The organism is Streptomyces niveiscabiei (genome assembly GCF_033794345.1).
Classification (GTDB): Bacteria; Actinomycetota; Actinomycetes; order Streptomycetales; family Streptomycetaceae; genus Streptomyces; species Streptomyces niveiscabiei.
In genome coordinates this window covers 1-174,213 of sequence record NZ_JARAYJ010000016.1, presented here as the reverse complement: position 1 = coordinate 174,213, position 174,213 = coordinate 1, and the positions used below count along the sequence as shown (strand labels likewise).

Genomic DNA, 174,213 nt, shown 5'->3' with positions numbered 1-174,213 from the left:
AAGCCGAAGCCGAAGCCGAAGCCGAAGCCGAAGCCGAAGCCGAAGCCGAAGCCGAAGCCGAAGCCGAAGCCGAAGCCGAAGCCGAAGCCGAAGCCGAAGGCCGGGAGCGGGTCCCGGAACACGCGTCCTGGGAGTGCCTCGGAGCACGCCCGCCGGACAGGGACCCCGGAAAGAGCCCCTCTCTGCACGCTAAGCCCCCACCCCCGCCCCGGCCATCCGAGCGGCTCAGATACCGGGCCGGTACCTGATCGGATGGTCCGCCGGGACCTCCACCAGCACGATCGGCGTCCCGTCGGGATCCGCGATCCACATCTCGATCAGCCCCCACGGCTCCTTCACCGGCTCCCGCACGATCGCGACCCCCTTCGCGGCCAGCTCGTCACGCGCCGCCGACGCGTCCGGGACCTGGAGCCACAGCCGCGTCTCGGGGTCCCGGGGCGCGTCCGTGCGCCCCGCGATCTCCAGGAACCCGCCGCCGAGGAAGTACACCGTCCCCCGCTCCGGCCCGGTGCCGAACTCGCGGTAGACGCCGAGGCCGAGCTGTTCGCCGTAGAAGCGGCGGGCGCGCTCGGGGTCGGCGGGGTGGAGGAGGATCCGGCTGCTCAGTACATGCACCATGCATCCGGAGCCTACGGGAGAGTTAGGCTCTGCGAGGCTCCAGGATCGGGAGAACCCGCAGGTCCTGGCCGAGAGCCGAGACCTGATGTCCGAGATCCGGGACCCAGGACTGGACCCCGCGGCTCTCTCGCCCTCCGCAGCCCCCTTCGTGCCCCAGAACGGAACCCCCATGCACACCCCCGACACGCACACCCCCGACACCGACCTCACCTACCGCGACGCGACCGACGCCGACGTCGAAGCCCTCGTCACCCTCATCGAGTCCGCGTACCGGGGCGACACGAGCCGCACCGGCTGGACCACCGAGGCGGACCTCCTCGACGGTCAGCGCACGGACCCCGAAGGCGTACGGGAGGTCATCGCGAAACCGGACGGCCGGCTCCTGATCGTCGAGCGCGCCGGCACGGTCGTAGCCTGCTGCCAGCTCGAACACCGGGGCACGCACGCCTACTTCGGCATGTTCGCGGTGAGCCCGGCGCTCCAGGGCGGGGGTCTCGGCAAGCGGATCATCGCGGAGGCGGAGCGGCAGGCGCGCGAGAGCTGGGACGTGACCGAGATGCACATGACGGTGATCTCGGTACGGGAGGAGCTGATCGCCTGGTACGAGCGGCGCGGCTACCGGCGTACCGGCCGCACGACTCCCTTCCCGTACGGCGACGAACGCTTCGGCATCCCGCGCCGCACCGGCCTGGAGTTCGAGCTGCTGGTCAAGTCCCTGTAGGGGGTGGCTCCTTCGGGCTGATCGAGACCCTGAACGATTCGATCAGCCGTCCGGCCGCTCAACTTCCCTTGATCTCCGGGTAGTCCGTCGTCACTCCGTCCAACTCGAAGGCCCGCGCGAGCCGTAGCTGGTCCTGCGTGTTCACGACCCACGCGAGGACCCGCAGATCGTGCTTGCGGGCGTGCTCGACCGTCTCCAGCGTGAGGCGGCGGATGTTGAGGCACAGTGTGCGCGCTCCCACGTCCACCGCGCGGTCGGCGATGTCGGCGCCGTAGCGCCCGCCGATCAGCGCGGTCCGCACGCCCGGCACGAGCCGGGTGATCTCGGCGAGCGCCCGGTCGTGGAAGGACGACACCTCGACCCGCTCCACGAGCTCCCGCTTGAGCATGACCTCGGCGAGGGCCTGGGCCGCCTGCGTGTCCTTGATCTCCGCCTGGATCGGCGCGGTGACCACGTCGAGGACCTCCTCGAAGGTCGGGACGCGCTCCCCGCGCCCCGCGTCCAGCGCCCGCAGCTCCTGGAGGGAGTACGCGGAGATCGGCCCGCTGCCGTCGGTCGTCCGGTCCACGTCGGCATCGTGCATCACCACCAGCGCGCCGTCCGAGCTGAGGTGCAGGTCGAGCTCGATCCCGTCGAGGCCGGACTCCTGCGCCGCCACGAACGACCGCAGCGTGTTCTCGGGTTCGACCCCCATCACCCCGCGATGCCCCATCGTCACAAACTCCAAGGCCCGTCTCGCTCTCCGTCGACGCCAGTTCGCTTGGCAGCCTAGGCCCTGGGACGCCTTCCCCGCCGCCGTGCCCCGGAGTGCGACGGCGCGCGGGAGGGATCAGCGCGCCCGCGCGAACCGCCCGTGCTTGGCATGTACGGCAGGAAAAAATGCGGTGACCATGAAGGTGCGCAGGATAATTTCCCGAGGTTCTTCTTGCTCACGGAAACCCCCTATGCATACGGTGTCCATACGCGAGGTTCTCCCGTGGAGGATGGGACATGACGGAAATTCTTGAGCGGGCGACGGCGGGGGAGGGGCTTCCTCCCGAGGTCAGGGTGGTCGAACAGGCCGCGTGGCCGGTTCTGAAGGCCGCCGTGGAGCGCATCCGCCCCTGGCAGGCGGCGAACGGCTCGATCGACTTCGACGCCGACGGCGCCCCGACGCACGCGCAGGCGGAGGCCGCCGTGCGCGAGGTGATCGAGGCGGTCGGCGAGCTGTCCCCGCTGCTGCCGCACGACGCGGCCTACCACCGCGCGCTGGTCGCCGACCTCACCGCCTGGTCCGAGGGCGGCTTCCCGGTCCCCGACTTCCTGGACTCGCTGCTCGCCTTCCAGCCCGCCGCCGACCGGCGCGACGGCCTCCAGCACCTCGTCGTGTTCCCGATGTACACGCAGAACGGCAACCCGGACCGCAACCTCGAAGCGCTCGTCCTGCGCATGGTGTGGCCCGACTGGCTGGCCGAGCTGGAGCGCACCCGGTACGACAACCCGCTGTTCTGCGGCATCACCTTCGAGGACTTCACCCCCGGCTACGACACCAACTCGGCCGTCCTGTTCCCGGAGACCATCGCCGTCCGCGAGGCGCCGGAACGTTTCTCCTGGGGCGGGATCTTCTGCGACCGCGAGGCCGCCCGCTTCCGCCGGGTCACCGAGTCCGCCGTATCCATCCTCGGCATCGACCTCCCCGAGGACGTCGCCGCGATGGTCCACGACCAGAAGCGGTGCGAGGAGGCGTTCGTCCTGTGGGACATGGTCCATGACCGCACCCACAGCCACGGCGACCTGCCCTTCGACCCGTTCATGATCAAGCAGCGCCAGCCGTTCTGGATGTACGGCCTCGAAGAGCTCCGCTGCGACCTCACCGCCTTCAAGGAGGCCGTGAAGCTCCAGGCGGACGGCGTCCCGCAGGCGCGTGACGTGCAGTACGCGGTCCTCTTCGACCGCATGTTCCGCTTCCCCGTGACGGGCGACCGCGTCCGCAACTACGACGGCCTCGGCGGCCAGCTCCTCTTCGCCTACCTGCACCAGGGTGACGTCGTCCGCTGGACCGACAACAAGCTGCACATCGACTGGGAGCGCGCCCCCAAGGTCACCAACGACCTGTGCGCCGAGATCGAGAAGCTCTACAAGGACGGCATCGACCGCCCCAAGCTCGTCCACTGGTTCGCCGGGTACGACCTGGTCGCCCGGTATCTCTCCCCGCACCCGGCCTCCAAGTGGGCCAAGGGTCCTGACGCCCTCGACCTCTCCCAGCCGCCCCGCAAGCTGGTGGACGACGTGCTGCCGGACGAGTTTCCGCTGAGCATGTTCTACGAGGCCCTGGCGAAGAAGCTGAAGAATGTGATCGCCTCGGCGAAGGGGATCACGGCCGACAGCGTGGAGCGCGCTGCGGCGTGAGGACGGCCCCGTACCGTCGGACGGGTCCGTATCGACGATACGGACCCGTCCGACGTCGGGCAGACAGCAAGAGCGACAAGAGCGAGGCGAGGAACATGACCAACGGCGCGCTGAGCGGTGCGGTGATCGCGGTCGCCGGAGCGGGCGGACCGGCAGGCCGGGCGACGCTGATCCGGCTGGCCGAGGCGGGGGCGACCGTCGTCGGCGCCGACAACGACCCCGAGCGGCTCGCGGCGGCCGTCGACGCGGCCCGGTACGCGGCGGGCGGCGCCACCGTCACCGGCGAACCCGTCGACCTGCTGGACCTGGACTCCACGCGCGCGTGGGCCGACCGCACGGAGAAGGAGTTCGGCCGCCTCGACGGCCTCGTCCACCTCGTCGGCGGCTGGCGCGGCAGCGAGACCTTCACCAAGACCAGCCTCGACGACTGGGACTTCCTGGAGCTGCTGCTCATCCGCACCGTCCAGCACACCTCCCTCGCCTTCCACGAGGCCCTCCAGCGCAGCGACCGAGGCCGGTACGTCCTGATCAGCGCGGCCGGCGCGAGCGCGCCCACGGCCGGCAACGCCGCGTACGCCGCCGGCAAGGCCGCCGCCGAGGCGTGGACCCTCGCTCTCGCCGACTACTTCCGCAAGGCCGGCGGCGCGGGCGGCCCCACCTCCGCCGCCGCGATCCTCGTCGTCAAGGCCCTCGTGCACGACGCGATGCGCGCCGAGCGGCCCAACGCCAAGTTCGCGGGCTTCACCGACGTCAAGGAACTCGCCGAGGCCATCACCGGCGTCTGGGACAAGACCGCCGCCGAAGTGAACGGACAGCGCCTGTGGCTCACCGAGCAGCCGTGAACCCCCCGAAGACCGACGCCCGCCGCCACCACGACCCCGACGTCCGGGGCTTCGCCAGCGACAACTACGCGGGCGCGCACCCCGAGGTGATGGCCGCCCTCGCCCTCGCCAACGGCGGCCACCAGGTCGCCTACGGCGAGGACGACTACACCGGGCACCTCCAGAGCATCGTCCGCAGCCACTTCGGGCCCACCGCCGAGGCGTTCCCCGTCTTCAACGGCACCGGCGCCAACGTCGTCGCCCTCCAGGCGGTCACCGACCGCTGGGGCGCAGTGATCTGCGCGGAGAGCGCCCACATCAACGTCGACGAGGGCGGCGCGCCCGAGCGCATGGGCGGGCTCAAGCTGCTCACCGTCCCCACGCCCGACGGCAAGCTCACGCCCGAGCTGATCGACCGGCAGGCGTACGGCTGGGACGACGAGCACCGCGCGATGCCGCAGGTCGTCTCGATCACCCAGTCCACCGAACTCGGCACCCTCTACACGCCGGACGAGATCCGCGCGATCTGCGACCACGCGCACGCGCGCGGGATGCGCGTCCACCTCGACGGGTCCCGGATAGCCAACGCGGCGGCCTCGCTCGACGTACCCATGCGGACGTTCACCAACGCCGTCGGCGTCGACATCCTGTCGCTGGGCGGCACGAAGAACGGCGCGCTGTTCGGTGAGGCGGTCGTCGTGATCAACCAGGACGCCGTGCGGCAGATGAAGCACCTGCGCAAGCTGTCCATGCAGCTCGCCTCCAAGATGCGGTTCGTGTCCGTGCAGCTGGAGGCGCTGCTCGCCAAGGACCTCTGGCTGCGCAACGCCCGGCACGCCAACGAGATGGCCCAGCGGCTCGCCGAGGGCGTCCGCGCGGTGCACGGCGTCGAGATCCTCTACCCCGTCCAGGCCAACGGCGTCTTCGCCCGCCTGCCGCACGACGTGAGCGTCCGCCTCCAGGAGCGGTTCCGGTTCTACTTCTGGGACGAGGCGGCCGGGGTCGTGCGGTGGATGTGCTCCTTCGACACGCGCGAGGACGACGTGGACGCGTTCCTGTCGGCGCTGAAGGAGGAGATGGCGAGGTAGGTGTGCATAGTTATACGTCCAGCCGTAAATGAATTGACGGCCGGCTGGTCGTATTCCTATGCTCGGCGGGCATGGAGCTGATCCAGAACACCCCCGACCTCTCCGCGTACCTGGCGGCTGACGAGGTCATCGACCACCACCATCCCGTCGTACGGCAGACTGCCGCCCGGCTCGCCGCGGACGTACCCGACTCGTATGCCTATGCAGAGGCCGCGTTCGTGTACGTCCGTGACGAGATCCCCCACTCCCAGGACGCCCAGGACCCCCGCGTCACCTGGCGCGCCTCCGACGTCCTGGAACAGCGCACCGGCATCTGCTACGCCAAGGCCCACGCCCTCGCCGCCCTCCTGCGCGCCGAGGACATCCCCACGGCCCTCTGCTACCAGCTCCTGCGCGCCGACGACGGCCCCGGACACGTCGTCCACGGCCTCGTCGCCGTCCGCTTCAACGGGGCCTGGCACCGACAGGACCCGCGCGGCAACAAGGCCGGGGTGAACGCGCAGTTCTCGTTGACGGGGGAACGGCTGGCATGGGTCCCCGACGAGAGGCAGGGCGAGGCGGATCACCCCACCCTCTACGCACAGCCCCATCCCGCCGTCCTGCGCGCACTCCGGGAAGCCCCCGACCGGTCACACCTCTGGAAGACACTCCCGACCGCCCTCTGACACCCCGCCACACGCGCCGGAGACGGCTGCGACTGGTCTCAGCGGGCCTCGGCTGCGCGGACCTCTTCGGGGGTGGGTGCCGTGCCGCCGAGGTGGGCCGGCATCCACCATGTGTCGCTCGCGTTCTTCGGGCGGACCGGGTAGGCGCGCTGGGCGGCCTCCAGGAGCTCCTGGACGCGCTCGCGGAGCTGGCGGGTGATGGCGCCCGCGTACTTGTCCTTGGAGGCTTCCAGGGCCTCGCCGACGCGGATCGTGATCGGGATGTGGCTGCGCTTGAAGTTGCGGGGGTGGCCCTTCGTCCAGAGGCGCTGGGTGCCCCAGACGGCCATCGGGATCAGCGGGACGCCCGCCTCCTGGGCCAGGCGCGCGGCGCCGGACTTGAAGCTCTTGAGGGTGAACGACTGCGAGATCGTCGCCTCGGGGAACACGCCGACGACCTCACCGGAGCGCAGCGACGCGAGCGCGTGCTGGTAGGCGGCCTCGCCCTGCTTGCGGTCGACGGGGATGTGCTTCATGTTGCGCATCAGGGGGCCGGAGACGCGGTGGCGGAAGACGGACTCCTTGGCCATGAAGCGCACCAGCCGCTTCTGGGGGAGCGCCGCGAGGCCGTCGAAGATGAAGTCCAGGTAGCTGATGTGGTTGCTCACCAGCACCGCACCGCCCGTGCGCGGGATGTTCTCCGAGCCCCGACAGTCGATCTTGAGGTCCCAGACCTTGAACAGGGTCTGCGCGAGACCGACGGCGGGACGGTACACAAGCTCTGCCATGGGTGAGGCGGACCCTTCCTTCTCTCAGCCTGGGAAGGGAAACTCCCGGCGGACAAGTTACGCAGCCGTAGGTTTACGGCATGTCGCAGATCGTGCCCCAAGAACGTGCGGCGGGCCAGTCCTGGTTCCTGACCGCGTCGGAGATCCTCGTCACGTCCACACCTTGATCCACCTCGGGCTTTGATCCTTTCTTTACCGGCGGTACCCGAAGGCCGCACCGGAAACGGTTCGGGGAACCGGGAATGTTTGCGGTCTCGTGAACGCTTCAGCCGCTGATGACCGGACTCAGGGGGTGTCTCGCGTGCGCGCACGGGACGACGGCAGACGGCTGGACGCGGCGGCGCTCGGCGCCGAACTCGGCGAGCGGGCCACCCTCGTCCAGTTCTCCAGCGCCTTCTGCGCCCCCTGCCGGGCGACCAGGCGGACGCTCGGGGACGTGGCCGGCATGGTCCCCGGCGTCGCCCACATCGAGATCGACGCCGAGCGGCACCTCGACCTCGTACGGGAACTCGGCATCCTCAAGACGCCGACCGTGCTGGTCCTGGACGCCGGCGGGAACGTCGTACGGCGCGCCGGCGGTCAGCCGCGCAAGGCGGACGTCATCGCCGCGCTGGGGGAGGCGGTGTGACGGAGCGGCAGCTTCCAGATCCCGGAACGCCCTTGACTGGACATGCCACCTATCGTCAGCCTGACGTCATGCCTGAGGAACTCCTTCTCTACGGACGGGTCCACGTCGACCTGGCCCGGAGCACCGCGAGCGCACGCTGTCCGGGCCGCTGAGCACCCCGGACCCCGCTCGTCACTTCACCCCGAAGGACAACCCGATGACGGCCTCGCCCGACCTCGCCGCCGCTCAGCCCGCCTCCCCCGACCTCCTGCGCTCCGTCTTCCGCCGGCACGCCGCCGGTGTGGCCGTGATCACCGCCTCCGGCGAGCACGGCCCCGTCGGATTCACCGCCACCTCCCTCACCTCCGTCTCCGCCGAACCTGCGCTGCTCTCCTTCGGCATCGGTACCGGCGCCTCCAGCTGGCCCGCGATATCCCGCGCACGGCACGTCGGCGTGCACCTGCTCGGCGAGCACCAGGCCGACCTGGCCGCCACCTTCGCGCGCAGCGGTGCCGACCGCTTCGGCGCGCCCACCGCCTGGCACGAGGGCCCCGAAGGCGTGCCCGTCCTGGACGACGTCCTCGCCTGGCTGGTGTGCCGCGTGCACACGCGCGTGCCCGCGGGCGATCACCGGATCGTGCTGGCGGAGGTCGTTCTCGGCGACCCCACGCGCGCGGGACGGCCGCTGCTCTACCACCAGGGGCGGTTCAACGCGCTGCGTGACTGAGACCGTTCCCCGCCCATCTGCGGGGCCGTCGGGTTCCGGTTACGCTGCGTTGCGAAGGTCACAGTTCAAAGCGCTTGCTTAGCGGGCATGAACTGGTTGTACTGGTGAGTAATATTCCTGGCGGAGGCGGGCCGCCCCCGATCCGGGAACGGCCTCTTCAGGCGCCTATGCTGCCTGTAAGTAGGCAGCCGAGAACTGACGATGCAGTAGGAGAGCCGGCGTGAGCTTGAGGATCGTTGTCACTGTGAAGTACGTGCCCGACGCCACTGGCGACCGGCACTTCGCCGATGACCTGACCGTCGACCGGGACGACGTGGACGGTCTGCTCTCCGAGCTCGACGAGTACGCGGTCGAACAGGCCCTCCAGATCTCCGAGAACTCCGACGACGACGTCGAGGTCACCGTCCTCACCGTCGGCCCCGAGGACGCCAAGGACGCCCTGCGCAAGGCCCTCTCCATGGGCGCCGACAAGGCGATCCACGTCGAGGACGACGACCTGCACGGCACCGACGCCCTCGGCACCTCCCTGGTCCTCGCGAAGGCCATCCAGAAGGCCGGTTTCGACCTCGTCGTCTCGGGCATGGCCTCCACCGACGGCGGCGGCGGTGTCGTCCCCGCGCTGCTCGCCGAGCGCCTCGGCGTCCCGCAGGTCACGCTGCTGTCCCAGGTCGAGGTCGAGGACGGCGTCGTCAAGGGCCGCCGCGACGGCGACGCCGCGTCCGAGCAGCTCGAAGCGTCCCTGCCGGCCGTCGTGTCCGTCACCGACCAGTCGGGCGAGGCGCGTTACCCGTCATTCAAGGGCATCATGGCCGCCAAGAAGAAGCCGGTCGAGTCCTGGGACCTGTCCGACCTCGACATCGAGGCCGAGGAGGTCGGCCTGGACGGCGCCTGGACCAAGGTCGACGACGCGACCGCGCGCCCGGCCCGCACGGCCGGCACGATCGTCAAGGACGAGGGCGAGGGCGGCAAGCAGCTCGCTGAGTTCCTCGCGGGTCAGAAGTTCATCTAGGCCCCGCGCGTGGGGCAGCGGTTTCGGCCGGGCCCCTTGCTGACCGCCCCTCAACTTCGTTTCGCAGGAGAGCATTCCCATGGCTGAAGTCCTCGTCTACGTCGACCACGTGGACGGCGCCGTCCGCAAGCCCACCCTCGAGCTGCTGACGCTCGCCCGCCGCATCGGCGAGCCCGTCGCCGTCGCGCTGGGCGCCGGCGCGGCCGGCACGGCCGCCGTCCTCGCCGAGCACGGCGCGACGCGCGTCCTGACCCACGAGGCGTCCGAGTACGCCGACTACCTCGTCGTCCCCAAGGTCGACGCCCTCCAGGCCGCCTACGCCGCCGTCTCCCCGGCCGCCGTCCTGGTCTCCTCCTCCGCCGAGGGCAAGGAGATCGCCGCCCGCCTCGCGCTGCGCATCGAGGCCGGTCTGATCACCGACGCGACCGACCTGGAGGCCGGCGCGGAGGGCCCGGTGGCCACGCAGGCCGTGTTCGCCGCGTCGTTCACCACCAAGTCCCGTGTCGTCAAGGGCACTCCGGTCATCACCGTCAAGCCCAACTCCGCCGCCGTCGAGGCCGCCCCGGCCGCGGGCGCGGTCGAGGACCTCGCGGTGTCGTTCTCCGCCGCCGCGACCGGCACGAAGATCACCGGCCGCACCGCGCGCGAGTCGACCGGGCGTCCGGAGCTGACCGAGGCCGCGATCGTCGTCTCCGGCGGCCGTGGCGTCAACGGCGCCGAGAACTTCGCGATTATCGAGGCCCTCGCGGACTCCCTCGGCGCGGCCGTCGGCGCCTCCCGCGCCGCCGTCGACGCCGGCTGGTACCCGCACACCAACCAGGTCGGCCAGACCGGCAAGTCCGTCTCGCCGCAGCTCTACATCGCCAACGGCATCTCCGGCGCGATCCAGCACCGCGCGGGCATGCAGACGTCCAAGACGATCGTCGCGGTCAACAAGGACCCCGAAGCGCCGATCTTCGACCTCGTCGACTACGGCGTCGTCGGCGACCTCTTCGACGTCGTGCCGCAGCTCACGGAGGAGATCAACACCCGCAAGGGCTGATCTCCGGGTGGTACGGGGCCCTGTGACCGGTGATGCCGGTCGCGGGGCCTCTCGCGTTCAGGTGAGGTCCACGCTCGCGCACACCGGCAGGTGGTCGCTCGGGTACTGGTGCCCGCGCGTACGCCACGGGTGGCCATCACCCAGTCGATGCGCCGGCCGTCCGCCACCAGGCCGCGGTAGTCGTGGAACGTCCCGAACTGCGGCCCGCGCGTGAGGGCGCTGTCCCAGGTGTCGACCAGGCCCGCGCGCAGGAGTGTGTCGTACACCTCGTTGTCGTGCGCTGTGACGTTGAAGTCCCCGAGGAGCAGGGCGGGGTGGGAGAGTGCGCCCATGCGGGCGGCGATGAGGGACGCCGCACGCGCGCGTGCGTACTGGCTGCGGTGGTCCAGGTGCGTGTTCAGGACGGAGAACTCCCGGCCGGGGTCCAGCCGGTCCCGGAACCGCACCCAGGTGCACATCCGGACGAACGCCGCGCCCCAGGTGTTCGACGCGAGGTCCTCCGGCGTGTCCGACAGGGCGTACGTGCCGTGCGCGAGGGGCGTGAGCCGGGCCGTGTCGTAGTAGACCGCGAGCGACTCGTCCGTCGTACGGCCCTCGAGCCCCGTACCGATCCACGCGTACCGGGGCCCGAGGTCGGCGGCGATGTCCAGGATCTGGCCGTGCACGCCCTCCTGGGTGCCGACGACGGACGGGGCGGCCCGCAGGAGCAGTTCGCGGGTCACGGGGCGGCGCGCGGCCCAGCTGTTGGGCTCCCGGGTGCTGGCGAAGCGGAGGTTGAAGGTCATGGCCCGTAACGGGGGGACGGGCTGTACGGGGCGTGCCGACTGGTTCGAGGGCCCGGTCTCGTCGAGGTGGGCCTGCGAGGCCCGTACGGTGCCCAGCAGCGGGACGGCCAGAGTCGCCGCCAGCGCGGTCCTCAGCCCCGCGCGCCGCGTCACTCCGCCGGTGCCCGTCATGTGCGCCCCCTCCCCTTGGGGATCAGGATGAGGGTGCGAACCGCTGTGCGAAAGAGGGTCCGGGTGAAGAAAAGGATCAGCGGGAGTGAACCGTCGCGAGGGTCCGCGACGATGAAGGGGTACGAGGCGGGCCGAGGGGACCGCTGAGTGGACGGGGTGTTGACCGGCGGCAAGATCCGTTGTTGGCTTCCGTCGCTGGAGTATTGATTCCGTAGAGCGGAAAACTGGAGGGTGTGGGATGGGGTCAGGGCAGCAGGAGCCGGTCGTGACGAGCCTGGCGAGCGCCGTCGGCGAGGAGATCGCCGCCCGGCTCGCCCCGGTCGACGCGGAGCTGGCCCGCCGCTACCCCGGCGACCCCGGCACCCGCCAGCCCGTCCACACCGTCTACGTCCCCGGGGACGTCTTCGCCGCCGACACCGTCCGCGCCTGGGGCGACCGCGCGCTCACCGCCCTCGACGAACACGCCCCGGACGCCGCCTCCTTCGCCGCCGTCCTCGGCCTCGCCGACGACCTCGCCGAGCCCGTGTACGCGCGCGTGCGCGCCAAGCTGGAGCGCGAACCGGTGGAAGACCTGCGCATCGACTTCGAGGACGGGTACGGCCCTCGCCCCGACGCGGAGGAGGACCGGCACGCGGCCCGGGCCGCCCGGCTGGTGGCGCGCGCCTACCGGGACGGCACCGCCGCCCCGTACACGGGCATCCGCATGAAGTGCATGGAGGCCGCCGTCCGCGACCGGGGCATCCGCACGCTCGACATCTTCCTCAGCGGCCTCATGGAGGCGGGCGGGCTGCCGGGCGGCCTCCTCCTGACCCTCCCCAAGGTGACCTACCCCGAGCAGGTCACCGCCATGGTCCGGCTCCTGGAGGCGTTCGAGAAGGCCCGCGGCCTCGACAGCGGGCGCATCGGCTTCGAGATCCAGATCGAGACCAGCCAGGCCGTCCTCGCCGCCGACGGCACCGCGACCGTCGCGCGCATGATCGACGCCGCCGAGGGGCGGGCGACCGGGCTGCACTACGGCACGTTCGACTACAGCGCCTCCCTCGGCGTCTCCGCCGCGCACCAGGCCAGCGACCATCCCGCCGCCGACCACGCGAAGGCCGTCATGCAGGTCGCCGCCGCGGGCACGGGCGTGCGGGTCTGCGACGGCTCGACGAACGTCCTGCCCGTCGGGTCCACCGAGAAGGTCCACGACGCCTGGCGGCTGCACTACGGATTGACGCGGAGAGCTCTCGCCCGGGCCTACTACCAGGGGTGGGACATGCATCCCGGGCACCTTCCGACGCGGTACGCCGCCGTGTTCGCGTTCTACCGGGAGGGGTTCGCGCGGGCCGCCGCCCGGCTCTCGCGGTACGCCAGCCGGACCGCCGGGGACGTGATGGACGAACCGGCCACGGCGAAGGCGCTCAGCGGGTATCTGCTGCGGGGCCTGGACTGCGGGGCGCTGGACGTGGACGAGGTGGCGCGGGGGAGCGGTCTGACGCGGGAGGAGCTGGAGGAGTTCGCGGGGCGGCGGAAGGGGGCGTGAGGGCTTGTGCCGGGTGGGGCCGGTCGGCCCGAAGGGGCCGACCGGGGTCGCGCTGTGGGTGGCGGTGAGGGTTACTGCTCGTTGGTGTACGGGCGCGTGATGATCTCCATCGCGTGTCCGGACGGGTCCAGGAAGTAGACGCCACGGCCGCCGTAGTAGTGGTTGATCCGGCCCGGGCGCCGCAGGTGCGGATCGTCGAAGTACTCGATCTTCGCCTCCTCGATCCGGGCGAACGCGGCGTCGAACTCCTCGTCGGAGACGAGGAAGGCGTAGTGCTGGGTGGTGATCGACTCCTCCGGCACGGTGAGGAAGTCCAGCGACACGCCGTTCGCGGTGTTCACGGGCAGGAAGGGGCCGAGCTGCGGGGAGACCTCGAGTCCGAGGACATGGGCGAGGAAGTGCGCGGACTCGTGCTGGTCCCGGGCGGCCACGATGGTGTGGTTCAGTTCGACAGACATCTGTGGAGTGCCTCCGTAAGGCAATCTCACAGGCACCTCCATGCCGCACCGGGACGGTGACCGGCACGCGATGCCTTGCCTCCGACGATAACTCAGCTCCCCGGCCGACCTGACCTGCGGGGAAGCGTTTCGGCCCGGGCGTGGAGATGCTCCAGGCCCGACGCCGTGACCAGTTTCTCCTCCCTCAGCAGCCGGGTGCCCCGCTCGCACAACTCCGCGTCCGCGCGCGCCCGTTCGCTGAACTCCTCCGGGGTCGGGCCGAAGAGGCGTCTCAACTCCGGGGAACCTTCGAGGAGTCCGGCGATCAGCGTGCGCTGGTCTCCGTGGCGGCGCGGGGTTCCCGTGCCGTCGTGCAGGACGCCGTGGCGGTTCACGTAGACGTAAGTCCCGGGCAGGACCTGGCCGTTCTCCAGCTCCACCCTGAACTCCGGCGCGGGCAGCCGGACTCGGGCGTAGTTCCCCTGGAGCGAGTGCGCTCCCTCGCTGGCGTCGACGACTTTCAGCTGTTCGTCGTCCAGCCAGATGACGAACAACTCCCGTGTGACGTCCGGTGCGTCGAGCGGTGACGCGGAGACGTAGCCCATCCGGCTCACGTGCGCCGAGACACCGACGTCGAGGCCGGTGACGTGTGCCTTCGTCATCGGGATCGGGGACGTGATCCCGAACTCGTCCATCTTGTGCCGCAGTTGGCCGGGGCAGGCGTTGGAGCCGACGGCCAGGACGGGGGTGCGGTCGGGGTGGGCCAGGCGGTCCAGGGGGAGGAGGCGGTCGCCCTGGAGGAGGGCGGAGGCGGCGGGCCAGGGGCCGGGGTAGGTGAGGGGGTGGTCGCGGGGGGCTCGCGCGAGGCCCAGGGAGGTGAGGGTGGGGGCGGAAGAGGGCATGTGAGGTGTCCTATACCCCCGGAGCCTCCCGCGCACCGACGCGGTGCTCCTCACCCTGCCGTGTCGCGGCCCGTCGCGTGCGAGGGTTCCCGACCGTGGTGCGGCGGGCGGCGACGCCGTGGGGGCGCGGCCCGTCGCGTGCGAGGGTTCCCGTATGGCCGACGACGTGAGCTTCCGACCCGACCTCTACCGGGGCACCGCCGACTACTACGACCGCTTCCGCCTCGCCTACCCCGACACGATGCTCGCCGACCTCGTCCACCGCACGTCCCCCTCCGGACACGGACGCCTCCTGGACCTGGCCTGCGGCACCGGCCAGCTCGCCTTTCCGCTGCGTGCCTGGTTCACGGAGGTGTGGGCGGTGGACGCCGAGGCCGGCATGGGGGACGTGGTGCGCGCGAAGGCGGGGGTCGGCGGGGAGGTGGCTGACGCCAAGGCCGTCGGCAACAGGGCGGCGGTTGGCGGGGACGTGGACCGGGCACGGGACGTCGCTGCCAGGGTGGCGGTCGGCGGGGACGTGGTCGGTGCCGGGGCAGGGGCCGACGTCAGGGCCGGCGCCGCCGGGGCGGCAGGCACGGGCGACGCGGCTCACGTCCGGGCCGTCACCGCCAAGGCCGAGGATCTGGAGATGGACGCGGGGAGCGTCGAACTCGTCGTCATCGGCAACGCCTTTCACCGGCTGCCCCGTGACCTGGTCGCCCGGCGTGCCCTGAGCTGGCTCGAACCCGGCGGTCACCTGGCCCTCTGCTGGTCGACGAGCCCGTGGGCGGGGCCGTCGGACTGGCAGCGGGCGTTCGGTGCCGTGCTGCGCCGGTGGCAGGAGGCGTTGGGGGCGACGAGCCGGGTGCCGTCGAGCGCCGAGCGGCGTCGGCGGACGGACCCCGACGGGGAGGTGCTCCGCCGCGCGGGGTTCGAGCCCGCCGTACGGCACGAGTTCGCGGTCGAACACTGGTGGACCCTCGACGAACTCGCCGGGCACGTCCGCTCGACGTCCTTCCTGCCGCCGTCCGTCCTCGCGGACCGCGCCGCGGAGTTCGACGGCGACCTCATGGCCGTACTCGGCCCCTACGCGGTCGACGACCACCTGACGGAGACGGTGAGCTTCGCGTACGACCTTGCGCGCAAGCCGGGGGCGGCTTCCGGCTGACGGCCCGGGGTACGTACCCCACTCGCCCTCGGCGCGGCGAGGTGGATCGGGCGTCCCCTCCCCGGAGGTCCGGGAACGGCTGCCCACCGCACCTTCGCCCGGCCCCGCCTCGTCGGCCGTCTGAGGCGCCCTGTCGGCCCGGAGGGGCCGTTTCGACTCACAGGCGCCCGCGCCCCCGGGGAGAGTCGTTCACCGCCCTGCCCAGGGGCCTTGCCGGTGCGGTGACGGCCGTTCGGGCCAGGTAGCCGACCGGCCCCGGGGCAGCCGTTCAGTCCTGCGGGGGCAGTTCCCCCGACCCCCGGGTGATCAGGCGGGTCGGCAGGACGATGCGTTCGGGGGCGATGCGGGTGCCTTCGAGTTGCTGGAAGAGGCGTTCCGCGGCGGTGCGGCCGATGATCGCGGCGTCCTGGGAGACGACCGTGACGCCGGGCTGGAGGAGGTCGGCGAGTTCGAGGTCGTCGAAGCCGATGAGGGCGACGCGGCGGGCGTGTTCGGCGAGGACGCGGATGACGGTGACGGTGACCCGGTTGTTGCCGGCGAAGATCGCGGTGACCGGAGAGGGCCCCGACAGCATCAGCTCGGCGGCCCGGCGTACCCGGTCGGGGCTGGTGACGCCGAGGGACATCCAGGCGTCCTGGACGGCTATCCCGGCGTCCTCCAGGGCGGCCCGGTAGCCGCGCAGGCGCTCCGCGGCCGTGTGGATGCGCGGCATGTCGCCGATGAACCCGATCCTGCGGTGCCCGTGCGCGAGGAGGTGGGCGACGCCTTCGCGGGCCCCGCCGAAGTTGTCGGACAGGACGCAGTCGGCGTCGATCCGGCCGGCCGGCCGGTCGACGAACACCGTCGCGACGCCCGCCTTGATCTCCGGCTCCAGATACCGGTGGTCGTCGCCCGCCGGGATCACCACGAGCCCGTCGACCCGCCGCGCGCACAGCGCCAGCGCCAGCTCCTGCTCGCGCTCGGGGTCCTCGGCGCTTGAGCCGTTGATCAGCAGGGCGCCGTGCGACCGGGCCACCTCCTCGACGGCGCGGCTGAGCGGGCCGTAGAACGGGTCGGCGAGGTCTTCGAGGACCAGCCCGATGCTCGCCGTACGGCCCTTGCGCAGTACGCGCGCGCTGTCGTTGCGGCGGAAGCCGAGCGCCTCGATGGCCTCCTGGACGCGCCGCTCGGTCTCGGGGGTGACGCCGGGTTCGCCGTTGACGACGCGGGAGACCGTCTTGAGGCCGACGCCCGCGCGCGCGGCGACGTCCTTCATCGTGGGACGGTTGCCGTAGCGGGCGGTGGTCAGGGAGGCGGCGCGTCGGGGCGTCTCTGGCACGATGCGGGGTCCTGTTCCTGTCGGCCTCGTGGATACGGCGATGTCCGGGTTTGCGGGGGTCGCGCGATCCCTGGGGTTGTATGAGGATGTGGCGTCGAGCATAGAGCCTGGACAACGTTGTCAGATGCAGAGAGACTGTCCGACGCCTTCTCCGGTCCGCGTCCCCCACCGCTGGACCGGCCTGCTCTTTTCGACGGTCGACTGGGGAGAACCGAGACTTTGATGCACACCGACCTCGTGGCCGCGCTCGACATCGGCGGCACCAAGATCGCCGGAGCACTGGTGGACGGCGACGGCGCGATCGTGGCCCGCGCGCAGCGGCCGACCCCCGCGCGTGAGGACGGCGAGACCGTCATGGGCGCCGTCGAGGCGGTGCTCGGGGAGCTGACCGCGTCGCCGCTGTGGGACCGCGTCCACAGCGTCGGTATCGGCAGCGCGGGTCCCGTGGACGCCTCCGCGGGCACGGTCAGCCCGGTCAACGTGCCCGGCTGGCGCGGCTTCCCGCTCGTCGCGCGCGTGCGCGCGGTCACCGGTGAGCTGCCCGTCGAGCTGATCGGCGACGGGGTCGCCATCACCGCCGCCGAGCACTGGCAGGGCGCCGCGCGCGGGCACGACAACGCGCTCTGCATGGTCGTCTCCACGGGCGTCGGCGGGGGCCTCGTCCTGGGCGGCCGGCTCCACCCGGGGCCCACCGGGAACGCCGGGCACATCGGGCACATCTCCGTCGACCTCGACGGCGACTCGTGCCCCTGCGGTGGCCGCGGCTGCGTCGAGCGCATCGCCAGCGGGCCCAACATCGCCCGCCGCGCCCTCGACAACGGCTGGCGTCCCGGGGCCGACGGCGACGCCACGGCCGCCGCTGTCGCCGCAGCCGCCCGCGCGGGCGACCCGGCCGCCGTCGCGTCCTTCGACCGCGCCGCCCAGGCCCTCGCGGCGGGTATAGCGGCGACCGCGACGCTGGTCGAGATCGACATCGTGGTGATCGGCGGGGGCGTGGGGAAGGCCGGTGACGTCCTCTTCGGGCCCCTGCGCCGCCATCTCGCCGACTACGCCACGCTGTCCTTCGTCCAGGGGCTGACGATCGTGCCGGCCCAGATGGGGACGGACGCGGGGCTCGTGGGGGCGGCTGCGGCGGCACTCGTACGGAGGGAGGGGGCCGCGGCGGGGGTGTAGGCGGGTGTGTACGGGGGGCGGTTGCGGGCGGTTCGGTCGGCGAGGTGCTGTGCGCGCGGGGGTGGGGCCGGTGTTCGGATGCAGCTGCCACGCGCGCGCGGATGCGTGGAAGCAGGCCGTGCTCGACGCCGGGGCGGCCATCGTGCAGGCCCGCGCGCGGGGACGCGGAGCCCTGAAGTAGGTCATCGGGGAGAGGCGCATCGTGCAGTGCCCACGCGCGGGGATGCCGAGCAGGTCGGGGTCGGCGAGCAGGCGCGGGAGGTGCAGCCTTCGCGCGCGGGGACGTGGCGGCATGCCGGTCGTGCATGGCTCGCGGTGGTGGCAGCCTTCGCGTGCGCAGGGACGCGGCTCGCCCCGCAGAGCGAGCCGCTCCTCGATGGCCGGCAGTCCCCCCGCGCCCGGGGACGCGGACGGCCGTGCTCGGCTCCAGCGCCGGGTACAGCGGCAGTCCCCGCGCGCGGGGACGCGTGTTTCGGCTGTGGTTCTGTGTCCGCGCGGGGAGGCGTGGTTCGCGTACGGCGTGGTGCTGCACGTGTGCGGGGTGATGCCCCGCGCGCGCGTGCCTGGGTGCGGGGCTTGCCCTGCCCCTGCGTTCTGTCCTCAACCCCGTGCGTGACCTCCCGGCAGGGCTCCGCGTTGGAGTGGGCATGAAGAAGCGCAGCATGCTTGCCATCGCCTCCCTGGCGACCGGGTTCGTGGTCGCCGCGATCACGCCGTCGCACGGGGCGGACCACGACAAACTCGGTCTCGACGTGGGGGACACGCTCAGTCAGCTCGACCACACGGTGGCCGACGACAGTCTGGCCGTCGACGACAACGCGCTCGGGCAGGGCGGTTGACGAGAGCCGTACGCGAGCGCGAGGCGCCGGTCCCCGAGGGGGCCGGCGCTTCGGTGCTTCTCCCTGGTCCTCAACGGGAACTGGTTTCCGTGGCAGGGTGGAGCGGGCAAGCCTCAGGGGGCCAACGGAAGAGGGGGGAATCGTGACCGTCGTCTGGATCAACGGCGCGTTCGGTGCGGGAAAGACGACCACCGCACGGGAACTGAACGATCTGATCCCGAACAGCACGCTCTTCGACCCGGAGTTCGTCGGCGGGGCGCTTCCCCATCTGCTTCCGGCCAAGCACCTGGCCGAGGTGGGCGACTACCAGGACCTGCCGATCTGGCGCAGGCTCGTCATCGACACGGCCGCGGCCGTGCTCGCCGAGGTCGGCGGCACACTGGTCGTGCCCATGACGCTGCTGCGCCAGGAGTACCGCGACGAGATCTTCGGCGGCCTGGCCGCCCGCCGCATACCGGTGCGCCATGTCCTCCTCGCCCCGGCTGAAACGATCCTGCGTGAGCGGATAGCCGGCCGCCCGGTCCCGCCGGACCTCCCGGACGGCGAGATGCGGGTACGGCAGTGGGCGTACGACCACATCGAGCCGTACCGCGCGGCGCTCGCCGCCTGGCTGACGGCCGACGCCCACCTCATCGACACCGGCGCCCTCACGCCGTACGAGACGGCCCTGAGGATCGCGGAAGCCGTCGGGACGGGCGCCGTCCCGGTGTGCGACATCGTCCAGACGCCCGAGCCGACGGCGGAGACGCTCGCCTCGGGAGTGCTGCTCTTCGACGAGGACGACCGTGTCCTGCTCGTCGACCCGACCTACAAGGCCGGCTGGGAGTTCCCCGGCGGCGTCGTCGAACCCGGCGAGGCACCCGCGCGCGCGGGGATGCGCGAGGTCGAGGAGGAGACCGGGATACGCCTGGCGGACGTGCCCCCGCTGCTGGTCGTCGACTGGGAGCCGCCGCAGCGCCCCCGGTACGGCGGTCTGCGGTTCCTCTTCGACGGCGGTCGCCTCGCCCCCGGCACCGTGGCGAACCTGTCGCTGCCCGGCCCCGAACTGCGCGCCTGGCGCTTCGTCACCGAGCACGAGGCCGCCGACCTCCTGCCACCCGCCCGCTACGAACGCCTGTGCTGGGCTCTGCGGGCCCGGGAGCGCGGCGCGGCGATCTACCTCGAGTCGGGCGTTCCCGTGCCCGCAGACGGCCACTGAGCGGCTTCGTCCGCCGGGAACGCGGTGGTCGCGTCCTGGCCCAGCCGTGACTCGAACGCGTCCATCACCGCGCCGACGGCGGCGTGCCGCCGGACCAGTTCGGCCGCGCCGTCCGGCATGCCGTCGGGGCGGGCCCCGTTCGCGTACGCGCGCAGGCGGGCCAGCCGGTCGGCGCGGCCGTGGAACTCGGTGACCAGCCAACGGGCCAGGTACCCGCGCGTGTAGGCGTCGTCGTAGGACAAGTGGGCGGCGTGGAAGGCGCGTTCCGCCGGGGTGAGGGTGAACTCGGGGGAGAGCGCGAGGCCGTGGTCGGTGAGGTAGAGGCGCCGCCCGTCGGTGAGGATGTTGCGGAAGTGGGTGTCGAAGTGGACGAGGCCCGTGGTCCGCAGGAAGCCGGTCAGGGCCGTCAGCCGACGGTCCACCAGGGCGCACGCCGCGTCCGCGTCGGGGCCGTGCACGTGGGCGCGCAGCCAGTCGTGCAGGGTGGACGGGACGTGCTCCAGGAACAGCGTCAGGCTCGCCGGCGCCGTACGCAGGGCCTCGATGCGCGCGCGGACGGCCGGTCCCCAGTAGGCCACCGCCTTCTCGGTGTCGGGGATGTCGGCCGGGGCGGTGGTGGGCAGGACGCGCGCGTGGTGCAGCAGCGGGAAGCCCGGGAAGTGGCCCGAGAGGGCCCACCGGGTGGTCGTCTCGTACACCGCCAGCTCCCGCCAGGCGCCGAACCCGGGGCTGGGGACGGCGCCGATGCCGTAGTGGCAGGCGGGCGGGAGGCCGAACACGTCCGCCGTGGTGCGGTGCCGGTCGGTGTCCGTGAGCGGCATCCGCTTCACGAACACCGGACGTCCGGCGATCCGTACGCGCGCGGTGGTGCCGCCCACGCCCGTGCCGTCCGGCTCGGCCGCGTCGAGGAGCGCGGTCAGCTCCGCGTCGTCGAGACGGGCGAGGGCGGCGGACACCGCGCTGTGCGCGGCCAGCCGGGCTCGGCCGGGCAACTGGCTCAGCTCGCCGCGTAGTTCCGCAGGAACAGGGCCTCCGCCACCGACAGCCGCTCCAGCTCCTGCGGTGACACGCTCTCGTTCACCGCGTGGATCTGCGCCTCCGGTTCGCTGAGGCCGATGAGGAGGATCTCCGCGCGCGGGTACAGCGCGGCGAGGGTGTTGCACAGCGGGATCGAGCCGCCCTGGCCGGCGTACTGCATCTCCTCGCCGGGGTAGGCGACCGCCATGGCCTCGGCCATCGCCGCGTACGCCGGGCTGGTCGTGTCGGCGCTGAACGGCTGGCCCTGGCCGACCTGTTCGATCTCCACGCGCGCGTGCCACGGCGTGTGCGCCTCCAGGTGCGCGCGCAGCAGCTTCGTCGCCTCGGCGGCGTCCGTGCCCGGCGGGACGCGCAGGCTCACCAGCGCGCGGGCGTGTGCCTGCACGGACGGGGTGGCGCCGACGACCGGCGGGGAGTCGATGCCGAGGACGGTGACGGCGGGACGCGCCCAGATGCGGTCGGCGACCGTCCCCGTGCCGATCAGGCCGACGCCGTCGAGGACCTTGGCGTCCTGCCGGAACTGCTTCTCGTCGTACTGGAGGCCCTCCCAGCGGGCGTCGGACGTCAGCCCGTCGACGGTCGTCGAACCGTCGTCCGCGCGCAGGGAGTCGAGGACCCGGATCAGGGCGGCGAGCGCGTCGGGGGCGGCGCCGCCGAACTGGCCGGAGTGCAGGTTGCCGCCGAGGGTGCTGACGCTCACCCGGAGCATCGTCATCCCGCGCAGGGTGGTCGTGACGGTGGGCAGGCCGACGCGGAAGTTGCCGGCGTCGCCGATGACGATCGTGTCGGCGGCCAGCAGCTCGGGGTGGGCCTCGGCGTACCGCTCCAGGCCGCCCGTGCCCTGCTCCTCGGAGCCCTCGACGATGATCTTGACGTGCACCGGGACGCCGCCGTTCGCCCTCAGGGCGCGCAGCGCGAGCAGGTGCATGATCAGGCCGCCCTTGCAGTCGGCCGCCCCGCGCGCGTACCAGCGCCCGTCGCGCTCGGTCAGCTCGAAGGGCGGGCTCGCCCAGGCGGCCTCGTCCAGCGGCGGCTGCACGTCGTAGTGGGCGTACAGCAGGACCGTGCGCGCGCCCTCGGGGCCCGGCAGGCAGCCGTACACGGACTGGGTGCCGTCCGGGGTGTCCAGCACGGCGACGTCCTGGAAGCCCTCCGCGGCGAGCGTGTCGGTGATCCAGCGCGCGGCGGCCTCGCTCTCGCTGCGCGGGAACTGGTCGAAGTCGGCCACCGACCGGAAGGCCACCAGTTCGGCCAGCTCCGCCTTCGCCCTGGGCATCAGGGAAGCGACGGTCTCGGCGACCGATTTCGACGACATGGGCACGCTCCTCGTGGGTGCGACGTTGTACGGGGTGAGCACGCGTCCGTACGGGTCCGTACGGCGGGGATCTCGCAGCCGAGGGTACGCGCTCGGGCCTGCGGGGCCTCACCGGAGGACCTCGGCGATCTCCGCCGTAGGATGCGGGTGGACAGGTGCGACAGGCGGCCGGATCGGGAGCAGCAGACCATCGTGAGCAGCGAGAACTCTTCGGCGGACGACGTGCGCGAGAACGAGGACGCGCGTCAGGTGTGGGACGTCGTCGTGGTGGGTGCGGGCCCCGCGGGCGCCTCGGCCGCCTACGCGGCGGCGGTCACGGGGCGGCGTGTGCTCCTGTTGGAGAAGGCCGAGCTGCCCCGCTACAAGACGTGCGGCGGCGGCATCATCGGGCCTTCGCGCGACTGCCTGCCGCCCGGTTTCGAACTGCCCTTCAAGGACCGGGTGCACGCGGTCACGTTCTCCAACAACGGCCGCTTCACGCGGACGCGAAAGTCCCGGCAGATGCTGTTCGGGCTGATCAACCGCCCCGAGTTCGACCAGCAGCTCGTGGAGCACGCCCAGAAGGCGGGCGCCGAGCTGCGCACGGGCGTGACGGTGACGCGGGTCGAGCAGCACGGCTCGGCCGTCCCGGACCGGCGCAGTGTCGCCGTCGTCCTCCAGGGCGGTGAGACGTTGCTGGCGCGCGCGGTGGTCGGCGCCGACGGCAGCGCCAGCCGCATAGGGGCGCACGTGGGCGTGAAGCTCGACCAGGTGGACCTCGGTCTGGAGGCGGAGATCCCGGTGCCCGAGACGGTCGCCGAGGACTGGAAGGGCCGCGTCCTGATCGACTGGGGCCCGATGCCCGGCAGTTACGGCTGGGTGTTCCCCAAGGGCGATACCCTGACGGTCGGGGTGATCTCCGCGCGCGGGGAGGGTGCGGCGACCAAGCGGTACCTGGAGGACTTCATCGGGCGGCTCGGGCTCGCCGGGTTCGAACCGAGCGTCTCCTCCGGACATCTGACGCGCTGCCGCGCGGACGACTCGCCCCTCTCGCGCGGGCGCGTGCTGGTCTGCGGTGACGCGGCCGGTCTGCTGGAGCCGTGGACTCGCGAGGGCATCTCCTTCGCGTTGCGCTCCGGACGGCTCGCGGGGGAGTGGGCGGTGCGCATCTCGGAGGCGCACGACGCGGTGGACACGCGCCGTCAGGCCCTGAACTACGCGTTCGCGATCAAGGCGGGCCTCGGGGTCGAGATGAGCGTCGGCAAGCGCATGCTGGCCGCCTTCGAGCGCCGTCCCGGGCTCTTCCACGCCGCACTCACCGGCTTCCGTCCGGCCTGGCGGGCGTTCACCGAGATCACCCGCGGCAAGACGACCCTGGGCGAGCTGGTCCGTACGCACCCGATCGCGCAGCGCGTGCTGACCGGGGTCGAGCCGCGGCCGAAGGCGCCGGCCGAGACCGAGGCGGAGGCCGAGGTCAGCTCCTGACGGTGATCCGGAAGACGGGGTGGTCGCCCGCCGCGGCGGCGATCTCCTCGTCCGACGACTTCGCCGACACCCCGTGGAAGAACTGGTCGGTCTCCCAGCCCCACTTCTTCAGGTAGGTGCGCAGGATGTCGGTCTTCTCGGCGTCGGGCACCTCGACGGCCGTGAACTCCCGCACCTTGCGGCCGACCCGCAGCTCGCCGCCGCCCGCCGCGCGCATGTTGCGCACCCACTGGGAGTGGCCCCGCGCGGAGACCAGGTACTGCGCGCCCGCGTGGGTGAGCGGGTTGACCGGGAGGCGCAGCATCCGCCCGCTCGTGCGGCCCTTCACGGACAGTTCGGCGGAGCCCGCGAGGCTGAGGCCGTGCCGGGCGAGCCAGCCGACGGCGTTGTTGAAGCGGGCGGCGAGAGGGCCGGCCTTGAGGTAGTACGGCTGCGACATGGTGACTCCCGAGTTTCAGAGAGCAGTGCTCTCGTTTCGTGTCTCCGAGTCTGCACGGAGGGTGCTCCCCTTGTAAGAGCGGCGCTCTCTCTTTTGTTCGCCGTTCTCCAATGTGTGCACCGCTCCGTTTTGGTGGAAGACTTGCCCGCATGAGCCGTAACGTCTCTCCAGGGGCCCGAGCCCGCGCCCGGATCGAAGTGACCGCCGCCATCAAGGAGGAGGCCCGCAGGCAGCTCGCCGACGCGGGCGCCGCCCAGCTCTCCCTGCGGGCCGTCGCCCGCGAGCTCGGCATGGTCTCCTCGGCCCTCTACCGCTACTTCCCGAGCCGCGACGACCTCCTCACGGCCCTCATCATCGACGCGTACGACAGCCTCGGAGAGGCCGCCGAGAAAGCCCACGCCGAGATCGCCCAGGACGACGCCGTACGGCGCTGGGCCGCCGTCTGCGAGGCCGTACGCGCCTGGGCGCTCGCGCGGCCCCACGAGTACGCGCTCATCTACGGCTCACCCGTCCCCGGCTACCAGGCGCCCGACTCCACCGTCCCCGCCGCCGCGCGCGTGGGCTTCCTCCTCGTCGCCATCGCCCGCGACGCCCACCGGGCCGGCGCCCTCGCCGAACCGCCCCTCTCGCCCGCCCTGCGCCCCGAGGCCGAACGCATCGCCGCCGACCTCGCCCCCGACCTCCCGCCCGGCGTCGCCGCCGCCCTCGTCGCCGCCTGGGCCCAGCTCTACGGCCTCGTCGGCTTCGAGCTCTTCGGCCAGTTCCACCGCGTCGTCGAGGACCGCGCCCCCTTCTTCCACGAGGCGGCGACCCGCCTCGCGCACGGAGTGGGGTTCCTCGGGAAGAAGCCGGCCTAGGTTCTCTCCCGCTCGGACAGCGCGGCGAAATCCCGCACGAAACGCGGGAGGAGGCGGGCGAAGGCGTCCTGGTCCTCGGCGGGCCAGTGGGCGATGGCCCGGGCGATGGCGCGGTGCCGGACGTCGTGGACGCGGGCCAGGGCCGCGCGGCCGGCGTCGGTGAGGACCAGCAGGGAACGGCGGCCGTCGCTCTGGTCGGCCTCGCGGCGCAGCAGGCCCGCTTCCAGGGCCTGGCCGGCCAGACGGCTGGAGCGCGGCTGGTCGACGCCGAGCGCCGCCGCCGCGTCCGTGACCGTGAGGGACGCGCCTCGGTCGGCGGCCGACTCGACCGCGTCGAGCAGTTCCAGCACCGCGTCCGGCAGCCGCTCGTCGTCCGCTCTCTCGCCGCGCGGCGCGGCCGATCGGGCCAGGTTGCGGCGCTGCTGGGAGCGGCGGAGCGCGACGAGGGCGCGCTCGATGGCCGTCATGTCCGAAATGGGGTTGTCAGGCACGGGGCCTCCGGTGCATAGTGGTAAGCAACTGCATGTCACTGTACATGGATCGGAAGTGCGGGGGTTCCCATGACCGCGGACCGGCCTGTCGGCTACTGGCTCAAACACCTCGACCGCCTCCTGGAGCGCCAGTTCGAGGAAGCGCTCGCGGACGTCTCGCTCACCCGCAGAGACTGGCAGGTCCTCGACGCGCTCGCAGCAGGCGCCACCACCCGCGCCGGGCTCCACGAAGCACTGGCACCGTTCTGGACCGCGGGCAACGGCCCGGGGCCCGACGAAGTGCTCGCGGTCCTGACCGCCCGCGGACTGACCGGGCAGGGCACGGACCTCGGCCTGACCGACGAAGGCCGCGCGATCCACACGCGGGCGCTGGAACGGGTCGAGCGCACCCGCAGCACGGTCCTCACCGGCCTGACACCCGAGGAGTACGCGGGCACGGTCCGGGTCCTGTCCGTCATGGCCGCCAACGCGGAGGCGGACCTTGCCGCCCGCTGACACCCGGTCCCGTACTCCCGGGGAAGTACGGGTGACCGCTCCGCCCGGCGGACGTGCAGCGCCCCGCGACCCGTCTAGCGTGGCCGGTATGCAGGAACGGCGGACAGCGCGACGGTGGCCGGACGAGCCGCTGTGGGCGCGTATGGCGGACAACGACCGGCGCCTGCCCTGGCGGTCCACCGCGGCCGTCACCGCGTTCGTCCTGATCGGCTCGGCCTACGCCGCCCACGGCCAGGAAGGCAGCCGCCAGCCCCTCGACGTCTACGCGCGCCTGCTGCTCGTCGCCGCCTCCGGACTCCTCCTGTGGCGCCACCGCCTCCCGGTGACCGTCGTGTGGGGTACGGCGGGGGCGGCGGCCCTGTACCTCGGCGCGGGATACCCGTACGGGCCGGTGTTCGTGACCGTCGCCCTCGCCTGCTTCTCCGCCGTCGTCGCCGGCCACCGCAAGGCCGCGTGGGCCGCCGTCGGGATGCTGTGGGCCGTCCACCTGCTGGTCACCCAGTGGCTCTACCGCCGGCTGCCCCCCTCCGGCGACGGATCCGCGCCCCTGGCACAGGAGTTCGCCGTCGCCGCCTGGGCCGCCGTGATCGTGGCCGTCTCCGAACTGGCCTCCGCACGGCGCGAACAGTGGACGCGGGAGCAGGCCGAACGCGCCCAGGCCGCCCGCCGCCGCGCCGACGAGGAACGCCTCCGCATCGCCCGCGAACTGCACGACGTCCTCGCGCACAGCCTCTCCGTCATCAACGTCCAGGCGGGCGTCGGCCTCGCCCTCCTCGACACCGACCCCGGGCAGGCGCGCGCCGCCCTCACCACCATCAAATCCGCCAGCAAGGAAGCCCTCGGCGAGGTCCGCCAGGTCCTCGACACCCTGCGCACCCCCGGAGACGCCCCGCGCACCCCGGCGCCCGGCCTCGACCGGCTCCCGGAACTCGTCGAACAGGCCGCCCACGCGGGCCTGACCGTCCAGGTCGACGGCGCCCCGCCCCGCCTCTCCCCGGGCACCGACCTCGCCGCCTTCCGCATCGTCCAGGAAGCCCTCACCAACGTCGTCCGCCACTCCGGCTCCCGCCACGCGCGCGTACGCCTCGACAGGGCGGGCCGCGCCCTGCGGCTCGTCGTCGACGACGACGGCCCGGCGACCGGAGCGGACGCCGGCGGCAGCGGCAATGGACTCGCCGGGATGCGGGAGCGGGCGGCGGCCCTCGGCGGGACGATCGAGGCGGGGGCGCGGGAGGACGGGGGGTTCCGGGTGGTGGCGATGCTGCCCGTGCGGGGCACGCCGGACGGGGAGGGGCGTACGGAGCCCTCCGGGGCGCTTCCCGGGAAGGCGACATCGACGCCGTCCGGGGCGCTTCCCGCGGCGCCACCGGCCTCGGATGCCTCGAAGGAGGGCGACCAGTGATCCGTGTACTCCTCGCCGACGACCAGTCCCTCGTCCGCGCCGGGTTCCGCGCCCTGCTCGACGCGCAGGCCGACATCGAGGTGGTCGCTGAGGCGGCGGACGGGGAGGAAGCCGTACGGGCCGTGCGGGAGGCTTCGCCGGACGTCGTGCTGATGGACATCCGGATGCCCGTGCTGGACGGGCTCGCCGCGACCCGCCGGATCACCGGGGAGCCGGCGCTCCAGGGCGTGAAGGTGGTCGTCCTCACGACCTTCGAACTCGACGAGTACGTCTTCGAGGCGATCCGCTCCGGTGCCTCCGGGTTCCTCGTGAAGGACACCGAGCCGGACGAACTCCTGCGCGCCGTACGGGCGGTGGTCGCCGGGGACGCGCTGCTGTCGCCCGGCGTCACCCGGAGGCTGATCGCCGAGTTCGCCGCCCGCTCGAAGGAGCCGTCGAGCGCCGACGCCCTCGCGCCGCTCACCGAACGGGAGCGGGAGGTGATGGCGCTGGTCGGGATCGGGCTGTCCAACGAGGAGATCGCGCGCAGGCTGGTGGTCAGCCCGCTCACCGCCAAGACGCATGTCAGCCGGACGATGGTGAAGCTGGGGGCGCGGGATCGGGCGCAACTGGTCGTGCTGGCCTACGAGTCGGGGTTGGTGCGGCCCGGGTGGTTGGGGTGAGGGTGTGGGGCCGGGGTGGCCTGGTCCGAGGGGTCGGCCTGGCTCGTGCGGCCGGTCCGGTCCGCGGTGAACTTCAGCAGCACACTGATCACCCGGGCGAGGAACACCACCGGCGCGAGCGCGATGCCCGCCTTGAGGAGCAGGCTCTCCGCCGGGCCCGGCAGGTCGAAGAGCAACGCCGGACCGGCCACCGCTCCGAACACGACCGCCGCCGCGAACCCCGCGCTGAACAGCGCGTACCCGATCTCCACCGTGATCGCGTCCCGATCGGCCTGCGTACGGCGTCCCCCATGCCCCGTCATGCCGACGAGTCTCGCACAGAGAGTGGCGGTCCGTCAGATCGCGGACCGCTCCGTCCACAGCGCGGCCAGCGTCCCGTCCCCGTGGACCTCGGGGAGCGGGCGCCGGTTCCACAGGGCGAGGTACAACGCGCTGGCGGGTCCGGCGAGTTCGCAGTCGGCGTCCGCGGTGTCCGCGCGCACCGTCACCGGTGGGCCGGGGGACAGGCGTACGGTCCACACCGCGTCGTCCGCGTCCGTCGCGCGGACGCGCAGCAGGCGGGGTTCCTCCGTGCGGACGCGGCTGCGCTCGCGCGCGTGGAAGCCGCGCAGGAGTTCGTCGATGCCGTCCACGGCGAAGTCGGTGGCGACCGGGGCGGGTTCGGCGCCGGTCGCGGACTCGGCGTCGTACCGGTGCACCGTCGTCTCGTGGGCCTGGCGGCGGGCCCAGAAGGCGAGCGGGGAGGGGGCGGGCAGGAAGGCGAAGCAGGCGATGCCGGGCGGGGCGGTGGTGAGCGTGTCGACGAGCAGGCGGTGCCCTTCGCGGAACCAGTCCAGCAGGCCGGGGTCGTCGAGACGCGGCGCCGGTGCCAGGGGCTGCCGCTCGGCGATCCCCTCGGCGACGTACGCACGCGCCCAGCGGTGCACGGCCCCGGTGTGCTCCACCAACTCCCGCACCCGCCACTCCGGGCAGGTCGGGACGGCACGGTCGACCCCGGCGGCCTCGGCGGCAGCGGCCAGGGCACGGCCCTCACGGTCGAGGACGCCGATGAACTCACTCGTCTCCATGGGGAAGAGTGTGGCGCGTCGGAGGGGTGGACGGCACGCGGGATGGAGGGCGGGGGGCCTGCGCGGGTGGTCCTGCGGGGTGTCGGGCAGGCGGGCGTCCGGTGTGGTGCGGAGGGGTGGTGATCGTGCGGCGCGGGGGAGTGCGTGGTGTTCCGGGTCCGCGCGGGCGGGCGCCCGGTGTTTTGGCCCGGCAGCCGTGCGGTGCTGGGCTCACACCGCCGTGCGGCGCTCCGCGCGCCCCGCGCCCGCTCCGATCAGGGCGGCCAGCCCCGCCAGGACGGCGACGCTCGTGAGGGCGGTCGGCAGGGAGAGCCAGTCGGCCATGAAGCCGATCGCGGGTGGGCCCAGCAGCATGCCGCCGTAGCCGAAGGTGGAGGCGACGGCTACGCCGTGCGGACCGGCCAGCGCGCCCGCGCGTTCGACGGCGACCGGGAAGAGGTTCGCGAGGCCGAGGCCCGCGACGGCGAAGCCGATCAGCGCCGCCCAGAACGCGGGGGCCAGCGAGCCCAGCAGCATCCCGGCCGCCGCGAGGGCGCCGCCCACGACGACCGTGCGGCTGCGTCCGAGCCGCTCCAGGAGCGTCGTACCGGAGAGGCGGCCGATCGTCATGGCCAGCGCGAAGCAGGAGTATCCGACGGCCGCGGCCCCTGCGGAGGCGTCCAGGTCCTCGCGCAGGTGCAGCGCGCCCCAGTCGGCGAGGGCGCCCTCGCCGTAGGCCGTGCAGCAGGCGATCAGGCCGAAGACGATCACGAGGCGCCGGGTGCGGGGGCTGCCGGTGGGGGTGGGGTGGGAGTGTCGGGAGGTGGACTTGTCGTCGTCCCGGTGCGGGCGGGTCGGTGGTACGGCCGTGCCGTGATCCCCCGAGTGCGCGCGTGCCGGGGGCAGGCGCAGGAGGGTGCGGCCCACGACGGCGGTGACCGCGAGGCCGGCGGCGCCCAGGAGGAGCAGGTGCCAGGCGGGGGAGAGGCTGCCCGCGACCAGCGCGCCGAGGCCAGCGCCGAGCATGCCGCCGAGGCTGAACGCGGCATGGAAACTGGGCATGATCGGCCGGCGCAGGACGCTGACGAGGTCCACGGCGGCACTGTTGAAGGCGACGTTGATGCCGCCGTACGCCGCGCCGAACAGCAGCAGGACCGCGCCCAGGGCCGGGACGGAGTGGGCGTGCGGGGGCAGGGTGATCGACAGGGAGAGCAGGACCGCGCAGACCACGGTGATCAGGTGGCTGCCGTGGCGCTGGCAGAGGCGGCCCGTGAAGAGCATCGTGACGACGGCCCCGGCGGACACGCACAGCAGGGCCAGACCGAGGGAGGAGGCCGAGGCGCCGGTCTGCGCCTTGATGTCGGGGATGCGGACGACCCACCCGGCGAACATGAAGCCGTCCACGGCGAAGAACGCGGTCAGGACGACCCTCAGCAGGGCGAGGTCGCTGCTCGGCGCGACGCTGCGCGAGCGGAGTTTGTTTATCAGCGGCACAAAATCAGGCTAGGGAGCTGGAGGAGGCGGGGCAAGGGGGTTGCCGGTCACTCTGTAGCGGGGGTGTTGGGGCGTCGGCGACCTCGGGAAGGGCACGCGCCCTGGTGCCGGCATGGCCGACTCCCGCCCCACCTCGGCCCAAAGCCTGCCATGCCGCCCCCACTTGGTGTTTTAAAGTGGCTCTCGCTTTTGTGAACCGGTGAATTCGGCACGTGGGAGGACACGCGCACCATGGCGACGGAAACGTTTGAGTTCCAGGTAGAGGCCCGTCAGCTTCTCCAGTTGATGATCCACTCGGTCTACTCGAACAAGGACGTGTTTCTCAGGGAGCTCGTCTCGAACGCCTCCGACGCGCTCGACAAGCTGCGCCTCGAGAAGCTGAGGGACGACAGCCTCGACGCGGACACCTCCGACCTGCACATCAGGATCGAGCTGGACAAGGACGCGCGGACGCTCACCGTCCGCGACAACGGCATCGGCATGTCGTACGACGAGGTCGGCAAGCTGATCGGCACCATCGCGAACTCCGGAACCGCCGCGTTCCTCAAGGAGTTGAAGGAGGGAGAGGACGAAGTCGAGGGCCTGATCGGCCAGTTCGGCATCGGCTTCTACTCCGGTTTCATGGTCGCCGACGAGATGACGCTGCTGACCCGCAGGGCCGGCGAGAGCGCGGGGACGCGCTGGTCGTCGCGCGGCGAGGGGACGTACACGCTGGAGCGCGTGGACGACGCCCCGCAGGGCACGGCCGTCACGCTGCACCTCAAAGAGGCCGACCCCGACAACCAGTTGCACGACTACACAGCCGACTGGACGGTCAGGCAGATCGTCAAGAAGTACTCGGACTTCATCACCTGGCCGATCCGCCTCGACGCCGAGGACGAGCCGCTCAACTCGATGAAGGCCCTGTGGGCGCGCTCGCGCGACGAGGTCACCGACGACGAGTACCACGAGCTGTACAAGCACGTCAGCCACGACTGGCGCGACCCGCTGGAGACGATCCGCCTCCAGGCCGAGGGCACGTTCGAGTACCAGGCGCTGCTGTTCCTGCCCGAGCACGCCCCGCACGACCTGTTCACCCGCGACTACCGGCGCGGCCTCCAGCTGTACGTCAAGCGCGTCCTGATCATGGACGACTGCGAGGCGCTGCTCCCGCCGTACCTGCGGTTCGTCAAGGGTGTCGTGGACGCGGCGGACCTCTCGCTGAACGTGTCCCGCGAGATCCTCCAGCAGGACCGCCACATCCTGATGATCCAGCGCCGGCTGGCGAAGAAGATCCTCTCCTCGGTCAAGGAGATGCGGGCGAACGCGGCCGACAAGTACGCCACGTTCTGGCGGGAGTTCGGGGCGGTCCTCAAGGAGGGGCTGCTCAGCGACACCGACAACAAGGACGCCCTGCTGGGGGTCTGCTCCTTCGAGAGCACCAACGCCTCTGCGGAATCGGGTGAGTTGACGACGCTTCAGGAGTACGTGGAGCGGATGAAGGAGGGTCAGGAGGACATCTACTACCTGACCGGCGAGTCCCGCGAGAGCATCGAGAACTCCCCGCAGATGGAGGCGTTCTCGGCCCGCGGCATCGAAGTCCTGCTGCTCACCGACGCGGTTGACGAGGTGTGGGTCGACGTCGTCCCCGAGTTCGAGGGCAAGCGGCTGCGGTCCGTCGCCAAGGGCGAGATCGACCTCGACGCGAAGGACGGCGAACAGGGCGGTGAGGAACGGGAGAAGCAGGCCGAGGAGTACGCCGGGCTGCTCGACTGGATGAAGGAGCGGCTCGCCGAGGAGGTCAAGGACGTACGGCTCTCCTCGCGCCTGACCGTCTCCCCGGCCTGCGTCGTCTCCGACACGGGCGACATCACGCCCGCGCTCCAGAACATGTACCGCGCGATGGGCCAGGAGATCCCCGCCGCCAAGCGCATCCTCGAACTCAACGCTGGGCACGCGCTCGTGCAGGGCCTGAACCGGGCCTACCAGGAGGAGGCGCGGCGCGAAGGGCTCGTCGAGACCGCCGAGTTGCTGTACGGGCTCGCGGTGCTCGCCGAGGGCGGGCGGCCGAAGGAGCCCGGCAAGTTCGTGCGGGTGGTGGCGGAACGGCTGGAGAAGTCGCTCTGACCTCCTGACGTCCCGGGCGACCCGCTGACGTACCCGGCCGGGCGCGCACTCCGAAACACGGAGTGCGCGCCCGGTTTATTTCCCCACATGATCCCCCCACTCTCTGGTTGCTTAAGTCAATCAACCGGGCGTACATTCGTCGGCGGCGTACCGGCCCGACATCCCCCCACGGAGGCCCGACCTATGTCCCACGCTCAACCCCGGTCCGTGGAGCCGGGGGTGGTGTCCGCGCCCCGGGTGAACCTGGTCGTCGCGGTGCTCGCCTTCGGCGGGATTGTCGTCTCGCTGATGCAGACGCTGGTCATCCCGATCGTCCCCGAACTGCCGAAACTGCTGAACGCCTCGGCGTCGGACGCCACTTGGGCGGTCACCGCGACCCTCCTCGCCGCGGCCGTCGCCACGCCGGTGATGGGCCGCCTCGGCGACATGTACGGCAAGCGGCGGATGCTGCTGGTCAGCCTGGTGACGCTGGTCGCCGGGTCGGTCGTCGCCGCGCTCAGCGACACGCTCGCCCCCATGATCGTCGGCCGCGCCCTCCAGGGCCTCGCCTCCGGGGTGATCCCGCTCGGCATCAGCATCATGCGCGACGAACTCCCCGCCGAACGGCTCGGCTCCGCGACCGCCCTCATGAGCGCCTCCCTCGGCGTCGGCGGCGCCCTCGGCCTGCCCGCCGCCGCGCTCATCGCCGACCACTTCGACTGGCACATGCTGTTCTGGACGTCCGCCGCGCTCGGCGCCGTCGCGCTGGTACTGGTACCGGCGTTCGTCCCCGAGTCCCGCGTGCGCACGGGCGGACGCTTCGACTTCCCCGGCGCCGCCGGGATGGCCGCGGGGCTGATCTGCCTGCTGCTCGGCATCTCCAAGGGCGCCGACTGGGGCTGGACCAGCGCGACGACGCTCGGACTGTTCGCCGCCGCCCTCGTGGTCCTCGCCGGCTGGGGCTTCTTCGAACTGCGCGTTCCCGCACCGCTGGTGGACCTGCGCACCACGGCCCGCCGCCAGGTCCTCGTGACCAACCTCGCGTCCATGGCCTTCGGGTTCTCCATGTTCGCGATGTCCCTCGTCCTGCCGCAGCTCCTCCAGCTCCCCGAGGCCACCGGGTACGGTCTCGGCAGGTCGCTCCTCGACGCGGGCCTCGTCATGGCGCCGACCGGGCTCGTGATGATGGCCGTCGCCCCGGTGTCCGCGCTGATATCCAAGAAGTGGGGCGCCAAGGTCACGCTGATGGCCGGGGCGGTGATCGTCGCCGCCGGCTACGGCCTCGGCGTCGTCCTGATGTCCGAGGTCTGGCAGCTCGTCCTGGTGTCCTGCGTCGTCGGTGCCGGTATCGGCTTCGCCTACGGCGCGATGCCCGCGCTGATCATGGGCGCGGTGGACCCGGCCGAGACCGCCGCCGCGAACAGCCTCAACACCCTGATGCGGTCCATCGGCACGTCGACCGCCAGCGCCGTCGCCGGGGTGATCCTCGCGCAGATGACGACCGGATTCCACGGGGTGGCGCTGCCGTCGGAGAACGGGTTCAAGGTGGTCATGGGGGTCGGGTCGGGTGCGGCGGTGCTGGCGTTCGTGGTGGCGGCGTTCATCCCGCGGCGGCGGGCGGCGGGTACCGGTATCGAGGCGGGTACTGGTACCGAGCCGACGACGGGCGCGGCGACGCCGGATGCACGTGCAGCCGCACCGGAGCCGTACGGAGCGGACGCACCGGCATCCGCAGGCGCTGGCCCGCACACCGGAACCCCTGACGCCCAGGTCATCGGCGCCGCCGTGGCCGTCCCCCTCTCCCGCGCCGTGGCCGAACTCGTCGCCACCGTCCCGAACCTCGGCGACGGCCTCCCGGGCGGCACCGGACGTCCCGTGCGCGGCCAGGTGCGCGGCGCCGGGAACGTCCCCGTCCCCGGCGCCGCCGTCACCCTGATCTCCCTGGACGGACGGCAGTTGGGCCGCGCGGTCGCCGACGCCGACGGCACGTACGAGGTCCGGGCGCCCGGCGAGGGCACCTACGTCCTGCTCGCCGCCGCCGACGGGCTCCAGCCGCAGGCGACCACCGTCGTCGCGGGCGCCGACCCGGTGGCCTACGACGTCCTCCTGAGCGGCGGCAGTGGCCTCGCCGGCGTCGTACGCGGCGCGGACGGCGGCGCGCCGGTCGCGGGGGCCGTGGTGATCGTGACCGACGTGCGCGGCGACGTCCTCGCGACCACGCGCACCGACGGGCTCGGGGAGTTCGCGCTCACCGAACTGGTCCCCGGCGCGGTCACGGTCGCCGTCAGCTCGCCCAAGCACCGGCCCCGCGCGCTGCCCGTCGAGATCGCCGGCACCGGCGTCACCCGGATCGAGGTCGAGCTCCAGTCCGGCGCGCACGTGCGGGGGACCGTGCACGGCGGCGGGTCCCCGCTCGGCGACGCGCGGGTGACCCTGGTGGACGCCGCCGGGAACGTCGTCGCCACGACCACGACCGCCGCCGACGGCGCGTACGCCTTCTCCGACCTCGACAGCGGCCAGTACACCGTCATCGCGACCGGCTACCCGCCCCGCGCGACCGGCGTCAGCCTGGCCGGTGACCTCGACGGGCACGACATCGAACTCGCGCACACCGACCAGTAGTCCACCGGCGCCGCGCGCGAAGTCCCCCGCGCGCGGCCCCAGTTCGGTGACGCAACCTTTCGCCGGGCCGGGTCGTCTTAAGCCGCGTCACTGTCACACCATCCGCACAGGGGGAACCAATGCGACGCACAGCAGCGGCAGTAGCGGCACTCGCGCTCGCCGTGACGGCGCTCGGCACCGCGGCGACCACCGCGACCGCGGCCACGGGACAGAGCGTCACGGCCTGTCCCACCGGCTGGGGGAGCCTCGACAAGGACGCCGCCGCGGTGAACTACGCACCGCTCAGGAACGCCCGGACCGGCCAGCACGACTGCTACGACCGCATCGTCTTCGACATACCGGGCGGTGGCACCGGCGTCGGCTACCGCGTCGGCTACGTCGACGCCCTCTACCAGGACGGCTCCGGCGACCTCATCCCGGTCTCCGGCGGCGCGATCCTCTCGATCCGCCTCGTGGCGCCGACCTACGACTACGAGACGGGCCAGTCCACCTACCCCGGACGCGCCCGCCAGCCGCTCCCCGGGGTCGACGTCAGCGGCTACACCACGTTCCGCGACACCCGCTTCGCCAGCAGCTTCGAGGGCGAGACCCTGATGGGCGTCGGCGTACGCGCCCGACTCCCGTTCCGCGTCCAGCAGTTGGCGGACAAGATCGTCGTGGACGTGGCGCACTCCTGGTGAAACCTCCGCCGGGGGTCGGCCGTCTCACACCGGCCCCCGGCCCCGCCCCGCGGGTGAGCTGGTTGACTGTGCACGAGCACGTGCACGGCGAAGGAGGACCATGCCTGACCTGCGGATCGACGGAATCCGGCTCCAGTACGACGACGAGGGCACCGGCGACCCCGTCGTCCTGGTGATGGGACGAGGCGCCGGGGGCCGCGTCTGGCACCTCCACCAGGTCCCCGCCCTCAAGGCGGCCGGCCACCGCGTCGTCACCTTCACCAACCGGGGCATCCCGCCGAGCGACCCGAGCCCGCGGGGGTTCACCATCGACGACATGGTCGCCGACACGGCCGGCCTCATCGAGCACCTCGGCCTCGGCCCGTGCCGCGTCGTCGGCACCTCCCTGGGCGCGTACGTCGTCCAGGAACTCATGCTCGCCCGGCCCGAGTTGGTCAGCCAGGGCGTCCTGATGGCCACCCACGGCCGCACCGACGCCTACCGCCGGGCCGCCATCGCCGCCGAACACGCCCTGTACGACGAGGGGTTGACGCTCCCCGCCGCCTACACGGCCTGGAACCGCGCCCTGCGCAACCTCTCCCCGGCCACCCTCGACGACGAACAGCGCCTCCAGGACTGGCTGGACCTCTTCGAGTTCGCCCGCGAGGACACCGGCCCCGGCAGCCGCGTCCAGCTCGGACTCACCGCCCCCGAAGGGCGGTTGGACGCCTACCGGCGGATCGGTACGCCCACCCTGGTGATCGGGTTCGCCGACGACGCCGCGCTTCCGGCCCGGCTCAGCCGCGAGGTCGCCGACGCGATCCCCGGGGCCGTGTACCGGGAGGTCAAGGACTGCGGCCACTACGGCTACCTCGAACGCCCCGACGCCGTCAACCGGTTGATCCTCGACTTCTTCCGGGGCGCCGGCCGGTGACACAGGCTCCGACGCGTTCTTGAAGCCCCGCGCCGGGCCGCCGTACCGTGCGGGGACGATCGTCGTCGGGGAGAGGCGGGGCCATGACCCACGTCGAGGACGAACTGCTGAGCCAGCCCGAGTGCTGGACCCGCGCCGTGTCCCAAGCAGCCGACCACGAAACCGAGTTGCCCGCACCCGGCGAACGCGTCGCGATCGTCGGCTGCGGCACCTCGTACTACATGGCCCAGGCCGCCGCGGCCCTGCGGGGCGGCGAGACGGACGCCTGGGCCGCCTCGGAGTTCCCCTACGACCGCCCCTACGACCGCGTCGTCGCCCTCACCCGCTCCGGCACGACCACGGAAGTCCTGGACCTCCTGCGCCGGGTGCGCGGACGGGCCCGCACGACCGCCGTCACCGCCGACCCGGACACGCCCGTCGCGACGGCCGCCGACGCCGTCGTCCCCCTCGCCTACGCCGACGAACGCTCCGTCGTCCAGACCCGGTTCGCCACCACCGCCCTCACCCTCCTGCGCGCCCACCTCGGCCGCCACCCGGACACGGCGATACCCGACGCCCGTACGGCGGTTGCCGAGCCGCTGCCCCAACGGCTCGTCACGTGCGGGCAGTTCACGTTCCTCGGGCGCGGCTGGACGGTCGGGCTCGCGCACGAGGCCGCGCTGAAGATGCGGGAGGCGTCGCTGGCGTGGACCGAGGCGTACCCGGCGATGGAGTACCGGCACGGGCCCATCAGCGTCAGCACGAAGGGAACGGCGACCTGGATGTTCGGTGAGGCGCCCGACGGGCTCGCCCGGCAGGTGCGCGACACCGGCGCGTTGTGGATCCAGGGGGAGCTGGACCCGCTGGCCGAACTCGTCCGGGCCCAGCGGCTCGCGGTGGCCGTCGCCGCGGCCCGGGGACTCGACCCCGACCGGCCCCGCCACCTCACGCGCTCGGTGATCCTCACGCCCTGAACGTCCGGAGGCGCACGATGACCCTCACCACCACCGCCGACCTCGTCACCCGCGCCGCTCGACTCCGGTCCGCCGTCGCCGCGTTCAACATCATCACCCTGGAGCACATCGAGGCCGTCGTCGAGGGCGCCGAGTCCCTCGGGACGCCGGTCGTCCTCCAGGTCAGCGAGAACGCGGCCCGCTTCCGCCGGGGCGACGTCCACCCCCTCGCCCGCGCCGCCCTCGCCGTCGCCCGGCAGGCCGCCGTACCCGTCGCGCTGCACCTCGATCACGTCCGCGACGACCGGCTGCTCCGGCAGGCCGCCGACGCCGGGTTCAGCTCCGTGATGTACGACGCCTCGCACCTGCCGTACGGAGAGAACCTCGCCGCGACGCGGGACGCCGTCGACTGGGCGCACTCCCAAGGGCTGTGGATCGAGGCCGAGTTGGGGGAGATCGGCGGGAAGCGGGGGGCGCACGCGCCGGGTGTCCGTACCGATCCCGGCCAGGCGCGGGCGTTCGTCGCGGACTGCGGGGTGGACGCGCTGGCCGTCGCCGTCGGCAGCACGCACGCCATGACGAGCCGCACCGCCGCCCTCGACCACGACCTGCTGAAACGGCTCGCGGACGCCGTCGACGTCCCCCTCGTCCTGCACGGCTCCTCCGGCGTCCCCGACCCCGAACTCACCGCCGCCGTCGCGGGCGGCATCGCCAAGGTGAACGTCGGCACGGCCCTCAACCTCGCCCTGACCGAGGCGATTCGCGTGCATCTGCGCGAGCATCCGGACGCGGCGGACTCCCGTGCCTACCTCGGAGAGGGCCGGGAGGCGATGGCGCGGGAGGCGGCGCGGATCATGCGGGTGGTCGGGCGGGCCTGACCGTCCGGCTCACCCCCGCTTGACCGCCCTCAGCACCACGAACTTCGGGTTGCCCGCCACGACGTCGCTGTTCCCGAACAGCTTCCGCAGCTTCACGTGGTACCCGAGGTGCCGGTTGCCCACCACCCACAGCTCGCCGCCCGGCCGCAGCACCCGGCGCGCACCCGTGAACATGCGCCACGACGTCGCGTCCGTCGTCGCCTGGTGGGAGTGGAACGGCGGGTTGTTGAGGACGATGTCCACACTGGCGTCCGGCACGCCCGAAAGGCCGTCGCCGACCCTGAACTCGGCATGCCCGGGTACCCCGTTGGCCTTGTACGTCGCCTCCGCCGAGGCGACCGCCTGGAACGACTCGTCCGTGAAGAGGACCTCGGCCTCGGGGTTGGCGAGCGCCACCGCCGTACCGACGACCCCGTTGCCGCAGCCGAGGTCCACGACCCGGCGCACGCCCGTCGTACCGGGCAGATGCGCGAGGAAGAAGCGCGTGCCGATGTCGAGGCGGTCGGCGCAGAAGACGCCCGCGTGCCCGACGACCGGATGCCCGGAGAGGACCCCGACGTCGTCCGGGAGGGTGTAGCCGTACGGCCAGGGGTTCGCCGGGCGCTCCAGCGCCGGGTCCGGGGCGCAGAAGATGAGGCGGGCCTTCTGGCGGGCCAGGGACGTACGGGTGGGGCCCAGGATGCGCTCGAACAGGCGGAGCGTGGAGGTGTGGATCTCCTTGACCATGCCGGTGCCGACGACGACCGTGCCCGCGTGCAGCGACGGCGCGAGCCGCAGGAGCTGGTCCTCCAGGAGCGCGAGGCTCTTCGGGACGCGCACGAGCAGTACGTCGATCCGGGCGGGCGGCGGGTCCTGCGAGGTCAGCAGCCGTACGGCGCCGGTCGCGACCCCGGCCCGCGCGAGGTTGGCGCGGGTCGCCTCCTGGCCCAGCCACGAGTCGGTGATCTGCGTCGGTCCGGCCTGCGCGAGCGCCGTGACCAGCGCGCCCCAGCGGTCGCCGAGCACGACGACCGTGCCGGTCAGCGGCACCGCCTGCTCGTGCAGATGCGTGAGCAGGTACGCGTCGGCGGCGTCCCAGGCACGCAGCCTCTCGCGCGGGTCCTCGGGGAAGCGGCTCAGCTCCAGCTCGCCCCACGGCGTCGTCATACGGTCGTTCATCGTCAGCCAGGCTAGCCGAACCGCAGCTCAGACCGGGTGCGGCAGGATGGTCCGATGGACGACGAGCTGTTTCCCCGGGAGCGTACGCGGGTCGCGCCGGGCGCCGTGCACGTGCCCGACTGGCTGGCCGCCCCCGCGCAGCGCGACCTGCTCGAAGCGTGCCGCGAGTGGGCCCGCCCGCCCGCCGGCCTGCGCACGGTCCGCACCCCGGGCGGCGGCACCATGACCGCCCGCCAGGTCTGCCTGGGCTGGCACTGGTACCCGTACGCGTACGCCCGCACGGCCGTCGACGGCGACGGGAGCGCGGTGAAACCGTTCCCCGAGTGGCTCGGGGAGCTGGGGCGGCGGGCGGTCGCGGCGGCGTACGACGTACCGCCGGAGCCCGGACCGGCGTACGACATCGCCCTCATCAACTTCTACGACGGCGACGCCCGCATGGGCATGCACCAGGACGCCGACGAGCGCTCGGACGCGCCGGTGGTGTCGCTGAGCCTGGGGGACCGGTGCGTGTTCCGGTTCGGGAACACCGCGTCGCGGGGGAAGCCGTACACGGACGTCGAGCTGCGCAGCGGGGACCTGTTCGTGTTCGGCGGGGCGTCGCGCAAGGCGTTCCACGGGGTGCCGAAGGTGTACCCCGGGACGGCGCCGGCCGGGCTCGGGCTCGCGGGGCGGCTGAACGTGACGCTGCGCGTCAGCGGTTTCGCGCACGGCCACGGCACCGAGCGGATCATGGGAGACTCGCCCTCATGAGCGGCAAGGCGGACCCCCGGCCGGCGGGGGAAGGGACCACCTCAAGGGCGCGGCTGGACCGGGGGCGCGGTGCGCTCGGGCCCGCGCTGGAGCTCGTGCACACCGGGCGGGCGCCGACGCGCGCGGTCCTCACGGCCGAACTCGGTGTGACGCGTGCCACCGCGGGCGCGGTCGCCGCCGAGCTGGAGGCGCTCGGCCTGATCCGGGTCGACGCGCACCCGACGGCCGCCGCGGGCTCCCAGGGCCGGCCCTCGCACCGGCTCGAACTCGCCGAGGACGGGCCGGTGGTGCTGGCCGCGCAGATCCATACCGACGGTTTCCGGGCCGCGTTGGTCGCGCTGGGCGGCCGGATCGTGGCGACGACCCCGAGTTGCGAGGCGGTCGACGCGGACCCGGCGAAGATCCTCAGCGCGGTCGTCGAGGCCGGTGCCGAGCTGCTGCGGACCAGCGGGCGGCGCTGCGTGGGCGCCGGGCTCGCCGTCCCGTCGGCCGTCGCCGAACCCGAGGGGCTCGCCCTCAACCCCCTGCACCTGGCCTGGCCGGTGGGGGCGCCGGTGCGGGAGATCTTCGCCGAGCGGATCGCCGCGGCCGGCGTCGAGGGGCCCGCGTTCGCCGCGAACGACGTGAACCTCGCGGCGCTCGCCGAGCACCGGCACGGCGCCGGGCGGGGCGCCCGCGACCTGCTGTGCGTGGCCACCGGGCACCGGGGCGTCGGCGGGGCGCTCGTCCTCGACGGCCGTCTGCACACGGGGAGTTCGGGGCTCGCGCTGGAGGTCGGGCACCTCACCGTGAACCCCGAGGGGCGGCCCTGCCACTGCGGCAGCCGCGGCTGCCTCGACGTCGAGGCCGACCCGCTGGCCCTGTTGACCACCGCCGGGCGCGAACCCGGGCCCGAGGGCTCGCTGTTGCACCAGGCGAACCGGCTGGTGCGCGAGGAGTACGGCGATCCCGTGGTCCGCGCGGCGGCCGAATCCCTCATCGACCGGCTGGGGTTGGGGCTCGCCGGGCTGGTGAACATCCTCAACCCCGACCGGATCATCCTCGGCGGCCTGCACCGCACGCTCTTCGACGCCGACCCGGAGCGGCTGCGGGCCGTCGTCGCGGACCGGAGCCTGTGGGGGAGGAGCGGTGGAGTGCCGATCCTCGCGTGTTCGCTGGACCACAACAGCCTTGTGGGGGCTGCCGAGTTGGCGTGGCAGCCGGTGCTGGACGATCCGCTGGGGGCGGTGAGCGCGTAGGCGCGGCGGCGCATCGGGTACGTCGGTCCGGGGCGCCGCCTCGGCCCCGGGGTGGGGCGGCTCAGAGTGTCGTCCCGCCGTCGACCAGCAGGTCCGTGCCGACCAGCGGGGCCGCGTCGTCCGACGCCAAGTACAGGACGGCGTGGGCGACTTCGTCCGTCGTGACGGCCCGGCCCAGCGGGGACTGCTCCTTCATCCGCGCCGCGCGGCCCTCCTCCGTCTCACCCGGCAGCAGGGACATCGTGGTCCGGGTGACGCCCGGGCTCACGGAGTTGATGCGGACGCCGTCCCCGATGTGCTCCAGGGCGGCGCCCCGGGTGAGGGAGGCGACGGCGGCCTTGCTCGCGGAGTAGGCGGTCACGCCGGGCTTCTGCGCGTGCGCCCCGAGGTTCGAGGCGACGTTGACGATCGCGCCGCCGCGCGGCTGGGCGCGCATCTGCCGTATCTCGGCGCGCAGGGCGAGGAAGAGGCCGGTCAGGTTGGTGTCCAGGACCGCGTGCCAGTCCGCCGGGTCGGTGTCGGCGATCGGCTGTCCGGCGCGGATGATCCCGGCGTTGTTCACGGCGACGTCGAGGGAGCCGAAGCGCTCCACGGCGGTGCTGACCAGCGCGTTGAGGCTGTCGGGGTCGGTCACGTCGGCCGTCCGGGCGACGGCGGTGCCGCCCCCGCCCGCCTGCGCGACGAGCGCGACCGTCTCGTCCAGCGCGGACCGGGTGCGTCCGGCGGCGACGACGTTCGCACCCTCGGCGGCGAAGGCGAGCGCGAGGGTGCGGCCGATACCGGAACCGGCGCCGGTGATCAGGACTGTGCGGCCGGAGAAGCGGTGCTGGGACATGGCGAACCTTTCGAGAACGTTCGGTCTTGAATGAGGGTGGCAGAGGGTGCCTGTGGGTGAGAGCGGTCGCCGGCGCCGGTCGGGCGGAGTCTCAGTCGAGCAGCGTCAACACCTGCTCCACCGCGTCCCGCACCCGCGCCGTCGGATCGGCCGACGCCTTGCCGACGATCCGCAGCCCCTGGAGGAACACCAGCAGCATCCGGGCGAGCGCGTGCGGATCGCGCTCCGGCGTCAACTCGCCCTGGGCCTGGGCCCGTACGAGGGCCGAGTGCAGCAGCGTCTCCAGGTGCTCCCAGCCCGCCTCGACGCGGAGCGCGGCGGCGGGGTCGTGCGGTGCGAGCTCCACGGCCGTGTTCGCGACGAAACAGCCGCGGGCGCGGCCGGGTTCGGCGGTGGACTCGGCGGCGAAGCGCCGGACGACCGCGCGGACGGCGGGCAGGGCGGGGCCCGGTGCGGACAACTCCCGTACCAGCGCCGGGTTCTTGAGGTCGCCGTAGCGGTCCAGCGCCTTGAGGTACAGGTCGTGCTTGCTGCCGAAGGTCGCGTAGATGCTGGCGCGGGCGATGCCCAGGTGTTCGACGAGGTCCGCCATCGAGGTGGCCTCGTAGCCGCGCCGCCAGAACAGGTCCAGGGCGGACCGGAGGGCGGCGTCCGGGTCGAATTCCTTGGTCCTCGCCATGCGGGGAGACTAGGTCATTCGAGAACGAGTGGTCAATTAAGGGCTGGTGAGGCTCCACAGGGCCGCTATCACCGGCCGCCTCAGGTCCGCGCGGCGTACGCAGAGTCCGACCGTGAGGGGGGCCGGCCGCGGTGCCACGGGGACGACGGCCAGGCGGTCGCGCACCGCGCTGTGCTCCAGGACCAGCCGGGGGACGACGCCGGTTCCGCAGCCGAGGGCGACGAGCGTCAACAGGGCTTCGTGGCCGTCGGGTTCGCAGGCGATCTCGGGGGTCACGCCCTGGGCCCGGAACCAGCGGTCTGCGGCTTCGCGGACCAGGCCGCGTCGGGGGAGGACGAAGGGGGCGGTGAGGAGGTTCCCGGGGTGGGGAGATCGGGCGGGGGGTGGGTGTTCGCCGCCGGTGAGGATGCCCTCGGCGCGCGTCGACTTAGGGTGTTCGCCGCCGATGCGCTGCCCTTCTGTGTGCTGCTCCCGTGCCGTGCGCTTCCCCTCGGCATCCGCCGCCCCCGCATCCCCGGCATACCCCTCCGCGCCCCGCGTCGTCACGAACACCAGCCCCGTCCGCGCCACCGTCCTGCTCGCCAACCCCTCCGGGAGCCGCTCCGGAATCCCCGCGACGGCGACGTCCGCGTCCCCCTCGTCCAGCCGGGCCAGAGCCGCTGCCGCGTCCCCGGTGCGCAGGTCCAGCCGTACCTGCGGGTGGGCCGCGCGGAACGGGGCCAACAGGTCGGGCAGCAGCGCCTGGCAGGCCGTCACCGTCGCGAACACCGAGAGGCTGCCGGTGAGTTGGGCCGGGTCGGGACGCTCCTCGCGGTACGCGCGCCACAACTCCAGCGCCTGGACGGCGTATTCGCGGAACCGGTGACCTTCGGCGGTGAGCGCGACGCCGCGCGGACCCCGGTCGAAGAGCCGGTGACCGAGGTCCGTCTCCAGCCGCTGCACGGTCCGGGTGAGTGTCGCCGGACTGACATGGCAGTCCAGGCTGGTCCGGCCGAAGTTCAGCGACTGCGTCAAGTGGAGGAAGAGGCGCAGCTCCCGGTGCTCGTCCCGCATACCCTGACCTGGACCTTTCACTTCACGCAACGCTGCGATGCGAGAGTTGCGCTTGCCGCAACATCCGGCCGGAGCCTACAACTCGGACATGACCTCCTCCCGCACCCCGGACACGGCCTTCACCTCCCGTGTCTTCCCCCTCGACACGCTCGACGTCCCCGGCGGCACGGAGACCGTCCTCCCCGGCGGACGCCACCTCTTCCCCCTCCTGCCCCGGGCGTTCGCGGGCGTCGAGCGGATCGGCGTCCTCGGCTGGGGCCCGCAGGGCCGGGCCCAGGCCCTCAACCTCCGCGACTCCCTTGCCGGTTCACCGATCCGGGTCACCGTCGGACTGCGCCCCGGCTCCCGCTCGGCCGCCGACGCCCGCGCCCTCGGCTTCACCGAGGAGGACGGCACCCTCGGCGACTGGCTCGCGGTCGCGGCCGAGAGCGACCTCGTCCTCCTCCTCGTCTCGGACGCGGCCCTCGCGGCCCAACACACGGAGATCTTCGGCGTGTTGAAGCCCGGCGCCGTCATCGGGCTCTCGCACGGCTTCCTCCTCGGCCATCTCCGCGAGACCGGCGGGGAGTTCCCGCCCGGACACGGTGTCATCGCCGTCTGCCCCAAGGGCATGGGCGACTCCGTCCGCCGCCTCTACGAACAGGGCGCGGAGGTCAACGGCGCCGGGATCAACAGCAGTTTCGCCGTGCACGCCGACCCCGACGGCCGCGCCACCGACCTCGCGCTCGGCTGGTCGGTCGCCCTCGGGGCGCCGTACACCTTCCGGACCACCCTGGAGAGCGAGTACCTCTCGGACATCGTCGGCGAACGCGCCATCCTGCTCGGCGCCGTGCACGGCATGGTCGAGAGCCTGTACGGACGGTTCCGGCTGGCCGGGGACGACGAGGTCACGGCGTACACGAGGTCCTGCGAGGCGGTGACCGGACCGATCGCCCGGACCGTCTCGCGCGCCGGACTGCGCGCCGTGCGCGAGGAGTTGGACGCCGAGGGACGGGACGTCTTCGACCACGCGTACACCGCGTCGTACGGGCCCGCGCGGGAGATCGTCGCCGAGATCTACGACGAGGTCGCCGACGGGACCGAGCTGCGCAGCGTGATCCTCGCCGAACGGCGGCTCGCGGCGCGGGAGATGAGCCGGATCGGCGGGTCGTCGATGTGGGCGGTGGCGCCCCGAGTGCACGCCCGGCGCGGTCAACTCGGCGAGATCGGCCGGTCGTTCGGTGTCGAGCCGTTCACCGCCGGGGTGTTCGTCGCGACGATGGTCGCCCAGATCGACGAGTTCGCTGAGCGCGGGCACCCCTGGTCGGAGATCGTCAACGAGTCGGTGATCGAAGCCGTCGACTCGCTGCTGCCGTACATGCATGCCCGCGACGTGGCCCACATGGTCGACAACTGCTCGCGAACCGCCCGGCTCGGGGCCCGGCGCTGGGGGCCGCGGTTCCAGGCGGCGTACGAACAGGTCGCGTTCCCGGCGGCCGAACTGCCCGCCGACGACGGCCTGTTGACGGCGTTCGACCAGCACCCGGCACATCGGGCACTGGCCGCGGCGGCCCGGTTGCGGCCGTCCGTGGACATCTCCGTGGCGTGACGAGAGCCGGCGCGGTGCGGGCCGGTGGGAGCGGGGCTCGGGCTGACGCGGCCGTGACGCCCGCGACTTCCGCGCCGGCCGCGCCAGTTCGCCCGACGCCCGCGTGAGCAGCGAGGATGGGCGGGACCACCCCGCTGGACCGGGAACACCCCCGCCGTATCAGAAAGCTGACGTCATGACCGAGAAACTCACCGTGACCGTCCTCGGCACCGGCATCATGGGCGCCGCGATGGCCCGCAACCTCGCCCGCGCCGGGCACACCGTCCGGGCCTGGAACCGCACCCGGGCCAAGGCCGAACCGCTGACCGCCGACGGGGTCACCGTCGTCGGCTCCGCCGCCGAGGCGGTGCGCGGCGCGGACGCGGTCGTCACCATGCTGTACGACGGCGGCGCGGTCCGGGACGTCATGCGCGACGCGCTGCCGGGCCTCGGGGAGGGGACGCTGTGGGTGCAGTCGACCACCGCCGCGCTCGACTCCGTCGCGGAGCTCGCGGAGTTCGCCCGCGGCCACGGCCTGGTGTTCTTCGACGCGCCCGTCCTCGGCACCCGGCAGCCGGCCGAGGCGGGGCAGCTCACGGTGCTGGCGGCCGGCGCCGAGTCCCAACGCGCCGCCGTGGCCCCGGTGTTCGACGCGGTCGGCGCCCGCACCGTCTGGACCGGTGAGGAACCGGGCGGCGCGACCCGCCTCAAACTGGTCGCGAACAGCTGGGTGTTGGCCGCCACCGCGGCCACCGGCGAGGTCCTCGCCCTCGCCCAGTCCCTCGACGTCGACCCCCAGGACTTCTTCGCCCTCATCGCCGGCGGCCCCCTCGACATGGGCTACCTGCACGCCAAGGCGGCCCTCATCCTCGAAGACCGGCTCTCCCCGGCCCAGTTCGGCGTGACGACAGCCGAGAAGGACGCCCGCCTGATCGTCGAGGCGGGCCGGGCCCACGGCGTCCGCCTCGACGTCGCCGAGGCCGCCGCCGAACGCCTGGCCCGGGCCGCCGCGGCGGGACACGGCGAGGAGGACATGGCGGCGGCGTACTTCGCGAGCTTCGGGCCGGACCCGGCGACCGGCGCGGCACAGCGCGACTGACCCGGCCCCGGGGGAGTACCGCACACCTCCGCGCGTACTCCCCCGGAGGTACGCGAGATGCCGCCACCCGTGCGACGCCCCCACCCCCCTCCCGGCGAGAGCCTCGGCAGTGTCAGATGAAGCGCTGCCGAAGGAGATGACCGGCGATGGACACCCTCGCGAGCGGATACGGCGGCCCCGGCCCCTGGATCCTGCTGTTCCCCCTGTTCTGGGCGGCTGCCGTGGCCGCGGTCGTCACCGTCGTACGCCGTACGGGCGGCTGGCGCGGGCGTACGCGCCCCGGCGCACGCGCCCTCGGGGACGCGCCCCTCGCCGTTCTCGGGCGGCGTTTCGCCGCCGGGGAGATCGACGAGGAGGAGTACTGGCGCCGCCAGTCGGTGCTGGAGGAGCACTTCGGGCGCAAGGGCGGTGACGCGTGATGACGACGACAGCCGCCGCGCGGGTCACCGACGCTGTGAAGGTGTACGGCGCCGGCGACACCGCCGTACGCGCGCTGGACGGCGTGAGCGTGGAGTTCCCGGCCGGGCGGTTCACCGCGATCATGGGGCCGTCCGGGTCGGGGAAGTCGACGCTGATGCACTGTGCGGCGGGGCTCGACACGCTGACCTCGGGGGCCGCGTGGATCGGTGACACCGAGCTGGGCGCGCTGGACGACCGGCGGCTCACCGTGCTGCGCCGGGACCGGGTGGGGTTCGTGTTCCAGGCGTTCAACCTGCTGCCGACGCTCACCGTCGCCGAGAACATCCGGCTGCCCCTCGACCTCGCCGGGCGCCGCGGGGACGGCGAGTGGATCGACGCGCTCATCGACGTCGTCGGCCTGCGCGACCGGCTCCACCACCGCCCTTCGCAGCTCTCCGGCGGCCAGCAGCAGCGCGTCGCCGTGGCCCGCGCCTTCGCCGGCCGCCCCGACGTCGTCTTCGCCGACGAGCCCACCGGCAACCTCGACTCGCGCGCGGGCGAGGAGGTCCTCGGCCTCCTCGGCCGTACGGCCCGCGAGACCGGCCGCGCGGTCGTCATGGTCACCCACGACCCGCTCGCCGCGGCCCACGCCGACGAGATCGTCTTCCTGACGGACGGCCGCTTGGCCGACCGGATGCGGGCGCCGACGGCGGACCGGGTGCTGGACCGGGTCAAGGCGTTCGACGCACGGCAGGGCGAGGCGCGGTTGGGCGAGGTGCGGTCGGGAGAGGCGCCGGCAGGACAGGCGGCCGGCGGCGCGGCACGCCCTGCCGGTGCCGCCGACGCCCGCCCCGTAAGTCGCGGCCAGACGTGGCCCGGACCCACGCTCCCGAGGGAGGCCCGGTCATGAACGACACCACCCACGACAACGCCCCACCCACCCCGCCCCCCACCACGCCCGCATCCACCTCAACCACCTCCACCTCAACCACCTCCACCTCAACCACCCCCACCTCAACCACCCGTACCTCGACCGCCCCCACCCGCACCACCCTCCGCCTCAGCCTCACCACCCTCCGCGCCCACCCCCGCCGCTTCGCCGGCACCTTCCTCGCCGTCTTCCTCGGTGTCGCCTTCCTCGCCGGCACCCTCGTGATGGGCGACACCCTGCGCGCGGGCTTCGACACGATGTTCGGCAGCGCGACGGCCGGTACGGACGCGGTCGTGCGCGGCGCGGACGCGATCACCACGCCGGGCGACAGCCAGGGCGTACGGCGGCCGGTGCCGACCGCGCTGGTGCGCGACCTCGCCGGCGTCCCCGGCGTCGCCGCCGCCGAGCCGGACATCCAGGGCGCAGGGCAGCTCCTCGGCCGCGACGGGAACCCCATCGGCGGCAAGGGCCCGCCCACCCTCGCGGGCAACTGGATCACCGACCCGCGCCTGAACCCGTACCGCCTGGCCGAGGGCCGCGCCCCCGCGCATCCCGGAGAGGCGGTCGTGAACCGGGCCACCGCGAAGAAGGGCGGCCTGCGTCTCGGCGACACGACGACCCTGCGCACCCCCGACCCCGTACGGGTCAGGATCGTGGGCCTGGCGACGTTCGGCGGCGCCGACGGCATGGCCCAGGTCACCTACACGGGCCTGACCCGGGCGGACGCGGAGCGGTACCTCACCGCACGCCCCGGCTTCGCGACGAGCATCCTGGTGCGGGCGGCGGACGGGGTGAGCCAGCAGGAGCTGGTCGAGCGGCTGACTCCCGTGCTCCCCAAGGGAGTCGAGGCCATCACCGGCCAGGAGTCGGCCCGCGAGGACACGGACATGATCGCCCGTCAGTTCCTCGACGTCTTCACCGCGTTGCTGCTGGTCTTCTCCGGAATCGCCCTGCTGGTCGCGACGTTCTCCATCCACAACACGTTCGCGATCGTCGTCGCCCAACGCACCCGGGAGAACGCCCTGTTGCGGGCGGTAGGGGCATCCCGGCGGCAGGTCACGGCAACCACCCTCACCGAGGCGGCGGTTGTGGCGCTCACCGCCTCGGCGGCCGGCCTCGCGGGCGGCCTCGGTATCGCCGCCGCGCTCAAGGCCCTGTTCCCGGCGATCGGATTCCCCTTCCCCGACGGCGAGTTGGTCATCGGCGCGCTCTCGCTCACCCTGCCGCTGCTGGTCGGCACGGTGGTGTGCCTGCTCTCCGCGCTGCTCCCCGCCGTACGGGCCGGACGGACGGCACCGCTCGCGGCGCTGCGGGACGTGGCGGTCGACGCGTCGGGCACGTCACGCGGGCGGGCCGTCGCCGGGGGCGCGCTGCTGGCGGTCTCGGCCTGCGTCCTGGTCTCACCGTCCTTGTGGACGGCGGGAGTCGGCGCCGTACTCGTCCTCGTGGCCTTCGTCGTGCTGGGCCCGGTCGCGTCGTCGGCCGTGATCCGGGTGCTCGGCGGACCGCTGGCGAGACTGCGGGGCGTCACCGGCGCCCTGGCCCTGCGCAACGCGCTGCGCAGCCCCCGGCGGACGGCCGCCACGGCGAGCGCGCTGATGATCGGCGTGGCCGTCGTGTCCCTGTTCACCGTGTTCGGGGCCTCGCTCAAGGAGACGATGGACCGGACCGTCGCGCGGTCCTTCGCGGGCGATCTCGCCGTGAGCGCACCGGCGTTCGGCGCGGGCGGCAGTGGACTGAGCCCGAGGCTGGCCCCGGCGCTCGACAGGCTGCCGGAGGTCGACACGGCCGTGGGTCTCGGCAAGGGAGTGGCCGAAGTGAACGGCGACGGCAGGGAACTGACGGTCACCGACCCCGCCGCCCTCGCCCGTACCTTCGAACTCGGCGCGATCCAGGGCGACATGGCCTCGCTCGGCGCCGACGGCCTGGCCGTCACCCGCGCGGAGGCCCGCAAGCGGCACCTGACGCTCGGCTCCACGGCCCGCCTCACCTTCACCGACGGACAACGCCTCACCTTCACCGTCCGTGCCCTGTACGGCCGTTCGGAACTCGCCGGCGACTACGTCATCACCCGCCAGGCATGGGCCCCGCACCGCACGCAGGACCACGACACCCTGGTCGCGGTGTCCCTCAAGAAGGGCGTCGGCGAACACGCCGGCAAGGCGGCCGTCGAGCAAGTCGCCGCGCGGTACGGCGATCCGGAGGTGCAGACCCGGGAGGGGTACGCCCGGTCCTCGGCGGGCGGCATCGACATGATGCTCACCCTCGTCTACGCGCTGCTCGCGCTCGCCGTCCTCATCGCGCTGCTCGGCATCGCCAACACCCTGACCCTCGCGATCCACGAACGCACCCGGGAACTGGGGCTGTTGAGGGCGGTCGGCCAGACCCGCGCGCAACTGCGGGCGATGGTCCGCTGGGAGTCCGTCCTGGTCGCGGCGTTCGGCACGACGGGCGGGCTGGCGCTGGGCGGCTTCCTCGGCTGGGTGCTCGTCAGGGCTTCCGACGGGGCGAGCGACAGCGAATTCGCCTTCGCCGTACCGGTGTCGAGGCTCGCGGTCGTCGCGCTGGTGGGGCTCACGGCGGGCGTGCTCGCCGCGCTGAGGCCGGCCCGCAGGGCGGCACGACTCGGTGTGCTGGGAGCCGTGGCCGTGGAGTGAGAAGGTCGCCGGGAAGCCGGTGTCAGACCCGGGCCGCCGCCCGGTGCGGCGCGGCCACGGGGTGCGGGGCGGCGAGGTCGGCGGGCGGCATCACCTTCGGCGGAGGGCTCACCGGGTCCGCCGCCGACAGGGTGAACCACACGACCTTCCCGTCCTCCCCCTCCGACCGCGCCCCCCAGCTCTCGCTGACCGCCGCCACCATCGCGAGGCCCCGGCCGCAGGTGGCCAGCGCGTCGATGTCGCCGAGACCGTCGAGATCGTCTGGTTCCGTCACCACCGGCAGCCGGGGGTCGTGGTCGCGCACCGAGACGGTCAGCTGCCCGAGCAGCAGCTCCATCTCCACCACGCAGGTCTTGTCCGGCCGCGCATGACGGTGGACGTTGGCCAGCAGCTCCGTCACACCGAGCGCGGCCCGGTCTATGAGGGGGTCCAGCTGCCAGTACCGCAAATGCGCGGTAACGATTCTGCGGACCTGGCCGATCCGCGCCGGCAGAGCTTGCAGCTCCACCGTGCAGTGCCTGTTCGGGTTGCTGATCACGCTGCGACTCCCCGACGTGAGGTCCGGAAGAACACGGAGTTCGGATCGTTTCGGCAGCGCGTCCCGCACAGCGGCCGGCTGCGTTCGTGGCCGGCGGGCTGGTTCGCAGCGTTATCGCCGGTAAACCCAGAGTGACGTGAGTTCAGGGTGGCTCAGGGGGAGCGGGGGCGCAACTTCGAGGGAAGACGGACCTCCGCGCGGCCGGAGCCCCGGTCCGCCCCGTACCCGCCCGGCCGTGGCGGTGACCGGAGTCTGCTGTCGATGCGGACGCCCGTCGCCGTGGACTCCGGCTCCGTCATGCCGCTCCGCCCCCTTGCCGCCCGTGAGTGATGTCCGCCCCCGGTGCCGTGCAGTCTGCCGCCCGGGGACGTACGGCACCAGTGCTCCGGGCGGGCCGGCGGCGCTCGCCCGGAGCACTCGCGCGAATGCGCCCCCCGAGGGTTCCTTTGGGCCGCTCAAAGGTGTGTTTATGCAGGTGGGAAGCGTGTGACAGGTGTCTATGATCGAGGCGACGGCCGCCTGAGCGAGCGTGTGAGGAGCCCCGCCGTGACCACCCCCCAGCAGACCTCGACCCTGGACGAGGACCGCAGCGACGACGCGTACCGCGCCTGGCTGAAGGACGCCGTGCGCAAGGTGCAGGCGGACGCGAACCGCTCCGCCGACACGCACCTGCTCAAGTTCCCGCTCCCCGAGGACTGGGGCATCGACCTGTACCTGAAGGACGAGTCGACCCACCCCACCGGCAGCCTCAAGCACCGCCTCGCCCGCTCGCTCTTCCTGTACGGCCTGTGCAACGGCTGGGTCCGCCCGGGGCGCCCGGTCATCGAGGCGTCCAGCGGCTCCACGGCCGTGTCGGAGGCGTACTTCGCGAAGCTGATCGGAGTCCCGTTCATCGCCGTCATGCCGCGCACGACCAGCGCGGAGAAGTGCCGGCTGATCGAGTTCCACGGCGGCCGGTGCCACTACGTCGACGACCCCCGCACGATGTACGAGGAGTCCGCCCGGCTCGCCGCCGAGACCGGCGGGCACTACATGGACCAGTTCACGTACGCCGAGCGCGCCACCGACTGGCGCGGCAACAACAACATCGCCGAATCCGTCTTCAGGCAGCTGGAGCTGGAGCGGTTCCCCGAGCCCGCGTGGATCGTCGCGACGGCCGGTACGGGCGGCACCTCGGCGACGATCGCCCGGTACGTGCACTACATGCAGTACGACACCCGGATCTGCGTCGCCGACCCCGACAACTCCTGTTTCTACGAGGGCTGGACGACCGGCGACCCCGACGTCACCTGCGACTGCGGCTCCCGTATCGAGGGCATCGGACGGCCCCGCATGGAACCGAGCTTCGTGCCCGGCGCGATCGACCGCATGATGAAGGTCCCGGACGCCGCGAGCGTCGCCGCCGTACGCGCCCTGGAGTCGGCCATCGGGCGCAAGGCGGGCGGCTCGACGGGGACCGGGCTGTGGAGCGCGCTGAAGATCGTCGCGGAGATGGTCGCCGAGGGGCGGCAGGGGAGCGTCGTGACGCTGCTGTGCGACCCCGGGGACCGGTACCTCGACAAGTACTACTCCGACGCGTGGCTCGCCGAGCAGGGGCTGGACATCGCGCCGTACAGCGAGGCGATCGAGGCGCTGCTGGCCACGGGGAAGTGGCAGGGCTGAGAGCGGTCCGTCAGACCGGCAGCGAGTACCGCACCTTGTCCTTCCCGCGGGCTCCCAGCCGGTCGTAGAACCTCATCGCGCCGGCGTTCCACACGGGTGTCTGCCACTGCACCTCCGCGAGCCCCAGTGTCCGCGCCTCGGCGATCACGGCGTCCATCAGCCGCGGTCCGAGCCCGAGTCCGCGGTGGCCGTCGCGCAGGAACAGGCAGTCCATGTGGAGGTACTCGGTCCCCTCCCAGGTCGAGATCTCCGGTGCGCACGAGGCGTACCCGACGATCTCGCCGTCGTCCGTCCCGGCGACGAAACAGCGCAGCCGCGCGGGGGTCTCGCCGAACAGCAGACCCTCCAGCCGCCGCGCCAGATCGGCGGGCGGGGGCGCGGCCTTCTCGTACGCCGCGTGCTCGGCGGCGAGTTGTGCGACGGTGGGCAGGTCGGCGGGGCGCGCGTGCCGTACGAGAGTCATACGATCATGATGCACGCCCGCCCGGACCGGTGCCCTCCAGCCTCTTGTCCAGCTCCCGCACCGCCCCCCGGAACGCCCACCCCATCCCCGGCCCGGCCGCCTTGAGGGCGAAGCGCAGCGGAAGCACCCCGTCCGCCGCGAACGTCCACCGCACCCGTGTCCCCGCGCCCACCGGAATCAGCCGCCACTCCTCCACGAGCGCCTTCAGCCCCGGCGCGTTGACGGTGTCCAGGCGGTAGGCGTACACCTCGGGCGCCTTCGCCGCGAGGATCGTCTCGCGGAACCTCCCGCCGCCCACGAGGTGGATCTCCCGCTCCCCGCCGTCCCCGAGGGGCCGCGCGCGTCTGACCTGGCGGAACCACTCGGCCCAGCCGGGGACGTCCTCGGCGAGCGCGTGGAAGACGGCCTCGGGAGCCGCGGACATCTCCTGCGCGAACACGAGGCGGACGGGCGCGGCCCGGACGAACTCAAGGCCCACCGGGGCCAGATGACGTTCCATGCGAAGTCCCCCTCCTGCTCGCGCACCCCGACGACCGGGAAAATCACCTTAGTTGACGGACCGTCAGAAGTCGTCGCCCGTACGTCACATGTCCACGGCCTGCACGGCCTCTCCCGCCACCACGACCCGCAGATGCTCCGCCATCTCCGTACGGGCCGCCGCCGGCAGCCCCGCGTCCGTCACCAGCGAGTCCACCTGGTCCAGCGTCGCGAACGAACTCAGGCCCACGACACCCCACTTGGTGTGGTCGGCGACCACCACGACCCGCCGCGCGGAGTGCACGAGGCGCCGATTGGTCTCCGCCTCCGCGAGGTTGGGCGTCGACAGGCCCGCCTCGGCCGATATGCCGTGCACGCCGAGGAACAGCACGTCGAAGTGGAGCGCGGCGATCGCCTGGTCGGCGACGGGGCCCACGAGGGAGTCCGAGGGGGTGCGGACCCCGCCGGTGAGGACGACGGTCGCGGCGCCCTGACGCGGCCCGGACGTGCGCTGCGCGGCGTGGAAGACGTCCGCGACCCGCACCGAGTTGGTGACGACGGTCAGGTCCGGGACGTCCACCAGCCGGTGCGCGAGCGCGAACGTCGTCGTACCGCCGGAGAGGGCGATCGCGCTGCCGGGGGCGACGAGCCCGGCGGCCGTCCGCGCGATGTCCTCCTTCGCCGTGAGTTCGAGGCCCGACTTCGCCTCGAAGCCCGGCTCGTGGGTGCTGGCCTCGACGACCGGCACGGCGCCGCCGTGCACCTTCTCGACGACGCCCTGCTTCGCGAGCGCGTCGAGGTCGCGGCGGATCGTCATGTCGGACACGCCGAGCCTGCGCGTGAGTTCGTTGACCCGGACACCGCCCCGGCGGCGCACCTCGTCGAGGATCAGGGCGCGGCGCTGCTCCGCGAGGAGGTTCTGATTCTCGCTCACGTACGCTCCGGTCCTTCCCGCGTCGAACCCCGCCCGGTCGGGTCGGGACGGTCCATCCTCGCACGTCGCAGGCGCTGTCGCGGCCCCGTTCGGCAGAGTCCGGGGACCACAAGCGCTTGCTCCCGAACGCCGTCTCGTCACGGTTGTCTCACGGAACGGGGAGATTCCGTGACAACAGGTGTGCACAAGGGCCGTAGCGGCCATCCTGGCTGGGCACGGAAAGATGCCGACGGCGCGTCACGGGGGAAGTGCGAGCAGTGGAACGAACCATCGTGGGCGGGGTACCGAGCCCCGCCGGACCACCCGGAGAGGGACAGACCGGGAAGCCGGCCGTCGCCCTCGAACTCCTCGTCCACGGGGTGGGCGGGGCCACACCGGAGAAGATGCTCGACGACCCGCGCACGGTGCGGGTCACGGGGGACGAGACGGCGGCCGTCTACCGCCGCGCCGACGACGCCGACGCGGAGACCCGCGCGGGCGCGTGGGGGGAACACGATGACCACGACGACGCGGAGTCCCGCGCGGGCGCGCGCCTGGACCGGCCGATCCCGGAGGCGTACGTCTGGTCCAACCTCACCTCCGGCAACGGCACCCGCGCGCTGTGGCTGTTGCTGCTGCCGTTCATGGTCGTCAACCTCGCCCACTGGATGCGCCCGGCGGCCCGCGCGGGCACGCGTACGGTCCGCGCCTACGGCCTCCTCGTCCGCCTCGCCGCCCTCTCCCTGACGGTCCTTCTGGTCGCCGCCGCCTGCGAGGTCGCCCTCGACCTCACCGCCTGGCAGTGCGCGGGCACGCGCGCGTGCGCGGAGCGCCACACCTGGCTCGGCTTCCTCGCACCCGGCGGCTGGTGGGGCCAGCCCGGCCGCCGCCTCGCGCTCGCGGCCCTCGTCCCGACCGCGCTCGTCGCCCTGCTGTGGTACCTCTCGCACCGCACCTGGCGCGCGTACGAGTCGCAGGAGCCGGTGCCCCGCACGGACGGCGCCGACGCCGTGACGACCCTCAGCCGCCCCGGCTTCTGGTACGGCCGCCGCCTGGTCTCCCGGCTGCGCGCCGCGCACACCGCGGCGGGCCTCCTGACGGTCGCCGCGACCGTCGGCACGGCCGCCGCCCGCCGGGACCACGACAGCGGCTCACCGGCCCTCCTGGACGCCCTGGGGCACGTCCTGGAGGCCGTCCTGCTCGTCGGCGCGGTCTGCGTCGTGTGGGTGGTCTGCGGCCGGGGCCGCACCGAGGAGCGCCTCGACCACAAACTCGACCGCCACCTCGTACGCCGCCTGCCGCTCGGCTCCCTCGCCGTGCTGGCCCTCGCCCTCGTGTACGCGGCCTGGTCGCGGCCCGGCTGGACCTCGTCGGGGCGCCTGCCCGGCGACCTCACGTTCGGCGGCATCGCGGTCGCCCAGGGCGCGGTCGCCGTCGCCCTCGCGGTCGTCGCCCGCAAGCTGTACGACGCCGACCCCGAGCACCGCTCGGCCCTGCGCGGCCTCGGCGGCCCCGCCGTCGTCATGCTGGCGTGCGCGCTCGGCGGCGTGATGTCCGGCGGCGTCGCCCAGCGCGTCGCCGACTGGCTGGACGGCACCGGCGGCGTCCTGCCCGGCCCGCCCGTCCTGCTGACCTGGCAGGCCTCCGTCATCCCGGCCGTCCTCCTCGTCGTGCTCGCCCACTGCTCGCTCCTCGGACAGCGCGCCATGAGCAGGGCGAAGGCACAGGAGCCGGCCGTCGAGAAGCAGTACGGCGTCGAGGACGGCGACCCCGCGCGCACGCGCACGATCTCCCGCGCGCGGGCGATGGCCGCGCTCACCGACCGGGCACCCCTCCTCGTCGGCGTCACCTCCGGGGCGACGCTCCTGCTGGGCACGGTCGCCGTCGTGGGCGCGCTGGCCAGCGGGAAGACCCCGGTGGGGGCCGCCGCCGGGACGTACTCGTTCGTCGAGGGCGCCGCGCGCACGGGGCAGGCGCTCGGCTCGTGGCTCATCGGGTTCGCGTTCCTGACGTTCGTCACCTGGGGGCGGCGCGCGTACAAGGACCCGAACGCCCGGCGCACGATCGGCATCCTCTGGGACGTCGGTACGTTCTGGCCGCGCGCCGCGCACCCCTTCGCGCCCCCCTGCTACGCCGAGCGCGCCGTCCCCGACCTCACCTGGCGCATGACGACCTGGACCCGCGCCACCGGCGGCCGGCTCGTCATCTCCGGCCACTCCCAGGGCAGCGTCCTCGCCGCAGCCGCCGCCTGGCAGCTGGAGCCCGCCGACCGCAAACGCGTCGCCCTCCTGACCTACGGCTCGCCCATCGAGCGCCTCTACGGCCGCTGGTTCCCCGCCCACTTCGGCCCCGACTCCCTCAAGGCCCTGCACGAGGACGTCGACTGCTGGCGCAACCTGTACCGCCTCACCGACCCGATAGGCGGCCCGGTGCGCCTCCCGGACGTCGACTGCAAGCCGTTCGAGGACCCGCTGGAGTACGGCCGGACGACGCTGCATCCGCTGCCGGCGCCGTTGCTCGGCCACTCCGACTACCAGGCCGATCCGGGGTTCGCGCGGGAGCGGAAGCATCTGCTGGCGCGGCTCGGGTTCGGGGGACGGGTGGGGCGGCCGACGGCGGAGGGCTGAGGCGGGGCGTTCGGGGCGTTCCGGGGTGTTCTGGGGGGCGGGGCGCCTGGAGTCTGGGGCGCTTGGGGCGCTTGGGGCGCTTGGGGCCTAGGGTGCCTGGCGTGACGGTGCTCTCGGTCGGCCGGCGCCCTGGTCGGCCGGCGCGCGGGTCAGGCCGGTGCTCTGGCCGGCCACCGGCTGGGCCTGCCACTGGCCCGGTCGGCAAGCGCCGGAGCCCGCTGCCGCCCCGGCCGGCCCTCGCCCCGGTCAGTCGCAGACCACGTCCCGCGCGGGCCGTTCGCCCGTCACCAGGTACCGGGTCACGAGCCGGTCCGCGCACGGGTGCGTGCCCAGGTAGACGCCGTGCCCGCCGCCCTCGACGGTGACCATCCGGGCCCGGTCGCCGAGCGCCGTGCGCAGCTTCAGCGCGCCCGCGTACGGGGTGGCCGGGTCGCGGCGGAACTGCACCATCAGCACGTTGGACGGGCCGTCGCCGGTGATCCGGACCGGCTTCCGCGCGGGCGCGTCCTTCCAGAACGAGCACGGCGTGATGTTCGCCGGCATCCCGGCGGTCAGCGGATACCGGGCACGGTTCCCGGCGACGGAACGCTCGTACGCGGGCACGGAGTTCGGCCAGCGGACGTCGTTGCAGACGACCGCCATCGTGACCGCCGCGTCCTCGTCGGGCAGCGGGCCCGCGATGTCCGGGGTGAGCTCCGGGGTGGCCGCCGGGTCCATCACCTGCCGTATCAGCCGGGCGAGTTGAGGGAACGAGGCGTCGTTGTAGAGGACCGTCTGCATCGCCTGCCGCAGCCGGTTCCCGGTCAGCGGCACACCCGCGGTGGTCGTCCCGCGCGGCTGCCGGTCCAGCCCGGCGGCGAGCGACAGGAACAACTCCCGTACCTGCTCGGGTCGTTCGGCCAGCCGCAGGTTTCCCCGCGCGGGGTCGGCGGCCCACGCCGCGAAGTCCGGGAACCGGTCCTCGGCGCCGACCGCCATGTTCGCCAGCCACCCCCGGGCGACCTTGCGGGGGTCGGGGTCGTCGTTGCTGTCCAGCACCCAACGGTCCGTGCGCGTCGGGTACTTCTGCGCGTAGACGGCCCCCACGTACGTCCCGTACGACACCCCGTACGCCGACAGCTTCTCCTCGCCGAGCGCCACCCGGAGCCGGTCGATGTCACGGGCCTCGTTCAGGGTGCTGAGGCTGCGCAGCAGGGGCCCGCCGTTGTCGGCGCAGGCCCGAGCCGTACGCCGGGCCCGCTCGACGTTCTCGGAGATACCGCCGTCCGCTGCGGGCCAGGACCTCAGGGTCACCAACTCCCGGTCCTCGCCGGGAAGTTCGCAGCGTGCCCGCGAACTCGCGCCCACCCCGCGGGGATCGAAACTGACGAGGTCGTAGGTGCCGCCCAACTCCCGCCGCAGCGCCTCCCCTTGCTGCGAGAGCCGCTTGATGCCGGAGCCGCCCGGGCCGCCGGGGATGACCAGCAGGGTGCCGCGCCGGGCCTCGGCGTCCATGCCTGCCAACCGGGAGACGGCGAGGGTGACATGGGGACCGCCGGGGTCGTCGTACGAGAGGGGGACGGAGAGTTCGGCGCACTCCTGGCCGGGGATGCCGCAGGGGCGCCAGTCGAGGCCGGAGGGCTGTGAAGCCGTCGCCGGAGTGGCCGTCAGGGTCAATGCCGCGAGAGACAGGGCGAGTACACGGGGAATCGTCATGCCGACCATGCTGTCCGGGCGCCGGACGCGTCACCATCCGGCGGGCAGCATGATCGGGGTGGGGCTTGCCCCCGTACGAACGCCCTCGGTCCTTACGGCAGTTCGGGCAGGTCCACCGCGTACAGCAGGGTCAGTTCGTCCGTGCTCGGCTCCAGGACCTGGGCGATGCGGCTCGCGTGCCGTTCCACCATCGCCTCGAACGTCTGGCGCGCGGTGCGGCCGTTGCCGAACGCGGGGCCCTTCGGGATCGCCTCGAAGTACTTCAGGAGGGCCTCGGGGGCGCCACCCGCGAGCCGGTACTCGTGCTCGTCGGTCTGCTGCTCGACGATCCTCAGCAGTTCCTCGGGGCCGTAGTCGCCGAAGGTGATGGTCCGTGAGAAACGGGACGCCACACCGGGGTTGACGGCCAGGAAGCGCTCCATCTCGGCGGTGTACCCGGCGACGATCACCACGACCGCGTCGCGGTGGTCCTCCATCAGCTTCACCAGCGTGTCGATGGCCTCCTTGCCGAAGTCCCGTCCCGCGTCCTCCGGCGAGAGCGCGTACGCCTCGTCGATGAACAGGACGCCGCCACGGGCCCGTTCGAACGCCTCCTGCGTGCGGATCGCCGTCGACCCGATGTGCTCGCCGACCAGGTCGACCCGGGACACCTCGACCAGGTGCCCCTTCTCCAGGACGTCCAGCGCGGCGAGGATCTCCCCGTACAGGCGCGCCACCGTCGTCTTGCCGGTACCGGGGGAGCCCGTGAACACCAAGTGCCGTTTGACGGACGCCGCCTTGAGGCCCGCGCGCTGCCGGCGCCGGCCGACCTCGATCATGTCGATCAGCGCCCGCACCTCGCGCTTGACGCTGTCCAGGCCCACCAGCGCGTCGAGTTCGGCCAGGACGTCCTTGGGCGCCTTGATCTCCATCGTCCGCTCGGACACCGACGGCTCCGCCGCCACGACCGGCCGCTGCTCCGGGACGGCGCTCAGCAGCCCGGTGGTCTGGACGGCCGTCTCGCGAGCGGTGAACGACTCCGGTGCCGTCGCCGCAGGGGTGCGTACCCCGCCGCTCTCGTCGCTCGTGCAGTCCTCGACCAACGGCCCCGAACCGGGCGCCGAGTCGGGAGCCTCGGCGAACTCGTAGCCACCGCGCGCGCACCGCTCCGTACGGCACTTGCGCAGGGTCGTGCGGCTGCCGTCTATCACGTGGAAGCCGTAGCCGCCGCTGCCCGTGACCTTGCAGCCGACGAAGGAGCCCCGGCCGCCCGCCGACACGTAGAACCCGGCCTCGGCGGGGGAGTCGACGGTGCACCGCTCGACCGTCGGGTCGGCGCCCTTCGTGACGATCACGCCGGTCTGGACCGAGTCCACCGTGCAGTTGTTCAGCGTGCCGCCGCTGCCGTGGTCACGGAACCAGGCGCCCGTCGCGGCCTCGCGGATACGGCAGTCGTCGAGCTGCGCGGTCGCGCCGTCGCTCACCGAGACGGCCGTGTTGCGGACCTGCGTGAGGTCGCTGTCGACGACGTCCGCGCGCGAGCCCCGGTCCAGGACGAACAGGGCGTCCGGCACGTCGTGGACGCGGCAGGAGTCCAGGACGGCCGTCGCGCCGTCGCTGACCCACACCGCCGGGTAGTCGCCGGTGCTGTCGAAGATCTCGCACTGGTTGGCGTCCACCCGAGTGCCCGGGTCCCACACCGACAGGCCGTTGCGGCCGAACCGCCGCACCGAGGTGCGGGTCAGCGTCAGGACGCTGCGCGAGCGCAGGTCCACCGCGTTCTCCGGGATGTCGTGGATACGGCAGTCCGCGAGCGTCAGCACCGCGTCCGTGTCGAGGGTGACGCCGTCCGCGGTGGTGCGGTGCACATCGCAGTCCGTGAAGTGCGCGGTGGCGCGCGCGGTGACCTGGACGCCGCTGCCGCGCACCTCGTAGATCTCGCACCCCACCGCTTCCAGCGCCGAGTTGTCGCCCGTCACGCTGACGCCCGTGCCCGAGGCGTGGTGCACGCGGGAGCGCTCCAGGCGCGGGTGCGCACCCCCTCGTACGGCGACCCCCGCCTGCCCGGCGGCCAGCACCTCGCACTCCTCGAAGACCCCGCCGCCCCCGTCGAGGACGGCGATGCCGATGCCCGCCGGGTTGTCGACCGTGCACCTGCGCACCGTCGGCCGCGCGCCGCCGCGCACCTCGATGCCGGCCGCCGAGCGCGTCACGACCCGCACGTCCAGCAGCTCCGGGGTGCCCTCCTCGACCAGCAGCGCGGGCGACGTCGCGTCCTGGCCCTCGACGTGCAGGTCCTGGACGACGGCGGAGGCGCGCACCGTCAGCGGCACGCCGTCCACGGGGGCGATCCGCACCGAGCCGGGGGCGCCCTCGGGGCCGCGCAGGGTGACCGAACGCTCGACGACGAGGTTCTCCCGGTACGTGCCGGGGGCGACGGTGAGGACGTCCCCGTCGGCCGCGGCCTCCAGGGCGGCGGCGAGCGAAGCGTACTCACCCGTGCGGCGCCGCCACCGCGATGTACCGGTGTGCGTCACCTGGACCGTGCCCTGTGCCATGACGATGCTGTGCCCCCACCTCGTGATACGCGGGTCGATGCCGAAGAAGGTCGGCTGGTCCACCGTAGCGTGCGCGCGGGTGGTGAGTTGACCACCGGCGAGGTGCGCGGTGCGCCCGCCTCAACTGCCGGTGCCGGTACGCCCCCAGTCCGGGCCCGCGCGGTCCCACGCCTGGTCCCAGCGGGCGTAACGGCGGCGGACCATCGTCCACACGACCGCCCGGCGCGCGCTCTCGACCAGGCCCGCGGCGCACAGGGCGGCGCCCAGACCGGCCAGCACGGCGTGGGTCTTGGCCGTCGCCACGTCCAGGGGGCGGCTCATCGGGCGGCCCTTGTCGTCGGTCCACAGGGAGAAGCGGTCGCCCGCGTGCGGGGTGTCCAGCGCGGCCGTCACCGGGCCGTGGTGCGAACTGCCGTCCGGCGCGGTCCAGTCGGCCTCCACGCGGCTGCGCGCCTCCCGGCCGGAGACGGCCTCCGGGTCCGTCACGAACGCGGAGCCCTTCAGTTCCTTCACGACCGTCGCCGTCGTCTCGAACCGGGTGCTCGCCTGGTCACGCACCGACCTCATGAGGGCGTCCTGCACGAAGGAGCCGACGACCATGCCGGCCACCGGCGCGACGACCAGCACCAGCAGCAGGGCGCCCGCCGCCACCCACGCCTCGACCAGGTCCGTCGTACGGCGCACCGGGTTGTGCCGCCAGCGCCACAGTCCACGGATCGCTCGCACCGCCTCGCACCCCCTTCCCGATCCGTCATAACCCCCGCGCCCGCCGTTCATCCTCGATCCCGGTCGAAGAGAGAGCCAGATCACCTGCGCGCGGGCTCTCTCCGGGACGGCTCGGCCCATGAACGTCCGGGTCTCATGAACTTCTCACGTAGCGTCAACGCCCGAGGTCCGGCCGCTGGTTCCCGGGGCGAAGGAGGAAATTCCGGCGGGTTCAGTCCAGGATCCGGACCGGGTCCCCGACCCGGATCACCCCGCGTGTGAGGGGCACCAGGTTCTGGCCGAAGACCAGCTTGCCGCCGATGCGGCGGTGCCGGCCGAGGGTGTGCAGGGGCTCCTTGCCGCGCTCGGCGGTGGCCTGGTCGGTGGTGGTCACCACGCACCGGCCGCACTTCTTCGCGGCCCGGAAGGCGACCTCGCCGATCGTCAGGTGCGACCAGCCGTCCTCCGCCCACGGCTCGGTGCCGCCGACCACCACGTTCGGGCGGAAACGGTTCATCGGGAGCGGGCCCTCGGCGGCGTGCTCGCCCTGCGCGATCAGCGAGTTGAGGGCGTCCAGGGAGGCCGTCGCCGTGACGAGCAGGGGGTAGCCGTCCGCGAAGCCGACCGTCTCGCCGGGGCGCGCGTACTCCGGGTCGACCGGACGGCGGGTCGCCGGGTCGTCCAGGTGCACCAGGCGCACCTCGTCGCCGAGGAACGCGCTGCACCACGCGTGCGCGCGCGAGTCGGCCAGGACGCCCTCCACCTTGTCGCGGAAGATCTCCACGACGACCGTCTCCGCCGGCTCGGGCACCGCGACCTCCAGCGGCGCGAGACCGGGCGCGGACAGCAGAACGCCGCCACCGGGCAACGGCTCGGCGGCGGCGAGCGCCAGACGCGGTCGCTGGCGCTGGGTGACGACCTTCCCCCCGTCGTCGACCAGCGCCCACCGCCGGTCCCCGGCCGGCCCCCAGGGCTCCACGACGGCCTCCCGGGGGCTCACCCCCCGGAACGCCTTCACCGGATGGACGTGGATCGACAGCAGTTCCGCAGAGGCCATGGGGCAATCCTGCCAGGCGGCGGGGACGGCCCCGGGGGATCTAGTAACCGCGGTACTGCTGTTGCTGGTTGTACGGGTCCTGGTAGGGAGCCGGGTTCGGGCGCGGTGCCGCCGGGCGCATCGCCTCGTACCCCGAACCGCCCGCCATCGGGTTCGCGCCCATGGGAGCGCCCATCGGGCCCCCGCCCATCGGGCCTGGCTGGGGCTGCATCGGCGCCTGCGCGGCCGGGTACCCGCGCTGCATGGCGCCCTGCGGCGGGACGTACGCCGCCGGGGCCTGCTGGAGCGGAGCGGGCTGCTGGGCCTGCGGATAGCCGTAGGGCGCCTGTGAGGGGCCCGCCGGGAGGGCGGGCAGCGCCGACGGCAGCGCGGGCAGGTTGCCGCTCGGCATGCTCGGCACGTCGTAGGCGGCCGGGACCCGGATCGGGGCGATCTGCGGGGTCCCCCGCTCGGCCACGAGGGAGTCGTAGATCGGGGTGTCCGGGAAGGAGGCGGACGAGTAGTAGCCGCCACCATAGGTGGAGCGGGGGGAGGTCATGGCACCTAAGGTAAGCCCACGAAGAGCCGGTTGGGGAGACGGGTATGCGGGTTGTTTTCCGTGCCGGGAGTGGCCCTGTATCCCCAATACGAGCGAACGTGGGAAAAAGGGGCGACAATGCGGGTTGGAATTGTGTAAAGAGCAAGTTCCGGCGGGGTTTCCGGGGGCCGAACGGACGTGTTCCCCTCCCCTCGGCGGGAGTTGAGCCGGAGCCGAAAGGGGCCGCATGCCCATGCCGTCGTTGTCCAAGGGAGCGAACGTACCGGTGCCCACGACGGCGCTGACGATCGAATGCGGACGCCGCTCGGGCCCCGGCGTCCCCGACGTCGACGCCTCCGCACTCCTGCTCGTCGGCGGAAAAGTGCGCTCCGACGACGACTTCGTGTTCTACAACCAGCCCGCGCACGCGTCCGGGACCGTCCGCCACGAGGGCAAGCGCACCTCCGGCGACCTCGTCACCGACACCCTCGTCGTCGACCTCGCGCGCGTGGAGCCCGACGTCGAGACCGTTCTGCTCGCCGCCTCCGCCGACGGCGGCCCCTTCGGGAGCGTCCCCGGGCTGTACGTCGAGGTCCGCGACGCCGCGCGCGGGACGGTCGTCGCCCGCTTCGACCCCGCCGGCGCGAGCGTGGAGACCGCGTTCGTCCTCGGCGAGCTGTACCGCCGCCAGGGCGCCTGGAAGTTCCGCGCCGTCGGACAGGGCTACGACAGCGGCCTGGAGGGCCTCGCGACGGACTACGGCATCACCGTCGACGAACCCCAGCGCCCCGCACCTCCCGTACGGCTCACGAAAGTCACCCTCACCAAATCCGCCCCGTCCGTCTCGCTCACCAAGCAGGGCGGCACGTCGGGCGCCCTGCGCGTCAACCTCAACTGGCAGTCCCGCTCCGGCTCCACGCACACCGGCCTCGACCTCGACCTGTGCGCCCTGTACGAGCTCGCCGACGGCCGCAAGGGAGTCGTCCAGGCCCTCGGCAACGCCTTCGGCGCGCTGGAGAGGCCGCCCTACATCCACCTCGACGGCGACGACCGCACCGGCGCCGTCGCGGCCGGCGAGAACCTCACCGTCAACCTCGACCACGCCGCCGACCTGCGGCGCGTCCTGGTGTTCGTGACCATCTACGCGGGCGCGCGCTCGTTCGCCGACCTGCACGCGACGGTCACCCTGAGGCCGCAGCACGGCGCGCCGGTCGACTTCTCCCTCGACGAGTGCACGGTCGCGTCGACCGTGTGCGCGCTCGCGCTGATCACCAACACCGGGGGCGATCTCGTCGTCCGCAGGGAGGCGCGGTATCTCGTCCCGGAACGCGGGGTGAGTCCGCAGCGGACCGTCGACCGCGCTTATGGGTGGGGCATGAACTGGACGCCGGGCCGGAAGTGAAGCCGGAGGGGAAGTGAAGGAGTGGCGGCGAATAGGCGGAGAAAGCCTTTTCCTTGAGTAATCAACTTTCGTCCGGGACGGCTTCCGCCACCGCTTCCGGGCGCGTATAAGTCCGCCCCTTCCACGCCGCTCCCCGTCCCCGGTAGTGCTGCACCGCCGAGTCCACCGTCATCAGCAGGTACAGGAACGCCGTGAACGGCAGCAGGAACGCCTGCCACAGGGGCTCACGGTAGTAGCGGACCATCGGGACGTACGTCGCCGTCATCACCGCCCACGCGAGCCCGCCCAGGGCCGCCACGGGCCCGCTCCCCGCCGCGAGGCCCACGACGAGCGCCAGCGGCGGCACCAGGTACACCAGCGCCAGCCCCAGGACCGTTCCGGCGAGCAGCAGGAGGTTGTGCCGCAACTGCGCGTACGCGCTGCGCGAGACCATCCGCCACAGGTCGTGCAGACGCGGGTACGGCCGCACGCTGTCGACGTGCTCCGCGAGCCCCAGCCAGATCCGCCCGCCGCTCCGCTTGACGGCCCGCGCGACCGCCACGTCGTCGATCACCGCGTGCCGCACCGCGTCCGGGATCCGCGCCCGCCCCGCGGCATCCGTCCGCAGCAGGACACAGCCGCCCGCCGCCGCTGCCGTACGCCCGCCCGCGCGCGCGATCCACCGGAACGGATAGAGCTGCGCGAAGAAGTACACGAAAGCGGGGACGACGAGCCGCTCCCAGAAGCTCTCCACGCGCAGGCGCGCCATCTGCGACACCAGGTCGTAGCCGCCCGCGCGCGCCGACGCCACCAGGCCGCGCAGGCTGCCCCGCGCGTGCGCGATGTCGGCGTCCGTCAGCAGCAGGAACTCGGGCTCCCGCGCGCGGGCCAGCGCGACACCGTGCCGTACGGCCCACAGCTTGCCCGTCCAGCCGGCCGGCGGCTCGCCCGGCGACGACACCGTCAGCGGCAGACCGCCGTACCGCTCCGCCAGGGCGCGCGCGAGGGTGCCGGTGCCGTCGGTGCTGCCGTCGTCGACCAGGAAGACCTCCGCCCGGCCCGGATAGTCCTGCGCCAGCAGGGACGGCAGGCTCAGCGGGAGGACGGCGGCCTCGTCGCGCGCGGGGACGACGACACACACGTCCGGCCAGTCGGCGGGTTCCTCGGGGGCGGGCGGCAGACGCACGTCCGTGCGCCAGAAGAAGCCCTGGCACAGCAGCAGCCACAGCCAGGCGACGAGGGACAGGGCGGCGATCCACACGAAGGCGCTCACCAGCGCAGTGTGCCCCACGGCCGGGGCCCGGGCCGGGCCATCGTCTATCGTGGCCGGGTGAAGATCGCGCTCATGGACTCCGGAATCGGCCTGCTGGCGGCCACCGCTGCGGTACGGCGACTGCGCCCCGACGCCGATCTCGTCCTCTCCTTCGATCCCGAGGGCATGCCCTGGGGCCCGCGCACCCCCGAGGACGTCACCACGCGCGCGCTGGCCGTCGCCGAGGCGGCAGCCGCGCACGCGCCGGACGCGCTGATCGTCGGCTGCAACACCGCCACCGTGAACTCCCTGCCCGCCCTGCGCGCGCGCCTGGAGCCCGGCATCCCCGTCGTCGGCACCGTCCCCGCGATCAAGCCCGCCGCCGCCCTCGGCGGCCCCGTCGCCATCTGGGCCACCCCCGCCACCACCGGCAGCGCCTACCAGCGCGGCCTCATCCGCGACTTCGCGGGCGGCGTCAGCGTCGCCGAGGTGCCCTGCTGGGGCCTGGCCGAGGCCGTCGAGCACGCCGACGAAGCCGCCATCGACGCCGCGATCACCGCCGCCGCCGCGCTCACGCCCGACGAGGTGACGACCGTCGTCCTGGGCTGCACCCACTACGAACTCCTCGCCGAACGCATCCGTACGGCCCTCCAGCGGCCCGGCCGCCCCCCGCTCGTCCTGCACGCCTCCGCCGACGCCGTCGCCGCCCAGGCGCTGCGCCGCATCGGCGTCCCGCCCGCGCCCGGCGCCCCCGCGACCGGCGGGCTGACCGTCCTCCTCAACGGGCGCGAGGGCGTGCTGCCGGACGCCGCGTTCGCGTACGCGGAAGGCCGCTCGCTGCCGGTCCCGTCGGTCGCCTCGTAGCGCGTGACCCGCTCGGACCAGTCACTCCGCGAGACGGGCTCCCCGCCGGGAGAAACCTGAGTAACCTCGTAGGCATGAGGGACCATCCCCGCGACGAGCACCACGAGCAGACCCCGCACCCGGACGTGTGGACCGGACGGGCCACCAACCGGTTCCAGTGGCTGCCCGCGCTCGCGGGCGCCGCCTGCATGGCACTCGGCATCGAACTCGCGGTGGACTCCGCGTGGACCTCCGGGGTCGCGCCGCTCGCGATGTCCGTCGTCGGCTGCATCGCCGCCGGGCTCCTCGTCCTCTTCGGCACCCTCGCCTTCCTGCACGTCGCCCTCAAGGTCGACCGCGACAGCCTCGAAGTGCGCTGCGGGCACATGGGGCTGCCGCGCCGCCGCATCCCCCTCGCGCAGGTCGCCGACGCCGACTTCGACCCCCACGTCACGCCGCGCCACTGGGGCGGGTGGGGCTACCGGTGGCGGCCCGAGAAGGGGACCGCCGTCGTCGTACGCCGGGGCGAGGGCGTCGTGCTGCGGCTCTGGGACGGGCACACGTTCACGATCACCGTGGACGACGCGGAGGCGGCCGTACGGGTCATCAGGGACCGGCTGCGGTCGGCGACGCCGGGGGCGGCGCACTGAGGCGGTGAGCCGCGGCCCGCTCGTGAACAGGGGCCCCCGCGCGCACGAAGCCTCACTCCGCCACGTCCTCCTCGTACGCCCGCACCATCCCGTCCGGCTCCCGCGCCTCCTGCGGCAGGGGGCTCGCCGTCGCGATGCCCGCCAGGAGGCCCGCGCCCGCCGTGACGGTCGTGAAGCTCAGGACGTTGCCCACCAGGGCGAGGGCCGCGAGGGCGGTCAGGCAGGCGCCCGCCGTGAGGGCGACCGGGGTGGGGCGGGGCGAGCGCCACAGGGCGTGCAGGAGCCAGGCGAATGCGGCGGCCAGCAGCAGGACGCCCACGACGCCCTGTTCGGCGGCCAGTTGGAGGGGCGCCGAGTGCGGGCGGCCGTCGGACAGCGGCGACTGCGCGGCCGTGGCGCTCAGCTCGGCGAAGCTCCCCGGACCCGCGCCGAGCCCCGGGCGCGTCTCGGCGAGGTGGAGGGCCTCGCGCCACAGGGCGATCCGGCGGGGCGTGAGCTGGCCGTCGAGCACCTCGGCGAGCCCTCCGCGCGGGGCGCCCGCCGCGACCGCCCAGGTCAGCGCCGTCAGCGACGCCGTCGCCAGGGCCAGCCCCGCGACCCCCACGCCCCGGCCCGCGCGCCCGGCCGCCAGGGAGGCCAGCAGGACCCCGCAGCACGTCACCACCGCCGCGACCGACCCCAGCGCGGCCCCCGTGACCGCCGCGAGCGCCGCCAGAAGCCGCAGAGCGAGCCGTAGCGGCGCCGCAGGGCTCGCCCAGGCCGCGCAGCAGGCCAGGCCCGCCACGAGCGTCAGGACGGCCGCCTCGGCCCCCGCACGCCCCAGCGGAGCCGCGCTCTCCGGGCCCGGCGACAGCTCGGGCGCCGCGACCGTCAGCACGAGACCCGCGAGCGCGACGGCGCAGGGCGCGGCCACCGGCAGCAGCGCGCCCGACATCCGGCCCGCCGCGTACCCGGCGGCGACGGCCAGCACCGCCAGCAGCACGCCCTCGGCCCGCCCGCCGTTCGCGCCCGCCGACACCAGCGCCCACCCGGCACACGCCGCGAGCACCGCCATGCCGACCGCGTCGGAAACGTTTCGTCTCTCACCGTCCGCACCGTCACCGGTCACGGACGTCCCCGTCGGTCCCACCCAGCCCCCCGAGCGTCTCCGCCCCGGACGCGCGCCCCCCACCGGCCGTTCGTCGGAGCTGGCCACACCGTAACGGCTGACCGGCATTTTGTGGATGACCTGTGCGGACGCGGGAACGACGACGGCGGCGACCTGTGAGAATCCTGTGCCGTGAGGTCCGCCGGCCGAACTGTCGGCCAAAAGGTCACCCGCCGTACACTCCCCGGGTGACCGTCACCGCACCCCCCGCAGGGCCCTCAGGACAGCTGGAACCCGAGGCCGCGCCTCCCGCGCGCGGGCGCCGCTTCCTGCGGTTCGTCCCGGCAGCCGTCGCCGTGCTCTCCGGAGTGCTGCTCTACCTCAGCTTCCCGCCGCGCCCCCTGTGGTGGCTCGCGCTCCCCGCGTTCGCCGCGTTCGGCTGGGTCCTGCGCGGGCGGAGCTGGAAGTCCGCCCTCGGGCTCGGCTACCTCTTCGGCCTCGGCTTCCTCGTCCCCCTGCTGAAGTGGACCGGCGTCGAGGTCGGACCGCTGCCGTGGCTCGCGCTCGCGGCCATCGAGGCCCTCTTCGTCGCCCTGGTCGGCGTCGGCGTCGCCGCCGTGTCCCGGCTGCCCGGGTCGCCGGTGTGGGCGGCGGCCCTGTGGACCGCCGGGGAGGCCGCACGCGCGCGGGCGCCGTTCAGCGGGTTCCCGTGGGGGAAGATCGCCTTCGGCCAGGCCGACGGGGTGTTCCTGCCGCTCGCGGCCGTCGGCGGTACGCCGGTGCTCGGCTTCGCGGTCGTCCTGTGCGGGGTCGCCCTCGGTGACCTGGCGCGGATCGGGTGGGAGCGGCGGCGCACGGGCGAGGTGCGGTGGCTCACCGCCAACCTGGCCCTGGCCGGCGCGCTCGTGCCCGTCGTGGGCGCCGTCGCCGCCCGCCCCCTGGTCAGCGACAAGGCCGAGGACGGCACCGTCACGGTCGCCGCGGTCCAGGGCAACGTGCCCCGCCTCGGGCTGGAGTTCAACGCCCAGCGCCGCGCCGTACTGGACTACCACGCGCGCGAGACGGAGCGGCTGGCCGCCGAGGTGAAGGCCGGGAAGGTCCCCAAGCCGGACTTCGTGCTGTGGCCGGAGAACTCCTCCGACGTCAACCCCTTCACCGACGCCGACGCCGCAGCCGTCATCAGCCAGGCGGTGCGGGCCATGGGCGTACCCGTCTCCGTCGGCAGCGTCGTCCAGCGCGACGGGAAGTGGTTCAACGAGCAGATCCTGTGGGACCCCGAGAAGGGGCCCACGCAGACCTACGACAAGCGGCAGATCCAGCCGTTCGGCGAGTACATGCCGCTTCAGGGCCTGGTCAAGGCGATCAACCCCGAGTGGACCGCGATGGCTTCGAGCTTCACCCGGGGCACCGAGCCCGGCGTGTTCACCATCGGCGGCACCAAGGTCGGCATCGCCACCTGCTACGAGGCCGCGTTCGACTGGGACGTCCGCGACACCGTCACGCACGGCGCGCAGCTCATCTCCGTGCCCAGCAACAACGCCACCTTCGACCGCAGCGAGATGACCTACCAGCAGCTCGCGATGTCCCGCGTGCGCGCGGTGGAGCACAGCCGTACGGTTGTCGTTCCGGTCACCAGCGGCGTCAGCGCGATCATCATGCCGGACGGGCGGATCACCCAGAAGACCGGCATGTTCGTCGCCGACTCCCTCGTGCAGAAGGTGCCGCTGCGGTCCTCCGAGACGCTCGCCACCAGGATGGGGATCCTGCCCGAGATGCTGCTCGTCCTCGTCGCCGCCGGCGGACTCGGGTGGGCGATCGGCTCGGGGCTGCGCGCCCGGCGCGCGGGGAACGCGTAGGAGTACGCGGGCGCTTGCCGACGGGGAGCGCGCGCTGGGGCGCTCTGTGGTGGTGCGCGCCCGGCGCGCTCGGGATGTGTGCCGGGGGTGTGCGCTCCGCGCGCAGGTGACCTGCGGCCGTACATCCGGCGTACGGCTTCCGGCACCGGCCGGTCCACCAAGATCGGCCGGGTTAGGGTCGGGGGTATGGCAACTCCTGAGTTCATCCGCGCGATCCGGGCCTCCGCCGGACACCAGCTCCTGTGGCTTCCCGGGGTCACCGCCATCGTCTTCGACGACGACGGCCGGGTGCTCCTCGGACGCCGCTCGGACACCGGCGAGTGGTCGGTCATCGGCGGCATCCCCGACCCCGGCGAGCAGCCCGCCGTGTGCGCGGTGCGGGAGGTGTACGAGGAGACGGCGGTGCGCTGCGTCGCCGAACGCGTCGTCCTCGTCCAGGCGTTGGAGGAGCACACCTACCCCAACGGCGACAACGTCCAGTTCATGGACATCACGATCCGCTGCCGCGCGACCGGCGGCGAGGCCCGGGTGAACGACGACGAGTCGCTGGAGGTCGGCTGGTTCGGCGTCGACGAACTGCCGCCCAGCCTGCCCGACTTCGCGGTCACCCGTATCAAGCAGGCCCAGGCGGACGACGGCCCCACCTGGTTCGAGAACCCCGCTCAGACGCTGTAGCCGCCGGCCACGCCGAGCGCGCGCAGCGGGATGTCGCGCCGGGCCGCCGCGAGCGCCGCCTCGTCGAGGTCACCCGTGCTGATCGGACGGCCCGCGATGCCGTCGCCGAGTATGCCGGGGGCCACGCAGTTCCCCCGGACCACGTGGCTGTCGCGCTCGGCCGGTATCTGCACGACGGCCAGTTCGAACCTGGTGTTCCGGAAGGAGGCGACCGGGTTCCCGAACACCCGGCGTTCCTTGACGAAGTCGGCGGTGGTGTCGAGCGCGGCCCGCGCCTGCGCGACCTAGCCGACGGCGATCGTCGTCCGCTCCTGCGGCAGGTTGTGGCCCAAGTAGCCGAAGGCGGCGCTCTCTTCGCCGAGCCGGTTCGCGGCCGGCGCCCGGACGTCGTCGAAGGACAGCTCGACCGTGTCCTGTGTCTTGATGCCGAGTTTCTCCAGGACCCGGCCGCGCGTGCGAGGAGGCCACCGGTGCTGAACGTCTTCGCCCCGTTCAGGGCGTAGGTGTTGCCGTCGCGTCGAGCGGTCGTGCGGGTGCCCGCGAGCGCGTAGGCCAGGAAGCAGGGGAGTGCGACGTCGAGTTGGGCACGGGCCGTACCCAGGGTGACGAGCGCGCGGGCCGCCTCCTGGAGGACCACGTGGTAGCGGTGGTCCGGCCGCCGCCGCCCCCGTACTCCTCCGGGATCGCCGTCCCCGACAGGCCCAGCCTGCCCGGCTGTTCGAAGAACGACCGGGGGAGTTGCCCCGCCTTCTCCCCCCTCGCCGCCCGCCCTGGCCGAGTGAGCGGGACGTGGCTCATCGCCTCGACGCCGCCCGCCACGGCTGGAACAGGTCGTCCAGCGTGCGGAAGTAGTACAGGACCAGCGCCGGAGCCACCCGGCGCGCCCGGCGCTTCGACGACCTCGACCGTACGCGGCTGGAAGTCGCTGCCGCTCGTCGTCGAGGGGGCGTGACGGCGAAGGAGTGGTGGGCCGTCGCCGTCGAGTCCTGTCCGGTCGAGTCGGTCTCCATCGCGGGCGTGGAGACCGGCAAGTCCTTGTTCCCGCCGGGGAGTTGAGCTAGGGGCGGCGGGCCCGGCGTACGTGGTTCGCCGCCCCTCGGCCGGTCAGGTCCTGATGTGGAAGTACCAGCGGACCCCGAACTGGTCGAAGACTCCGTGGGCCTGGTCCTCCTGCGCGGTCTCGGTCATCTCGAAGTGGACCGTGCCCTCGCCGTGGGTCAGCGCGGTCGACAGCCGCTCGGCCTCCTCGGCGGAGTCGACGACGAGGAGGATCGAGTAACCCCCGTACTGGATCGGCTCCAGCATCACGTCGCCGCAGGTCAGGCGGCCCTCGCCGATCTTCAGCGTGGCCAGGAGCACTTTGTGCCCCAACTCGTCGGGCACGTCGTGGAATGCGGGCAGGTCGCTGTAGCGGTGCAGGACCTCGACCTCAGCGCCGAGGGCGGACTTGTAGAACTCGACGGCCTCCTCGCATCGCCCGAAGAAGTCCACGTGGGGCAGTACCTGCATGGTCACTTTCCTCTCCGCTGACGGGGTCGGGGCAGGGGAGGAGCGCCGACGGGTGTCCCCCCGGATGCACGTGCGCCGACACGGTCCAGGCTAGCCGCGGAGCAGACGCCACGGGGAAAAATGTCCGAAAAGCAGACCTCTCCTCCCTAACGTCACGAAAGCCACACGACAGCTCGTCCACCTCGCGGCCACCGCCCGGCGCGACGCGAAGCCCCACGCGTTCGGCCGAACGTGTACAGCTGTCCGAACCCTCCTTGTTCGAATTGCAGAGGCGTGTTCCACGCCACTACGTTGTCGAACATGCTGACGATCGGATTGAACGGAAACTTCTCCCCCGAGAACTCCGATATCGTGCCCGGTCTGCGCGAGTACATGTACCACGACGCCGCTGCCGCCCTCGTCGAGGACGGAGTGCTGATCGCGGCGGTCGAGGAGGAACGGCTCAACCGGATCAAACACACAACCAAATTCCCCGTCAACGCCGTTCGGGCCTGCCTGGAGATCGCCGGGGCGACCCCGGCCGATATCGACGGGGTCGGCTACTACTTCCCCGAGCAGTACCTCGACCTGATGCTCAACGGCCTCTACGCCGACCACCCCGCCGTCCCCCGCCGCTATGCGCGCCGGCTCATCAAGGACCGCCTCAAGGAGGCCCTGAACTGGGACCTTCCCGACGAGAAGCTGTTCCACGCCTCCCACCACCGCGCCCACGCGATGTCGGGCCTCGTCCGCTCCGGGATGTCGGAGGCCCTCGTCGTCGTCCTCGACGGCATGGGCGAGGATTCCTCGGGGACCGTATTCGGCGCCACCGGCGGCGAGTTGGAGATCCTCACCAAGTTCGCGATGCACAAATCGCTGGGACTCCTCTACCTGAACGCCACGAGACACCTCGGATTCAGGTTCGGCGACGAGTACAAGGTGATGGGACTCGCCCCGTACGGAGACCCCGCCGTATACCGGCCGGTGTTCGACTCGATGTACACGCTCGGACCGGACGGCGATTACGAATTCTCGCCGCACGCCCTCGCCTTCGAATACGTCAGCAACACGTTCTTCTCCTGCGGAATGCCGCCCCGGCGCTCGACCGAACCGCTGGAACAGCACCACAAGGATTTCGCCGCCGGGCTCCAGGAAATGCTGGAGCGGATCGTCCTGCACGTGCTGACGCACTGGCGCCGCACCACCCGGCACACCAAGCTCGTCCTCAGCGGCGGCGTCGCCCACAATTGCAGCCTCAACGGCGCCGTCCTGCGCTCGGGCCTGTTCACCGAGATGTTCGTGCACCCCGCCTCCCACGACGCGGGCACCGCCGAGGGCGCGGCGCTGCTCGCGCAGGAGACGCTGTCCGGGACGGTACGCCTCAAGGAGCGGATGCGCAGCGCGAGCCTCGGGCCGGGGCTCGGCGGCGCGGACGCCGTCGAGGAGACCGTCCGGGCGTGGAGCGGGCTCGTGGAGTACGAGCGGCCCGCCGACGTCGTCGAGACGACCGCCCGTCTGCTCGCCGAGGGCGCCGTCGTCGGATGGGCGTACGGGCGCTCGGAGTTCGGGCCCCGCGCGCTCGGCCACCGCAGCATCCTCGCCGACCCGCGCCCCGCCGGGAACCGCACCCGCATCAACGCCATGATCAAGAAACGGGAGAGCTTCCGCCCGTTCGCCCCGATGACCGTCCCCGAGGCCGCCGACACGTACTTCGACCTCACCGACACCACCGCGCACCACGACTTCATGTCGTACGTCGTGAGCGTGCGCCCCGAACACCGCGAGCACCTCGGCGCGGTCACCCACGTCGACGGCACGGCCCGCGTCCAGCTCGTCGACCCCGAGGCCAACCCGCGCGTCCACCGCCTGATCACCCGCTTCGGCGCGCTCACGGGCACGCCGGTGCTGCTCAACACGTCGATGAACAACAACGCCGAACCGATCGTGCAGAGCGTCGAGGACGTGCTGACGTGCCTGCTGACGACCGAACTCGACCACGCCGTCGTCGACGACCTCCTGGTCCGCAGACGCCCGGACTTCCTGGACGGCCTCGACGGCCTCGCCCTGACGTTCCGCCCCGTGACCCGGCTGGTCAGGACGGTCGCGCAGGGCGGCGTCACGCACGAGATCCTCCTCGACTACGCCACCGGCCCCCGGGCCGCCGTGTCTCCCGAACTGTTCGCGGTGCTGGAGCGGGCGGACGGCACCACGCCGGTCGGGCCGCTCACCCACGAGACGCGCCGCGAACTGCACGCCCTGTGGCAGCAACGCTTCTTCACCCTCACACCGGCTTCCTGAGAGGAACCCGCATGCGCAACGCCGAGTACCTGGAGCTGGTGAGGACCCCCGAGGACCGGGAGCACCACTACGCCCGTGTCGTCGACAGCTACTACGAACAGGTCACCGACGTCTGCCGGGACGTCTGGTCCGACTCCTTCCACCTCGCCTGGTTCACCGAGGGCCAGCAACTCCACGACGCCCAGCACACCATGCAGCGCTGGCTCGCCGACCAGGGACGTTTCGGCGCGGGCGACCGCATCCTCGACGTCGGCTGCGGCATCGGCGGCCCCGCCGCGACCGTCGCCGCGCACACCGGCGCCGAGGTGACCGGCGTCAACATCTGCGGCCACCAGGTACGCGTGGCCCGCTCGCTGCACGCCGGCACCGAGCGGCTCACGTTCGTCGAGGCCGACGCGATGAACCTGCCGTTCGCCGCAGGCGAGTTCGACGGCGTCCTCTCCATCGAGGCACTCTGCTACGCGCCGGACAAACGCCAGGTGTACGCCGGGATCGCGAAGGTCCTGCGGCCCGGCGGGGCCTTCGTCGGCGCGGACTGGTTCTGCGCCGACGGTCTCACCGAGGCCGAGCACGCCCGCTGGGTGGAGCCGATGTGCCAGGGCTTCGCGATCCCGCACGTCATCCCGTTCGGCGAGCTGAAGGGGTACCTGGAGGAGGCCGGCTTCGAGGTCGAGTCCGTGTCCCGGTACGACGATCACGGCGACATCGGGCCCAACTGGACGTCCGCGGCGCCGGGTTCGGACCCGGCGGGGGACGAGCGGCCGGACCTGACGGCGGACGGGTTCGAGAACCTGCTGGCACGGTCGCTGCCGGCCCTGCGGGACGGGTGCGTGGCGGGAAAGGTGATCATGGGGTGCTGGGTGGCGCGGAAACGTGCCGACGAGGGCGCCGCATGACCACCCCCGTACGAGTCGCCCCCGCCCCCGGCGCGCTCCCCGTCCTCGGGCACGCGCTCCCCCTCGGCAGACACCCCCTCGACTTCCTCGCGTCCCTGCCCGCGCACGGCGACCTCGTCCGGATCAAGCTAGGCCCGGTCCCCTTCCACGTGCTGTGCGACCCCGACCTGGTGCATCAAGTACTGGTCGACGACCGGACGTACGACAAGGGCGGCGCGATCTTCGACCTCGTACGGACCGTCGCCGGGAACGGTCTCGCGACCTGCCCGCACCGGGACCACCGGCGCCAACGCCGGTTGCTCCAGCCCGCGTTCCACCGCGAACGCCTCCCCGGCTACGCGAAGGTGATGTCCTCGGAGATCACCGCGATGCTCCAGGGCTGGACCGAGGGCCGTGAACTCGACGTCCTCGCCACGATGAACGAACTCACCGCGAACCTCGCCACCCGCACCCTGTTCGCCGCCGAGCTCGACGACGAGACGTTCCAGGAACTGCGGCAGTGCATGCACGACATGCTGACCGGCATGATGCGCCGGATGCTGCTGCCGTGGCCGGTCCTGAACCGGCTGCCGACACCCGGCAACCGCCGCTTCGTCAGGGCCCGTTCACGCCTGCGGCAGTACGTCGCGCAGCTCACCGACGACTACCGGCGCGCCGGCGTCGACCACGGCGACCTGCTGTCGATCCTGCTCGCGGTCCGCGACGACGACGGGAACGCCCTCACCGAGGACGAACTCCACGACCAGGTCTTCACGTTCTACCTCGGCGGCAGCGAGACCACCGCACCCCTGCTGTCCTGGGCGCTGTGCCTCCTTGGCCAACACCCGGACGTCCGGGAGGAGTTGCACGCCGAGGTCGACGCCGTCCTCGCCGGACGGGTCGCCGGGCACGACGACATCCCCCGCCTCGACGTGACGCGCAGGGTCGTCATGGAGACGCTGCGCCTGTACCCGCCGGGCTGGCTCTTCACCCGAGTCACCACCAAGGCGGCCGAGTTGGCGGGCCACCGGCTCCCGGCCGGCTCGATCGTCATCTACAGCCCGCACATCGTGCACCACCGCGCCGACCTCTTTCCCGAGCCCGAGCGCTTCGACCCCGACCGCTGGCGCGAGGGCGAAGGACGGCCGCCGCGCGGGGTGTTCACGCCCTTCGGCAGCGGCGCCCGCAAGTGCATCGGCGAGGTCTTCGCCCTCACCGAGGCGACCCTCGCCCTCGCGTCGATCACGGCCCGCTGGCAACTCGACCCGCTCCCGGGGGCACACACCCGGATGGCCCCCCGGCTCTCCTCCACACCGCGCTCGCTGCCGATGTCCCTGCGGGAGCGGCCGGGGCGGAGGGAAGAGCGGGGGCGCGCCGAACTGCCGGAGAACCGCGAGGAATGCGCGGACCCGAGGTGATCCGTACGGTGCACCCGGCCCTCACCCCCCTGCGCTCACCACTCCACCGGCATCCGCCGTACCCCCCTCAACGACATCCGCGACTTCCACTCCACGTCCCCCGCGAGCCGCAGCCCCGGCAACCCCGACAGCAGGGCCCGCAACGCCTCCTGGATCTCCAGCCGGGCCAGCGCCGAGCCGGGGCAGTAGTGGACGCCGTACCCGAACGCCACATGCCGGTTCCCCGTCCGGCCGAGGTCGAGGACACCGGGCTCGGCGAACCGCCGCGCGTCCCGGTTCGCCGCCCCGACGGAGACGACCACCGGCTCGCCCGCGCGGACCAGCGTGCCGCCGACCTGGACGTCCTCGGTGGCCCAGCGGGCGGCGAGCGCGCCGGTGCGCAGCGGGACGTACCGGAGCAACTCCTCGACGGCGGACGGGATCAGCGCCGGGTCCTCACGCAACCGCCGCAGCTGATCGGGGTGTTGGAAGAGCGTGTAGAGGAAATTCGGCACCGACGTGGCCGTCGTCTCGTGGCCCGCGATCAGCAGCCCCACGCACTGCTCGAACAACTCGGCCTCGGACAACCGGTCTTCGTGGTCCCGCGCCTCGATCAGCGCCGACATCAGATCGTCCCCGGGCCGCTCCCGGCGTTCGGCGACGAGGCCGGACACGTAGGCGTGGAAGTCCTGACGGCTGGCCTCGGCCTCCCGCGCGCCGACCGCGCTCGACACCGTGTTCTCGCTCCACGTACGGAACAGATGCTGGTCGGCCTCGGGCACGCCGAGCATCCGGCAGATCACGATGACCGGCAGCGGCAGCGCGAGGGACTCCACGAGGTCGGCGGGCGGACCGGCGGCGACCATGCCGGCGAGCAGACGCTCCGTCAACTCCCGTACCTCAGGCCGCATCCGCTCGATGCGCTGCACGGTGAACGCCTTCGACAGCAGCCGCCGCAGCCGGCTGTGGTCCGGCGGGTCCATCGCCATCATCCCCTGGTTGACCTGGAGTTCGGCCTCCCGGGGTTCGTCGTTGACGGCGCAGGCGGCGCGGCTGAAGCGGGAGTCGCCGAGGACGCCGCGGACGTCCGCGTACCGGGTGGCGAGCCACGCCGGAGTGCCGTACGGCAGCCGGACGCGCCGCAGCCCGTCGTCCGCGAGCGCCTCCTCGTACCGGCAGGACAGTTCCAGGCTGTGCCCTTCGTTGAAGGGGTAGTCGAGCGGCTCGGGCATCGGGACCTCTTTCGCGTGGGTGACGGGACGTTCCCCGCTCGCGCGCCGCCCGCCCTCCGCGACGTACCCGTACGGCGTCAGCATTTCCCTCGAACGGTGCCTCTCCCGGCGGGAAGCGTTTCGTGCGAGGACCCGCGGAGACAGAGTTCAAGCACCCGAGGAGGACCAGATGACGACAGACCCCACGACGACCCCCGCACCCGTGGCCGAGGACGTCGGCCGGATGTACGACCGCATGACGCTGCTCGCCGCCGACCTCATCGGAGGTGACGGCTTCAACGCCCACCTCGGCTACTGGGACACCCCCGACAGCGCGCTCACCTACGACGAGGCCACGGACCGGCTCACCGACGTCATGACCGACCGCCTGCGCATCGGCCCCGGCTCCCGGCTCCTGGACGTCGGCTGCGGGGTGGGCGCCCCGGCGGTACGGATCGCGCACCGGACCGGCGCGGAGGTCATCGGCATCTCGGTCAGCGGCGAACAGGTCGTCCGCGCCCAGCAGTTGGCCACCCGCTCCCCGGGGCAGGTCGCCTTCGAGCAGGCGGACGCCATGGAACTGCCGTACGGCGACGGGTCGTTCGACGCGGCCTTCGCCCTCGAATCCATGCCGCACATGCCCGACCGCTTGCACGTCCTACGGGAGTTGAGGCGCGTCCTGCGCCCCGGCGGACGGGTCGTCCTCACCGACTTCTTCCGCCGTCCCGCACCCTCCGACGGCGCCCGCGCCCTGCACGAGACGATGGGCTCGACCAGCGCGCGGCTCGACGACTATCCGGCCCTTCTGCGGGCGGCGGGACTGGAGTTCGTGGAGATGCTGGACATCACCGACGAGACCGTCCCCCGGTCGTTCACCGAACTCGCCGAACGCGCACGGGCGTTGGACATCCCGCCCGACGACACCGAAGCCCGCTGCTACTTCGACCCGCAGGCCGTGATCGACCCTGCCCTGCTCGGCTACCTCCTGGTCGTCGCCCGGCGCCCCCTCGCATGACCGCCGAGACCCGGCTCCCCTTCGAACAAGGGGACCCGCTGCGCATGGCGACCGGACTGCGCGAACTCCAGGAGCGCGGAACGGTCCACCGGGTCCGTACGGCGATGGGCGACCCGGCCTGGCTGGTCACCGGCCACGAACACGTCCGGAACCTGCTCGACGACGACCGGCTCGGCCGCACCCACCCCACCCCCGAGACCGCCGCGCGCACGGACGAGACCGTCTTCAACGGCCTGCTCGGCGACTTCGCCACCGAGGCCGCCGACCACGCCCGCATCCGCTCCCTGCTGCGCCCGCACTTCGCCCCCCGGATCATGCGGGACCTCACACCCCGCGTCGAGACCCTCACCACGCGGCTCCTGGACGACCTCGCCGAGCACGGCCCCCCGGCCGACCTGCACACCGCACTCGCCGTCCCGCTGCCGATCCTCGTCATCTGCGAACTCCTCGGCGTCCCCTACGAGGACCGCGACCGCTTCCGCGCCTGGACCGACGCCGCCGCCACCCTCGGCGACCCGGCGAGCTGCGAGCGGGGCATGCTCGAACTCTTCGGCTACGGCCGCGAGTTGGTCGCCCGCAAGCGCGCCGAACCCGGCGACGACGTGATCTCCCGGCTGGTCGCGGCCGAAGACGTCCCGGACGACGAGATCGCCGCGCTGTCGATGGCCCTGCTGTTCGCCGGGCACGAGACGACCGTCGTCCACATCGGCCTGGGCGTCCTGCTGTTGCTGACGAACCCCGAGCAGTGGCGGGCCCTGGTGGACGATCCCGCGCTGATCCCCGGCGCGGTCGAGGAACTGCTGCGCGCCTCGGCGAAGGGGACCGGCGGCGGCATTCCCCGGTACGCGCGCGAGGACCTGGACATCGACGGGACGACCGTCCGCGCCGGTGACCTCGTCCTGCTCGCCAACAGCGCCGCCAACCACGACCCGTGCGTCTTTCCCGACCCGCACCGGCTCGACATCACACGCCGGGCGGCGGGACACGTCACGTTCGGGCACGGCGGCCGGTACTGCCCGGGGGCGCCGCTGGCACGGATCGAACTCGGGGTGGTGCTGCGGGAGTTGGTGACCCGCTTCCCGACGCTGGAACTCGCCGTGGACCCGCGGGAACTGAGGATGCGTCAGCGTGCGCTCACCGGCGGGCTGGCCGAGCTGCCGGTGCGGTGGTGAGCGGCGTGGGGCTCCTGCTCGGCCGCCGGCATCTCAAGCTGTTCAGACACGGCGCGGGGGCGACCCCGGCATCGTTCGCGCGCAGGGCGGGTGCGACCCCGGCGTCGTCCGGGCACGGCGTCGGCGCCACCCCAGCCACCCCCGCCGCTCCCGGCGCGGAAGCCCCCCTTCCCCACCCCACCGGCTGGTTCTGCCTCGCCCTCAGCCACGAGATCCGCCCCGGCACCCTCCTGACCCGCCGCCTCGCGGACACGGACGTCGTCCTGGCCCGAGGCGCGAGCGGCGTCCTGCGCGCCCTGCACCCCCACTGCCCCCATCTCGGCGCACACCTGGGCGTCCTGGGCGAGGTCTCCGGCGACGAGATCACCTGCGGCTTCCACCGGTTCACGTTCAGCCTCGACGGCCCCTGCCTGCGCACCGCGTACGGACGCCCCGCACCCCGCGCCCCGCTCGGTACGCTGCACGTGCGCGAGAGCGGCGGCCTCGTCCTGGTGTGGCACGGCCAGGAACCCCCCTCCTGGGAACCCCCGGCGATCCCGACCGCCGGCTGGCAGCGCCCGCGCGCGGCGACGTACGAGGTCGCGAGCCACCCGCAGCAGATGACCGAGAACGTCATCGACTTCGGTCACCTGGAGCAGCTCCACGGCGCGACCCTCGCGAGAAAGCCCGACGCGGTGTTCGACGGGCCCAGCTGCACGGGCGGATTCCAGGTCGTCAGCACACTCCCGCGCATCGGACGGGTCGAGACGGAGTACACCTTCGCCGTCCACGGCCTCGGCCTGACCGTCATCGAATGCGCCCTGCCTGTCGGCGCCGCCCGCACCCGGTTCTTCGCCCTGCCCACCCCCATCGGCCCCTGGCGGACCCGGTTCCGGTTCGCGGCGACGGCGACGACCGGCTCGGACGGCCCGCTGGGCACCCTGGGCGCGCGCCTCCTGCGGGAGGTCTTCTACGCCGTCCACGCCGCCGGCAGCCTCCCGGACCTGCCGGTGTGGCAGTACCAGGCGTACCAGCCCCGACCACGCCTGGCGGCCGGGGACGGGCCGATCGGCAAATACCGCAAGTGGGCCGAGCAGTTCTACCCGGCCGAACAGTCCCGTCCGGCCGAGCAGCCTCGTCCCGAAGAGCCTTAGGAGCCGGCCCCATGCCGTTCACGACATGCATCAGCGTCCGGGACACCGCCGCCAGCATCGCCTTCTACGAATCCCTCGGCTTCCAGACCGACTCCACCATCGCCCGCCCCGGCGACGACGTCCATCTCCTCCTGCACCGAGGCGAGTTCTGCGGACTGCTGTACAGCAACGCCGACCTCAAGGAGTGGCTCCCCCCGCTCGCCGACACCCCCATCGGCCTCGCCGGAATGCTCTACCTGACCGTCGACGACTTCGACGCCTTCCACGACCGCGTCGCCCGCAAGGCCGAGATCCTCAAAGGGCCGTTGACGGACGACGTGGGCCAACGCGTCTTCTACTTCCGGGACATCGACGGGTACGTCATCGGCATCCACGACAACGCGGCTTTCCGGGCGAGCGAGTTGGCCGAGACCCTCACAGCAGGCAGGCCATCAGGCTCCGCGTCTCCACATTGACGTAGTACCCCATCCGCATCAGCCGGTTGAGCAACCCCAGTGTCATCCACCGGTAGTTGGGCGGCGCCTCGACCGTCAGATCGTCGGGGACCCGGACGACGAGGTGCCGTGTGTCGGCGTTCTGGAAGCGCCCTCCGTCCTCGGACTGGATGCTGTCGAGGACCGTCCACGACGGATCGCGGTCCAACAGGTCGGCCAGCGGCGGCAGATCCTCCAGCCCCCGGTACGTGCCCGGCGTCAGCTGGACCGTCGGGGCCAGCTCCAGCCGGTCCGTGGCACCCGGCTGGGCCATCGCCTGGACGAGGAACTGGAGGGTGCCGTCGCGGAGTTGGCAGACGAACGCGGCGACGTTGCCGGGGTTGGGCCGCAGCATCGGCTGCGTCCACGAGGTCACCTCGCGGCTGGTCGCCCCGACGGACAGGCCGACGATCTGGAAGTACCGCCCCTCCTCGTGCCGGACGCTGTGCCCGTCGCAGATCCAGCCCGGCAGGTCCCGCAGGCCGACGCGCCGCACGTCCAGGTCGAACCGCGCCTTCTGGTCGATGAGCCAGGTCATCGCCGCCGCGACGTCGGCGTCCGAGGTCTGCCGCTGATGGGACCGGACGACGTCCGTGTCCGGCGTCCCGGCGTAGGTGATCGCGGAGAGCACGGTGCGCGCGTTCATGTTCACCCGGTCGCCCAGCGCGAGCATCCGCCGCAGCTGCCCGAGCGTCAGCCACGTGAACTCCTCGCCGACCGGGACCTCTTCGTGCTCCGGGATCTCCACGATCATGTTGCGGTTCCGCTTGTACAGGTACCAGGAGGAGTGCTCGGACAGGAGCTGGTCGAAGACGACGGCACGCGAACCGGGGCGCAGGAAGTAGTCCAGGTACGGCGTGGCCTTCCCGCCGTGCACGCGCTCGTAGTTGCTGGGCGTCGCCTGCACGGTCGCGGAGTACTGGACCAGCGCCGTGTTGCCGGGCTCCATCTTGGCCTGCATCAGGAAGTGGTGGACGCCGTCGATGCGCTTGACCAGGATGCCGAGGATCCCGATGTCGGGCTGCACGATGATCGGCTGGCACCACTGGGGCGTCGTCCCGAAGGTCGTGCGCACCGACAGCCCCTCGACGGTGAAGAACCGGCCCGAGACATGGCCCAGTCGATGGCCGAGGCGCCAGTCCGTGAGGGAGTCCAGCGGGACCTGCTCCACCCGGAACGCGGACGCGGCGGCGCGCTCGCGCAGGAAGGCTTCCGGGTCCGGCGTCAGCGGGCTCTCGGCCGTCCGCGCCGAGGACCGGAAGCCGTGGGCGCCGCTGATCAGAACCGACATGTCAACTCCCGTGCCATGAGGGCGAATCCGGCGGCCGGGGACAAGGGCCGGAAGTCCACGAGGGAGCGCAGCAGCGACGCGTCCACGATCAGATCGCCGGCGTCGGTCCCCGCGCTCGGCCCCGCCTCGACCGGGATGTGCCGCTCCGTCGCGGCGGACACCAGGCCGACCACCTCGGCGACCGAACACCCCACGCCGGAGCCGATGTTGACGGTCCCCGGCAACTCCCCGCGCAGGGCGAGCAGTTCGAGGACGGCCTGGACGAGGTCGTCCAGGTGCAGGAAGTCCCGGCGCTGTTCACCGGTCCCGTGCAGCGTGAACGCCTTCCCGGTCAGCGCGCAGCGGAACGCCGCCGACACCACGCCCTGACCCCGCGCCTCAGGCAGCAGACGCCCGTACACGTTGGAACAGCGCAGCGCGGTCGTCGGCAGGCCGTGCACCCGGCGGTAGAAGTCCAGGTACTCCTCCGCCGCCAGGCGCGACATGCCGTACGGGGAGACGGGCAGGGCGGGGTGGGACTCGGTGCGCGGGCCGGGGCCGGGCGCGTAGACGCCGCCCGCCGAGGAGAGGAACACGACGCGGGTGGCGGGGCTCAGGGTGCGGACCGTCTCGCAGACGTTGACGACCAGCGACAGGGTCTCCACGACGTCGGCCTCCGGCTCGTCCGCCGACGGGACCGGGAAACGGCCCCCGGCGGCGATCACCACCGCGTCGGCGCCCCGGGCGAGGACGGCCGGCAACTCCTTCGCCCCCTCGCCCCGCACGAACCGCAGCGGATCCCGCCCGCGCAGCGCGTACGGATCGGAACGCCCGATCACGGTCGCGTCCCACCCCCGGTCCACGGCCCCGAAGGCGAGCGCGCTTCCCAGGAATCCGGCGCCTACGACGGCGACCCGCGTGAGTGAAGTCATGGTCATCCGGTCCTCTCCTGTGACACAGGCTCTGACCCATCCGTTGTCCGTTCGGCGCGGCGGGACCCCGCGGGAGCGCACGGGTTAACCCGGGTGCCGTAGCCGGGAACCCGATGTGAACTCGATCGGCCGATACGGATGTACGACCGGCCCCGGCCCGGGAAAGGCTGGCCACACCCCCTCACGCGTCCCCTGGAGCCCCGCATGCGCGTAGTCCTGGCGGTCCTGCCCGTGAAAGCGCACCTCAACGCGGTGATCCCGCTCGCCTGGGCCCTGCGCGCCGCCGGGCACGAGGTCGTGGTCACCGGCGACTGGGGCCCGGAGCGCGAGGCGGCCCGGCACATCGAGGGGGCGGGCCTCACCGCCGTACCGCTCGGCGGCGAGGGCGACATCTCGCCCGTACGGCCCGGCGCCCACAACGAGTCCGGCTTCCTGGCCCTGGACCCCGACTCCGACGACCCCCGCGAGTGGGGCCGCTTCCACGAGGCGCTGCGGTTCCTGTGCACCGAGGTGTACGCGCCGGACGTCCCCCTCGGCGAACGGCACGGCCTGCTGCGGAAACTCGTCGCGTTCACCGGCGCCTGGCGGCCCGACCTCGTCCTGTGGGACATGCTCATGTTCCCCGCGCCGGTCGCCGCCCGGCTCTGCGGCGCCGCCCACGGCAGGCTGGTCTGGGGCACGGACACCGTCGCCCTGCTGCGCGACCGGCTCCTCGCGGCCGGCCCGGGGCCGGACCCCGGCGCCGACTGGCTCGGACGGCTGCTCGCGCCGTACGGACTGGAGTTCACCGCCGCGACCCTCCTCGGGGACTGGTCCGTGGACCTCAGCCGCCCCCACCCGTACCCCGCGCACGGCACGACCGTCCCCGTCCGCCGCATCCCCTACGGCGGACCCGCCGAGCTCACCCCCTGGCTCCACGAACCCCCGGCCCGCCCCCGGGTCGTCCTCACCCTCGGCACGACCCGGCAGGAGATCCGCCTGCCCGAGACGGCCTTCCCGCTCGGCGACGTCCTGCGCGCCTGTTCAGATCTCGACATCGACCTCCTCGTCACCCTGACGCCCGACCAGCTCTCCGGTCTCGCCCCGTACCCCGCCAACGTCCGGCCCGTCGGATACGTTCCCTTCGACCACCTTCTCCCGTCCTGTTCCGCGATCGTCCACCAGGGCGGGCGTGGCACCTTCGCCACGGCCGCCGCCTGCCGGGTTCCGCAGATCGTCGTACCGCAGCCACTGTGGGACGAGGCGGCCACCGCCCGCCAGGTCGCCGCGTACGGCGCCGGACTCGCCCTCGACCTGGCCAGGCTCGACGGGGAGGCCCTGTGCAAGGCGCTCGTGCGCGTCCTCGAAGAACCCGGCTTCCGGGAGGGCGCCGAGCTGCTGTACGACGATCTGGCCGCCGACCCGCCGCCGACGGCCTGCGTGCCCCGCCTGGAGGAGCTGACCGCGATGCACCGCGCCTCATGACCGGCGCCCACTACCTCGTCTGCCCGGCGGGCATCCCCAACTACGGCGACGAGGTCATCGCCGCGACCTGGCTGCGCCACCTCGCCGAGACCGCCCCCGGCACGGACGTCGTCGTCGACTGCCTCTACCCCGGGACCGCCGCCGCCCACCTCGCCGGCCTCCACCCCCGCGCCCGCTTCACGAACACGCTGTGGAACCTCTGCCTGAGCCTGTGGCCCGAGACCGATCCGGCGGCCGTCTGCGCGTGGATGACGGACGCCGTACGCGCCCCCGGCCTCGGCGATCTGTACGGGGCCCGGGTGATCCACCTCGCGGGCGGCGGCTATCTCAACGCGATCTGGCCGTACTTCGCCGGGCTCCCGGCGGGCATCGTGACCGTCGCGCGGGCGAGCGGGGCACGGACGGCGGCGACCGGGCAGGGGCTGTGGCCGCCGGCTGACGAGACCGGGCTGACCCGGTCGTTCCTCGACCGCTTCGACGTCGTCGACGTACGGGACGCGGCCTCCGCCGAGTTCGCGGGGCTGTCCCCTCAAGGGGAGTACTGCGACGACGTGTTCCTCGGCCTCGGGCCTCAACTCCTGCGCACACAAGGGGAGGTGCCGGAGGTCATGGTGAGCGTCCAGTCCCTGCTGGCCGACAACTCGCCCGAGGACACGGCCCGTTACGTCGCCGAGGTGCTGCGGGCGTGGGGTGCCACGGACGTCGGGCTGCTGGAGTGCTCGCCGCGGCAGGACCGGGACGTGCTGGACGCCGTCGAGAAGGAGGTGCCCGGCGTGCGCCGGTACGGACTGGACGACGTCCTCACGAACGGGCTGCCCGCACGGGCCGGTCAGCGCTGGCTCGGGACGCGGTTCCATCCGCATCTGGTGGCGGCTGCCGCAGGGGCGTACGGGGTGGGGCTGGTCGTGGGGGACGGGTACTACGGGACCAAGCATCAATCCCTGCTCGACGCCGGGTCCGGGTGGGGTCTTGTGCGCGCGCCCGAGGTCCCCCCGCCGCCCAACTCCGGTGGTTTCAGCGGAGATCGGCTGGCGGAACTGCGTGCCGCCAAGCTGGCCGTCGCCGAGCGCGTGTACGGACGGGGCTGACGATGGACCTCCTGCTCATCGGCCTCTCCGCGTTCGCCCGGCGCAGGGTGCTGCCCGCCGCCGCGAGCCTGCCGGGCATCACGGCCGTCGACATCGCCAGCCGCCACGCGACACCGGACGACGCGGCCGGGCTGCCCAAGTCGCGCTCGCTGTACGGGGATTGGCGCAAGGCCCTCGCCGAGTGCCCGCCGGGGCTGGCGTACGTGTCGCTCGTCAACGCCGAGCACGCCGAGGCCGTACGGGAGGCGCTGGAGCGGGGCTGGCACGTCGTCGTCGACAAACCCGCGCTCCACGACCCTGACGGGGTACCGGAGTTGGTGGAGCTGGCCCGGCGGTCGTCGCTCGTGCTGGCCGAGGCGACCTGTTACGCGTTCCACCCTGTGTTCTCCGTCGTCCGGGAGCTCGCGGCGGACGCGACCAAGGCGGTGGCCGTCTTCACGCCGCCCGTGCCGGCGGGGGACTTCCGGCACGACGCCGTGCGCGGCGGCGGGGCGCTGCTCGACACCGGGCCCTATCTCGCCTCTCTGGGGCGGGTGTTGTGGGGGTTGGAGCCGCAGGAACTGAGCGTCGTGGTGGGGGACCGGGCGGGGGACGGGGCCGTGCTGTCGTACAGCGTGCTCGGGCGGTACCCGGGCGGGCGGGCCGTCGTCGGGCACTTCGGGTTCACCAGCGTCTACCGGAACACGCTCCAACTGATCGGCTCGCGGGCGGCAGTTGATGTCGAGCGGCCGTTCTCGATGCCGCCAGGGCAGGAAACGGCGGTCTCGGCGCGGGACGGTGCGGGGGAGCGTGTGCTGCGGGTGCCGCCCGCCGACAGCATGGCGCTGTTCCTGGACGCGGTCCTGCGCGCCGCGCGCACGGAGGCCCGGGCGTTCGACGAGGCCATGCTCGCCGACGCCCGCGCACTCGGGCGGCTCGTGCGAGCCGCGGACTAGGGGCGGTAGTTGGGCGGATAGACCTGATAGCCCGGGTCGGCGCTGGCGGGCCAGTCGCAGTATCGGCCGTGCGCGTTGAAGTTCAGGCCCGACGGACAGGAGTGGAGCACGGCCACCCCCGCTCTGCACTCGACGTAGAACTGCACGCCTTGGGGGTAGGAGTAGAGGCCGTCCGGGGCGCCGTAGCAGTAGTCGCTCGGCAGCGCGGACGACGGCGAGGCGGCTCCCAGCACGAACGCGAGGGCGCCGGCGGTCGCGGCGACTGTGGCACAGAGGGCACGGATCTTCATGCCGGGACAACGACCGCCCGCACCGGGCGACACGCCCTTTACGGCTGTGCGAATCCTGTGTCTGCTCCTGTCGATCGGCAGGCAATGGAATTCCCCGCACAGGTTGAAAAGCGGCCCCCGTCGTTAAAGTGCCGTTCTCGAGACGATGAGAATTCTCTTGGAGGGGGCCGAATCGGGAAGGTCCGCGCGGGGCTTGGCGAACACTGCTGTGCATGGCTACGACAGTCCCCGCGCCGACCGCGCCCCTGCGGCGCGCCCCCTGGCGCTCCCCCTCCGACCAGCCCGCATACGCACGACCGGCGCTGCTGGGCCTCCTCGCGCTCGCCGCCGTGCTCTACACGTGGGGCATCGACCACAGCTCGTACCACGCGTTCTACGCGGACGCCGCGCGCAGCATGTCGGAGAACTGGAAAGCGTTCTTCTACGGCTCGTTCGACCCCGGGAATTCCATCACTCTCGACAAACTCCCCGGATTTCTCTGGCCGCAGGCGCTGTCCGCACGCGTCTTCGGATTCCATCCGTGGGCGCTGGTCCTCCCTCAGGTGATCGAGGGCATGGTGAGCGTGCTCGTGCTGCACCGGCTCGTGTCCCGGTGGGCCGGCGCGAACGCGGCGCTCGTCGCCTGCACGGCCTTCCTGCTGACGCCGGTGTCGGTCGGGCTGTTCCGCACGGCTGTCGAGGATCCGGCGTTCACGCTGTGCGTGCTGCTCGCGGCGGAGGCGACGCAGCGGGCCGCGCGGGACGGGCGTGCGCGGACGCTGGTCGTCGCGGGGGTGTGGGTCGGGGTCGGGTTCCAGAGCAAGATGCTGGAGGCGTGGGCGGTGCTGCCCGCGCTGGCTGTCGTGTATCTGGTGTCGGCGCCGATTCCCTTGCGGCGGAGGGTGGTTCACCTCGGGGTGGCCGGGGTCGTGATGGCCGCTGTGTCGGTGTCGTGGATGGTGGCGGTGACGTTGGTGCCGGCGAAGGACCGGCCCTATGTGGACGGGACGACCGACAACTCCGCGTTCAGCATGGTGGTCGGGTACAACTTCCTGAACCGGTTCTCCTCATTGGGGATCAGCGCGGCTTCCACGGGGAGTGTGAGCGGGACTCAGGGGGGTGGGCATCGGGCGGGTGACGCGGGGATGGGTGCCGGTTCCGGTTCTGGTGCGGCTGCGCGTGCAGGTGCTCGTGCTTTCGGCGGTGGCGCTCAAGGGAGGAGGCCGGGCGGCCAGGGGCAGGACGGCTGGGCGAAGATGTTCGGGACCTCGCTCGCCTCGCAGACCGGGTGGCTGTATCCGTTCGCGGCGGTGTGTGCCGTATGCGGGCTGGTGTGGAGCCGGGGACGGCCGCGTACCGACGGGCTGCGTGCCGGGTTCCTGCTCTGGGGGACCTGGCTGGCGACGTTCTTCCTGGTGTTCAGCGCGGGGAGCGTGGGGGGCCACACGTACTACATGGGCGTGATCGCGGTGCCGCTGGCCGCGTTGACGGGCGGCGGCACCGTCGTGATGTGGCGGGCGTACCGGGCCGGTGGGCGGCGGGCGTGGGCGTTGCCGGGGGCGGTGGCGGCGACGACGGTGTGGAGCACGTATCTCGCGGCGGAGTTCAGTTCGTTCCTGCCATGGTTGGCGCCGGTCGTGACGATGCTGGGTGCGGCGGCCGTCATCCTGCTGGCGGTGGGGCGTCCCGGTGGCGGGCCGGGGTGGTTCGGTGGGTCGTCGGGTGGGCGGTTCGGCGGGCGCCTCGCTCTCGCCGGGCTCGCCACCGCCCTCGCCGCCGTGCTGATCGCGCCGGGCGCGTGGGTGGCGCAGGTGTTCACCCCCTCGTACCGCAGTACCGGTATGGGCGCGGTCGGGCCGTCCGACACCCGGGGTGGACGCGGGGCGCCGGGGACCTTCGTGTCGGCGGGCGGCCGGACGGACCGGCTGCCGTGGGGCGACGGCATGGGCGGGCACGCGGACGGACGCACGGGCGGGCGTACGGGCGGACTGATGGGTGGACTGATGGGGGACGCCGTACGTGCCGCAGGCCCCGGCTTCGGCGGGATCAGCTCGGACGGTGGACTCACCGCCTCCCAGCGGGAGTTGCTCGCCTATACGACCGCCCGCCAGGGCTCGGCGCCGTACGTCTTCGCCACCACGGACTGGAGCGCCGCGTCCCCGTACATCCTCGCCACCGGAGCGCACGTGCTGCCGCTCGGCGGGTTCAGCGGCCGGGTGCCGTTCCCGACGGAGGCGGGGTTCCGGCGGCTCGTGGGGGCGGGTGAGGTCCGGTACGTCGTGGTGGGGGGCGCCGGTCGTGGGGTGAGCGGGGTGACGGCCGCGACGCGGATCACGCGGTGGGTCCGGTCGGCCTGCGTGCCGGTCCCGGTGTCCGACTACGGCGGTTCGGACACCGGGCAGACGCTGTACCACTGCGCGCGAGCTTAGGCCGGTTCGGGTGAGTTCGCGGCCGTCTCGTCACCGGCCGAAGAGGTGATGGTGTGGGGGAGGCCGGGCTTACCGGTGCGAGGGCTCTGCCACGCCGGCCTGCTGGGGCACGTGGGCGTCCGGGTGGGGGCCCGGGTAGACGGAGAAGCGCAGGTACGTCGTGACGTCGCCGCGGCGGCGTCCCGTCCGGAAGCTGACGAGTTCCTGCAAGCCCGTGAACGTGTCCAGCGGCTGGGGTGCCAGGGAGTCGACGAGCGCCCGGTAGGGGCCGGTGGGTACCCCCTCCTCCAGCAGGACCGCCTCGACCCGGCGGGTCGCTTCCCGTTCGTTCTCGCACAGGTCCGGCATCCGCAGGTAGGTGCTCGCCTCGTCGGCCCGGTCCGCGCCGCCCCGGAACGCCAGACAGGTCAACGGGGCCTCGCCTCCCGTGTCGTGGTGCGGACCGGCGAGTATGCGGAACACCTGGGACGCGCGGAGCGGATCGTGGGCCCGTGCGGTCGAGGCGACGGCGTCGAGGGTGTCCAGGTCCGCTTCGTGATGCCGGTAGTAGATCTTGGCCCGCGCCTCAGGTGCGTCGGACAGGTCCAGGGCGAAGAATTCGAGCTCCCTGTCACCGGGGAGCGCTCCGTGGGCCCGTGCCGTGGTCCGCCACGCGGTGCCCATGTCAAGCCGCTCCATGGCCTGCCCGATCACGGCCTCGCGCCTGCGGTGATCCCACGGGTAGAGCCCGAAGTACGCCTTGAGGGTCAGCCCTTCGCCGGGCCGCCAGGCCAACGCGTGCCACAGGGGCGCGGGTTCGTGGCCGGTGTCGCCGAGGAAGACGTCCTCGACGCTCAGGTACCGGTCGAGGCCGGCACCCGGCCGGCCCGCCAGGGCCCGGGTCACTTCCCTGGCGGTGTCCGTGGGCCGGGGGGAGCGGAATCCGGCGTCGAAGAGGATCCGCAGTTCCGGGTGGGCTCCCGACCAGTTGACCGACAGTTCGGCGGGGAAACCGTCCGCCGCGACGTACGACGGCGTGCGGCAGGCGCGTCCGACGGGGGCGTCGAACCAGTCGGCGAGTATCTCCCGCAGGAGCGATTCCGTCCGTCTCGCGCCGTCGCGGGGAAGGCGGAGCGCCTGTGCCGCGGCGGCCCACTGGTGGCAGACGAACGAGCCGAAGGAGTGGTCGCCCGCGTCGAACGTTCCGTACCGGAGGGTCCTCGTCATGGTTCATTCGCCTTTCTCTGCGGTGATCAGGTGGAGTACGTCGTCGACGTGTTCTTCGTGCGTGCGGTGCGCGAGCACGCACAGGCGGATCAGCTGCCGGCCCGCGACGGTGGTGCTGTGCACGACCGACCGGCCGTCGGCGTTGACGCGGTCGAGGAGACGCCGGGTCGCGGCGTCGGCGGCGAGCCGCGCCGCTTCGCCGGGACGCTCCGGCCGGACCGCGAAGGCGACGGCGGTCAGCTCGGGCCGCCAGGGGACGTCGAGGTGCGGGACGGCGCTCAGCGTGCGGTGGACGCGGGCCGCGAGGTCGAGCTTCTCGTCGAGGGCGTCCCGGAATGCGGACAGCCCGTACAGGTGCAGCGGGAGCCAGACCCTTACGCCCCGGTTCTCCCGGCTCAGCTCGATGCCGCGCCGGGCGTAGTCGGGGAGGGCGTCCGACGCGCCGACGTCCTGGAGGGTGTGGGCCGATCCGTCGTGCGCGTCCTGGAGGCGCCCCGGTTCCCGGACGACGAGAGCGCCGGTGCCGAACGGCAGGAACAGCGCCTTGTGGGGGTCCAGGGTCACCGAGTCCGCCCGCTCGATGCCCGCCGTGCGCTCACGGCCCCGTCCGGTGAGCCGGAAGAAGCCGCCGTAGGCCGCGTCCACGTGGAACCAGAGGTCCTCGCGGGCGGCCAGGTCCCCCGCGCCCGGCAGCGGGTCGATGGCTCCGGTGTCCGTGGTTCCCGCCGTCGCGACCAGCAGGAACGGCCGCAGTCCCGCGGCGCGGTCGGCGCGTATCCGCTCCGCCGCCGCGCGCAGGTCCATCCTCAGGTGCTCGTCGACCGGTACGACGCGGACGTTGCGCTGCGGTATCCCGGCGATGCGGGCGGCCTTCGCGACGGAGTAGTGCGCCTGCTCGCTGACGTAGAGGGTGCCCCGTCCGATGTCCTCCCCCAGCCGGTCGTGACGGGCTGTCACCAGGGCGGAGAGGTTGGCCATGGAGCCGCCGGTGGTGAGGACGCCCGAACTGCCGGGCGGAAGGCCGCAGACGTCGCGCGCCATCCAGCGCAGGACGCCTTCCTCCAGGGCGGTGAGGGCGGGGGCCGCGGCGGCCAGGGTGCCGTAGCGGTTCACGGCCCTGGTGAAGAACTCGGCGAGAGCCGACGCGTAGAGACCGCCGCCGGGCAGGGCGGCCAGCAGCCGAGGGCCGGCGGTCTCGATCGCGTTCTCGGCGGCTGTGCCGAGCCGGTCCATGAGCCCGCCCAGCGGGGTGCCGTCCTGCGGGGGTGCCGCCAGGAACGCGTCCGTCAGCTCTCTCTCGGTGTCGGGAGCGGTCCCGTCGTGCGCCGGCCGGAGATCTCGCGCCGCGAGGAACGCGGTGACCTGGCGCGTCACCGTGTCCGCCATGGCGGACATCTCGGCCCGGCCGGGTTCGAACGGAGAAGAGTTGTCGATCTTCATGATGATCAGGATGTCTCGTCCCGCGACGCGGGTGCGAGCAGATCCGGCCAGCTTTTCCATGGGTTCGCGTCACCGGTTTGACAGGTGACGATCCTGCCTGTCAGGCTCCTTGGGTGGCCGCCGCCGGGCGGCCCTGGGTGGACAGAAGGAGGCAGGCGCGTGAACGTCTACGACCGGCTCTTCATCGGAGGGTCCTGGGTGAAGCCGAGCGACCCGTCCCTCCTCGACCTCGTCTCACCGCACGACCGGTCGCCGATCGGCCGCGCGGCCCAGGCGCGGCCGGCGGACATCGACCGCGCGCTGTCCGTCGCGCGGACCTCGTTCGACGCGGGAATCTGGCGCACCACCCCGCCCGTACGGCGGATCGCGCTCCTGCGCCGGTTCAACGCGCTGCGCGAGGAGCAGGCGGAGCGGATCGCGCGGCTGATCACGCTGGAGAACGGATCACCGCTCTGGTTCACCCGCGCCGGACAGTCCGGCCTGACCCGGCAGGCGAACGCCTACCTGAGGGCGGCTCAGGAGTTCGCCTGGGAGGAGGCGGTGGCACCATCCGACCCTGCGTCACCGGTCCGAGGGGTGATTCGCCGGGTGCCGGTCGGCGTCGTCGCGGCCGTGATCCCGTGGAACTCCCCGTTCTCCTCGGCCACCTCGAAGATCATCCCGGCGTTGCTGGCCGGCAACTCCGTGGTCCTCAAGGTGTCCCCGGAGAACTCGCTGAGCATGGGCTTCCTGGCCGAGCTGCTGGAGCGTACGGGGCTGCCCGAGGGCGTCGTCAGCGTCCTGCCCGCCGACCGGGACACCAGCGAACACCTGGTGTCGCACCCCGAGGTCGACAAGATCGCCTTCACCGGCTCGACCCGGGCCGGCCGCCGCATCGCCTCGATCGCGGGGGAGCGGCTCAAGCGGGTCAGCCTGGAACTCGGCGGCAAGTCCGCCGCCGTCGTCCTGCCGGACGCCGACCTCGGCGAGACCGTCGCGGGCCTGAAGTCCGCCGCCCTGCTCAACAACGGCGAGTCGTGCATCGCGCAGACCAGGATCCTCGCGCCGCGCGGCCGGTACGAGGAGGTCGTCACCGCCGTGAAGGACCTGGTCGAGTCGCTGAAGGTGGGTGACCCGAACGACCCCGACACCTTCATCGGCCCCCTGGTGGGCCCCGACCAGCAGCAGCGGGTGCGCACCTACATCCGGCTCGGCATCGAGGAGGGCGCCCGGCTGGTCACGGGCGGCCCGCAGATCCCCGAGGGCCTGGAGCGGGGCACCTACGTCACCCCCACCGTCCTCGCCGACGTCGACAACGCGATGCGCGTCGCACGGGAGGAGATCTTCGGCCCGGTCCTGGTCGTCATCCCCTACGACGACGAGGACGACGCCGTACGCATCGCCAACGACTCCCCGTACGGCCTGTCCGGCGGCGTCTGGTCCCGCGACGAGGAGCACGCCCTGGCGGTCGCCCGCCGCCTGCGCACCGGAACCGTCACGGTCAACGGCGCTCCCCTCACCTTCGACGGCCCGTTCGGCGGCTTCAAGGACAGCGGGATCGGCCGCGAGTACGGCCCGGTGGGGCTCGGCACCTACACCGAGTACCAGACCATCACCTGTTGAACGGGTGACCGCTGCCGATAGTGCCGCGTGCGCCCGGCCCACCCCTGACCGAAAGGTACGAGACCGTGCGATCCACCACCGCTCCAGCGGCGGCGCCCGTCGCTCCAGGCCGCATCCCCCTCCTCGGGCACCTGCCGCAACTCGCCGCCGGACGGGCGGGATTCCTCCAGTCGGTCAGGGCGCGGGGCGACATCGTCACGATCTTCCTCGGCACGCGGCCGGTGTATGTCCTGAACTCGCCGGAGGCGGTCCACGACGTCCTCGTGACACAGAGCGGGAAGTTCGGCAAGGGACTGCTCTTCGACGTCGCCAGACCCTTCATCGGCAACGGCATCATCACCTCCGGACGAGACGTGCACCGACACCGGCGCCGCGTGCTCCAGCCCGCCTTCCGGCGCGACGCCGTCGCCGCGTACGTCGGCACGATGACCGACGTCACCGAGGAACAGGTCGCGGCCTGGCGCCCGGGCGAGGTGATCGCCATGGACCGGGCGATGCGCCGGATGGCGACGGCCACGCTCGTCGCGACCCTGTTCAGCGGGGAACGCCCGGACGGGGCCGAGGCCATGGCGGAACTGGGGGAGCGGGTCGCCGAGCACCTGACCACGGTGATGCGCGGAGTCTTCGTGGGCACGGTCCTGCCCGCGCCGATCGCGTCCTCGCCCGCGTTCGGCCACCGCCGGTACCTGTCCGCCGCCGCGGCTCTGCGCGACCTCGCGGACACTGCCGTCCGGCAGGCCCGGCAGGACCCCACCGACCGCGGTGACCTGCTGTCGGTCATGCTCGCGGGCGCCGGGGGAGGACTGAGCGACGAGGCGGCCCGCGACGAGTTGCTGTCCCTGCTCATGGCCGGCGCCGAGACCACGTCGACCACCCTCTCCTGGGCCCTGCACGAACTCGGCCGGCGACCGCGGAGCGCGGACCGCATCAGGGCCGAGCACGCGGCCCTGCCCGCCGGCGCCCTGCCCGGCGCGGCGACGCTTCCCTTCACCGACCGGTTCCTGCGCGAGGTACTCCGGCTGCACCAGCCCAACTGGCTGCTCATGCGGCGCGCCCTGGAACCGGCGCGGGTCTGCGGGACCGGCCTTCCGCGGGGCGCCGAGATCATCTACAGCGCGGCGGCGATGCACCGCGACCCCGCGTACTTCCCCGACCCCCTGCGGTTCGACCCGGACCGCTGGCTCGACCCCGCCCAGCGGGAGATCCCGCCGGGCGCCTACATCCCGTTCGCCCTGGGCAACAGGAAGTGCATCGGGGACTTCTTCGCGATGACCGAGATGCTGGTCGTCCTCTGCTCGGTCGTGTCGCGATGGCGACTGCACCCCGTCCGCGGGCACCGGGTCCGGCCGGTGGCCCAGGCCCAGATACGGCCGAACGCGCTGCCCATGCTCGTCTCGCCCCGGGCCGCCCGATGAACCACTGCCCGCTGCCCTTCCCCAGCCGGGTCAGCCCGGACCTGCCGGCCGCCCACGACCGGCACCTCGCCTGGCCGAAGTCCTTCGGATTCCTGTCGACGGAAGCGGAGGAGAAACACCACCTCAAGGGCCAGTTCCCGCTGATCGCGGCCATGTTCTACCCGAACGCGACCGGCGGCGAACTGGACATCGGAGTCGACCAGCAGAGCTGGTACTTCCTCTTCGACGACGCGCTCGACGAAGCGTGGGGCCACTCCCCCGACCGGGTACGTCACCTCGTCGGACTCGTCGAGGAGGGCATCACCGGCGAGGCGGGCCCGCTGCCCCTGGCCGGTGCCTTCGCCGACATGCGGCGGCGCAGCTGCCGGGCGATGCCCCAGGACTGGATACGCCGGTCCGCGGCCCACTGGTCCTCCTACCTCCGCCACCACGTCGACGAGGCCCGCAGCCGGCACTCCGGCACCCCCCTGCCGCTGAGCACGTACCTGCGCGTGAGGCGCCACACCATCGGCGTGGCACCGGTCATCGACCTCGCCGAACGCCTGTCCTCCTGCGTCCTCCCGGACCACCTGTACGCGCTGCCCCACCTGTCGGTCATGCGGGAGATGACGAAGACCTTCATCATCTGTGACAACGACATCGTCTCCCTGGACAAGGACGCCGCACTCGGCGAGCAGAACAATCTCGTGCTGTGCCTGGAACGGGAACACGGCCTGTCCCGTCCGGAAGCGACCGACAGGGCCGTTCGACGCCGGCGGGAATCCCTGCGGCTTTTCACACTCGCCCACCAGGCCCTGCTCGACACGGCCCACGACCCGGCCGAACGTGACCTGCTGGAGCGCTACTGCACGCAAGCGCTCCGGACCACCCTGCGCGGCGCCCACGACTGGCACCACACGTCGACGCGCTACCACCCGCACGACAGCTGAGGGGAACCCGACATGAAGAAGACGGAGCTGTTCACCCGTACCGACAACCCCCGCCCCACCCCGACGCGCACCGGGAGAACCCCGCGCTCACCGCTCGCCCCCTACGTACTGGACCACCTGCCCGCCGACCTGGACGCCGTAGCCCACGGCCGCGTCACCTACGGGGAACTGGCGGCGAAACAGCGCGGCGTCCTGCACGCGCTCGACGACGGCACCCCCCTGGCCACCGACGCCCCCTCGGCCGCCCTGGTCCAGCTCGACCTGCTCTTCATGCTGAACGGCTACCTGCCGGCCGGCCCGGCGGCGTTCCCCCGCCCCCTGCTGGACGCCATCGCGGCCCAGTGCGCCCGGTTCCCCGCACTGGACCCCTACCTGAGCTACGAGACGCTCATCGACGTCAACTGCGCCGAATGGGACCGCACCGGAGACATCAGGGTCTTCTCCGAAGGCGGGCTCGGGCTGCTGGAACGCGACTTCTACCTCGGCCACCACCTCGCGGAGCCACCCGCGCGGATCGCGTTCGAGCTGCTGCGCGCGCTGGTCCTGGAGCCCGGCGCCGTGGGCACGGCCGCCCTCCTCGAAGAGGCGCTTCGCTGCCTGGACGACTTCCGCTCCCACATGGTCCAGTACGGCAGGCTCCCTACCGGGGCGTTCCACGCGTTCCGCCGCTACCACATGAGCTACCCGGGCGGCCCTCGCGGGGCGAGCGGCGCGTTCATGCCGAGCGTGCAACTGCTGGAACTGGTCCTGCTGCCGCCCACCCCGCAGTACGGCGTCTACCTCGACCAGTCCCTGCCCTACTTCCCGACCTGGTCCAGAACCCTGGTCACCGAGTGGCGCGCCCTGTCCCGCAAGGGCGACAACGTCGTGGACGCGGTGCTCGACGGCCGGCTGAAGCTCGACGACCGCGCCGCCACCGCCCTCCTGCGGGTGATCGACACGTTCACGGACTTCCGCATGGTGCACCTCGGCGTCACCAGGAAGGCGCTGCCCGAGGCGTTCGCCCCCGACGCGAAGCCGACCCGCAAGGCCATCGCCGCCCTCAGCGGCGAGCGGGACGTCCTCGGCGAGGGCGACCCGGGCACCTCGGGATTCAGCGTGCAGGGCGTCCTGACGAACGCTGTGTACCGGCTTCTCGCGGCCCGCCGTAGCCTCACCGAGTTCTTCGACTGACCCCACCGAGGGAGAACACCCCATGTCCGCATTCCAGGTCGCCGTCGTGGACGCCTTCGGCACCTCGCACCGCTACGTCGACGCCTTCGCCGCGGCCGGCGGCGAGGTCGTCCACGTCCACAGCACCCCCGGCCTCCTGCCGGGAGTCGCCCCCGTCGACCCGGCACGCTTCAGCCACACCTTCCACCACGAGCCCGACCTCGACGCCCTGACCAGGAAACTGGCGGCCCTGCACCCGCGCGCGGTCCTGCCCGGCCGCGAGTCCGGGGTGGAACTCGCCGACGCCCTGTCGGAGCGCCTGGGCCTGCCGACCAACGGCACGGCGCTCAGCGCGGGACGCCGCGACAAGTACGTCCAGATCGAACTCCTCAGAGCGGCGGGCGTACCCGCGGCGCGCCAGCTCCGCACCGACGACGAGGACCGGCTGCGCACCTGGCACACCGCCCTGGGCCGGACCGCCGTGGTCAAACCCCTGCGCGGAGCCCTCGGCCACGGAGTGACGTTCTGCGACACCCCCGAGGACTCGGCCGCCGCCCTCAAGGCCCTCAGGAACACCGTCTCCGCCTTCGGCGAGCCGATCACCGAGATCGTCGCCCAGGAGTACCTGATCGGCGCCGAGTACATCGTCAACACCGTGAGCTGCGACGGCGTCCACCACGTCACCGACGTCTGGAGCACCGACCGCGTCACGGCCAACGGCGTGCGCGACCTCGTCGTCGCCCAGGTCCTGCTCCGCTCCGACGACCGGTCCGTCACCCGACTCGTCCCGTACGCCCGCCAGGTCCTGGACGCCCTCGGCGTCCGCTACGGCCCCGCCCACCTGGAGATCAAGCTCACCCCCGACGGCCCCCGGCTGGTGGAGGCCGGCGCCCGGCCGTCCGGCCTGCCCTACCACGTCGCGGACGCCATCGGCGAGGGCCAGCTGGAGTGGGCCGTCGACGCGTACGTCCGCCCGGACCGCTTCCTCGCGCGAGCCGGTACGCCGTACGACCGCAGGACCGCCGCCGCCTGGGCGGCCCTGGTCTCCCCGGCCTCCGGCCGCCTCGTCGCCTACCGCGCCCTCGACGAGGTCCGCGCGCTGGAGAGCCTGCGCGAGCTGACCGTCCTGGTCCGGCCCGGGGAGGACATCGTGGCCACCACGTGGGACCTCGCCTATCCCGCAGTCCTGAGCCTGCGCCACCCCGTCGAGGCGGTGCTGAGACGGGACCTGAACACGCTGCGGTATCTGGACGGGGCGGGGATGTACGAGATCGCTCCGCACGTCACCGCAGGGAACGCGCTTCCGTGAGGAACGTGTCCAGCACCCCGTCCGCCACCCGGACCGGGCCCTGCGGGCGGGTCTCGCCGGGGATCGTCTGGATGGCACCGGCACGGGTGGCGAGGCTGGACGCCTCGGTGAACAGGCGTTGTGCTTCGGGCTCGTCGGCGGCGAGGCGGGCCGTCAGGGCGTCCAGGGTTTTCTCGAAGGCCGGTCCCCAGAGGCGCAGCGCGTTCAGCCAGGGAGTGCAGTCGGCGACAAATCCCGGGTCTGTCACGCCGGTTGCGATGCGGTCGGGGGTGGCGGTGAGGAGTTGGGCGTACGGGCGGAGGGCGCGTAGGGCGGCGTCTTTGGCGCCGGTTGCCCAGGCGGTGCGGAACTCGCCGAGTTTCGCGGCCAGTTGGGGAGCCTGGGGTTGCCAGGGTGCCGCGCCGAACGTCGGGGCCAAGTGCTCGACGTCGAAGAACGCCAAGAGGGCTTCTACGGTGACCGGGTCACCGTTCGCGAGGTACGCGGCGGCGGCCCGCCAGGCCCGCTGGGCGTCGTAACCCGCGTCGTTCCAGGCGAAGTCGGCGCCCCCGAAGAGGGCCACCTTGCTGGCCGCCGCCTGGTTCATGGGGTTGAGGACCAGGCCCGACAGCTGGGCGTGCAGGCCCGGTTCGCGTGCGGAGTAGGGGGCGAGGAGGAGGCGGCCCTCGGCCTGGCCGTAGTCGTTGACGGGGTAGTTGTCCCACAGGAACACCTTGCGGCCCCACACCGCAGCCGCGCGCGACGCGTCCTGGACGGTGATGCGGGGCGGGACCGTGTCGGTGCCCGTCCACATCACCTCGACGCGGGGGTCCAGTTGCTCGCGGATCGTCCTCTTGTAGGGGGTGTCCGTGACGTCGCCGTACTCGGTCGGGACCATCTGGAGCGGCTGCGTTCCGGGGCGGGCGGCGAGGAACTGCCGTTGCAGGGAGTTCAGCAGAGCGACCTGCGCCCGCGCCGCCGACTGCTGCGAGGGCGCTCCGTACGCCGTCCGGTCGGCCGTGCAGTTCCAGCGCGTGTAGCTGATGTCGTCGAGCGGCACGGAGAAGCTGCGCACCCCGAGGTCGTACACGGCCTGGAGCTTGGCCTGAAGGGCGGCGCGGTCGGCGGCCGAGCTGTAGCAGATGGAGACGCCGGGGGAGAGGGCGAAGGTGAAGCGGACGTGGTGGTCGCCGGCCTGACGCACCAACTCACCTAGCTGGGCGAGGAGTTGGGGAGGGTACGGGTCGCGCCAGCGCTCCCGGTGGTAGGGGTCGTCCTTCGGCGCGTACAGGTACGTGTTCATCTTCAGCGCGCCGTAGAAGGCGAGTTGGTCGAGGCGCTCCGCGTGCGTCCACGGGCTGCCGTAGAAGCCCTCGATCGCGCCGCGCAGCGGCATCAGCGGGTGGTCGACGACGGATACGGCCGACAGGGCGGTGCCGGAGGCGAGTTGGCGCAGGGTCTGCGCGGCGTAGTACGTCCCGCTCGCGTCCGCGCCCGCGAGGACCACCGTGCCCCCGCCGGGCGCGGCGCGGGAGGCGAGTGCGTAGCCCTCGGCGGGGAGGGTGGCCGGCACCTGTCCGCCCGTTGCGCGGAGGGCGTCGGCGATCCGGGTGTCCTGGATGCCGCCGATCACCACCGTGAGGTCGCTGGGGTCAACTCCCGTGGCGGGCAAGGGGGCTTCGTCGATGTCCGTGGCGCCTGCCGCGCGCAGGACGGAGACGACGAGGTCGCGGGTGGGCCGGTCCTGCTGTCCGGCGGTGCGGAGGTGGACCCGGGGCGGGACGGTCAGGGAGGCGCCGTTGGCCGTCAACTGCTGGGGATGCGGGGTGACGTGGGGGAGAGCGGCGCCGGTCGCCGACGCCGGCGGGGGTGCGGCGAACACGCAGGACGCGACGAGCGCCGCGACGGTCAGTCTGAGGCCCATGCCGTTCCCTCCTACCAGGCCAGCGAGGTCGAGGCGGCACAGCTACGGCGCCCGGTCACGGACACCGCCTCCAGTTCGAGCGTCGTCACCGAGTCACCGCCCCGGTCCAACGGCGACACGCAGTACGCGCCGTCGTACGTCCGCCCCAGCCACCGCCGCCCCCCGGAAGTGCGCCGGAAGACGTCGTACCGAGCCACCTCGTCCGGCAGGAAATCCCAGGTCAGATAGACACTCGCGGCGTCACCGGCCCGCACCGCCCGCTCGACGGCGAACCCGGTCGGGCACCCCGGCGCCGGATCGGGCCCCGCGTCCGCGATCCGCAGTTCGCCCAGGTTCACGGCGATCCCGGCAGCCCCGCCCGCCCCGGCCAGCAGCGAGACGTGCACGGCGACGACCGTACGGCCCGCCCACGCACCGAGGTTGCCCGTCCACCGCGTCCAACTCCCCGACACCGAACCGGCGTTGATCCACACCACCTCGGCGGGAACGTCTTCGAACACCAGCCCCAGCCGCAGCGCCGCCGTCCCGGTCGAACCCCGGTGCACCAGCGAGGCGGTCGACGCCGGGGTCAGCGGCAGCCGCGTCTTGTAGAGGCGCACGACAGCCGACGCGGACGCCCCGAGAGTGCCGGACAGGCGCAGGGAGTTGCCGCCGTCGTACGCGATCGTGTGGTCGTAGTCCGCGCGGACCGCCGTGCTCGGGGCGCCCGCGCCGTCGCGGACCCACCACTGCCAGGTCGGCAACAGGTCCTGGACGCCGATGTCGAACCACGGCCGGTCGCCTGCCTGTACGCCGTCCACGAAGAACCGCTCGCCCGTGCCGGTGCAGAAGCGGGTCACGAAGGGGAGCCGGCCGATGACGGACTTCTCGACGATGTGGTGGGCGGTGCCGTCCCAGCCCGCCGGGTCGAGCGGGCTGCCGCTGCTGGGCTGCCGGGTGCGGCCGGTGCGCGAGGGGTCCTCGGCGGGCCCGCACCACAGCTGGCGCTCGCGGGCGTAGACCGGCGCCTGCCGCGCGAGGGTGCTCTTGTCGCCGTCGACCGTGTACCAGACCATCTCCGAGCCGAGGAACGCCCAACTCGTGCGCGGTTCACCGCCGTCGGGGAAGATCGCGCGCGGGTCGTAGGGCTGGGCGAAGCGGTACATGCCGATCTCGCTGCCCGCGTACACGACCTGGAACGGGTCGAGGCCCAGGGACTGGGCGTGGGCGCGGGACGCCTGGATCTTGGCCGAGTTCCACCAGTAGTTGAGGAACACGCTGCTGTTGACGCGCTGCCCGCCGGACACGATCCACGGGGAGTTCACCGAGTTGAACTCGTTCTGGTAGGAGATCCGGCCGTCGACCGTGAGGGAGTCGTACCACTGGAGGTGGAAGCCGGCCGGGGCCTTGCGGGCGAGGTAGGCGAGCATCTCCATCAGGAGCCGCGCCTGGGCCGCCGTGATGGTGGCCTCCTGGTTGACGAAGTACCCGTCGAAGCCGAAGTAGCGGGCCATCGCGATGAGTTGGTCCGCGAGGGGGAACGTGCCCTGCGGGGTCTTTTCCACGATGTCCGCGAAGTTCTCCGGGCGCGGCCAGAACCAACAGCCCAGGCTCAGCACGCCGTTGCGGTGCGCGGCGTCCGTGTAGCCGGGGTTGGGGAGGTTCAACAGGCCGTAGGGCGGGTTGGGTTCGGCGTGGCGGCCGTCCAGCGGGAGGCCGTGCCAGGAGGCGTACAGGTCGGGGTACTGCCAGAAGCGCAGCGCGTACGCCTCGGCGACCGGGCCGTACGGGTAGCCCTCGGTCTCCCAGTCCGGCTGGACGTAGTCGTTGGCGAGGACGGCGAGCCTCGGGCGGGGGTCCAGGCCCCGGCGGGACTGGGTCGGTTCGAAGGGGGCGATGCGCGTCGCGAGGGGGACGCGGGAGCGCAGGTAGCGGGCGTGGCGGTCGGTGTCCGGGTGCCACGACTTGATCTGCGGTCCTGAATAGCCGTGCATCAAAGGAGGTTCGGGGCCGAAGCCCGCCGCCGCGAGGGACTGCGCTTGCGCGGCTGTCGCGGGGAGGGCGGTGGCCAGCAGTCCGGCACCGGCAGCTTGCAGGAGGCTGCGGCGCCGCAGGGATCTCGGTAACGGGCCTGACGCGTCGACGGGCATGGGGGTCCCCTCTCCTCGGTGCGGCGAGAGCCGACACTAAAGCGCTAAAGTGTGTGCCGCAAGAGGGAGTTGACGACGTATCAGGTCGATGGGGCGCGAGCGTCCCGCGCCGGATCACCGAGGTTGCCATGACCGGCCAGGACCACCGCCCCACCCCCCGTCCGACTCTTCGCGACATCGCCCGGCGCTGCGGCATCTCCGAAGCCGCCGCCTCCTTCGCCCTCAACGGCCGCCCCGGCGTCTCCGAGGCCACCCGCAGACGCGTCCTGGAGGTCGTCGAGGAGCTGGACTGGACCCCGCACCCGGCCGCCCGCGCCCTCACCGGCGCCGGGTCCTCGACCGTCGGGTTCGTCGTCGCCCGCGACGCCCGGGACGTCGGCACCGAACTCTTCTTCCACCGCCTGATGACCGGCATGCAGACCGTGCTGAGCGGGCGGCGCTACGGACTGCTGTTCCAGGTGGTAGCCGATGTCGAGGAGGAGATCGCCACCTATCACCGATGGCGGCACGAAGGAAGAGTCGACGGCGTCGTCCTGGTCGACCTGCGGCGGGGCGACCCCCGCCCGGCGGCCGTCGCGGCCCTCGGCCTGCCCGGCGTCGTCGCGGGCGGCCCCGACCCCGGCGGCCACCTGCCCTCCGTACCCGTCGACGACGCCGCCGCGATGCGCGCCGTCATGGGCCACCTGCGGGAACGCGGCCACGACCACGTCGCCTACCTGTCGGGCACCGCCGCGATGCTGCACGTGCACCGCCGCATCGAATCCTTCCAACGCACCGGCCGCGACCTGGAGTTCACCGGCCTGAGGACCCTCTCCACCGACTTCTCCGCGCCGGCCGGCTCGGCCGCCACCGAGACCGCGCTCACCGCCACCCCCCGCCCCACCGCGCTGATCTACGACAACGAGGTGCTCGCCGTCGCCGGTCTGGACGTCCTGCGCCGCCACGCCCTGCGCATCCCGGACGACGTCGCGGTGGTCGTCTGGGAGGACACCCCGGTCTGCACGGCGCTCAGACCCGCGCTCACCGCGCTGCGCCGGGACGCGGTCGGGTTCGGCGCGGACGTGGCCCGGCGGCTGCTCGGCCTGCTCGACTCGGAGCCGTTGACCGACCCGGTGGACCTGGTGCCCACGCTGGTCGCCCGCGCCAGCACGGGCGCCAACTCGCCTGAAGATCACGGAGATTGACGGACCATCAGTCCCACCCATCCACCCTGTCCCGGCCGTTGACACCCTCAACTTAAGCGCCTTAGTGTCGGCTCTCGCCGTCCCCGGCACGACCCGCCGGGGCAGTGAACGCACGGGAACTCGCCGAACCGACCGATCGACGCGAGGGAGTTCACGATGAGACGTCTCGGCATCGCGGGGGCGATCCTGGTACTGGCGGGGTGCGGGGTGGGCGGCGGGGACGACTCCGGCGGCGGCACCGACAAACCGGTCGACGGCAAGGTCGCCGGCACGATCACCTTCCAGACCTGGAACCTCAAGGGCAACTACGCCGGTTACTTCACCGGCCTCGTCGCCGCCTTCGAGAAGGAACACCCCGGCACGAAGGTGAAGTGGATCGACCAGCCCGCCGACGGCTACTCCGAGAAACTCTCCGCCGACGCCGCCGCCGGCACCCTCCCCGACGTCATGGACCTCGGCCCCGAGGCCGGGTACACCCTGGCCGGCGCCGGGAAACTCCTCGACATCGCCAAGGCCGACCCCGCCGCGCAGGCCGACTTCCTCCCCGCCGCCTGGAACGCCATGACCTGGGCGGGCATCGACGGCGGCACCTACGGCTACCCCTTCTACCTCAACACCGGCCCCTCCTTCTTCAACACCGCCCTGCTGACCAAGGCGGGCCTCGACCCGAAGAACCTCCCGAAGACCTACGACGAACTCTTCACCCAGGCCGAGAAGATGGCCGGTTCCGCGAAAGGCGCGTACTCGATGCTCGGCCGCACCCCGGTCATCGAGACCTTCGGGACGTACGGCGTCGAGCTGATGGACGAGAACGCCACCGCGTTCACCTTCAACAGCGCCAAGGGCGTCGAACTCCTCACCCGCTACAAGGAGTTGTACGACGTCGGCGCGCTCACCGAGGACATCCTCAACGAGAAGCAGGTCGGCGAGGTCGACAAGTTCAAGGCGGGGGAGCTGGGTTGGCTGCCCGGCAGCGCCTACAACCTCGCCGACTTCAAGAAGAACGCGCCCGACATCTACCGGAGCGTCGCCATCGGGCCGATCGTCGCCGACGCCGCGCCGAACATGTACATCGAGTCCCTCGCGGTGAGTTCGAGGACCGGCAACGCCGCTACGGCCGTCGCCTTCGCCAAGTTCGCCACCAACAGGGCGAACCAACTCGCCTTCGCCCACCGGGCGGCGATCTTCCCGGCCACCCGGAACACCCTGGACGACCCGTACTTCACGAAGGACGACGGCACCGACGAAGGCCGCGTCCGCGTCGAGGCGGCGGCCCAGATCGGGCGGGCCGTCGTGTACTGGCCTCCCGCCTTCTCCCAGGCCATGGTCGACGAACTGCGCGAACAGGTCGCGCTCGCGCTGAAGGGGGACAAGTCGCCGAAGAAGGCCCTCGACGACACGGTGGCGTTCTGCAACGACAAGCTGCGCCGGGCGTGACGGCACAGGTGGTGACGGAGGCCGGTGCCGGGGGCCGAGCCGGGGCCGGGGTCGGGGGCGCGGGTCGACTCGGGGCCGGTGTCGGGGGCGCCGGTCGTACCCACCGCTGGTGGACCGCCCCCTGGCTCTTCCTCGCGCTCGGGATCACCGTCACCGCCGTCTTCGTCCTGTTCCCCTTCCTCAACACCGTCGTCCTGTCCTTCACCGACGCGACGATGGTGCGCGGCGGCCGGTTCGTCGGCCTCGACAACTACCGCCGCCTGGGCGACGATCCGCGGTTCTGGACGGCACTTCTCAACTCCGGTCTGTACGTCGTCTGCGTCGTCCCGTTCATGGTCGTGCTCCCGCTGCTGCTGGCGAGCCTCGTCAGCGGGCCCGGCCGGTTCGTCGGGGTGTTCCGCAGCGCCTTCTACACGCCGGTCGTCATGTCCGCCGTCGCCGTCGGCCTGATCTGGACGAACCTCCTCGACAGCCGGGGACTCGTCAACGAGGCGCTGTCGTGGCTGGAGCTGGTGTCGAGACCGGTGCCGTTCATCGCGGACCGGTGGCTGCTGCTGATCAGCGCGATGTTCGTGACCGTGTGGACCGGCGTCGGCTACTACATGGTCGTCTACCTCGCCGCCCTCGCGCACATCCCGACGGCCCTGTACGACGCCGCGGCCGTCGACGGCGCCGGGCCCATGCGGACGTTCCTGTCGGTGACCGTGCCCGGCGTGCGCTCCACGATGGCGCTGGTCGGCGTGTTGTCGTCGGTGGCCGCGTTCCGGGTGTTCAGCGAGGTGTACGTGCTGTCCGGGAACACGGGCGGCACCGGCGGCAAGGACATCACCATGACCATGCTCATCCAGCGGGAGGGCACGGGGCTGTCGGCCGACACCGGGTACGCGACGGCGATCAGCGTCGTCATGTTCGTGATCACGCTCGCGCTGCTGATCGTGCAGCTGCGCATGCGGCGGGACGGGGACGCGGAGTGAGGCGCGGGGTGCGGTACGCGCTGCTCGTGCTGGTCTTCGTGATCCTCGTCGGGCCGTTCCTGTGGCAACTGTCCTTGTCCTTCAAGGGCGCTGGGGACGACCTGTACGCGCGTCCGCCCAGGCTCCTGCCGAGCGACCCGACGTTCGGGAACTACCAGGAGGTCGTGGACAGGGTCCCCGTACCGGGCTACCTCCTCAACTCCACGGTCGTCGCGCTGATCTCGGTCGCCGGGAACGTCGCCGGGGCGACCTGCGCGGGGTTCGCGCTCGCGCGGCTGCGGTTCCGGGGGCGCGGGCTCGCGCTCTCCGTGTTCGTCGCCGCGCTGCTCGTGCCGGGGGAGACCGTCATCGTCGCGCAGTTCCTGCTGATGCGGTCGGTCGGGCTCAACGACACGCTGCTCGGCGTGGCCCTGCCGACAGCGGTCGCCGCCCTCAACGTCCTCCTCATGCGCAACGCGTTCCTCGCGCTGCCGGTCGCCCTGGAGGAGGCCGCCGTCATCGACGGGGCGAACGTGTGGAGACGGTTCGCGTCGATCTGCGTACCGCAGGTCAAGGGGGCCATGGCCGTCGTCGCGACCTTCGCGTTCGTCGGCTCGTGGAACGACTTCCTGTGGCCGCTGATCGTCCTGTCGGACCAGGACAAGTACACGCTGACCGTCGGGCTGAACGCACTGCGGGGCACGTTCTACGACAACCCCCGGGTGGTGGCGGCCGGCACGATCGTCGCGGTGGCGCCAGTGCTGCTGTTCTTCTTCGGGTTGCAGCGGTTCTTCTTCCGGGGGGTCGGGGAGGGCGGGGTGAAGGGGTGAGCGGGCGAACTGGGCTCTACGGGGACGGTCATGGGCGGCATCGAGGGGGCGGCATCGAGGGGTGAGGCCCCCGGCCGCCTCGGCCGCCCCGGCCGCGTCGAAGAGGAGAGATACGACACTGAGCCCCGTACGCCGCGCCGGCTCCCGCACGGTCGGCAACGCGTCCTGCGGCGTGCCGCTGAGCCGGGGATCGCCGTGCGGACACAGCACCGTGTGCTCGGACGCCGCCGCCTCCGGCCCGAACGGCCCTTCCGCCACGCGTACGTCACCTTCTTCGCCGCTCCCCAGGCGGGCGACGCGGGGCGGGCGCGGCTCCATCACGGCCGGCGTGCGTTGCCCCCACCGGCTGGATGGACGCGGGGGACGATCCCACGTTCGCCTACGCCGTCCAAGCGGCCACGGGAACAGCGTCGTTGACCGGCGAACCCCCGCTGACGCCCACTACGTCCCCGTCTAGTTCTTCCCCACGCCGACGGCTTCTGGCGGACGTTCGCGGGTGGGTGCTCATGACGGTGAAGGCGATACCCAGGTGGACCAGTTGAGTGTCCAGACCTGAACCGTGTCGTCCTGGGCCGCTGTCGTGAGGGCTGTGCCGTCCTCGGTGAAGGCGATCGTCCGGGTTTTTGCCGAGGTGGAGGTGGGTTGTGTGAGGGTTTTCGCCGGGCCTGGGCTTGTGTAGTCGAGGAGGGTGATCGTGCCGGTGTCGGAGAGGAGGGCGAGGCGTTCGCCGGTGGGGGCGAACTTGGCTGTGGCTGTGCTGGGGAAGGTGCGTTCGGGGGCGTGGCCGGAGGTCCGCCACAGTTGGACGGTGCCGGTGTCGTCCATCAGCGCGAGGAGTTCGCCGTCGCCGCTGAAGCCGAGGGGGCGGCCATCGGCGAGTGCGGCGAGGCGTTCGCCCGTGGTGACGTCCCAGAGGCTCGCCTTGTGGTCGGCCGCGAACTCGCTGCTCGTGGCGAGTGTCCTGCCGTCCGGGCTCAGGGCGATCACGTAGCCGGTGGCGAGGGTCGTGGTGACCTTGGCGGTCTGTACGTTCCAGAGCTTCACCGTTCCCGGGCTGCCCGCCGCCCCCGCCGCGAGCGTCTTGCCGTCCGGCGTGAACACCATGCTCTGGACGCCGTTGCCGAAACCCGTGAGCGTGGTGACCAGTTCGCCCGTGCTCGTGTTCCACAGGCGGATCGGGTTGCCGTAGTCCTTGCCGGCGGCCAGCCCGGCGGCCGTCGCGAGGAGATCGCCGCGCGGGCTGAACGCCATGGTCACGCTCGCCGGGGCGCCGGTGGCGATGTCGGTCGTGCTGTTCGTGGTCAGGTTCCGGAGGTGGACCGTCACCTTGGCCGTGCTGCCCGTGTCGACCGTCGCGAGCAGGTTCCCGGCCTTGCTGAACAGGGGGTACGCCTGACGGGCGAGCGTCTGCACGGTCCCGGCGTCCGTCGCGCGCAGCAGCCGTACGCCCGTGGCGCCGGTCGCCGCGATGAACTTGCCGTCCGGGCTGAACAGGGCCGAGGTACCCGCGCCGGCGACGGACGTACGGAGGATGGGGCCGGGGAGGCGTGCCGATCCGGACGCCGAGTCCTTGCCGCTGGTGCCGCCCTCGTCGTGCAGAAGCGTCAGGGTCACGGGCACGGCTACGCCCACGCCGATGGCCAGCACCATGGCGCCCACGAGGATCCTGGCCCGGGTGGAGAGGGCGGGCCGGCGGGACGGGCAGGGGAGCGCGGGGGATGCGGTGGCTCGGGGGCGGAAGGACGGGGGGTCTGGGGGCTGGGGTGGGACTGTGGCGGGGGGCGAGGTCGGGGTCGGGGCTGGGGCCGGGGCTTCGCTCGCGGCGGGTGCGGGTGCGGGTGCGGGTGCGGGTGCACTCGCTGGTGCTGGTGCTGGTGCTGGTGCTGGTGCTGGTGCTGGTGCTGGTGCGGATGTGGGTTCGGGTGCACTTGCCGGTGCCGGTGCCGGTGCACGTACATCGGCAGACCCCGAAGCCTCAGTCCCGGCCCCCGCCCCCGCCTCTCCAAGCCCACCAGCCGCCCCCGTCACGTCACCAGCCGCCCCCGCCACCCCAGCCGACGCCCCCGCAGAATCCCCCGCCTCCGCAGAAACCCCCGCCCCCGCAGAGCCCCCCGACCCCCCAGAAACCCCCGCCTGACGCGCAAGCGACGCCAACCGTACCCCCGCCGCCGCAGAGACCTGCTTGCTGTCGTCCTCCTCCAGCCGCCGCACCTCCTCCAGCACCGCCGCCTGCACCTGCGCGTTCCCGATCCGGTGCAGATGCATCAGCCCCTCCAGCGCCCCCAGCCGATCACCCACCATGGGGCTCGCGAGGGCGTTGCGGAGGTACACCGGGAGCCGCCAGTTGATGTTGTGGGCGATGACGATCCGCCCCTCGACGTCGTCCTGCTTCTTGGGCCGCTGCTGAGGCATCGCCTCGACGACCCGGTCGTGGACGTACCCGTACAACTCGTCGAGCGTGATGTCGCCGTCGCCGTCGAGATCCGCGCTTCCGTCGCGCAGCCCTTCCACGAGGTACCGCGTGAAGACGGACTGCGCGGCCTGCCCCTGCGCGCGCTGCCCGTCGAAGGAGTACTGCGTGGAGTCCGAGGCGGTCAGGACCGTACGGCCGCGCCCCTGGAACCGCTCCAGCGCGTGCACCTCGGTGTCGCCCTTGGTACGGGCGGGGAACGCGCCGCTGTAGCAGCAGTCGAGGATGAGCACCATGCGCCGGGACGCGCACCCCTCCATGGCCTGGTCGATCTGCTCGGCGGACAGCGCGGTGAACAGCAGGCTGTCGTGCCGGGTGTCGGTGGTCGCGAGGTAGAGCCGGCCGTGGTCGTCCTTGAGGCCGTGCCCGGTGAAGTACAGCAGCGTGAGGTCGTCGCGGCGCCGGTCGCGATACAGCTCGCTGATCGCCGAACCGACGCGGTGGTAGGGCTCGTTGACGAGCGTGGTGACCTCGAACCCGGCGATGTCGGGGTCCCGCAGCACTTCGGCCAGCGCCTCCGCGTCGTGCGCGGGCGAGGTCAACTGCCGCAGCGTGGCGTCCTCATGGTCGTACGTCGCGACGAGCAGCGCGAGCCTGCGCCCCATGGCTCCTCACCGCCCCTCGCCGGAGTGCCGGCGCACGAACGCCTCGACCAGCGCCCGGCGTTCGGCGTCGGTCGCGGACTCCAGCTCGATCGTGTCGCCGTCGACGGTGACCGAGATCCGGTGCCGGGCGGAGGAGCGGCCCAGCCAGTCCTGTACGGCGCCGATGAGCGAGGTGAACACCCCGCCGGACGCGCTGAGCGCCACGACGATCGCGCCAAGCGTCACCGCGTCCGAGCCCTTCGCGCCGTCGGGCGGGGCGGCGCCGGGCGCGAACCGGGCCGACTCGACGTCCAGCGCGGCGAGTTCGGTCCGCAGCCGGCGCAACAGCCGCTCGGCGGCCTCCGGATCGAGTTCGGGGTCGGGCGTGACGTCCAGCCGTACGTCCGTCACCCGCTCCGCAGCCGAAGCGCTCTCCCACATACCGCCCCCCGATCGTTCCGCCCACTTCAGTGTGGTCGCCCACCGGGCTTCTGGGGAGTCTCCGGGGAAACTTCGGGCATCGGGCTTCCCGGGGTGCTAGAGGTAGTCCTCCAGCCGGGCCACCGTGAAGCCCTGCTCCTCGATGTGCCGGAGCATGTTCACGGTCATCTGCGTGATCGTCCGCCCCTTCAGCTCCGACGGCCCCCGGAAGTGGGCGAGGATGATGTCGCCGGGGCGGAGCTTCTTGCCGGGCAGCTGGTACTGCATGTTCTTGATCTGCATGGACTCGCGCCACAGGACGATCGCCTGGAGTCCGCAGGACGCGGCGGCGCTGCGGGTGGCCTCGTTCCAGTTGCCGTAGGGCGGGCGGAAGAGGCGGGGCGCGGTGCCGTAATGGTCCGTCAGCTTCGTCTGCTGGCCGCAGATCTCCCGCTGCTGGGCGGCGGCGCCCAGCGTGGGCAGGTTGGGGTGGGACAGGGTGTGGTTCTCGACCGGGTTGCCGAGGGCCTGGAGCTTCGTGAAGTAGCCGTAGTCCGAGCGGATCGCCGCGTCCGTCAGGAACATGGTGATCGGCAGCTTCAACTCCCGCATCATCGTGATGAATTGGGGGTCCTGCTCGGTACCGTCGTCGAAGGTGAGGAAGACGATCTTCTCCTTCGTGGGTATCTCGCTGATCACCGGTATCTTCCCGCCGGACTTCAGCGCGACCGGCTTCACGGCGGGCGGCTTCGGCGCCTCGGCGAGCGGCTTCAGCCCCCACTTGCGGTACGCGGCCTCGACGGCGGCCCGGGGATTCGCGGAGGGCGCGGCGCTCGACGCGGACGGCGACTCCGACGGCCGGGACACCGCCGACGACTCGGTCGTACATCCTGTCGCCAGTCCCGCGACGAGAAGGGCGCAGACCGCCACCGCTCCCTTGATCCGCCAGTGCATCGCGCCGCTCCCAGACAACCGTGTGATCCGTGTACCGTCCCCGTTCACCTGTAGTGATGTCGAACAGGCGTCCACGGTTCCGTGATCACACGATCGCACAACCCGCCGGGCAGGGTGCGTCATGGGGGGACTTCCGTACCGACGCGGTGAGGCGGGGCCGGACTCGTCCCGGCCCCGCCTCACCCCCTACGGACGTTCACGCCTTGCGCGCGACCGCCCCGTACGCGTCCACGTACACCCGCTGCGTGTCCTCGGCCGGCCGCCACTCGGTGACCTGCACGACCCCGGGCTCCAGCAGTTCGAGGCCGTCGAAGAACCCGCCGATCTCCTCGACGCTGCGCACGTAGTACGGCACGGCCCCGCTCTTGTTGTACGCGTCGGACGCCGCGATCATGCCCTCGCTCGTCGCCGTCGAGTCGCTGATGACGAGGTGGCTCCCGGACGGCAGCCCGGCGACGAGGTCGCGGACCAGCTGGCGGGCCTGCTCGTACTCGCCGACGTGGCCGAGGGTGTTGAGGATCATCAGCGCGACCGGCTGCGAGAGGTCCAGCGTCCCGGACGCCTTCTCCAGGATCGCCGCCGGGTCGTACATGTCCGCGTCGAGGTACGCGGTCCGCCCCTCCTTCGTGCTGGTCAGCAGCGCGTTGGCGTGGGCGAGGACGATCGGGTCGTTGTCGACGTACACGATCTTCGTCTCGGGGGCGACGCGCTGGGCGACCTCGTGGGTGTTGTCGGCGGTCGGCAGACCCGTGCCGATGTCCAGGAACTGGCGGATCCCGACCTCGCCGGCGAGGTGCGTGACCGCGCGCCCGAGGAAGTGCCGGCTGGTCACCGCGACGTCGACCAGCCCGGGGAAGATCTCCTTGATGTGGTCCCCGATCTGCCGGTCGACCTCGTAGTTGTCCTTGCCTCCGACGAAGTAGTTCCAGAACCGCGCCGAGTGAGGCGTGGACGTGTCGATCCGCGAGCGGGCCTCCTGGGCCTTGCCCGCGGGGGAGTGGGTGTCCTGGGTGTCCGACACGGCAAAGCCTCCTGCGATTCATGAACAACGCTGATCAGAACGCCACCCTAGGCGAACACCCTTTGGCCGAAAGCCACTTGACCCCACGGGCCACAACTGACCGTAAGGTTTTGGCCATGGGGTGACGGGTGGCCCCAACTGGGCCATGGGCAGGGCGTGTTCGCGATCCGGGAGACACCACGACCGGCATACGGGCAGGCCGGCACCGGATGCGCGCGCGGCGCGTTCGCGACCGCACCCGACGCGGTACGGCCCGGGGCGGGCGTACGGCCGGAGGCCGCGGGGCGGATCATGACCGGGAGTCGGCCGCGCTGCCCGGCGCACACGACCCGCAGGTGCGGACCGGCTTACGGCGCACCCGGCCCACAGGCCGCGAAGGCCGCGCGCGGCAGCACCGCCGACCGGATCCAGCTGACCGGATCCCGCCGACCGGCGAAGCGGTACGCGCTCGCGCCGCGTGCCCCCGACGGGTCGGCCGGATCGCGGCACCGCCGATGACGAGCGGCCTGCACACACCGGACACACCGCCGACCGCCAGACCCCGCCGACGAGCGCGGCAGGTTCAGAAGAACCCCGACGTCAGCCCCGTCGCCCCCGCCCCGGCGCCGTTCCGCTGGTCGACACCGCGAGCACCGCCGGCGCTCCCGCGGGTCCGGGTGTCAGCCCTGTCGTCTGCGTTCCGGCGCCGTTCCGCTGGTCGACACCGCGAGCACCGCCAGCGCCCCCGCGGGCCCCGGCGTCAGCCCCGTCGCCCCCGCCCCTGCGCCGTTCCGCTCGCCGACACCGCGAGCACCGCCAGCAGTACCAGCGCCCCCGCGGGTCCCAGCACCGTCCACGGCGCCAGCTCCAGGTACGGCTGGTTCTCCGACATGAGGCGGCCCCATTCCGGGGTCGGGGGCTGTTCGCCGAGGCCGAGGAAGCCCAGGGAGGCGAGGACGAGGACGGTGGTCGGCAGGCGGAGCAGCGCGTTGCGGATCACGGCGGGCAGGACCGCCGGGATGTGGTGGCGGCGCAGCAGGTACGCGGAGCCCGCGCCCAGGGAGCGGGACGCGAGGGTGTGGCCGGCGGCCCGTTCCTGGGCCAGGAGGGCTGACGTCTGGGCCGCGTACGGTGCCCAGCCCACCAGGCAGACGGCCAGCGCGGCTCCCCAGACCGACGGCCCGGTCACCGCCGTCGTCAGGAGCCCGGCGAGGACGGCGGGCAGTGTCGACACGACCTCCGTCAGGCCCGCGCCCACCCTGCCCGCGACTCCCAGCGCCAGCCCCACCAGCACGCTCACCCCTGTCACGGCGAACGCGACTACGGCCGTCCGCAGTGCCCCGTGGCCCAGGCGCGCCAGCATGTCCCGGCCCAACGAGTCCGTGCCCAGGGGGTGTTGGAACGACGGCGACAGCAGCCGCGCCCCCGTGTCGACCTGCGCCGGATCCCGCAGCAGGCCGAAGACGACCACCCCCACCAGCACCACCGCGCACACAGCGCCGAGCCACCCCCGACCCCGCACCCCCATCACCGGCACGGCGGGCAGCGCCCCGTCCCGCAGGGCCGGTCCGAGCAGCACCCGGCAGACACCCCGGATCGCGAGCCCCGCCCCCACACCCAGCAGCACCAGCACCAGCGTCACGGTCTGCAAGGGCGGCAGATCCTGCGCCAGCGCCGTGTCGAGGGCGAGCCGCCCGAGCCCGGGGATGTTGAAGATCTTCTCGACGGCGACGGCCCCGCCCACCAACCCCACGACGGTGGGCAGGAGTTGGGGCAGCACCCCGGGCAGCGCCCGCCGCAGGGCGTTGCGCGCGACGTACCCCCGCGACAGCCCGAACGCGCGAGCCGTACGCACCCAGGGCTCCCGGAACACCCCCGGCAGCGCCTGCTGCACCAGGCCCCCGATCATCGCCCCCGACGGCACCCCCAGCGCCAGCGCGGGCAGCACCATCGACGACGGCCCCTCCCACCCGCCGGCCGGCAGCCACCCCAGCCACACCCCGCACACCGTCGCGAGCAGCGAGGCCAGCAGGAACTTCGGCAGCGCGGCGAGCACGGCGGCGAACTCCCCGCCCCCGGGCCGCCGAAGCCGCCCGCGCGACCCCAGCCACAGGGTCCGCGCACACACCAGCCCGACCACGGCGACGGTCACGGCGAGCGCGCCCAGCATCATCGTCACCGACACCGCGAACGCGTCGGAGACCTGCGGCCACACCGCCTCCCCGGACACCCAGGAGGTCCCCGCGTCCCCGCCGAGCCACCGCACGAAGTGGGTCAACGGGCCGTCGTCCAGGCCGAGTTGCTCACGGACGGCCGCCAACTGCCCCGGCGTCGGATCCTGGTCGCCGGAGCGGGCGCGAAGTACCGTCAGCGCGGGGTCGGTTCCGGAGAGCCAGGGCAGCGAGGTGACGGCGGCGAGGAGAGCGGCGCCGGCCAGGACCCGGCCGGCGACGGTACGGGAATCGGTCACTTCAGGTGCGTGCCGACGGTGATCAGCGTCCGTTCGCGCGGGTCGAGGGCGACGCCCTCGACGTCCGCCGCGATGCCCTGCACGACCTTCTCGTGCACGAGCGGCACCACGGCGTCCGTGCGCAGGATCTCCGCCTCGGCCCGCATGATCTTCTGGTGCCGCGCGGCCGGATCGCCTTCCTCGGCGGCGGACTTGATCGCCGCGTCGACCTTCGCGTCCTTCAGCCCGGCGATGTTGTACACCCCGTCACTGGTGAAGTCGCTCGCGAGGTAGGCCACCGCGTCGCCCGTGTCGAGGAGCGTCACCCGCGAGAACACGAGCGCGTCGTACTTCCCGGCGAGGAGGTCGGCCTCCATCTGCGTGTACTCGCGCACGTCCTGCTTCACCGTGAACCCGGCCTTCTCCAACTGCTGCTGGAGCACGGTCGCGGCCTCGGGCAGCTCGGCCCGGTTGGTGTACGTGGCGAGCCGCACGGTCGTCCCGGCGGGCACCTTCACCGCGGGCGCCCGCCCGGTCACCGGCACCCGGTCGGCGGCGGCCCAGGACACGGCGGGCCCGAACAGCCCCTGCGCGGCGTCCGCGTACCCGCCGAACACCGACCCGACGAGCGCGGAACCGTCGACGGCCTCGCGCGCGGCGGCCCGCAGTCCGGCGTTCGCGAACGTGCCGGAGCGCGTGTTGAGGACGAGGCTGTCGGTGCGCACCGACGGCACCTCGTGCCGGGTGTCCGCGTCGAGGAGCTTCGCCTGCGAGGTCGGGATCCACTCCGCGATGTCGACGTCCTTGCTCCGAAGGGCGTTGGCGCGGGCCGTGCCGTCCGCGATCCAGGTGACGTCGATGCCGGGCGCCTTCGCCTTGCCGCCCCAGTAGCCGTCGTACCGGTCGAGCGTGGCGCTCGTCTTGCCGGTCAGCTTGGTGATCCGGAAGGGGCCGGTGCCGGTGCCGATGGGGGTGACGGCGCCGTTCGCGCCGTACGCCTTCGCGGAGAGGATGCCGAGCGCGGGGCTCGCCAGGCGCAGGGGGAGGACCGGGTCGGGGGTCTTCGTGGTGAGGGTGACCGTGTCGGTGTCGTCGGCCTTCGCGGTGAGGGTGACGTCGCTGAGGACACGCGGCTTGGTCGCGGCCGAGTTCGCGTGGTCGAGGGCGTTCACGACCGAGGCGGCGGTCACCGGGGTGCCGTCCTGGAAGGTCGCCTTGCGCAGCTCGAACGTCCAGGTCGTGGGCGCCGTCCGCTTCCAGGAGGTGGCCAGCGCGGGTGCGGCGGCGCCGTTCTTGTCGAGCGCGGTGAGGCCCTCGGCCACCGAGAGCTTGCTCAGCACGGTCGCGTCGTTGCTGTACGGCGACAGTGCCTGCGCAGGCGGCACCGCGAGGGCGACCCGCAGCCGTCCGCCGTCGGACCCCTGCGCGGAACCGGACCCGCCCGAGGAGAAGCAGCCGGCCAGCAGCGGGGTGAGAGCGAGCGCCGCGAGCAGACCGCGGGAGGTGGTGCGCATGGGTGTCCTGTCGTACGGGGAGCGAACGGGTCCCCGATGGACGGACAGTTGCCTGTACGACAGCCAGGGACGATCACTTTATAAGGCAAGCCTAACTAACCTCACAAGTGGGGTACGGGAAACCCCTGGGGCGCGGGAGACCGTCGCCTGCGCGGGGCTGCGTCGTTGACCAGAGCGACCCGACCCCTCCGCAGGAAGGAACCGCCGTGGACGAGACCGTCACCGTCGAGACGCCGGAAGCGTGGCTGCCGAGAGAGCAGTGGGTGAAGACGCAGCCGCAGACCCTGATGGCGTCCTGCGTCCTCGTCCTGGACCCCGAGGGCCGTGTCCTCCTGCTGCGCTACGCTCCCGGCCAGCCCGCCGCCGGCCACTGGTGGCTCCCCGGCGGCATGCTCGACCACGGCGAGGACCCCTGGACGGCGGCCCGCCGCGAACTGCGCGAGGAGACCGGCCTGCCCCTTCCCGGCGGACCCCGCCTGATCGGCATCGACCACCGCGCGGACGTCGAGGGCTGCGGCCCCGTCCTGGACTGCTACTTCCACGGCGGCACGCCGGCCCCGGACGCCGCCGTCCGCCTCAGCGAGGAGCACGACCGGTACGCCTTCCACGGCCTGGAAGACCTCGACGGCCTGCTCACCCCGCCCCACCTGCGCACCCTGCGCGCGCTGTACGAGGCGGCGGCGAGCGGCACGACGCTCTGCCTGCGGGAGGGGACCCCGCTCTAGGCCGGCTCTAGAGCGCCGTCGCCGGGAACGTCGGGTACTCGACGCCCGACACGTGCTGCACGACCCGCACGACCTGGCAGGAGTACCCGAACTCGTTGTCGTACCAGAGGTAGAGGATCGCGTTGTCGCCCTCCACCTTCAGCGCGCCCGCGTCGACGATCGAGGCGTGCCGGGAGCCGATGAAGTCGCTGGAGACGGCGTCGGGCGCGGTCGTGAAGTCGATCTGGCGGCGCAGCGGGGAGGTCAGCGACACCTCGCGCAGGTAGTCGTGGACCTCCTCGCGGGTCGTCTCGCGCGAGAGCTGGAGGTTGAGGATCGCGATGGAGACGTCCGGGACGGGCACCCGGATCGAGCTGCCGGTGATCCGCGCCTTCAGCTCGGGCAGCGCCTTCGCGACGGCGGAGGCGGCGCCCGTCTCGGTGATCACCATGTTGAGCGGCGCGGAGCGGCCCCGGCGCTCGGACTTGTGGAAGTTGTCCAGCAGGTTCTGGTCGTTGGTGAAGGAGTGCACCGTCTCGACGTGCCCGCGCTCCACGCCGAACGCGTCGTCCATCGCCTTCAGCGGCGGCACGATCGCGTTCGTCGTGCAGGACGCGCAGGACAGGATCCGCTCGTCCGGCTTGATCGTGTCGTGGTTCACGCCGTGCACGATGTTCGGTACGTCGCCCTTGCCGGGCGCGGTCAGCAGCACCTTGTCGATGCCGGGCCGCAGATGCCCGCTCAGGCCCGCGCGGTCGCGCCACTTGCCGGTGTTGTCGATGAGGATCGCGTTCGCGACGCCGTACGCGGTGTAGTCGATCCCGGAGGGGTCGTCGGCGTAGATCACCTTGATCTCGTTGCCGTTGGCGGTGATCGTGCCGGCCGCCTCGTCGACGGTGATCGTGCCGTGGAACTGGCCGTGGATCGAGTCCCGGCGCAGCAGCGAGGCCCGCTTGACGAGGTCGCCCGGGCCGCCGCCGCGTACGACGATCGCGCGCAGCCTGAGGCCGTTGCCCGAGCCGGACTTCTCGATCAGCAGGCGCGCGACGAGCCGTCCGATCCGGCCGAAGCCGTACAGGACGACGTCCCGCCCCGCGCCGCGCTCGATCTTGTTCGCGCCGGTCGCCCCGGCCACCGCCTCGGCGGTGAACTCCTCGACGCTCAGGCCGCGTCCGTCGGCGCGGTAGCTCTCGGCGAGCAGCCCGAGGTCGATCTGCGAGGGGCCGAGGTCGAGCGCGGTGAGCGCCTGGAGGAAGGGCATCGTCTCGGTGACCGACAGTTCCTCGCCCGCGATCTGGCGGGCGAAGCGGTGGGTCTTCAGGATGCTGACGACCGACTTGTTCACCAGGGAGCGGCTGTGCACGAGGACGGTCACGTCCCGTTCACGGTGCAGCTTCCCGATGACCGGGATCATCGACTCCGCGGTCTCCTCGCGGTTCATCCAGTTGGTGAACGAGTCCTCGTTGAGGGTCACAACGCTCTCTTTCGAGCTAGGCGGCGCTCATGTGCACGAGCGGACGGCGCTCATATGGTAACCCGGCGTTCATATGAGCGGTCTAGTGGTCCTCGGCGTGATCCCGTACACGTTCGGGCCGGCCCCGGGGGTGTGCGGCGGGCTTCGGCGGGAGTCACTTCGCCGCCTCCTCGGCCAGGCGGCTCTTCGCGTCGGTCCAGTCGATCGCGGGCGGGCCCGTCCAGTAGGTGAAGGTGGAGGACTTCATCGTCGGCCGCAGGCGGGTCATCACCGGCTGGTGCGGTACGGCGCGCGCGTACGCGTACAGCGCCTCCTTGCTCTCCCAGGACGACAGGGTCCAGAACGTGCGCTTCAGGGGTTCGGCGATCAGGGCGGCGCCGTACGCGCCGGGCGCGCCCTTGACCTGCTTCCAGACCGAGGGGGTCGCCAGCAGGAAGCGCAGGGCGTCCGCGAAGGTGCGGACCTCGAAGCGGGAGGCCATGAGGTAGGCGTCGGTGTCCGGCGGGGCGGGGGTGGTCCAGCGGAGCGCAGGCATGACGGTGCCCTTTCGATATTGGATATCTTCACTATCTATGTTAGACAGTAGAGGTATCCAATCGCGAGCCGCAAGACCGTACGTCCGCAAGCCGGAAGACAGAGCGGGGCCCCACCGATGCGCATGTCCGAGCTGAGCCGCCGCAGCGGCGTCTCCGTCACGACGATCAAGTACTACCTGCGCGAGGGCCTGCTCCCGCCCGGCCGCCAGACCTCCGCCACCCAGGCCGAGTACGACGAACAGCACCTGCGCCGGCTGCGCCTGATCCGCGCGCTGACCGGCGTGCGCGGACTGCCCGTCAGCACCGCCCGCCACGTCCTCGACGCCGTCGCCGAGCACGGGGGCGACCCGCATCTCCTGCTCGGCCTCGTCATCGGCGCGATCAGCGTCACCGGCGAACCGGACGAGCCGCCCGCGGCCGAGGGGGCGGCCGAAGTCGACGCCCTCATCGCCGAGTTGGGCTGGGACGTGCGCGCCGGAGCCCCGGCCCGCACCGCGCTCGCCCAGACCATCGCCTCACTGCGCTCCCTCGGCGCCCCCGTCGACCACACCACCCTCCTGCCGTACGCCCGCCTCGCGGAGCGCACCGCCGAGCTGGACCTCGATCAACTCGACGGTATCGACGACCCGTTGGAGAGCGCCGAACGCGCCCTCCTGCTCACCGCCCTCCTCGAACCCGCGCTCCTCGCGCTCAGGCGCCTCGCGCAGCAGAACGAGTCGGCGCGCAGGCACGGGTATCACCGCCAGTAGGCCGCGGGGGTAACCGCCAGTAGGCCGCGGGGGCAACCGCCAGTAGGCCAACTCCCCTTGCGGCAAGGGAAGCTGACCTACTGTCGGAGAAGGGTTCACGGCGTCCGGAACGCCAGGACCACGTTGTGCCCGCCGAACCCGAACGAATTGTTCAGCGCCGCGATCCGCCCGTCGGGCAGCGCGCGCGCCTCGTCGCGGACGATGTCCGCCTCGACCTCCGGGTCCAGATTGTCGATGTTGACCGTCGGCGGGGCGAGCCGGTGGTGCAGCGCCAGCACCGCCGCGACCGTCTCCACGCCGCCCGCGCCGCCGAGCAGGTGCCCGGTCATCGACTTGGTCGCGGAGACCGCGAAGTGGTCGGTGTCGTCGCCGAACACCTTCCGCAGCGCCTTGATCTCGGCCACGTCGCCCTTCGGCGTGGACGTCGCGTGCGCGTTGACGTGCACGATCTGCGCGGGCGTGAGGTCCGTCGTGTCGAGCAGCGTGCACAGCGCCGCCGCGATGCCCCGGCCCGACGGCTCGGGCTGCGTGATGTGGTGGCTGTCCGAGGACATCGCCTGGCCCACCGCCTCCGCGTACACCCGCGCGCCGCGCCGCTCGGCGTGCTCCGCCGACTCCAGGACGACGACTCCGCAGCCCTCGGCGATCACGAACCCGTCGCGGTCCGTGTCGTAGGGGCGCGAGGCGCGCTCGGGCGCGTCGTTGCGCTTGGACATCGCCATCATGTTGCCGAACGCGGCCATGTTCAGGGCACAGATCGCGGCCTCGGTGCCGCCCGCCACCACCACGTCGGCCCGGCCGGTGCGGATCATCTCGATCGCGTAGGCGATGGACTCGGCGCCGGACGCGCAGGCGCTCGCGGCGGCGTGCACCCCGGCCCGGGCGTTGATCTCCAGGCCGACGTTGGCGGCCTGCGTGTTGCACAGCATCATCGGGATCGTGTGCGGGGAGACCTTGCGGAAGCCCTGCTCCTTGAGGATGTCGTACTGGTGGAGCATGGAGGTCACTCCGCCGACGCTGGCCGAGAGCGCGACGCCGACCCGGTCGGGGTCGGCCTCGCCGCCGTCACCGGCGGGGCCGGTGAAACCGGCGTCCGCCCACGCCTCGCGGGCCGCGATCAGCGCGAACTGCGCGGAGCGGTCCAGCCTGCGCAGTTCGGTGCGGGGCAGTACCTTCTCCGGTTCGACGGCGACCTCGGCGCCGATGCGCACGACGACGTCCTCCACCCAGGGGTGGTCCAGGAGACGGATGGCGGAGCGGCCTGCCAGCAGCCCCTGCCAGGTGTCGGCGGCGGTGCCGCCCAGCGGCGTGGTGGCTCCGAGCCCGGTGACGACCACACGGCGATCTGACGAGTTCATGACGAATCACTCCACGGCGGGGAAGGGACGTACGGGTCCGTCAGCGGCTGGCGAGGATGTACTCGATGGCGTCGCCCACCGTCCTGAGGTCGGTGGCGGCCTCGTCGGGGATGTCGACCCCGAAGCGCTCCTCGGCGGCGACGACGACCTCGACCATGGAGAGCGAGTCGACGTCGAGGTCGTCGCGGAACGACTTCTCGTCGAGGACGTCGGTGAGCGGGACTCCGGAGATCTCACTGACGATGTCGGCGAGGCCGGCGTGGATCTCGTCACGGGTGGCGATCACGTGGTGCTCCTGTTCTGGGGGACGTGCTCGGTGGGGAGGGGAGCGGGGGAGCGGCGTGCGGGCAGGTGGTGGACGGGTCGGGAGTGCGGCGTGCGGTCAGGCGCAGTTCGGGCGGGTGACCCCCCGTCCGCGTCCCCCTCGGGAGACGGTGGCGGGGGCCGGCTCGGCCTCGCGGGAGCGCAGGGCGAGGGCCCGGGTGATGCGGCGGGACGTTTCGAGGGTCAGGGCGATGTGCCGGGGGGTGATGGCGGCCGGGGAGTCCGTGACGAGCCCGAGGGCTCCGATGCCGACGCCGTTCTCGTCGAGGACGGGCGCCGAGATCCCGGCGACCTCCTCGGCCAACTGCCCGTCGCAGACGGCGTATCCGCGCCGCCGGGTCTCGTCGAGCAGGCCCCGCAGGACGTCCGGGTCGGTGACCGTGCGGTCCGTGTACGCGGGGAGTGCGGCGGCGTAGACGTCCTCCCGCACGGTGGCCGGGGCCTGGTCGAGGAGCACCAGGCCGCAGGCGGTCGCGTGCAGCGGGAAGCGGTTTCCCGTCGACCAGGTCTTGTGGCGCGCCCCGCCGCTGCCGGAGACGGACTCCAGCCACACGCCCTCGCGGCGGTCCCGGACGGAAAGCATCACCACGGAATGAGTTTTCGCGTGCAGATCGAGCATAGGCGATATCGCGGCCCCGCGTAAAGCCGCATGCCTCGGTGCGAGCGAGGCGACCTCCCATAACCGGAGGCCGATGGTGTACTTGTTCATGCCGATACGCTCCAGCGCGCCCCAGTCGAGCAGCTTGGAGACTATTCGGTAGGTGGTGGCGACGGGTATTCCGGTTCGCCTGCTTATTTCACTGGCTGAAAGACTCACGTTCGCCGAGTCGAATGCGCCCAGGACGTCGAAGGTGCGCTCGATGACCGAGCGTCCTTCGGGGGCGGGGGGTGGTCTCATCGGGCATTTCCCTTCCGCGGAAACACCTTGATAATTGCACTTTCAAGGAGCTTAGGGAAGAGCTGTGAAGGTTGTTCTTCGAGCGTTCACATTTATCCGCGATCGCGGGCATGCGAATCCAATGCGACAGGTAATTACCGCACGGCGGTGAATAGGTGCGAAAGGGGCGGGACGCGCCCGCCCCTCCCGCTCTCAGCGCCTGGGGTGCCGGGGCCGCAGCGCCGGGTCGCTCGCCGGATGCCCGACCCGGAAGAACACCAGCGGACGCTCACCCGGCTCGGCCGCGCACAGCCGCGCCAGGTCGTCGTGCGTGCCGGGGCAGTCGATGACGTGGCTCTGCGGATGGACGTACACACCCTGCCGGAACAGGTCCAGCCACAGCCGCGTCACCAGCCGGCCCGCCTCGACCTCGTCCGCGGGGCCCGCGTCCCGGCCGAGGATCACCAGGACGTCCCCGTCGCCGCTCGTCGCGCTCGACGACAGCGCCGTCAGCAGCCTGACCAGGCCCAGCGGGCGCAGCGCGCGGTAGACGGGGCGGGAGAACAGGACGCCCATCGCCGAGCGCTCCGCCTTGCTGAGGACGAGCATCACGTCGTTCAGCCCGTCCTGGGCGTACGCCGGGTGCTTCGGCGAGAGACGGGTCCAGGCGAGCAGCTCCGCGGCGATCCCCTCGTGGCCGAAGAACCAGTGGTACGCGCGGATCAGCAGCGGACGCGCGGTCGCCGTCGGCACCACGGCGATTCGGAAACCGGCCTCGCGCGCGCTGAGCTGGGCCTGTTCCAGCAGCTCCGGGGCGACTCGGTCGGCCTTCCACGGGCCGCGCCACACCCGCCTGCGCTCCACGTCGGCGGCCCGGTGGACCTCCGGCACGGCCCGCTCGGCGGGCACGATCCGGCCCACGCGGGTGGCGCCCGCGTCGTAGTCGGGCACGAAGCGCACGGCCGTGCCCTCGGTGTTCGCGCAGATCAGGAACGTCTCGATGTACGTGCCGAGGGAGAGCCTGAGGTCGCGGTGGGAGGGGTCGCTGGGGCCGAGCGCGTAGCGCGTGTCCCAGCCGACCTCGATGTGGTCGCCCCGGTGGCGCAGCTCCCAGGGCTGGGTGTTGTGGGCGTTGGCGGCGCGCGCGGCGGCTGCGGCGGCGTTGTGGAGCTGGGGGAGGGTGTCGGTCATCGCGCGGATCCCGTCGGCTCGGGCTCGGGGGTGGTGGCAGGGGCGGTGCTCCGGTCCGGCTCCTCCTCCAGCGACTCCTTGATGCCGAAGCGCCGGTGGACGGCCTTGAGGGGCGCCGGGGCCCACCAGTTGTAGGTGCCGGCGGCCCGCATGAAGGCGGGGACCAGCACCCCGCGCACCAGGAACGCGTCGACCACGATCGCGAGGCCCGTCGCCAGGCCGTACATCTTGATCAGGGAGACGCCCGAGGTCAGCATCGCGAAGAAGGACACGGCGAGGATGGCCGCGGCGGCGGTGATCACCGGCCCGCTCGCGCCCAGACCCTCGCGTACGGAACCCTCCAACTGGCCCGTGCGGTCGTAGCGTTCCTTGATGCGGGCGACGAGGAACACCTCGTAGTCCATCGACAGGCCGAAGGCGATGCAGAACATCAGCACCGGCATCGACACGGCCAGCGGCGACGCCGTGAAGTCGAGGGCGCCCGACAGGTGGCCGTCCTGGAAGATCCAGACGGCGACGCCCAGGATGCCCACCAGGCTCAGCGTGTTGAACACGAGCGCCTTGACCGGCATCAGCACGCTGCCGGTCAGCAGGAACAGGAACAGCAGGCTGAAGACGCTGATCAGGACGATCGCCAGCGGCAGCTTGCCCGCGATGGAGTGCGTGATGTCGACGAGCTGCGCGGCCTGTCCGCCGACCAGCACCTTCCCGCCCTCGGGATCGACCGCCCGCACCGCGCGCGCGAGGTCACCGCCCTTCTCCGAGTACGGCACGACGTCCGACTGCACCTGGATGCGTACGGCGTCGCCCTTCTGGTACCCGGCGGCAGCGGCGGCCGGCAGCGCGGTCACCCGGGCCCCGTCCTCGTACACCCCGGCCGCCCCGATCACCCGCGTCACGCCGGAGACCTTCGACAACGCGGCGGAGTACTGCTGGAGCTGGGCCTGCGACCCCTTCCAGTCCTCCGACACGACGTTCAGCGCGCGGTCGTCGCCCGCGCCGAAGTCGTCCCGTACCGCCTCGGTGACCACACGGCTCTCGGTCGCCGCCGGGAGCACCCGCTCGTCCGGGACCCCGAACTGGGCGTTCGTGAACGGCACCGCCATGAGCAGCAGCAGCGCGATGACCGGGGTCGCCAGCAGCGCCGGGCGCTTGAAGGCGAGGCCCGCCATCCGGCCCCAGAAGGTCTCGGCCGGCTCCCGCCGCGGGCGCGGTGCGCGGCGCTTGAACGCCAGCTTGTCGATGCGGTCGCCCAGCAGGACGAGCGTCGCGGGCAGGACGTACAGCGAACCCAGGACCGCGAACAGCACCACCGCGATGCCGGCCAGCGCGAACGAGCGCAGGAAGTACTGGTCGAAGACGAACAGCGTGGCCAGCGCCGCGCCCACCACACCGCCGCTGACCGCGACCGTGCGGCCCGCCGTCGCGCGGGTGACGCGCAGGGCCTCGGCGTTGGTGCGTCCCGCCGCGCGCTCCTCGCGGTAGCGGGTGACGATCAGAAGGCTGTAGTCGACCGAGAGGCCGAGGCCGAGCGCCGTGATCAGGTTGACGGCGAACACCGAGACCGAGGTGACCTGGGCGCCGACGTTCACCGCCGCCAGCGCGCCGACGATCGTCAGGACCGACAGCAGCATCGGCAGCAGCGCCGCGACCAGGCCCCGGAAGACGAAGACGAGCAGCAGCAGGGTGATCGGGATCGCGATCGTCTCCGCCGCGATGATGTCCTTCTCCACCTGGTTGTTCATGTCGTTGTTGATGGCGGTGATCCCGCCGAAGGAGACCGCGACCGCGCCCCGGGGGTCCGAGAGTTCCTCGTGCAGCTTCTTGGCGGTGCGGATCGACGCGTTCTCGTCGCCGTCCACGCGGACGAGGACCAGGCCCGCGTCCTTCGCGCGCAGGGACGCGTCGCCGGTCGTCCAGTAGGAGGCGACGACGCGCGCGCCGTCCGTCCCCTCGACCGTCGTGGCGATCTCACCGGCCTTCGCGCGGGCGGCGGCCGAGTCGACGCCTCCCTTCGCGTCCCTCACCAGGACGACCAGGTTGGGCTGGCTGTCCGGGAAGGAGCGCTCCAGGGCCTCGGCGGCGGCCACCGAGTCCGAGCCGGGGTCGTCGAAGCCGCCCGACTTGAGGTTGTCCAGCACGCCGGCGCTCGCGGCGGCGGTGATGAGCAGGAAAAGCATTCCGGCGAGAAGGGTGAACCACGGACCGCGGCGGTTCGTCCTGTCGTTCCCGGATGGCACCGAGGTGACCATCACGTGGGTCCTTTCTTCCTCTGCGGCTACGGCCTGGAAGGGGTGGGGGAGTGGGCACGGGCGGCTGACCTGCGAGGACGCCACACTGCGAGGCCCGGGGGGAAGACCTGGGGAGGCGCTCCCATTCTGGAGCGCTGCTCTTTTCCTGGAGCAGTGTTGCAGTGAGCACCGCCTCAAAGCAAGAGCGCTGCTCTCACTCTTGGTCGGTGCTTTGCGGGATGGCAGACTGCTCGGTATGGACGTGATCCAAGGAGCCAAGGAGCGGGCCCGCGCGGAAGTCGCCCAGGCCATCAAGGAAGAGGCCCGCGCGCACCTCGCCACGGAGGGGCCCGGCCGGCTCTCCCTGCGCGCCGTCGCGCGCGAGCTGGGGATGGTCTCGTCGGCCCTCTATCGGTACTTCCCCAGCCGCGACGACCTGCTGACGGCACTGATCGTCGACGCCTACGACGCGATCGGATCCGCCGCCGAGGCCGCGTACGCGAAGGCCGCCGGCTCCTCCCCGTGGGACGCCTGGCACGCCACCTGCGGCGCCGTCCGCGCCTGGGCCCTCGCCCATCCCCACGAGTACGCCCTCATCTACGGCTCGCCCGTCCCCGGCTACGACGCCCCCCGGGACACGGTCGCGCCCGCGTCCCGGGTCGCCCTCGTCCTGCTGGACGTCCTGGACAGGGCGCACGCCGCGGGCGTCCTGGCCGCCCCCGCGCAGGGCGACGACGCCGAGGCCGTCCTCGGCCCCGACGTCCTCCCCCTCCTCGCCGAACGCTCCCTGCCCGCCGGCGCGGTGACCGCCGCCGCAGCCGCCTGGGCCCAGCTCTTCGGGCTCATCAGCTTCGAGGTGCTGGGGCAGTTCAACCGGGTCATCGACGACCGGGAAGCGCTGTTCAGGCAGGGGGTCGCGGCGCTGGCGCGGCAGGTGGGGCTCTCGGCGGAGCGGTAGCGGCACGGCTCGGCGGGCAGGGGGTGGTCCTCGGTGAGGGCCACCCCCTGCCGGTTCCCGCGCGCGGGAAGGGATCCTTCGCGCGGGAAGTAGTTTTCACCCCTCCCGTACCCGTTCCCCGCTGTTACGCACAGGTATCTTTTCCGCTCGATGAGAAGGCGGGTTGTGCGCGCTCCAGAGTCGGATGCAAGCTCTGCGTGTCGACGTCGGGGGACCGGGGCGCGGTAATCCTGGTGTTCCGCATGGTGTCGTCCGGTGTTTCCCCGAATTTCCCGGGGGACGGGTCTTTCTGTGACCCGGCGGAATCCGGCGTCGGCTTCTAGGGCATTCACAGAATCAACGCTGGATCGAGGTACCGGTCAATGGCTGGAATGGCTGTCGTCGGCATGTCGTGCCGATTCCCTGGAGCCGCCAATATCGACGAGTTCTGGCAGATCCTGGTGAAAGCGGAACCACAGTTCGCGGCTGTTCCGGCATCTCGCTGGGACCACTCCGTGTATCACCGCCCGGGTGATTTCCGAGATCCGCACTCCGCGTACACGGACCAGGTCGCGTTCCTGGACGAGGTGGACCGCTTCGCCCCCGCGCATTACGGAATTCCGCCGCGCCGGGCGCGGGTGATGGACCCGCAGGCGAAACTGTTCGTCGACCTCTCGCGGGAGGCGCTCCAGGACACCGGCTGGGAGCAGGACGGGTTCGACCGGTCGCGGACCGGGGTCTTCTGCGGCGTCACCTCGCTCGACCACCGGGACATCAGCGTCTCCCGGATCACCGCGAACCTCCTCGCGGACGGCTCCCTGCACGACGGCGAGGGCGACCCGGAGCTGATGGGCCGCCTCCACGAGGCGACCGGCTCCTCGCTGATGCCGATGAACCCGTTCACGATCCCCGGCTGCCTCGCGAACATGGTCCCGTGCACGGTCAGCGAGGTCCTCGACCTCGGCGGCCCGTCGATGTCCCTGGACGCGGCGTGCTCCTCGGCCCTCGTCGCCCTCGACACGGCGGTCAAGAGCCTCACCACGGGCGCCTGCGACATCGCCCTCGTCGGCGGGGTCTACCTGAGCTTCAGCCCGACCCCCCTGGTCGGCTTCGCACGGGCCGGCGCCGTCTCCCGCGCGGGACACTGCCGCCCCTTCGACGAACGCGCCGACGGATTCGTCCTCGGCGAGGGCGGCGCCACCCTCGTCCTGCGCCCCGTCGAGGACGCGATCGCGGCCGGCGACCGCATCTACGCCGTCATCACCGGCGTCGGCTCCGCCAACGACGGGCGCGGCGGCGGGCCCATGACCCCGCAGGCCCAGGGCCAGCTGGCGGCTCTGCGCGCCGCCTACAAGGACGCCGGGATCGGCATCGGCGACGTCGACCTGCTGGAGGCGCACGGCACCGGCACGCCCGTCGGGGACCGCACCGAGGTCGAGGCGATCGGCATGCTGCGCGCCGAGGAGGGCGCCGACCGGCCCTGCTACCTCGGCTCCTCGAAGGCGCTGATCGGCCACAGCCTCTCCGCCGCGGGCGCCGCCGGCCTCGTCAAGGCGGCCCTCGCCGTCCACCACGGCGTCGTGCCCCCGCAGCCGGCGGAGATGCGCGTCAACGCCGACATCCCCGTCGAACAGGCCGGGCTCAGCCTCACGGTGACCCCGAAGGAGTGGCCGCACGACGGCGTCCGCCGGGCCGGCGTCAGCTCCTTCGGGTTCGGCGGCACCAACGTGCACGCCGTCCTGGAGAGCGCCCCGCAGACCGCCCAGCCGCAGGACGAACGCCCCGACGAGCCCTGGCTGTTCCTGCTCTCCGCCGGTGACACGAAGGTCCTCGCCGAGTACGCCGACGTCCTGCACGACTCCCTCGTCCGCGACCCGTCCGCCACCCCCGAGGAGGTCGCCCGCACCCTCGCGACGCGTGAACTCCTCACCGCCCGCCTGTCGTTCGTCGCCGCGACCCGCGAGGAACTCCTCGACAAGCTCCGCCAGTCCGCGAGCCGCCTCGCGGAGGGCGCCCTCGGTGAACTCGCCCCCGGCGTCCACGCCTCGGCGAAGCCGCTGCCGCCCGAGGAGCGCCGGATCGCGTTCGCCTTCCCCGGCCAGGGCTCCCAGCGCCCCGGCATGCTCGCCGACCTCGCCCGCCGCTTCCCGTCCGTCGCCGCCCGGGCCGCCGAACTCGCGGCGGCCACCGCCGAGGACGCCCCGGCCGTCGCCGAGCGCCTCCCGGGCCTGCTGTGGGAGGCCCGGGACGACGAAGGCGCCGACGCCGAGGCGCAGGCCGCCCTCACCGTCACCGACATGTGCCAGCCCGGCCTCGGCATCACCGGCGTCACCACCATGGAACTCCTCGCCGCCTGCGGCGTCGAACCCGACCTCGCGGTGGGCCACAGCGTCGGCGAGTTCCCCGCCGCCGTCGCCGCCGGCGCCTTCGCCCCCGAGGACGCCGTCCGGTTCATGGCCGTACGCGGCGCCGCCCTCGCCGCCGCCGTCCCCTCCGGCAGCGGCGCCATGCTCGCCGTCCAGGCATCCACCGCCGACGCCGAACGCATCGCCGAAGCCGTCGAGGGCGTCTGGCCCGCCTGCTACAACCACGACGGCCAGGTCGTCTTCAGCGGCAGCGCCGAGGCCGCCGACGCCCTGCGCGAACACTGCGCCGCGAACGGCACCGCCGCCGTCCGGCTGCGCGTCTCCCACGCCTTCCACTCGCCCCTGGTCGCCGCCGCCGACGAGGTCATGGCCGACACCATCGCCGCCCTCCCGCTCACCGGACCCGCCCGCCCCTTCGTCTCCGGCGTCAGCGGCGCCCGCGCCGAACACCCCGACGGCATCAAGGAGCTGTGGGCCCGCCACAACACCGCCCCGGTCCGCTTCACCGACGCCGTCCGCACCGTCGCCGACTCCGGCGCCGCCTTCCTCGTCCAGATCTACGGCGGCGACACGCTGCTGCGGATGGCCCGCCGCACACAGGCGGGCGCCGGGCTCGGCCTCGTACCGCTCACGGTGTCCCGCGCCGACGACGGGCGCGCGCTGCTCACCGGGCTCGGCCGGCTCGCCGTCGCGGGCGTGCCGGTCAACACGGCGCCGCTGTTCGCCGGGGCCGGTACGCGGCTGCTGTCCCTGCCGCCGTCGCCGCTCGCGACCGGCGTCTACACGGTCCGTACGGGGGCCGGGCGGCCCCGGCGCGAGGCGGCCGAGCGGGTCGTCGTGGCCGCCGACACCGCTCCGGTCGCTCACGCCGCAGGGGCCGTCGAGGCCGCCGGGTCCGGCGAGTTCGTCGAGGCGCCGCTGCGCGCTGTCATTCCTTCCCCCGTCCCCGCCACGTCCCACCAGAACGGAGAGCCTCGGATGAGCGGACTCATCGAGTTCCTGCACGCCCAGGTGTCGCTGCTCCAGTCCTTCGACCCGGCCGCCGCACGCAACCTGCCCCTTCCGGCGGTGCCGGTGGTTCCCGCGACCGTCCAGGAGGCCGCGCCCGCCGCTGTCCTCGCTCCGGCGCCCGCTCCGGCCGACGCGCCGGCCGCCGCCACGGTGTCCGAGGACGTCTCCGGCATCGTCATCGACGCGATCACCAAGGTCAGCGCCTACCCGCAGGACTTCCTGCGCCCCGAGCACGTCTTCGCCACCGACCTCGGCTTCGACTCGATCATGCTCGCCGAGCTCGCCACGCGGCTGCGCAGGCAGTGGCCGAACCTGGAGGTCAAGGCCGCCGAGATGATGGAGATCGCGTCCGTCGGCGACCTGGTGCGGACGGTGGAGAGCCGGCTCGGTACGCGGTCCGCCGCACCGTCCGGCACGCCGTCCGCCACGCCGTCCGTGCAGCGGACGATCATCCCGAGCCCCAAGGCGGCGCCCGCTCCCGTCGCCCCCGCTCCCGTCGCCGCCCCGGACCGGAGCGAGGCCGCCGACGTACGGCTCTTCCCCGAGGTCCGCGCCTCCCTGGAGCGCAAGGCGGGCCTGGAGGCGGCGGCGACCGTCAACCCGTACTTCCTGCGCCACGAGGGCACCATCCGCGACACCAGCCGGGTCGGTGGCCAGGAGCTGATCTCCTTCTCCAGCTACAACTACCTCGGCCTGTCCGGGCACCCCGAGGTCGCCGACGCGATCCAGGAGGCCGTCGCCCGCTACGGCTCCTCCGTCTCCGCCGCGCGCATCCTGTCCGGCAACCGGCCGCTGCACGACGAACTCGACCAGGGGCTCGCCGAACTCGTCGGCGCGCAGGACGCGGTGAGCCTCGTCAGCGGGCACGCGACCAACGTCACCGTCATCGGGCACCTCATGGGCCCCGAGGACCTGATCCTGCACGACGCGCTCGCGCACGACAGCATCATCCAGGGGTGCCGGCAGTCCGGCGCCGCGCGCCAGCCGTTCCCGCACAACGACCTCGTCGCCCTCGACCGGATCCTCGGCCACGTCCGCGGCAACTACCGGCGCGTGCTGATCGTCGTCGAAGGCGTCTACAGCATGGACGGCGACACCGCCGACCTGCCCGCCCTCGTCGCCGTCAAGCAGAAGCACGACGCGCTCCTCATGGTCGACGAGGCGCACAGCATCGGCGTCATGGGCAAGACCGGCGGCGGCATGGCCCAGTTCTCCGGGGTCCACCCCGACGACGTCGACGTGTGGATGGGCACGCTCTCCAAGTCCCTGGCGAGCTGCGGTGGTTACGTCGCCGGGCGGCACGAGCTCATCGAGCACTTCCGGTACACGCTCCCCGGCTTCGTGTTCAGCGCGGGGCTGCCGCCGGCGTCCACCGCCGCCGCGCTCGCCGCCCTGCGCCTGATCCGCAGGGAGCCCGAGCGCGTCACCCGCCTCCACGACAACGCGGCGCTCTTCCTCAAGCTCGCGGGGGAGGCGGGCGTGGACGTCGGCACCAGCTCCGGAACGCCGATCGTCCCGGCCATCACCGGCGACTCGACCAAGGCCCTTCTGCTGGCCGACCGCCTCTTCGCCCGTGGCGTCAGCGCCAACCCGATCCTCCACCCGGCCGTCGAGGAACGCCTCGCGCGCCTGCGCTTCTTCATCACCTCCGAGCACACGGAGGCGCAGATCACGGAGTCGGTACGGATCCTCGCCGAGGAACTGTCGGCGCTGTCCTGAGCCCGGGGGAGCGCTCGGGGAGGGGTGCCGCCCGCAGGCCGGTCCGGCCGCGGACCGCCACCCGGCACCGCTCCACCGCTCCCCGCCGTCCCCTTCCGCACCCCCCAGACCGGCACCGGGGCGCACCCACGGGATCCCCCGCCCCTGGCCCCCGCCCCGGTGTCCCCTCCCCCGTCCGCGTCTCGTCCTCAGGAAGCAGCCATGACCGAACCGATCCGTGTGGGTGTCATCGGAGCCTCCCCCGAGCGGGGCTGGGCCACGGCGTCCCACCTGCCGGCCCTCGCCGCGCTGCCGGACTTCGAGATCACCGCCGTGGCCACGACCCGTACGGGCAGCGCCCGCCGGGCGGCCGAACGCTGCGGCGCCGCCCACGCGTTCACCGACCCGGCGCGCCTGAGCGGGCATCCGGACGTCGACCTCGTGGTCGTCGCCGTGAAGACCCCGGACCACGCCGACCTCGTCCTGCCGGCGCTGGACGCGGGCAAGCACGTCTACTGCGAGTGGCCGCTCGCCCGGACCACGAAGGAGGCCGAGGTGATGGCGGAGGCGGCGGCGCGGGCCGGCGTCCACCACGCCGTCGGCCTCCAGGCCCGCCACGCGCCCGCCGTACGGCACGCCCGCACCCTGCTCACCGGGGGCGCGATCGGCAGGGTCACCGGCGTGCACGTGTACGCGGCGCGCGCCAAGGGCGTCGGCGGCACGATCACCTCCGACGCGGTCTACACCCTGGACCGCCGCAACGGCGCGGGCACCCTGGAGGTGGCCGGCGGCCACACCCTGGACCTCCTGGAGTTCCTGGCCGGACCGGTCACGCGGCTGTCCGCCGACCTGTGCGTGCGCCGGCCCCGGCTGACGGTCTCCGGCACCGCCGAGAGCGTCGGCGTCACCAGCCCCGACCACGTCATGGTGCAGGGCCTGCTCAGCACCGGCGTGCCGGTCAGCGTCCACGTCCACGACGGCAAGAGCGGCGACGCCCGCACCCGCCTGGAGTTCTCCGGCACCCGCGGCAGCCTCGCCGTCGTCTCCGAGGGCCCCGCGGCCGGGCACGGCATCCAGGTCTCCGACATCCACCTGTACGAGGCGACCGCGACGGACACCGCCTGGCGCCACCTCGACACGCCCCCGGCGCACCGCGCCTCCGCCGACGTCCCCGCCACCGCCGTCCGCAACGTCGCCGAGCTGTACGCGGCCCTCGCCGCCGACATCCGCACCGGCACCCGCACGGTCCCCGACTTCGAGGCGGGCCTGCGCCTGCACGGCCTCCTCGACACGGTCCGCACGGCGGCCGAGACGGTCTCGGGACAGGTCAGGGGGTTGTAGATGACCGCCTCCGACACCGCCGGAACCTTCCTCACCGCCCTCCTCGACGGCCGCCCCGACTGGCCGAGCTGGACCACTCCACCCCGCCCCGACCGCGCCGGACAGCTCCGCGCCGACGCCGCCGTCACCCGTCTCCTCGCCTTCCTCGACACCGACGCCGGCCTCGAAGCCGTCGAGCGGGACGGCGAGCTGCCCGAGGGGTTCCTCAAGGCGCTGCACGACGTGGGCGCGTTCACGCTGGGCGCCGATGAGGACCTCGGCGGCCTCGGGCTCGGCGCGTACGACGTGTTCCGCGTCGTCGAGGCGGCGGCCACCCGCTCGGCCGCCGTCGGCTTCCTCCTGGGCGTGCACAACGGCATCGGTGTCGGCGCCTCCCTCCTGCCGGTCCTCCCCGAGGGGCCCCTGCGCGACCTGATCCGCCGGCACATCGCCGACGGCATGGTCTCCGGCTGGGCCGACACCGACCCGGAGGGCCAGGGCAACCAGTGGCCGACGGTCACGGCGACCCCCGCGTTCGACGGCGACGGCTACGTCCTGGACGGCGAGAAGCTGTTCATCAGCAACGGCCCCGTCGCGACCCTCCTCGGTGTCACCGTGACGGTCCGGGGCGACGCGCACGCCCCGCGCGTGGGCCTCGCGGTCGTCGACACCGCCGACCCGGGCTTTTGCGTCGAGGACGAGCTGGAGCACCTCGGCGTCCGGGGCCTGCCGAACGGCCGGCTGACCCTGACCGGCGTCCGCGTCCCGGACGCGCACCTCGTGACCGTCCCGGAGGGCGACCCCCGCCGCACCCCGGTGTTCGCGTCGGCGGTGATGACCGCGCGTCTGCTCATCCAGGCGGCCCCCGCGCTGGCGATCGCCCGCAACTGCCTGCGCTGGTCGGTGGAGTTCACCGCGCGCCGCCGGATCGACGGGGTGGGCCTGGGGGAGTACGACCTGACCCGCCGCGCCCTCGCGGAGAACGCCGCCGACGTCCGGCTCATGGAGAGCGCGATCCGCTGGGCGCTCGCCGGACCCGCCCCGCAGGACCGCTGGTTCGAACGCCACACGGCCCGAAACATCTGCACGGACGCCTGCGCGCGGGTGGCCGACCGCACCCTGTCCCTGCTCGGCGGCGAGGGCACGGAGACCGCCCGCTCCAAGCGGGCCAGGGGCGCCCTCCCGATCCCGCTGGAGCGCGCCTACCGCGACGCCCGCGTCCTGCGCACCGCGGGCGGCGTCGACTTCCTGGCCGACGTGCAGACGGCGAACGCGCTGCTGGCGCGCCGGACGCACGGCACGGCGCGACCGGCTCCCCACCGGGCCCCGGCGCCGGGCGGACTCTCCCCGCGCAACCGCCACCACTTCGCCACCCTCACCGACCGCCTCGCCCGCTTCCCGGCCGGCGCCGAAGCGGTAGCCGAAGCCGTCGCCGCCTCCGGCGCCTCCGGCGCTTCCGACCCGCGTGCCCCCCAGTACCCCCTGCTGCTCCTGGGCCGCATCGCCCGCGAACTCTTCGGCACCGCCGCCGTCCTGGCCGCCGCCGCGCACGACGGGGAGCAGGCCCTCACGGACGTGCACTGCACCGCCGCCGAGGCCCGCCTGCGCGACCTGACCGCCCGCCTCGACGACCCGGAGGGCCCCGACCACGCGGGGATCGCCGCCGCCCTGCTGGCCGGCGCCGGACCGACGCCCGCGCCCTGACGCCCGGCCGCGCCCCCCACCCGTCATCCCACCCCCAGAGGAGCCCGCCATGCCCACCTCACCCCCCGCCGAGGCACCCCCGCTCCTCCCCGCCCCACCGCCCCCGGAGCCCGAACTGCGCCCCGCGCACGAGATGTTCCTGGCGGTGATGGCCGCCCCGCACCTGAAGCGCGCCGCTCCCGCCCCGGGGCGGTGCCGGTGATCGTCGGAGCCGTCGAGGACCGCCTGGGCCCCGCCGAGGGCCGCTACTTCGGCAGCGGCTTCCTGCGCGTGCGCCAGCGGCTGACCGCCATCGCCCTGACCGGCGGCCCGGAGTCCACGCGGGCGGCGGCGACCGCGTCGGTGACCTACCCGGCCGACTGGTCCGCGAAGGGCATCGGCGGCCTCGTCCCGCACCTCAGCGGCATCGACGCCCTGATCCTGGCGGCCCGCACCGCCGAACTCCTCCTCACCCACGCCTACGGCCTCGACGCGGGCGCCCGCTCCCGGATGTGGCTGCGCCGGGTCGTGATCCGGACCGGAGGCCGCCCCCAGGCGGACCTCGCCCGGCTCCCCGTGCACGGCACGGCCCGCCCCGCCGAGTCGGTCGCCGTCGCCGACGGCCTGCGCACCTCCGCCGTGGGCGTCACCATCGGCTCGATGGACGTGCGCTGCGAGGTCCAGCACGAGGACCAGGGCGGCTACCGCCCCTGTGAGGGCGCGCTGTACGAGGACGCCGACACGGCGCTGGGCGCGCCGGACGGCCAGTACTACGCCGAGCTGTTCCGGCGGCGCGCCCAGCGCGTCACGCACCTCACCGTCGACCCGGAGGCGGCCCGCGCGGACGCCGAGATCGCCCTGACGCCCGCGGCGGGCGAGGGCGCCGGCACCGGACTTGAGGCCGCGTACGCGCCGAGCGCCTCGATGGTCGACGCGATCGCCGTCGTGGGCCAGCTCGCCCAGATCCTGATGTACGACCTCGACGGCCTCACCCGCGGGGGCAGCGACACGCTCTGGCTGCGCCGCGCGGAACTCGCCGCCGACCTGCCGCTGCGCGCCGTGGACCGCGCCTTCCCCGCGCACGCGCGGGTCGCCGACTCCCGGCTCGTCGACATCGACGACCACCCATGGCGGGTCTGCGACCTGTCCTACGGCTTCCACGGCATCACCGGCACCTTCTCGGTGGCCCACCGACTCCCCGACCGAGGAACGCGATGACCGCTCCCGCACGGCCGCGCAGGATCGCCGTCTCCGGCACCTACTGCACCGGCAAGACCACCACCACGATCGCGCTGGCCCACCTCACCGGCGTCCCCCGCACGCACGCGCGCACGATGCGCGAGATCCTCGCCGACGCGCTGCCCGGCAAGCGGCTGGAGGAGTGCACGGCGCCGGAGCTGATCCAACTCGGCATCCAGCGCTACACCGAACGCGCCGTCCACGAGTCCCGCCTCACCGGCGGCTTCCTCTCCGACGGGTCCTCGCTGCACGAGTGGGTCTACGGCAAGGTCCGCGTCCGCGCCGGCATCCACCCCACCGACGGCTACGACGCGACCGACACGCCGCCCGGCTTCTACGAGGAGGTCATCGACTCCCTGGGCGCCGTGTTCCGCAGGCACGCGCGCACCGCGTACGACGTCTTCGTGCACCTGCCCGTCGAGTTCGGCCTCGTGGAGGACGGCCACCGGCCCGTCTCCGAGCGGTTCCGCCGCATGTCCGACGAGCTGCTGCGCACGACCCTGGACGACCTCGCGATCCCCTACCACGTCGTCGGCGGGCCCATCGACGAGCGCCTCGCGACCATCGTCGACATCTTCGGGCTGCCGACCCGCATGAGCCTCGCGCACGCCGTCGACCTCGCCCACGCGGAGACCGCCCGCACCGCCGCTCTCGCCTGACCCCACCCGCCCCACCTCCCTCACCAGGAGCACCCTTATGCCCGAAACGACTGACACCTCCGCGTTGTTCCGGCCTTTCTCCATCGGCTCCCTGAATCTGCCGAACCGGATCGTCATGTCGCCGATGACCCGCGACTTCTCGCCCGGCGGGGTGCCCGGCCCCGACGTCGCCGCCTACTACGCGCGCCGGGCCCGGGGCGGGGTCGGCCTGATCGTCACCGAGGGCACGGTCGTCGGGCACCCGGCCGCCGCACCGACCCCGACCGTGCCCCGCTTCCACGGCGAGGACGCCCTCGCGGGCTGGGCCCGGGTCGTCGAGGAGGTCCACGCCGCGGGCGGCCGGATCGTCCCCCAGCTGTGGCACGCGGGCCTGGAACGCAGGGGCGACGACGTCCCCGACCCGCACATCCCCGCCGTCGGCCCCGACACGCTCACCGAGCCGGAGATCGCCGGGATCGTCGCCGCCTTCGGCCGGGCCGCCGCCGACGCCCGCCGCCTCGGCTTCGACGGCGTCGCCCTGCACGGCGGCCACGGCTACCTGATCGACCAGTTCCTGCGCCCCCGGACCAACCACCGCACCGACGCATACGGCGGCGACCTGAAGCGCCGCACCCGGTTCGCCGCCGAGGTCGTCGCCGCCTGCCGCGCCGCCGTCGGCCCCGACTTCCCCGTGATCCTGCGGATCTCGCACTGGACGGTGAACGACTTCGACGCCCGACTCACCTCAGGGCCCGAGGAGTTGGCGGAACTGCTCGACCCGCTGGTGCGCGCCGGGGTGGACGTCCTCGACTGCTCGGCCCGCCGCTTCTGGCTGCCGGGATTCCCCGCCACCGGCTCCGAACTGAGCCTCGCCGGCTGGGTCCGCAAGCTCACCGGCCTGCCCACCGTCGCCGTCGGCTCGGTGGGCCTGACCGGCAGCGAGTTCCTCACCAGCCTCATCGAGGGCAAGGGCGCCGACAACGCCTCCCTCAGCGGCCTCCTGGAGCGCCTGGAACGCGACGAGTTCGACCTCGTCGCCCTCGGCCGGCTGCTCCTGACCGACCCCGGCTGGCCCGCCAAGATCCAAGGTGGCCGCCACGACGAACTGCGCCCGTTCACCGCCCAGAGCCTCCTGAGCCTCGACTGACACCCCCTCACCCGACCGGAGACCCGCCATGCGCGTCCTGTTCACGCTGTTCCCCGCGACCGCCCACCTGCACACGATGGTCCCCCTCGCCTGGGCGCTGCACGGCGCCGGCCACGAGGTCGTCGTCGCCTGCGAGGCGGGTGCCCTCGATCCGGAGATCATCAGCAACATCACCGCGGCGGGCCTCACCGCCGTACCCCTCGGCGCCGCCACCGCCGGGCCGCCCCCGGAGGCCATGCAGCAGGGCCTGATGGCCTTCGCCGACGCCTGGCGCTTCGACCCGTCCCACCCCGGTGAGACGGCCGACTGGCACGCCGCGCGCGCCCTGCTCGGCGGGATGTTCTCGTTCGCCTACCCGGAGCCCGGCGAGGACGGCTCGTTCCTGGACGAGCTGATCGCCTTCACCCGCTCCTGGCAGCCCGACCTCATCCTCTGGGACAAGCTGATGATCCCGGCGGCGATCGCCGCGCGCGTGACGGACACCCCGCACGCCCGCATCGTCTGGGGCCTCGACAGCATCGCCGCTCTGCACGAACTCACCGAGGCAGAGACCCCCGGCCGCCACGACTGGCTGAAGTGGCTCGACCCGCTGCTCGCCCGGCACGGCCTCGCCTTCAGCGACGACACCCTCCTCGGCCAGTGGAGCCTCGACCTCGTCCCGCCCGCCATGCGGCCCCCGCTGAAGCTCCCCGCGATCCCCGTGCGCCGCCTGCCCTTCAACGGCTCCTCCGAGCTCCCCGACTGGCTGTACGGCCGGCCCGAGCGCCCGCGCGTGGTGCTCACCCTCGGCGTCAGCCGCCGGATGATCGGCGGCGGCACCGTCTTCCCCGCGCCGGAGTTCCTGGAGCGCGTCGCCGAACTCGACGTGGAGGTCGTCGCGACCCTCGGCAGGGGCCAGATCGCCCCCGACGTGACGCTCCCCGCCAACGTCCGCACGGTCGAGTACGTGCCCCTCAACCAGGTCCTGCCGACGACGTCCGCGATCGTCCACCAGGGCGGCACCGGCACGTTCACCGCCGCCGTCGCCCACCAGGTGCCCCAGCTCGTCGTCCCGGTCGTCGCCTGGGACGAGCCGCAGAACGCGCGGCACGTCGAGAAGACCGGCGCGGGCCTCGTCGCCGACACCGACGCCCTCGACCCCGACACCCTGAGCAAGCAGGTCGCCCGCCTCCTCGAAGAGCCGTCCTTCAAGGACGGCGCGCGCCGCCTGTACGAGCAGACGCTCGCCGCACCGGCCCCCACCGACGTCGTCCCCGTCCTGGAGCGGCTCGTCGCCCGGCACCGGGAGGAGGCCCGCGCGTGAGGATCCTCGTCACCGGAGCCGCCGGGTTCGCCGGCTCCCACTTCGTCCGCTCCCTCCTGGCCGGCGCCTACCGCGGCTGGGAGGGGGCCCGGGTCACCGCCCTCGACAAACGGCCCGTACCGCAGCGCCACGCGCGCGTGGAGGCGGTCCGCGGCGACGTCGGCGACCCGTTCCTGCTGCGCGACCTGCTCCCCGGCCACGACGCCGTCGTCCACTTCGCGGACGTCACGCGCGCGGACACCGCGGAACTCGTCCGCGCCAACGTCCTGGGCACCCACACCCTCCTCGACGCCGTCCGGGGCAGCGGCGTGGAACGCACGGTGGTCGTCTCCAGCGCCGACGTCTACGGCCCTCCCGCGGGCGACGGCGCCCCGTGGACCGAGGACCACCCGGTGCGCCCCGTCACGCCGTACGCGACCGCCCGGGCCGCCGCCGACCTCGTCGCCCGCTGCGCCTGGCACACCCACGGCGTCGACCTGTCCGTCACCCGCTCCGCCGCCTGCTACGGCCCCCGCCAGCAGCCGGACCGCCCGCTCCCGCGCCGCCTGACGGCCCTCCTGGAGGGCACCCGCCCCCGGCCGTACGACGACGCGCAGGCCGTCACCGAATGGCTGCACGTCGACGACCACTGCCGCGCCGTCCACCTGGTCCTCAACCGGGGCCGCGCGGGCGAGACCTACCACGTCGGAGGCGAGGCGGTCGCCCCCGCCGCCCTCGCCGAACACCTGCACACCCTCACCGGCACGCGCGCGGTGGCGCACGACAGCCCCGTACCCGCGCGCGCCGTACTCGACGACAGCCGTATCCGCGGGGAACTCGGGTGGGCGCCCGCCGTCCCCTTCGAGCAGGGGCTCGCGGACACGGTCGGCTGGTACCGCGACCACCCCGGCTGGTGGACCGCCGCGCGCCGCGCGCGCGAGACGACGGCAGCCGCCTGACACACGGGGCCGAGGGTATGGGGGCCCTCGGCCTCGCGCCGTATTGCACCGCGCCAAAGGTTCGGACTAAGGGCACGGACCTGTTCCCGTGCAACGGAAGGTCGCCCGAAGCACGCACCGCACAGTCTTGCCACTTCCGGTAATCAGGAACAACCGTTCTTCCGAACAGTGGAAAGAAATCCAGGTTTACGGGCGTAGATCTCCGCCCTTAATAGAGCGACTGAACGACTAAGCGGGTCCGAGGTGCCCGAATCACGCCTGGTGCCCCTTTTTTGACTCACGCCGGAACGCCCCCGGTGTCATATTCACGCGGCGCACGAAGAACTTGCCGAAGTTGGTCACCTCGGAGAATCCGAGCTGACGGGCGATCGCGTTGATCGGCAGGTCCGTGTGGACCAGCAGCCGGCGCGCCTCCAGCGCCACCCGCGCGTCGATCACGTCCTTCGTCGACGTCCCCGCGACCGCCCGGCAGGCCCGCGACAGCGCGCGCGTGGAGCAGCGCAGCGCCGCCGCGTACTCCTCGACCAGCCGGGTCGTCGCGAACGAACGGTCCAGCTCGCGGCGGAAACGCAGGAACAGCTCGCCGTGCTCGCCGCTGAACGCGGACGTCTTCTCCTTGTGGCGCAGCCGGCACATCTGGTCGATGTGCAGCAGGACGACGGCCAGCAGATGCTTCAGCAACTCCTCGCCGAGCCCCTGGTCGGGCCGCGTGAACTCCTCCCGCAGCAGGTCGAGGACCCGCCGGAACGCGGCCAGTTCACCCTCCCGCAGCCGCCAGTGCGAGGGCCGCAGCACATCGTCGAGCAGTCCCATGTGGGCGCTCATGCTCAGCGGGAACGCCTGCGTGAACAAGATGATGTCCGCGTCCATGTCCGGTTCGGGAACGAACTGCACGACCTGATTGGGGCGCGTCCACAACAGCGTTCCCGGCCGGATCGCGAACCGGTCGGAGTCGATGGAATAGCGCCCTGAGCCTTCCGTCACGAGCATGACCTGATGGAAGTCCAGCCGATGCGGACTGGCGAAGAACTCACTCTCCCCGAAGGTGCGCAGCACGCTCAGCGAGGTGACCGCGAGACCGAGTCCGGGCCGGCAGATCGGAGCGAAGGGGACGACGGGGATCGCTAACGATGCGAAATCGACCATGGGCGTTCCGGAATCGACCTTTCTCGCTGCTCTTGAGGGTTCAATCATAGACGTGGTCGCCCGATGCCGGATCACTCCTGGTTCCCCACGTGCTGTTTGGTGCCCGCACGTGTCAACACGCATCCCCGTAAGCACCCTTGTCATGAAGGTGAAAGGAACCTGAACGGGATGACCACTCCCCACTCCTCCCCGGAGCGTTCGGTCGTCGACCGGACGCTGAGCATCCTTGCCGCCTTCGACCCGGACAACCGGACCCTGTCCCTCAGCGACATCAGCCGGCGCTGCGGCCTGCCCGTCGCCACGGTCTACCGCATCGTGAACAAACTCCACGGCTGGGGCGCCCTCGAACGCTCCGCCGACGGCGGCTACAGCATCGGCCTGCGCCTGTGGGAGACCGCCTCCCTCGCACCGCGCGTCTCCCACTTCGTCGAGGCCGCCCACCCCCATCTCGTCGCCCTGGCCCAGCAGACCTCGGCCGCCGCGACCATCGCCATCCGCGACGGACGCGAGAGCGTCTGCCTCGCCTTCGTCTCCGACGACCCCCACCACCCCGCCGGCGGCAGCCCGGAGCGCCGCCGCGTCCCCCTGCACGCCACCGCCGTCGGCCTGGTCCTGCTCGCCCACGCCGACGAGACCGCCCAGCAGGAGGCCCTCGTGCCGCCCCTGCGCGCGTACACGCAGGCCACCGTCACCGACGTCAGCGAAGTACGGCGCGGACTGGTCCGCGTGCGCAGGGAGGGACACGCGCTCATCCACGGCACGCACGCGCCGGGCCGCAGCAGCCACGCCGTACCCGTGCGCGACGCGCGCGGGACCGTCGTCGCGGCCGTCGGCGTGAGCGGGCCGCCCGAGACCGTCCAGCCCGTGCGCACCGCACCCCACCTGCACGCGGCGGCGGCGGCGATCGCCCGGGGGCTGCGCGCGGACGGGCTCGCCTGGACCGAGATGGGGGCCTGACGCCCGTGCGGTGCGCGAGGGGCCCGGGCCGGGTAGGACTGATCCGGACCGACTCCTCGCGCCCGCCCCGGAAGACAGGCAGACAGCAGACGATGACGGACCCTCAGGACTCGAGCACCGCCCCGGCCCGCTGGCGCGCCCGGGAGGACGCGATATGACCCACCTCGCCGTCGTCGACATGCAGCACGTCTTCGCCGACCCCACCAGCCCCTGGGCCGCACCCCGCTACCGCGAGGCCGCGACCGGCGTACGGCGCCTGCTGCCGGCCTTCGGGGACGACGTCACGTTCACCCGCTTCGTCGCCCCCGGGGAGCCGTCCGGCGCCTGGCGCGCGTACTACGCGCAGTGGCCCTTCGCCCTCCAGCCGCCGGACGCCGCCCTATGGCATCTGACGGACGGTTTCTGCGCCCTCGCGCCACAGGTTCTGGACGCACCCGCCTTCGGCAAGTGGACCCCCGCACTCGCCGCCCGCGTCGCCCCGCACGGCCGCCTCGTCCTCGCCGGCGTCAGCACCGACCGCTCCGTCCTGTCCACCGCCCTCGCCGCGGCCGACGCGGGCGTCGAGGTCCTCGTCGCCGCCGACGCCTGCGCGGGCGCCAACGACACGGCCCACGCCAAGGCCCTCGACGTGATGGACCTCTACCAGCCGCTGATCAAGGTGACGACGGTGGCGGGGGTGCGGGCGCTGCTGGGCCGCTGAGAGAACGTCGGGAAACCCGCCGGGAAACCCGCTGAGCGGCCCTCTGAGCGCTCAGAACCCCTTGCCCGGGTTCAGGATGCCCAGCGGGTCCAGCGCCTCCTTCACGCGCCGGTGGAGCCCGTACGCCGCAGGACCCAACTCCTCCGCGACCCACTGCCGCTTCAGCACCCCCACCCCGTGCTCGCCGGTGAGCGTGCCGCCCAGCCGCAGCGCCAGCGCGAAGATCTCCCCGGCGGCCTCCCACGCGGCGTCCGGGAGCCGGTCGAGCGCCGGGTCCACGACGACGATCGGATGCAGGTTGCCGTCGGCGGCGTGCGCCAGCGTGAACACCGGGACGCCGTGCCGCGCCGAGATCGCCCTGATCTCCCGGGCCGCCTCAGCGAGCCGCGACCGGGGCACGGCGATGTCCTCGATCAACGGCCGCCCCAGCCGCTCCAGCGCGGGCAGCGCCTGCCTGCGCGCCGCGAGCAGCGCCTCCGCCTCCGCCGGGTCCTCGGTCCGCTCCACGGCCGTCGCGAGCGGCGCCAGCACCTCGGCGACCGCCGCCGCCTCCACCCCCGCGCCGGCCCCGTCGCACTGCACCACCAACAACGCCTCCCCGCGCGCCCTGAGCGCCGGGTCGACCGCCTCCAGCACCGGCCCGTCCAGCAGTTCCGCCAGCGCCGGCACCACGCCCGCGCGCGAGATCGCGTACGACGCCCGCGCCGCCGCCTCGAACGACGCGAACCACGCCGCCAGCGTCGCCGACGCGACCGGCACCGGCCGCAGCCGCAGCGTCGCCGACGTGATCACCGCGAGGGTCCCCTCCGACCCGGTCAGCAGCGCCGTCAGGTCGTACCCGGTGACCCCCTTCACGGTCCGGCGGCCCGTCCGTACGACCGTCCCGTCCGCGAGCACCGCCTCCAGGCCGAGCACGCTGTCCCGGGTCACCCCGTACTTCGCGCACCGCAGACCGCCCGCGTTGGTCGCGATGTTCCCGCCGATCGTCGACCATGCCGCGCTCGCCGGATCGGGCGCGTACCGCAGCCCGTGCGCGCCCGCCGCGCGGTCCAGGTCGGCCGTGACGACACCCGCCTCCACGACCGCGAGCTGGTCCTCGGCGTCGAGTTCGAGGATGCGGTCCATGCCGGACAGGTCGAGCACCAAGGAGCCCTCACCGGCCGACGCGCCCCCGGACAGCCCCGTACCGGCACCCCGGGGGACCACGGACACACCCAGGGAGTGGGCGTGCCGCAGCACCGTGCTGACGTCCTGCACGCGCCGCGCGTGCACCACCGCCAGCGGCAGCCCGTCCGGGCTCGTCCCCGAGCGGTCCGTGGAATGCGCGGCCAGCGTGCGCGGGTCCGTGCTCAGCCGGTCCGGCGGCAGATCCCGCGCGAGCAGACCCAGCACGCGCGCGGGCGCGACCGCCGACGTACCCACAGAAACGCTCACAGCCCCAGCGCCTTCCCGCCGATCGCCAGCAACGACACGTCCTCCTGCGGCGCGTGCACCGGCGCGCACTGCACGTCCCGGAAATGCCGCTCCAGCGGGTTGCCCCGCGCCAGCCCCGGATTGCCCAGCAGCCGCACCGCCAGCTCCACCGCACGCACCCCGTGCCGGTCCGCCAGCACCCGCGCGCCCAGCGCCTGTTCCGGCGTGTACGACGCGTCGCCCGCGTCCAGCCGTGCCGCCCCGCCGAACACCAGGTCCTCGGCGCCCGCAAGCAGCACCTCGATCTCCCCGGCCGTCCGCCGGAACCGCTCCGTACGCGCCACCGCGTGCCCCAGGTTCGCCGGCACGCGCGCGTGCGCGAACGTCCGGAAGAAGTCCTGCGCCGCCCTCGCCACGCCCAGGTACAGCGCCGCCAGCGGCAGATGCAGCGCCGCGCCCGCGCGATTGTCCTGCTCGGCGGCCGGACCGTACGGGCCAAGGCCGATCACCTGCTCGTACGGCACCTCCACGCCCCGGAACGTGACGTCGTGACTGCCGCTCGCCCGCAGGCCCAACTGGTCCCAGCGGCCGGTGATCTCGATCCCCGGCGAACCGCCCGGCACCAGGAACGTGCCCACGCGCGGGTCGTGCTCGTCGGTCGTCGCCCACACCAGGAACCAGTCCAGGCCCTCCGCGCCCGTCACGAAACGCTTCGTTCCCTCGATCGACCAGCCGTCCGGTGTGCGCCGCGCCCGTGTCGCCGGGAGTCCGCCTCGCGCGGGGGAGCCCAGATCGGGCTCCACGCGCGCGTGGTTGACGAGCACCGGGCGGGCGAACGACTCCTTCACCACGCGCGCGTACAGCTCGTCCGGCCAGTGCGGCTGCGTCGCCTGGCGCGCGTGCGTGGCCAGGGTCATCGCCGCGATCAGCGCCACCGAGGGGTCCCGGCGGCCCAGGCCGTGCAGGATGCGGGCCGACTCCTCGACGCCCGCGCCCCGTCCGCCGTACCGCTTGCCGATCGTCGCCGTCAGGAGGCCCTCCGTGTGGGCGGCCGTCAGGGACTCCGCGGGGAAGGCGGCGGAGCGGTCGTACTCGGGGGCGAGGTGCGTTATGCGGTCGGTCACAGGGCCTTCCTCAGGTCGGCGTCGAGGTCCGTCGTCCAGAACCCGGCCACGTCCAAGCGGCCGTCCAGGGCGCCGAGTTCCGTGAACACGTCCGCCACCTTCTGCTCGGACGCCGTCGCCGCCGCGTCCACCGTCCTTGCCCGCGTGGGGCGTTGCTTCTGCTGGGCCACCAGGTCCTCCTCCGCCTGGGCGACCGGCTGGTGCGTGGTGCGGGCGATCACCTTCGCGAACTCCGCCTGCCTGCCGTCCCGTACGTACGCGTACGCCTTCGAGATCCTCGCGATCAGGTCCGCCGCCGCCTCCTTCTGCGCGGTGCTCTTCAGGACGCTGTCCTTCGCGGACCACAGGAAGTTGCCCGAGAGGATGTCCGCGCCCGAGCCGATGGTCCGCGCGCCCTGCTGATGCGCCGTGATGATCGATGTGCCGTACGAGGCGAACGCGTCGATGGAACCGCCGTTCAGTGCGGCGAGGCCGTCGTTGGGGAGGAGGGGCTTGGCGTCGATGTCGGACCAGGTGAGGCCGGACTGCTTCAGGAGTTCGTACAGGAAATAGTGGGCGGTCGTGTTCTTCACATAGCCGACCGTTTTGCCCTTGAGGCCCGCTATTCCGGTGACTTTCGAGCCCTTGGGGACGATGACTTCCTGGTTGAGGGTGGCTCCCGACTGGACCGCTACGACCTTGAAGTTCGGCTTTCCGTCGGCGGCTGCGAAAATGGGCGGGATCTCGCTGGAGGAGGCCAGGTCCAGGGCTCCGGCGCGGACGGCTTCCAGTTGTTTGTCGCCGCCCTGGAAGACGCTCCACTTGACGTTGTAGGGGGTGTCGTCGAGGTTCGCGAATTCCAGGACCGCTTCCTCCACTTTCCAGCCTGTGGCCCCCACGCGGAGGGTGACGTCGGAATCCGCTTGCGCATGTCCGCCGCAGGCGGTGGCGAGCGGCAGGAGGAGGACGGCGAGGAGCAGGGAGGCGCGACGGCCGGGACGAGGCAACACAGGATTCTCCAGGTTCTTCAGAGGTTTTCAGGCGGCCTGAGATCCCGAACCGGCCCGATGAGCCAACTCCTGCCGGACCAACGGCAGGACGAACCGCGCATAGTCGATCGCGTCGTTCAGCGGGTCGTATCCCCTGATGGACAGCAGGTCGCAGCCGATGTCCACGTAGTCCAGTAGGGCCTTGGCCACCGTCTCCGGCGAGCCCACCAACGCCGTCGATGCCCCCGCCGCGTTCGTCGCCACCGCCGGTGCGGTCCACAGGCAGCGGTCGTGGACCTCTCCTCGTTCCGCGATGTCGAGAAGCCGCTGCGATCCGACGTTCGCGGGCCGTCCCTCGGTCTTGTAATGCCGCAGCAATTCCGTGTTCCTGGCCTGGTCCTTGAGGACGCCGAGGGTGCGGTGCGCTTTCTCCCAGGCCAGTTCGTCGGTGGGCGCGATGATCGGGCGGAACGAGACCCAGATCCGAGGGCGGGGGCGGCCCGCCGCGTCGGCTACGGCATGGACGGCGGCAATCTGCTCGGCGGTCTCCTTGAGGGGTTCACCCCAGAGGCCGAAGATGTCTCCCTGCTGTCCGCCGACCCGGTAGGCGTCCTGCGACGATCCGCCCACGGAGATCGGGATGAGCCCGTTCACCGGCTTCACGTCGGAGTGGTACCCCTCGAACCGGAAATACTTCCCCTCGTGGGAGACCGGCCCTTCGGATTCCCACACCTTCCGCAGAATCTGGATGTATTCGTCCGACCGCTCATACCGTTCGGCCTTGCCGAGGTAATCCCCCTCCCGGCGCTGCTCCTCCTCGCTCCCGCCGGAAATGATGTGCACGGTCAGCCGTCCCCGGCTGATCCGGTCCAGCGTGGCGAGCGCCCGGGACGCGTGGGTCGGGAAGATCACCCCGGGCCGGTGGGCCAGGATGGGCCGCACCCGCTCCGTGTGCGTCGCGACGAACTGCGCGATCTGGAACGCGTCGGGCGAGGCCGAGTGGTACGCGACGAGCGTGTGGTCGAACCCTCCGTCGTCCAACGCCCGCGCGTACGTGCGGAGATGGCCGACGTCGAGGCCGGTCCGGCTCGCGGCGGCGGGGCCCGAGGCGCCCGCGTCGGTGTGGACGGCGCTGATGAACTCGACAGGCATGGTGGTCGACTCCCTAGGAGAAGAAGGTCACTTGAGGACGGACGTGTCGGCCGCCGAGGCCACCTCGACGTTGGGTTCCAGCACCCCGATCCCGTTCATGAGGTCGGCGACGCCCTGCACGGTCTTGTCGATCTCCGGTGTCACCGGCAGGACTTGGCTGTACGCGGCCGATGCGAGCGTCTTCGCGACCGACGCGTCCGCGCCGTTGCGGTCCTGGATCGCCCGCGCGTACGCGTCCTGGTGCGTGCTCGTCCACGTCAGCGCCGTACCGAGCCGCTTGAGGAAGTCGCCCAGCGCCGCCTTCTTCGCCGGGTCCGCGAGGGTTTTCTCCGACGCGCCGATGAAGCCGTAGCCGCTGACCCGGCCGTCCGCGCCGTCCACGATCAGCCTGCCGCCCTGGTCCAGCGCCACCGCCTGGTAGACGCCGAAGATCGCCCAGACCTTGATCTTCCCCGAGGCGAAGGCCGCCTGCGCGTCCGTCGGCAGGAGGTACTGGACCTGGACGTCCGAGTACGTGAGGCCCGCCTGCCGGAGCGCGTTCGCCAGGAGGTACTCCGAGATGCTGCCCTTCGCCGACGAGACGACGACCTTCTGTCCCTTCAGGTCCGCGACACTGGTGATTCCCGAGTCCTTGCGGACGACGATCCCCACATGCCGGCCGTCATTCTTCAGCGCGGCGACGTTCTTGAACTTCACGCCCCCGCTGAGGGCTTGGAGCGTCGGCAGGTCCGCCGCGTACGTCGTGTCGGCCGCGCCCGCCTGAACCGCCTGGAAGAGCGGGGCCGCGCCCTCGAACTCCGCCCACTTCACCGTGTAGTCCGCGCCCTTGAGCGCGCCCGACGCGGCGACGATCGTCTGGAGCGTCTTCGCCTGGTCCCCGATCGTCAGGGTGACCCGGCCCTTCGCCGAGGAGGCGTCCGCGTCCCCGCCGCACGCGGTCAGCGACAGGAGAGCGGTCAACGTCAGCGCGGCGGCTGTCAGTCGGCGGATCACGAGGGGGTTCCTTCCAGAGTGCGGGTGACACCGAGCCAGCCCAGGAGGCGGGCGCGCAGCGATACGAAGTCGGGTGCCGTGAGGTCGCGCGGGCGGGGGAGGTCCACCGTCACCTCGTGCGCGATACGGCCCTCGTCCATGACGAGGATGCGGTCCGCGAGGAGCAGTGCCTCTTCCACGTCGTGCGTGACCAGGAGGATCGCGCAGCCGTGGGAACGCCAGAGGCCGGCGACCAGTTGCTGCACCTTGCCGCGGGTCAGCGCGTCCAGCGCCCCGAACGGCTCGTCCAGCAGCAGGAGTTCGGGTTCACGCACCAACGCCCGCGCCAGCGACACGCGTTGGGCCTGCCCGCCGGAGAGCGTCTTCGGCCAGACGTCCGCCCGCTCTTCGATGCCGACCTCGCCCAGCGCCCGGAGCGCCAGGCCGCGGTCCGCCCGCCCCGGCAGACCGAGGACCACGTTGCGCCACACCTTCAACCACGGGAGCAGGCGCGGCGACTGAAAAGCCGCACTGCGCCGCAGCGGGACCGTCACCTCGCCGTCGATCTCCTCGTCCAGCCCGGCGAGAATCCGCAGCAACGTCGACTTACCGCACCCGCTGTGCCCGAGCAGCGCCACGAACTCGCCGTCCCGGATGTCGAGTTCGAGGTCGTGCAGCACCGTGTTCCCGTCGAAGGACTTCGAAAGCCCCCTGATCTCCACGCTGTTGCCCATCTCTACGCCTCCCCCTCGAAGTTGGCCCGCCACCGCAGCAGCCGCCGCGACAGCACCCGCACCGCGAAGTCGCAGGCGAGCCCCAGCAGCGCGTACACGGCGAGGCACAGCACGATCACGTCCGTGCGGAAGTACTGCTGCGCGTTGCTCATCAGGTAGCCGAGCCCGGCGTCCGCGTTGACCTGCTCGGCGAAGACCAGCGCCAGCCACGCCGTCGACAGGGCGTACCGGAGCCCCACGAGGGCACCGGGCAGCGCGCTCGGCAGGATCACGTACCGGATCAGCCCGAGCCGCCCGAGCCCCATCATCCGCGCGGCCTCCACGAGCCCGGCGTCCGTCGAGCGGATGCCGCCGTAGATGTTGAAGTACAGCGGGTACGTCACGCCGAGCGCGACCAGCGCGATCTTCGGGGTCTCCTCGATGCCGAACCACACGATGAACAGCGGGATCAGACCCACCCACGGGATCGCCCGGAACATGCCCATCGAGGAGTCGATGACGTCCTCCCCGAGCCGGAACAGGCCCGCGAGCAGCGCCAGCGTCAGCGCGATCACGGCGCCGATCACGAACCCGGTCGCCGCGCGCCGCCCCGACGCCGCGATGGCGCTGGGGAGTTCACCGGATCGCGTCAACTCGGCCGCCTGCTTGAGGACATCGACCGGCGACGCGAGCACCGACTCCGGGAGCAGTCCCGTCACCGACGTCAGGAACCACAGCAGGACGAGCCCGACCGGCCCCGCCGAACGCCGCACGGAACGCGGCACCTTGAAGCGCCGCACCGTCTTCACCGACCCGCGCAGCGTCACCCGCGACGTCGCGTCACCCGGGACGCGCGCAGCCTCGACCGTCGTCATGCCGCACCGCCACCGGTCGCCGCCGGACGGTCCGCATCCGCCGACCACGCCGACCAGGACCCCGGGAACAGCACGCCCTCGAACCCCGCGATCTCCAGCGCGGCGATCTGATGCGCGGCCGTCACCCCCGACCCGCAGTACACCCCGATCCGTACGCCGCCGCCGGCCCCCTTCTCCTCGAACCGCTTGCGCAGCTCCCCGGCCGGCAGGAACCGTCCGTCCGACGCGAGGTTCTCCCCGGTCGGCGCCGACACCGCGCCCGGGATGTGCCCGGCGCGCGGGTCCACCGGCTCCACCTCGCCCCGGTAGCGTTCACCGGCCCGCGCGTCCAACAGCAGCCCGCCGGCGGCGAGTTCGGCGGCACCGTCCGCGTCCGTCACCGGCAGCGCGCCCGCCGTGAGGACGACGTCCCCCGGCGCCGGGTCCGCCGGGACCCCGGACTCCAGCGGCAGCCCGGCGGCCCGCCACGCGCCCAATGCCCCGTCCAGCAGGGCCACGTCGGTGACACCGGCGTACCGCAGGAGCCACCAGGCCCTTGCCGCCGCCGTGTTGCCGAGGTCGTCGTACACCACGACCGGTGTGCCCGCGCCGATTCCCCAACGGCGGGCGTCCGCCTGGAGGTTCGCGATGTCCGGCAGGGGATGCCGGCCGCCCTCGCGGGTCGGCGGGGACGCCAACTCCGTGTCCAGGTCCACGTACACGGCGCCCGGGATGTGGCCGTCGGCGTAGTGGTCGCGGCCGTGCGGGTCGCCCAGCGCCCAGCGGACGTCCAGGACCACCGGGGGCCGTGCGGAGTCGAGTTCCTTCGCGAGGTCCTCGACCGCGATCGTCACACTCATGCCGACACCTCCGCGATCGGGGTGAGTTCGGGGGACAGGCGCAGGCGCTCCAGGAAGAGGACGACCGTCGCGGCGGCCGTGCGGTGCAGGGCGTCGTTCAGGACGTCGTGCCGGCCGCCCCGGAACGTCACCAGCTCCACCGCGTGCTCGGCGTACACCGCGCGCGCCGACTCCAGCGGGCTCACCGTGTCGTCCGCGCCGTGCAGCGCCAGCACCGGGACGCTCACCAGGTCGAGGCGGGGCGTGTCCGGGGCCGCGTCGAGGGCGCCCCGGCGGAAGTCCGGGTCGTTCGTGAGGCGGCCCCGGTGCGTCGGGCAGGCCGTGCGCGCCTCGGCCTCCTCCTCCCAACTCCCCGCGCTCCAGGGGCGGGTGGGCAGACCCGCGAGGATCAGCGCCGCCGCGCCCGGGTGTCCGGCGGCGAGCTGCGCGGCGTACGCGGCGCCCGTGTCCGAGCCGACCAGGACCTTCGGGCCCGGCAGCGACTCGTCCGCGAGGAGCTTCGCGGCCTCGTCGAGGACCGCCGGGTCGATGGAGGCGTCGCCGAGGGCGCGCACCCGGTACGCGTCGAAGGCGAGGCGGCGGCCGAACCGCTCGTACACACCGCCGTGTTCACCACGGCCCGCCAGCACGATCAGCGTGCCGCGCGCGGCGAGACCTTCCGGTTCGTCCCAGGAGAAAGGGGCAGCAGAGGGCATGGGTGGACCACTCCCGTGAAAGAAGAAAGAACGCAGGGGACAGCGGCCGTCACGCGCGGGTCAGCGCGTACGGATCAGCCGCAGGGGGAGAAGGGGTTCAGCGACAGCGCGCGCTGCACGCGACGCCGAAGTCGATGACTCGGCGCTGCGTCAGAAGGGCAGCGGAAGGGGTCGTGAACAGCATGCGCTCATGATGACCGTTCGTGCCCGAAGACGTCCAACGACGATTCGATATCGAAACCGATCAGCCATCGCGATCGATCACGGTGAGCGGTTACGGTCACGGCATGTCCCGACCCGTGCTCGACATCGTGGCCCTGCGCAGCCTCACCGCGATCGCCGACCACGGCGGCTTCCACCGCGCCGCCGAGGCGCTCGCGCTCAGCCAGTCCGCCGTCAGCCAGCACGTCCGGAGGCTGGAGAAGACCCTCGGCCGCCCGGTCGTCGAACGCGAGGGCCGGGGCACCCGCTTCACCCCGGCCGGACGCGGCCTCCTCGAACAGGCCCGCCGCGTCCTCGCCGTCCACGACGAAGCCGTCCGCACGCTCCTCGACATCGAGAGCGACACGATCACGATCGGCTCCACCGAACACGCCGCCGACCAGTTCCTGCCCCGCCTCACCGCCGCCGTCCAGGCGATCCGCCCCGGCTGCCGCGTCCGCTACCGCATCGACCGCTCGGCCCGGCTCGTCGAGGCGGTGGAACGGGGGACCGTCGACGTCGCCGTGTACGTCACGGAGGCGGCGGCGACGGAGGGCACCCCGGTCGGCGGCCTCCCCCTGACCTGGCACGCCCGCCCCGGCTGGCAGCGCCCCCCGGCTCCGGCCCCGATCCCCCTCGTCGCCATCGAGGACCCGTGCGCGATCCGCCGCCGCGCGATCTCGACCCTGGCGGCCCACGGCCTCCCGGCGACGGTCGTCGGCGACGCCGGCTACCTCGCGGGCGTCCTCGACATCGCCCGCACCGGCCAGGGCGTGGCCCTCCTCGCGACCGTGGGCCAGCCCCCGGACGGCCTCACCCCCTGCCCCGGCCTCCCGCCGGTCCCCCCGATCCCGATGAGCGCACTCGCCGGCCCCGGCACGGACCCGGCGACGGCCGAGGCGGCGTTCGAGGCGGTACGGGCACTGCTCACCTGAACCGCATCAGGTCTCCAGATAGCGCAGAATCGCCAGGACACGCCGGTTGTAGCCGGTGGTGTGCGTCAGTTCCAGCTTGTCGAAGATCGCCGCCAGGTGTTTTTCCACCGCGCTCAGCGAGATGTGCAGCTTCTGCGCGAGCGCCGCGTTCGTATGCCCCTGCGCCAGCGCTTCGAGGACCTCACGCTCGCGGGGCGTGAGCCGCGCCAGCGGGTCCGTGTGTGTCGTACGGACCACCAGCTGCCGTACGACCTCCGGATCGAGCGCGGCGCCGCCCGCGTGGACGCGTTCCAGCGCGTCGAGGAACTCCTCGACCTGGGCGACCCGGTCCTTGAGCAGGTAGCCCACACGGTGCGCCCCGGCGGACAGGAGCCGGGCCGCGTAGTGCCGCTCGATGTGCTGCGACAGCACCAGCACGCCCGTGTCCGGCCACCGTTCACGGATCTCCAGCGCCGCGCGCAGCCCTTCGTCGGTGTGCGTCGGCGGCATGCGGATGTCGAGGACGACGACGTCGGGCCGGTGCGCGGCCACCGCCTCCGGCAGGGGAGCGGCGTCGCCGTACGCCCCCAGCACCTCGTGGCCCTCCTCGACGAGGAGCCGGACCAGGCCCTCGCGCAGCAGCGTCGAGTCCTCGGCGAGCATCAGGCGCACGGCAACTCCGCGGTGATCGTGGTGGGTCCCCCCACCGGACTGTCCACACACAGCGTGCCGTCGAGCGCGGCCACCCGCCCCCGCAGCCCGCTCAGCCCGCTGCCCGAGACGTCGGCCCCGCCCCTCCCGTCGTCCCGGACCCGCACCGCGAGCACCGGACCGCGCAGCGCCACCCGTACGCACACCCGCGATGCCCCCGAGTGCTTGGCCGCGTTCGTCACCGCCTCCGACACCACGAAGTACGCGGCGGTCTCCACCGCCCTGGGCAGCTCCCCGGCGACGTCGAACTCCGTACGCACGGGCAGAGCGCACCGTTCGGAGACCCCGCCCAGCGCCTCCTCCAGGCCCAGGCTGTCCAGCGCCGACGGATAGACGCGCCAGGTCACCTCACGCAGCTCGACCAGGAGCGCCTGGCACTCCTGATGGGCCTGGAGCAGCAGCTCGTCCGCCCGCTCGGAGCCGCGCCCCCGGCGGGCCCGGCCGAGCAGCATGCCGAGCGCCACGAGCCGTTGCTGGATCCCGTCGTGCAGATCGCGCTCGATGCGCCGCCGCTCGGTGTCCACCGCGCGGACGACCGCGGCCCGGCTCGCCGCGAGTTCGTCGATGCGCTGCCTGAGCAGCTCGGGACCGGACGGGCCGAAGCACTCCCCGGCCAGCCGCGTCTCCAGCCGGGCCAGCGAGCGCAGCCCCTGGAGGTCGAGGAAGAGCAGCACCCCGCCGAGCACCACCTGCCCGGCCAGTTCGCCCCAGCCGACGCTCCCTCGGACCACCCCGCCCACCAGCAGGACCGCCAGCGCGGCGCCGAGGGCCAGCAGCCCGGCCACGACGGCGCACACCAGCCCGGTGACCGCGCGCAGCGCGAGGTGGCGGCGGATCTTCCGGTCCGACGGCGCGTACTCCCCGGGGAAGCGGTCACCGAAGAAGTACGACCGGCGGGACCGCTCGATCCCCGCCCAGCGACGGGCCGTCGACGCCCTGAGCAGCAGCGGCAGGCCGACCGGAGCCGTCACACACCCGAGCAGCGTTCCCGCGCTCCGCCGGGCCAAGTCCTCCCACACAGGCGCCGACCCTATCCGAGCGGACATCAACCGCGCCTGTGCAGGCCCTGGTTGCGGCCCCGCACCCGCGAACCGACATACACCGCGAGGGCGATGACCACCACCCCGAGGACCACCTTGGAGACGATCCCGACGTACGTCTCCACCACTTCCCACCGGTCCCCGAGCCAGTAACCCGCCAGCACCAGCACGGAGTTCCACAGCAGGCTGCCCAACGCGGTCAGCGGCACGAACACCGTGAGCGGCATCCGTTCCACCCCGGCGGGCACCGAGATCAGGCTGCGGAAGATCGGCACCATGCGCCCGAGCAGCACCGCCTTCGTGCCGTGCCGCGCGAACCACGCCTCCGTACGCTCCAGGTCGGACGCCTTGACCAGCGGCAACCGCGCCCACAGCGCGTGCATGCGCTCCCGCCCGAACAGGGCGCCGATCCAGTACAGCGCGACGGCCCCCACGACCGAGCCCAGCGTCGTCCACAGCAGCGCCGACGGCAGCCCGATCACCCCCTGCCCCGCCGCGAATCCCGTCAGCGGGAGGATCACCTCGCTCGGCAGCGGCGGGAAGAGGTTCTCCAGCGCGATGGCCAGCCCTGCTCCCGGGCCACCGAAGGTGTCCACGAGACCGGCGGCCCATCCCGCGATCCCGTCGGCGGGCTCCTGAGGCAGAGCCGAGAACAGCAGAGGCATGAGGGTCTCCCAGCGCGTGAACCGTGCCGCCGGGGCAGCCGCCCCGACCGGGTTCCACGTTAGGAACCGCAGGTCAACGCCGGTACGGGGCTTCCCGTACACCCGCTCCTGCGGAAAACCTCACCCCTGCTCCGGCAGCTGCCCGAGCCCCCGCTCCAGCGCCGCCCGCTGCAACGGCAGTACCCGCGCGTGCACCGTCCGCCCCTTCCCCGTCAGCGACACGTACACGCCCCGCCGGTCCTCGACACACACCGACCGCTCGACCAGCCCGTCCTTCTCCAGCCGCCCGATGAGCCGCGACAGCGCGCTCTGGCTGAGGTGGACGCGGCCGACGAGATTCTGTACGCGGCACTGGTCGCCGTGGCGCGGCGCCTCGGCGGCGAGGAGGTCGAGGACCTCGAAGTCGCTGGCGCCGAGGCCGTGGGGGTGCAGGGCGCGGTCGATCTCGCAGAGCGTGCGGGCGTGGACCGTCAGGATGTCCCGCCACCGGTCCTCAAGGGCCGTCGCGGTCGCGTTCGCTGCCATGAACCGACCGTAACACCGAAATGAAGTGTCATTGATCGTGCAACTTGTGCGGGCGCATGGAGTGCTCAGGCGACCGGGTCCTGGAGGAGGCCGACGAGGTTGCCGTCCGTGTCCTTCACCGACGCGATCAGCCGCCCGTTGCCGACGTCCTGCGCGTCCTGGAGGAGTTCGGCGCCCGCGTTCAGGAGCGCGGCGAGACGCTCGCGCAGGTCGGTGACGTGCCAGTAGGGGACCGGCCCGGTCATGCCCTTCCCGTGGCCGTTCGGGTCGAGGCCGACGTCCTGTCCCGCGGCCTTGTACCCGACGTAGTACGGCGTGTCCGCGTACGGCTCGACGCCGAGCAGCGCGCCGAACACGGCCTTCGCGCTGGTCAGGTCCTTGACGGGGTAGATGATCGTCTGGAGTCCGGCGGACATGGGGTGCTCCTCGTGGGTCTGGGCTCGTGCTGTGCCCACCACGCTAGGCCGGGCGCCGGTGATCCGCTTCTTCGATCCTGACCGGCCGCACGGGACAGCGAAAAGCGGGGGCACGAGCTCCCCCGCGGCTCGTGCCCCCACTGCTTGCTCAACCCCTCACGTCGAGTCCCGCTTCACCAGCTCCGTCGGCAGGATCACCGCCGCCGGATCCTCCCCGCCGATCTGCGCGAGCAGCACCCGCACCATCTCGGCGCTGATCCGGTCCCACGGCTGACGGATCGTCGTCAGCGCCGGGTTGGAGGCGACCGCGGCGGGCGAGTCGTCGAACCCGCCGACCGCGACGTCCTCCGGCACCCGCCGCCCCGCGTCCCGCAGCGCCGACAGCACGCCCTGCGCCATGAGGTCGGACGCGACGAACACGGCGTCGAGATCGGGCGCCCGCTCCAGCAGCGCCCGCGCCCCCGCCTCGCCGCTCGCCCGGCTGTAGTCACCGGACACGATGAGCCGCTCGTCGTACGCGATGTCCGCCTGCGCGAGCACCTCCCGGTACCCGGCGAGCCGCTCCACACCGCCCGGCGTGTCCAGCGGCCCGGTGACGACGCCGACGCGCCGCCGGCCCAGGGACAGGAGGTGGCGGACCATGTCCCGGGCGCCGTCCCGGTCGTCGGCGGCGACGTAACTCACCTTCGACCCGATCCCGATCGGCTTGCCGCAGGCGACGAGGGGTACGCCCGCCTCGCGCAGCTCCTGCGCGATCGGATCGCCGGAGTGGCTGGAGACCAGCAGCACCCCGTCGACGTGCCCGGCGGTGATGTACCGCGTTATCCGCCGCCGCTCGTCCTCGGTCGCCGCCAGCATCAGCAGCAGCGGCACGTCGTGCGCGGCCAGCGCCTGGGTGCAACCCCGCAGCAGGACATTGAAGTTGGGGTCCTCGAAGAACCGCTCCTGAGGCTCCGTCAGCAGGAAGCCGACCGAGTCGGAGCGGCCGGTGATCAGGGAGCGCGCGTGCCGGTTGACGACGTAACCCGTCCTGCGGATCGCGGCGTTGACCGCCTCCTGCGCCGAAGGGCTCACGTAGTGGCCGCCGTTGAGGACCCGCGAGACGGTGCCCCGGGAGACCCCCGCCTCGCGCGCCACGTCGTGGATGGTCGGAGGCTTGCGCCTGCCCCCCGAAGTGCTCATGGTCATGACTTTACGGCCCCGGACAGCAGATCCAGGCTCCAGAACCGCTGAATGACCAGGAACAGCGCGACCAGCGGGAGCACCGCGAGGAACGCGCCGGTGATCACCAGCGTGTACAGCGCGGGAGCCGACGCGCCCTGCTTCAGGAGCGTGAACAGCCCCAGTGTGATGGGGAACTTGGTGTCGTCGCTGAGCATGATGTACGGCAGCAGGAAGTTGTTCCAGATCGCGACGAACTGGAACAGGAACACCGTCACCAGACCCGGGACCATCATCGGCAGCGCGATCCGCGTGAAGATCCGCCACTCGCTCGCCCCGTCCATCCGCCCCGCCTCGACGACGTCCGCCGGGACGGCCGCGCTCGCGTAGATGCGCGCCAGGTAGACGCCGTAGGGGGAGAGGATCTGCGGCAGCATCACCGAGAGGTACGAGTCGGTGACCCCGGCCTTCGCCATCAGCAGGTACTGCGGGATGGCCAGGATGATCGGCGGCATCAGCACGCCCGCGAGCAGGATGCTGAACATCGACTCGCGGCCCCGGAACCGGTAGATCGCGAGCGCGTACCCGCTGAACGCGGACACGGCCGTCGACAGCAGCGCGCCGAGGCCGGCGTAGAGGGCGGAGTTGCCCATCCACTGCCAGTAGACGCCGTCCCGGTAGGCGTTGAGCTCCTTGATGTTGTCGACGAAGCCCGAACCCGGCCAGAACGTGAACGTCGAGAAGAGTTCGCCGCCGGACTTGGTGGACGCGATGACCACCCAGGCGACCGGCAGCAGACAGTAGATCGCCCCGATCAGCAGGGCGACCGTCGGGACCAGCGCGATACGGCTGCGCAGCGGCGGCTTCTTGTGCGCGGTACCCGCCGCGCCGGCGGCCGAGGGGACCTTCTGGACGGCAAGAGAACTCATCGGGCTCCCTCCTCCTGCTGGGAACGGCGGTTCGCGGCGCGCAGGAAGCCGAAGGAGAGCACCAGCGTGGCGAACGCGATGATCACGGCCTGGGCCGCGGCCCGGTAGATGTCACCGTTGCCGAAGGCGTCCTGGTAGACCTTCATCAGCGGACTCCACGTCGTGGACACGGAGTTGGTGAGCGGTTTCAGGGTCGTCGGCTCGCTGAACACCTGGAGCGTGGCGATGATCGAGAAGAAGAACGTCAGCACCAGCGACGGCGCCACCATCGGGATCTTGATCCTCAGCGCGATCTGCAACGGCGTCGCCCCGTCGAGCTTCGCGGCCTCGTACACCTCGGCCGGGATCGACTGGAGCGCCGTGTAGATGACGATCATGTTGAAGCCGGTGCCGCCCCACACCGCGATGTTCGACAGCGCGAGGTACAGCGGCCCGCCGTCCAGCAGATCCGGCTGCGGCATCCCCAGCTTGTCGAGGATCCAGTAGAACGGGCTGACGTCCGGCAGGTACAGGAAGCCCCACAGCAGGGCGGCGATCACACCGGGAATGGCGTACGGCAGGAAGATCGCGAGCCGAGTGAACGGCGTGAACCGCACCTTGTCCGCGTCCAGCATCAGCGCGAACAGCAGCGCGAGGCCCAGCATCACGGGGACGACGATGCAGCCGTACCCGAGGACCCGCAGGGCGCCGTGCAGCAGCTCGCTGTCGGACAGGGCGTCGGTGTAGTTCTCCAGGCCCGCCCAGACCTCCTTGCGGGCCCCCGACCCGAGGCCGAGCCCCGAGACCTTGACCTTGCGGAAGCTCAGGTAGACCGCGTACCCGATGGGCAGCGCGAAGAAGAGGGCGAACAGGACGATTCCGGGGAGGAGGAAGAAATAGGGGGCGCTTCGCGCTCGTTTGAGGGTGGTGGCGGGAGACGGGTGGGCGTACGGGGCCGACCTGACCCCGTACGACTGCCGGCGCGCGGTTTTCACTCGGAGACCTCGAAGCCCTGCTTCTTCATGTCGGCGACGGTGTCGGACTGCATCTTCGCCAGCGCGGCGGAGAAGTCCGACTTGTTCTTCGCGGCGGCGCCGAACGCGTCCTTGAACGTGGTGTACGCGACGTTGACGTTCGGGCCCCACGCGGAGGGCGCCGTGGTCTTGGCGACGTTCGCGGCGACCTTGTAGAAGTCGGGCTGGTTCGCGAAGTACGCCGGCGGGGCCGTGAACGCGCCGGAGAGCTGCGCCGAGGTGGACGCCGGGTAGATCCCGCCCTCCTTGGCGAGCGCGTTGAGGGCGTCGCCGTCGGTGTTCAGCCAGGTGGCGAACTTCGCGGCGGCCGACTTGTGCTTCGAGTCGGTCGTCACGCCGGTCGAGGAACCGCCCCAGCTGCCGGTCGTGTTGTCGCTCGCCGACCACTGGGGGAGCGGGGCCACGGCCCACTTGCCCTTCGTGGAGGGGGCGGCGGAGGAGAGCGTGCCGGGTGCCCACACGGCGGAGACCCAGGCGATCTGCTTGCCGGTGTCCAGCGCCTTGTTCCAGGCCGGCGTGTACATCGGCTGGTTGTCGATGGCGCCCTCCTTGACGAGGCCGCCCCAGAAGTCGGCGACCTTCTTCGTCGCCGCGTCGTCGATGCCGACCTTCCACTTGTTCCCGGCGGTGGTCCACCACTTGGCGCCGGCCTGCTGGGCGAGGCCCGCGAAGAGGCCCGAGTCGTTCGCGGAGAACGTCGTCAGGTCGGTGCCCGGGGACTTCTTCTTCAGCGCGCGGGCCGTCTCGGCGAACTGCTCCCAGGTGGTGGGGACCGTCAGGCCGTACTGCTTGAAGAGGTCCTGGCGGTAGTAGAACATCATCGGCGCGACGTCCTGGGGGAGCGCGTAGACGGCGTTCGTGCCCAGCGTGACCTGCTGCCAGACGCCGTCGGCGAACGTGGACTTGGCGTCGCCGACGTTCTTGGAGATGTCGGCGAGGACGTCGTTGGAGACCAGCGTCGGCAGCGCCTGGTACTCGGCCTGAACCAGGTCCGGGCCGTTGCCCGCCTTGTGCGCGGTGAGGATCTTCGTCACCAGGTCGTCGCCGGACGCCTGCTTCTGGGCGGTGACCTTGATCTGGTCGGCCTTGCCGGGGCCGTCGTTCCAGAGCTTGACGGCCTTGTCCATGCCGGGCGTCCAGGTCCAGTACGTCAGCGAGACCGGACCGGAGGACTCGGACCCGCCGTCGTCGTCGGACGACCCGCACGCGGCGAGCGCGGTGGCGCCGAGCGTGACGGCGATGGCGGTTGCCACGAGGCGACGGCGCTTCGTGTTCGGCATGGAATTCTCCCCTGACCTGGGCCCCCGCCTCGCGCGAGGGCCTGCCATGCGATGCGCATGACCTCGGACACTGCCCGTCGCGGTGCCCTGTCATGCTTCTGTGAGCGTTCACAGTAGAGAAACATCCCGGACACTTGTCAATGGTTGTTGCTGTGCGGTTATGTTGAGCTCCGAACGGCGCCGTTGTCTGTGCACGTTCCCAAATGATCGTTCAACCGGGAGAGATCGATGCCGGACACCAGCCCCCAGGGCCTCACCAGGCTCGCCTTCGGCGGGGACTACAACCCCGAGCAGTGGCCCGAGAGCGTCTGGCAGGAGGACGTCCGGCTGATGCGCGAGGCCGGCGTCACCATGGTGAGCGTCGGGATCTTCTCCTGGGCCCTGCTGGAACCCGCGCGCGGGCAGTACGACTTCGGCTGGCTCGACCGGATCATCGCCCTGCTCCACGAGAACGGCATCCGCGTCGACCTCGGCACCCCCACCGTCGTCCCGCCCGTCTGGTTCTACCGCGAACACCCCGACGCCCTCCCGGTCGCCGCCGACGGCACCCGCTACGCCTTCGGCTCACGCGGCGCCATCTGCCACAGCAACCCCGACTACCGCGCCGCCGCCGCGAACATCACCACGAAGCTCGCCGAGCGCTACGGCGACCACCCCGCCCTCGCGATGTGGCACGTCCACAACGAGTACGGCGTCCCCGTCTCCGCGTGCTACTGCGACTCCTGCGCCGCCCACTTCCGCCGCTGGCTGGAGACCACGTACGGCGGCATCGAGGCCGTCAACGCCGCCTGGGGCACGGCCTTCTGGGGCCAGCGCTACGCCGGCTTCGAGGACATCAGCCCGCCGCGCACCGCGCCCACCGTCGGCAACCCCGGGCAGGCCCTCGACTACAAGCGGTTCGCGGACGCCACGATGCGCGAGAACTTCGTGGCCGAGCGGGACATCCTGCACCGCCTCGCGCCGGGCGTGCCGGTCACGACGAACTTCATGACCGCCCTCAGCCAGTGCGACTCCGTCGACTACTGGGCCTGGGGCCGCGAGGTCGACATCGTCACCAACGACCACTACCTGATCACCGACGGCCGCCGCACCCACGTCAACCTCGCGATGGCCGCCGACCTCACCCGCTCCGTCGGCGGTGGCGCCCCCTGGATCCTCCTGGAGCACTCCACCTCCGGCATCAACTGGCAGCCCCGCAACCCCGCGAAGGCGCCCGGGCAGATGGCCCGCAACTCCCTCGCGCACGTCGCACGCGGCTCCGAGGGCGCCATGTTCTTCCAGTGGCGCCAGTCCCGGCGCGGCGCCGAGAAGTTCCACTCCGCGATGGTCCCGCACGGCGGCACCGACACACGCGTCTGGCGCGAGGTCGTCGAACTCGGCGCCTCCCTGGACTCGTTGAACCCCATCCGCGGCTCCCGCACCGAGGCCGACGTCGCCGTCCTGTGGGACTGGCAGTCCTGGTGGGCACAGAACCTCGCCTGGCGCCCCAGCGAGGACGCCGACCCGCGCGAGCGCGCCGACGCCTTCTACGAGGCCCTCTACGACCGGCACCTCACCGTCGACTTCGCCCACCCCGAGTCCGACCTGTCGACCTACCCGCTGGTCGTCGTCCCCGCCCTCTACCTGATGACCGAGGCCGCCGGGAACAACCTCCGCGCGTACGTCGCCGGCGGCGGCACCCTCCTCGTCTCCTTCTTCTCCGGCATCGTCGACGAGCACGACGCCGTCCACGACGGCGCCTACCCCGGCGCCCTGCGCGACGTCCTCGGCCTCACCGTCGAGGAGTTCTCGCCCCTGCTGGCGGGGGAGACGGTACGGCTCACCGGTCCCGACGGCGCCGGCCTGACCGGTGACGTGTGGAGCGAGTTCGTCGTGCCGCGCGGCGCGGAGACCGTGTGGTCCTTCGCCGACGGGCTCGCCGCCGGGCGGCCCGCCGTCACCCGGCACCGGCTCGGCGAGGGCACCGCCTGGTACATCTCCACCCGCCTCGGCGCGGAGGGGCTCGACACGGTCCTCGCGCGTGCCGCCGACGACGCCGGGATCACGCCGCGCGATCTGCCCCGGGACGTCGAGGTCGTGCGCCGGTCCGGGGAGAACGCCGACTACCTGTTCGCGATCAACCACACCGCCGGTGACGTCAAGGTGCCGCTGGAGTCCGCCGGCACCGAACTCCTCACCGGCGAGCGCGCCTTGGGCCACCTCGCCGTCCCGGCGGGCGCCGTGCGCGTCGTACGGCTCGACGGCTGAGCCGGTCACCGACTCCCCCTTCGCCCGTGGAGCCGCGAGCCGCGGGCGGAGGGGGGCCTCGTACCTGACACTCCCCCAAGGGAGCCGGGCCTCTTACGGGGCCTGGTGGTTGTCAGGTGCGGGACACCCCACCCCCATCACGTCGAAGGGACGACGGACGACGATGTTCCATCCCAGACGCACCCTCCAGGCCCTCATGCTGCCGCTGGCCGCGGGCCTCGCCCTCACCGCCCTGCCCGCGCAGACCGCTGCCGCCGCCTCCACGCTCACCAACGGCGGCTTCGAGTCCGACGGCACCGGCACCGCGACCCCCGCCGGGTGGTCCACCTACTCCGCCGGCGGCCAGAACTCCGCCTCCTTCACCGAGTCCGGTGGCCGCAGCGGCAGTTACCGGCTCACCCAGTGGGCGTCCGCCGCCTACAAGGTGGAGACGTACCAGTACCTGTCGGGGTTGACCAACGGGAACTACACATTGACCGCGTGGGTCCGCTCGGGCGGTGGGCAGAACGCGGCGTACATAGCGCTCAAGAATTGCGGGGGCGCCGAGCAGCGTACAGACATACCGGTGTCGTCCAGTGGTTGGATCCGCATTGTCACGCCGGTCAACGTGACGAACAACCAGTGCACCATCAGCATCAACAGTGACGCCAACGCCGGTAACTGGATCAATGTTGACGACCTGTCGTTCAGTGCAGGGACCACCGGTACATCGATCCATGGTGCCGACATCTCCTCCCTCGCCAAGAGCGAGGCCAAGGGCGGCGTCTACAAGAACGCCTCCGGCACCAGCGGCGACGCCCTCGGCATCCTGCGCAACGCCGGCATGAACTACGCGCGCCTCAAGGTCTGGGTCAACCCCGCCGACGGCTACAACGACAAGGCGCACGTCCTGGCGATGGCCAAGCGGATCAAGGCGTCCGGCATGAAGCTGCTGGTCGACTTCCACTACTCGGACACGTGGGCCGACCCGGGCGCGCAGTCCAAGCCGGCCGCATGGGTGGGCCATACATACAGTCAACTCAAGACGGACGTGTACAACCACACGTACGACGTGTTGAACGCGTTGAAGGCTCAAGGCACCACCGCCGACATGGTCCAGGTGGGCAACGAGATCAACGGCGGCATGCTGTGGAACGAGGGATCAACCAGTAACTGGTCCCAGCTGGCCGGACTGCTCAACAGTGGATACGACGCCGTCAAAGCGGTCAACTCGTCCACCACCGTCGCCCTGCACCTCGCCAAGGGCGGCGACCTGTCCGGCACCCGCTGGTGGTTCGACAACGCCGTCTCCAACGGCGTGAAGTTCGACGCGATCGGCCTGTCCTACTACGGCTACTGGCACGGCCCGCTGTCCGACTTCCAGACGACCCTGGACGACGCGGCGTCGCGGTACGGCAAGCCGGTGTTCGTGGCGGAGACGGCGTACCCGTTCACGCTCGCCCAGGACGACTCGCTGGAGAACCAGATCGACCTGAGCAGCGAGCTGGTGAGCGGCTACCCGGCCACGGTCGCGGGGCAGACGAAGTGGATGAACGACGTCGCGAGCATCGTCGAGGCGGTCCCGAACGGCCGTGGACTGGGTGTCTTCTACTGGGAGGCCACCTGGACCGCCGTCGCCGGCAACGGCTGGGACCCCAAGGACGCCGCCTCGGGCAACGGCTGGGAGAACCAGGCCCTGTTCGGCTACGACGACAGGGCGCTCGGCTCGATGGCGTGGTTCAAGCACCGGTAGGAACCCGCCGAGCACCGGCGGTCGCCGCCTGAACCAGTGACGAGTCCGTGGGCCCGGCCGCGCACACCCCGCGCGGCCGGGCCTACTTCGTCTGCATCAGCTGGATCAGGTTGCCGCAGGTGTCGTCCAGGACCGCGACGACGACCGGCCCGGCGTCCACCGGCTCCTGCGTGAACCGCACCCCGAGCCCGGAGAGCCGATCGAACTCGGCGCGCACGTCGTCCACGGCGAACGAGGCCGCCGGGATGCCGTCCTCGAACAGCGCCGCCTTGTACGGGCCCACCGCGCGATGTCCCGAGGGTTCGAGGAGCAGCTCGGGACCGTCGGGGTCGCCGGCCGCGACGACGGTGAGCCAGCGGTCGGTGCCCACGGGCACGTCGTGCTTCGTCACGAAGCCGAGGACGTCGGTGTAGAACCGCCGGGCCTTCTCCTGGTCGTCGACGAAGACGTTGGTCAGATGGATCCGCACGGGTGCTCCCTGGAGGCGTGGACGGGCGTCGGCCCTCTCACCGTAGGGCCCCGGCGCCCCCCCGGCCGAACGGGCGCGCCCGCAGGTCCGGGCGCCGTCGCCGGGCGGCCCCCGCCCCGATCCGGAACCGTGCCGCACGCCCCGCGCGCGTACGGCGTCCGTGCAGGCCGGACGGTGTACCCCGGACGGGCACGGCGGAGTCCGGGACGGGGAGGCGTCGACTGCGGGAGAGTGGACAGACGCGGTAGGAGGAGGCCCCGACGCGAGGACGGAGGGACAGGTTCAGATGCTGAGGACTCCCGTGGCCGGGCGGCGCCTGGAGATTCTGGAATGGCTCAAGGAGCCCGCCCTGCACTTCCCCGCGCGGCGGCGCGCCGCGTCCCCCGGGCACGGCGTCACCGCCGACGCGCTCGCCCACAAGCTCGGTGTGCGCCGCAAGGCCGCCGAGGCCCACCTCGTCCTGCTCGCGCGCGTGGGCCTGCTGCGGGCCGAGAAGGTCGGCCGGCGCACCTACTACCGGCGTGACGAGATCCGCATCGCGGAGGTCGCCCGCATGTTCGAGAAGGGCTGGCAGAGGTAGCGCGTGAGGGCTGGTGGGGCGGGGGAGGCGGGCCCGGGGAAAGCCCCGGCAAAGGCCCCCGCCCGCGCGCATGGAGGCGGGTGCCGACTGAAAGGATTACCTGTCTCCGACAGGAAGGGCACACGTTCATGCACCGTCGCGCGGCTCTCGTCCCCCTCCGGTACGTCACTCTCCCGGGCCACGGCCCCGAGGACGTCGTGGCGGACGGGCACGGCAGAGTCCTGACCGGCGTCGAGGACGGGAGGATCTTCCGGGTGTCCGGCCTCGACGACCCGCGCGCGGCCCGCGTCGAGCACGTGGGGGAGATCGGCGGGCGCCCCCTCGGTCTCGAACTCCTCCCGGACGGCGGCCTGCTGGTGTGCGACGCGGAGGGCGCCCTGCTGCGCGTGGACACCGGCGACGGCAGCGTGCGCGTGCTGACCGAGTCGGCCAAGGGCGAGCCGCTGAGGTTTTGCAGCAACGCCGTCGCCGCACCCGACGGGACGGTCTACTTCACCGTCTCCAGCCGGGAGTTCGCCCTGGGGGAGTGGGTCGGCGACCTCGTCGGCCACACCGGCACCGGGCGGCTGCTGCGGCTCTCGCCGGGCGCCGACACGCCCGAAGTGCTCCTGGAGGGGCTCCAGTTCGCCAACGGGCTCGCGGTGAGCGGCTGCGGCGCGTTCCTGGTCGTCGCCGAGACCGGCGCCCGGCGCCTGACCCGGTACTGGCTCACCGGACCCCGTACGGGCGTCGCCGAGCCCTTCCTGGAGGACCTTCCCGGCTATCCGGACAACCTGTGGCGCGAGGGCCCCGACGGCCCCGTCTGGGTCGCCCTCGCGGGCCCCCGCGTCCCCGCGCTGGACCTCCTGCACCGCGCGTCCCCGGCGGTCCGCCGCCGCGCCGCACGCCTCGCCCTGCACGCCCCCTACCGCCCCTCCGGCACGATCGGCGTCCTCGCGGTCGACGACACCGGCCGCACCGTCCACCACCTCACCCGCCGCCGCTCCGGCTTCCGCATGGTCACCGGCGTCTGCCGCACGACGGACGGCCTGCTGGTCCTCGGCAGCCTGAACGAGCCGGGCATCGCCGTCTGCGCGGCCGTATAGGACCTCACCAGCGGCGTTACGCTGATGCCCGGCCGCGATCACGGCGGCTGGGCAGGAGACGTACGACATGACAGCGCCGAAGGCACAGAGCGCGCGCGAGGGGCAGCTTCCGGTGGTCGCGGTGGTGGCCGCCGGGGGCGTCGCCGGGTCCCTGATCCGGTACGGGGCGGGCCAGCTGTGGCCCGCGCGCGCGGGCGGCTTCCCGTGGGCGACCTTCGGGATCAACGTCGTCGGCTGCGCGGTGATCGGCGCGTTCCTGGTCCTCGTGACCGAGATCCTCACCGTCCACCGGCTGGTGCGGCCGTTCTTCGGGACCGGGGTCCTCGGCGGGTTCACGACGTTCTCGACGTACACCGTCGACGTCCGGAAACTGGTGGGAGAAGGGCATCTGGCCACCGGCTTCGCCTACCTGGCGGGCACCCTGTGCGCGGCCCTGGCCGCCGTATGGCTCGCGGCCGGCGCGACACGCCGGCTCTTCGCGAGGAGGCAGACATGACGAGGTTGACCGGCAGCGCTCTGAGGTTGACCGTGTTGATCGGCGAGAACGACACCGTCAACCATCGACCGCTGTATGCGGAGATCGTGCACCGCGCGCACGCGGCGGGTCTCGCCGGGGCGAGCGTGTTCCGGGGCGTCGAGGGCTTCGGCGCGTCCTCGCGCGTGCACACGACACGGCTGCTGTCCCTCAGCGAGGACCTGCCGGTCGCGGTGGTGGTCGTCGACACCGAGGAACGGGTCCGTGCCTTCCTGCCGCAGCTCGACGAACTGGTCACCGAGGGGCTGGTGACGCTGGAGCCGTGCGAGGTCGTCACGTACACGGGCCGCCCGGCGGAATCCGGTGAGACCGACAAAGCGGACAAGAAGGGTAAGAAGTCGTTGTGAACTGGCTGCTGGTCGCCGTCGGCGGCATGATCGGGGCGCCCCTGCGCTACCTGACCGACCGCGCGGTGCAGTCCCGGCACGACTCGGTGTTCCCGTGGGGGACGTTCACCGTCAACGTCGTCGGGTGCCTGGTCCTCGGCGCGCTGACGGGGGCCGCGTCCGCCGGGCCCGATCTGCGGCTGTTGCTGGGGACCGGCCTGTGCGGCGCGCTGACGACGTACTCCACCTTCTCCTACGAGACGCTCAGGCTGGCCGAGACGGGCGCGGGACTGGACGCGCTCGCCAACGTCGCGGGCAGTCTCCTCGCGGGGCTCGGGGCCGCCTTCGGGGGCGTGTGGATCGGGCAGACGTTCTGGTCGTAGCGGGGAAACGGGAGGAACGGCGCCCTACCCGGGACTGGTAGGACTGTCCCCCATCAGTCGTCCCCCTCCCGCAGAACTGGATCCCATGAGCGTCACCATCTCTGTCGGCCAAGCCGTCGTCCTCGGAGTCGTCGAGGGAGTGACGGAGTTCCTCCCCGTCTCCTCCACCGGCCATCTGAAGATCACCGAGGGCCTGATGGGCATCTCCGTCGACAACCCGGCGGTCGTCGGCTTCTCGGCCGTGATCCAGGTCGGCGCGATCGCGGCAGTGTTCGTGTACTTCTTCAAGGACATCGTGCGGATCGTCTCCGCGTGGGGCCGGGGGATCGCGCACAAGGAGGAGCGCTACCACCACGACTACAAGTTCGCTTGGTGGGTGATCTACGCGACGATCCCGATCGTGATCGTCGGCCTCGCCGCGAAGCCGCTCATCGACGGCGCGCTGGGCTCGCTGTGGGTCGTCGCCGCCTCGCTGATCCTCGGCAGCGGCGTGATGTGGGCGGCCGACCAGATGGGCCGCCACAAGCGCGGCGAGGACGACACGTCGTTCAAGGACGCGATGCTGGTGGGAAGTTCGCAGATCCTCGCGCTGCTCTTCCCCGGCTTCTCCCGCTCCGGCGCCACCATGTCGACCGCGCTGATCCTCGACCTCGACCGGGTCGCGGCCACCCGCCTGTCGTTCTTCCTCGGCATCCCGGCGCTGACCGGGGCGGGCCTGTACGAGCTGAAGGACGCCCTCGGCGCGGGCGTGGGCGCGGTCCCGCTGGCGGTCGGTACGGGCGTGTCGTTCGCGGTCGCGTACGTCTCGATCGCCTGGCTGCTGAAGTTCGTCGCCAAGCACTCGTTCAACGCGTTCGTCGTCTACCGCATCGTCGTCGGCGTCCTGCTCTTCGGCCTGCTCGCGACGGGTGCGCTGAGCGCCTGATCAGATCACCGGGCGTGCGATCGGCTTTCAGCCCGCACGCCCGGTGAATTTTTCTTTTCGCTTGTCTTGACACCACCTGGCGCGCAGCCGCACCATCACTCCCGTGAACCTGTCAGACAGCCAGACAGGTGGTTCGGGGCCCCGTCGCGTGAGCGCGATGGAGGCGGTCCTCACCCACCTCCGCCGCGCCATCGAACGCGGCCAGTACGCCATCGGCGACAAGCTCCCCTCCGAGGCCGAGCTCTGCCGCACCCTGGAGGTGTCCAGGCCCGTGCTCCGCGAGGCCCTGCGCGCCCTCCAGACGATGGGCCTGACGGTCGCCAAGACCGGCAAGGGCACCTTCGTGGTCGCGAGCACCGTCGAGGACCCCACCTTCGGCGACTACGCGGCCAGCGACCTCCTCGAAGTGCGCCGCCACATCGAGATCCCGGTCGCCGGGTACGCCGCCCTGCGCCGCACCCCGGAGAACCTGGACCACCTCGCCCACCTCCTGGACCGCATGGAGCGGGAGACGGACACCACCGCGTGGGTCGCGATGGACACCCTCTTCCACCTGGCCGTCGCCGAAGCCGCCCAGAACCCGGTGTTCCGCCGGGTCATCGAGGAGATCCGCGACGCACTGGCGCGCCAGTCGGCCTTCCTCAACGAACTGGGCGGACGCCGCGAGCAGTCCAACCGCGAGCACCGGGCCATCGTCGAGGCCCTCATGGACGGTTCCGAGTCCGACGCCGTGGCGGCCATGAGCCACCACCTCGACCGCGTCGAGACGACCCTCACCGACATCGTGCGCACCCCGCGCGCGGAAACTCCCCTGGAAGGCGGACCCGAGGCGTGAGCGAACAGCACCTCAAAGACGAGACGCGCCCCTCGTCCCCGCATGTCGACGCCGGAGACGAGGGATACAGCAAGTCCCTCAAGCACCGGCACGTCAACATGATCGCCATCGGCGGCGCCATCGGCACCGGCCTCTTCCTCGGCGCCGGGGGACGCCTCGCCGACGCCGGACCCTCCCTCTTCATCGCCTACGCCGTCTGCGGGATCTTCGCCTTCCTCGTCGTACGAGCCCTCGGCGAACTCGTCCTGTACCGGCCCTCCTCCGGCGCCTTCGTGTCGTACGCCCGCGAGTTCCTCGGCGAGAAGGGCGCCTACACGGCCGGCTGGATGTACTTCCTCAACTGGGCCACCACCGGCATCGCCGACATCACCGCCGTCGCGACCTACACGCACTACTGGGGGATGTTCTCCGACATCCCGCAATGGGTGCTCGCATTGATCGCCCTGGCCGTTGTGTTGACCGTCAACCTCATCTCCGTCAAGATCTTCGGCGAGCTGGAGTTCTGGTTCGCGATCATCAAGGTGAGCGCGCTCGTCGTCTTCATGTTGATCGGGATCTTCCTGCTGGTCACCCAGCACGATGTCGACGGCCACACCCCCGGACCGTCCCTGATCACCGACAACGGCGGCGTCTTCCCCAACGGCCTGCTGCCCATGCTGCTGATCATCCAGGGCGTCGTCTTCGCCTACGCCTCCGTCGAACTCGTCGGCGTCGCGGCGGGCGAGACCGAGAACCCCGAGCAGATCATGCCGAAGGCGATCAACTCGATCATGTGGCGCGTCGGCCTCTTCTACGTCGGCTCCGTCGTCCTCCTGTCGATGCTGCTCCCCTGGAACGTCTACAAGGCCGGCGAGTCCCCCTTCGTCACCGTCCTGTCCAACATCGGCATCCCGGCCGCAGGCGGCGTCATGAACCTCGTCGTCCTCACCGCCGCCATGTCCTCCCTCAACTCCGGCCTCTACTCCACCGGACGCATCCTGCGCTCCATGGCCGTCAACGGCTCCGCCCCCGCCTTCACCGCGAAGATGAGCCGCACCCAGGTCCCCTACGGCGGCATCCTGCTCACCAGCGGCGTCTGCGTCCTCGGCGTCGGCCTCAACTTCGTCGTCCCCGCCGACGCCTTCGAGATCGTCCTCAACTTCGCGGCCATCGGCATCCTCGCCACCTGGGGCATGATCATGGTCTGCCACCTGCTCTTCTGGCAGAAGACCCAGAAGGGCGAGCTGACCCGCCCGAGCTACCGGCTGCCGGGCTCCCCCTGGACCGAACTCGTGACGCTGGCCTTCCTCGCCTCCGTCCTGGTCCTCATGTACGCCGACGGCGGCGCCGGACGCACCACCGTGCTGTGCCTGCCGCTGATCGTCGGAGCGCTCGTCGCCGGCTGGTACGCCATCCGGGGACGCCTCGCGCGCACCTCGACCAAGGCCGACGCGTGACCCCTGCGCCGGCCCACGACAACCCGCAGGCAGTGATGTTCAGCAGCACCCCCACCGACGCCCCCCTCATCCGCGAACCCCTCCACGCCCCCGTCGCCCACCTGGTGCGCGGCGGGGTCACCGAGGGCGTCCACTACGGCTCCGTCGTCGTCCTCGGCGCCGGCGGCGAGGTCACCCTCCAGCTCGGCGACATCGAGGCCGCCTTCTACCCGCGCTCCGCCCTCAAGCCCGTCCAGGCCGTCGCCATGGTCCGCGCCGGGCTCCCCCTGGACGGCGGACTCCTCTCCCTGGCCGCCGCCAGCCACTCCGGCGAGGAACGCCACCTCGCCGGGGCCCGGCGGATCCTGGAGGAGGCCGGCGTCTGCGAGTCCGACCTGCGCAACGTCGAGGACATGCCGTACGGCGCCGCCCAGCGCGACCAGTGGATCAGGGACGGCCGGGGGCCCTCGCGGCTCGCGCAGAACTGCTCCGGGAAACACGCGGCGATGCTCTACACCTGCAAGCTCAACGGCTGGCCCCTGGAGGGCTACCTCGACCCCGGGCACCCCCTCCAGCAGGCCATCGCCGAGATCGTCGAGGACCTCACCGGGCAGCGCATCGCCCAGGTCACCGTCGACGGGTGCGGTGCACCCCTGTTCTCCGTCTCCCTGCACGGCCTCGCCCGCGCCGCCGCCCGCATCACCACCGCCGTCCCGGGCACCCCCGAGGCCAAGGTCGCCGACGCCATGCGGGACTTCCCCGAGCTGGCCTCCGGCGCCGACCGCGACGTCGCCGCCCTCATGCGGGCCGTCCCCGGACTGCTCGCCAAGGACGGCTTCGAGGGCGTCGAGGTCGCCGCCCTGCCCGACGGGCGCGCCGTCGCCGTCAAGATCTCCGACGGCGCCGACCGCGCGCGCGTGCCGGTCACCGCCGCCGCCCTCGCGCGCGCGGGCGTCGACCCCGCCCGCCTCACCGCGTTCGCGGGCGAACCGCTCCTCGGCGGCGGCGAACCCGTCGGCGCGGTCCGCGCGGTCCGCGCCCTGGACCCGGTCGCCTTTCCCGCCTGCGCGTAGGTCCCCTCGCCCACCCGGCCCACGGGAAGGACCTGGGCATCCGGACGCCGCGCCCGCCTGTGCGGGGCGCGCGCGGCGTCGGGG

General features: G+C 72.5%; 158 protein-coding genes. 85 read left to right on the top strand and 73 right to left on the bottom strand.

What is annotated here, in order from left to right; all coding sequences use genetic code 11:
• Positions 1–225: 225 nt before the first annotated feature.
• Entirely contained in the window at positions 226–618 is a 393-nt protein-coding gene (locus tag PV682_RS23090) for a VOC family protein (RefSeq protein ID WP_055723991.1), read from the bottom strand.
• Positions 619–787: 169 nt separating this feature from the next.
• On the opposite strand from PV682_RS23090, the gene PV682_RS23085 reads away from it, so the two are divergent.
• The gene (locus PV682_RS23085) at positions 788–1,339 is read left to right on the top strand and encodes a GNAT family N-acetyltransferase (RefSeq protein ID WP_319732796.1); all 552 of its coding nucleotides are present in this window, start codon (positions 788–790) and stop codon (positions 1,337–1,339) included.
• A 58-nt stretch (positions 1,340–1,397) separates the two neighbouring features.
• On the opposite strand, the gene PV682_RS23080 is transcribed toward PV682_RS23085, so the two are convergent.
• Positions 1,398–2,066 (bottom strand): glycerophosphodiester phosphodiesterase, encoded by a 669-nt coding sequence (locus PV682_RS23080; protein WP_319732794.1) that lies wholly within the window; start codon positions 2,064–2,066, stop codon positions 1,398–1,400.
• A gap of 263 nt (positions 2,067–2,329) precedes the next feature.
• Between PV682_RS23080 and PV682_RS23075 the strand changes: the two genes are divergently transcribed.
• From PV682_RS23075 to PV682_RS23060, 4 genes are all read left to right on the top strand, one after another.
• Positions 2,330–3,727 carry a DUF6421 family protein gene (locus PV682_RS23075; protein ID WP_319732792.1) on the top strand — a complete coding sequence of 466 codons (1,398 nt, stop codon included), beginning with the start codon at positions 2,330–2,332 and terminating at the stop codon, positions 3,725–3,727.
• A gap of 95 nt (positions 3,728–3,822) precedes the next feature.
• On the top strand, positions 3,823–4,569 hold the full coding sequence (locus PV682_RS23070) for an SDR family oxidoreductase (RefSeq protein WP_223009488.1): 747 nt from the start codon (positions 3,823–3,825) through the stop codon (positions 4,567–4,569).
• Complete coding sequence (locus tag PV682_RS23065; protein ID WP_319732790.1) at positions 4,566–5,636, top strand: threonine aldolase family protein; 1,071 nt, start codon at positions 4,566–4,568, stop codon at positions 5,634–5,636. Before PV682_RS23070 ends, PV682_RS23065 begins: the two co-directional genes overlap by 4 nt.
• Before the next feature lie 71 nt (positions 5,637–5,707).
• On the top strand, positions 5,708–6,301 hold the full coding sequence (locus PV682_RS23060) for a transglutaminase family protein (protein ID WP_319732788.1): 594 nt from the start codon (positions 5,708–5,710) through the stop codon (positions 6,299–6,301).
• Between the two features lie 38 nt (positions 6,302–6,339).
• Here the strand turns inward: PV682_RS23060 and PV682_RS23055 are convergent, their stop codons facing one another.
• A complete protein-coding gene (locus tag PV682_RS23055) occupies positions 6,340–7,068 on the bottom strand; it encodes a lysophospholipid acyltransferase family protein (RefSeq protein ID WP_319732786.1) in 729 nt (242 codons plus the stop codon).
• Positions 7,069–7,324: 256 nt separating this feature from the next.
• Between PV682_RS23055 and PV682_RS23050 the strand changes: the two genes are divergently transcribed.
• From PV682_RS23050 to PV682_RS23035, 4 genes are all read left to right on the top strand, one after another.
• Positions 7,325–7,696 carry a TlpA family protein disulfide reductase gene (locus PV682_RS23050; protein WP_319732784.1) on the top strand — a complete coding sequence of 124 codons (372 nt, stop codon included), beginning with the start codon at positions 7,325–7,327 and terminating at the stop codon, positions 7,694–7,696.
• Positions 7,697–7,892: 196 nt separating this feature from the next.
• The gene (locus PV682_RS23045) at positions 7,893–8,402 is read left to right on the top strand and encodes a flavin reductase family protein (RefSeq protein ID WP_319732781.1); all 510 of its coding nucleotides are present in this window, start codon (positions 7,893–7,895) and stop codon (positions 8,400–8,402) included.
• 220 nt (positions 8,403–8,622) lie between these two features.
• The gene (locus PV682_RS23040; RefSeq protein WP_055722744.1) at positions 8,623–9,411 is read left to right on the top strand and encodes an electron transfer flavoprotein subunit beta/FixA family protein; all 789 of its coding nucleotides are present in this window, start codon (positions 8,623–8,625) and stop codon (positions 9,409–9,411) included.
• A gap of 79 nt (positions 9,412–9,490) precedes the next feature.
• Positions 9,491–10,453, top strand: a complete 963-nt coding sequence (locus PV682_RS23035) for an electron transfer flavoprotein subunit alpha/FixB family protein (RefSeq protein ID WP_319732775.1) — start codon at positions 9,491–9,493, stop codon at positions 10,451–10,453.
• Here PV682_RS23035 and PV682_RS23030 read toward each other — a convergent pair.
• A complete protein-coding gene (locus PV682_RS23030) occupies positions 10,381–11,409 on the bottom strand; it encodes an endonuclease/exonuclease/phosphatase family protein (RefSeq protein ID WP_319732773.1) in 1,029 nt (342 codons plus the stop codon). The genes PV682_RS23035 and PV682_RS23030 overlap by 73 nt on opposite strands.
• Before the next feature lie 238 nt (positions 11,410–11,647).
• Between PV682_RS23030 and PV682_RS23025 the strand changes: the two genes are divergently transcribed.
• A complete protein-coding gene (locus PV682_RS23025; RefSeq protein WP_319732771.1) occupies positions 11,648–12,934 on the top strand; it encodes a DUF6986 family protein in 1,287 nt (428 codons plus the stop codon).
• 71 nt (positions 12,935–13,005) lie between these two features.
• On the opposite strand, the gene PV682_RS23020 is transcribed toward PV682_RS23025, so the two are convergent.
• Both PV682_RS23020 and PV682_RS23015 read right to left on the bottom strand, forming a co-directional pair.
• Entirely contained in the window at positions 13,006–13,392 is a 387-nt protein-coding gene (locus tag PV682_RS23020) for a VOC family protein (protein WP_319732769.1), read from the bottom strand.
• 92 nt (positions 13,393–13,484) lie between these two features.
• Positions 13,485–14,273 carry a hypothetical protein gene (locus PV682_RS23015; protein WP_319732767.1) on the bottom strand — a complete coding sequence of 263 codons (789 nt, stop codon included), beginning with the start codon at positions 14,271–14,273 and terminating at the stop codon, positions 13,485–13,487.
• Between the two features lie 154 nt (positions 14,274–14,427).
• On the opposite strand from PV682_RS23015, the gene PV682_RS23010 reads away from it, so the two are divergent.
• Complete coding sequence (locus PV682_RS23010; RefSeq protein ID WP_319732765.1) at positions 14,428–15,420, top strand: class I SAM-dependent methyltransferase; 993 nt, start codon at positions 14,428–14,430, stop codon at positions 15,418–15,420.
• Positions 15,421–15,688: 268 nt separating this feature from the next.
• Here the strand turns inward: PV682_RS23010 and PV682_RS23005 are convergent, their stop codons facing one another.
• Complete coding sequence (locus PV682_RS23005) at positions 15,689–16,738, bottom strand: LacI family DNA-binding transcriptional regulator (RefSeq protein WP_319732763.1); 1,050 nt, start codon at positions 16,736–16,738, stop codon at positions 15,689–15,691.
• 222 nt (positions 16,739–16,960) lie between these two features.
• Between PV682_RS23005 and PV682_RS23000 the strand changes: the two genes are divergently transcribed.
• The 3 genes from PV682_RS23000 to PV682_RS22990 all read left to right on the top strand — a co-directional run bounded on the left by PV682_RS23000 (position 16,961) and on the right by PV682_RS22990 (position 19,948).
• Entirely contained in the window at positions 16,961–17,911 is a 951-nt protein-coding gene (locus PV682_RS23000; RefSeq protein ID WP_319732761.1) for an ROK family protein, read from the top strand.
• A 647-nt stretch (positions 17,912–18,558) separates the two neighbouring features.
• Positions 18,559–18,750, top strand: a complete 192-nt coding sequence (locus tag PV682_RS22995; RefSeq protein WP_319732759.1) for a hypothetical protein — start codon at positions 18,559–18,561, stop codon at positions 18,748–18,750.
• Between the two features lie 142 nt (positions 18,751–18,892).
• Entirely contained in the window at positions 18,893–19,948 is a 1,056-nt protein-coding gene (locus tag PV682_RS22990; protein ID WP_319732757.1) for an NUDIX hydrolase, read from the top strand.
• Here the strand turns inward: PV682_RS22990 and PV682_RS22985 are convergent.
• Positions 19,906–20,940 (bottom strand): protein kinase family protein, encoded by a 1,035-nt coding sequence (locus tag PV682_RS22985; RefSeq protein ID WP_319732755.1) that lies wholly within the window; start codon positions 20,938–20,940, stop codon positions 19,906–19,908. The genes PV682_RS22990 and PV682_RS22985 overlap by 43 nt on opposite strands.
• 5 nt (positions 20,941–20,945) lie before the next feature.
• Entirely contained in the window at positions 20,946–22,301 is a 1,356-nt protein-coding gene (locus PV682_RS22980; protein WP_319732753.1) for a dipeptidase, read from the bottom strand.
• Positions 22,302–22,493: 192 nt separating this feature from the next.
• Between PV682_RS22980 and PV682_RS22975 the strand changes: the two genes are divergently transcribed.
• Entirely contained in the window at positions 22,494–23,765 is a 1,272-nt protein-coding gene (locus PV682_RS22975; protein ID WP_319732751.1) for a geranylgeranyl reductase family protein, read from the top strand.
• Here the strand turns inward: PV682_RS22975 and PV682_RS22970 are convergent.
• Entirely contained in the window at positions 23,755–24,204 is a 450-nt protein-coding gene (locus tag PV682_RS22970; RefSeq protein WP_319732749.1) for a nitroreductase family deazaflavin-dependent oxidoreductase, read from the bottom strand. The genes PV682_RS22975 and PV682_RS22970 overlap by 11 nt on opposite strands.
• A gap of 149 nt (positions 24,205–24,353) precedes the next feature.
• Here PV682_RS22970 and PV682_RS22965 point away from each other — a divergent pair, with 149 nt between their 5' ends.
• Complete coding sequence (locus PV682_RS22965; protein WP_319732747.1) at positions 24,354–25,061, top strand: TetR/AcrR family transcriptional regulator; 708 nt, start codon at positions 24,354–24,356, stop codon at positions 25,059–25,061.
• On the opposite strand, the gene PV682_RS22960 is transcribed toward PV682_RS22965, so the two are convergent.
• On the bottom strand, positions 25,058–25,552 hold the full coding sequence (locus tag PV682_RS22960) for a MarR family winged helix-turn-helix transcriptional regulator (protein WP_319732745.1): 495 nt from the start codon (positions 25,550–25,552) through the stop codon (positions 25,058–25,060). The two genes, PV682_RS22965 and PV682_RS22960, sit on opposite strands and share 4 nt — an antisense overlap.
• 69 nt (positions 25,553–25,621) lie before the next feature.
• On the opposite strand from PV682_RS22960, the gene PV682_RS22955 reads away from it, so the two are divergent.
• The 3 genes from PV682_RS22955 (at position 25,622) to PV682_RS22945 (ending at position 28,111) form a co-directional block, all read left to right on the top strand.
• Positions 25,622–26,047 carry a MarR family transcriptional regulator gene (locus tag PV682_RS22955; RefSeq protein WP_319732743.1) on the top strand — a complete coding sequence of 142 codons (426 nt, stop codon included), beginning with the start codon at positions 25,622–25,624 and terminating at the stop codon, positions 26,045–26,047.
• A gap of 88 nt (positions 26,048–26,135) precedes the next feature.
• Positions 26,136–27,449 (top strand): sensor histidine kinase, encoded by a 1,314-nt coding sequence (locus PV682_RS22950; protein ID WP_407705722.1) that lies wholly within the window; start codon positions 26,136–26,138, stop codon positions 27,447–27,449.
• A complete protein-coding gene (locus PV682_RS22945; RefSeq protein WP_319732741.1) occupies positions 27,446–28,111 on the top strand; it encodes a response regulator transcription factor in 666 nt (221 codons plus the stop codon). Before PV682_RS22950 ends, PV682_RS22945 begins: the two co-directional genes overlap by 4 nt.
• Here the strand turns inward: PV682_RS22945 and PV682_RS22940 are convergent.
• The 3 genes from PV682_RS22940 to PV682_RS22930 form a co-directional block, all read right to left on the bottom strand.
• Positions 28,072–28,413, bottom strand: a complete 342-nt coding sequence (locus PV682_RS22940) for a DUF6332 family protein (protein WP_319732739.1) — start codon at positions 28,411–28,413, stop codon at positions 28,072–28,074. The genes PV682_RS22945 and PV682_RS22940 overlap by 40 nt on opposite strands.
• A 33-nt stretch (positions 28,414–28,446) precedes the next feature.
• On the bottom strand, positions 28,447–29,178 hold the full coding sequence (locus PV682_RS22935; protein WP_319732737.1) for a maleylpyruvate isomerase family mycothiol-dependent enzyme: 732 nt from the start codon (positions 29,176–29,178) through the stop codon (positions 28,447–28,449).
• Positions 29,179–29,388: 210 nt separating this feature from the next.
• Complete coding sequence (locus PV682_RS22930) at positions 29,389–30,651, bottom strand: MFS transporter (RefSeq protein WP_319732735.1); 1,263 nt, start codon at positions 30,649–30,651, stop codon at positions 29,389–29,391.
• A 231-nt stretch (positions 30,652–30,882) separates the two neighbouring features.
• Between PV682_RS22930 and htpG the strand changes: the two genes are divergently transcribed.
• The 6 genes from htpG (at position 30,883) to PV682_RS22900 (ending at position 38,761) form a co-directional block, all read left to right on the top strand.
• Entirely contained in the window at positions 30,883–32,757 is a 1,875-nt protein-coding gene (gene htpG, locus PV682_RS22925; protein WP_319732733.1) for a molecular chaperone HtpG, read from the top strand.
• Between the two features lie 183 nt (positions 32,758–32,940).
• Positions 32,941–35,358, top strand: coding sequence for an MFS transporter (locus PV682_RS22920; protein ID WP_319732731.1), 2,418 nt, complete (start codon positions 32,941–32,943; stop codon positions 35,356–35,358).
• Positions 35,359–35,477: 119 nt separating this feature from the next.
• Positions 35,478–36,038, top strand: a complete 561-nt coding sequence (locus PV682_RS22915) for an AMIN-like domain-containing (lipo)protein (protein ID WP_319732728.1) — start codon at positions 35,478–35,480, stop codon at positions 36,036–36,038.
• 100 nt (positions 36,039–36,138) lie between these two features.
• Complete coding sequence (locus tag PV682_RS22910) at positions 36,139–36,951, top strand: alpha/beta fold hydrolase (protein WP_319732726.1); 813 nt, start codon at positions 36,139–36,141, stop codon at positions 36,949–36,951.
• Positions 36,952–37,034: 83 nt separating this feature from the next.
• Positions 37,035–37,904 carry an SIS domain-containing protein gene (locus tag PV682_RS22905; protein WP_319732724.1) on the top strand — a complete coding sequence of 290 codons (870 nt, stop codon included), beginning with the start codon at positions 37,035–37,037 and terminating at the stop codon, positions 37,902–37,904.
• 17 nt (positions 37,905–37,921) lie between these two features.
• Positions 37,922–38,761: a class II fructose-bisphosphate aldolase gene (locus PV682_RS22900; protein ID WP_319732721.1), complete on the top strand. Its 840-nt coding sequence runs from the start codon at positions 37,922–37,924 to the stop codon at positions 38,759–38,761.
• Positions 38,762–38,770: 9 nt separating this feature from the next.
• Here the strand turns inward: PV682_RS22900 and PV682_RS22895 are convergent, their stop codons facing one another.
• Entirely contained in the window at positions 38,771–39,907 is a 1,137-nt protein-coding gene (locus tag PV682_RS22895) for a methyltransferase (RefSeq protein WP_319732820.1), read from the bottom strand.
• Positions 39,908–39,973: 66 nt separating this feature from the next.
• Here PV682_RS22895 and PV682_RS22890 point away from each other — a divergent pair, with 66 nt between their 5' ends.
• Together PV682_RS22890 and PV682_RS22885 are read left to right on the top strand one after the other, a co-directional pair.
• Complete coding sequence (locus tag PV682_RS22890; protein WP_055721753.1) at positions 39,974–40,669, top strand: alpha-ketoglutarate-dependent dioxygenase AlkB family protein; 696 nt, start codon at positions 39,974–39,976, stop codon at positions 40,667–40,669.
• Positions 40,666–41,907: an ROK family protein gene (locus PV682_RS22885; protein ID WP_319732718.1), complete on the top strand. Its 1,242-nt coding sequence runs from the start codon at positions 40,666–40,668 to the stop codon at positions 41,905–41,907. The genes PV682_RS22890 and PV682_RS22885 overlap by 4 nt, the downstream gene beginning before the upstream one ends.
• Before the next feature lie 61 nt (positions 41,908–41,968).
• Here PV682_RS22885 and PV682_RS22880 read toward each other — a convergent pair whose 3' ends face one another.
• The 3 genes from PV682_RS22880 to PV682_RS22870 all read right to left on the bottom strand — a co-directional run bounded on the left by PV682_RS22880 (position 41,969) and on the right by PV682_RS22870 (position 44,474).
• Positions 41,969–42,742 (bottom strand): SDR family NAD(P)-dependent oxidoreductase, encoded by a 774-nt coding sequence (locus tag PV682_RS22880; protein ID WP_319732716.1) that lies wholly within the window; start codon positions 42,740–42,742, stop codon positions 41,969–41,971.
• A 91-nt stretch (positions 42,743–42,833) separates the two neighbouring features.
• The gene (locus tag PV682_RS22875) at positions 42,834–43,421 is read right to left on the bottom strand and encodes a TetR/AcrR family transcriptional regulator (RefSeq protein ID WP_319732714.1); all 588 of its coding nucleotides are present in this window, start codon (positions 43,419–43,421) and stop codon (positions 42,834–42,836) included.
• 36 nt (positions 43,422–43,457) lie between these two features.
• Positions 43,458–44,474 carry a LysR substrate-binding domain-containing protein gene (locus PV682_RS22870; RefSeq protein ID WP_319732712.1) on the bottom strand — a complete coding sequence of 339 codons (1,017 nt, stop codon included), beginning with the start codon at positions 44,472–44,474 and terminating at the stop codon, positions 43,458–43,460.
• A gap of 88 nt (positions 44,475–44,562) precedes the next feature.
• Between PV682_RS22870 and PV682_RS22865 the strand changes: the two genes are divergently transcribed.
• The 5 genes from PV682_RS22865 to PV682_RS22845 all read left to right on the top strand — a co-directional run bounded on the left by PV682_RS22865 (position 44,563) and on the right by PV682_RS22845 (position 51,127).
• Positions 44,563–46,062 carry a ketol-acid reductoisomerase gene (locus PV682_RS22865; protein ID WP_319732710.1) on the top strand — a complete coding sequence of 500 codons (1,500 nt, stop codon included), beginning with the start codon at positions 44,563–44,565 and terminating at the stop codon, positions 46,060–46,062.
• A 175-nt stretch (positions 46,063–46,237) separates the two neighbouring features.
• A complete protein-coding gene (locus PV682_RS22860) occupies positions 46,238–47,140 on the top strand; it encodes an NAD(P)-dependent oxidoreductase (RefSeq protein WP_319732708.1) in 903 nt (300 codons plus the stop codon).
• A gap of 146 nt (positions 47,141–47,286) precedes the next feature.
• On the top strand, positions 47,287–47,559 hold the full coding sequence (locus PV682_RS22855; protein WP_319732706.1) for an SHOCT domain-containing protein: 273 nt from the start codon (positions 47,287–47,289) through the stop codon (positions 47,557–47,559).
• Positions 47,559–48,449 carry an ABC transporter ATP-binding protein gene (locus PV682_RS22850; RefSeq protein ID WP_319732704.1) on the top strand — a complete coding sequence of 297 codons (891 nt, stop codon included), beginning with the start codon at positions 47,559–47,561 and terminating at the stop codon, positions 48,447–48,449. The genes PV682_RS22855 and PV682_RS22850 overlap by 1 nt, the downstream gene beginning before the upstream one ends.
• The gene (locus PV682_RS22845) at positions 48,446–51,127 is read left to right on the top strand and encodes an ABC transporter permease (protein WP_319732702.1); all 2,682 of its coding nucleotides are present in this window, start codon (positions 48,446–48,448) and stop codon (positions 51,125–51,127) included. Before PV682_RS22850 ends, PV682_RS22845 begins: the two co-directional genes overlap by 4 nt.
• A gap of 22 nt (positions 51,128–51,149) precedes the next feature.
• Here PV682_RS22845 and PV682_RS22840 read toward each other — a convergent pair whose 3' ends face one another.
• On the bottom strand, positions 51,150–51,665 hold the full coding sequence (locus PV682_RS22840) for an ATP-binding protein (RefSeq protein ID WP_319732700.1): 516 nt from the start codon (positions 51,663–51,665) through the stop codon (positions 51,150–51,152).
• 546 nt (positions 51,666–52,211) lie between these two features.
• Here PV682_RS22840 and cds1 point away from each other — a divergent pair.
• Positions 52,212–53,327, top strand: coding sequence for an L-cysteine desulfhydrase Cds1 (gene cds1, locus PV682_RS22835; RefSeq protein ID WP_112476905.1), 1,116 nt, complete (start codon positions 52,212–52,214; stop codon positions 53,325–53,327).
• A 10-nt stretch (positions 53,328–53,337) separates the two neighbouring features.
• Here cds1 and PV682_RS22830 read toward each other — a convergent pair whose 3' ends face one another.
• The 3 genes from PV682_RS22830 to PV682_RS22820 all read right to left on the bottom strand — a co-directional run bounded on the left by PV682_RS22830 (position 53,338) and on the right by PV682_RS22820 (position 55,201).
• Positions 53,338–53,790: a GNAT family N-acetyltransferase gene (locus PV682_RS22830; protein WP_319732697.1), complete on the bottom strand. Its 453-nt coding sequence runs from the start codon at positions 53,788–53,790 to the stop codon at positions 53,338–53,340.
• Positions 53,791–53,794: 4 nt separating this feature from the next.
• Positions 53,795–54,289 carry an SRPBCC family protein gene (locus PV682_RS22825; RefSeq protein ID WP_319732695.1) on the bottom strand — a complete coding sequence of 165 codons (495 nt, stop codon included), beginning with the start codon at positions 54,287–54,289 and terminating at the stop codon, positions 53,795–53,797.
• Between the two features lie 84 nt (positions 54,290–54,373).
• The gene (locus PV682_RS22820) at positions 54,374–55,201 is read right to left on the bottom strand and encodes a DeoR/GlpR family DNA-binding transcription regulator (protein WP_319732693.1); all 828 of its coding nucleotides are present in this window, start codon (positions 55,199–55,201) and stop codon (positions 54,374–54,376) included.
• Between the two features lie 257 nt (positions 55,202–55,458).
• Between PV682_RS22820 and PV682_RS22815 the strand changes: the two genes are divergently transcribed.
• Positions 55,459–57,807 (top strand): hypothetical protein, encoded by a 2,349-nt coding sequence (locus tag PV682_RS22815; RefSeq protein WP_407705721.1) that lies wholly within the window; start codon positions 55,459–55,461, stop codon positions 57,805–57,807.
• Between the two features lie 246 nt (positions 57,808–58,053).
• Here the strand turns inward: PV682_RS22815 and PV682_RS22810 are convergent, their stop codons facing one another.
• The 5 genes from PV682_RS22810 to PV682_RS22790 form a co-directional block, all read right to left on the bottom strand.
• Positions 58,054–59,511 carry an alpha/beta hydrolase gene (locus tag PV682_RS22810; RefSeq protein ID WP_319732691.1) on the bottom strand — a complete coding sequence of 486 codons (1,458 nt, stop codon included), beginning with the start codon at positions 59,509–59,511 and terminating at the stop codon, positions 58,054–58,056.
• A gap of 83 nt (positions 59,512–59,594) precedes the next feature.
• Complete coding sequence (locus PV682_RS22805) at positions 59,595–62,039, bottom strand: right-handed parallel beta-helix repeat-containing protein (RefSeq protein ID WP_319732816.1); 2,445 nt, start codon at positions 62,037–62,039, stop codon at positions 59,595–59,597.
• A 120-nt stretch (positions 62,040–62,159) separates the two neighbouring features.
• Positions 62,160–62,765, bottom strand: a complete 606-nt coding sequence (locus PV682_RS22800; protein ID WP_055722682.1) for an Rv1733c family protein — start codon at positions 62,763–62,765, stop codon at positions 62,160–62,162.
• A gap of 211 nt (positions 62,766–62,976) precedes the next feature.
• Positions 62,977–63,801 (bottom strand): MOSC domain-containing protein, encoded by an 825-nt coding sequence (locus tag PV682_RS22795; protein WP_319732688.1) that lies wholly within the window; start codon positions 63,799–63,801, stop codon positions 62,977–62,979.
• A gap of 40 nt (positions 63,802–63,841) precedes the next feature.
• Entirely contained in the window at positions 63,842–64,339 is a 498-nt protein-coding gene (locus PV682_RS22790) for a DUF6643 family protein (RefSeq protein WP_319732686.1), read from the bottom strand.
• Between the two features lie 226 nt (positions 64,340–64,565).
• On the opposite strand from PV682_RS22790, the gene PV682_RS22785 reads away from it, so the two are divergent.
• Positions 64,566–65,720, top strand: coding sequence for a TerD family protein (locus tag PV682_RS22785; RefSeq protein ID WP_319732684.1), 1,155 nt, complete (start codon positions 64,566–64,568; stop codon positions 65,718–65,720).
• 61 nt (positions 65,721–65,781) lie between these two features.
• Here the strand turns inward: PV682_RS22785 and PV682_RS22780 are convergent, their stop codons facing one another.
• On the bottom strand, positions 65,782–66,960 hold the full coding sequence (locus tag PV682_RS22780; protein ID WP_407705723.1) for a glycosyltransferase: 1,179 nt from the start codon (positions 66,958–66,960) through the stop codon (positions 65,782–65,784).
• A 69-nt stretch (positions 66,961–67,029) separates the two neighbouring features.
• On the opposite strand from PV682_RS22780, the gene PV682_RS22775 reads away from it, so the two are divergent.
• On the top strand, positions 67,030–67,815 hold the full coding sequence (locus PV682_RS22775) for a glutamate racemase (protein WP_319732680.1): 786 nt from the start codon (positions 67,030–67,032) through the stop codon (positions 67,813–67,815).
• Between the two features lie 74 nt (positions 67,816–67,889).
• Positions 67,890–68,444, top strand: a complete 555-nt coding sequence (locus PV682_RS22770) for a hypothetical protein (RefSeq protein ID WP_319732678.1) — start codon at positions 67,890–67,892, stop codon at positions 68,442–68,444.
• Between the two features lie 52 nt (positions 68,445–68,496).
• Here PV682_RS22770 and PV682_RS22765 read toward each other — a convergent pair whose 3' ends face one another.
• Positions 68,497–69,498 carry an O-antigen ligase family protein gene (locus PV682_RS22765; RefSeq protein ID WP_319732676.1) on the bottom strand — a complete coding sequence of 334 codons (1,002 nt, stop codon included), beginning with the start codon at positions 69,496–69,498 and terminating at the stop codon, positions 68,497–68,499.
• Positions 69,499–69,779: 281 nt separating this feature from the next.
• Between PV682_RS22765 and lnt the strand changes: the two genes are divergently transcribed.
• Positions 69,780–71,387: an apolipoprotein N-acyltransferase gene (lnt, locus tag PV682_RS22760; protein ID WP_319732674.1), complete on the top strand. Its 1,608-nt coding sequence runs from the start codon at positions 69,780–69,782 to the stop codon at positions 71,385–71,387.
• 186 nt (positions 71,388–71,573) lie between these two features.
• Complete coding sequence (locus PV682_RS22755; RefSeq protein ID WP_319732672.1) at positions 71,574–72,062, top strand: NUDIX hydrolase; 489 nt, start codon at positions 71,574–71,576, stop codon at positions 72,060–72,062.
• On the opposite strand, the gene PV682_RS44365 is transcribed toward PV682_RS22755, so the two are convergent.
• The 3 genes from PV682_RS44365 to PV682_RS22745 form a co-directional block, all read right to left on the bottom strand.
• Positions 72,050–72,289 (bottom strand): hypothetical protein, encoded by a 240-nt coding sequence (locus PV682_RS44365; RefSeq protein ID WP_407705720.1) that lies wholly within the window; start codon positions 72,287–72,289, stop codon positions 72,050–72,052. The genes PV682_RS22755 and PV682_RS44365 overlap by 13 nt on opposite strands.
• 265 nt (positions 72,290–72,554) lie before the next feature.
• Complete coding sequence (locus PV682_RS44360; RefSeq protein ID WP_407705719.1) at positions 72,555–72,860, bottom strand: acyl-CoA dehydrogenase family protein; 306 nt, start codon at positions 72,858–72,860, stop codon at positions 72,555–72,557.
• A 306-nt stretch (positions 72,861–73,166) separates the two neighbouring features.
• Positions 73,167–73,571, bottom strand: coding sequence for a VOC family protein (locus PV682_RS22745; protein ID WP_319732670.1), 405 nt, complete (start codon positions 73,569–73,571; stop codon positions 73,167–73,169).
• A 300-nt stretch (positions 73,572–73,871) separates the two neighbouring features.
• Between PV682_RS22745 and PV682_RS22740 the strand changes: the two genes are divergently transcribed.
• From PV682_RS22740 to PV682_RS22730, 3 genes are read left to right on the top strand one after another with little or no spacing between them, the layout of a single operon-like run.
• The gene (locus tag PV682_RS22740) at positions 73,872–75,848 is read left to right on the top strand and encodes a carbamoyltransferase family protein (protein WP_319732668.1); all 1,977 of its coding nucleotides are present in this window, start codon (positions 73,872–73,874) and stop codon (positions 75,846–75,848) included.
• Positions 75,849–75,859: 11 nt separating this feature from the next.
• Positions 75,860–76,744 carry an SAM-dependent methyltransferase gene (locus PV682_RS22735; protein WP_319732666.1) on the top strand — a complete coding sequence of 295 codons (885 nt, stop codon included), beginning with the start codon at positions 75,860–75,862 and terminating at the stop codon, positions 76,742–76,744.
• Positions 76,741–78,141, top strand: coding sequence for a cytochrome P450 (locus tag PV682_RS22730; protein WP_319732664.1), 1,401 nt, complete (start codon positions 76,741–76,743; stop codon positions 78,139–78,141). The genes PV682_RS22735 and PV682_RS22730 overlap by 4 nt, the downstream gene beginning before the upstream one ends.
• 35 nt (positions 78,142–78,176) lie before the next feature.
• Here PV682_RS22730 and PV682_RS22725 read toward each other — a convergent pair whose 3' ends face one another.
• Positions 78,177–79,352: a cytochrome P450 gene (locus tag PV682_RS22725; protein WP_319732814.1), complete on the bottom strand. Its 1,176-nt coding sequence runs from the start codon at positions 79,350–79,352 to the stop codon at positions 78,177–78,179.
• 169 nt (positions 79,353–79,521) lie between these two features.
• On the opposite strand from PV682_RS22725, the gene PV682_RS22720 reads away from it, so the two are divergent.
• Genes PV682_RS22720 through PV682_RS22705 form a run of 4 tightly spaced genes read left to right on the top strand, consistent with a single transcriptional unit; the run spans position 79,522 to position 83,106 of the window.
• Positions 79,522–80,346, top strand: a complete 825-nt coding sequence (locus tag PV682_RS22720; protein ID WP_319732662.1) for a class I SAM-dependent methyltransferase — start codon at positions 79,522–79,524, stop codon at positions 80,344–80,346.
• Positions 80,343–81,518 (top strand): cytochrome P450, encoded by a 1,176-nt coding sequence (locus PV682_RS22715; protein WP_319732660.1) that lies wholly within the window; start codon positions 80,343–80,345, stop codon positions 81,516–81,518. The genes PV682_RS22720 and PV682_RS22715 overlap by 4 nt, the downstream gene beginning before the upstream one ends.
• Positions 81,519–81,523: 5 nt before the next feature.
• The gene (locus PV682_RS22710; protein WP_319732658.1) at positions 81,524–82,651 is read left to right on the top strand and encodes an aromatic ring-hydroxylating oxygenase subunit alpha; all 1,128 of its coding nucleotides are present in this window, start codon (positions 81,524–81,526) and stop codon (positions 82,649–82,651) included.
• Positions 82,652–82,662: 11 nt separating this feature from the next.
• A complete protein-coding gene (locus PV682_RS22705) occupies positions 82,663–83,106 on the top strand; it encodes a VOC family protein (protein ID WP_319732656.1) in 444 nt (147 codons plus the stop codon).
• Here the strand turns inward: PV682_RS22705 and PV682_RS22700 are convergent.
• Positions 83,066–84,415 carry an NDP-hexose 2,3-dehydratase family protein gene (locus PV682_RS22700; protein WP_319732654.1) on the bottom strand — a complete coding sequence of 450 codons (1,350 nt, stop codon included), beginning with the start codon at positions 84,413–84,415 and terminating at the stop codon, positions 83,066–83,068. The two genes, PV682_RS22705 and PV682_RS22700, sit on opposite strands and share 41 nt — an antisense overlap.
• Positions 84,403–85,332 carry an NAD-dependent epimerase/dehydratase family protein gene (locus PV682_RS22695; protein WP_319732652.1) on the bottom strand — a complete coding sequence of 310 codons (930 nt, stop codon included), beginning with the start codon at positions 85,330–85,332 and terminating at the stop codon, positions 84,403–84,405. The genes PV682_RS22700 and PV682_RS22695 overlap by 13 nt, the downstream gene beginning before the upstream one ends.
• Before the next feature lie 198 nt (positions 85,333–85,530).
• Here PV682_RS22695 and PV682_RS22690 point away from each other — a divergent pair, with 198 nt between their 5' ends.
• The 3 genes from PV682_RS22690 to PV682_RS22680 are packed head-to-tail and all read left to right on the top strand — an operon-like array spanning position 85,531 to position 88,813.
• Positions 85,531–86,790 carry a nucleotide disphospho-sugar-binding domain-containing protein gene (locus tag PV682_RS22690; RefSeq protein ID WP_319732650.1) on the top strand — a complete coding sequence of 420 codons (1,260 nt, stop codon included), beginning with the start codon at positions 85,531–85,533 and terminating at the stop codon, positions 86,788–86,790.
• Positions 86,787–87,878, top strand: a complete 1,092-nt coding sequence (locus PV682_RS22685) for a polysaccharide pyruvyl transferase family protein (protein ID WP_319732648.1) — start codon at positions 86,787–86,789, stop codon at positions 87,876–87,878. The genes PV682_RS22690 and PV682_RS22685 overlap by 4 nt, the downstream gene beginning before the upstream one ends.
• Before the next feature lie 2 nt (positions 87,879–87,880).
• A complete protein-coding gene (locus tag PV682_RS22680) occupies positions 87,881–88,813 on the top strand; it encodes a Gfo/Idh/MocA family protein (RefSeq protein WP_319732646.1) in 933 nt (310 codons plus the stop codon).
• Here the strand turns inward: PV682_RS22680 and PV682_RS22675 are convergent.
• Positions 88,810–89,103 (bottom strand): carbohydrate-binding module family 14 protein, encoded by a 294-nt coding sequence (locus PV682_RS22675; RefSeq protein WP_319732644.1) that lies wholly within the window; start codon positions 89,101–89,103, stop codon positions 88,810–88,812. The genes PV682_RS22680 and PV682_RS22675 overlap by 4 nt on opposite strands.
• 212 nt (positions 89,104–89,315) lie before the next feature.
• Here PV682_RS22675 and PV682_RS22670 point away from each other — a divergent pair, with 212 nt between their 5' ends.
• The gene (locus PV682_RS22670; RefSeq protein ID WP_319732642.1) at positions 89,316–91,511 is read left to right on the top strand and encodes an ArnT family glycosyltransferase; all 2,196 of its coding nucleotides are present in this window, start codon (positions 89,316–89,318) and stop codon (positions 91,509–91,511) included.
• Positions 91,512–91,580: 69 nt separating this feature from the next.
• On the opposite strand, the gene PV682_RS22665 is transcribed toward PV682_RS22670, so the two are convergent.
• Both PV682_RS22665 and PV682_RS22660 read right to left on the bottom strand, forming a co-directional pair.
• The gene (locus tag PV682_RS22665; RefSeq protein ID WP_319732640.1) at positions 91,581–92,717 is read right to left on the bottom strand and encodes a tryptophan dimethylallyltransferase family protein; all 1,137 of its coding nucleotides are present in this window, start codon (positions 92,715–92,717) and stop codon (positions 91,581–91,583) included.
• Positions 92,718–92,720: 3 nt separating this feature from the next.
• Positions 92,721–94,157: a pyridoxal phosphate-dependent decarboxylase family protein gene (locus PV682_RS22660; RefSeq protein WP_319732638.1), complete on the bottom strand. Its 1,437-nt coding sequence runs from the start codon at positions 94,155–94,157 to the stop codon at positions 92,721–92,723.
• Positions 94,158–94,316: 159 nt separating this feature from the next.
• Between PV682_RS22660 and PV682_RS22655 the strand changes: the two genes are divergently transcribed.
• The 5 genes from PV682_RS22655 to PV682_RS22635 all read left to right on the top strand — a co-directional run bounded on the left by PV682_RS22655 (position 94,317) and on the right by PV682_RS22635 (position 100,564).
• The gene (locus PV682_RS22655) at positions 94,317–95,759 is read left to right on the top strand and encodes an aldehyde dehydrogenase (protein ID WP_319732636.1); all 1,443 of its coding nucleotides are present in this window, start codon (positions 94,317–94,319) and stop codon (positions 95,757–95,759) included.
• A gap of 65 nt (positions 95,760–95,824) precedes the next feature.
• Positions 95,825–97,174 (top strand): cytochrome P450, encoded by a 1,350-nt coding sequence (locus tag PV682_RS22650; RefSeq protein ID WP_319732634.1) that lies wholly within the window; start codon positions 95,825–95,827, stop codon positions 97,172–97,174.
• Positions 97,171–98,103 (top strand): terpene synthase family protein, encoded by a 933-nt coding sequence (locus PV682_RS22645; RefSeq protein WP_319732632.1) that lies wholly within the window; start codon positions 97,171–97,173, stop codon positions 98,101–98,103. The genes PV682_RS22650 and PV682_RS22645 overlap by 4 nt, the downstream gene beginning before the upstream one ends.
• A 12-nt stretch (positions 98,104–98,115) precedes the next feature.
• Entirely contained in the window at positions 98,116–99,276 is a 1,161-nt protein-coding gene (locus PV682_RS22640) for a hypothetical protein (protein WP_319732630.1), read from the top strand.
• A 22-nt stretch (positions 99,277–99,298) separates the two neighbouring features.
• Complete coding sequence (locus PV682_RS22635) at positions 99,299–100,564, top strand: ATP-grasp domain-containing protein (protein ID WP_319732628.1); 1,266 nt, start codon at positions 99,299–99,301, stop codon at positions 100,562–100,564.
• On the opposite strand, the gene PV682_RS22630 is transcribed toward PV682_RS22635, so the two are convergent.
• The gene (locus PV682_RS22630) at positions 100,539–102,467 is read right to left on the bottom strand and encodes a beta-N-acetylglucosaminidase domain-containing protein (protein ID WP_319732626.1); all 1,929 of its coding nucleotides are present in this window, start codon (positions 102,465–102,467) and stop codon (positions 100,539–100,541) included. The genes PV682_RS22635 and PV682_RS22630 overlap by 26 nt on opposite strands.
• 11 nt (positions 102,468–102,478) lie before the next feature.
• The gene (locus PV682_RS22625; RefSeq protein WP_319732624.1) at positions 102,479–104,596 is read right to left on the bottom strand and encodes an endo-beta-N-acetylglucosaminidase; all 2,118 of its coding nucleotides are present in this window, start codon (positions 104,594–104,596) and stop codon (positions 102,479–102,481) included.
• Between the two features lie 128 nt (positions 104,597–104,724).
• Between PV682_RS22625 and PV682_RS22620 the strand changes: the two genes are divergently transcribed.
• From PV682_RS22620 to PV682_RS22605, 4 genes are all read left to right on the top strand, one after another.
• Positions 104,725–105,780, top strand: a complete 1,056-nt coding sequence (locus tag PV682_RS22620; RefSeq protein WP_319732622.1) for a LacI family DNA-binding transcriptional regulator — start codon at positions 104,725–104,727, stop codon at positions 105,778–105,780.
• A gap of 156 nt (positions 105,781–105,936) precedes the next feature.
• Positions 105,937–107,217 carry an ABC transporter substrate-binding protein gene (locus tag PV682_RS22615; protein ID WP_319732620.1) on the top strand — a complete coding sequence of 427 codons (1,281 nt, stop codon included), beginning with the start codon at positions 105,937–105,939 and terminating at the stop codon, positions 107,215–107,217.
• Positions 107,214–108,191, top strand: a complete 978-nt coding sequence (locus PV682_RS22610) for a carbohydrate ABC transporter permease (protein WP_319732618.1) — start codon at positions 107,214–107,216, stop codon at positions 108,189–108,191. Before PV682_RS22615 ends, PV682_RS22610 begins: the two co-directional genes overlap by 4 nt.
• Complete coding sequence (locus PV682_RS22605; protein WP_319732616.1) at positions 108,188–109,000, top strand: carbohydrate ABC transporter permease; 813 nt, start codon at positions 108,188–108,190, stop codon at positions 108,998–109,000. Before PV682_RS22610 ends, PV682_RS22605 begins: the two co-directional genes overlap by 4 nt.
• Positions 109,001–109,504: 504 nt before the next feature.
• Here PV682_RS22605 and PV682_RS22600 read toward each other — a convergent pair.
• From PV682_RS22600 to PV682_RS22575, 6 genes are all read right to left on the bottom strand, one after another.
• A complete protein-coding gene (locus PV682_RS22600; protein WP_319732614.1) occupies positions 109,505–112,075 on the bottom strand; it encodes a caspase, EACC1-associated type in 2,571 nt (856 codons plus the stop codon).
• 6 nt (positions 112,076–112,081) lie between these two features.
• Positions 112,082–112,495 carry an effector-associated constant component EACC1 gene (locus tag PV682_RS22595; RefSeq protein ID WP_319732613.1) on the bottom strand — a complete coding sequence of 138 codons (414 nt, stop codon included), beginning with the start codon at positions 112,493–112,495 and terminating at the stop codon, positions 112,082–112,084.
• A 96-nt stretch (positions 112,496–112,591) separates the two neighbouring features.
• Entirely contained in the window at positions 112,592–113,428 is an 837-nt protein-coding gene (locus PV682_RS22590; protein ID WP_319732612.1) for a polysaccharide deacetylase family protein, read from the bottom strand.
• A 196-nt stretch (positions 113,429–113,624) separates the two neighbouring features.
• Entirely contained in the window at positions 113,625–114,449 is an 825-nt protein-coding gene (locus PV682_RS22585; protein WP_319732610.1) for an SAM-dependent methyltransferase, read from the bottom strand.
• A 739-nt stretch (positions 114,450–115,188) separates the two neighbouring features.
• On the bottom strand, positions 115,189–116,898 hold the full coding sequence (locus tag PV682_RS22580) for an ABC transporter permease subunit (RefSeq protein WP_319732608.1): 1,710 nt from the start codon (positions 116,896–116,898) through the stop codon (positions 115,189–115,191).
• The gene (locus tag PV682_RS22575) at positions 116,895–118,391 is read right to left on the bottom strand and encodes an ABC transporter substrate-binding protein (protein ID WP_319732606.1); all 1,497 of its coding nucleotides are present in this window, start codon (positions 118,389–118,391) and stop codon (positions 116,895–116,897) included. The genes PV682_RS22580 and PV682_RS22575 overlap by 4 nt, the downstream gene beginning before the upstream one ends.
• Positions 118,392–118,597: 206 nt before the next feature.
• Here PV682_RS22575 and PV682_RS22570 point away from each other — a divergent pair, with 206 nt between their 5' ends.
• Positions 118,598–119,116: an NUDIX hydrolase gene (locus PV682_RS22570; protein ID WP_319732604.1), complete on the top strand. Its 519-nt coding sequence runs from the start codon at positions 118,598–118,600 to the stop codon at positions 119,114–119,116.
• A 7-nt stretch (positions 119,117–119,123) separates the two neighbouring features.
• On the opposite strand, the gene PV682_RS22565 is transcribed toward PV682_RS22570, so the two are convergent.
• Together PV682_RS22565 and PV682_RS22560 are read right to left on the bottom strand one after the other, a co-directional pair.
• Positions 119,124–120,569: a glyceraldehyde-3-phosphate dehydrogenase gene (locus PV682_RS22565; RefSeq protein ID WP_319732602.1), complete on the bottom strand. Its 1,446-nt coding sequence runs from the start codon at positions 120,567–120,569 to the stop codon at positions 119,124–119,126.
• Positions 120,570–120,723: 154 nt separating this feature from the next.
• Positions 120,724–121,104 carry a DUF3291 domain-containing protein gene (locus PV682_RS22560; protein ID WP_319732600.1) on the bottom strand — a complete coding sequence of 127 codons (381 nt, stop codon included), beginning with the start codon at positions 121,102–121,104 and terminating at the stop codon, positions 120,724–120,726.
• 117 nt (positions 121,105–121,221) lie between these two features.
• Between PV682_RS22560 and PV682_RS22555 the strand changes: the two genes are divergently transcribed.
• Positions 121,222–121,854: a MerR family transcriptional regulator gene (locus PV682_RS22555; RefSeq protein WP_319732598.1), complete on the top strand. Its 633-nt coding sequence runs from the start codon at positions 121,222–121,224 to the stop codon at positions 121,852–121,854.
• Positions 121,855–121,949: 95 nt separating this feature from the next.
• Here the strand turns inward: PV682_RS22555 and PV682_RS22550 are convergent, their stop codons facing one another.
• The 5 genes from PV682_RS22550 to PV682_RS22530 form a co-directional block, all read right to left on the bottom strand.
• Complete coding sequence (locus PV682_RS22550; RefSeq protein ID WP_319732596.1) at positions 121,950–123,212, bottom strand: beta-ketoacyl-[acyl-carrier-protein] synthase family protein; 1,263 nt, start codon at positions 123,210–123,212, stop codon at positions 121,950–121,952.
• Positions 123,213–123,252: 40 nt separating this feature from the next.
• Entirely contained in the window at positions 123,253–123,498 is a 246-nt protein-coding gene (locus PV682_RS22545) for an acyl carrier protein (RefSeq protein WP_319732594.1), read from the bottom strand.
• A 96-nt stretch (positions 123,499–123,594) separates the two neighbouring features.
• Positions 123,595–124,434 carry an IclR family transcriptional regulator gene (locus tag PV682_RS22540; RefSeq protein WP_319732592.1) on the bottom strand — a complete coding sequence of 280 codons (840 nt, stop codon included), beginning with the start codon at positions 124,432–124,434 and terminating at the stop codon, positions 123,595–123,597.
• A gap of 192 nt (positions 124,435–124,626) precedes the next feature.
• On the bottom strand, positions 124,627–125,604 hold the full coding sequence (locus PV682_RS22535) for a hypothetical protein (protein WP_319732590.1): 978 nt from the start codon (positions 125,602–125,604) through the stop codon (positions 124,627–124,629).
• Positions 125,601–127,784: an MMPL family transporter gene (locus PV682_RS22530; protein ID WP_319732588.1), complete on the bottom strand. Its 2,184-nt coding sequence runs from the start codon at positions 127,782–127,784 to the stop codon at positions 125,601–125,603. The genes PV682_RS22535 and PV682_RS22530 overlap by 4 nt, the downstream gene beginning before the upstream one ends.
• Positions 127,785–128,091: 307 nt before the next feature.
• Between PV682_RS22530 and PV682_RS22525 the strand changes: the two genes are divergently transcribed.
• The 10 genes from PV682_RS22525 (at position 128,092) to PV682_RS22480 (ending at position 142,115) form a co-directional block, all read left to right on the top strand.
• Positions 128,092–128,793: a TetR/AcrR family transcriptional regulator gene (locus tag PV682_RS22525; RefSeq protein WP_319732586.1), complete on the top strand. Its 702-nt coding sequence runs from the start codon at positions 128,092–128,094 to the stop codon at positions 128,791–128,793.
• Between the two features lie 362 nt (positions 128,794–129,155).
• Positions 129,156–133,868, top strand: a complete 4,713-nt coding sequence (locus PV682_RS22520) for a type I polyketide synthase (RefSeq protein WP_319732583.1) — start codon at positions 129,156–129,158, stop codon at positions 133,866–133,868.
• A 201-nt stretch (positions 133,869–134,069) separates the two neighbouring features.
• A complete protein-coding gene (locus PV682_RS22515; protein WP_319732581.1) occupies positions 134,070–135,188 on the top strand; it encodes a Gfo/Idh/MocA family protein in 1,119 nt (372 codons plus the stop codon).
• Complete coding sequence (locus tag PV682_RS22510; protein ID WP_319732579.1) at positions 135,189–136,871, top strand: acyl-CoA dehydrogenase family protein; 1,683 nt, start codon at positions 135,189–135,191, stop codon at positions 136,869–136,871. It begins immediately after the preceding gene.
• A 49-nt stretch (positions 136,872–136,920) separates the two neighbouring features.
• On the top strand, positions 136,921–137,073 hold the full coding sequence (locus PV682_RS22505; protein WP_319732576.1) for a hypothetical protein: 153 nt from the start codon (positions 136,921–136,923) through the stop codon (positions 137,071–137,073).
• Positions 137,070–138,068, top strand: a complete 999-nt coding sequence (locus tag PV682_RS22500) for an AvrD family protein (protein ID WP_319732573.1) — start codon at positions 137,070–137,072, stop codon at positions 138,066–138,068. The genes PV682_RS22505 and PV682_RS22500 overlap by 4 nt, the downstream gene beginning before the upstream one ends.
• Positions 138,065–138,748, top strand: coding sequence for an AAA family ATPase (locus tag PV682_RS22495; RefSeq protein WP_319732571.1), 684 nt, complete (start codon positions 138,065–138,067; stop codon positions 138,746–138,748). Before PV682_RS22500 ends, PV682_RS22495 begins: the two co-directional genes overlap by 4 nt.
• A gap of 37 nt (positions 138,749–138,785) precedes the next feature.
• On the top strand, positions 138,786–139,874 hold the full coding sequence (locus PV682_RS22490; protein ID WP_319732569.1) for an NADH:flavin oxidoreductase: 1,089 nt from the start codon (positions 138,786–138,788) through the stop codon (positions 139,872–139,874).
• A 28-nt stretch (positions 139,875–139,902) separates the two neighbouring features.
• Positions 139,903–141,177 carry a nucleotide disphospho-sugar-binding domain-containing protein gene (locus PV682_RS22485; protein WP_319732567.1) on the top strand — a complete coding sequence of 425 codons (1,275 nt, stop codon included), beginning with the start codon at positions 139,903–139,905 and terminating at the stop codon, positions 141,175–141,177.
• Complete coding sequence (locus PV682_RS22480) at positions 141,174–142,115, top strand: dTDP-glucose 4,6-dehydratase (RefSeq protein WP_319732565.1); 942 nt, start codon at positions 141,174–141,176, stop codon at positions 142,113–142,115. The genes PV682_RS22485 and PV682_RS22480 overlap by 4 nt, the downstream gene beginning before the upstream one ends.
• A gap of 252 nt (positions 142,116–142,367) precedes the next feature.
• Here the strand turns inward: PV682_RS22480 and PV682_RS22475 are convergent, their stop codons facing one another.
• Entirely contained in the window at positions 142,368–143,261 is an 894-nt protein-coding gene (locus PV682_RS22475; RefSeq protein ID WP_319732563.1) for a helix-turn-helix transcriptional regulator, read from the bottom strand.
• Between the two features lie 168 nt (positions 143,262–143,429).
• Here PV682_RS22475 and PV682_RS22470 point away from each other — a divergent pair, with 168 nt between their 5' ends.
• Together PV682_RS22470 and PV682_RS22465 are read left to right on the top strand one after the other, a co-directional pair.
• Positions 143,430–144,218, top strand: a complete 789-nt coding sequence (locus PV682_RS22470; RefSeq protein ID WP_319732561.1) for an IclR family transcriptional regulator — start codon at positions 143,430–143,432, stop codon at positions 144,216–144,218.
• A gap of 154 nt (positions 144,219–144,372) precedes the next feature.
• Complete coding sequence (locus PV682_RS22465) at positions 144,373–144,918, top strand: cysteine hydrolase family protein (RefSeq protein WP_055718882.1); 546 nt, start codon at positions 144,373–144,375, stop codon at positions 144,916–144,918.
• A 51-nt stretch (positions 144,919–144,969) separates the two neighbouring features.
• Here PV682_RS22465 and PV682_RS22460 read toward each other — a convergent pair whose 3' ends face one another.
• From PV682_RS22460 to PV682_RS22420, 9 genes are read right to left on the bottom strand one after another with little or no spacing between them, the layout of a single operon-like run.
• Positions 144,970–146,352, bottom strand: coding sequence for an FAD-binding oxidoreductase (locus PV682_RS22460; RefSeq protein WP_319732558.1), 1,383 nt, complete (start codon positions 146,350–146,352; stop codon positions 144,970–144,972).
• Positions 146,349–147,455, bottom strand: a complete 1,107-nt coding sequence (locus tag PV682_RS22455; RefSeq protein ID WP_319732556.1) for an acyl-CoA dehydrogenase family protein — start codon at positions 147,453–147,455, stop codon at positions 146,349–146,351. Before PV682_RS22455 ends, PV682_RS22460 begins: the two co-directional genes overlap by 4 nt.
• Positions 147,452–148,441 (bottom strand): ABC transporter substrate-binding protein, encoded by a 990-nt coding sequence (locus tag PV682_RS22450; RefSeq protein WP_407705718.1) that lies wholly within the window; start codon positions 148,439–148,441, stop codon positions 147,452–147,454. Before PV682_RS22450 ends, PV682_RS22455 begins: the two co-directional genes overlap by 4 nt.
• A gap of 30 nt (positions 148,442–148,471) precedes the next feature.
• Positions 148,472–149,575 carry an LLM class flavin-dependent oxidoreductase gene (locus PV682_RS22445; RefSeq protein WP_319732552.1) on the bottom strand — a complete coding sequence of 368 codons (1,104 nt, stop codon included), beginning with the start codon at positions 149,573–149,575 and terminating at the stop codon, positions 148,472–148,474.
• Positions 149,576–149,602: 27 nt separating this feature from the next.
• The gene (locus PV682_RS22440; RefSeq protein WP_319732550.1) at positions 149,603–150,568 is read right to left on the bottom strand and encodes an ABC transporter substrate-binding protein; all 966 of its coding nucleotides are present in this window, start codon (positions 150,566–150,568) and stop codon (positions 149,603–149,605) included.
• Positions 150,565–151,281 (bottom strand): ABC transporter ATP-binding protein, encoded by a 717-nt coding sequence (locus PV682_RS22435; protein WP_319732548.1) that lies wholly within the window; start codon positions 151,279–151,281, stop codon positions 150,565–150,567. Before PV682_RS22435 ends, PV682_RS22440 begins: the two co-directional genes overlap by 4 nt.
• Before the next feature lie 2 nt (positions 151,282–151,283).
• The gene (locus PV682_RS22430; protein WP_319732546.1) at positions 151,284–152,135 is read right to left on the bottom strand and encodes an ABC transporter permease; all 852 of its coding nucleotides are present in this window, start codon (positions 152,133–152,135) and stop codon (positions 151,284–151,286) included.
• Positions 152,132–152,974, bottom strand: a complete 843-nt coding sequence (locus PV682_RS22425) for a sulfurtransferase (RefSeq protein WP_319732544.1) — start codon at positions 152,972–152,974, stop codon at positions 152,132–152,134. The genes PV682_RS22430 and PV682_RS22425 overlap by 4 nt, the downstream gene beginning before the upstream one ends.
• A complete protein-coding gene (locus PV682_RS22420) occupies positions 152,971–153,669 on the bottom strand; it encodes an alpha/beta hydrolase (RefSeq protein ID WP_319732541.1) in 699 nt (232 codons plus the stop codon). Before PV682_RS22420 ends, PV682_RS22425 begins: the two co-directional genes overlap by 4 nt.
• A gap of 287 nt (positions 153,670–153,956) precedes the next feature.
• Here PV682_RS22420 and PV682_RS22415 point away from each other — a divergent pair, with 287 nt between their 5' ends.
• Positions 153,957–154,805 (top strand): LysR family transcriptional regulator, encoded by an 849-nt coding sequence (locus PV682_RS22415; RefSeq protein ID WP_319732539.1) that lies wholly within the window; start codon positions 153,957–153,959, stop codon positions 154,803–154,805.
• Between the two features lie 6 nt (positions 154,806–154,811).
• Here the strand turns inward: PV682_RS22415 and PV682_RS22410 are convergent, their stop codons facing one another.
• From PV682_RS22410 to PV682_RS22370, 9 genes are all read right to left on the bottom strand, one after another.
• Positions 154,812–155,447, bottom strand: coding sequence for a response regulator transcription factor (locus tag PV682_RS22410; protein WP_319732812.1), 636 nt, complete (start codon positions 155,445–155,447; stop codon positions 154,812–154,814).
• A complete protein-coding gene (locus tag PV682_RS22405; protein WP_319732537.1) occupies positions 155,447–156,466 on the bottom strand; it encodes a sensor histidine kinase in 1,020 nt (339 codons plus the stop codon). Before PV682_RS22405 ends, PV682_RS22410 begins: the two co-directional genes overlap by 1 nt.
• Positions 156,467–156,540: 74 nt before the next feature.
• Positions 156,541–157,200: a DedA family protein gene (locus PV682_RS22400; protein WP_319732535.1), complete on the bottom strand. Its 660-nt coding sequence runs from the start codon at positions 157,198–157,200 to the stop codon at positions 156,541–156,543.
• Positions 157,201–157,320: 120 nt separating this feature from the next.
• Positions 157,321–157,725, bottom strand: a complete 405-nt coding sequence (locus tag PV682_RS22395) for a MarR family winged helix-turn-helix transcriptional regulator (protein WP_319732533.1) — start codon at positions 157,723–157,725, stop codon at positions 157,321–157,323.
• Positions 157,726–157,790: 65 nt separating this feature from the next.
• Positions 157,791–158,141 carry a VOC family protein gene (locus PV682_RS22390; RefSeq protein WP_319732531.1) on the bottom strand — a complete coding sequence of 117 codons (351 nt, stop codon included), beginning with the start codon at positions 158,139–158,141 and terminating at the stop codon, positions 157,791–157,793.
• A gap of 156 nt (positions 158,142–158,297) precedes the next feature.
• Entirely contained in the window at positions 158,298–159,329 is a 1,032-nt protein-coding gene (locus tag PV682_RS22385) for a LacI family DNA-binding transcriptional regulator (RefSeq protein ID WP_319732529.1), read from the bottom strand.
• On the bottom strand, positions 159,326–160,231 hold the full coding sequence (locus tag PV682_RS22380) for a carbohydrate ABC transporter permease (protein ID WP_319732527.1): 906 nt from the start codon (positions 160,229–160,231) through the stop codon (positions 159,326–159,328). Before PV682_RS22380 ends, PV682_RS22385 begins: the two co-directional genes overlap by 4 nt.
• Positions 160,228–161,205: a carbohydrate ABC transporter permease gene (locus PV682_RS22375; RefSeq protein ID WP_319732525.1), complete on the bottom strand. Its 978-nt coding sequence runs from the start codon at positions 161,203–161,205 to the stop codon at positions 160,228–160,230. Before PV682_RS22375 ends, PV682_RS22380 begins: the two co-directional genes overlap by 4 nt.
• Positions 161,202–162,524 (bottom strand): extracellular solute-binding protein, encoded by a 1,323-nt coding sequence (locus tag PV682_RS22370; protein WP_319732522.1) that lies wholly within the window; start codon positions 162,522–162,524, stop codon positions 161,202–161,204. The genes PV682_RS22375 and PV682_RS22370 overlap by 4 nt, the downstream gene beginning before the upstream one ends.
• A 228-nt stretch (positions 162,525–162,752) precedes the next feature.
• Between PV682_RS22370 and PV682_RS22365 the strand changes: the two genes are divergently transcribed.
• Together PV682_RS22365 and PV682_RS22360 are read left to right on the top strand one after the other, a co-directional pair.
• Positions 162,753–164,771 carry a beta-galactosidase gene (locus tag PV682_RS22365; protein WP_319732520.1) on the top strand — a complete coding sequence of 673 codons (2,019 nt, stop codon included), beginning with the start codon at positions 162,753–162,755 and terminating at the stop codon, positions 164,769–164,771.
• Between the two features lie 163 nt (positions 164,772–164,934).
• The gene (locus PV682_RS22360; protein ID WP_319732519.1) at positions 164,935–166,503 is read left to right on the top strand and encodes a glycoside hydrolase family 53 protein; all 1,569 of its coding nucleotides are present in this window, start codon (positions 164,935–164,937) and stop codon (positions 166,501–166,503) included.
• 82 nt (positions 166,504–166,585) lie between these two features.
• Here the strand turns inward: PV682_RS22360 and PV682_RS22355 are convergent, their stop codons facing one another.
• Positions 166,586–166,972, bottom strand: coding sequence for a VOC family protein (locus PV682_RS22355; protein WP_319732517.1), 387 nt, complete (start codon positions 166,970–166,972; stop codon positions 166,586–166,588).
• A gap of 286 nt (positions 166,973–167,258) precedes the next feature.
• Here PV682_RS22355 and PV682_RS22350 point away from each other — a divergent pair, with 286 nt between their 5' ends.
• The 9 genes from PV682_RS22350 (at position 167,259) to PV682_RS22310 (ending at position 174,129) form a co-directional block, all read left to right on the top strand.
• Positions 167,259–167,552, top strand: a complete 294-nt coding sequence (locus PV682_RS22350) for an ArsR/SmtB family transcription factor (RefSeq protein WP_319732515.1) — start codon at positions 167,259–167,261, stop codon at positions 167,550–167,552.
• 128 nt (positions 167,553–167,680) lie between these two features.
• Positions 167,681–168,637 carry an SMP-30/gluconolactonase/LRE family protein gene (locus PV682_RS22345; RefSeq protein WP_319732513.1) on the top strand — a complete coding sequence of 319 codons (957 nt, stop codon included), beginning with the start codon at positions 167,681–167,683 and terminating at the stop codon, positions 168,635–168,637.
• 67 nt (positions 168,638–168,704) lie between these two features.
• A complete protein-coding gene (gene crcB / locus PV682_RS22340) occupies positions 168,705–169,133 on the top strand; it encodes a fluoride efflux transporter CrcB (RefSeq protein ID WP_319732511.1) in 429 nt (142 codons plus the stop codon).
• The gene (locus PV682_RS22335; RefSeq protein ID WP_319732510.1) at positions 169,130–169,519 is read left to right on the top strand and encodes a DUF190 domain-containing protein; all 390 of its coding nucleotides are present in this window, start codon (positions 169,130–169,132) and stop codon (positions 169,517–169,519) included. Before crcB (PV682_RS22340) ends, PV682_RS22335 begins: the two co-directional genes overlap by 4 nt.
• Complete coding sequence (crcB, locus tag PV682_RS22330) at positions 169,516–169,881, top strand: fluoride efflux transporter CrcB (RefSeq protein WP_319732508.1); 366 nt, start codon at positions 169,516–169,518, stop codon at positions 169,879–169,881. The genes PV682_RS22335 and crcB (PV682_RS22330) overlap by 4 nt, the downstream gene beginning before the upstream one ends.
• An 85-nt stretch (positions 169,882–169,966) precedes the next feature.
• On the top strand, positions 169,967–170,806 hold the full coding sequence (locus PV682_RS22325) for an undecaprenyl-diphosphate phosphatase (RefSeq protein ID WP_319732506.1): 840 nt from the start codon (positions 169,967–169,969) through the stop codon (positions 170,804–170,806).
• A 157-nt stretch (positions 170,807–170,963) separates the two neighbouring features.
• The gene (locus PV682_RS22320) at positions 170,964–171,641 is read left to right on the top strand and encodes a FadR/GntR family transcriptional regulator (protein ID WP_319732810.1); all 678 of its coding nucleotides are present in this window, start codon (positions 170,964–170,966) and stop codon (positions 171,639–171,641) included.
• Complete coding sequence (locus PV682_RS22315) at positions 171,638–173,077, top strand: amino acid permease (protein ID WP_319732504.1); 1,440 nt, start codon at positions 171,638–171,640, stop codon at positions 173,075–173,077. Before PV682_RS22320 ends, PV682_RS22315 begins: the two co-directional genes overlap by 4 nt.
• A gap of 35 nt (positions 173,078–173,112) precedes the next feature.
• On the top strand, positions 173,113–174,129 hold the full coding sequence (locus PV682_RS22310; RefSeq protein WP_319732808.1) for an asparaginase: 1,017 nt from the start codon (positions 173,113–173,115) through the stop codon (positions 174,127–174,129).
• Positions 174,130–174,213: the final 84 nt, after the last annotated feature.

Bases quoted from the DNA above. Each gene is read 5' to 3' on its own strand.
- PV682_RS22425 (WP_319732544.1), bottom strand. From the start codon at position 152,974: ATGAGTGTGACGATCGCGGTCGAGGACCTCGCGAAGGAACTCGACTCC.
- PV682_RS22825 (WP_319732695.1), bottom strand. From the start codon at position 54,289: ATGGAACGTCATCTGGCCCCGGTGGGCCTTGAGTTCGTCCGGGCCGCG.
- PV682_RS22970 (WP_319732749.1), bottom strand. From the start codon at position 24,204: ATGTCGCAGCCGTACTACCTCAAGGCCGGCCCTCTCGCCGCCCGCTTC.
- PV682_RS23075 (WP_319732792.1), top strand. From the start codon at position 2,330: ATGACGGAAATTCTTGAGCGGGCGACGGCGGGGGAGGGGCTTCCTCCC.
- PV682_RS22485 (WP_319732567.1), top strand. From the start codon at position 139,903: ATGCGCGTCCTGTTCACGCTGTTCCCCGCGACCGCCCACCTGCACACG.
- htpG (WP_319732733.1), top strand. From the start codon at position 30,883: ATGGCGACGGAAACGTTTGAGTTCCAGGTAGAGGCCCGTCAGCTTCTC.
- PV682_RS22310 (WP_319732808.1), top strand. From the start codon at position 173,113: ATGTTCAGCAGCACCCCCACCGACGCCCCCCTCATCCGCGAACCCCTC.
- PV682_RS22505 (WP_319732576.1), top strand. From the start codon at position 136,921: ATGCCCACCTCACCCCCCGCCGAGGCACCCCCGCTCCTCCCCGCCCCA.
- PV682_RS22335 (WP_319732510.1), top strand. From the start codon at position 169,130: ATGACGAGGTTGACCGGCAGCGCTCTGAGGTTGACCGTGTTGATCGGC.
- PV682_RS22905 (WP_319732724.1), top strand. From the start codon at position 37,035: ATGACCCACGTCGAGGACGAACTGCTGAGCCAGCCCGAGTGCTGGACC.
- PV682_RS23020 (WP_319732769.1), bottom strand. From the start codon at position 13,392: ATGTCTGTCGAACTGAACCACACCATCGTGGCCGCCCGGGACCAGCAC.
- PV682_RS22640 (WP_319732630.1), top strand. From the start codon at position 98,116: ATGAAGAAGACGGAGCTGTTCACCCGTACCGACAACCCCCGCCCCACC.
- PV682_RS22540 (WP_319732592.1), bottom strand. From the start codon at position 124,434: ATGAGACCACCCCCCGCCCCCGAAGGACGCTCGGTCATCGAGCGCACC.
- PV682_RS22390 (WP_319732531.1), bottom strand. From the start codon at position 158,141: ATGTCCGCCGGACTCCAGACGATCATCTACCCCGTCAAGGACCTGACC.
- PV682_RS22365 (WP_319732520.1), top strand. From the start codon at position 162,753: ATGCCGGACACCAGCCCCCAGGGCCTCACCAGGCTCGCCTTCGGCGGG.
- PV682_RS22395 (WP_319732533.1), bottom strand. From the start codon at position 157,725: ATGGCAGCGAACGCGACCGCGACGGCCCTTGAGGACCGGTGGCGGGAC.
- PV682_RS22555 (WP_319732598.1), top strand. From the start codon at position 121,222: ATGCGCATGTCCGAGCTGAGCCGCCGCAGCGGCGTCTCCGTCACGACG.
- PV682_RS22875 (WP_319732714.1), bottom strand. From the start codon at position 43,421: ATGGCGAGGACCAAGGAATTCGACCCGGACGCCGCCCTCCGGTCCGCC.
- PV682_RS22475 (WP_319732563.1), bottom strand. From the start codon at position 143,261: ATGGTCGATTTCGCATCGTTAGCGATCCCCGTCGTCCCCTTCGCTCCG.
- PV682_RS22745 (WP_319732670.1), bottom strand. From the start codon at position 73,571: ATGCAGGTACTGCCCCACGTGGACTTCTTCGGGCGATGCGAGGAGGCC.
- PV682_RS22740 (WP_319732668.1), top strand. From the start codon at position 73,872: ATGCTGACGATCGGATTGAACGGAAACTTCTCCCCCGAGAACTCCGAT.
- PV682_RS22755 (WP_319732672.1), top strand. From the start codon at position 71,574: ATGGCAACTCCTGAGTTCATCCGCGCGATCCGGGCCTCCGCCGGACAC.
- PV682_RS23045 (WP_319732781.1), top strand. From the start codon at position 7,893: ATGACGGCCTCGCCCGACCTCGCCGCCGCTCAGCCCGCCTCCCCCGAC.
- PV682_RS22345 (WP_319732513.1), top strand. From the start codon at position 167,681: ATGCACCGTCGCGCGGCTCTCGTCCCCCTCCGGTACGTCACTCTCCCG.
- PV682_RS22685 (WP_319732648.1), top strand. From the start codon at position 86,787: ATGACCGGCGCCCACTACCTCGTCTGCCCGGCGGGCATCCCCAACTAC.
- PV682_RS22445 (WP_319732552.1), bottom strand. From the start codon at position 149,575: ATGCCTGTCGAGTTCATCAGCGCCGTCCACACCGACGCGGGCGCCTCG.
- PV682_RS22590 (WP_319732612.1), bottom strand. From the start codon at position 113,428: ATGCACTGGCGGATCAAGGGAGCGGTGGCGGTCTGCGCCCTTCTCGTC.
- PV682_RS22645 (WP_319732632.1), top strand. From the start codon at position 97,171: ATGAACCACTGCCCGCTGCCCTTCCCCAGCCGGGTCAGCCCGGACCTG.
- PV682_RS22865 (WP_319732710.1), top strand. From the start codon at position 44,563: ATGACCTCCTCCCGCACCCCGGACACGGCCTTCACCTCCCGTGTCTTC.
- PV682_RS22725 (WP_319732814.1), bottom strand. From the start codon at position 79,352: ATGCCCGAGCCGCTCGACTACCCCTTCAACGAAGGGCACAGCCTGGAA.
- PV682_RS22950 (WP_407705722.1), top strand. From the start codon at position 26,136: ATGCAGGAACGGCGGACAGCGCGACGGTGGCCGGACGAGCCGCTGTGG.
- PV682_RS22805 (WP_319732816.1), bottom strand. From the start codon at position 62,039: ATGGCACAGGGCACGGTCCAGGTGACGCACACCGGTACATCGCGGTGG.
- PV682_RS23030 (WP_319732773.1), bottom strand. From the start codon at position 11,409: ATGACGGGCACCGGCGGAGTGACGCGGCGCGCGGGGCTGAGGACCGCG.
- PV682_RS22720 (WP_319732662.1), top strand. From the start codon at position 79,522: ATGACGACAGACCCCACGACGACCCCCGCACCCGTGGCCGAGGACGTC.
- PV682_RS22995 (WP_319732759.1), top strand. From the start codon at position 18,559: ATGAAGAAGCGCAGCATGCTTGCCATCGCCTCCCTGGCGACCGGGTTC.
- PV682_RS22385 (WP_319732529.1), bottom strand. From the start codon at position 159,329: ATGACCATGAGCACTTCGGGGGGCAGGCGCAAGCCTCCGACCATCCAC.
- PV682_RS23000 (WP_319732761.1), top strand. From the start codon at position 16,961: ATGCACACCGACCTCGTGGCCGCGCTCGACATCGGCGGCACCAAGATC.
- PV682_RS22625 (WP_319732624.1), bottom strand. From the start codon at position 104,596: ATGCCCGTCGACGCGTCAGGCCCGTTACCGAGATCCCTGCGGCGCCGC.
- PV682_RS22665 (WP_319732640.1), bottom strand. From the start codon at position 92,717: ATGACGAGGACCCTCCGGTACGGAACGTTCGACGCGGGCGACCACTCC.
- PV682_RS22620 (WP_319732622.1), top strand. From the start codon at position 104,725: ATGACCGGCCAGGACCACCGCCCCACCCCCCGTCCGACTCTTCGCGAC.
- PV682_RS22490 (WP_319732569.1), top strand. From the start codon at position 138,786: ATGCCCGAAACGACTGACACCTCCGCGTTGTTCCGGCCTTTCTCCATC.
- PV682_RS22550 (WP_319732596.1), bottom strand. From the start codon at position 123,212: ATGAACTCGTCAGATCGCCGTGTGGTCGTCACCGGGCTCGGAGCCACC.
- PV682_RS23085 (WP_319732796.1), top strand. From the start codon at position 788: ATGCACACCCCCGACACGCACACCCCCGACACCGACCTCACCTACCGC.
- PV682_RS23015 (WP_319732767.1), bottom strand. From the start codon at position 14,273: ATGCCCTCTTCCGCCCCCACCCTCACCTCCCTGGGCCTCGCGCGAGCC.
- PV682_RS22890 (WP_055721753.1), top strand. From the start codon at position 39,974: ATGGACGACGAGCTGTTTCCCCGGGAGCGTACGCGGGTCGCGCCGGGC.
- PV682_RS23070 (WP_223009488.1), top strand. From the start codon at position 3,823: ATGACCAACGGCGCGCTGAGCGGTGCGGTGATCGCGGTCGCCGGAGCG.
- PV682_RS23090 (WP_055723991.1), bottom strand. From the start codon at position 618: ATGGTGCATGTACTGAGCAGCCGGATCCTCCTCCACCCCGCCGACCCC.
- PV682_RS22410 (WP_319732812.1), bottom strand. From the start codon at position 155,447: ATGCTCGCCGAGGACTCGACGCTGCTGCGCGAGGGCCTGGTCCGGCTC.
- PV682_RS22765 (WP_319732676.1), bottom strand. From the start codon at position 69,498: ATGGCGGTGCTCGCGGCGTGTGCCGGGTGGGCGCTGGTGTCGGCGGGC.
- PV682_RS22515 (WP_319732581.1), top strand. From the start codon at position 134,070: ATGACCGAACCGATCCGTGTGGGTGTCATCGGAGCCTCCCCCGAGCGG.
- PV682_RS22495 (WP_319732571.1), top strand. From the start codon at position 138,065: ATGACCGCTCCCGCACGGCCGCGCAGGATCGCCGTCTCCGGCACCTAC.
- PV682_RS22670 (WP_319732642.1), top strand. From the start codon at position 89,316: ATGGCTACGACAGTCCCCGCGCCGACCGCGCCCCTGCGGCGCGCCCCC.
- PV682_RS23035 (WP_319732775.1), top strand. From the start codon at position 9,491: ATGGCTGAAGTCCTCGTCTACGTCGACCACGTGGACGGCGCCGTCCGC.
- crcB (WP_319732511.1), top strand. From the start codon at position 168,705: ATGACAGCGCCGAAGGCACAGAGCGCGCGCGAGGGGCAGCTTCCGGTG.
- PV682_RS22675 (WP_319732644.1), bottom strand. From the start codon at position 89,103: ATGAAGATCCGTGCCCTCTGTGCCACAGTCGCCGCGACCGCCGGCGCC.
- PV682_RS22700 (WP_319732654.1), bottom strand. From the start codon at position 84,415: ATGTCGGTTCTGATCAGCGGCGCCCACGGCTTCCGGTCCTCGGCGCGG.
- PV682_RS22400 (WP_319732535.1), bottom strand. From the start codon at position 157,200: ATGCCTCTGCTGTTCTCGGCTCTGCCTCAGGAGCCCGCCGACGGGATC.
- PV682_RS22690 (WP_319732650.1), top strand. From the start codon at position 85,531: ATGCGCGTAGTCCTGGCGGTCCTGCCCGTGAAAGCGCACCTCAACGCG.
- PV682_RS22520 (WP_319732583.1), top strand. From the start codon at position 129,156: ATGGCTGGAATGGCTGTCGTCGGCATGTCGTGCCGATTCCCTGGAGCC.
- PV682_RS22465 (WP_055718882.1), top strand. From the start codon at position 144,373: ATGACCCACCTCGCCGTCGTCGACATGCAGCACGTCTTCGCCGACCCC.
- PV682_RS22420 (WP_319732541.1), bottom strand. From the start codon at position 153,669: ATGCCCTCTGCTGCCCCTTTCTCCTGGGACGAACCGGAAGGTCTCGCC.
- PV682_RS22695 (WP_319732652.1), bottom strand. From the start codon at position 85,332: ATGACCATGACTTCACTCACGCGGGTCGCCGTCGTAGGCGCCGGATTC.
- PV682_RS22730 (WP_319732664.1), top strand. From the start codon at position 76,741: ATGACCACCCCCGTACGAGTCGCCCCCGCCCCCGGCGCGCTCCCCGTC.
- PV682_RS22955 (WP_319732743.1), top strand. From the start codon at position 25,622: ATGACCGCGGACCGGCCTGTCGGCTACTGGCTCAAACACCTCGACCGC.
- PV682_RS22360 (WP_319732519.1), top strand. From the start codon at position 164,935: ATGTTCCATCCCAGACGCACCCTCCAGGCCCTCATGCTGCCGCTGGCC.
- PV682_RS22680 (WP_319732646.1), top strand. From the start codon at position 87,881: ATGGACCTCCTGCTCATCGGCCTCTCCGCGTTCGCCCGGCGCAGGGTG.
- PV682_RS22910 (WP_319732726.1), top strand. From the start codon at position 36,139: ATGCCTGACCTGCGGATCGACGGAATCCGGCTCCAGTACGACGACGAG.
- PV682_RS22900 (WP_319732721.1), top strand. From the start codon at position 37,922: ATGACCCTCACCACCACCGCCGACCTCGTCACCCGCGCCGCTCGACTC.
- PV682_RS22595 (WP_319732613.1), bottom strand. From the start codon at position 112,495: ATGTGGGAGAGCGCTTCGGCTGCGGAGCGGGTGACGGACGTACGGCTG.
- PV682_RS22470 (WP_319732561.1), top strand. From the start codon at position 143,430: ATGACCACTCCCCACTCCTCCCCGGAGCGTTCGGTCGTCGACCGGACG.
- PV682_RS22735 (WP_319732666.1), top strand. From the start codon at position 75,860: ATGCGCAACGCCGAGTACCTGGAGCTGGTGAGGACCCCCGAGGACCGG.
- PV682_RS22320 (WP_319732810.1), top strand. From the start codon at position 170,964: ATGGAGGCGGTCCTCACCCACCTCCGCCGCGCCATCGAACGCGGCCAG.
- PV682_RS22845 (WP_319732702.1), top strand. From the start codon at position 48,446: ATGAACGACACCACCCACGACAACGCCCCACCCACCCCGCCCCCCACC.
- PV682_RS22850 (WP_319732704.1), top strand. From the start codon at position 47,559: ATGACGACGACAGCCGCCGCGCGGGTCACCGACGCTGTGAAGGTGTAC.
- PV682_RS22980 (WP_319732753.1), bottom strand. From the start codon at position 22,301: ATGTCGTCGAAATCGGTCGCCGAGACCGTCGCTTCCCTGATGCCCAGG.
- PV682_RS22885 (WP_319732718.1), top strand. From the start codon at position 40,666: ATGAGCGGCAAGGCGGACCCCCGGCCGGCGGGGGAAGGGACCACCTCA.
- PV682_RS22915 (WP_319732728.1), top strand. From the start codon at position 35,478: ATGCGACGCACAGCAGCGGCAGTAGCGGCACTCGCGCTCGCCGTGACG.
- PV682_RS22380 (WP_319732527.1), bottom strand. From the start codon at position 160,231: ATGAGTTCTCTTGCCGTCCAGAAGGTCCCCTCGGCCGCCGGCGCGGCG.
- PV682_RS22895 (WP_319732820.1), bottom strand. From the start codon at position 39,907: ATGACGACGCCGTGGGGCGAGCTGGAGCTGAGCCGCTTCCCCGAGGAC.
- PV682_RS22965 (WP_319732747.1), top strand. From the start codon at position 24,354: ATGAGCCGTAACGTCTCTCCAGGGGCCCGAGCCCGCGCCCGGATCGAA.
- PV682_RS22785 (WP_319732684.1), top strand. From the start codon at position 64,566: ATGCCCATGCCGTCGTTGTCCAAGGGAGCGAACGTACCGGTGCCCACG.
- PV682_RS22325 (WP_319732506.1), top strand. From the start codon at position 169,967: ATGAGCGTCACCATCTCTGTCGGCCAAGCCGTCGTCCTCGGAGTCGTC.
- PV682_RS22535 (WP_319732590.1), bottom strand. From the start codon at position 125,604: ATGACCGACACCCTCCCCCAGCTCCACAACGCCGCCGCAGCCGCCGCG.
- PV682_RS22430 (WP_319732546.1), bottom strand. From the start codon at position 152,135: ATGACGACGGTCGAGGCTGCGCGCGTCCCGGGTGACGCGACGTCGCGG.
- PV682_RS23055 (WP_319732786.1), bottom strand. From the start codon at position 7,068: ATGGCAGAGCTTGTGTACCGTCCCGCCGTCGGTCTCGCGCAGACCCTG.
- PV682_RS22795 (WP_319732688.1), bottom strand. From the start codon at position 63,801: ATGGCCTCTGCGGAACTGCTGTCGATCCACGTCCATCCGGTGAAGGCG.
- PV682_RS23060 (WP_319732788.1), top strand. From the start codon at position 5,708: ATGGAGCTGATCCAGAACACCCCCGACCTCTCCGCGTACCTGGCGGCT.
- PV682_RS22350 (WP_319732515.1), top strand. From the start codon at position 167,259: ATGCTGAGGACTCCCGTGGCCGGGCGGCGCCTGGAGATTCTGGAATGG.
- PV682_RS22615 (WP_319732620.1), top strand. From the start codon at position 105,937: ATGAGACGTCTCGGCATCGCGGGGGCGATCCTGGTACTGGCGGGGTGC.
- PV682_RS22715 (WP_319732660.1), top strand. From the start codon at position 80,343: ATGACCGCCGAGACCCGGCTCCCCTTCGAACAAGGGGACCCGCTGCGC.
- PV682_RS23025 (WP_319732771.1), top strand. From the start codon at position 11,648: ATGGGGTCAGGGCAGCAGGAGCCGGTCGTGACGAGCCTGGCGAGCGCC.
- PV682_RS22810 (WP_319732691.1), bottom strand. From the start codon at position 59,511: ATGGTCGGCATGACGATTCCCCGTGTACTCGCCCTGTCTCTCGCGGCA.
- PV682_RS22860 (WP_319732708.1), top strand. From the start codon at position 46,238: ATGACCGAGAAACTCACCGTGACCGTCCTCGGCACCGGCATCATGGGC.
- PV682_RS22525 (WP_319732586.1), top strand. From the start codon at position 128,092: ATGGACGTGATCCAAGGAGCCAAGGAGCGGGCCCGCGCGGAAGTCGCC.
- PV682_RS22530 (WP_319732588.1), bottom strand. From the start codon at position 127,784: ATGCTTTTCCTGCTCATCACCGCCGCCGCGAGCGCCGGCGTGCTGGAC.
- PV682_RS22705 (WP_319732656.1), top strand. From the start codon at position 82,663: ATGCCGTTCACGACATGCATCAGCGTCCGGGACACCGCCGCCAGCATC.
- PV682_RS23010 (WP_319732765.1), top strand. From the start codon at position 14,428: ATGGCCGACGACGTGAGCTTCCGACCCGACCTCTACCGGGGCACCGCC.
- PV682_RS22855 (WP_319732706.1), top strand. From the start codon at position 47,287: ATGGACACCCTCGCGAGCGGATACGGCGGCCCCGGCCCCTGGATCCTG.
- PV682_RS22770 (WP_319732678.1), top strand. From the start codon at position 67,890: ATGAGGGACCATCCCCGCGACGAGCACCACGAGCAGACCCCGCACCCG.
- PV682_RS22630 (WP_319732626.1), bottom strand. From the start codon at position 102,467: ATGGGCCTCAGACTGACCGTCGCGGCGCTCGTCGCGTCCTGCGTGTTC.
- PV682_RS22635 (WP_319732628.1), top strand. From the start codon at position 99,299: ATGTCCGCATTCCAGGTCGCCGTCGTGGACGCCTTCGGCACCTCGCAC.
- PV682_RS22920 (WP_319732731.1), top strand. From the start codon at position 32,941: ATGTCCCACGCTCAACCCCGGTCCGTGGAGCCGGGGGTGGTGTCCGCG.
- PV682_RS22600 (WP_319732614.1), bottom strand. From the start codon at position 112,075: ATGGGGCGCAGGCTCGCGCTGCTCGTCGCGACGTACGACCATGAGGAC.
- PV682_RS22435 (WP_319732548.1), bottom strand. From the start codon at position 151,281: ATGGGCAACAGCGTGGAGATCAGGGGGCTTTCGAAGTCCTTCGACGGG.
- PV682_RS22880 (WP_319732716.1), bottom strand. From the start codon at position 42,742: ATGTCCCAGCACCGCTTCTCCGGCCGCACAGTCCTGATCACCGGCGCC.
- PV682_RS22830 (WP_319732697.1), bottom strand. From the start codon at position 53,790: ATGACTCTCGTACGGCACGCGCGCCCCGCCGACCTGCCCACCGTCGCA.
- PV682_RS22940 (WP_319732739.1), bottom strand. From the start codon at position 28,413: ATGACGGGGCATGGGGGACGCCGTACGCAGGCCGATCGGGACGCGATC.
- PV682_RS22370 (WP_319732522.1), bottom strand. From the start codon at position 162,524: ATGCCGAACACGAAGCGCCGTCGCCTCGTGGCAACCGCCATCGCCGTC.
- PV682_RS22660 (WP_319732638.1), bottom strand. From the start codon at position 94,157: ATGAAGATCGACAACTCTTCTCCGTTCGAACCCGGCCGGGCCGAGATG.
- PV682_RS22870 (WP_319732712.1), bottom strand. From the start codon at position 44,474: ATGCGGGACGAGCACCGGGAGCTGCGCCTCTTCCTCCACTTGACGCAG.
- PV682_RS22560 (WP_319732600.1), bottom strand. From the start codon at position 121,104: ATGCCTGCGCTCCGCTGGACCACCCCCGCCCCGCCGGACACCGACGCC.
- PV682_RS22575 (WP_319732606.1), bottom strand. From the start codon at position 118,391: ATGCGCACCACCTCCCGCGGTCTGCTCGCGGCGCTCGCTCTCACCCCG.
- PV682_RS22790 (WP_319732686.1), bottom strand. From the start codon at position 64,339: ATGACCTCCCCCCGCTCCACCTATGGTGGCGGCTACTACTCGTCCGCC.
- PV682_RS22935 (WP_319732737.1), bottom strand. From the start codon at position 29,178: ATGGAGACGAGTGAGTTCATCGGCGTCCTCGACCGTGAGGGCCGTGCC.
- PV682_RS44360 (WP_407705719.1), bottom strand. From the start codon at position 72,860: ATGAGCCACGTCCCGCTCACTCGGCCAGGGCGGGCGGCGAGGGGGGAG.
- PV682_RS22510 (WP_319732579.1), top strand. From the start codon at position 135,189: ATGACCGCCTCCGACACCGCCGGAACCTTCCTCACCGCCCTCCTCGAC.
- PV682_RS22415 (WP_319732539.1), top strand. From the start codon at position 153,957: ATGTCCCGACCCGTGCTCGACATCGTGGCCCTGCGCAGCCTCACCGCG.